Here is a 202,036-nt window from a genome sequence, read left to right on the forward strand (position 1 = left end):
GCGCCCGCAGATCCGAGCCGACCGGCAACTGGTAGGTCCAGGTCTCGGTGAGCGGCTTGCCCTCGAGGCTCAGGAATCCACGCAGGGTCATATCCGCATCCGGATCAGGCCGCACCAGCATGGACAGCCGCCAGGCGTCGGTGGGTTCGTTGTACTCGACGAAATGCTCGACCACCTTGACGTGGTCGCCGCCGGATACTTGGCTGACCACCGGCGCATCAGGCTTCAGGCCATCAAGCTCGCCGCCCTTGAAATCCACGATCAGTCGATAGGCCCCTTCGACATTGCCGCCACCAATCCGGTTGCCCTCGCCGACAAACGTCTGCGTAGCGTGGGCCGTGGGCTGCTTGGCAATGGACGGGTCGCCAAAGCTGAGGGTGTATTGCAGGGTTCGCTCATCGCCGGCCTTGACCTGGCCATCCGGCTGCCAGAAGGTGACGATGTTGTCGTTCACCTCGGAGCGGGTCGGAATCTCCACCAGGACCACGTGCCCCTTTCCCCAGTCGCCCTTGGTCTCCACCCAGGCACTGGGTCGCTTGTCGTAGCGGGCTTCCAGATCTTCGAACTGATCGAACCGCGTATCCCGCTGCATCAAACCAAAGCCTTTGAGATCTTCCGCCTGGAGGTAGCTCATTCGCAACTTGCGCGGATTCAGCAGCGGGCGCCACAGCCACTCGCCAGTGCCGCCGTCGTGGATCAGGAGGCCATCGGAATCGTGGACCTGTGGCCGCCACTCGCCCACCGGACGTACGGTATTCTTGCCGTAATAGAACATGGAGGTCAGCGGGGCGAGTCCGAGCAGCTCAACCTTGTCCCGGAAAAACAGCCGGGCGGTCACATCGACCTGCGTGCTGGCTCCGGGATGAATATCAAAGCGGTAGGCGCCGGTCAGGCTGGGGCCGTCCAGCAGCGCGTAAACGCGCATGGTGTCGCTGCCTCCGGCGGGCCGTTCGAGCCAGAATTCCACAAAGCTGGGCACCTCTTCACCGGAGGGCAGCCCGGTATTGATGGCGATCCCCCGAGCCGATAACCCGAACCGGTTGTCGCGCCCCAGCCCACGGAAATAACTGGCGCCACCAAAGACCATGAACTGCTCCTGGTCGGTTTCCTTGTGCATCGGGAACGTCAGGCGGAAACCGGCATAGCCCAGATCAGCGGGAACGCGCTTGGCAAACGCGTCGTTCGGATAGGTGAAGTTGGCCTTGTCGAAGTTGATGGGCTCGACGCCCTCGCTGTCCACCTCATGCAGTGTGACGGCGTGAGAATAGTAGCTGCCCGGCGGGAACATGCGCACCTGGAAGCGGGAGCGGCCTTCCCGCCAGAGACTGGCCTCGGGCTTGAAGCGAACCGCCTGGTAATCGCTGTAGCTCAGATCCCGCAGGAACTGGGGGGCCGATGCAGGGGCCTCATAGGGCTTTCCGGCACGTGCTTTCGCCATCTGTTCCACATCTTCAAGCCCGAAGGCACTGGCCACGTTGGCGGCCAGGAGCATCGCTGGGCCGAGCAGGAACATAAGCAATCGGGCTGAAAGCATGGACAATCCATCTCCGTCGTTTCAGAGGTTCAAAGGGGTGTCAGAAGCCGAGACGCCAACTCCATGACCTGTCCGGCGCGTGACGGGCTCCTGGGCAGCTTCTGTCGAGTGACGAAGACCGTCGCCCAGTGGGAGTCCCTGGTCGTTTCCGACGTACCAGAGTTTTTAATGTAACACTGTCAGTAGCTTATGCTTCAAGTGACATCTCTGTAAGACACGTCTCAGAACCGACACGCGCCAGCCCCGATTCATGGTCAGTATATGACCAATTCGAGCGTATCGTCAGAATATGTCGGAATGATGGGCAGACGCATAGACCGCCGGGTAACGGCCCATGGAGGCAGACAGGACAAGAACCGCGCGGCCCAAGCAGCGGTGCAATCCGCTACAGGCCCATGGAAAGCGAGAGAGAAACGTCCGGCATATCAGGCTTGGTGGTCGCCAGACTGGACGCACCGAGCATCCGGCCCACACTCAAACCCGCCTGGAAGCCACGCCCCTGCATGCTGAGCGAGATCTCGGCGGCGCTGGCAGAACCATATCGGTCGGCCTGCTCTGCCGTGTACGGCACCCAGCCCTGCAAGACCGAGAAGCGAAGACCCGAACGCATATACGGCATCAGCGGCGTGTCGAAGCGCGGGCTACTGGCATCCAGGCGCAACCACCCTCCTTCGGCGGCACTCACGCTCTGGCCATTGAACCCGGAGATCATGGAGGCTCCGGCCACCGTCATGTACTCGGAATCCGGCAGATCGTTGGGCGAGAACTGGTAATGCCCGCTGACGCCCCACTGCCAGTCAAAGAAATCGCGCGAGAGGGCTGCGGACAGCGAATATTTGCGAAACGCATCGTCCTCGTTGAAGTCCTCTTCCATGTCGTATTCCTTGCCGACCACTTCCAGGCCGCTGACGGCGGAAACCCGGGTTGTCGCCATCACGTCGTACCACAACTCATGGGAGGTACTGCCTTCCAGCGTGAACAGCGACTTCTGCCTGGAAGAGTCTTCCACCCACTCCCCGTCCTCGTAATAAGACGCGTCCTGCGCCGACAGGCTCATGATGCTGTCAAACTGCACGCCGTATAGAGAGAACAGCGAGCGGCGTCCACTGACGTAGACATTGCGGCCTTCGCCGCTGGCATCGTATTTTCCGTCGTCACCCTGCACGGTACTGCGGTAGGAAAAATTATCCACATCAAAGCTGAGGCGACTCCCGCCCAGCGGAAAGGCATAGTGGAAAGAGAACGCTTCCGCCTCGTTCTCGATACGCTGGGACACCGACTCGTTGAAGTTGAGTCTGAGCGCATGGTTATCGCGAATGAGGTTGTCCGCTTCGAGGCCGATCTGACCGCTGCGCTGGTCCCGGGTAGATGCGGAATTCCCCGCCACCTGAAGGTGTGAGCCCAGCCAATGACGATGGACGTGCTGGAAGCGCACCGTCGGCGCTTTGGAGGCCTTCGATGTCGGCTCTGCGCCTTCCACCGGAGCCACGTTGGCCAGGCCGGAAGGACGACTCCAGCGCCCGAACGTGTACGACGGCAGCGTATCGGTTGCAACCAGCGCCGTGCCGCGCGGCGACGAAAAACGAGCGGCATGGGTCTGGGTCTGGACGGACGCCCGACGCGTCTCACCCATCGCGGCATTGCGAAAGCGCAGCGTCAGGACATGATTCACAATGGGGCGTTCCGGCAGCCAGGCCACCGTGTCCTGCTCACCCTCCTGCTCCAGCACATGGTTGATGCGATTGGCAAGTCCATTGAGGCGATCCGGATCCAGGCACTGGCGTGTCTCCGGCTGCACCAGCGCGTGAACGCGGGTGACGACCCGGCTGGACAACAGCCTCAATCCGGGCAGACGAACGGAATCGATGGGAACACAACGGCCGGACGGCCAGTCGGTTTGCAGTTGGGTTCGATCAGGCTTGGTCGCCGGACGGGACCGGGAGGTCAACCAGCCGCGGCCGTCCTGCTCCGATCCATTGGCAAAAGACGCACCGAGGGCGCTGCCCAGCTCATAGCCGGCACCCGGGTCTGGCTCGGCAAAACGCACCACGGCACCACCCTGGGTGCTGATGATGCAGCCGACAAATGCCAAAAGTGCCCAAAATCTCACAAACAAGCGTCCCCATCAGGCGCACGGAGGCACCCGACTATTTCGGTCAATGGAATTGAAGAAAATCGTTGTACCGAAGACCCCAGACGGCAACACTTGGGATGGTCCTGTTACCCACGATGAACCCATCGCGAAACAACAAGCACGGTATGCGTTGGCAGTACCGACTATAGGCAAGATGCAGGTCACATACCAGCCCTAACTATCAAAAATTTACAAATTTAATTTTTAACGAAAAACAACAAGTTGTATCCAAGTTTGTATGTAGTTTCTGGAGATAGATTAGCGCCTTTCCACGCCTTGTCCGGCCCCGTCGAATCACCCGCAATAGCGGCCGAATACAGCCACAAGAGGCGTATTTTCAATCGCTTGGCCAGAAGGGCTCGAAACCCGTCACAATGTCACGGGCACCATTCTGAAAATCAACCCGAATCCCGCCCCAACTCGGTGCACAACGCCATGACAAAACTTGTCGCATAACCGGACAGAAAAATGTAACCGGACCATCAGGGCGTTTGATGGATCGATAACACACGACAAGTGGCCCCTGCCGGAACTTGCCTGTCACCCGGAAAGCGCCGGATACTGGGGGTTGGCGGGCGATCTTTATCCGGCCGAGGCGCCAGAATTACGTCAAAGTGACGAAGTGGTAAGCGGGCATGTCTCCATTTGTCATATCAACTTGGTTACACTTGGCAAACTTTGTGCAAAACCTGAAATGTTCCGGAGACCTATCCCCGGACGGGCCGTCGCCCGGTCATGGACAGGTTTGAATGAACCGCTAATAAGGACGATTCATATGATCAGGAAGTGCCTATTCCCCGTTGCCGGTTACGGTACCCGCTTTCTCCCGGCCACCAAGGCCATGCCCAAGGAGATTCTACCCATCGTCAACAAGCCGCTGGTGCAGTATGGCGTTGAGGAAGCAGCGGAAGCCGGCATCCATGAATTCGGTTTCGTGACCGGTCGCGGCAAGCGCGCCATCGAGGACCACTTCGACATCAGCTATGAGCTGGAGCACCAGATTGCCGGTTCAGGCAAGGAAAACCTGCTGACGTCCATTCGTGAGCTGATCGACAACAGCTCCTTCTCCTTTACCCGTCAGAACGAAATGAAAGGCCTGGGTCACGCGATCTGGACCGGTCGTAACCTGATGGGCGACAACCCGTTCGCCGTCGTCCTGGCGGACGACTTCTGCGTGGCCGAACCGGGGGATATCAGCGTGCTGGCGCAGATGGCCGAACTCTACAAGCAGTTCCGCTGCTCGATCGTGGCCATCGAGGAAGTTCCGGAAGACGAGACGCACAAATACGGTGTGATTGCGGGCGAGCCAATGAAGGACGGTCTGTATCGCATCACCGACATGGTCGAGAAGCCGGCTCCGGAAGACGCGCCGTCCAACCTAGCGATCATCGGTCGCTACATTCTCACGCCGGATATCTTCGAGATCATCGAGAACACCGAACCGGGCAAGAACGGCGAAGTCCAGATCACCGACGCCCTGCTCCACCAGGCCCAGAAAGGCTGCGTGCTGGCCTATAAATTCCGCGGCCGCCGCTTTGACTGCGGTAGCGTGGATGGCTTCGTTGACGCGACCAACTACGTCTACGAGAACATCTACAAGAACGGCAACGCATAAAGCGAGGATTCAGCCGAGCAGCTGAATCACCATGCGCCGGTTCTCCGCAGTGGTATTGCGGAACCGGCGCAGCATTTCCATCTCTTCTTCGGTCGGTTTGAGCCGTTCGATTTCCCGCTCCAGCTCTTCGAGCACCCGCCCCAGATCCGCATTGGAATCAAACGCCAATCCTGGCAGCTCCAACTGTCCCGCATCCGGTGCATCCTCGAAATCCAGCAGGGCTTCCAGAGGCGTTTCGGTTTTCAGACAGAGGTCCATCAGTTCGTCGATATCGGGAAAGGTCCGGGTTTTCGGGTTTTCGCTTTCCCAGCCGGCGACCCGGCGCTCATCGGCGTCACACAGGCGGGCGATGTCGGCAACCGACAGCTGCCTGGACTCCCGCAGCACCCGCAGGCGTCGATGAAAGGACGTCATATACCGCATCACCGATCTCCCCCTTCTCCCTCATGATCCGGCCAATGCGGTGTGCGTCCCGCGTCGGCGGCCTGTATGCCTTCAATCTGTTCGGCGGTGCCCTGCAGCTCCACCATCCAGTCACGCTCGGCGGCAAAGCCGGTCTCCAGCGGACGCATCCGCGCGTGCTCGATCAGTTGCTTGGTCGCCCGCACGGCCTGCGGCCCCTGACGGAACGACCGGCGCACCCAGTCTGACGCCAACTGACTCACCTGACCGGGCTCGCTGATGGCGTCGACCAGGCCGATGGCCAGTGCCGTTTCGGCGTCTACGGTTTCGCCACACAGCAACAGCCGCTTGGCCCAGACCTCGCCCACCAGACGCGGCAACAGCTGGCTGCCGCCACCGACCGGGACCAGACCATAACGGGCCGGAACCATCGACAGGCGAACCGAGGGCTCCGCAATTCTGAAGTCACAGCATAGCGCACATTCCAGCCCGGCGTCCGCGGCATCGCCGGTCAAAGCGGCCGCCGAAACACCCGGGAAACGACGCAGGGCGTTGAACGCCAGACCAAACTCACGATTCACCCCGGCACCGGCGGCCTTGCTGCCGTCATGGAACAAGGCAAGATCCACGCCGTGCGAGAACGGCTGCTCTGGCTGGCCCTCGATGACGAGCCCCCGCACATCCTGGCGCCTGTCCAGGGCCTGCACATCCCGGTAGAACGCCTCAAGGCTGGCATCGCTCCAAAGCGCGTCAGTCGACTGCGGCAGCCGCATGCGGGCCAAACCGTCAATCAGGGTCAGGTCTGTCAGGAAGGAATCGGACAAGGGCTGCTCCTGCCGGTACGATCAAAGTCACTCGGGCCACCATTACACCTTATGGGTTCGCTTTCACGCAATCGCGGGGCTGACCGAAAACGGTCATAAATCAATCGCTTCAATCGCTCGCCACAAGAGCTTACGAAACCCTTCCAGCACACTATACTCCCTGTATCGCAGGACAAGGAGGCGACCGTCATGACTTATTCCACACTGGACTGGCAGGCCCTCACCACGGTCGAACTGAAAGAGCGTATCAACGCTTCCAGTGTCGCAGTGTTACCGGTCGCGGCCATCGAGCAACACGGTCCCCACCTGCCACTGGCCACGGACCGGATTATCGGCGAAGGTATCCTGCAAGCCGCCGTGAACGGCTTCGATGACGCCGAACTTCTGGTTCTGCCCACCTTGCCGATCGGCCTCAGCCTGGAGCACAGTGACTTCCCGGGCACCCTCTCGCTGCGCCCGGATACGGCCATCGACGTACTGGTGGACATTGGCCAGTCTGTTGCCGCCAGCGGCATTCACAGGCTGGTGATCTTCAACAGCCACGGCGGTAACCGACAGATTATCGATTTAGCGGCCCTGCAACTGCGACAGCGCTTCGGGATGCTGGTGGTCAAGGCCAATTACTTCCGCTACCGCATTCCTGAAACCCTGATCGAGCCGGAAGAGCTCCGCCGCGGGCTCCACGGTGGCGAACTGGAAACCGCCATGATGCTGCATCTGGCTCCGGATCAGGTCCGGCAGGATCTGATTGAGCACTTCCAGTCGCTGGAGGAAACCGGACTCGCCGGCAACCGTCATCTGGCGCCGGAGGGCGACGCCGCTTTCGCCTGGATGGGCCAGGACCTGAACCCGGTCGGTGTCGTAGGACGCGCCAGTCGGGCAACCGCGGATCAGGGGCGTCAGCTGGTGGCCCACTTTGCCGCCGCGCTGGCCGCCACGCTTCGGGAAACCGCCCGTTTCAATCTGCGGTTGCTGCGTTAACCGACAATCCGGCGGCAAACGCCACCGTATAATTATCCAGACCCCCAACATCCAAAGCACGGATCCAACAGACTTATGGCAGGACCATTACTGCAGGCTGCAGAGGCCTGGTGCCTGATTCGGCAACTGGCGCGATCAGACAAGACCGGCCCGTTCCCCGCAGACGCTCCGGAAGGGCCCGTCATCACCACGTTCGACGATGGATCATGGGAGTTACACCGCCAACCGGCCGACGTGGAGGTCGCCGACCTGCTGGGCTCTTTGCTGCCCCTGTGCCACCCGGCAAACCGGTCGCTGGTGTATGCCCAGGTGGGCCAGAGCCTGGATGGGCGCATCGCGACCGTGACCGGCGCCTCCCACTACATCAACGGCTGCGACGGACTGGATCACCTGCACCGTTTGCGCGCCATTGCCGATATTGTGGTGGTGGGCGCCGGTACGGCGGACTCCGATAATCCGCAGCTCACAGTGCGTCGAGTCGATGGTGATAATCCGGACCGTGCCGTGATCGATCCCCGACGGCGAGTGTCTCCCGAACAAGTGGTCTTCGACCAGGCGGCCGCCCCGACGTTTCGTCTTGTGGGCGATGCGCCCTGTCAGGCCGATGAGATTCAGGTGACCGGCGAATCCAGTTCGGTGACGCCGGCAGACATCATTCGCTGCCTGCAAGCCCGCGGCTATCGCCGGATTTTTATTGAAGGCGGCAGTCAGACGGTGTCACGGTTCCTGCACGCCGGGTGCCTGGACCACCTGCACCTGATCGTTGCGCCGATGATCATTGGCAGCGGCATTCCTGCATTACAGCTTCCCGAGATTGATGAACTGGACGGGGCGCTGCGGCCGGAGACGGTGCCGTTCCGCCTCGGCAGCGATTACCTGTTCGACATGCGGTTCAGGCAACCGCCCTTCTGATCGGCCACAACCACACAAGACCGGGCGCGCTTGCCACCAGGAACACCAGGCCGTAGGCGACACTCAGGGCAAGTCCGTCCGCCGGGGAATAGCCCATCAGCCCCCAGAGAATGCCGGCCACGCTTTCGCGGACGCCCCAACCGGCGACGGTGATCGGCAGCACCATCGCCAACAGGAGCGCCAGCGCCCCGGGAATCAGCAACGATACGGGCATGCTCATCCCCAGATCCCGGGCCAGGATCAGGAACACGCCGACGTAGCAGAGGATAATCGGCAGCGAGACACCCAGTTGAACCAGCAGCACACGCGGCCTTAACAGCGCGAAATGCAGCGCCGACAGGAAGGACCGGATGGCAAAGGCCAGGCGCGACCACAGGCACGCGACAAGCAGCCCGATCATCACCGTGGCCAAGACCAGCGACCAACCCGGCAGCTGGAGCCCTTCCATCATGCGGGCAACGACGTCCCCAGGCATCAGCCACCACCAGGCCAGAATCGCCAGGCCGGCCAGCACGACTTGGCCAGCCAACCGTTCGATCAGCACCGCATTCAGGGCCGACAGACTCTGCTGGGTACTGCGACCGTGACGCAGGGCACGATTGGCGTCCCCCAGCACACCCCCGGGCATCACCTGGTTGATGAAGCTGGCGAGGAAGTATTCCCGCACGGCCTCCGACCAGGGCAATGGCAAACCGAGCAAGCGCGCCGTATACCGCCAGCGTCCGGCGGACAGCACCACCTGCAATAGCGCCAGCGCCATAACAGCGATAAGCCCCGATGCCGACAGCCGACCCAGCCGGGACAGCACCTGCGCGCTGTCGAAGGCCAACAGCGCGGCCACAAGCACCGCCAGCGTCCAACCCCAGCGAAGCCAAACCGGCCAGCGGCGCATATCAGGCGTCGCTTCCGACGGTACCGGACCCCGGCGGCAAGGCCAGCAGATCCTGGTGACCGACCCGGATCCGGCTTTCACCGCGCCGAACCCGTTGCAGCCGCTGGTCCAGCCACGCCGATACGGAAGGTGCAGAGTCCGGCAACCATTCCCCGGCGGCCCGCGCCCATCCGGTCAGCAGGTTGTCCTGCAACGCCGCCTGTGAGGCATCCAGTGACCAGACGGACGGCTCGTGAAAGACCGAAAAACCGGCTTCCCGGAACAGCGATGCACAGACCGACCAGGCATCGGGACCCAGCGCCGGTCCGCCGCCCTTGTCCTGCCGTTGGTGGGCGTTGACCGCCTGAATCACCGCGTCGTCCTCCGCCAAGGCTGGCGACAGGCTCACGTCGCCGCTATAGCTCAAGGTGATCAGACAGGCGGCGCCCCGCCTCGCGGCGAGCGAGACACATCGAGAGAGCCATTGTTCGGATACCAGATCCAGCAGGGCGGACGCCGTGATCAGCACCGCGCCTTCCGGAATCAGCGTGTCCAGCGAGCCAACCAGGTCACCCTCAAGCGTCTCCACGCTGGAAACACCGGGCAGATCGCGACAGCGCTCCGCGGCCAGCGCCAGCAGCCCGGCATCGTGATCCACCAGACACCACCGCTGACGGGCCGGCAGTCGCGGCGCGAGATAGCGGACGTTCGATCCACTGCCGCAGCCCAGATCGCACAGACGGAGGTTTGCGGCGTCGCGATCGACCAGCCAATCCGAGAGTCGTGCGGTCAGCGATGCGCTGCGGGCCGAATGGTCGGCCGCTTCACGGATAGAAAGCCATTCGCTGTCAAATACCGTCGAAGGATGCGGCACGACTTACTCCAACGCCCTGGATGGCGGGTCGCCGATCAGGTTCGCCATGGCGCCCTTGAATTGACCTGCAGCATCATCCCAAGACGGCAGCGCACGCCGCTCCGACGCCGCTCCGGCCACCAGTTGCTGGAGACGTCCAGGCATCGTCATCACCTGTCGGAGTGCCACCGCCAACGCATCCACGTCCCCCGGTGTCACCTTGATCGCCGCTTCACTGGATGCCGTGTGAGCCAACGCGCCGCCCGTCGTCGTAATGACCGGCAGGCCATAAGCCATCGCCTCGGTGATGACCATACCGTAGCCCTCGTACCAGGACGGCAAGACAAAGACATCCGCAGAGCGGTAGGCCTGATCGAGCCCCTCATCGTCCAGCTCTCCCACACAATGCACCCGATCACCCAGACCGGCCTCGTCGATCTGGCGACGCAGGCTGGTCACATAATCCGGGTGACGATCCAGGGAACCGGCCAGCGAGCATTGCCAATCCAGATCCACGCACTGCGTGAGGGCCGAGACCAGCAGATCCTGGCCCTTGCGGGGCCCCAACGTGGCCACACACAGGAAACGGAACGGATCTCCCGGCTGCAGCGGGCTGTCCGGTGCCGTTTGCGACGGCAGTGCGACCCCCGGAATGACCACCTCGATTCGCGATGGCGGCACGTCGTAGACGTTGAGACGCTCGGCGGTAAACGGGCTCGTTACGATGACGCGCTCGATCGCCTGGAGCGCCGCCTTCTCAGTAGCAAAGTAATGCGCCTGCCCCGCCTCATCCAGCCCGGTTTCATCCGCCAGTGGATGATGCACCAGGGCCATGACAGCCAGGCGCTCCAGATGGCGGTTCGCCAGCGGCGGTAGGCCGCACAGGGCAAGTCCGTCGATGACAACGCGGGTGCCATCCGGCAGGGCATCCAGCGCGCTGTCCATGGCATCGCACGCCCGGGCATCTCCATCCGGGAACGTGCCCTCCAAACCCTGCAGGTGGACGCGGTCACCCCGGCGCCGCAATCCGTCAACAATGCGGCGCACGTAGCCGTAGCCTCCGGTACGCTGACCGGGATCACCGGCGACCAGAAAGACAATGGCCATGGAATCAGAGGTCCTGTTCATAGCTGGCCCAGGCCACATGGGATTCGCCCAGCGTCACCTTGAGTCGTTTCAGCCCCTGGGCTTCGGCCCCCAGCGCACCGGATCGAATGCGCGCCGCCAGACGTTGGTGGACCACTCGGGCCATGAATTCTGTGGTGGTGTTGTGTCCGCTGAATTCCTCGTGGTCGTCCAGGTTACCCAGATTGAATTCGGCAACGACCTCGCGCAGTTGCTCGCCGGCCAACCCGATGTCCACCACCAGGTCGTCCGCATCCAGTTCGTCGCGATAGAAGGTGACGTCCACAACATACGTCGCCCCGTGCAGGGCCTGGGCCGGCCCGAAACGTGGCGATCGGAAACTGTGCGCGATCATCATGTGATCACGAACGGTCAGGCTGAACATAGGCAGGTTCCTTTCATCCATTCATCCATCAATAGATCACCCGGTGGCACAGCACGCCGCTGTCCGGTGCCGTCACGGACGCCATGGCTGACGGCAGGTCCGTTAGACGGCACTCCGAATGAATCAACGCATCGAGTTCCGGCGCCTGCAGAAGTCTCAGCGCCAGCGCCATGCGTTCCCGGTAACTCCAGCGAGCGCTTTGCGCCGGCGCTATTCTGCCAACCTGGCTGGCGATCAGCGAGAGCCGCCGCGAATGGAAGGCGCCGCCCAAGCTCAGCGGCACCGGCCGATCACCGTACCAGCTCATTTCCACAATACGCGCTTCGACGCCGGCCAGATCGAGCGCAGTTTCAAGACCCTCGGGATGGCCGCTGGCGTGGATCACCAGGTCATAATCATCACGCCCATCGCTCTCGGCGCGCCAGCTTACACCCAGTTGTTCCAGGATTGGTGCCTTATCCGGATCCGGGTCGATGGCCAATACGCGGGTCCCCGGGATGCGCTGGGCCATCCACGCCACCAGGCAACCGACAACGCCGCACCCAATGACCGCCACCCGGTCGCCGACTCGCGGCGTCGCATCCCAAAGTGCATTGACGGCCGTTTCCATGTTGGCGGCAAGGACGGCTCGCTCCGGCGGCAGCGCGTCCGGCAGTGGCACCACCGCGGATTCGGGAACGCGGAAACAGGTCTGGTGAGGAAACAGCGAAAAAACCACACGGTTCTTCAGGGAAGACGGGCCTTCCAGCACACGTCCGACGTTGGCGTAGCCGTATTTGACCGGAAAAGGAAAGTCCCCTTCCTGGAACGGGCAGCGCATTCGCGCGTGTTCGGACTCAGGCACCCGGCCGTGGAAAACCAGGCTTTCCGTTCCCCGGCTGATGCCGCTGTAGAGCGTCTCGACAATCACGTCACCGTTTTCGGCCAACTGCTGACGGGAGACCTGCACCGGCCGCAATTCACCCCGCCGGTATCCGGTGACCCAGAATGCCCTGCCCTGGTAATCCGGTCGTGCCCCTGTTTCTGCCATAGGATGTATCCTTAACGTCAATCCACCCCGCTCATAAAGGCGTAAACTGTGTTGAGATGCAAGGGATGGATTCCGTCATCCAACGCGAACGAGGGCCCCGATATGTCCCATCAGCTCGCTGCCCGGGTGCGGTGGCGCGTGACCGCCGAACTGGGTGCCGCACTGTTCACCGTTATGCTGGTGGCCGGACTGCTGGGTCACGCTCTGAGCCTGCCGAGCCTCTATCTGGCGTCGGCGTTTCTGACGGGCCTGGTGCTGGTCACGACGGTTGGAATCTGCTGGTCCAGGACGCCATCCGGACAACGCCCGCCGGACGACAGCACCCTCGGACCCGCCAATTGGGTGACCCTCAGTCGAGGCACGCTGGTCTGCATTGCGGCGGCCTTTATACCGTTCTCGCACTATGCTGCCCAGCACGCCTGGATCATCGCCTGGATCAGCCTGATCGCCCTGATCATGGACGGTGTCGACGGCGCCACGGCACGCCGCACCCAGAGCGCCTCGGCTTTCGGTGCCCGCTTCGATATGGAGCTGGACGCGGCGTTGATGCTGGTGCTCTGCGCGCTGCTGATCACACAGGGCAAAGTCGGCCCCTGGGTTCTGACCATCGGCCTGATGCGCTACCTGTTCGTCCTTGCCGGTGGACTGAGCCCTGGACTCCGCGCGCCGCTGCCCGAGAGTCGCCTTCGCAAGACCGTCTGCGTCTGGCAATTGGTCACGCTCATGGTCTGCCTGCTGCCCTGGGTGTCCCAAGGCTGGGCAGTGGGTCTGCTGACCATTGCCCTCACCCTGCTTGTCTATTCCTTCGGCCGAGACAGTATCTGGCTGCTTGCTCACCGCGATGCCAAGGAGACGTCCCGATGACACCTGTGAGACATCTATTCGCGGCCCTGCTTTGCTTCGGGCTGTTCAACACATCGGCTGCAGCCGAGCCCATCAAGTACAAAATCGACCCGGACCACTTTTCCGTGCTGTTTGCCGTCAATCATCTGGGCTTCGACGACGTCCTCGGTTTCTTTCGGGAAGCCAACGGCGGGTTTACCTATGACAAGGACACCGGCGAACTGACGCAAGGCAAGGTGGTGATCAAGAGCAAGAGCGTCTTTACCAACCACAAGGAGCGGGACGAGCACCTGTGCAAAGCTGACTTTCTCAATTGCCGGAAATACCCGGACATCACCTTCCAGGTCACGCGGTTCGAGAAGAAGACAGCCACCACCGGTGTCTTGCATGGCAACCTGACGCTGCTGGGACAGACGCGCCCGGTCGCGCTGGATTTAACGCTGAACAAGGCCGGGGTCTATCCATTCGGCCACGAGAAGTTCACCCTGGGCTTCTCGGCGACCACCACGTTGCAGCGAAGCCAGTGGGGCATGGACTACGGCCTGAATCCCCTGATGGTCGGTGATGACGTCCGGTTACGGTTCGAGTTCGAAGCCTACGACGACAGCGGACTGTTCTGACCCGGCGCATTCCTCGCCTGTGGGCGACGACCGATCGGCGCTGCCCACAGGCCAGCCTTTCCGATAGCGTGTGGTGAGAAGCGCCGTGATACACTGCGCGGCGTTTCAATAACCCACTCGGCTGTTTCACTGAATGAACCTTACTGACGCCAGAAAAGCCGATCTCCTGCTTGTCCTGGTTACCCTGCTCGCTGGAATCGGCTGGATTTTCTCGAAAGAGGCGGTCCTGCTGATGCCGCCGTTGCTGTTCATGGCCTGCCGCTTTCTACTGGCCGGCGCCATTCTCTGTATCGCCGGCCACCGTCAGATCGCCCGTTTGTCGTTGGAGCAGCTTCGGCGTGCCGTGGGCGTCGGGCTGGTGTTTGGTGTTGCCATGAGCTGCTGGATCAGTGGCCTGTTTCTCACGGAAAACGTGGGCGAAGGCGCCTTCCTCACCAGCCTCGGCGTCGTCTTTGTGCCGGTGATCGCGCGGGTCGTGTTCCGGGAAGCGCAACCGATGTCCACCTGGGTCGCCCTGCCCGTCGCGATTTCCGGGCTGGCGTTGCTGTCCCTGCGTAACGGTTTCCGTCCGGAGCCGGGCCAGGTGCTGTTTGTCCTGGCGGCCCTGATCTTTGCACTTTATTTCACGCTCAACACCCGTGCCGCGAACACCCGCATCGTGCAGCGCAGAACCGGCGGTGAACGTCGCAAGGAACGCGTGCCCGCCCTGGCCCTGACCGCCATCGCCCTGGTGACGGTCGGCGCGGTCACCCTGAGTCTGTCCGCGATCCGTGAGTCCTGGCTACCCACGGTCCATCATTTCAATCCGATGATCCTGGTCTGGGTCGGCCTCTCGGCCATCCTTGGCACGGCGGGGCGTTTCTTCGTTCAGACTTATGCGCAGAGTCTGTCGATCAACAGTCATGGGGTCGTGATCATGGTTCTGGAACCGGTCTGGGTCGCTATCTTCGCGGCGGGTTGGTTCGGCGAGATCATGTCTGGCATGCAGGCGGCCGGATGCTCGCTGATTTTCGGGGCGTTGCTGATCAATCGGTGGAGTGCGGTGAGGAAGTTGATTCTAAGGCGATGAGTTAGGAAGGCGTCACCCGGGCGCCTGGCGGCGCCTCAGAAGCTGAAGCATCTGCTACATACTCCCGAGATAACGCACCAATGTAGCCGATGCTTCAGCTTCGGAGCAGCCTGCAGGGCTGCCTGGCATCATTAACCATGCCACTCGGCAATTAAGCCTATCGTCTTGTTTCTGAAAAATATCTGGAAAGCGGATTCCAGAAAACAAAAAAGCCGCTTGGACATCATCCTAAGCGGCTCTTTCGTAACGGAATTCGTTGGTAGGACCAGGCAGATTCGAACTGCCGACCTCTACCATGTCAAGGTAGCGCTCTAACCAACTGAGCTATGGTCCTCCGTCAACGGGGACGAACTATACTGATCCGCTCCCCGGGGGTCAACTGGTTTTTTGAACCCGGCCGGCAAAAAATATGGCCGGTCGTTTTTACACCCCGTAGAACGACCGATACCAGTCCACAAAACGCGCGATCCCCTCTTCTACCGGCGTGTCCGGCTTATAGCCCACGTCGTCGATCAAGGCCTGAACATCGGCGTAGGTGGCCGGCACATCACCCGGCTGCATTGGCAGCAGATTCTTCTCCGCCTTGCGGCCAATCCGCTCTTCGATGATCTCGATAAACCGGCTCAACTCCACCGGGTTGTTGCTGCCGATGTTGTAGATCCGATAAGGCGCGTTGCTGGTGCCGGGATCCGGGTTGGCACCGCTCCACTCGTCGTTCGGTTCCGCCACGTTGTCCAGGGTTCGGACGACGCCTTCGACGATGTCGTCGATGTAGGTGAAGTCACGCTTGTGGTGGCCGTGATTGAACACATCGATGGGCTCACCGGCGAGGATCTTGCGGGTGAAGATGAACAACGCCATGTCCGGCCGGCCCCAGGGACCATAGACGGTAAAGAAACGCAGTCCGGTGGTCGGCAGACGGTACAGATGACTGTAGGTGTGTGCCATCAACTCGTTGGCTTTCTTGGAGGCCGCGTACAGGCTCAACGGGTGGTCCACGTTATCGTGGACGGAGAACGGCATGGTCTCGTTGGCGCCGTAGACGGAGCTGCTGGAGGCGTAGACCAGATGCTTCACGTCGTTATGCCGGCAACCCTCCAGAATGTTCATGAAGCCCACCAGGTTGGCATCGACGTAGGCGTGCGGGTTTTCCAGGGAGTAACGCACACCCGCCTGGGCCGCCAGGTGGACAACTCGCTCCGGCTGGTAGTCCCGGAAGACGGCTTCCATGGCTTCCCGGTCGGCAACGTCCTTGCGAACTTCGGTAAAACCCTCGCGGCATGTCAGGCGTTCCAGGCGTGCTTCTTTCAGGCTGACGTCGTAATAGTCATTCACGTTATCCACGCCGATGACTTCATCGCCTCGGTCCAGGAGGCGGTGAGCCAGGTGCGAACCAATAAAACCTGCCGTGCCGGTGACCAGAATCTTCAAGTTAATCTCCCTGTCGGTAATCGGAAAACATGGATGGGATGGCGGGAGTCAGGCACGTGGCGACGTTCGACACATCCCTGTCCGCATAATCAGAACCCTGTCGGTACCTCGCCTACAGCTCGACGAATCAACTGGGCGTGGTCGGCTCCGATCAGGTCAGCCTGTTATAAAGCCTATTCTAACCATACCCATAAAAAAAGAGCGCCAGATGGCGCTCTTTTAATGCCGAATTCAGGCGCTGTTCAGAAATCCAGGCCGGCGCTGATGAACGGTCCACCCAGATCCACGTCCATGGCGTCATCGCCATCTTCATAGTCGATGCTCATTTTACGATACCCGGCCTGCAGGCGCAGCACGGACAGGTCGTATTGCGCGTAGGCCGAGCCGTCGAGCAGCGAGTCGCCGCCATAGCTGACGCCGTTACCCTCAACACCGACGGACAAACCGGTCAGCGGAAGATCAAAACGGGCGGCCGCATACAGCATGGGAACGACAGCGTCGATCTTGGTGCGCGTCGCGTTGCCGGCCACCGTGCGCTGTTCAACCTTCAGGTCGCCATCAAGCTTGCGCACGGTCAGGCCCGCATCCAGGTTGACCCAGTTATCCAGAAGCTCGTAATACATCGTCAAGTCAAGCTGGTCGATGTCCAGCTCGGAATGAACCGGTACGCCGGGAAGCAGATCACCAAAGCCATCGACCCCGACATTGCCGTTACCGCTCTGTTTGATCGCGGTGTAATTCACTCGAATGTTGGGAAGCACGGGAATCGGGTGTTCGAAAACCGCGGTCAGATTGACATTGTCGTCGCTGTCCAGATTCAGATCGTCGTCGACGTCAACTTCGTCACTGTTCTGGCTGGCGGTACCGGTCAGGTCGGAGTCCCAGTAGCTGACCTGGGCACCCACACCCACCACATCAGCCGCAGCCACGGAGCTAAAGCAGCCCAGGCCGCCCAGTAGTACGATGGCGGTTTTGCGCATGTGTCACCTTCCTGTTCTTGATGTGTTGTCGGTGGATCAGGCCCGGCTGCCGATACCGGGCGACTACTCAGGGTCTTCAGTCGAACTGGATACCCAGCCGACGACCCACTTCCTCGTAGGCCTCAATCACTTCACCCAGGCCCTGACGGAAGCGGTCTTTGTCCATCTTCTTGCGGGTGTCCTTGTCCCAGATCCGACAGCCGTCGGGGCTGAACTCGTCACCCAGGACAATCTGACCGTCGGAGCGGCCAAATTCCAGCTTGTAGTCCACCAACAGCATGCCGGCATCGTCGAACAGTTCCTTGAGCACGTCGTTGACCTTGTAGGTCAGCGTTTTCATTTGCGCCAGATCGTCTGCGCCGGCCCAGCCGAAGGTTTCCGCCAGTGATTCGTTGATCATTGGATCGTGCAGCGCGTCGTCCTTCAGGAACAGTTCGAAGGTCGGCGGCTGCAGGGCCTGCCCTTCCTCGACACCAAGACGACGGCACAGGCTGCCGGCGGCGTAGTTCCGGACGACACATTCGACCGGAAACATGTCCAGCTTCTTCACGAGCGATTCCACCGGAGACAGGACTTTCTCGAAATGCGTCGGGATGCCGGCCGCTTCCAGCTTCTCCATAATGAAGGCGTTGAAACGGTTGTTGACCATCCCCTTGCGGGCCAGCTGTTCCTTCTTCTCACCATCGAAAGCCGAGGTGTCGTCGCGAAACAGCAGTACGAAGCGGTCGGGATCGTCGGTGCGGTAGACCGACTTGGCTTTACCTGAATAGAGCGCTTCGCGCTTTTCCATTTTCTTTCTCCGGTGTGCGCGGCGGCCCTGGGAGCCGCCGGATAGATTTTAACGATTAATAGAGATGCTCGAACAGGGTCGACAACAAGCGGGCTGAACGATCGTCGCCGCTGTAATCCGGTGCGGTTTTCGTTCTCAGGTTCACCACGTCGCCTTCCTTGCGGATGCTGACAAGATAGGTGTACTCCGGTTTATCGGGATCTGCAAACCAGTTGAACCAGCCCGACTCCCGCTCTTCTTCCGTGCGGAAATCCACATAGAACTGACCGGCACTGCGGTCGATATCGACTACCGGAACCTGCGCCTCGGACAGCGAGCGGGTCACTTCAGACCAGGCCCGATCGAAACTCAAGTCCATCTCGATGTGGGGATCGCTGCTCTGGCCGGCGACCATCTTCACTTTCGGTGCGCTGGGAATATTGAGCGCTGCGCGGGAGTAGGACTTGGTGTCTTCCCGCTGTTTGAGGAAATCGCCCAGGTCAGACAGCAGCGTCCGCTCTTCTTTGGCATCGGAGGTTTCCGATGGCCACTGCAGCATGCCGTCCGGACGACCGTCGACCTTGCTCACGCGGAACTGGATCTCGGTGGTCTTGCGACGGACCCCCGGGGAAATCCGCGACTGCACCACCGTCAGCTTTTCAGGATTCTCATTGGTGATATCCAGCAGGTTGCGGGCCCGGGAACTGAAATCCGCCACTTCCGTCTGCAGCAGGCCAATCTGCGGGTTATCCCGCGCCACACCGAGTCCTCTGTCGGTCAGGTAGGACGACACCATCGGCCACACCCGTCCGGGGACTTCGTTGACCAGCAGCCATATTTGCCCGTTGAGCTCCTCGATCACGTAGTTCTGGTCAAGGATTTCGGACGTCATATCCGGCGGATTGGGGATTTCAAACTCACCGGTCGCCACCTGATCACCCGTCTGGGTCTCGCGGATGGGATAGGCCGGCTGGATGTGCTCGCGGGTTTGCCAGTCTGGCACTTTGACGCCTTTGCCGGTTGGCGCGTCGCGGTATTCATTGGAGCGGTCATGAATAATGCCGCAACCTGACAGCAGGCCCAGCATCAAGGCGCCCGCCATCAGGCGGGCCGGTCGGGTTTCAGAACGCATCAAACGACTCCGGGACGAGCCGCCTCGGCCCGCCCCCACCTGTTTGGATTGATTCAAAGGACACCTGCGCTGGTCAGCGCCTCCTCGACCTCTGAATGGAATTTCGGATCAAGGGGGGTCAGCGGCAAACGGATGCCTTCGCTGATCAGGCCCATGCGATGCAGAGCCCACTTAACAGGAATCGGGTTGGCTTCGAGGAAGAGCTTGCGATGCAGCGGCATCAGCTTCTCGTTGATTTGGGCCACCCGGTCCCGGTCCCCGGCAATGGCCGCTTCACACAGGTCAGCCATGCCCCGTGGCGCCACGTTGGCGGTCACAGAGATGTTGCCCTTGCCGCCGGCCAACATCAGGTCGGCTGCGGTCGCGTCGTCACCGGAATAGACCACCATACGACCCTCAACCCGCTGGATGAGTTCCTCACCACGCGGAATATTACCGGTCGCGTCCTTGATACCCACGATGTTAGGGATATCGGCGAGGCGCTCGACCGTCTCGTTCATCATGTCGCAGGAGGTCCGGCCCGGTACGTTATAGAGGATCTGATCGACCGGTACGGCTTCGGCAATGGTCCGGAAATGACGATAAAGCCCTTCCTGGGTCGGCTTGTTGTAGTACGGCACAACGAGCAGGCAGGCGTCAGCGCCCAATTTGTGAGCCTCGGCCGTCAGTTCGATCGCTTCCCGCGTGGAGTTACCACCGGTGCCGGCAATCACTGCAATGCGACCATTCACCCGTTTGATAATATGGCCGATAACACGACAATGCTCATCCGGATCGAGGGTGGACGCCTCACCGGTCGTGCCGACGGCAACGATCCCGTGGGTGCCATTGTCCAGGTGGAAATCGACCAGGCGATCCAGCTCTTCCCAATGAATCTCTCCATCGGGGTGCATGGGGGTGGCCAGGGCGACGAGGCTACCAGTGATCATAATGACTCCGTTCGCGTAAAACGGTAATGGTAATTGCGGCTGACAACCGAAACAACCATTCTATATGACCGCCTGACAGACTTTTCATCGTAGAACCCATTGAACCATTCATTTCACAGCAAGGAGATGCCATGAGCACCGTAGAATTGAACCAACCGGTTCCGGATTTCACCCTGCCGGCCACCGGCGAGCAGGACATCAGCCTGTCTGATTTTCGCGGCAAGAAAAACGTTGTCATTTACTTCTACCCGAAGGACAGCACCCCGGGTTGCACCACCGAAGGCGGCGATTTCCGCGACCATCATGACGCTTTCGAGAAGGCGGACACGGTGATCTTCGGGGTCTCCCGAGACGGCATCAAGTCACACGAGAACTTCAAGGCCAAGCAGTCGTTCCCCTTCGAACTGCTGTCCGACAAGGAAGAAACCGTGTGCAAGCTGTTTGACGTTATCAAGCTCAAGAAGATGTACGGCAAGGAAAGCCTGGGCGTGGAACGCAGCACGTTCCTGATCGACAAGGAAGGCGTGCTGCGCCAGGAATGGCGCAAAGTGAAGGTGAAAGGACACGTTGAAGAGGTCCTGGAAGCCGCACAGGGCCTTTAAGCCCTGAGCTGACGGCAGGCCACGCCTGCCGTCAGTATCCCGGACTACTCGGCAGCCCGCTTATCCTCGGGCGGCAACGAATAATGCACCGGCCACGCTGCGAAAATGGCCTTCAGCATGGTGGCCAGCGGAATCGCGAAGAACACGCCCCACAACCCCCAGATACCGCCAAAGAACAGCACCGCGATGATGATCACGACCGGGTGAAGATTGTTCACCTCGGAGAAAAGGACCGGCACCAGTACGTTACCGTCCAGCGCCTGGATGATGCCGTAAACTACCATCAGCCAGATGAACTCGCTGCTCCAGCCAAAGGCAAACAGGCCGATCATGGCCACCGGCACGGTCACCACCGCTGCCCCGATATAGGGGATGACGACCGACAGGCCCACCAGCAGGGACAGCAAGGCCGCATAGGGCAACCCCATCAACCGGAACGCCACAAAGGTCGCGCCACCAACGATGACGATTTCGAGGGCCTTGCCTCGCACGTAATTGGCGCATTGCTGGTTCACCTCGGCCCAGATGCGGCGCATCATCGGGCGCTGCTGCGGCAGGGTCGACGCCAGGGCCCGCACCAGGAGGTCGCGATCCTTCAGGAAGAAGAACACCAGGATCGGCAGCAGGACCAGGTAGATGAGGATCGCCATGACGTCGGGAATGCTCGACAGGGAAAACGAGACCAACCACTGGGTGAAGTTGGCGGCCTCACTGGTGGCCTGCTGATACAGGTTGTTGATCTGTGCCATCGACACCAGATGCGGGTACTCCTGGGGCAGCAGCTCCAGATAGGCCTGCATTTCCCGGAACATGCGCGGCGTTTCGCCAGCCAGCGACGTCAACTGCGACCACAACAACGGCATCATGCCCAGCAGGAAACCCACCAGAACGCCCAGAAAGAGCAGGAAGACGAGTATCACGGCCACCAGGTTGGGCACCCCGTGATTCGTCATTTTGGTGACGAGCCCTTGCAGGATAAAGGCAATGATCACGGCGGCGATCACTGGCGCCAGCGTATCCCCCATCCAGATCACGGCCAGCGTCCCGAGAATCAACAGCAGGAACAGGATGACCGCTTCATCATCCGAAAAGTATTTGTGGGCCAGCGCCCGGATAATTCTGACCATCAACCGCTCCGTCTAACGCGAATCGCCACAGCGTATCAGAAAACGGAAGATCCCCTCGGATTCTTCTGCCTTTTCCAGAACATGCTGGGTTAATTTCAGGAAAGACGGGATATCTTTGGCCGATCCCGGGTCTGTAGAGATAACTTCCAGGTTGTCGCCCGGCTGCATGCTATTGAGCTGGAGCTTGGTCTTGAGCAGCGGCATGGGACAACGAAGCCCGCTGGTGTCCAGAAAGTGGTCTGCCATAGTATCGGATACTTCCAAAGTCGCTTGAATCTGTCATGATCCACCGTGTAAACATAAGCGCACACCGTAAAGAGGATGTTGCAAAAGCGTCGCGAGCGATAGCCAGACAAGGCGAAAATCAACGAAAGAGCGCAGTTTACGGGCTGTAAATGAGCATCTTGATCGGACTCGCGCACGAGGCGATTTTCAACGCCGCATGGCTGAGCGCAGTAGCTTTTGCAACATCCTCTAACAATCATGTCATCAGGAGTATATCAGGCCCGCTATGAATCACGTGTTAGTCCCCCACTTTTGTCGTAAGGGACTCCTGGGGCTGACGGCAGGATTGGCAATCTGCCTGGCGACAGCGACGCCCGTTTACGCCGACGACAGCAACCTGCCCTCTCTGGGTGGCGTTGGCGGAGGCCTGATTTCCGAACAGCAGGAAGCCGCTATAGGCCAGCAGGTCCTGCAATCAATCCGCCGCTCCACCCCGGAGATCGGGGATCCCCTGGTTCTGGATTATTTGTCGACGGTGGTTCACCGGTTGTTGCCCTACGCCGCGCTGCAGAACCGCAACCTCAGTATGGTGGTGATCGATAGCGACGCCATCAACGCGTTTGCCGTTCCCGGCGGCGTTATCGGCGTTAACGGCGGCCTGTTCCTGAACGCCGAAACCGAGCAGGAATTCGCGTCGGTCATGGCCCACGAACTGGGTCACCTGGTTCAGCGTCATTTCGCCCGCCGCATGGAGCGTCAGGAACAGAACGCACCCCTGGCCATGGCCGGCATGCTGGCCGGGATTATCCTGTCCGCGGTGACCAAATCCGATGTCGGCATTGCCACGATCGCCGGCTCCCAGGCCGCGGCCGTGCAGAATATGCTTCAGTACAGCCGCTCCAATGAGCGGGAGGCGGACCGCGTGGGTCTCGACATGTTGGCCGCTGCCGGATTCGATCCGCACGGCATGCCGGAAATGTTCGAAATCATGATGCGCCAGAGTCGCCTGCAGGGCAGCGAGGTTCCGGAATACCTCTCGACGCACCCCCTGACCCAGAACCGGATCTCGGATTCCCGCAGCCGCGCCAATCAGTATCCATCCGAGAACTACCAGGATTCCATGGAATATCACCTGGTTCGCGCCCGGGTAATGGTGCATTACGCCCAGACGCCTGAGAAAGCCGTTGAAATCTTTCAGCAGTATGTCGACCAGAAGGACACCCTGCCCCCGCCGTCTGCACGCTACGGACTTGCCGTGGCCAAATTGGCCGCAGACGACGCAGCTGGTGCGGAGAAGATCCTGAAAGACCTGCTGAACGACTACCCCGGGCGCATCACGTTCCAGGTCACGCTGGCCGAAACGCTGACCCAGGAGAAAAAAACCGAAGAAGCCATCTCGCTGATGGACGATGCCCTGCACCGCAACCCGGGCAATTACCCGATCCGCTATCAGTTGGCCGACTCCCTTTACGCAGGCAACCATGCCCAGAGAGCGGCCGAGGTTTACAGCAAGTTGGCCAACGACTACCCCGACAAGGCCTATATCTGGCTGAAACTGTCCGACGCCGAAGGTCAGGCCCGCAATATTGTGGGCGTGCACCGGGCCCGGGCCGAGTACTATCTGCTGATGGGCGACCATGAAGCGGCGATACGCCAGCTCCGCGAAGCCCAGAACAAGGCACCGCCCGGCACGCCAACCCGGGAAATTGTGACTCAACGCCTGTCGCAGATCACCCGGGCCATGCACGAAGCACAGCAGTAGGAAGAGATTCCAAAGAAGAAGGGAATACCGGATAGCCCGCGTCAGCCATCCGGTTAAGCCACACCGATCAGGCGTTACCCGCCGCCTTGAGGTTCATCGAGGCGGTGAAATCGAGCATCCGGCGCAGGGGCCGCAACGCCTCTTCGCGCAGCGTCTCATCCACATGAATTTCCTGATCCCCTGTTTGCAGGACATGAAGCAGGTTTTCCAGGCCGTTCATTGCCATCCAGGGACAATGAGCGCAACTGCGACACGTGGCGCCATTACCCGCCGTAGGCGCTTCGATCAGCGTCTTGTTCGGCGCCAGCTGCTGCATCTTGTAGAAAATGCCGTTGTCGGTGGCGACCACAAAGCGCTCGTTGGGAAGCGTCTGCACCGCGTGAATCAGCTGGGATGTGGAGCCCACCACGTCGGCCATTTCCACCACCGCTTCCGGTGATTCCGGGTGGACCAGAATCGCGGCATCCGGATACAGCGCCTTGAGATCATCGACACCGCGGGCCTTGAACTCTTCATGGACGATACAGGAGCCGTCCCAAAGCAGCATATCAGCGCCGGTGGTGCGTTCGATATAACCGCCCAGATGCTTGTCCGGCGCCCACAGGATCTTCTCGCCACGAGCGTCCAGATGTTCAACGATGCTCTGCGCGCAACTTGAGGTGACGACCCAGTCCGCCCGTGCTTTAACCGCAGCAGACGTATTGGCATAAACCACCACGGTCCGGTCCGGATGCGCATCGCAGTAAGCACTGAACTCGTCGGCAGGACAGCCCACATCCAGCGAGCAGGTGGCCTCCAGCGTCGGCATCAGGACGGTCTTTTCCGGGTTCAGGATCTTGGCGGTTTCGCCCATGAACTTCACGCCGGCAACCACGACTGTCGTCGCGGAATGCTGGTTTCCGAAACGGGCCATCTCCAGGGAATCCGCCACACAGCCACCGGTTTCTTCCGCCAGACGCTGGATGTCGGGGTCGGTGTAATAGTGGGCGACCAACACGGCATCACGAGCTTTCAGCTCGGCCTTGATGGCGTCTTCAAGGCGACGTTTCTCGTCGACGCTCAACGACCGCGGTTCCGCCTCATGGGCAAGATGTTCCTGTACCAGGATTCTGTCTTTGGCATTTACCATGAATTCTCTTCTCTCACCTGTCGCCCGACATGTCCCTTGGACCGCTCTTTGGCCATCCAGATCCGCATCGCCCATGCCGGCCGTGGATAATGCCCTGTAAATGGGGGCAAACCGGGATTATAGCAACCCTTGGAGCGACACATTAACGTCATGGTTGCATGATAAGGCAGTCGCCGGACGGTTCCCATACCTGAGCTTGCGCCCGGCGACCTGAAACGGCCATAACCACATGATCAGGCAAGGATTGCCGACCATCAGGCAATAAAAAAGGGGAGCCTTGGGCTCCCCTTTCAGGTGGCAGTGTCGCCTGCCTTGTTTGGTGGGTCGTGATGGATTCGAACCATCGACCAATTGGTTAAAAGCCAACTGCTCTACCAACTGAGCTAACGACCCAAAACGGTCTGCGATTTTCCCCGACGAATCAGGCCATTATCGCTTGGAAGCCGCTTCAAAGCGCCTCCCTCAAATAGGTGGTGGGTCGTGATGGATTCGAACCATCGACCAATTGGTTAAAAGCCAACTGCTCTACCAACTGAGCTAACGACCCCGAACGAGGCGCATATGGTACGGATTTTTTTTCGCTTGGCAAGCCCCAGTTCCAGGAAATTTTCTGAATTCCTCAGAAAACATCAACCGCAACAAAAACCTGCTTACAAACCGACCAATGCGACCCCGGTTTTGATCACAATTTCGTCAGATAATCCCGCGCCAGCTTCGCTGCGTTGGAATCCGGGTATTTCTTTGGCACCGACTGCAGGGTCGAGCGTGCGTCCGCATCGTCGCCCATTCGAGCCTGGGTCACACCGAGCTTGTACAACGCATCCGGCGCCTTGCGATGATCGGCAAACCGGGTCGCGACGATCGTGAACGCCTGCTTGGCCTGAGGCAACTGCGGCTTGGCCAGATACACTTCCCCGAGCCAGTAATAGGCATTGACCGTCAGATCCCCTTCCGGGTGCTCCGAAATAAAGCCGTAGAGCTTGTCGATCGCCTGGTCGTAGGCCTTCTTGTCCCGGATGAGCGTCTGGATCTCATCGTATTCGGCCTGCTCGGCCTGGGTCGGCGCGCGGTATTCCCGCGTTTTCTGGACCTGATCCGAGTCGCCACCACCCTGCTCGTCCGCACCGGAAGCCCCCGTCGCAGCCTGTGACGGTTGATCCGACTGCTTGCGCGACAACTCCAGGACGCGCTGATCCAGATCGATGTAACGCTGCCGGGACTGCTTGGAGAGCTGATCGAGCTTGTGCCGCTGTTCTTCCAGATCGCCCTGCAGTTCCTGCACCTGTCGACGCAGCTGCTGGATCATGAAATACAGCTCGGAACTGGCCTGGCTGTCACCCGACTGGCTTCGAGCCGCAGAGTCCGCGTTCTGGTAAGCGGGAACCGAAGATTGCGCCAGGGCGCTGCCGCTCAGCGACAGCGCCACGGCGGCCATGAGAAATCGCCTCATGTGCCACACACCCTGTTATTGGTAGATCAATTCCACACGACGGTTCTGGGCGTACGCGCTCTCGTCGTGACCCATCACAGCCGGCTTCTCTTCGCCGTAGCTGATGGTTTCGATCTGGTCGCGCGAGGCGCCATTCACCACCAGGAAGCGCTCGACGGCCTTGGCACGACGCTCACCCAGGGCCAGGTTGTATTCCTTGGTACCGCGCTCGTCCGCGTGACCTTCCAGGCGGACACTGCGGTTCGGGTTCGCTGCCAGATACTTGGCGTGAGCAATCAGCACGTCGCGGGACTCGGACTTGATTTCAGAGGTATCGAAATCGAAGTAGAACGTGGTGATCTTGCGCATGGCCGCCTGCTCTTGCTGGGCCGCCTGTTCAGCTTGTGCGGCACGCTCCTCGTCAGTCATGGTCTGAGAGGAAACACCGCTGGAACCTTCACCGCCGTAGACTTCGCTACCGCCTTCCTGATCAACGGCAGAGACATCGGAGCCGTAAGCACCTTCTTCCTGCGTGCCACCGGTTGAACTACAGCCCGCCATGACGCCCATGGCAACCAGCAATGCGAATAACTTGGAATAGGTACGAATCATTGTCTTTTCCTTGATTGGTTTTGATGTGTGAGCCGCTGAACGCCGGATTGCATCCGGAACTGACCCAGTGGCCTATAAGTTACCGTTTTAACGTCAATTCAGGAAGGGTGACCAGGCCGGCTCACGCACATCACCGAAACGCGACGGGAGAATGTAGTTGGAACCACCGTCGGCGGAAATGACCGCAAGCACACTCTTGCCCCCTTCCTGGGTTGCATAGATCAGCAGACGTCCATTGGGAGCCACACTGGGCGACTCATCCAGCTTGGTCCGGGTCAGAATCGTCTCCTCCCCGCTTTCGATATTCATCCGCGCAATGTGGAAATAGGAATCGCGCTGGTGAACATAGAAAATGTGTTCGCCGTCCGGGCTGAACCGGGGACGTGCGTTGTAGCGACTGCCGAAGGTCAAGCGACGCAGGTCGCCGCCATCGGCATCCATCATGTAGATTTGTGGCCCACCGGACCGATCCGACGTGAACAGGAAGGAATCGCCGTCGGGCGACCAGTCGGGCTCGGTATCGATCGCCCAGTGATCCGTCATCCGCGTCAGTTTCCGACTGGCCACGTCCATCTTGTAGACTTCGGCATTGCCGTCGCGGGACAGGGTCATCAACAGCGAGTCGCCATCCGGTGACCAGGCCGGCGCCGAGTTCAGGCCGGGGAACTGGGCGATCCGTGTACGCTTACCGTTCGCCAGTTCCTGGATATAGATTGCCGGGCGCCCTGTCTCGAAGGACACGTACGCCAGCTTCTTACCATCGGGGGACCAGGCCGGCGACAGGATGGGCTCGCTCGACTTGAGACGGACACTCGCCCGCTTGCCGTCCACATCGCTGACGTTGAGACGATAGATGCGCTTGCCGTTCTCCATATCCAGGGTGACGTAGGCAATGCGGGTGGAGAAAACGCCCTTGTTGCCGGTGATCGCCTCGTACACCTTGTCGCTGATGTGGTGGGCCAGCGTGCGCAGATTGTTGGAGGCTACAGACGCGGTTTCCCCCATGATGCGCTTTTCGCGGTTGACGTCGAACAGCTCATAGCGGGCCGACACCTTGTCGCCGCCCGCCGGCTGCACCTGGCCGACCAACAGGTATTTCTGGCCCAGCAGGCGCCAGTCCCGGTAAAACACATCGTCGCCGTTGGTGGGTAGGCTCAGCATGCGCTCCGTCGCCAGCGGCTTGAATTCACCGCTCATCGCCAGATCTTCGTGGACAATCTGGCTGATGTTCTCACTGGGCTGGAAACCATCGGCTTTACCGAACGGCACCACCGCCACCGGGATGGCGTTGTCGGCCCCCTCGGTAATCCGAATCATCAGCTCCGCGTGAACCGGGAGCGCGATACAGGCGGCCAGCACCATGGTCACTATCACACGCATCATTCTGTGCATCCTGTCGTTGTCGATCGGTTTAAATCAGCACCCTACTTGAGCGTTTCCGGGTCGAACTGAATCGAGAACCGGCGGAAATACGTGTTGAACACGTCCGCATCGTCCGGCACCGGGAAGCGACTCACACCCCGAACGGCACTGAGAGCCGAGTTATCAAACGCTGTGTTGCCGCTGCTGTTGGTGATCTTGACCGAGACCAGCTCGCCGGTCGGCAGCAACGTAATCTCCAGTGTCGTTTTCAGCCCCTTGCGCGCAGACGACGGGATATACCAGGCATCACTCAGCCTCTGCCGGATCAGGGCCTCGTATTTTTCGCTTTCCGAAGCCATCCGGGCCTGCCGTGCCTTGGCGGCTGCGGCAGCCTCCGCCTTTTCACGTGCGGCCGCTTCCTGTTGCTGCTGCGCCTGTTCGGCCATCGTCGCCAGTTGCTGCTCGCGCTTGCGGCGCTCTTCCTCGCGCTTCTTCTCTTCCGCTTCACGCCGCTCTTTGGCCAGCTGTTCCTGGCGCTTGCGCTCCGCTTCTTCCTGCTTACGTTTTTCCTCGGCTTTGCGACGCTCTTCGGCGGCTTTTTCTTCCGCCTTGCGCTTCTCTTCAGCGGCCTTCTTCTCGGCCAGCTCCTTGCGCCGCTTTTCCTCTTCCGCCTTTTTCCTGGCGGCAGCCGCCGCTTCGGCCTCGGCTTTACGGCGGGCCTCCTCTTTCGCCTTGGCGGCCGCTTCCTGCTTCTCTTTCTCGCGAATCAGGGCCTTTTTGCGGGCCTCTTCCTGGCGCTTCTGTTCCTCAGCCTTGGCCTGTTCCGCCGCCTTTTTACGGGCCTCTTCCTGGGGATCCGGCTTGGGCTGTGATTCCGGCTGCGACGGTGGCTTGACCTCCGGCTTCTGCGCGGCCACTGGCTCCGGCATGATCAGCCGGGCCTGGATACTGCGCGGAGGCGGCTCGTGACTGGGCTTGGACCAGGACCAGCCCACCAGCGAAAACACCACAATCCCCACGTGCAGCGCGATGGACAGAGCCACCGGACTGCGCCAGGGCGGGCGCGACAGATAATCATTGGGTTCGCGTTTATTATCCGTCACAACCGAATCAACCTTCCGGTTCCTCCGTGATCAGCCCGACACTGGTTGCACCAGCCGACTGCAGGGCCGCCATCAGCCGGACCACCGTGCCGTATTGCACATTCCGGTCGCCTCGAACCAGCACATCGCGCTGGCTGCGACCGGAAAGAACCTTGTTGACCTGCTCCGTCAAAGTCGGCAACGGCATGGGATCGGAGCCCTTGTCACCCACTTCGATGTAGTACGCGCCGTTGGCATCCACAGAAACAATGACAGGCTCAACGTCTTTTGGTGCCTGCATCGGATCGGAGGTGGTTTCCGGCAGATCCACCTTGACCCCCTGGGTCATCATCGGCGCCGTCACCATGAAGATCACCAGCAGCACCAGCATCACGTCGATGTAAGGCACCACGTTGATCTCGGCCATGGGCTTACGCCGCGGCGTCGAGGTAATTCCCGTACTTTTCATACTGTGCCTCCCGACAGCTTAGGCTGCGCGGCCTTTCTCGCTGCTGTGAACACGACGGTGCAGGATGCTGGAAAACTCTTCGGCGAAGGTTTCGTAGTTCTTCAGCAACGCGTCGGATTTGGCAGCAAACCGGTTGTAGGCCACAACCGCTGGAATTGCGGCAAACAGACCCATGGCAGTGGCAATCAGGGCTTCGGAAATGCCCGGCGCGACGGTCGCCAGGGTGGCGTGCTGAACCTGCGCCAGGCCGCGGAAGGAGTTCATGATCCCCCAGACCGTGCCGAACAGCCCCACGTAAGGACTGGTGGAACCGACCGTCGCCAGGAACGGCAGGTGCGCTTCGAGTTTTTCCTGCTCCCGGGACAACGCCACCCGCATGGCACGCTGGGAGCCGTCCATCACCGCATCGGGATCCTGGCTTTGCTGGCGCAGCCTTGAGAACTCCCGGAAACCGGCCCGGAATACCGACTCAAGACCGCTGTGGGCCGTCGGATCATTGCTGACCTCACGATAAAGCTGCCCCAGATCCATGCCGGACCAGAACTTTTCCTCGAAGACCAGTTGGGCCTTGCGTGCCTTCTTGAACACCTGGAGGCGCTGGAACACCAGGGCCCACGAGATAACCGAGGCCAGGACGAGCAGCAACATGACCACCTGGACCAGGAAGCTGGCGTTCGCAACAAGACTCCAAACCGAAAGATGTGACTCCACGTTTCACTCCTGGATCTGACTCGGGCCGCACCGGCCCTTCAATTCGCTGTAATTTCCCTGACGACGGCCTGCATGGCCTCCGGCAATGCTCGGGGGCGCCCGGTGTCCAACGCCACACAGGCCACTTTGACATCCGCTTCCGCCAGCAACGCCCCATCGGACTGGCGTATGACTTGCTGCTTGAAGCCAAACCAGACGCGACCGCTGGACACCAGATTCGCCGAGACCCAAAGCTCGTCATCGAGCCGGGCCGGCTGCCGGAAGTGAATGTCCATCTTTTGCACGACATAACTGATGTTGTCCGCAAGACCGGCCCGCAGGGCGATCCCCTGACTGCGCACCCACTCGGTGCGCGCCCGCTCCATAAAGTGCAGATAGCGGGCGTGATAGACGATGCCGCCGGCATCGGTGTCTTCGATATAGACCCGTACCGGCCAACGAAACTCGTGTTTCGGCGCTTCCATGCTATTGCCCCTCCGAATCGCTGCCCGGCGGCGTCACGCCGAAGTGCAGGTAGGCATGGTTGGTCACCATACGCCCGCGGGGCGTGCGGACCATATACCCCTGCTGGATCAGGAACGGCTCCAGCACGTCCTCGATGGTGCCGCGTTCCTCACTGATCGCCGCTGACAGGCTCTCTACGCCCACCGGGCCACCGTCGAACTTTTCGATCATGGCCAGAAGCAAACGGCGGTCCATGTGGTCAAAGCCCTGGTTATCCACCTTCAACATATTGAGCGCCAGATCCGCCACTTCAGCGGTAATCACGCCGTCGGCTTTCACCTCGGCGTAATCGCGCACCCGGCGCAGCAGGCGATTGGCAATCCGCGGCGTCCCCCGTGAACGGCGTGCGATTTCCCGGGCACCGGCGTCTTCCATCTCCACACCCAACAGCGACGCCGAGCGCTGGACAATGTGGGTCAGGTCGGCGTTGTTGTAGAACTCCAGCCGCTGGACAATGCCGAAGCGATCCCGCAGCGGCGAGGTCAGCAAGCCCGCCCGGGTGGTCGCGCCCACCAGGGTAAACGGCGGCAGATCCAGCTTGATCGAACGGGCCGCTGGCCCCTCACCGATCATGATATCGAGCTGGTAGTCCTCCATCGCCGGATAGAGCACTTCCTCGACGGCCGCGTTCAGACGATGGATCTCATCGATAAAGAGAACGTCGCCCTCTTCCAGATTGGTGAGCATGGCCGCCAGGTCGCCGGCCTTTTCCAATACCGGACCGGATGTGGTCTTGATCGCCACACCCATTTCATTGGCAATGATGTTGGCGAGCGTGGTCTTACCCAGACCCGGCGGGCCGAAAATGAGGACGTGATCGAGAGCTTCCTGGCGACGACGCGCCGCGGAGATAAAGATCTCCATCTGCTCCCGAACCGCAGACTGGCCGACGTACTCGGACAGCAATGTGGGACGAATAGCACGATCCTGTACATCTTCAAACGCACTGCTCTGCGGTGAAATCAGGCGATCGGATTCAATCATGGCGTTGGTTCGCGGGCATCCTGTTGTTTATCTGTATTCCGTGGCGACGCGTTCAACATCATTTCACGTTCATTTTACAAACGCGAGTCCCGCTGTCACGTTACGCTCTGGTCAGATTCTTGTCAGACGGCAACTTGAGTTGCATTTAAACAAAACGACGTAACGTCCCGCCAGTCCTGGATAGCTGTCGCAGTCAGGGTGAGCGGGACGTTTTTTATGCGCCTGTGCAGGCTGGTGACACTATCAGACACTGTGTTCCGGGAGAGTTCAACCGGCGGGAATCATGTTCTTCAGGGCCAGACGGATCATTTCCTGGGAACTCATGCCGGCTTCGGCCACGCGACTGACGGCCTTGGCGGCCTCCTGGGGCTTGTAACCCAGTGAAATCAAGGCCGCTTCCGCCTCGTCTTCCGGCTTGTGGGCGTCAGGCTGGTTGGCGGTGTTGAGGGTCGGCGCGTCCGCATTGATCTGCGGCATGCCTTCAAGCTTTCCAAGGCGATCGCCCATTTCGATCAGCAGCCGCTCGGCGGTTTTCTTGCCAACACCCGGGATCTTGACCAACGAGGCCACATCCCGATTATCGACGCAGCGCACAAACTGCTGGGAATCCAGACCCGACAGGATCGCCAGCGCCATCTTCGGGCCGACGCCGTTTACCTTGATCAACAGGCGAAACAGGTCGCGATCCAGCCGAGCGGCAAAACCATACAGGTTCTGGGCATCCTCGCGCACCGAGAAGTGCGTAAAGAGTGTCACCTCCTTACCGGATTCCGGGAGATGGAAAAAGGTGGTGTAGGGAATATCCAGTTCATAACCGAGGCCGTTGCAGTCCACCAGAACATGGCCGGGCATTTTCTCGATCAGTCGTCCGCGGATCTGGGCTATCACGCACTGCCTCCTCGCTGCCTGAGCGACACGGGAGCGCGTCGCCTGTCATTGTCGTCTTTATTGTCTGCCTACCGGAGCCGACCGCCCCGAACGCGGCTGCCGGCCGCGATGCGGCCAATACTCTGACTCATGTGGGCGTGGCACAGGGCAATCGCCAGGGCGTCGGCGGCGTCCGCCTGAGGCCGCTTGTTCAGCTTCAGGATACTCTGAACCATGTGCTGCACCTGTGTCTTGTCGGCCCCGCCCTTGCCGACCACCGCTTGCTTGACCTGTCGGGCCGAGTACTCGTTGACGGGCAACCCCGAATTGGCCGCCGTGACGATCGCCACGCCCCGGGCCTGTCCCAACTTGAGGGCGGAATCCGGGTTGCGCGCCATGAACACCTGCTCGATGGCAAACTCGTCGGGGCGGAACTGGTCGATCAGGGTGGCCAGACCTTGATAGATCACCTGCAGACGCTCGGCCATGGGCTTCTCGCCCATGCGGATACAGCCGCTGTCCAGGTATTCGGTCAGGCGACCGTTGCTGCGGATCAGCCCGTAGCCGGTGACCCGCGAGCCGGGATCCACACCCAGAATTATCGACACACCCAGTCTCCGGCTGCTCCAGAATCAGGCATTCAGGGCGTCCATTACCTCGGCCGGGATGTCGGCGTTGGAATAGACATTCTGAACGTCGTCGAGATCTTCCAGCATGTCGATCAGTTTGAGGATGGTTTCGGCGGCATCCCGATCCAGCTCGATGTAGGTGGCCGGCACCATGGTCACTTCGGCGTTGTCCGGCGCATGACCGGATGCCACCAGCGCCTCCTTCACGTCGAGGAACTGCTCCGGCAGGGTGACGATCTCGAAGGAACCGTCTTCCTGCTTGGCCAGGTCTTCGGCACCCGCATCCAGCGCCGCTTCCATCAGCGACTCTTCATCGGTTTCCGGACCGTAGGAAATCACGCCCTGCTTGGTGAACAGGTAGGCCACGGAGCCGTCCGTACCCAAGTTGCCACCAAATTTGTTGAAGGCGTGACGCACCTCAGCCACCGTACGGTTGCGGTTATCGGTCATCGCCTCCACATAAATGGCGACGCCGTTGGGACCGTACCCCTCGTAGGTGAGTTCTTCGTAATTGGTGTCGTCGGAATTGCCGACACCCCGCTCGATCGCCCGCTCCATGGTGTCTTTCTTCATGTTGGCGGTAAGTGCCTTGTCGACCACGGCACGCAAACGGGGATTGTCGTTGGGATCCGCTCCACCCTGACGGGCGGCAACGGTCAGCTCACGGATGAGCTTGGTGAAAACCTTGCCTTTCCTGGCATCCTGAGCCGCCTTGCGATGCTTGATATTGGACCATTTGCTGTGACCTGCCATGAATCACTCCATCAAGTGGTAAATGCAAAAGCTACTCAACGAGCACTCCCGACCGGGGAGTGGCCACGGTCGGGAGAGACGTCTGTCGTCGGTGAGGATCAGTCTTCCTTCTTGGCCTCGCCTTCGACACCCTTGGCGACGGCCGGCTTGCGCAGACGGATGTGCAGCTCTTTCAGCTGGCGCTCGTCCACTTCGCCCGGCGCCTGGGTCATGAGGCAGGTGGCGCTCTGGGTTTTCGGGAAGGCGATCACGTCGCGGATCGAGCTGGCACCGGTCATCAGCATGACCAGGCGGTCCAGACCAAAGGCCAGGCCACCGTGCGGCGGGCAACCGAATTTCAGCGCATCCAGCAGGAAGCCGAACTTGGCGCGGGCTTCCGTCTCGTCAATGCCCAGGATGCGGAACACCGCCTCCTGCATGTCTTCGTTGTGGATACGGATGGAACCGCCACCCAGCTCGGTGCCATTGAGCACCATGTCGTAGGCACGGGACAGCGCGTTGGCCGGATCCGCCGCCAGCTCTTCTGCGCTGCAGGACGGCGCGGTGAACGGATGGTGGATGGCTGTCAGTTCACCATTGCCGTCTTCCTCGAACATCGGAAAGTCGACGACCCACAGCGGCGCCCATTCGGCGGTCAGCAGGTTCAGGTCGTGGCCCAGTTTCACGCGCAGAGCGCCCAGCGCCTCGTTGACCACGGTCGTCTTGTCCGCGCCGAAGAAAACGATATCGCCGTCTTCCGCACCGACGCGCTCGATCAGCGCCATAGCAACGTCATCGCCCAGGAACTTGATGATCGGCGACTGCAGGCCCGCCACACCCTGGCTCAGATCGTTGACCTTGATGTAGGCCAGACCCTTGGCACCGTAGATGCCCACGTACTTGGTGTACTCATCGATCTGCTTGCGGGTCAGCTCGCCGCCCTTGGGCAGACGCAGGGCCGCGACGCGACCTTTCGGGTCCTTGGCAGGACCGGCGAAGACCTTGAAGTCCACGCTCTCGACCAGATCGGCGACGTCCACCAGCTCGAGCGGAATACGCAGGTCCGGCTTGTCACTGCCGAAACGCTGCATGGCCTCGGAATACGGCATACGCGGGAATTCCGGCAGGTCCACCTTGAGCACGTCGCGGAACAGCTCGCGCACCATGCCTTCGGTGATGGACATCAGGCCCTGCTCGTCAATAAAGGAAGCCTCGATATCCACCTGGGTGAATTCCGGCTGACGGTCGGCCCGCAGGTCTTCGTCACGGAAACACTTGGCGATCTGGTAGTAACGATCCACACCGGACACCATCAGCAACTGCTTGAACAGCTGCGGAGACTGCGGCAGTGCAAAGAACGACCCTTCGTGGGTCCGGCTCGGCACCAGGTAGTCGCGCGCACCTTCCGGCGTGGCACGGGTCAGGATGGGCGTTTCCACATCCATGAACTCGTGGCTGTCGAGGTAGTTGCGGATGTAGCTGGTGACCCGCGAACGGAAACGCAGGCGGTTCAGCATTTCCGGACGGCGCAGGTCGACGAAGCGGTAGCGCAGACGCACGTCCTCACCCACATCGACGTGCTCGTCCAGCGGGAACGGCGGTGTGGCCGCAGCGTTCAGGATGGTCAGTTCCTTACACAGGACTTCCACCTGGCCAGTCGGCATGTTGGCGTTTTCGGTACCCGCCGGACGGCGACGCACGCGACCGGTGATCTGGATCACGAACTCGCTGCGGACCTTCTCCGCCAGACCAAAGCTTTCCGGCGTGTCCGGATCCACCACGACCTGGGACATGCCGTCACGATCACGCAGATCCAGAAAGATAACCCCGCCATGGTCGCGGCGACGATGAACCCAGCCGCAGAGGGTCACGTCCTGATCGATATGTGATTCGTTGATTCCACCGCAATAGTGACTGCGCATACCCTTTCCTGTTAATCAGTGTTCAGTGTGTTCAGAGACTCAGCCAGCCGTTGACTCAGTCTTGCTCCCGGATCCGGACTCGCCGCCCTTCTCCGCCAGATTCTTTTTGCTACCGGTCTTGAAATCGGTTTCGTACCAGCCGCTTCCGGACAGACGGAAACCGGCCGCGGAAATCCGCTTGCGGAACTTCTCCGCTTCGCATGAGGGGCACACGCTCAACGGTGCGTCACTCATTTTCTGGATGACGTCTTTCTCGAAACCACACGCATCACAGACGTATTCGTAAATCGGCATTGACTGAATCCCCACAATATAACCAACACCAGCCATCTCACTTCGCCGGGACCGGCCTGGAACCGCCAGCCCACTGCGCCGGAGCGCTGGTCACATTATCGGAAAACCGCCGAGTCTGTCCCGTGATAACCGGGTGACCGGTACTCCCAGGCACCTGGTCCGCAACACGCGCCCGACCCATCGGTTTGAAGGCCGCATATTATAAACATAACCGCCAGCAAAATCAGGCCGCGATCATACGGAATTGTGGCGTTGTCCGGTTGCATTGAACCGGTCCGACGACACCCGGTCGGGAACGCGGATGACGCCTCCTCCCGCGAAAGGTAACATGTGTTGCTTTTCCCGGGCCGAAAACCCTTGGAGTCCCCACCGGAATTCCAGCGCCCGCACGTATTTCTGGACCTGGAGAACAGCGTGTCCGCCCGAGCCGAACAAAAACTGAAAACCCGTCGAGCCCTGATGGATGCCGCCTTGCGCCAACTGAGCGCCGAGCGCGGATTCGGTAGCCTGAGCCTGCGCGAGGTTGCCCGGGAGGCCGGTATCGCGCCGACCTCCTTCTACCGGCACTTTGCCGAACTGGACGAACTTGGCCTGGCCCTGGTCGATGAAGGCGGCGTTGCCTTGCGTCAGCTGATGCGCCAGGCACGAAAACGCATTGCCCGTAATGGCAGCGCGATCAACACCTCCGTGGATACGTTCATGGAGTACCTGCACAACAACGCCAACCTGTTCCGACTGATGCTGCGCGAGCGCACCGGTGTTTCCAAGACGTTCCGGACGGCCATTCAGGCCGAAATCGATCATTTCGTGACCGAATTGGCGGATGACCTGCGCCGTTTTGCCGAGGAGCAGCATAAGCCGCTTTCCGACGCCAAGCTGGTTGCGGAAGCCATGGTCACACTGGTGTTCAACCAGGGGGCCGAAGTCCTCGATGCGACGCCGCGGGAGAAGAGCGAACTGCAGGATAAGCTGAAGGCGGAATTAAGAATGATACTGGTGGGCGCCCAGGCGCTGGCGCGCCAGGGGGAAAGAGGGTTCCGGACCTGAAAAAGCCAGCGCCGCCCGGTCAGGATACCGAGCGGTAGGCTGAAATCACCGGAACCAGTTTCTTCTGCATGTCTCGCAGGTCCGCTTCCGCATAGGGTGCCGCCGGCACCACACCCCAAACAGGTCCGGGCCAGGCCGGATCGCCCTCAAACCGAACCACGTGATGCAGGTGCAGCTGGGGAACCATGTTCCCCAGTGCAGCCACATTGAGCTTGTGCCCGTCGAATGCGGTCATCAGGGCCTCGCCCACCGCGCTCGACTCACGAAGCAGGCGCTGTTGATCCGGCGGCGCCAATTCGTAGATTTCCCGGACACCCACCCGTTTGGGAATCAGCAGGAGCCAGGGATAGTGGCTGTCGTTCATCAGCCGCAATTCACTCAGCTCACTGCTGGCCAGCGGAAGCGTGTCTTCAGCGAGTTTTTCATGCAGGACAAACGGCGCTGTCCCACTCATATTCAACTCCCGGTTGCGGAAAACTGGTTTCTACCTCTGCCTATAGCATAGTAAATCAGGCCATGGCGCTCGAGCATTTCAGGCTCGTAAAGGTTACGACCGTCGAACACCACCGGATGACTCAGTGCTTCAGAAATGACCTCAAAGTCCGGCAACCGGAACTCTTTCCACTCGGTGCAGATGACCAGTGCGTCGGCCCCTTTCAGTGCCTGCTCCTTGGTGCCGCACAGCTGCAGACCGGGCTCTTCGCCGTAGATCCGCTGGGTTTCCTTCATGGCTTCCGGATCGTAGGCCTGGACCTTGGCACCCGCCTTCCACAGCGACTCCATCAGCACCCGCGAGGACGCCTCACGCATGTCATCGGTGTTGGGTTTGAACGCCAGGCCCCACAGCGCAATGGTCTTGCCTTCCAGATCCCCGCCAAAGTAGTGGCTGACCTTGTCGAACAGCACGTGCTTCTGGGCCATGTTGACGGCTTCGACCGCGTTCAGCAGGCGTGCTTCGTAGTCGCAGTCACGGGCGGTCCGTGACAGTGCAGTCACGTCTTTCGGGAAGCAGGAACCGCCGTAGCCGCAGCCCGGGTAGATAAAGTGATAGCCGATACGCGGATCGGAACCGATACCGCGGCGCACGGACTCAATGTCCGCACCCAGGCGCTCGGCCAGGTTGGACACTTCGTTCATGAAGCTGATCTTGGTGGCCAGCATGGCGTTGGCGGCATACTTGGTCAGCTCCGCGGAACGCACGTCCATGAAGATCATGCGGTCGTGATTGCGGTTGAACGGGTAGTAGACCTCGCGCAGGATGCCTTCGGCCTTGTCGCTGTCCGTACCGACAATGATGCGGTCCGGCTTCATGAAGTCGGCGACCGCGGCACCCTCTTTCAGGAATTCCGGGTTCGAGACCACGTCGAAATCCAGCTCTTCGCCACGCTTGTCCAGCTCGGCCCGCAGGGCGCCGGCCACTTTGTCGGCCGTGCCAACCGGAACCGTGGACTTGTCGACCACCACTTTATAGCCGGTCATGTACTGGCCGATGGAACGGGCCACAGCCAGAACGTATTGCAGGTCGGCCGAGCCATCTTCATCCGGCGGCGTACCGACCGCGATAAACTGGACCTCACCATGGGCCACAGCTTCCTGGGTGTCCGTAGAGAACAGCAGGCGACCGGCTGACACGTTGTGATTGACGATCGATTCCAGGCCCGGCTCATAAATCGGGATGATGCCGTTGCGCAGTTTGTCGATTTTCTCCGGGTCCACATCCATACACAGGACTTCGTGGCCGACGTCCGCCAGACACGCACCCGTAACCAGACCCACATAGCCGGTTCCAAAGATCGTAATTTTCATGCCTTCATCCTTTCAATCGTTCAGATTTCAATCCCTTTTGGCCAGCGCAGAGAGACCGCCTACTTCTGCCGCGCCTGCCAGATTTCCTCCCAGGCCAGTGCCGTGCCGACGATGGTATCGAGATCGTCGTAGTCCGGCTGCCAGCCCAGGGTTCGGGTAATTTTCGAATTGTCCGCCATCAGAGCCGCTGGATCACCCGCCCGGCGCTCGGTTTCGGTGACCGGGAAGTCGTTGCCCGACAGGCGTTTCACCACCTCAATCACTTCACGCACCGTAAAGCCACGACCGTAACCGCAGTTCAACACGTCCGACGTACCGCCCCGCTTCATGTAGTCCAGCGCCATAACGTGGGCTTTCGCCAGGTCCTCGACGTGGATGTAGTCGCGTATACAGGTGCCATCCCGGGTGTCGTAGTCCGTCCCGAAAATCTGCATGCCATCGCGTACGCCGTTGACGCACTCACAGGCCACCTTGATCAGGTGGGTGGCTTCCGGCGTCGCCTGGCCCAGCAGACCTTCGGCATTGGCGCCGGCCACGTTGAAGTAGCGCAGAATCACGTAATTGAGGGAGCTGGCCGCCGCCAGGTCCATGATCATGCGCTCGCTCATCATCTTGGACGCGCCGTAGGGGTTGATCGGCGCCAGCGGCATATCCTCGGTCAATACCTGTGCATCAGGCATGCCATAGACCGCCGCGGTGGACGAGAACACCATGTAGGGAATGCTGTGGCGCTCGATTGCCTTGAGCAGGTTCAGGGTATTGCGGGTGTTGTTGCCGTAATACTTGAGCGGATTGCTGACCGATTCCGGCACCACAATGTTCGCCGCAAAGTGCAGAACCGCCTCAAACTTGTGCGCACTGAACAGCGCTTCCAGCGCCTCTTCGTCCGCCAGATCGCCAACGACCAGTTCACCGCAGGTTACGGCCCAGCGATGGCCCGTCGACAGGTTGTCGTAGACCACCACGTCGTGCCCGGCCTCGCCCAGCTGCCGCACCACGTGACTGCCGATATAGCCGGCGCCGCCGGTTACCAGAACTTTCATAGCTTTCCCTTTCCATTCAGCTTGTTTGTCGATGCAGGCGTCGCTGCCGCAAACCCTGCTCTACCCGCACCTGCGACGACGCTGTTCTTTTATCGCTTTTCGCCGAGCTGCAAAGAATGTGCTTATCTTGTCACTGCATTGTGAAGCGAGTATTCCAGCCTCGACCTCAACAGACCAGTTCAAGGCTTCACTATCCAACAGACGGGCGGACGATTCCACCGCACCGGCCTTGGGCTCGGTCGCACCGTAAACCAACCGTGAAATACGCGCATGCACGATGGCGCCTGCACACATCATGCAAGGCTCGATCGTGACATAGAGTGTGGCTCCGGACAGCCGGTAATTCCCCACCCGGCGCGCGGCATCGCGCAGCGCCCGTATTTCGGCATGGCCAGTCGGGTCGCAGCCGGAAATCGGGGCATTGAAACCGGTGCCGATTTCACGACCGCCCAACACGACAACGGCCCCAACCGGAACTTCACCGATTGAGGCCGCCTGATTGGCCAAATCAAGGGCGCGAGACATCCAGAATACATCGTCACGCGCCTGATCGCCTGTCTGTGCGGTTACCATCCCGTTAATTTCCCGACGGCTCTTGCTTCCGCTTATTCCCACTCAATGGTGGCAGGCGGCTTCGAGGAGATGTCGTACGTCACACGGGACACCCCGGAAATCTCGTTGATGATGCGGTTGGAGACGGTTTCCAGCACTTCGTACGGGAGGCGTGCCCAACGTGCGGTCATGAAGTCCACGGTCTCAACGGCGCGAACGGCGATGACATATTCGTAACGGCGCTGATCACCCACGACGCCCACCGACTTGACCGGCAGGAAGACCGCGAACGCCTGGCTTACCTTGTGGTAGAGATCGGCGCGATGCAGCTCTTCCAGGAAGATGGCGTCAGCACGGCGCAGGATTTCCGCATACTCTTTCTTGACCTCACCGAGGATGCGAACGCCCAGACCCGGTCCCGGGAACGGGTGACGGTAGAGCATGTCGTACGGCAAACCCAGTTCCAGACCGATGCGGCGGACCTCGTCCTTGAACAACTCCCGCAGCGGCTCGACCAGCTTGAGCTTCATGGTCTCCGGCAGACCACCCACATTGTGGTGCGACTTGATGACGTGGGCCTTGCCGGTTTTCGATGCAGCGGACTCGATGACATCCGGATAAATGGTGCCCTGCGCCAACCAGTTGACGTCCTTGATGCGGGCGGCCTCGTCGTCGAAGACATCGATGAAGGTGTTGCCGATGACCTTGCGTTTCTGTTCGGGATCGGTGACGCCCTTGAGCTTGGACAGGAACAGGTCTTCGGAGTCGGAGCGGATCACCTTCACGCCCATGTTGCGCGAGAACATGTCCATCACCTGATCGCCTTCGTGCAGGCGCAACAGACCATTATCAACGAACACACAGGTCAACTGGTCGCCGATCGCCTTGTGCAGCAGTGCCGCCGTGACGGAGGAGTCCACACCACCGGACAGACCCAGCAGCACTTTCTCGGAGCCCACTTGCTCCTGGATCTGGCGAACCGCATCCTCAACGATCTGAGCCGGCGTCCACAGCGCCTCGCAGCCACAGATGTTCAGTACGAAGTGCTCCAGGATGCGCTTGCCCTGCAGGGTGTGGGTCACTTCCGGGTGGAACTGCACGCCATAGAGGTTGCGATCCACGTTCTGCATGGCCGCAATCGGCGCGCTCTCGGTGGATGCCAGCAGCTCGAAGCCTTCCGGCATGGCCACGACCTTGTCCCCGTGACTCATCCAGACGTCGAGCAGCGACTCGCCCTGCTCGGTCAGGTGGTCGGTGATGTCTTTCAACAGCGGACCTTCCGCGCGGACCTTCACCTGCGCGTAGCCGAACTCCCGCTTCTCGGAACTGGCCACACGGCCACCCAGCTGCTCGGCCATGGTCTGCATGCCGTAGCAGATACCCAGGATCGGGAGGTCACGGTCGAACAGGCCTTCCGGAGCCCGGGGACCACCCAGTTCGGTCACCGATTCGGGGCCACCGGCCAGAATGATGCCCTTGGGACGAAACTCGTCCAGCTCTTCCAGCGTGATGTCGAACGGGCGGATTTCACAGTAGACACCGATCTCACGGACACGGCGGGCAATCAGCTGGGTGTACTGGGAACCAAAATCCAGGATCAGAATGCGGTGGTCATGAATATTTTGAACCATGAAATCCTCAATTCAGAAAAAACGAACGGGGTACAGGACAATATCCCGCACCCCGGAACCGGTCTCAAGACCTCGTTAAAACACCCGAAAGCGCGGTCGATCAGCCCACGCGGTAGTTCGGCGCTTCCTTGGTGATGGTCACGTCGTGAACGTGGCTCTCGCGCATACCGGCGTTGGTGATGCGGGAGAATTCAGGCTTCGTCCGCATGTCGTCCATGTTGGCGCAGCCGGTGTAGCCCATGGAGGCGCGAACGCCGCCCATCAGCTGATGGACGATGGCACGCATCGGACCCTTGCAGGCCACGCGACCTTCGATACCTTCCGGTACCAGCTTCTCGACGCCTTCGCTGGCGTCCTGGAAGTAACGGTCGCTGGAGCCCTGCCCCATGGCACCCAGGGAGCCCATACCGCGATAGGCCTTGTAGCTGCGGCCCTGGAACAGTTCGACTTCGCCCGGCGCTTCGTCGGTACCGGCCAGCAGGCTGCCGACCATGACGCTGTAGGCGCCGGCCGCGAGGGCCTTGGCGAGGTCGCCGGAGAAGCGAACACCGCCGTCGGCGATGAGCGGAACACCGCGCTCTTTCAGGGCAGCGGCAACATTGGACACTGCCGTAATCTGCGGAACACCGATACCGGCGACGATACGCGTGGTACAGATGGAACCGGGGCCGATACCGACCTTGACCGCGTCCGCGCCGGCGTCTGCCAGGGCAATAGCGGCGTCGGCGGTGGCGATGTTGCCGCCAATCACCTGGACGTCCGGGTAGTTCTGTTTGGTCCAACGCACCCGTTCGATCACGCCGCGGGAATGGCCATGGGCGGTGTCGATCACGATCACATCAACGCCGGCTTCTGCGAGGGCGGCGATGCGGGCTTCGGTGTCGCCACCGGTGCCGACGGCAGCACCAACACGCAGGCGGCCCTGATCATCCTTGCACGCCAGGGGGTAATCCTTGGCCTTCTGGATGTCCTTGACCGTGATCAGCCCCTTGAGCTGGAACTCATCGTTGACCACCAGCACCTTTTCGATGCGGTTGCGGTGCAGCAGGTTCTTCACTTCGTCCAGGCTGGCGCCTTCCGGCGCGGTGACCAGTTTTTCCTTCGGCGTCATGATGTCAGAGACGCGGGTATCCAGGCGGCTCTCGAAGCGAATGTCGCGACCGGTTACGATGCCCACCAGGTCACGGCCATCCACCACCGGCAGACCGGAAATGTTGTTGGCCGCGGTGATATCGAGCAGTTCGCGAACGGTGGTCTCCGGCGTCACGGTGATCGGATCTTTCACGACACCGCTTTCGTATTTCTTGACCTTGCGAACCGCAGCGGCCTGCTGCTCAACGGTCATGTTCTTGTGAATGATGCCGATACCGCCTTCCTGGGCCATGGCGATGGCCAGCTCGGAACCGGTGACGGTATCCATGGCGGCAGACACGAGGGGGATGTTCAGGGATATGCCCTTCGTCAGCTGCGTTTCGAGGCTGACATCCTTGGGCAGGACTTCGGAATAACCAGGAACGAGGAGGACGTCATCAAACGTGAGGGCTTCTTCGGCAATACGCAGCATGGGACCCGCCTTAATTTAACGTGCTAAATTTCCGGGAGGCCTGCCCCTGACAACCCCGGCACTGGAAACTCTTGCAATCCATACAGCGCGCCAGGACCGGCAGAAATCAGGGATATCAGATAAAACAAACGCTTCAGCAGCTCTTCTCACGAGGCGACGCTGGAGGAGTTGCCGAAGCGCGTTTATCATCGCTCCCTTTAATCGATCTATTATATGAGGGTGTGAATGGACAGTAAACCTGAATTCATGCCCCGTATTTGTTTATCTTTTTGAAATTTCGCCTTTTTTAAATGTTCCGATCTTCGGAAAACCCCTACAAATTATGGATATAACAGCCAACACGTCCCGGCCGCGCGCGCTTTCGGTCAGTGAACTCAACCATCAGGTGCGCCATTTACTGGAAGTTTCCTTTCTCCAGGTCTGGGTTGAAGGCGAACTGTCTTCGTTTTCGCGCCCCTCGTCCGGCCACTGGTATTTCACGCTGAAAGACGCCAAGAGCCAGATCCGCTGCGCCATGTTCCGGGGCAACAACCAGCGGGTCAGCAAGACGCCGAAGGAAGGCGATCAGATCCTGATTCGCGGCAAAGTGACGCTTTACGAAGCCCGCGGGGACTACCAGATCATCGTCGAAAGTCTGGAGCCGGCCGGGCTCGGCGCCCTTCAGCAGGCCTTCGAAGCCCTGAAAAAGAAGCTGCAGGCGGAAGGGCTGTTCGAAACGGAGCGCAAGAAGCCGTTGCCCACCGTGCCACGGCATATCGGTATCGTGACGTCACCGACCGGGGCCGCCGTCCATGACATTCTGACGGTGCTGAAACGGCGCTGTCCGGGCATTCCGGTCACCCTCTACCCGACGTCCGTCCAGGGCGCCGGCGCGGCCGACGAGATCGTGGACGCCATCCGAAAGGCCGAGCGGCATGGCGTCGCCGATGTACTGATCATTGGTCGCGGCGGTGGCTCCCTGGAAGACCTCTGGCCGTTCAATGAAGAAAAAGTCGCCCGCGCCATTGCCGAGTGCAGCCTGCCGACCGTCAGCGCCGTCGGCCACGAGGTGGATTTCAGCATCGCCGATTTCGTCGCCGATTTCCGCGCGCCCACCCCGTCCGCCGCCGCCGAACACCTGGCCCCGGATCAAACCGCCTGGTTACGCACCCTGGACCAGCAACTGCATCGCCTGGACAGCGTGATCCGTCGCATCCTGCGCAACATGAGCCAGCAGTTGGGACACCTGGGACAGCGCCTGCGGGATCCGCGCCGGGAGCTACAGGCCTACCAGCAACGCCTGGACGAACAGGAGATCCGGCTGCTGTCGACCATGCGTCAGCGCCTGTCCCGCGTCGAGCAGCAGCTGCAACAGAACCAGCAGCGCCTGTCGGCCCAGAGCCCGCAACGCCTGCTCAATGAACGCCTGGAACGCACATCCCAGTTAGGTGAACGTCTTCAGCGTGCCCTGCAGTGGCGGCTGGGCGAGCAGCGGGAACGCCTGGCCCACGCCGGTCAGGCCCTGCAACTGGTCAGCCCGCTGGCCACGCTTGACCGGGGTTACGCGATCGTCGGCACAGCCGAAAAACCGGTGGTGCGCCGGGCGTCCGATCTCTACGCCGGCGACAGCATTACCGCCCGTCTCGGCCAGGGCCATGTGGAGGCCCTGGTCACGGCGGTCTATCCGGAGGACGAGCCTCCGGAAAACAGCTGACTCCGACGCCCGGACGCTTTTCCGACGGCCGGGCGAAACCTTAGCCAATCGTCTAGTAGCGACCAAGATTTAACCACCTAAAGTGAAGGTAAATCCTCCTTCACAATGCCGATAACAACGCGAGGTGGTTCCATGGGTTACCGCGACGAATTCCGGAAATCAATCGATGCACCCGATGACTTCTGGAGAGAGAAAGCGGCGCTGATCGAGTGGCTCAAGCCTCCCGAAAAGATCCTCACACGCCACGACGAGTACACCTACACCTGGTATGAGGACGGTGAGCTCAACACGTGCGATCTTGCCCTCGACGCGCATGTCCGCAATGGCCGGGGTGACCAGAAGGCATTGATCTACGACTCCCCGGTCACCGGCCAGCAGCAGTCTTTTACCTACAGTGAGCTGACGCAGCGTGTCGCCCGCTTCGCCGGCGCCCTGGCCGAGCGAGGGGTGGCCAAGGGAGACCGGGTCATCATCTACATGCCGATGATCCCGGAAGCCGTGATCGCGATGCTCGCCTGCGCGCGCCTCGGTGCCGTTCACTCCGTTGTCTTTGGGGGATTCGCCGCCCGCGAACTGGCGGTGCGTATCGATGACGCCACACCCAAATTGATTCTCACGGCCTCCTGCGGCATCGAACTGCAGAAAGTCATTCCCTATAAGCCGCTGGTGGATGCTGCCATCGACCAGGCCGAACACAAGCCGGAGGGCTGCATCGTCTACGCGCGCCCCCAGGCGGACGCCCGCATGATCGAAGGTCGGGATTTCGATTGGGCTGAACTGGAAGCCAATGCCCAGCCGGCCGCTCCGGTGCCGGTCAAGGCGACCGATCCACTCTATGTGTTGTACACCTCCGGCACCACCGGCAAACCCAAGGGCGTGGTGCGGGATAACGGCGGCCATGCCGTGGCCATGCGCTACAGCATGTCGCTGGTGTATGGCGCGGAACCCGGCGATGTGTTCTGGGCCGCGTCCGACGTGGGCTGGGTCGTCGGGCACAGCTATATTGTCTACGCCCCGCTGATCACGGGCTGCACCACCATCCTGTATGAGGGCAAGCCGGTCAAAACGCCGGATGCCGGCGCGTTCTGGCGGGTCTGTGCCGATCACGGTGTCAATGTCGTGTTCACCGCGCCGACCGCCTTCCGGGCGGTGCGCAAGGAAGACCCCGAAGCCGACCACCTGGCGAAATACGATATCTCATCGCTGCGCCGCATTCTGCTGGCCGGGGAACGGCTCGATCCGCCCACGTATGAATGGCTGCGGGAAAAGACCGGCCTGCCGATCCTGGACCACTGGTGGCAAACCGAGACCGGCTGGGCGATTTGCTGCAACCCGGTGGGACTGGAGGCCATGCCGCCCAAACCGGGTTCGGCCACGGTGCCCTCACCGGGTTACGACGTGCAGATCCTCGACTTTGCCGGCCAACCCGTGCGACCGGGCGACCAGGGGCAGGTCGCCATCCGCCTGCCGCTGCCTCCGGGTTGCCTGAGCGGCATCTGGGGGGATTCGTCACGCTTCATCAACACCTACCTGGCTCCCCTGCCCGGCTATTACACCACCGGCGACGGCGGCTACATCGACGAGGATGGCTACGTCTTTATCATGGGCCGTACCGATGATGTTATAAATGTGGCCGGACACCGGCTGTCGACCGGCGAGATGGAAGAAGTCGTGGCCTCTCACCCGGCGGTTGCCGAATGCTGCGTCATCGGCGTGCACGACGAGCTCAAGGGGCAACTGCCCATCGGGCTGGTGTTGCTCAAGGATGGCGCCACCATCGAACACGACGAGCTGGAGGATGAACTGGTCGACATGGTGCGCGAACGCATCGGCGCCGTGGCCTGCTTCCGTCGCGCCATGATCGTGGATCGACTGCCCAAGACCCGCTCCGGCAAGATTCTGCGCCGGGTGTTGCGCAATATTGCGGACGGCGAGGAATACAAGGTCCCGTCGACGATCGACGACCCGACGATCCTCGAAGACATCGAGAGCCGCTTTCGATCCTGAGGCTGTACAGTCCCTGAACAACCGGTCGGCGCTGAATGAGGTGCCGACTGGTTATTGCCTGATCATCCAGCGCTCCAAATTGGCGCATTCCAGCGACCGATTCCAGCCTCTCAATGTTCTCCAACTTCCTGTTTCCAGTGCCAAAGATTTTCTTTGACGGGTCCAGAAGACGGTCTATACTAATTTTTGCTGTGGAAAGACAGCGGTATTCAGTGAATGCGTTACCACGGTCGGCTTGAGTCGCTTTGCGTTGGTCCCTTCCTCGGTACTCTCTGTAGTTCTCAGCATTCCGGCTTTCTCCCCGGAGAAGCCTCCCGTTAAGGGCTTACCCTCAGGAATAGACAGGATAGATTCATGTCAGATACGAAAACGGGCCACGTCAAGTGGTTCAACGAAGCTAAGGGCTTTGGCTTTATCGCTCAGGAAGGCGGCAGTGACGTATTCGTCCACTACAGCGCTATCAATGCAAACGGCTTCCGCACTCTGGCCGAAGGACAACAGGTTCAGTTCACCGTGACTCAGGGCCCGAAAGGACCGCAGGCGGAAAACGTGACTCCGCTCTGATCGCTTGAAAGCCGGCAGGCCACCTCCGTGGCATGGCCCGCCAACAAAAAAGCCGACACTCAGTGTCGGCTTTTTTCGTTCCTGACCTGCAGTCGTTACGCCGTAGCGGTGCCCGAGGTTGAGGTCTGGCTCGCCTCCACATGATGGGCCACGGCTGACAGCAGCGCCTGAAGGGTTGCCGACGTGGTGTCTTCAGCCAGCGCCGCTGAGCTGTGCGGCTCGCCGTTCACCTGGATGCGGATGCAGGCCATGGCGTTGGCATTGGTACCTTCACCCAGCGCGAATTCCTCGTAGGCTTCCACCGCGAGACTCACGTCGAACCGTTGTTCAACCGCCGCGGCGACCGCTTCCACAGCGCCCAGGCCTTCTCCGGAAAGACGCTGTTCACCAAATTCAACGGTGGCGGTGACGCCCTCATCGGTGCGATGCAGGTCGTAGGTCCGCAGACGCCAATCGGGGCGAACCGCGAGGTATTTTTCCTCGAACAGGCGGTGGATGGTGTCGGAATCCACTTCCCCGCCTTCCGTTTCGGCAGCCTGCTGCACCACCTTACTGAACTCGATCTGCAACCAGCGCGGCATGGCGATGTTGTAGTCGCGCTCCAGCACGTAGGCCACGCCGCCCTTGCCGGACTGGCTGTTGATGCGCACCACTTCCTCGTAGCGACGACCCAGGTCACGCGGGTCGATCGGCAGGTAGGCAATCTCCCACTTGTCGCCTTCCTTGTAGGTGGACAGGCACTTGCGGATCGCGTCCTGGTGGCTGCCGGAGAAGGCGGTGAACACCAGCTCACCCGCGTACGGATGACGCGGATGCGTCGGAATCTCGGTGCAGGCTTCCACCACATCGGTGATCTCGGCCATGCCGGACAAATCGAGCGTCGGGTCGATGCCCTGCGAGTACAGGTTCATGGCCATGGTGACCAAGTCCATGTTGCCCGTGCGCTCGCCGTTGCCCATCAGCGTGCCCTCGACGCGATCGGCGCCGGCCATGACGGCCAGTTCCGCCGCCGCAACCGCACAACCCCGGTCGTTATGGGTGTGGACGCTGATCTGGAAATGCTCGCGGTATTTCACCTTGTCGCAGATCCACTCGATCTGGTCGGCGAACACGTTCGGCGTCGCCATTTCCACGGTGGCCGGCAGGTTGATGATGACCGGCTGGCCCTGATCGGGACGCCAGACCTCGTTGACCGCATCGATCACTTCGGCGGCAAAATCCAGCTCCGTGCCGGTGAAGCTTTCCGGCGAATACTGGAACGTCCAGTTGGTGCCCGGCTGCTTCTCCGCGTACGACTTCACGATACGTGCGCCGTTGACGGCAATTTCCTTGATGCCCTCGCGATCCATCCGGAACACCTTCTCCCGCTGCACGGTCGAGGTGGAGTTGTAAACGTGGACGATCGCGTTCCTGGCGCCTTCAAGCGCCTCATAGGTCCGGGCGATCAGCTCCGGGCGGGCCTGGGTGAGAACCTGGATACGCACGTCGTCCGGCACCCGGTCCTCTTCAATCAGTTTGCGGCAGAAATCGAAATCCGGCTGGCTCGCGGCCGGAAAGCCGATCTCGATTTCCTTGAATCCAAGCTTGACCAGCAAGTCGAACAGGCGCTGCTTCTGTGCAACGGTCATCGGTTTCACTAGCGCCTGGTTACCGTCCCGCAGGTCAACGGCACACCAGGTGGGCGCGTGTTGGATAACCTGGTCGGGCCAGCGGCGATCGGTCTTTTGGACCGGCTGGAAGGCAACGTATTTGCGATGATCGAATCCCATGACGATTCCTTGCTGAGTTCAAGTAATAACGAGAATGATGTGGCCCGCCTGCATCAGGCTGACGGGCATCCTTTCCTGTGTCCGTTGGCTTTTGGCCGGGACGGGCATCGGATTGATGCCGGCTGCCTGCTTCCGGGTGACGGCCGGTAAGCGGTCGGGAACGCAGACAACGTGAACAGGATAAGAAAAATAAAGCGCAATGTGCTTGCTAATTTTCGCTCATCTCAGCCATGATTGAAAGATTCCGCCAATATTTTGATAATTAATAGCGAAACCTGCCGTGAATAACGAAAAACTCGTAAAGCTCGATCGTATTGACCGAAAAATCCTTGAGGAATTGCAACGCCATGGTGAGCTGAGCAACCAGGAGCTGTCCGAACGGGTGGGGTTGTCGCCCTCGCCTTGCTCCCGGCGGGTAAAGGCCCTGGAGGATGCCGGCATCATTGTCCGCCGGGTGACGATCCTGGATCACAAGAAGCTGGGCCTGGCACTGACAGCCATCATCCTGATCGGCATGGACCGGCACACCCCGGAGCGGTTCGAGGCGTTCGAGCGGCAGGTAGGAGAATACCCGGAAGTCCAGGAGTGCTACCTGATCACCGGGCAGGACGCCGACTACATGATCAAGGTCGTGGTGCCGGATATGGACCACTACCATGAGTTCCTGCTGAACAAGATTACGCGGATCCAGGGGGTCAGCGGCGTGCACTCCAGCTTCGTGCTGCGCCGGGTGATCGACAGCACCGCCCTGCCCCTGGGTTACCTGTAGCCGACTATTCCGGCCGCGGGAGCGGCGGCTGGCCGGACTGGTTGACCCAGATCAGATCCTTCACGGGATAGCCGGCCTCCCGGGCCTGCTCCACCAGACGGTCACGCACCCGGCCATCCAGTTCGGGGCTGCGGGAAAGAATCCAGAGGTAATCCTTGTCCGGCCCGGTCACCAGGGAATACTGGTAGTCGTCCTTATCCAGCGCCATCACCACATAGCTCGCGTAGAACGGGCCGAAAAACGATACCTTGAGGTGGCCGATATCAGGCGTCTCCACAAATTTTGCCACGCCCTCAGCCTTTTCCCACTCGCCACTTTCCGCATTGAAGCCCTCGTTGAGCACGGCAATCGAGCCGTCGTCGTTCCGGGTGTAGGTCGCCTGGACATAGCTCAAGCCCTCCTCAAACGGATGGGGCAGTCGGGCGATTTCATACCAGGTGCCCAGGTATCGGTCGGGCTCAAAGCCCGAAACCGGCGTCACCTTTTCCGGAACCCCGGTACAGCCGGCCAGTATCAGCAGGTTAAAAAGGCCCAACAGGGAGGGTCGAATCAAACGGGGCATCCACACCATCACACGTCCTTATCCACGGTCAGTCATCATTAGCTCATCCAGATACGCCCGCACCATGCGCTTCAGTTCACCCAGCAGCTTTTCGGCGTCCGGCTCGGGCACCGTCACCGCCAGCCGGAGTAGACTGCCACAAGCCCTCGGCAGCATCACGCTGGCCGCCCAGCGTCGTGAGTCCGGCAGTTGCGGGCAGTTGGCGGCCAGGTAGGCCTCGAGATCGGAGGCATTGGCGTGCAACTCCTGCAGATCGAGTTCCTGCAATTCCGGCATGGCCTCAACGCCGGACCAGATCGCCTTGTAGGCCGGTTCGTCGCGATAAAACAGGTAGTAGACATCCAGCAGGGTCTCGACCACGGTCTCCGGCCCGCAACTGGCCAGACGTTCGCGGAGCAACCGCTCCAGTCGCTCCACATGCCGCTCGGCGATGGCTTTCACGATCGCGGATTTGTTCGGGAAATACCGGTAGAGAGACGCCAGCGACATACCGGCACTGCGGGCAATCGCCGACATGCTGGTGCCGTCGACGCCACTATCGTGGATGGTCAGGGTGGCGTGTTTGAGAATGGTTTCCACGCGTTCCCGGCTGCGGGCCTGCAAAGGTCGGCGACGCGGGGACACGCTGTTTGTATCGATCATGTTTTCCGGCTTACCTCGTGGTCCGCCGGTAGCTACGCGCCGGCCAGGGCCGCAATGGGCCTCAGGCCGGCAGCGCGTAACTGCCGGTCACATGGGCAACCAGTCGTTCTTCCTCGCCGGACAGCAGGCGGACTTCGCAGAACGCCAGGCGGCGCCCCATCCGCAGGACAACAGCCTCAGCCACCAGGTCGGCGGGGGCGGGCTTCTGCAGGAAATTGATGTTCAGGTTACTCGTTACCGCCATTTCCACCTTGCCCAAAGAGGCCAGGATGGCGGCGTACATGGTGGCATCGGCCAGCGCCATCTGCACAGGACCGGATAACGTCCCGCCCGGCCGCACGAAATTCTCGGCAAAGGGAACGCGGGTCCGCGCAAATCCGTTGCGCACTTCATCGACGCGGAAGCCGATATCCCCCGCCATCGGGACGCCTTCGCGGATCAACACCTCCACTTCGCTGGCACTGAGGGTCATAGACTGCTCCTGTCCTTTTATTGGAATACGGCCGGGCCGCCCGCACTACCTGTACGTGACCACAATGGCTCCGTACAATAGCGGGCTGATTGAATCAAAGGAATACTTTACCGGGCCGGCGGTTCATTGTCCGCACGAACGATGCGCGAGCCGACTGACCCGCCCCCATCAACCACAACAGAAGCACGGACTCCCGAGATGCGCGCAAGCCGTTATCTGATTGCCACACTGAAAGAAACCCCCGCTGACGCGGAAGTCATCAGTCACCAGCTCATGCTTCGTGCCGGCATGATCCGCAAACTGGCGGCCGGGCTCTACACCTGGCTGCCCATGGGCCTGCGGGTCCTGCGTAAGGTGGAGCGGATCGTTCGCGAGGAAATGGACAGAAGCGGCGCCCAGGAAGTCCTGATGCCAGCCGTCCAACCGGCGGAGCTCTGGCAGGAATCGGGTCGTTGGCAGCAGTACGGTGGCGAATTGCTGCGCCTGAACGACCGTCACGGCCGTGACTTCTGCTTTGGCCCGACCCACGAAGAAGTCATCACCGACATGGTCCGTAACGAGCTCAAGAGCTACAAGGACCTGCCGGCCAACTTCTATCAGATCCAGACCAAATTCCGCGACGAACGCCGCCCGCGTTTCGGCGTGATGCGCGCCCGTGAGTTCATCATGAAGGACGCCTATTCCTTCGACCTGAACCAGGCCGGTCTGGACGAGACCTACCAGGTGATGCACCGGACCTACTGCAACATCTTTGACCGCCTGGGCCTGGACTACCGCGCGGTCGAAGCGGACTCCGGCGCGATCGGCGGCAGCTCCTCACACGAATTCCACGTGCTGGCTGCGTCCGGTGAAGACGACATCGCCTTCAGCACCGGCGGCCAGTACGCCGCCAACATTGAAAAAGCCGAAGCCGTCGCCCCGACTGGCGAGCGTCCCGCTCCCGGCGAAACCATGGCCGAGGTGGATACCCCCGATCAGCACACGATTGCCGACCTCGCCAACTTCCTCAGCATCGATGCCAACCGCACGATCAAGACCCTGATCGTAAAAGGCACAGAGGATGAGGACGGCAACCCGAACCTGGTGGCCCTGATCCTGCGCGGCGATCACGAGCTTAATGAAATCAAGGCGGAGAATCTGCCGGATGTGGCCGAGCCGCTGACCTTTGCCTCAGAGGACGAGATCAAAGCCACCGTGGGCTGTGGCATCGGTTCCATCGGGCCGGTCAACCTGACCCTCCCGCTGATCGTGGACCGCAGCGCCGCCCACCTGGCGGACTTTGTCTGCGGTGCCAACAAGGACGACGTCCACCTGACCGGCGTGAACTGGGAGCGAGACGTCCCGCTGGGCCGCGTCGAGGACATCCGCAACATCGTCGAGGGCGACCCGAGCCCGACCGGCGACGGCCACCTGGAAATCAAGCGCGGCATCGAAGTGGGCCACATCTTCAAGCTGGGCAACAAGTACAGCCAGGCCATGAACGCTACGGTGCTGGACGAGAACGGCAAGTCCGCCATCCTGGAAATGGGGTGCTACGGCATTGGCGTATCGCGGATCGTCGCAGCAGCGATTGAGCAGAATCACGACGACAAGGGCATCATCTGGCCGATGGCCATCGCGCCGTTTGAAGTGGCCGTCGTCACGCTGAACGCGCACAAGTCACCGGCAGTCTTGGAAGCGGCAGAAAAGCTGTACGACCAGCTGCGCCAGGCCGGCCTGGACGTGCTGCTGGACGACCGCAACGAGCGCCCGGGCGTGAAATTCGCGGATATGGAACTGGTGGGCATTCCCCACCGGGTGGTGATTTCCGATCGTGGCCTGCAAGCCGGCACCCTGGAATACAAGGGCCGCAGCGATGCGGATCGCCAGGACATCCCGGCTGCGGACGCCCTGCCTTTCGTACTGAAAGCCACAGGCCGCCAGGCCTGATTCGGTTGGCTGCGGTGGCGCATTGCCATCGCAGCCAGTCTTTCAATGGAACCTCAGGCGCTCACCCGCCATTCCGATCCCGCCTCAGCACTGTCCTTCAACAACCGGCAAACCTCTTCAGGCTCACTGACTCGCTTGACCTTGTGCCAACAGGCCTCGGCTTCGACGTACTGACGGCGCGTGTAGTTCAGCCACTGCTTGATGCGGCCGGTCACATAACGGCCTTCCAGGAAGGTATGCAAGGTGCGTGAATAGTCGACCAGGAGTTCGACGACACCCGCCCAGGGCAAATCCTCACAGGGTTCACCGACCTGACTGGCCTTGATCTGACGGGCCAGATCGGGACGCGCCACCAGGCCACGGCCAATCATCACGTCGTCGCAGCCGGACACCTCGCGGCAACGCCAGTAATCCTCGACGGACCAGACATCCCCATTGGCTATGATCGGCGTACGGACCCGTTCGCGAACCCGTGCGATCTCCTCCCAGTAGGCCGGCGGCCGATAGCCGTCCACCTTGCTGCGGGCGTGGATGCAGATCTCACTGGCGCCAGCGGCTTCCAGAGCCTGTCCGCAGGCTACGCCCATGGAACGGTCGTCATAGCCGAGCCGCATCTTGGCGGTGACCGGAATCGCTGCAGGGACGGCTTCCCGAACCGCCGCCACCAGGTCGTGCATCAGCTCCGGCTCGCGCATCAACACTGACCCACCACGGTGCTTATTGACCGTCTTGGCGGGGCAGCCAAAGTTCAGATCCACCTGGGGCGCCCCCAATTCCGCGGCTTTCGCCGCATGAATCGCCACCTGTCGCACATCGGAGCCCAACAACTGCACCGCAACCGGCACGCCAGCCTGCGTTTTGGCGCCCTGCTTCAGCTCCGGCGCAAAGCGGTAATAGACCCGCTCCGGCAGCGTCCCACGCGTCACCCGGATAAACTCGGTGACACAACGATCGATGCCGCCAACCGACGTCAGCAGTTCACGAATGTAACAATCAACCAGCCCTTCCATCGGGGCGAGAAACAGGCGCATCAGGAAATCCAAAGAGTCTTTGGGCGCCATTGTAGAGAGTTGCGGTGCGAAAGAAAGGTATTGGTGGACCGGATAAGAACAACCCGCAATTCGGACGACGTCAGCAGCGGCCAGCTCATCGTTCTTTAGTGGGTCGCGAAAACTCGTGATGACCCGGAATCGAATGAACCGCCTTGCCGAAGGAGGAACAAGGGCGTCCCGGTCGTATTAGCCGGCCATGGACGGCCGTCCAATACAGCGTAGGTAAGGCGGTTCATTCGATTCCCTGCCAGGAGCTCCCAGTCCTGGATTTGAACATCGACCCAGCCAGGCCTCTACTGGGAAAGCGCATAGTTCACGTAGTAATCCATCCATTCAAGAAACGCCCGACTCCGCTTCGACAATGCCATGCCTCTCTCCTTTTGCGTGTGTCACAGCAAAAATCTAGGCCTGCGAAGAGAAAAGTCACAATCAATTATGACTAGGCATTTAAAAGCGAATAGCTATGGAAAGAAGGGAAAGACTAAAGGCGAGCAATATCCTTGAAGCGCCCTTCACTATCGAAATTGATCCGGAAGGTCCCGTGAACACCGTCACGGAGGGCAAAGCGGGAAAGAATGCGGGCCGGGAAACGGACGCTGCGTCCGTCCCGGGCCACTGTGCGGACATCATGGGCCACGCCCTGATAGAGCTTTATCCACTCTTCAGGGCCGATGGCCAGGTCCACCACAATCGACTGCATCAGGCGTTGCTCATTTCCAACAACAGTCGGTTGAGCCGGCTGACATAGGAGCCGGGATCCTTGATCTGCTCGCCACTGGCCAGCGTGGCCTGATCGAACAGAACCGCAGCCAGATCGCCGAAGCGCTCATCCGAGCCCTCCTGCTCCAGGCGCGCCACCAGCGGATGGTCCACGTTGATCTCGAAGATCGGCTTGCTGTCCGGCACTTTCTGGCCGGCCGCTTCCATAATCTTCTTCATCTGTGCGCCCATGTCGTAGTCGCCCACAACGAGACACGCCGGCGAGTCGGTCAGACGGTTGGTGACGCGGACTTCCTGGACACGATCATCCAGCGCCGTCTTGATGCGCTCCAACAGCCCTTTATGGGCTTCGGTCGCCTCCTCCTGATGCTTCTTGTCTTCCTCGGTCTCTTCCTCACCCAGGTCCAGCTCGCCGCGAGCCACGTCCTGCAGCTGCTTGCCGTCGAATTCGGTGAGATAGCCCATCATCCATTCGTCGATGCGATCGGAGAGGATCAGCACCTCGATGCCCTTCTTGCGGAAGACTTCCAGGTGCGGGCTGCTCTTGGCGGCGGTGAAGCTGTCAGCCGTGATGTAGTAGATCTTCTTCTGACCGTCCTTCATCCGCTCGATGTAATCGGCCAGGGAGACGTTCTCGGTCGGCTCACCGGAATGGGTGGACGCGAAACGCAGCAGGCCCGCCACTTTCTCACGGTTGCTGAAGTCCTCGGCCGGACCTTCCTTCAGGACCGTACCAAATTCGTCCCAGAAACCCTGGTAGTTTTCCGGCTCTTTCTTCGCCAGCTTGCCGAGCATATCCAGAACACGCTTGGTCAGGGCCGACTTGATGTTCTCCACGGTGCTGTCGTTCTGCAGGATCTCGCGGGAGACGTTCAGGGAAAGGTCGTTGGAGTCCACCACGCCCTTTACGAAACGCAGATACAGCGGCAGGAACTGCTCGGCGTGATCCATGATGAAAACACGCTGGACATACAGCTTGATGCCGCGCGGCGCGTCCCGGTTGTACAGGTCAAACGGCGCGCGCTTGGGGATGTACAGCAGACTGGTGTAATCCAGCTTGCCCTCGACCTTGTTGTGGGACCAGGTCAGCGGGTCCTCGAAGTCGTGGGCGATGTGCTTGTAGAAGCCCTTGTATTCCTCGTCAGAGATCTCGGTCCGGGGCAGCGTCCAGAGCGCGGTCGCCTCGTTGACGGTCTCGTCCTTCGGCTCGGCATCCTTGTCGTCTTCTTCGCTGCTCTCCGCCTTCATGACGACCGGGAACGAAATGTGATCGGAATATTTCTTGATCAGGTTGCGCAGGCGGTAGCCATCGGCAAACTCGCTGGCTTCCGGCTTCAGATGCAGCACGATCTGGGTGCCGCGTGCGGGGCGGTCGACGCTTTCGATGGTGAATTCGCCATCGCCGGTGGATTCCCAGTGAACGCCCTCTTCCGCCGACTGGCCGGCACGACGGGTAAAGACCTCGACCCGATCGGCCACGATAAAGGCGGAGTAGAAACCCACGCCAAACTGACCGATCAGTTTGCTGTCCTTCTTTTCATCACCGGTGAGCTGGCTCAGAAACTCAGCGGTACCGGACCGGGCAATGGTCCCCAGGTTTTCGATCACGTCGTCACGGCTCATGCCGATGCCGTTATCGGTCAGCGTGACGGTATTCGCGTCCTTGTCGTAGTCCAGACGAATCTTCAGATCGGGATCGTCCTCAAACAGACTGTCGTCCTTCAGGGCCGCGAAGCGCAGCTTGTCTTCAGCGTCCGAGGCGTTGGACACAAGTTCCCGCAGGAAGATTTCCTTGTTGGAATACAGCGAATGGATCATCAGGTGGAGCAGCTGCTTCACCTCGGTCTGGAAGCCCAGAGTTTCTTTCTGCGTTTCGACCGTCATGGGGAATGGTTCTCCTTGCTTGGTACCAGTCTTGTTGCTGTATTAGCCGATATTCCGACTAACCACTTTTGATCTGGCAAAGAAGATTGGGGCGCTTGCTTCCATTTCAAGCGTTTTGGGCAAGGAGGAATGCTGAGCGGGAACGTTCCGGGCGGTCAGCTTGCCTGATCGCCCGGCAGAAAATGACCGACAGGCGTCAGTCTTCCATCAGGAAATGGGCCCGGGCCGTGGCGATCGGCTGGCTGCGGGACTTCTGCCAGGCGGTGATCATCACGTTGGCCACGCGGTTGCCCTGGCGCGTCAAACGGCACTCGGCGTAGGTTTCGCGATCAAGACCGGCGCGCAGATAGTCCAGCGAGAAATCGACGATGCGCGGCATGCGCAGGGATTCCTGGGACATCATCAGATAGATGGCGGCGGACAGCTCCATGAATCCACCAATCACCCCGCCATGGATGGCCGGCAGGATGGGGTTACCCAGGTTGTCCTGTTTGCGCGGCAGCCGGAAGATCAGGTCGTCGCCAAAGCGATCGCACTGCAAACCGATGGTGCCGGCATAGGGAATGTCCGCCAGCAGTCGCGAAAAATCTCCGGTGTCCTGGGTGTAGCGCAGGGTCTCGGCGCTGGTCATACCGCACCTCCGGTGATCAATTCGCGATAGGCTTTCGGCGTGGCTTCCCGGCCGATTCGCATGAACGTGGCCACACAATTGGCGATGGTCTGGCCATGGCTTTCCTGATAGGCCTCACAACGGGTGAAAATGATGTTGCGGGTGACGCGGTAGGTCTCGGCTCGCGCCAAAACCGCCTCGTCCGGCTCGGCCGGACGCATGTAATCGACCCGAAGGTCCAGCGTCGGACAGAGCTCGAAGTCGTCCAGGGCACAGATGATGACGGAACCGGAGGTGGTGTCCATCAGCGTGGTGATGGCGCCACCGTGGATAATCCGCGACTCGGGATTGCCAATGATTTTCTCGCTGTAGGGCAGGCGCAGCACCAGGTGGTTCTCGCGCGCCTCCGCCACATCAATCCCCAGCGCCTTGACCTGCTCCAGGGTATGGATAAACCGGTTGACCCGGTCAAATCGGATTGAATCGTTCATGCCAGTTACTACCTCAGTGGCAACGATGGCGCTTGCAGGACCGCCCTACTGATCGTCGCCTTTCTTGGATACGGGGTCGTCGAACACTTTGCCCGACCGCAACGTGTCCAGCGCATCGGAGCGGAATTCCCGACGGTACAGGATAACCACCACCAACGTGGACGCGATGATGAAACACGCTGGGTGTACAAACCAGGTCACCACGGCGAGCGCATAATAATAGGAACGTAGCCCAAGGTTAAATGCATCGCCCGCCAGACTACAGACCCGTGCCGAGCTTTGGGCAAAGGCCTCGCGGGAGGCCGGGGATACCTGTTTGTCGTCACTCAACGGTGCGCCGCCCACCAGCACCGCCGCGAAATTGTACATCCGCATGGACCAGGTGAACTTGAAAAAGGCGTAGACGAATACCAGCATCAGCATGAACAGCCGGATTTCCCAGACCGACCGGTTACCGCTGCTGGCAAACGGCAGCGTGCTGAACACCTCCATCACTTCCTGGGTGTAGCCCAACGCCGTCAACAAACCCGCCAGGATCAGCAGGCAACTGGACGCGAAAAAGGCCCCGTTGCGCTCCAGGTTCCCGACCACCGAAGCGTCGGCAATCCGGTTGCTGCGCTTGAGCATGGCGCGCATCCAGTCTTCCCGGTAGAGGTCCAACGTGTTGGACAGACACGGACGGTCGTGGGCCTTGCGCCGGGAATACTCGCTGTATCCCAGCCAGCAGATCAAAAACCAGGCCAGGGCCATCAGGTCCAGTAGAGGTATCATCGGGGACGTCCGTCAGCAGCATGAAACAGGCGCGCCGTCGGCGTCACCCTTCTCTCCAAGCATAACCAATGGCCCCGAATACCTCTATTATACAAGGCGCTAACGTCCATCACGCGATCCGGTCAAGGTATGCTATAACCTGATGCAATCCTCAATGGTTCATGGAGTGATGTGTGAAACATTTGCGACTATCCCTTCTACCCCTGCTGATGGGCCTGCTCCTCTCGCTGAACGGCTGTGCCGTCAATCCAGTCACCGGTGAGCGACAGTTGTCGCTGATTTCCGAAAGCCAGGAAATCTCGATGGGCAAAGAGCAATACAAGCCCACGGTGCAACTGCAGGGTGGCCTGTACCAGGCCGATCCGGAGCTGACCGACTACGTTCAGAGTGTCGGCCAGAAACTGGCGGCCGTCAGCGACCGGCCGGATCTGCCCTACGAATTCGTGATCCTCAACAGCAGCGTGCCCAACGCCTGGGCCCTCCCCTCCGGCAAGATCGCGATCAACCGCGGCCTGCTCACCAAGCTGGAAGACGAAGCGCAGCTGGCCTCCGTCCTGGGGCACGAGATTACTCACGCCGCCGCTCGCCACAGCGTTCAGCGCATGCAACAGGGCATGATCCTCAACGCCGGCATCGCCGGTCTCGGGATCGCCCTTTCGGACAACGACTACGCCTCGCTGATCATGGGCGGGGCGGCGCTGGGAAGTCAGCTGACAATGGCCCAATACAGCCAGGGCAATGAACTCGAAGCCGATCACTATGGTGTCGAGTACATGGTCAAGGCGGGCTACGACCCTCAGGCCGCTGTCGAACTGCAACAGATTTTCGTGAAGCTGGCCGAAGGCAACAGTAGCAGCTGGGTCGATGGCCTGTTTGCTTCACACCCGCCTTCCCAGGAACGGGTCCGCGCCAACCAGGCCCTGGTGGACAAACTCGGCAATCCCGGGGGCTATCGGGGCGAGCAGGTTTATGACAAAAAACTGGCCTACCTGCGCAGCAAGCAGCCCGCCTACGACGCCCAGGATGAGGCCCTGAAGATGGCCAACGAGGGCAATATGGACGCCGCCCTCGAGAAGGTGAACAAAGCCATCAAGATCGAACCGAAGGAACCGGCGTTCTATGCCCTGCGCGGCCAGATCCTGAAGGAACAGGGCAAAAAAGACGCCGCTCAAAAGGACTTCGATAAAGCCGTGTCCCTGTATCCAGAGATGTTCAGCTACCGCCTGTATCGGGGTCTGGGCTACCTCGACGCCGACAAAGTCAGCGCGGCCCGCACCGACCTGGAAGCGGCCAACAAGGTCGTGCCCACCGCAATCGCCTACCTGCGTCTCGGCGACATCGCCGTGAAACAGAATCGCAAGGAGGAAGCGGCCCAGTACTACGCCGCTGTTGCCCAGACCGACAGCGATCTGGCCAAAGAAGCCCAACAGAAGCTCGCCGCGCTCCAGCAATCGTAGAACCTGCCGTTGTATCGCAAAGGCCCGTATTGACGGGCCTTTTTTGTATCCCCCAACGTCACTCCGTTTTTTCTGGCCCAATCCGACAGACCGTTCAACGCGTCACCAGTTGACTTAATAGAGTAAAAGCTCTAAAAATCAGTAAACACGATAAGAAAGGCGGGTAACCATGTTAGCCAAACCTCTCAGACCCATGGCGCTGCAGGCCCGGCGGCTCTATGTTGAATTGATGTTCCAGGTGATGGGCCGGGCCCTGCAGGGCATCAGCGAAGTGGACCAGGCGGCCCGGGATGAAGCCAGGGAACTCCCGGAGGGCTTTCTGTTCGAGATGATGGTCCGCCCCAACGGGCCGTCCCTGGTGGTGGAGCATCTGGGCGGGGGCCGCTTCCACTACCATGGCGACAATCCGCCTCGACCGGTCGACCTGTCGATCCAGTTCAAGCACATCGCCCATGCCTTCCTGGTGGTGTCATTCCAGGAAAAAACCTCCGAGGCCTTCGCTCACGACCGCATGCTGGTCGACGGCGATATCAGCTACGCGCTGCGCATGACCCGCATCCTCAACCGGCTGGAAGTCTTTATCCTGCCCAAGCTGGTGGCCAGCCGTGCGGTGAAGGAGTACCCGGCCAATCTCAAACTGCCGCAGAAGGTCCTCAGCGCAGCGCGCATCTACCTGAAGGTCGCCACCCAATTCTTTGACACAGCGAGAGCATCATGAGTCAGCGTTACTACGAGTTTTTCTGCCCCGTCAAAGTCATTGCCGGCAAGGCGGCGCTGGAACACATCCCCTACGAGCTGTCAGGCCTGGGCGTCGGTCGGCCGCTGCTGATTACGGACAAGGGCGTGCGTGCAGCCGGATTGCTGGAGCCGGTACTGGAAGCCTGTGAAGAAGGCGGTCAGGAAATCGTGACCATTTACGACGACGTGCCGCCCGATTCGTCCACTCACGTGGTCAAGGACATTGCCGGCATCTATCGCAGCGAGCAATGCGATTCGATTATTGCGGTCGGTGGCGGCTCGGCCATCGATACCGCCAAAGCCGTAAACATTCTGGTGTCCGAGGGCGGTGACGATCTTTCCGCCTACGCCGGCGCGGGCGTTCTCACCAGTCCGCTGAAACCCTTCTTCGTCGTGCCGACAACCGCCGGTACCGGGTCGGAAGTCACCTCCGTCGCCGTGATTGCGGATACGGAGAAGTCGGTGAAGCTGCCCTTCACTTCATCGTTCCTGCTGCCGGACGCGGCCATCATCGACCCGCGCATGACGCTGACCCTGCCGCCGCACATCACCGCGGCCACCGGGATGGACGCCCTCACCCATGCCACGGAAGCCTTCACCTGCATGGCGAAGAATCCGCTCAGCGACGCCTACGCCACGGCCGCCGTGAAAAAAATCAGCACGCATCTGCTGAAGGTCATGGACAATCCGAAAAACACCGACAGTCGACTGGAGCTCGCCGAAGCCTCCACCATGGCCGGCATTGCCTTCTCCAATTCCATGGTGGGGTTGGTCCACGCACTGGGGCACGCCACCGGCGCGATCTGCCATCTGCCTCACGGCCTGTGCATGAGCCTGTACCTGCCCTACGTGCTGGAATACAACCTGGAGACCATCCGCGAGCCGCTGGGCGAACTGCTGCTGTATATGGCCGGGCCGGACGTCTATGCCACCACGCCGGCCAACCGCCGCGCCGAGGAATGCATTTCCGCCATCCGTAAGCTGCGCGATGCGCTCTACCAGCACTGCAAACTGCCCCGGACCCTGCAGGAGACCGGCAAGGTCGAGCAGGACCAGCTGGAGCGGATTGCACGGCTGGCCCTCGACGACGGTTCGATCATGTTCAACCCCCGCGAAGTCACACTGGACGACGCCATGGCCGTCCTCAAGCGCGCCTGGGGGTAAACCCCGAAGCCAGGCTGAATCTGACGGCGACGTCAGATTCAGCCTATTGATTCAGCCAGTCTTTTTACAAAACTCAACGGGACGACGACGAGTCGCTTTGGCAGAATAGCAAGTGGTGCACGGAAGCAAATGAGGATGCTGCAACAGCGACTGCGCTCAACCATACGGCGTTGAATTTTGCCGTGTCTGGCCATCGCTCGCGACGCGTTTGCAACACCCTCAAACAGCACTGTCCTATGAAAACCCGCTCAGCCGGCGCGATGGAAGCAGTCGGGTGTCGAAGCGGGTGTTTTGCTTTTGAGCCCGCCAACATGTTTTGTAGACTACCCATGCTTTTCGCTGCCGCCCTGCTGTTGCTGCCGTGCCTCCCGGCGCAGGCCGACACACTGCAGACCCTGCGGCTGAACGTCTCCCCCAACGGCTACCCGCCCTACACCATCGTCGGCGATCACAACGTTTCGGGGATTGTCTGGGACGTGGCTACGGCCATTGGCCAGCGCCTTGGTTTTCAGGTGGAAGCCTACAAGATTCCCCGCAAGCGGGTGGACGGCATGTTGCTCGACGGCTATTTCGACGCCACGGCCCGGGCTCCCGAATGGACGGAACACCCCGAGCAATTCGTCTTCACTCAGCCTATCGTCCGGGTGCAGGAAGTGTTCTTTACCGCTGGCGACAAGCGATTCGTCTATGATCGCCCCGGGGACCTGGAGGGCCAGGTGGTTCTGACCCACCTGGGTTACAAGTACCCCTACCTGAAGGATCTGTTCGAATCCGGCCGAGCGCAGCGATTCGATGTGCCGCGGGATCGCGACATGTTCAGCTACCTGCTTCAGGGAGACGGTCGTTTTGACGTGGCTATTTCCGACCGGTTGGTCGGGCACTGGCTGATCCGCAAGAACGGCTGGCGCGGCCAGTTCAGCGCCAGTGATGGCAGTCTCAGCGATTTTGGACTCAGCCTTATGGTCCGCCCGGACATGGCTGACTTCGCCGCTCGCTTCGACAAGGCATTGGCCGACATGAAAGCCAACGGCGAACTCGACGCCATCCTGGCCAACTACCAGTAGCGTCGGGCCGTCATTCCAGACGGCGCAACAACAGCATCGGAGAGACACGCAGGACCGGATTCAACTGCCAGCGGCCAAACACCGCGAGCACGGCAGCGCTGACCAAAGGCAGCAGCAACACCACCCGCCAGTGCCAGTGAAACGTGCCTTCAAACATCCGGTATTGCAGCGCCCAGACAGCGACCTCGCCAGCCAGCACACCGAGTATGCCGGCGAACAGCCCCAGCAGGGCAAACTCCAGCATCGTGCTGTTCACCAGCAGCCGCTGTCGGCCGCCCAGCGTGCGCAACAGGGCCCCCTCCCGCTGGCGATCCTGCAGCGTGGCACTGACCACAGCCGCCATCACCACAATGGCCGCAGCCAGGATCATCGCCAGTATCGCTTCAATGGCCTGGGTAACCTGCTGGACGATCTCACGGATGCGATCGATGATGTGATCGACTTCCAACACCGAAATGGTCGGGAAGCGCCGGGTGAAATCGTTGAGAAGGCTCTTGCGGGACGGCTCCAGGTAAAAGCTCGTGATCCAGGTGGCTGGCAACCCGTCCAGCCCACCGCCGGGCGGAAAGACCATATAGAAATTGGGTTTCATGCTGTCCCACTGCACGGTGCGGATACTGGTCACCGGTTCCTCGACCGTCTCCGACCCGATGGTGAACGTCAGCCGATCCCCCAGCGTTACGCCCAGGCGCTGGGCAAGCTCGGACTCAATGGACAGCCCTTCGGTCTGACCCGGTTTGAACCAACGGCCTTCAACAAGACGGTTGTCTTCGGGCAGATCCTGCATCCAGGTCAGGTTCAGCTCCCGGTTCAGGGCTCGCACCTCGCGGTCCTTGCTGACGGCTTCCCGTACCGGTTCGCCGTTGATTTCGGTCAGTCGGCCACGGACCATCGGATACAGGTCATCGGTCGACAGGTCATGCTCACCCAGGAAACCGCGGACGTCGTCGACCGCTTCGGGACCAATGTTGATCAGGAAATGATTGGGCGCGTCCGCGGGCAACTGGGCCTGCCAGTCGTCCAGCAACGATGAGCGAACCAGGATCAGCGTCGACGCCAGCATCAGCGTCATGGCAAAGACGGCAATCTGTGACAGGCTGGCCTTGCGATGCCGATAGAGCCCGACCAGGGCCAGGCGCCAGGCGTTGCCGCCGCCCACCACTCGCCGCAACCCGAGGACCAGCACCCAGCCGGCCAACGCCAGGATGCCCAACAACGCCGCCAGACCGCCTAGCAGCGCCAGCACCATCCAGAGCTCGCCAGCATAGAGCCAGATCAGCCCTAACACCGCCAACAACGCGATAGCCGCGTCCAGCAGCACGCCGCGCCCCGCCTCCCCGGGCTGCGACCGCAGGACCCGCATCGCCGGCACCTGACGCAACCTGCGAATCGGCGGGTAAGCGAAGGCAAACAACGCCACCAGCGCCGTAACCAGGGCGGGCCACAGCGACAGAACGTCCACGCTATAATCCATCTCGCGATCCAGCATCTCGGCCGTCAACGACGCCAGCCCCCAAAACACCGGCAAGGCCACCAGAATGCCCAGCAGCGTTCCGACGACACCCCACAACAGCAGCCGGACCATATACAGCCCGCTGATACGCCGCCCGGGCACGCCCAGTGTTTTTAGCAGCGCGACCGTGTCTCGCTGCCCCATCGCGTACTGGCGACTGGCGACCGCCACAGCCACCGAGGCCAGCAGGACCGCGAGACTGCCGCCCAACAGCAGGAACCGCCTCGCCTTGGTCAGGGAGTCCGACAGGGCCTGACCGTCCTGGATGCTCTTCCATTCATGGCTGGGCCCGAGTTGTGGCTTGAGCCACGTATGGAAGCGTTCAAGCGCGTCCTCGGGGCCGGCAAACAGGTTGACGTACTCGACGCGGCTGCCGGGCTGGATCACGCCGGTGGCGGGGACGTCATCGGCATGCATCATGATGCGGGGCGCCAGCGCCGACATGCTGAAACCGGCATCCGGCTCACGGATCAACAGGCCCGTGACCTTGAGGTCGAGATTGCCCACTTCGATGGTGCTGCCGATCTTCAAATCCAGCAAACGAAGCAAACGCGGGTTCACCCAGACGGCCCCCGGGTCGGGACCATGGGACAGTGCCTGGCGGGGCGCGTCGGTGTCCGCCTGATACTCCACCTGGCCGCGCAACGGATAGCGATTGCTGACCGCCTTCACCGACACCAGCTGAAAATTGCCGGCGCCGAATACCATGGTGGAAAACTCCACCATGCGCGCGGTCGACAGGCCCTGACGCTCGGCTTCGTCACGCCAGCCCTGCGGTATCGGTTGACCGTTTTCACTCTCCAGTTGCCGGTCGCCCGCCAGGAAGGCGCTGGCCGAGGTGACCAGGGTCCGTTCCAGATGACTGGCATACAGGGCAATGGTCGCCACGGTTGCCACCGCCACGATCAGCGCTGCGACCAGTACGCGCACATCCCGTTCCCGCCAGTCCCGGCCGCTCCGGGCCAATTGTGCGGCCGCCATCAAACCGCCACTCCCCGGGCCGGCGCCACACCGTCTTCGGATACCTCGCCGGCCTCGATCGACAGCTGACGCGCACAGCGCGCGGCCAGGTGTTCATCGTGGGTAACCATTACCAGGGTGGTGCCCTGCTCCCGGTTCAGCGTCATCAACAGGTCGGACACCGCCTGGCCGGTGTTGTTATCGAGATTGCCGGTGGGCTCGTCGGCGAACAGGATTTTAGGATGCGCGGCGAACGCCCGGGCAATCGCGACCCGCTGCTGCTCGCCGCCGGAAAGCTGTCGGGGCGTGTGTTGCAGGCGCTCACCCAGGCCCACGCGCCGGAGCAGTTCGGAGGCCTGGCCGGCGGCATCGGTCTGACCGGCCAGCTCCAGTGGCAGCATGACGTTTTCCAGGGCCGTCAGCGCCGGCAACAGCTGGAACGACTGGAACACAAAGCCAACCCGCCGGGCCCGCAGGCTGGCCCGCTCGTCCTCACTCATCTGACTGATGGGCTGGCCGTCAAGCTCGATACGCCCCTGGGTCGGGGTATCCAGGCCGGCCAACAGACCCAGCAGCGTGGTTTTGCCCGAACCGGAGCGCCCCACGATCGCCACGGACTCTCCGGCACCGATGGACAGGTTGACGTCGTGCAGAATACGCAGCGTTTCCGAGCCCAGGGCCACTTCGTGGGTGAGGTCCGTTACTTTCAGAATGTCGCTTCCAGTTGCCACAATGTTCCCCCGACGGTAAAAACGTATCCTGTGCCGGGCCGATCTCCCTCTGTCGGAGCTTGCAGCCAGACGCCCTTGAAGGCCGATGTTATTGCACGCCATCTTTTACTGACAATGGATACGAAGTTTATGTTCCTGAGATCAATCGCTTTCTGCCTTTGCCTGATGGCGCCCGGACTGGCTGCCGCGCAATCCACCCTGCTGATCCTGGGGGACAGTCTCAGCGCCGGTTACGGCGTGGCCACAGAGAAGGCCTGGGTCTCGCTGCTGCGCCAGAAACTCGACGACGAAGGCTATGAGAACTGGCAGGTCGCCAACGCCAGCATCAGTGGCGAAACCACCGATGGCGGCTTGCGCCGATTACCGGAACTTCTGGACAAACAGGCCCCGGCGATCGTCATCATCGAGCTCGGCGGCAACGACGGCCTGCGCGGCTTTCCGCCCCAGGTAACGCGCCAGAATATCGCCAGAATGACCTCCCTGTCGCAACAGGCCGGTGCCCGGGTTCTGCTCATCGGCATGCAGATGCCGCCCAACTATGGCCCCCGCTACACCAAGGTGTTTGCATCGATCTATCCGGACATTGCCGAGAAGCAGGACACGGCGCTGGTGCCGTTCTTCCTGGATGGCGTTTACGATCGCGACGGTTTTATGCAGGCCGACGGCATTCATCCAACCGCCGAGGGTCAGCCTCAGCTGCTGGCCAATGTCTGGCCCCATCTGAAGCCTCTGCTGGATGCCGCCTCAGCTCAGTAGACCGCGCAGGAAATTCAGCGCCCGGCGTTCGGACCAGTAATAGCCGTCCCGGGCGATCTCGACAAAACCGACGTGACCGCCCCAGCGGGGCGCCTCCAGGGTGACCCAGGCACCCAGTTGGCGTCGCTTCTCCGGATAGCAGGCCGTGGACAGGAAAGGATCGTCCGCGGCATTCACAATCAGCGAAGGCACCCGGATCTCTGGCAGCCGAGGCAGGCACGACGCCTGCGCCCAGTAATCGTTGGCATCGCGAAAACCATGCAGCGGTGCCGTGTAGCGGTCGTCGAACTGCTGGAAGTTGCGAATCTCGTCGAAGCCGTCCAGGTCGATCAGATCCGGGAAGTGACTGGCTTTTTCCGCCATCTTCACCTGCAGGTCCCTCAGGAAACGCTGCATGTAGATCCGGCGACTGGGTAGCGCCAGCATCCGGGCACTCCCCGCCAGATCACAGGGCACCGAATAGGTCACCGCCCCCCGAATCCGGCTGTCGATACGCTCGCCCTGCTCGGCCAGGTACAGCAGCGTCAGGTTGCCGCCCATGGAAAAGCCGGACAAGGCGACGTGCTGGTAGTCAGCCCGGTCGGCCAGCGCATGGCGGACCACGGTGTGCAGATCCTGCGTGGCACCGCTGTGGTAGAACCGCGGCAATCGGTTCATGTGCCCGCCGCAGGAACGGAAATTCCAGGCCAGGACATCCCAGCCATCCGCCAGCAGGCCGCGCGCCAGGCCCAGAATATACGGGCGACGGCTGTGACCTTCCAGGCCATGGGAGAGAACGGCCAGCCGCGGACTGCCCTGGCGATACCAGTCCAGGTGCAGTTCGTCACCGTCGGGGGTGTCGATGCGTTGTGATAGCGGCTCCGCCACATCAATCCGGCGGAACAGGGTCGGCCAGACCGACTGGACGTGGCCATTGCGCAACCACAGCGGCGGCCGGTAGCTGCGGATGTTGGACGCCAGTCCGGCCGGCAAGGGATAGGAGCGGGATTGATAACCTGACATGCGTTGTGTCTGCAGACCTCTTTTTCTGCCGGCAAGGGTTGACCCCTCACCGGAACTTCCTTAATATGCGCGCCTGCTGATCACAGCTGTTCCCCGATAGCTCAGTTGGTAGAGCAACGGACTGTTAATCCGTTTGTCGCTGGTTCGAGCCCAGCTCGGGGAGCCATCGAATTTTAAAGGCCGCTCAATTGAGCGGCCTTTTTCGTTTCAGGCGCCCAGTTTGCCGGCGCCCCTTTCGAGAGTCGTACTCTCTCCAGGGAGCCAGCGTCCTTCCTCGATCACTACGCCGAATCAAAGCGCTTTCAATCAATGTGCTCCAACTCGATGTAACGGCGCAAGACCTGATACAGCACAAAACCGTCCCGGGCACCGGCCATCTCACGAATCGAGTGCATCGCGAACTGCGGCACGCCGATATCCAGGGTCCGCACCCCCAGGTTCCCCGCCGTCAATGGGCCGATCGTGCTGCCACAGCCCATATCCGTACGCACCACAAACGCCTGGCACGGCAGATCCAGTGATTCACTGATATGGCGATACAGCGATGCGGTCCGACTGTTGGTCGCGTAGCGCTGGTTGTTGTTGATCTTGATCACGGGGCCGGCGTTGAGCAACGGGCCGTGGTTGCCGTCGTGTCGATCGGCGTAGTTCGGATGCACGCCGTGAGCGTTGTCCGCCGAGATCATCATCGACCGGGCGATCACGCGCGGTTTGTCCGCGGCACCGACCCAACGCTCCAGGACGGACGACAGGAACGGCCCCTGTGCGCCTTCGGCCGACATGCTGCCGACCTCCTCGTGATCGTTGCAGACCAACAACGCCGGCTGGCCGGGATCGGCATCCAGCAACGACTGCAGGCCGATGAAGCAGCTCAGCAGGTTATCCAGTCGGGCGGAGGCAATGAAATCCTCGTTCAGGCCGAGCGTGGCCGGCGGCTGGGTGTCGTACAGACTCAGCTCGTAGTCCAGCACCTTGGCAACGTCCGCTTCGGGATATTCGGTGCGGATCTGGCCGGCCAGCAGTTCACGGAAGGGCACCGCCTCTTTCTCGTCCGCCTGCATCAGGATCGGCGGCACATCCGTCTGCGGATTCACGGTGCGGCTGTTGTTGGCCTCCCGGTCCAGATGGATCGCCAGGCTCGGGATGGTCACCACCGGCTTGGCGAAATCGATCAACGCATCCCGCAGTCGATCCTGGCTGTCGACATAGCTCACGCGACCGGCGATCGACAGGTCCCGGTCGAACCAGGGGTTGAGCAACGCACCGCCGTAGACCTCGACGCCCAGTTGGTAATAGCCCTTCTTGTGGATCTCGGGGTTCGGCTTGACCCGCAGGCACGGACTGTCAGTGTGAGCGCCGATCATGCGGATGCCGTGGGAAACCGGATCGCTCTGGCCGGTCTGGAACGCGATGATCGTGGAATCGTTGCGCGTCACGTAATACCGCTGCCCCGGTGCCAGTGACCAGGCCGCCTGCTCATCGAGACGTTCAAATCCGGCCGCTTCGAGACGGCGGGCCATCTGCCGAACGGCGTGATAAGGCGTGGGAGACTGCTTGAGGAATTCAAAAAGCTGAGAATTGAAAACGGCGTTATCCATGCTGATCCAAAATATCCGTTGCCAGAGAAACCGCACCAGTATCGCATGATCGGCCAGCCTGTCGAAATTGCGCGTTGTACACACCCTCTCCCCGCTAAAGGTAAGCTGGTATCCTTACGACACCACACACCGGACCAAGAGTTATCATGCGCCTGCCACAGTTCCTCGATATCGAGTTTGTCGACGCTCAAGACGCCTGTTTCCCTACCGCGATCGCCTGGTCATTGGCAGATGGCGCCATGAAAACCGTCGTCATCGAGCCGGACGACGCCTGGCTGCCGGACGATCCCGATGGTCTGGACGTGGACCTCACCTACCTGCAGGAGCAGGGCGTGCCGCTGCTGGAACTGGCCCGGGAGCTGAACGAAGATCTGGCCGACCAGACCGTTTTCGTCGACGGCCTGGATCCGGATGAAGCCCTGATGGATCTGCTGTTCGATACGCTGCGCATGCCGGTGCCGTTTGAGCTCGCCACGGTTGATCACCTGATCAAGCACCGGCCCTACGAAGAGCTGGAAGACTGGCGCCGGGAACTCCTGTTCACCCACGGCCTGGATCCACAGTTGCCGGAAAGCAGCGTCTTTGCGCTGTTGATGCTGGCACGGGACGGCGGACTGATTCCGGAAGGCACGGATACCGGCGATTTGTGACCTGAGTCGACGCAAGCTTGCGTCTCATAACGCAGAATCCCCGGAGGTAGCCGGGCGCTTCACCCGCCCCACCGAGAATAAGAACCGCCCCGCTGCGGTCAGACCTCCAGGCCAGGATTCCCTTATGACGACGCAGTCCACCCGACGTTCCCTGCTCGCCCTGACACTCGCCAGCGGGCTGGTCAGCCTGCCCGCCCACGCCCAGGAACCGCCCAAGAGCCGGGCCGGTCTCGATTATGTCGGGGTCCAGGGCATGGCCCTGCAGTACCGAAAGGTCGGCGGCCTGCCCGAAGGCCGCGGTTGGCTCTCAGCGGGCACGCTGGTGCTGGGTTCCAACATTTCCGATCTGTTTCACGTTGAAGTGCGTGCTGGTGCAGGCCTCAATGACGCGGAGATTGAGAGAACTCTGAAGGTCAATATGGATTGGTTCGCCAGTTGGTATATGGGCATGCACTACAGCATGACTGACTTCTCAAACGTCTACGCACAGGTGGGCTTCTCTCACATTACTGGCAACGCCGAAATAAAAGAGGTGTCAACCGCCGAGGAGGAGGATATCCCGCCTTCCTACTCGAATCTGGATAAAGATTTTCCGAGCAGCTCCTTCGCCTTCAGCTGGTTGGCCGGCATCGACCTGAAAGTGGTCGACAACACCTACCTGGTCCTCGAAGGCGGCCGCCTGTTCGAGGACACCGACAGCTCCGCCAGTGGCTACCAGTTCAACGGCGGCGTGCGCTACGAATTCTGAGCGCACGCCCGTTCTCAGGCCTTCGCCCGGATTTCCCAGCACTGGTGAATCCGGGGATTGCGGGCGAAGTCCTTGTCGATGGTCTGACGGGTCACGTCCCGAACCTCAAACTCCTCGCTGATCGACGCATCCAGCCGGAAGCGGCGGAAATTATTGGAAAACACCAACACCCCACCCGGTGCCAGTCGCGCCATTGCCTGACGAATGAGCTGGGGATGATCCCGCTGCACGTCCAGCACACCTTCCATACGCGCTGAATTCGAAAAGGTCGGCGGGTCCATGAAAATCAGGTCGAAGTCGCGCTCGCCCTGGCCCGGCTTGCCCTCCAGCCACTGCAGACAGTCCTGGTGCACCAACCGGTGATGCTGGTCGTCCAGATGGTTCAGCCGCAGGTTCTCCCGTGCCCAGTGCAGGTAGGTTTTCGACATGTCGACGCTGACGGTTTCACGGGCGCCGCCCACGCCGGCATGAACCGTCGCGGCACCGGTATAACAGAACAGGTTCAGGAAGCGCTTGTCTTTCGCCTTGGACTGGATCCACTGCCGTATGGGGCGGTGATCCAGGAACAGTCCGGTATCGAGATAATCCCGCAGGTTCACCCGCAACGCGCAGCCGCCCTCATGGACCGTGAAGTACTGGCCGCTGGCCGACTGCTTTTCGTATTGGGCCTTACCCGCCTGGCGTTGACGCTGCTTGCAGACCAGGTGATCGGCATCGATACCCAACACTTCCGGAATCACTGCCAAAGCCTCCCCCAAACGCTCGCGCGCGGCCCGGGCGTCCACCGATTTGGGCGGGGCGTATTCCTGTACATGCACCTGCTCGCCGTAGCAATCGATGGCCAGGGCGTACTCGGGCATGTCCGCATCGTACAGGCGATAGCACTCGATGTTGTTCTTGCGGGCCCACTGGCCGAGCTGCTTCAGGTTCTTACGCAAGCGGTTGGACAGCATCTCCGCGCGTTCGGGATTGGCAATGCGGGGTACGACCCGGTCCGGTTCCCCGGGATGCCGCACGCGGGCCTCGTTTTCCGGCGCCACGGTGAACAGCAGCAGTTGAGCCGGTAATTGCCCGTTGAACAGCTTGTACTGGCGATGGCTGCGCAGGCCCAGGGCGTGGCACAGTTCCGGTGCGCCGGTGAAGACACCCAATTCCCAGCCCTGGGCCTGGCTGCGGACGACCTCACCCAGGGTTTCGTAAAGTGGGCCGAGCGCCTTACGCTCACTCAGACGTTCGCCATAGGGCGGATTGGTAAGGATCAGGCCGGTGTCGGCTGTGGACGGGTTCTGGAAGTCCGCCAGCGTCCGCTTTTCCACATGGATCCGGTCTTCCAGGCCTGCTCGCTGAATGTTGTGCCAGGCGGTTGCGATTACCCGGGCATTCTCGTCATACCCGCGGAAACGGCTGCGATGGGTCCGGCGCCCGATCTGTGCCCGCTCCTGCGCCTCCGTCTGCAGTTTTTCCCAGAGCCGCGCATCATGGCCGGGCCAACGGCTGAAACCGTATTCGGTCCGCGCCAGGCCCGGAGCGATGTCACACGCCATCATTGCGCCTTCAATCAGCAGCGTACCGGACCCGCACATGGGGTCGACCAGGTCGCCGCCGGACTTGGCCAGCTCAGGCCAGCCGGCGCGCAGCAGCAATGCCGCAGCGAGGTTTTCGCGCAACGGAGCAATGCCTTTTTCGGTGCGATAACCACGCTTGTGGAGGCTGTCGCCACTCAGATCCAGACCGACCTGCGCCTCGCCGCGATGCAACCGGACCGAGACGGTGATGTCCGGATCGCTGGTGTCCACGGCAGGCCGCACCCCTGAAGGCTTGCGTAGCCGGTCGACAATGGCGTCCTTGACCCGCTGGACCCCGTACTGGGTGTTACGGATGGCCTCGTTCTGACCGATGAACACCACCCGGAAACGCCCGGAGATCTGCAGGTGCTCTTCCCAGGGCATGGCATGGATCGCCTCGTAGAGCGCATCGCCGGAACGACCGTCCACGGTGGCCAGATGCAGGATGACCCGGTTCGCGAGGCGCGACCAGAGGCAGGCCCGATAGCCGTCTTCCAGGGCTCCCCGCCCCCAGACGCCGGCCGGCGCATGGCGGGTGACCGTCATGCCAAAGCCTGCCATCTCATCGGCAAGCAGGTATTCCAAGCCTTTGGGGCAGCTCAGGAAAAAATCGTGTAGGGACACTTCGGGCTCCAATCGTTATTCGTCGTCATCAACCGTGACAGGGTAGCTGCCTGGGTAGATATTGACCGGGGGCATCCTGTGGTCCGGATATCGGCCACAGAATAGGCAGTCACAAGACCGCAGTCTGCTTAGAAGAAAATGCGCTAAACCGCTGATTGTTGCGCAAACCTCTACTAAGCGTACGGATTTTTATGTCACACAAACATAAAGCAACGGTCATCTAGATGAAATTAATAGTGTACATCCTTAAGGGTTTCGTCTTACCTTGTCTTTGACGCGTCTTTTCAAGTGCTGGCGTTTGTTGACGTCGGCAACAGGATCCTGGTGCCTGCGGCCCAGGTGGATCCCTCCGGGCGGAGTCTCGCGATATCTGCTTTCAAGGCTGACTGGCATGCTCTGGTGCGCACCCCATGATCTGTAAACCCATGAGGTGAGGAACAGCATGAAAAGACAGAAACGAGATATGAGTGCTCGCGCATTCAAACGGGGTTATCTGGCCGGCATTTCCGGTAAATCCAAGGATAGCTGCCCTCTTGAACAGGTGGAAACCCGGCAGGAGTGGCTGAATGGTTGGCGAGAGGGACGGATGGACAACTGGGAAGGCCTCACGGGGGTCTCAGGCATCCATCGATTACCAAACATCACAGCCTGAAGCAGATAAGCCCACTGTCTTTTAAAATCAGTGACTCGGCTTTCAACGACTAACTCAACCAGGATTTTTTTGCACACCAAGCGTTAGCAAACGAAAAACAGACTGGAAAACCGATTAACCCAAAGGGTCCACTCGACCCTTACCAGCAAAAAAAGCAACGCCACGGGGTTTATCCCCCGCACGGGCCCGCTCAGCGGGCCCACTTTATTTTTAAGCCACTCGTTCCTTTCGGCCCGCCTCGCCCTGCTCCTGTTCCGTTAACGCTCCAGCGCCGCTATCGCCTTCACCGCCTCCGCAATCAGGGCCGGCCCTTCGTAGATAAAGCCGGTATAGACCTGTACCAGACGCGCACCCGCACGGATCTTTTCAGCAGCACTTTCGCCATCGGTGATCCCACCCACGCCAATAATCGGCAGGCGGTCGCCCAGTTCGCTGTACAGCCCTTCGATCACGCGGACAGACGGCCCGCGCACCGGTGCACCACTGAGCCCACCCTGCTCGTCTGCAAAGCGGTGGCCTTTGACCGCATCCCGTTCGACGGTGGTGTTGGTGGCAATGACACCATCGATACCCGTCGCCAACAGCGCATCCGCTACGAACCGGATGGCCTGGTCATCCATGTCCGGTGCGATCTTGACGGCAATGGGAACATAACGCCCCTGACGTTCGGTCTGAAGGCGCTGCTCTTCCTTGATGGCCACAAGCAGTTGCTTGAGGGAATCACCAAACTGAAGATCCCGCAGACCCGGCGTATTCGGTGACGATACGTTGACCGTGATGTAGCTGGCCAGCTCATAGACCGCCGCAATCCCCTTGCGGTAGTCCGACTCGGCCTCGTCAGACGGTGTCACCTTGTTCTTGCCGACATTGATGCCAAGCACGCCGTTGAATCGGGCATTGCGCACGTTGGCCAGCAACACATCCAGCCCTTCGTTGTTGAAACCCATCCGGTTGATGAGGGCTTCGTGTTCCGGCAACCGGAACATGCGAGGCTTGGGATTGCCCGGCTGCGCCAGCGGTGTCACAGTCCCGACTTCGATAAAGCCAAAGCCGAGGCTCGCCAGCGCGTCGATGTGCTCGGCGTTCTTGTCCAGGCCCGCCGCGAGCCCCACCGGGTTGGGAAACGTCAGGCCCATGACCTCGACGGGAGTGGCCGGCACATTCGGTGTCAACGGCTTCAACAGACCCAGGCGCTCACCCAGGTCCAGGGCACGTAACGCCACATGATGAGCCTGCTCCGGCGGCAGTTGGAACAGCAGGTTTCGGATCAGGCCATACATTGTCGTCACTCCATCCATACAATGGTGCGGGAGTATACCGGATACGGCCGAAATTCAGCCACTTCCGACACCCGTATTCGCGCACTGATTGCGTCCGGGATGCCCCGTACGGGTTTTCCACAGAGTGTCTGGCCATGCATACATGACCGCTAAATGACTGTATGGTTAAGCTCTTGTGACCTTTTCCACGGAATCTGTGGATAACTCTGTTGAAAATCCGCGCGCAGATTTTCGGAAGCCTTGGGAGATGGGCCCATCTACAGATTGATCATTTTTTGACCAACTATTTTATTCATATTTTTCAATAGCTTAAAGATGCATCAAGCCGGTGCACGGGCCTCTGAAACAATTTCAGAAATTGTTCACCGATTCGCCGGTTTGTGCATAAGACAATCAGGCTGACAGCAAAAATCGGCCCAAAGGAACGTGTTGGGGAATGACAGACATCAAGTTGAAGCAGGAGCAGCAGGCGGCCACGCGGGTCACCGTGATAGGAATGATTCTTGACGCCATTCTGGGCGCCGCCAAATGCGTCATCGGCGTACTGTTCCACTCCCAGGCTCTGGTGATCGATGGCATCCATTCCTTCTCCGACGTGGCGTCCGATCTTCTTGTTCTCGGGTTGATGCGGACGGCCCGGCAAGCGCCCGACTCGGACCACCCGTATGGCCATCAGCGCTTCGAAACCCTTGGCACCATGATTCTGGGCACGTTTCTGGTCGGCCTGGCCGGCGCCCTGGCCTGGGACAGTCTGCAGCGGATGCTGTGGGAGCCGGCCGACATCGCCCTGCCCGGCTGGCCCGTGCTGGTGGCAGCAGCCCTGTCGATCGTCGGCAAAGAGTGGATCTACCGGTATACCCGACGCGTGGGCGAAGCGATTCGCTCGGACCTGATCATCGCCAACGCCTGGCACAGCCGGACCGATGCGTTTTCATCCATTGTGGTCCTGGTAGGCGCTGCCGGTGCCATGACCGGAGTGGCCTGGCTGGATGCCCTGGCAGCGATCGGCGTTTCAGTCATCATCGGTCACGTCGGCTGGCATCTCACCTGGAACAGCGTGAAGGAACTGGTCGACACCGCACTGGACAACAGTCAGACCCGGGAAATTCATAACATTGCCCGGGCCACCGAAGGCGTGCGTAACGTGCATGACTTACGCAGCCGGCGCATGGGCGGCGATGTCCTGGTCGACCTGCACCTGCTGGTCAGCCCGGTCATCAGTGTGTCGGAGGGGCATGAAATCGGCGTCAAGGTGACCCAACGGATCCGCGATGCCCACCCGGACATCACGGACGTCGTCTTCCACATTGATGCGGAGAACGATGCGGGCGCTGAGCCCACGGAATCCGGCTTGCCCACGCGCAGCGAGGTCATCCGTGCCCTGGAAGGGGTCTGGCAGGACAAGCTCGAGCCGGAGACCCTGCGCAGCCTGCGGCTGCACTACCTCGGCGATCACGTGTCGGTGGAGGTCTACGTCCACAATCCCGACAGCCTGACCGCCCCGGTATCCATCGAACAACTCCGCGAGGCGGCGTCCCGTCTGGACTGGCTGGGCAACATCCGGATCTGGCAGCCGATGCGTTAAACGGAAACGCCGAGGTTGTCAGGCCCGGCGCCGCTCTTCCATGCGCGACAGGAATTCCTGCATCACCAGGGTATAGAGTTCGCCACCGAGGAAGCGGTCCTCGACGCCGGCATCGATGTTGGGGTTATCGTTCACCTCGATGACCGCCACCCGATTGCCGGACTGCTTGATGTCCACCCCGTAAAGACCATTACCGATTAGCCGGGTCGCATTCAGCGCAGCCTGGATGACGTTCTTAGGCACTTCATAGGTCGGCAGCGTATCGAAGTCACCGCTGTCGAACTGCTGGTTGTCGCCGTGGCTGTAGATCTGCCAGTGCCCCTTCACCATGTAGTATTTGCAGGCAAAGATGGCACGACCGCCCAGCACGCCGATTCGCCAGTCGTAATCCGTGTACAGGTATTCCTGGGCCAACACCAGGGCCGATTGCCGGAACAGCGCCTTGAGCGCCTCCTTCAGCTGCGCCTCGTTCTCGGCACGCATCACACCGCGGGAAAAGGCCCCGTCCGGGATCTTGACCACCATGGGGAAGCCCAGGTGCTCGATCGCCTGCTCGACGCTGTCCTTCTGGTCCTTGGACAGGATCAACGTGCGCGGCGTGGGAATCTTGTTGTTCTTCAACAGATCCGCCAGGAACACCTTGTTGGTGCAGCGCAGGATCGACACCGGATCATCAATGACAACCATGCCTTCGGCTTCGGCCTTGCGGGCAAAGCGGTAGGTGTGATGGTCGATCGACGTGGTCTCCCGGATAAACAGGCCGTCGTATTCCGGCAGCCGCATGTAATCCTTGCGGGTGATGGGCTCCACATGAATGCCCAGCTTCTTGCCCGCCTTGATGAAATACTGCAACGCCTTGGCATCGCTCGGCGGCAGCTTTTCCTCCGGATCCACGAGCATCGCCAGATCGTAGCGATACTGGCGGCGCGACCGGGGCTTGCGCCACAACGCGCTGCTGAAGCGATCCAGGGCGCCGGCAAAGACATCCTGTTCGGACTCGGTCAGATCGGCCGGCGACGCCGGCTTCATGGACTCGATCTGCCAGGTCTTGCGATAGCGGAACACCACCTCCAGGATCGGGCACGGAAAACGCTCGAACAGCGCCCGCGCGACCGGCTTGAGGGCCTCATGCTCGGCTTTGCCAAAGAAGGTCCGCACCTTGACCTGACGCACCGCTTCCCGTGCGTTCTCGGATGCGGGGACTGACTCGGCGGTGGCGGCATCATCCAGCCAGTGGATCACGCCAGGATCCAGTTCCTGCAGTTCCAGTGAGAACAGATCCTTGCGTCGGAGGTCGTTCAGCGTCATCACTGACGGCACCACGTTATGCCCGCGGGCCTCTGCCAGCAGCGAGCAGTAGTAACCCCGGCTGAGGTAACGGGCACTCTGGCACAGGTTGATCACCCGCACCCGCTGGTTGGTGTTCCCGGAGAACTGGACATACTGGTCGAACGTCATCACATCGGAACTGGGATAGTACGGCGCCCAGTCACGGTCACGATCCACCACAATCATCAAACGAGTCATACCGGCTTCCTTCCTGAAACGGCCTCGAAAACGCGACAATACGCTGGCTGATGAACCTGCACAATCATCGGCTTATAGCGGATTTCACGCACCTTTCGCAGTCTGCCAACACCACCCATAATAGTTCACGCCGGCACTTCGTAAATGACGCCCCCGGCCTTATCTAACGCTGTTACAGGACTGGCCATGCACGTATTGATTCGCCGCGCCCTCCCGGACGACCTGGATGCCCTGGTTGACCTGGAAAATCGCTGTTTTTCGGAGGACCGGCTCTCCCGCCGCAGCTTCCGCCGTTTCCTGGAAATGCCCCGGGACCGGGTCCTGGTCGCCGACGCTGACGGTCGACTGGTGGGCTACAGCCTGGTGCTGATGCACAAGGCCACGCGACTGGCGCGCATCTATTCCATTGCCGTTGCGGATGAGGCGCGGGGCCAGGGACTGGGCGAACAACTGGTCCGGGAAAGCGAAGCCGTTGCCGTCGAGGCCGACCGGATCATCATGCGGCTGGAAGTGCGCGAGGACAATCACGGCGCGATCCGCCTGTACCGACGTCTGGGTTACCGGCAATTCGGCACCTACCGGGATTACTATGAGGATCACGGCAATGCGTTGCGCTTCGAGCGCCGTATCCTGTTTTTCGAGCCGTCGGACGCGGTGCGACCGGTGCCCTATTACCCGCAGACCACAGACTTCACCTGCGGGCCGGCCGCGCTGATGATGGCCATGGCCGCCAAGTGCCCGGACCGGCGCCTCACCACCCTCGAGGAACTGCGGATCTGGCGCGAGGCCACCACCATTTTCATGCTGGCCGGCCACGGCGGCTGCGGCCCTCACGGACTGGCACTGGCAGCGTGGCATCGCGGATTTGCCGTGACCGCCTATGTGAGCAAGGAGGGGGCACTGTTCAAGGATACGGTACGCAGTGAGGAGAAGAAGCGGGTGCTGGAGCTGGTCCATGAGGGCTTTATCCACGACATGGCGCTGACCGATATCGAACTGCATAACGAGCCGATCACCGTCGATGTCATCGAAGACGCCCTGGCCCGCGGCGACATTCCGGTCATCCTGGTCAGCACCTGGCAGCTCAATCGCAGCCGGGTCCCTCACTGGGTGACCGTCTGTGCGATGGACAACCAGTTCGTCTACCTGCACGACCCGGAAGTGGATGTGGCCGAAGGCGAGACCATCGCCGACAAGCAATACCTGCCGGTGGACCGGGCCGTGTTCGAGAAGATGGCCAGCTACGGTCACCGGCAGCGTTTGCAGGCTGTCGTGATTATCGGGCCAAAACGGTCGCCCGACGTTTCAGATTAAGTCCCGGACCGTCTCAGGCGGTCCGGATCGACGCTTCCTTGAGCGACGCGATGTCGTCACGCAGCCGCGCTGCCCGTTCGAAATCCAGGTCGGCGGCGGCCTTGTACATCTCGTCTTCCAGCTTGGTGATCTCCTTGAGCAGTTCTTCCGGCGACTTGCCGTGGGCCACCACGCGGTACTCTTCCGCTTCCTCGGCGGCTTTCTGTCCCGGGCGTTCGCCTCCGCGTCGACGTCCCGGAGCCCCGTTATGGGCTCCCTCCATGATGTCGGAGATGTTCTTCTTCAGACCCTGCGGCGTGATGCCATGGGCTTCGTTGTGCGCCTGCTGTTTCTCGCGACGGCGACCGGTTTCATCGATCGCCCGCTGCATGGAACCGGTGATCTTGTCGCCGTAGAGAATCGCCTTGCCGTGGACGTTCCGCGCCGCCCGGCCAATGGTCTGGATCAGTGAGCGTTCGGACCGCAGGAAGCCTTCCTTGTCCGAATCCAGGATCGCGACCAGCGACACTTCCGGCATGTCCAGGCCTTCCCGCAGCAGGTTGATCCCCACCAGCACGTCGAACTCGCCCCGGCGCAGGTCACGGATGATCTCCACACGCTCCACGGTATCAATGTCGGAGTGCAGGTAACGCACGCGGATGTCGTGCTCCTGCAGGAAGTCCGTCAGGTCCTCGGCCATACGTTTGGTGAGCGTGGTAACCAGGACCCGCTCATCAGCCCCGACCCGCTTGCGGATTTCCGACAGCAGATCGTCCACCTGGGTTGATGCCGGCCGCACTTCGATTTCCGGATCCAGCAGACCGGTTGGCCGCACCACCTGCTCGACCACCTGGCCGGCATGATTGGCCTCGTAGTCGGCGGGCGTGGCCGAGACGAAGATCATCTGGGGCGCAATCCGCTCCCATTCGTCGAACCGCATGGGCCGGTTATCCAGGGCCGACGGCAGGCGGAAGCCGTATTCCACCAGGGTTTCCTTGCGTGAGCGGTCCCCTTTGTACATAGCGCCGATCTGGGGAATGGTCACGTGGGATTCGTCCACCACCAGCAGCGCGTTGGGCGGCAGGTAATCGAACAGGGTTGGCGGCGCCTCTCCGGGCTGGCGTCCGGACAGATAGCGGGAGTAGTTCTCGATGCCGTTGCAATAGCCCAGCTCCAACATCATTTCAATGTCGTAGCGGGTCCGCTCTTCCAGACGCTGGGCCTCCAGCAGCTTGTTGTTGTCACGAAGCTGCTTGAGCCGCTGGTCCAGCTCCACCTTGATGTTCTCGACCGCGTCCAGCACCACCTGACGCGGCGTGACGTAGTGACTCTTGGGATAGATGGTCACCCGGGGCACCCGACGCAGCATTTCTCCGGTCAGCGGATCGAAGTAGCTCAGGTTTTCCACCTCGTCATCGAACAGCTCGATGCGGATGGCTTCCTTCTCGGATTCCGCCGGGAACACGTCGATCACGTCACCGCGCACCCGGTAGTTGGCACGATGGAATTCGACGTCGTTGCGGGTGTACTGCAGCTCGGCCAGGCGGCGCAGGATAAACCGCTGGTCAATCGGATCGCCCCGATCCAGATGCAGCATCATCTTCAGATAGGACTGGGGATCGCCCAGACCGTAGATCGAGGACACGGTAGCCACAATGATGGCGTCATCCCGCTCCAGCAGGGCTTTGGTGGCCGACAGCCGCATCTGCTCGATGTGCTCGTTGATGGACGCGTCCTTCTCGATGAAGGTGTCCGACGAGGGCACGTAGGCTTCCGGCTGATAATAGTCGTAGTAGGAGACGAAATACTCGACGGCGTTCTCCGGGAAGAACTCCTTGAACTCTCCGTACAGCTGTGCTGCCAGCGTCTTGTTGTGAGCCATGACAATGGTCGGCCGCTGGATGCGCTCCACCACATTGGCGATGGTGAAAGTCTTGCCCGACCCCGTCACCCCCAGCAGGGTCTGGTGGGCCAGGCCGGATTCAATCCCGTCGACCAGACCCTCAATGGCTGTGGGCTGATCGCCTGCAGGCTGGTAAGCCGATTGAACCTTGAACATGTGGCGTCTGTGCCCCCTTTACAGTCGGTCGCAGTGTGCGATGATTTTCAGGTAGCCGACACTGCAGAGTCTGTGTGTCAGCTTATACTGATGAAACCTTCATGGTAACATCACAGCGTTTTGCATTTTTTCCGGCTTCCCCGGCCATCGATGCCGATTTGCCTCGGCCCGACTTCCGGGCGGCCACTCATGACGCATCTTAAGGAGCGCTAGTTTGGACCTTCAACTCTCGAGCCGTGTACAAGCGATCAAGCCCTCACCGACCCTGGCCGTCACCAATAAGGCCGCGGAACTGCGTGCGGCGGGCCAGGATATTATCGGCCTCGGCGCCGGTGAGCCTGACTTCGATACGCCAGAACACATCAAGGCCGCTGCCATTGAAGCCATCAAGGGCGGTCAGACCAAGTACACCGCAGTCGACGGTACGCCGGGTCTGAAAAAGGCGATTATCGAGAAGTTCAAACGCGATAACGGTCTTGAGTACGAAGCCAACCAGATACTGGTATCAAGTGGTGGCAAACAGAGTTTCTTCAACCTTGCCCTGGCCACACTGAACCCGGGAGACGAAGCGATCATCCCGGCGCCCTACTGGGTCTCCTACCCGGATATGGTGCTGGTGGCCGAGGGCAAGCCGGTCATCCTGGAAACCTCTGCCGAGAGCCGCTTCAAGATTACCGCCCAACAGCTGGAAGAGGCCATCACGGACAAGACCCGCCTGTTTGTGCTGAACAGCCCGTCCAACCCGAGTGGCATGGCCTACAGCCTGGATGAGCTGAAGGCGATTGGCGAGGTCCTGAAAAAGCACCCACAGGTGATGATTGCGACCGACGACATGTACGAACCGATCCTCTGGACCGGTCAGCCATTCTGCAACATCCTGAACGCCACCCCGGAACTGTACGATCGCACGTTCGTCCTGAACGGCGTCTCCAAGGCCTACTCCATGACCGGCTGGCGCATCGGCTATGCCGCCGGTCCGGCCAAGATCATCGGCTCCATGAAGAAAATCCAGTCCCAGAGCACGTCCAACCCCTGCTCCATTTCCCAGGCTGCCGCCCAGGCCGCACTGGAAGGTCCGCAGGAATGCGTGGGCGAAATGGTCAAAGCCTTCAAGGAACGCCACGACTATCTGGTGGAGGCGCTGAACGGCATCAACGGCGTTGAGTGCCTGAAGGGTGACGGCACCTTCTACGTGTTCCCGAGCTTCCAGGGCGCCATCGACGCTCGTGACGACGTGTCGACCGACGTGGAGCTGGCCGAAGTACTGCTCAAGGAAGCCGGTGTAGCGCTGGTTCCCGGCTCTGCCTTTGGAGCACCGGGCCACATGCGACTCAGCTTCGCCACGAGCATGGAAAACCTGCAGAAGGCGGTCGAGCGCCTGAAAAAAGTGCTGGGCTAGGCCGGTTCCATCAACCCCTTGAGAAAACATAAAAGGTTTATTGATTAGGGGGTTGACGGTGATGGGGCGCCACCGTAATATACGCGCCTCGTCACTGACGACGTTCCCCGATAGCTCAGTTGGTAGAGCAACGGACTGTTAATCCGTTTGTCGCTGGTTCGAGCCCAGCTCGGGGAGCCACTATTTCGAAAAGCCGCTGATCCCAGCGGCTTTTTTTATGCTCGAAATTCACACCCCGCCCCGACAAGCCACAAACAAAAACGCCCCGGATCACTCCGAGGCGCTTGAATGGCGGCTGCCGGTTTGAATCCTACTCCTCGGCCAACTGGATCTCCGCCTGAATCTCCTCCAAAGCCGCCAGCGGGTCGCCGGCCTGGGTAATCGGCCGGCCGATCACCAGATAATCACTGCCCGCGCGCAGCGCATCGGAAGGGGTCATGATCCGCTTCTGGTCGCCCTGGGCGGCAAACGTCGGTCGGATGCCCGGGGTGATCAGGCGGAAACGCTCACCCTGCTCCGAGCGAAGCACAGAAGCTTCCTGAGCGGAGCAGACAACGCCATCCAGGCCCGCGTTATAGGTCATCGCCGCCAGACGCGATACGTGCGCTTCCGGCGACTCGGCAATACCCAGACCTTTCAGGTCATCGGCGGTCATGCTGGTCAGCACCGTGACCGCAATCAGCAACGGGCGATCAGCCCCATAGCTTTCCAGTCGCTCACGACAGGCGGCCATCATGGTTTCGCCACCGGATGCGTGCACGTTCACCATCCACACACCAAGATCGGCCGCCGCCGCCACGGCAGCAGACGTGGTATTGGGGATATCGTGGAACTTGAGGTCTAAAAACACCTCGAAGCCGCGATTATGCAACTCCTTAACCAGGGCCGGTCCGAAACGGGTGAACATTTCCTTGCCCACTTTGAGTCTGCACAGCGCCGGGTCCAGCGAATCCACCAGGGACAGCGCCTCTGACTGGTCGGCAAAATCAAGCGCTACGACAATCCGGGGCCCCAATTCAGTTTTACGATCCTGCATACATGCGCCTCACAAATTCATACGGCAAACGATCGGTCAATCACACCGGATCGCCCGCACACTCAAACGTTATTCCGCTTCCACACCCTGGATGGGCTGGACTTTTTCCCACCGCTTGCAGCTGGGACAAAGCCAGTGCAGCTGGCGCCCCTCAAAGCCACAGTTAATGCAGCGATAAATCGGCCGGTTGGATAACAGCATCTGCCCCATACGGCTGACCAGGCGGCCCTCGTCGGTGGTCATCCCCTTCTCATAGCCCGCCATTTCCACCAGGCGCAGCAACCCCTTGAGACTCGGTCGAATTTCCAGCTCCTCGCGCAACAGGTTGATGGCAGCCAGCCGGCCATTACTGCGCTCAACCGACTCCACCAGCGCCAGCAACAAACTGGTGCTCGGCCAGCTTTCGTACAGCTTGCGCAGTCGACGCCCGAGACGGGCCACATCCCCTTTCTCCCGGGCTTGCTTCATCAGGCGGTCGATGGCTTCCGGCCCGAAAGACGGATTCTGGTCGAACACCCGGAACAGGGACTGGCTGACTTCCGACAGATTTCCCTGGCGACGGTGAATATCGGCCTGCAGGAAGCTGGCCCGCACACAGGTCTTATCCTGCTCAAGCGCATCCTTGACCAGCTTCTGGGCGCCCCAGCGGTCATCCTGGCGCAGGGCATCCTCTGCCAGTTCGCAGGTCAGGTAGGCCAGGCGTTTTTTCAGTTCGTCTTCGGGATAGCCAACCGTCAGCGTGCTGGCCACTTGCCTGGCCTTGTCCCATTCGCGCTCCTGCTGATAGAGCTCAATCAGCTGGTCCGCGGCCTGACGGCTATAGTCCCGACTGCCCAGCAACTGGTGGAACAGGGACTCCGCCCGATCCAGCAAACCGGCGGTCATGTAATCCATGGCAAGTTCGTAAGTGACCTGGGGCGAATAACGGGTGGGCAGTTCGGGCCGGGCGAGGAGGTTCTGGTGGATGACGATCGCTCGTTCGGTTTCGCCCTTCAGGCGGAAATGCGCCCCCACAGACAGATGCAGACTGACTGTCTCGCGATTGACCGCCAGTGACTGCACGAAGTTCTCGATGGCTTCATCGGAATAATTGGTGAACAGGAACTGGAGGCGATCCCGGACCGTCTCCTCATCGTCCATCCGCGGTCCGCCGGCGCCGTCATGACGACCCCAGCGCCCCATGAACCAGCCTGCCGCAACGGCAACAACGAGGAGCAGCCAATGAAGCACTGTGTCCATCAGGGGTTCCGACCGGCTTCCAACCTGGCTTTCTCAAGCTGCTTTTCGGTTTGCGCCAGCTTCTTTTGCAAATGCCGCTTACTGACGGACGTGCGGATCATGGCCAGGGAGGTCAACAACATGCCGATGATGCCGCCGGCCACAAATGCCAGGATCAGCCAGAAAGCGATCCCATAGGCGGCGGTTTCGAAAAACAGAAAGTTGAGTGAAACTGAAACCTGATTATTCAGGGAAAAGACTAAGGCAGCCAGGATCAGAAAGATCACGACAAGGCCAATAATAACCTTTTGCAGCCAGGCCATAGATAACGGCTCCCGAATGGTTAGCGTCCGTTGCGGTGGGGCTGATCATGGTAGCACAGGAAATCCCCGGAATGCCCGGAATACGCGCAGGCGCGCCCTGTCGCGCTGCGCTCGATCACCTATGACAGAACCTGCCTCAGTAACCGCTTTTCATGCTGTCGTTGACTTGTTCGCGCAATTCCTTGCCTGGCTTGAAATGCGGAACATGCTTGGCAGGAAGTTTTACCGCTTCGCCGGTTTTGGGATTACGTCCGGTTCGTGCTGCCCGATGATGGAGAGAAAAGCTACCGAAACCCCGAATCTCAATACGCTGCCCTTCGGCCAACGATTGGGACATGTGCTCGATGATGGTTTTGACAGCAAGCTCGACATCTTTCACGGACAGTTGTGTCTGTTTGGAAGCGATCAGCTCAACCAGTTCAGACTTTGTCATGCGATCATTCCTTCTGATTCTTATCGCGAAATCAGCCCCTGAGAAAGCACTGACTTGTTCCTCGGTGGCGCGCCAAGCCCCTGCAAGCTGGCTCGTGGTCATGACACACCTCCCCCGGATCCGTCGGCTGGCAGCAAAACGAACAACCCAGAGTCCGTATCAGCCCATCTAAATGCCGGCGTGATCCAAAGAGATTCCCTAACTTCGGGGACTTACCGGAAACCTTCAGCCATTCCCCTTGCCAGTAGTTTAGCTAAACCCAAAAAAAAGACAAAAAAAACGGGCTGTTACAGCCCGTTTTTTTACATTTCAGCAAATCTGCCAATTATTCCTTGTTGGCATTCTGCTGTTGCATCTGCTCTTTGATCAGGTCACCGATGGTGGTGGCGCCCGAGGTTTCAGCAGACTTCTCGCGAACGCTCTGCAGCGCAGCCTTGTCGTCTTCAACGTCCTTGGACTTCACGGACAGGTTGATGACGCGGTTCTTACGATCGATGCTGATGATCTTGGCTTCCACTTCGTCGCCCTCGTTCAGCACGTTGCGCGCGTCTTCAACGCGGTCACGGCTGATTTCAGACGCCTTCAGGACAGCCTCAACCTCGTCGTTCAGAGCAACCGTCGCAGACTTCGCGTCAATGGCAGTCACGGTGCCCTTGACGATGGAGCCCTTGTCGTTCAGCTGAACGAACTCGGCAAACGGATCGCTTTCCAGCTGCTTGATGCCCAGGGAGATACGCTCACGCTCCGGATCAACAGACAGGATGACGGTTTCAACTTCGTCGCCCTTCTTGTACTGACGAACCGCTTCTTCACCCGGCTCGTTCCAGCTGATGTCGGACAGGTGAACCAGACCGTCGATGCCGCCGTCCAGACCAATGAAGATACCGAAGTCGGTGATCGACTTGATCTTGCCAGTGATGCGGTCGCCCTTATTGAAGTTGCTGGAGAAGTCTTCCCACGGGTTGGACATGCACTGCTTGATGCCCAGGGAGATACGACGACGCTCTTCGTCGATATCCAGAATCATCACTTCAACTTCGTCACCGACCTGAACGACCTTGGACGGATGGATGTTCTTGTTGGTCCAGTCCATTTCGGACACGTGAACCAGACCTTCAACACCTTCTTCCAGCTCCGCGAAGCAGCCGTAATCGGTCAGGTTGGTCACGCGTGCGTTGACCTTGGAACCTTCCGGATAACGACCCTTGATGTCGACCCAGGGATCTTCGCCCAGTTGCTTCAGACCCAGGGAAACGCGGTTACGCTCGCGGTCGAACTTCAGGACCTTGACGTTGATCTCGTCGCCCACATTCACGATTTCGCTCGGATGCTTGATGCGCTTCCAGGCCATATCGGTGATGTGCAGCAGGCCGTCAACACCGCCCAGATCCACGAACGCGCCGTAGTCGGTCAGGTTCTTGACGATACCCTTGATTTCCAGACCTTCGGTCAGGGTTTCCAGCAGCGCTTCACGCTCGGCACTGTTTTCAGCTTCCAGAACCGCACGACGGGAAACAACCACGTTGTTGCGCTTCTGGTCCAGCTTGATCACCTTGAACTCGAGCTCTTTGTTCTCCAGGTGCGCGGTGTCGCGGACCGGACGAACGTCAACCAGGGAGCCCGGCAGGAAGGCACGGATGCCGCTCAGGTCGACTGTGAAGCCGCCTTTGACCTTGCCGTTGATCACACCTTTAACAACTTCTTCAGCCTCAAAGCTCTTCTCGAGAACTTTCCAGGCCTCAGCACGTTTGGCCTTCTCGCGAGACAGACGGGTTGCACCGAAGCCGTCTTCTACCGCGTCGAGAGCCACATCGACAACGTCACCAATCTGGATTTCCAGTTCGCCCTTGTCATTCAGGAACTGGCTGGCAGGGATAGCGCCTTCCGACTTCAGGCCTGCGTTAACAGTGACCCAGTCGTTGTCGATATCAACCACGGTTCCCTGGACAATGGAACCCGGTTGCATGTCAATTTCTTTCAGGCTTTCTTCAAAAAGATCCGCAAAGCTCTCGCTCATTATGTGTCCTATGTGATCAACGCAAGTGTTCTCCGTGCTACCAGCAACACGGTCTGTTCAAATTTGCTAAAAACCTGCCAAAGGCTGGCGTACTACACAGATTTCCAGCTTCCAACGACAAAAGGGTGCGGTCAGGCCTGGCCTGCTACAGCCATTACCTTCCCCAGCACCTCTTCTATGCTTAATCCCGTCGAGTCAATGACTTGCGCATCATCGGCGGGTCTAAGCGGAGCACTCGCCCGGTTCATATCCCGGTCGTCACGTGCCCGTATCTCGTCTAAAAGGGCGTCAATACTAACATCGACACCCGCATCCAGCAACTGTTGGTGGCGTCTCCGGGCCCGTTCCTCGGCGCTTGCCGTGAGGAAAATCTTGACCGGCGCATCCGGAAAAACCACCGTTCCCATGTCGCGGCCATCGGCCACCAGTCCGGGCGGCTGGCAAAAATCACGCTGGCGCTGCAGAAGCGCATCCCGCACTGGCTGAATCACCGCCACTTTCGAGGCATTGTCGCCACAGGTCTCAGTACGGATTTCAGCGGTCACGTCCTGACCATCGAGCAGCACGCGGGCGGGCTCGCCCGGCGGTGTCGGCTGAAACGCCACGTCGAGCGATCCGGCCACCCGGACCAACCCGTCAACATCGTCATAGGCAACACCCTGACGCTGCGCCGCCAACGCTGTCAAGCGGTACAGCGCACCGCTGTCGAGCAGGTGATACCCCAACCGACGCGCCAGCATTTGCGTGACGGTCCCTTTGCCGGAGCCACTGGGACCGTCGATGGCAATGACCGGAACATCCGTCATGAACCACTCTCCTCGACACTCAGCTGGATACCCACGGATGCCGCCAGCTCACGGAAATTCGGAAAAGACGTGGCGACGTTGGCGCAATCGGTGATGGTAATTTCACCCTCGGCCCGTAGCGAAGCAACCGAGAAAGCCATCGCAATCCGGTGATCGCCGTGACTGTTCACGGTGCCCGAAGCCATAGTCTGACCGCCGTCAATGACAATACCGTCTTCAGTTACGGTGGTTTGCACACCCAACTGGGCCAAGCCATCGGCCATCACCTGGATACGGTCACTTTCCTTGACCCGAAGCTCTTCAGCACCGGTGAGCACGGTCTGCCCTTCTGCGCAAACCGCCGCAATAAACAGGACCGGGAATTCATCGATGGCCAGCGGCACCTGATCTTCCGGAATGGCGATGCCCTTGAGCGGCGCATGACGGACTCGCAGGTCGGCGACAGGCTCGCCCCCGACTTCGCGCTCGTTCTCGACCGTAATATCCGCGCCCATCTGACGCAGGATATTCAACACTCCCACACGGGTCGGGTTAATGCCCACGTGACGCAGCGTCAGGTCTGCACCCGGCGTGATGGACGCCGCCACCAGAAAGAAGGCCGCCGACGAAATGTCCGCCGGCACGTCAATATGACCGCCGGTCAGCTTGCCACCACTGCTGACCCGGGCCGTCGCCCCATCGCGGGAAACCGGGTAACCGAAGCCCTGCAGCATACGCTCGGTGTGGTCACGGGTGGGCGCCGGCTCGGTAACGGCCGTCTCCCCTTCCGCGTACAGGCCAGCCAGCAGCAGGCAGGATTTTACCTGGGCGCTGGCCATCGGCATGGTGTACTGGATACCTCTCAAAGGCTGACCACCGCGAATCTTCAGCGGTGGGCGCCCGCCTTCTGCGGTCTCGATCACCGCCCCCATCTCGCGCAGCGGATCCGCCACACGGCCCATCGGGCGCTTGGACAGGCTTTCGTCTCCGGTCAGCTCGGTATCGAACGCCTGGCCCGCCAGCAGGCCGGCAAACAACCGCATCGCGGTTCCGGAGTTACCCAGGTACAGCGGTCCCCGCGGCGCCTGCAGGCCATGCAGACCCACGCCATGAATGCGGACGTGGCCGTTGTCCGGCCCTTCGATGGTGACGCCCATATCGCGAAACGCCTGCAGCGTCGCCAGACTGTCTTCCCCTTCCAGGAAGCCATCCACTTCCGTCACGCCATCGGCCAACGCGCCCAGCATGATGGAGCGGTGCGACATGGATTTGTCACCGGGAACCCGGATATCGCCCTGGACGCTGCCGCCGGGCTGGAGTTTGAACGTTACCTGTTTCTGACTCATGGTTGTCACGTAAGCCTGTCCTGAGAGCATTTTGGAAAAATGATCGCGCGCCGCCTTGGCGCGACTGAATACCTGAAGCAGTTTCCGGCCGTCCCCGGTATCGATGGCCTCACGCAGCCCCGCCAGGTCCGCGGTAAAGTGGTCGATGACGTTGAGCACCGCTTCCCGATTGGAGAGGAAGATATCGTGCCACATGATCGGATCACTGGAGGCAATCCGGGTAAAGTCACGAAATCCCCCCGCCGCGTAACGGAAAATATCGAGATTATCGCTTTCCCCGGCCAGCGTATCGACCAGGGAGAACGCAATCAGGTGCGGCAGATGGCTGGTGGCAGCCAGCACCTCGTCATGACGCGCCACCGGCATCGTCAGTACGGTGGCCCCGCAGCCGGCCCACAAGTCGCCCAGGCGCTTGAGCCCGGCCGTGTCGCTGTGCTCCGACGGTGTCAGGATAACCTTGTGGTTCTCGAACAGATCCGCCGTGGCGGCGGTAATGCCGCTCTTTTCCGAACCGGCAATGGGATGACCGGGAATCACCCACTCAGGCCAGTGCCCGAATACCGACTCGACGGCCTGAACAAAGCTGGTCTTGGTGCTGCCGACATCCGTGAGCAACACGCCCTCCGACAGATGCGGGCGAATCTCGGCCAGCACACGCTCCATCGCACGGACCGGCACAGCCACGACCACCAGATCGGCGCCCTGCACCGCCTCGGCGGCAGACGGCGCCCATTCGTCGATCACCCCCAGCTCGACGCCGGTCCTGAGGTCATCGAGACGCTGATCGGCACCGACCACCCGGGCGGCCAGCCCTTTTTCGCGCACGGCACGGGCCAGGGAGCCTCCAATGAGCCCCAGCCCGATAACCGCCATGCGCTGGAATAACGGGGCCCGTCCAGCGCCCGATGATTCCGGTCTAGCCATTCAGTGACTCCAACACCGTTTGCAGGGCTTCCAGACAACGCGCGTTCTCCTCCGGCAGGCCCACGGAGACGCGTAGGTGTTGCGCCATCCCATAACCGGCCATCGGGCGCACGATGACACCCTGCTTCAGCAGACCTTCAAAGACGGTCTGGCCGTCCCGCCCTACATCCACGGCGATGAAATTGCCGCTGGAGGGAATATAGTCCAGCCCCAGTGTCTCAAATCCTGCCGCCAGTTGCTTCAGGCCGTCCCGATTGACCTGACGGGAGCGCTGCAGGTATTCCTCATCATCCAGCACAGCCGTTGCGGCGGCCAGCGCCACCGTGTCCACGTTGAACGGCTGTCGCACCCGGTTCAGCACGTCGGCGATATCCGCGGAGGACACCCCATAGCCAACCCGAAGCGCAGCCAATCCCCAGGCCTTGGAGAACGTCCGGGCTACGATCAGATTGGGGTAGTCGGCCAACAGGGACACGCCGTCCGGGAATTCATCGCCCTCGAAATACTCGCAGTACGCCTCATCCAGAACCACAATCACGTTTTCCGGAACCCTGTCCAGGAATCGTACCAGCGTGTCCCGTCCGACCGCCGTACCGGTCGGATTATTGGGATTGGCTACAAAGACGATGCGAGTCCGCTCGTTGATGGCGTCGGCCATGGCATCCAGATCGTGCCCCCAATCCCTGGCCGGGACGGAGACGCCTTTGGCACCAACCGCCTGGGTGGAGATCGGATAGACCGCAAAGGCATACTGGGAAAAGACCACTTCCGAATGGCTGTCCGCGAATGCCCGGATGACGAGCTCCAGAACGTCGTTGGAGCCGTTGCCCAGCGTCAGTTGTTCCGGCGCCACATCCAGGCGGCTGGACAGCTTCTGTTTCAGGTTAAAGCCATTGCCGTCGGGATACAGGCACATGTCATCCAGCGCGGCATGGGCGGCGGCCAACGCCTTGGGACTCGGCCCCAGCGGATTCTCGTTGCTGGCCAGCTTGATGATCTGGTCCGGCTTCAGGCCCAGTTCACGCGCCACTTCGTCGATGGGCTTGCCCGGTTGATAAGGCTGCAGGGCCCGGACACCGGGAACTGCCAGGGCTTTGAAATCAATCGACATGGATACTCCTGCCAGGCTTCAGTTCGTGGAGCGGGCGTGACGGGGCGCCCGCCCTCTTCTCGCAATGCGGGGATCAGAGCACGCCGATGGGATAGGAGCCCAGGCGCTTCAGTTCGACGGCCTCATTTTCGATTTCACCAAGCACGGTCTGGACCTGCGGATCGTCCACATGAGCCTCGAAATCAATATAGAAGACGTACGCCCAGGTCCCGCTCGGCGACGGCCGGGTTTCCAGGCGGGTCAGGCTCAGGCCGTGACGATGGAACGGTTCCAGCAGCTCATAGAGCGCGCCCGGTTTATTACGCATGGAGACCAGGATCGACGACTTGTCGTGACCGCTGGGCCCGACTTCCTCACGCCCGATAATCAGGAAGCGCGTCGTGTTGTCCGGACGATCCTCAATCGTGGCCGCCAGTTTGCGCAGGCCGTACAGCTCGGCTGCCATATCGCCAGCGATCGCCGCGGCCCCCGGTTCACTTGAAGCCCGCCGGGCCGCCTCGGCGTTACTGCTCACCGCCACGCGTTCAACGCCATGCCAGTGGGCATCGAGCCACTGACGGCACTGGGCGAACGACTGCTGGTGGGAATAAATGCGGGTAATCGCCTGGTCATCGGTGCCTTCCGCCGCCAGCAAGTGGTGGTGGATGCGCAACTGGACCTCCCCGCAGATCTTGAGCGGCGAGCCGATGAACATATCCAGGGTGTGATTGATCATGCCCTCGGTGGAGTTCTCCACCGGCACCACGCCGTAATGGGCCGCGCCGGACTCGACTTCCCGGAACACGTCATCGATGGCCGGCAGCGGCACGCTGATCACCGAGTGCCCGAAATGCTTGAGCGCAGCCGCCTGCGTAAAGGTGCCTTCCGGGCCGAGGAACGCGATGTGCATCGGCTTTTCCAGGGCCAGGCAGGCCGACATGATTTCACGGAACAGACGCGCCATTTCCTCGCCGGACAGCGGCCCCGGATTCTCAGCCTTGATGCGCCTCAGGACCTGGGCCTCACGCTCCGGACGATAGAAAAACACGTCTTCGTTGGGGCGCGATGCCATTTTGACGTGCGCCACTTCCTGGGCACACTGGGCCCGCGCACTGATCAGGTCCATGATCTGCTTGTCGAGGCTGTCGATCCGGTCGCGCAGCTCCGCCAGGCGGGTCTGTTCGTCGCTCATGGTCAGGCCCGCTCCTTCTCGAAGGTTTGCATGTAATCGATCAGCGCATCGATACCCTCTTCCGGCATGGCGTTGTAGATCGACGCGCGCATCCCACCCACGGTGCGATGGCCCTTGAGATTGAGCAGGTTGCGCTCTTCGGCGCCTTTCAGGAAGGCACTGTTCAGGCTGTCGTCCGCCAGGGTGAATGGCACGTTCATCCAGGACCGGAAGCGCGGCTCGATCGGATTGGCGTAGAAGCCGCTGGCGTCGATGTAGCCGTAGAGTTTGTCGGCCTTACGTTTGTTGATCTCACCCATGGCCTGCACGCCACCACGTGCCTTGAGCCACTTGAACACGAGTCCCGCCAGGTACCAGGAATAGGTGGCCGGCGTGTTGTACATGGAATCGTTGTCGGCGATCACCCGGTAATCCAGCATGGTCGGCGTCTGAGCGCGGGCGTGACCCAGCAGATCCTTGCGAATGATCACCACCACCAGACCGGACGGCCCGATGTTCTTCTGGGCGCCGGCGTAGATGAGGCCGAAGCGGGAAATATCCAGCGGCCGCGACAGCATGGTGGAGGACATGTCCGCCACCAGCGGTACCGACCCGCTGTCCGGGATGAAATCGTATTCCAGGCCGCCAATGGTCTCGTTCGGCGTGTAGTGCAGGTAGGCCGCCTCGGGATTGGTCCGCCAGGCGGACTGATCCGGAATGGTGGTAAAACCGTCGGCTTCGCTTGAGGCGGCCACGTTCACATCAGCAAAGCGCCTGGCCTCGGCAATGGCCTTCTTGGACCAGATCCCGGTGTTGATGTAATCCGCCGACGTTTTGTCTCCGAGGAGGTTCAGCGGCACGGTCGCGAACTGACTGCTGGCCCCGCCCTGCATGAACAGGACCGCGTAGTCGTCGGAGACGCCCGCGAGCTCACGCAGGTCCTGCTCCGCCTCTTTGGCGATCGCCACAAACTCGTCGCTGCGGTGGCTCATTTCCATCACCGACATGCCCGTGCCGCGCCAATCCAGCATTTCCTCGCGGGCCTGTTGCAGCACCTCGGTCGGCAGGGTCGCCGGACCGGCACAGAAATTATACGCTCTGCTCATTACCGCCTGTTCTCTCCTCGTTGCTTGGGGAAGCGGACCTCTCAGTCCGCATCACCTCCGGTTTCCGGCGCATCGGTCGCGTCCGTACCGCCTTCACCGTCACCGTCGATCTCTTCGTCTTCGTCGTCGCTTTCCGCAATCCGCTGGACCGCGACCAGACGCTCGTCTTCTTGGGTCAACCGGATCAGGCGCACGCCCTGGGTGTTCCGGCTCAGCAGGGAAACCTCTTCTGTGCTGGAGCGCACCAGCGTGCCCTTGTCGGAGATGAGCATCATCTCGTCACCCTCGAACACCTGGGTTGCCGCGACCAGGTTACCGTTCCGGTCGGAGCACTGCATGGCGATGACGCCCTGGCTGCCACGACTGTAGGCCGGGAACTCGTCCAACTGGGTTCGTTTGCCGTAGCCGTTTTCACTGGCCGTCAGGATCATGCCGTTTTCTTCCGGAATGATCAGGGAGACCACCGTGTGGCCTGCCGGCATCTTGATGCCCCGGACACCGCGTGCGGTCCGGCCCATGGCACGCACCTGCTCTTCCTGGAAGCGCACGGCCTTGCCGGCGGAGGAGAACAGCATGACTTCGGACTGGCCGGCCGTGATCGCAGCACCAATCAGGGTATCGCCCTCATCCAGCGACAGGGCAATCAAACCACTGCTGCGCGGACGCGAGAAATTCGGCAGCGGCGTTTTCTTGACCACGCCAGCCGACGTCGCCATCAGGACATAGTGGTCTTCCGGGTAGTCCCGCACCGGCAGGAAGGTGGTGATGCGCTCATCGTCGTCCAACGGCAGGATATTGACCATCGGTCGTCCACGTGCCGCACGGCTGGCCTGGGGAATTTCGAAGACCCGCAGCCAGTACACCTTACCCTTGTTGGTAAAACACAGGATGGTGTCGTGGGAGTTGGCGACCAGCAGCTTCTCGATGAAATCCTCTTCCTTCATGGCGGTCGAGGAACGGCCGCGTCCACCACGGCGCTGGGCCTGGTAGGCTTCCACCGGCTGGGTCTTGGCGTAGCCATTATGGGAAATGGTCACTACCAGGTCTTCTTCGTCGATCAGATCCGCGATGGTCAGGTCACGACGGGAAGTGGTGATCTCGGTACGGCGTTCGTCACCGAAATCCTTGACCACGGCTTCCAGTTCTTCGCGGATGACCTCCATCAGACGCGCCGGCTCGCTCAGGATATGAATCAGCTCGGCGATCTTGTCGAGGATTTCCTTGTACTCGTTCTGCAGCTTCTCGGTCTCCAGACCGGTCAGGCGATGCAGGCGCAGATCCAGGATTGCCTGGGCCTGCTCCGGTGACAGGTAATAGAGCCCGTCACGCATGCCGAAGATTTCCGGCAGGTCGTCGGGGCGGCAGGCGTCCTGGCCGGCGCGTTCCAGCATGTCGGAAACCTGGCCCGGCTCCCAGCCCTTGGCGATCAGCTTTTCTTTCGCTTCTGCTGCGGACGGTGACTGCTTGATCAGCTCGATGACTTCATCGATGTTGGCCAGCGCGACCGTCAGACCTTCCAGGATATGACCGCGTTCACGGGCCTTGCGCAGCTCGTAGATGGTCCGGCGGGTCACCACTTCGCGGCGGTGACGGACGAACGCGTCGAGGATTTCCTTCAGGTTGAGAATCTTCGGCTCGCCGTTGATCAGGGCGACCATATTGATGCCGAAGACGGTTTCCAACTGGGTGTGGGTAAACAGGTTGTTGACCACGACTTCGGCATTCTCGCCCCGACGCAGCTCGATGACGACGCGAATGCCTTCCTTATTCGACTCGTCACGCAGCTCGGAGATGCCTTCGATCCGCTTTTCCTTGACCAGCTCGGCGATCTTTTCGATCAGACGCGCCTTGTTCAGCTGGTACGGCAGCTCGGTAATGATGATGGCCTCGCGACCGGTCTTCTTGTCGACCTCGATCTCGTGGCGGGCGCGGATATAGATGCGGCCCCGGCCTGTGCGATAGGCCTCGATAATGCCGGCGCGGCCGCTGATGATGCCTTCGGTCGGGAAATCCGGACCAGGAATGTACTCCATCAGCTCATCGATGGTGATGTCCTGGTTGTCAATCAGCGCCAGACAGCCATTGACCACTTCGGTCAGGTTGTGCGGCGGGATGTTGGTCGCCATGCCCACAGCGATACCCGAGGAACCGTTGACCAGCAGGTTGGGTACGCGCGTCGGCAGAACGTCTGGAATGTGCTCAGTGCCGTCGTAGTTGGGGACGAAATCGACGGTTTCCTTGTCCAGATCCGCCAGCAACGAATGGGAGATTTTCTCCATGCGGATTTCGGTGTAACGCATGGCGGCCGCGTTATCACCGTCGATGGAGCCAAAGTTGCCCTGACCATCGACCAGCGGGTAGCGCAGCGAAAAAGGCTGAGCCATCCGGACGATGGTGTCGTAAACCGCTGAGTCACCGTGCGGGTGGTATTTACCGATGACGTCACCCACCACACGGGCGGATTTCTTGTAGGCCTTGTTCCAGTCGTTACCCAGCTCCGACATCGCGAACAGGGTGCGACGGTGAACCGGCTTCAGGCCGTCCCGGACGTCCGGCAGAGCCCGCCCGACGATAACGCTCATGGCGTAGTCGAGGTAGGACTGTTTCAGCTCTTCTTCAATATTTACGGGCAGGATCTCTTTGGCTAATTCACCCATCGAGAAAGGTTCCTTTGCGTTTGCTGGAAGTCGTCACTGTATGGAATTGCGAACGGGTCATCCTCGGGCATCAGGTGCGCGGGGACGCGAAAGGCGTTCTGCAGGGGCGCCATACTCGACGCTGTCTTTGTCTCCCGGGATGAATGGCCTCTTTCGCACGTGAGAGGCTTCCTCGGGCGCATTTATAAGCCGTCGATCATACCACAATCGGGGGCTCAGGGTGACAGGGAAATGACGTCTAAATGAAGCAGGAGGGGGAAATTTCCGGAGGTCGGACGACCTCCGGAGAGAACGCGGATCAGCTGAAGACGACGGTCTTGTTCTCGTGGGTGATGACCCGGTCTTCGATGTGGGCACGCAGCCCCCGGGCCAGCACGTTTTTCTCCACGTCCTTACCCAGGCGCACCATATCGTCGATGGTGTCGCTGTGGTTCACCCGGATCACGTCCTGCTCGATGATCGGCCCTTCGTCCAGGTCCTGGGTCACGTAGTGGCAGGTTGCCCCGATCAGCTTCACACCGCGGCTGTAGGCCTGGTGATAGGGGCGCGCACCGGCGAACGACGGCAGGAAGCTGTGGTGGATGTTGATCACCTTGCCCGCGTACTGCTCGCACACTTCCGGCGGCAGGATCTGCATGTAACGGGCGAGCACGATGACATCGGCCTGATAGCGGGCAAACAGCTCGCTGATCTCGGCAAACGCTTCCGGCTTGTTGTCTTTGGTCACCGGCACATGGTGATAGGGAATGTCGTGCCACTCGACCATCCGGCGCAGATCGTCGTGATTGGAGATGACCGCGGCAATTTCCGCATTGAGCTCCTTGCTGTGCCAGCGATGCAGCAGGTCGGCCAGGCAATGGGACTCCTTGGAACACATCAGCACCACTTTCTTGGGCGATGCGGAATCGGCGATGTGCCAGGTCATGTCGAATTCACGGGCAATCGGCTCGAACGCCGCGCGGAACTGGTCAAGACCGAACGGAATGGAACTGGCCTTGATCTCGTGCCGCATAAAGAACCAGCCGGCCTGGTTGTCGGCGTGGTGGCTGGCTTCGGTGATCCAGCCGTTGTAGGTAGTCAGGAAGTTACTGACCTTGGCCACGATGCCGACCCGGTCAGGACAGGAAATCACCAGACGATATGTATGTTCCATGCGTTATCACAGCCATGCGGAAGGACGGTGCTCGCGATCGTTTGCAGCACGGCCCCTCGTTCGAAATCAGGTCCGGAGGCACAGGCCCCCAACGAAACGCTGCATGATAACGGATTGTCCGGGCCGGCGTAAGCCACCGGCCCGACGGGGAATACCGAGACGGTCAAGCGTGTGTCAACTCATCGGTCCGGGCCGCCATAATGAAATCATTGCGGTGCAGCCCGCCGATCTTGTGGGTCCACCAGTACACGGTCACCTTGCCGTACTCCGTGAGCAGGGCCGGGTGATGACCTTCCGACTCGGCCAGCTCCCCGACCTTGTTGGTAAAGGCCAGGGCCTGGGCAAAATCCTTGAACCGGAACACCCGCTCCAGCCGGCGTTCGCCCTCCATCTTCACGACAAACCAGTCCGGCAAATGGCCACTGAGGGTATTGATCTCCTGCTCGGTCACCTCGGGAGCATCGGCGCGGCAGGCTTCGCAGGATTCAGATTTCAGATCTGACATAGCGTCCTCCTTGGTTTGCGAATGTTTCTCAGCATCCTGTTCACACACTGCGCCCGGCTGGCAACCGGGTCAACCCTTTGCAAATCCGTCAGCGCCCAATATACTGTATAAATAAACAGTATCGCGACGAGCAACGCAATGAGTGACCTTCTCGACAAACTGATCGACAACGCCCAGGTCTGGCAAGCCAGCCGCCAGAGACAGGTCGTCCGCCCGGGCGCCGAAAGCACCGGCTACGCCGCCCTGGATGCCTATCTCCCCGGCGGCGGCTGGCCGCGGGGCGCGATGATCGAATGCCTGACCGATGCCGCCGGCATCGGCGAGCTGCGTCTGATGCTGCCGGCCCTGCAACGAATGACCCGGGCCGGCCAGACCGTTTTCTGGATTGATGCCCCTCACATACCCTATGCGCCTGCCCTGGCCCGGGCCGATGTGGACATCCGCCAACTCATCACGATCCAGACACAGAGCCGCGAGGACCAACTCTGGACCCTCGAGAACTGCCTGCGCTCCCCCGGCACGGGGCTCGCCATGGTCTGGCTGGACAGCGCCAGGCGCAGCGACATCCGCCGCATCCAGCTGGCCGCCGAAGCCGGTAACAGCCTCTGCATCCTGTTCCGCCACAGCCGTCACGCCGACCAGCAGTCACCGGCGGCCCTGCGGCTGCAACTCACCCCCGGCGAGAATGACGGACAGCTCTGCCCGGATATCCTCAAACGCCGCGGGGGCTGGCCCGTCAGCGACCTGCAACTGGCCATACCACCCGTCGTGACGCAGCGCCCGGAGCCGGCCAGTAACGTGATCCAGGGCCCCTGGTCACAGGCGCACTGAGGCGATCCATGCTGTGGCTTTACCTGCACTTCCCCTATCTGCTGCTGGAGCACTTCCAGCAGAGCGAGACCGCGTCCCGCCCCATGGCGCTGATCGGCGGGCACCCGCCCCGGATCATCCAGCTCAACCCGGAAGCGGCCCGGGCCGGCGTGGCCGAAGGGCAAAGCCCCCAGACGGCGTCAGCTCTGGCCGACAACCTGCACCTGATTGCAGCCGATATGGAAGAGCAGACCGGTGTACTGGACCAACAGGCCGTCTGGCTATACCGGCATGCGGCCCGCATCATCCTGTATCCACCGGATGGCATCCTGGCCGAAGCAGGCAGCCTGAGACGACTGCACGGCGGCCTGCAGGGCCTCTGGGAAAAGCTTCGGGGCGAACTGGACCAGCGCCGACTGACCGCCCATCTCGCCTGCGGCCTGACGCCCCGGGCGGCACGCATCCTGGCCCGGGATCATCGCGGTCACTGTACGGACGACGCCCAAATCCTGCGCCAGTCCCTCGACACGCTTCCCGTCGAAGCCGCCGACCTGGATGAAAAGACCACCGAGCGCCTGCAGCGCATGGGCCTGCACACCCTGGGTCCTGTCCTGGCCCTGCCCGATCGCGAACTGGCCCGGCGCCTGGGACCGGAAACCGCCCAGCACCTGCAGCAGATCGAGGGCCGCGCCGTCGACCCCCAGACCGACTGGCAACCTCCCCCCTACTTCCACCGGCGCCTGGATTTCGCCGAAGACGTGGAGCACAGCAGCGGCCTGCTCTTCCCGCTGCAGCGGGCACTGCAGGAGCTGGATGCCGAGCTCTGCTGGCGTCAGCAACAGACCGACACCCTGCAGCTGGAAATCCGCCACCGCCGGCGACCGGTGACACCCCTGCAGATCCGCTCGACGGCACCGGAGCACCGGGCGAATGCGTTCCTGGAACTGGCTCGCCTGAAACTGGATCGCCATCAGCTGGAAGCCCCGGCCACCGGCCTGTCCCTCAAGGTTCGACGCTTCCTTGATCGACACACGCCCCGGGGCGACGACCTGTTCGGCGACACAGGCCAGCATCAGGAAGAGGCCCGCCAGCACCTGCTTAGCCGGCTCCAGGCCCGACTCGGAGAAGAAGCCCTGCACAGCCTGGCCCTGAACCCCGATCATCGGCCGGAGCAGGCCTGGCGAGCCACACCGGTGTCCAGCAGCCGCTCTTCTCCAGCCCGGACGGCGCCACGTCGCCCGCTCTGGCTGTTACGCCAACCCCAGCCGCTCCGGGAAATGCCCTGCACCTGGCTGGCCGGCCCCGAACGCATCAGCGCCGGCTGGTGGGACGGGGAACGGATCCAGCGGGACTACTACATTGCCCGGCTGCACAGCGGCCAGACCGGCTGGCTGTTCCGGGATGTGACCGGTGGCTGGTTTATTCACGGCTGGTTTGGATAAAGCCTTATGTCATACGCCGAACTTCACTGCCTGAGCAATTTCTCGTTCCTGCGGGGTGCCTCTCACCCCCAGGAGCTGGCCGAGGAAGCGGCCCGCCAGGGCTATCACGCTCTGGCCATCACCGACGAATGCTCCGTCGCCGGTATGCCCCGGGCCTATGCCGCCCTGAAGGACAGTCCGGTCAAACTGATCACCGGCAGTGAATTCCGCATTCAGTCTCCGGATCTGCAACTGGTCCTGCTGGCCCGCAGCCGCAAGGGCTATGGTCAACTCTGCCAGCTGATCACCACCGGTCGGCGCCGCGCCGAGAAAGGCCACTACGCCCTGTTTGGCGAGGACCTGGAAACCCATGCCCTGGACGAATGCCTGGCCCTCTGGCAGACCGATCCAACATCGGCAACCACACAGGCAGAATCGGGCCAGTGGCTGAAAACCCGGTTCCCGGAGCGACTCTGGATCATGGCCGAACGCACCCTGGGCGACCAGGACGGCGATAACCTGGCGCACTGGCGCCGCCTGGGCCAGCAGCTGGATCTCCCCATCGTGGCCACCGGCCATGTCCACATGCACCAGCGCAACCGTCAGCCCCTGCAGGATGTGCTGACGGCCATCCGCCAGGGCTGCACGGTCGCCGAAGCCGGCCACCACCTGTTTGCCAACGGCGAGCGCTATCTGCGCCCGGTCGATACGCTGCGCAAGCTGTTTCCCGCCGACTGGATACAGCAGAGTCTGGTGATTGCCGACCAGTGCGTTTTCTGCCCCAGTGAGCTGCGCTATCGCTATCCACCGGAAGTGGTCCCAGAAGGCCATACACCGGGCAGCTATCTGCGCGAACTGGTGGAAGACGGCATCCGCTGGCGCTTCCCGGACGGCATCCCGGCGGACAAACGCGCGCTGGTGGAGAAGGAACTCACATTGATCCGGGAGAAGGACTACGAGCCCTACTTCCTGACCATCCACGACATCGTCGAATTTGCCCGGCGCGAGAACATCCTGTGCCAGGGCCGCGGCTCCTCCGCCAACTCCATCGTCTGCTACTGCCTGGGCATCACCGAAGTCGACCCCGGCAAGGTGGAACTGCTGTTCGAGCGTTTCATTTCCGCTGACCGGGATGAACCACCGGATATCGACGTGGATTTCGAACACGAGCGGCGCGAGGAAGTCATCCAGTACATCTACCGGCGCTATGGCCGCGAGCGGGCCGCCCTCGCCGCCACGGTGATCCGCTACCGCCACCGCAGCGCCATCCGGGATGTGGGCAAGGCCCTGGGCTTTGACCTGAACCTGCTGGAGCAGCTGATCGACAAGGTGGACTGGCGCGACAAGCAGCAAGACTGGCGAGAGCAGATGCTGGAGAAAGGCATTACCCGCAGCGAGCGGGCCGTCGGCCAGTTCATCAACCTGGTGAACACGCTGTACGGCTTCCCCCGTCATCTGTCCCAGCACGTGGGCGGCTTCGTGATCAGTGAAGGTCCGCTGGCCGAGCTGGTGCCGGTCGAGAATGCCAGCATGGCGGATCGCACCGTGATCCAGTGGGACAAGGAAGACCTGGAAAGCCTGAACCTGATGAAAGTGGACGTCCTGGCCCTGGGCATGCTGTCCGCCATCCGCAAGGCGTTCGAATGGATCGGACTGAAGGAAGGACGGCCTTTCGGCATGCCGGACGTCATCCGGGAGGACAGCCGGGTCTACGACATGCTCTGTACCGGCGACAGCATCGGCGTTTTCCAGGTGGAATCCCGGGCCCAGATCAACATGCTGCCCCGGCTCAAACCGCGGGAGTATTACGACCTGGTGATCGAAGTAGCCATCGTGCGACCGGGGCCCATCCAGGGGGACATGGTCCACCCTTACCTGAAACGGCGGGACGGTAAGGAAGAGCCGGATTATGGCGGCGACCCGGAGATCAAAGCCGTCCTCGAACGCACCAAGGGTGTTCCGATCTTTCAGGAGCAGGCCATCAAGCTCGCCATGGTCGCGGCCGATTTTACCGGCAGCGAGGCCGACAAGCTGCGACGGGCCATGGCCGCCTGGAAATCCGACGGGGATCTCACGCCGTTCAGGGGCAAGTTGATCGATGGGATGCTCGCAAAAGGCCACAGCGAAGCCTTTGCCGAAAGAATCTACACGCAGCTCAGCGGCTTCGGCGGTTATGGCTTCCCGGAATCCCACGCTGCCAGCTTTGCCCTGCTGGTCTACGTCTCGGCCTGGATCAAGCGCCACCACGCACCAGCCTTTTACTGCGCCCTGCTGAACAGCCAGCCCATGGGGTTCTATTCGCCGTCACAATTGGTGCAGGACGCCCGGCGCCATCACGTGGCCATCCACCCCATCGACGTCAATCACAGCCTCTGGGACCACACCCTGGAGAATCGGTACGAAGAGTTGCGATTGGGACTGCGGCTGGTCAAAGGGCTCAGCCAGGGCGGCGCGGAGCGGCTTGTCGCCGCCCGCCCGACAACCGGCTACGACTCGATCGAGCAGCTCCGCCAACGGGCGGCACTCGACAATCGGGATCTGGAATGCCTGGCCAGCGCGGGCGCCCTGCGCACGTTCAGCGACAACCGGCACCAGGCCCGCTGGGACATTCTGGACCACGATACCCCGGCGCCGATTTTTGCGCAGGAAGAACCCTCACAGTATGCCGTCCGCCGCTCCCGGGAAGATGAGACCATCCGCATGCCCGTGCCGTCCGAAGGCGAGGACATCCTGGAAGATTACGCCAGCCAGGGGTTGACCCTGCAACGCCACCCACTGGCGCTGCTTCGGGAGCAAGGCCAGCTGCGGCATTGCCAGACGTCTGAAAGCCTGAAGGCCTGCAGCAGCGGCCAACTGGTGCATGTTGCCGGGCTGGTGACCGGACGCCAGCGACCGGGGTCAGGCAAAGGCGTCACCTTCGTCACCCTGGAAGACGAAACCGGCAACACCAACGTGGTGGTCTGGCTGGCGACGGCTCGCCAGCAACGCCAGCCGCTGATCAAGTCGCGCCTGCTCCACGTCAAGGGCATTCTGGAGCGGGAAGGCGATATCGTGCATGTGATGGCGGGAAAGATGACCGATCTCAGCCATCTGCTGGGCTCGCTGAAGATTCGCTCAAGGGATTTCCGCTGAAGCGCGGCCCCGTTAGCCTGGGGCCATTCCACGGAAGGCCGGCCAGCGAGGATCCTCACGAAACGCTTCTGCCAGGAAATCCATGAGCACACGGATTCGGGCGACATGGCGCAGGTCGGCGTGGGTCAGCAGCCAGAGAGCACTCATGGGCGTGGTCGGCAGCTCAAGCAAGGGCTGCAGCTCAGCCCTCGCCTGATCCATCGGCAAGGCCGCCAGCCCCAATCCGGATTGGGCCAGACGCGCAATGGCATTCAACGTACTGCCGCGCATGACGATGCGTTTTTCCGGAATCTGACCGACGACCCAGCGATAGCCCGGAATGTGCATCAGGGCCGCTTCCGGACCGACCCATGGATAATCACCAGCCGCTTTGAGATTGGCCGGCCTCCCCCTCTCCTCAAGGAACTCCGGTGCAGCGAAGATCGCCCAGCCGATGTCCGTCAGCTTGCGCCCCACCAGATAATCCGGCGGACTCGACGTCGCTCGCAACGCAAGATCGGCTTCACGTCGATTGAGGTCGAGATCGGTATTGGTCACCAGCACACTGACCCGGATCTCCGGGTATTGCTGGTGAAATCTCTCCAAATAATTCGGGAGGAATTCGTAGACCAGATTTTCCGGTGCCGTCAGACGCACCTCACCCCGCAACGTGACGTCCGCGCCACCGAGCAGCCGTTCCGCCCGAAAAGCTTCGGCTTCCATAAACTCCGCATGAGACCGTAACGCCTCGCCCTCGGCTGTCAGGCGATAACCGGTGCTCAAGCGCTCGAATAAACGGCAGTTGAGCTGCGACTCCAGTTGATTCAGCCGGCGATAGATCGTGCTGTGATTCACGCCCAACCGGTCCGCCGCAGCCGTTAGCGAACGGGTCCGGGCAACCATCAGGAAATCCGGTAAAAGCCCCCAATCCATGACACCCGCCCTCCCCTGAAGCGACGCCTCAAGTGCTTTGCATTATTGCAATACGACAATGCGAAATCTGCCATTCAATTTGTTGATACGCAATCTTAGAGTAGCTCCATCGAGGGCGGCTACGCCGAACCTGAATCGCGTCAACGAGACAACGAGGGCACGGACATGAACGAGCAAACCCTGCAAAACTATGGCATCACCACCCTGAGGATCAGCCTGGGGATCGTCCTGATCACGCACAGCCTGTGGCTCAAACTGATCGTCTTCACCCTGCCCGGTACGGCTTCCTTCTTTGAGAGCATCGGGCTCCCCGGTTACGCGGCCTACGTCGTTTTCCTGATCGAAGCCGTGGCCGGTATCGCCTTGGTGCTGGGAATAGAAAGCCGGTGGGCAGCGTTGATCGTCGTGCCTGTTTTGGCTGGCGCCACCTGGGCCCACTCGGCTAACGGCTGGCTATTCACCAATGAGGGCGGCGGCTGGGAATACCCGCTGCTTCTTACGGTAGCTGCTCTGGCGCAAACGCTACTCGGTGATGGTGCGCTGACCTTGCGACGATCCAGCAAACCGGGACGGGTCCATGCCACCCGAAACCGGGCATTCTCCTGAGCCTAACGGTCTATCACAGACTGCCAAGGCCGAGAGAGTGCAGACAGCCTCAAGGCTGGCGTGCTCGTCATGACCTGAAGACCTGTTGGCGACACCACTTTCAACCAAGCCGGCACGGTATGGCCAACCTAAAAAAGCCCCGCATTGGCGGGGCTTGTCGTTTTTAGCCTGTCATTTCAGCCCAGCAGCTTGATCATCACCCCCGCCGCTACCGCCGAACCGATGACGCCGGCGACATTCGGGCCCATGGCATGCATCAGCAGGAAGTTGTGCGGATTCGCATCCAGGCCCACCTTGTTGGAGACCCGCGCCGCCATCGGCACCGCGGAGACACCGGCCGATCCGATCAATGGATTGATCTGCTCCTTGGTGAACACGTTCATCAGCTTGGCCATCAAAACACCGCAGGCCGTACCGACGCAGAAAGCCGCCATCCCCAGGGCCAGGATGCCCAGGGTCTGCAGGTCCAGGAACTTGTCCGCACTGAGCTTGGAACCCACCGACAGGCCCAGGAAAATGGTGACCGTATTGATCAACGCATTCTGGGACGTATCGCTCAACCGCTCGACAACCCCGCACTCACGCATCAGGTTACCGAAGCAGAACATTCCCAGCAGCGGCGCCGCGTCCGGCAGGAACAGCACCACCAGCATCAGCACCACAATCGGGAAGATGATCTTCTCCTGCTTGCTGACGTGACGCAGCTGGTTCATCTTGATCGCCCGCTCCTTGGCCGACGTCAGCCCTCGCATGATCGGGGGCTGGATCATCGGCACCAACGCCATATATGAGTAGGCCGCCACGGCAATCGCGCCCAACAGGTGCGGCGCCAGAATGCTGGAGACGTAGATGGAGGTCGGCCCGTCGGCACCGCCAATGATCCCCACGGCGGCCGCTTCAAGGATGGTAAAATCCATCGTTCCGCTGGCGTCCAGTAAAGCGGCACCGATGATGGTGCCAAAGATGCCGAATTGCGCGGCCGCCCCCAGCAGCAACGTTTTCGGGTTCGCCAGCAGCGGCCCGAAATCCGTCATTGCACCGACCCCCATAAAGATGATCAGCGGTGCGGCACCACTGGCAATGGCCACGGTGTAGAAGTTGTACAGCATGCCGTTGGCGTAGCCATGATCCACGGCGTAAGCGTTCGCCGCCGCAAGGGTCTCCACGCCGCCGGCTTTGTAGGCCTCCTTGAAGGCATGCATGACATCCGGCGTGACCGCCTGGCTGGCGTCATAAGGCACACTCAGGATCTGTCCCAATGCCGCCAGCACCTGGGGTTCGGCCATGTGAATGGCATTTTCCGCCGCCGACAGAGCGAGCCCCGCCTCCGGGATATTGGCCAGAATGCCGCCGAACCCGATGGGGATCAGCAGCAGCGGCTCAAAGCCCTTGCGAATGGCCAAAAACAGCAACAACAGACCGACGGCAATCATCACCGCCTGACCGATACTCAGATTGAACAGGCCACTGCCCGTCCACAACGTCATCATCTTGTCCATGACAGCGGCCCTTATCCGATAGTCAGCATTTCATCGCCGACGGCGACCGCGTCACCGACCTTGATGAAGACCTCACCGACGGTCCCGGCCTTGGGTGACCTGACCTCGGTTTCCATCTTCATGGCCTCGAGAATGATCAGCACATCCCCTTCTTCAACCTGCTGCCCCGGAGAAACCAGCACTTTGAAGATGTTGCCACCCAGTGGAGCGTTGACCGGCTCGCCCTCCCCGGCAGCCGGTGCCGACGCTTCGGCGTGGGACACGGTTGCGGTTGCCGTGCCGTGAGGCTGGATCTGGCTGATCTCGCCGCCTTCACTGACCGCTACCACGTAATCCTTGCCGTTGACCGATACGGTGTAGGTTTCCGGCCCACTTGCCCTGGCCGGTGCTGCGGCTGAAGTCGCGTCTTCAGCCGTTGGCGCGGGCTCGAAAGCGCCCGGATTGCCCCGGTTTTCCAGAAACTTCAGGCCAATCTGCGGAAACAGCGCATAGGTCAACACGTCGTCGACCGATTCGGCCGCCAGTTTGAAGCCCTTTTCTTCCGACAGCTTTTTCAACTCGGCGGACAACTTGTCCATCTCCGGTTCCAGCAGGTCGGCGGGGCGGCAGGTAATCTGTTCCTTGCCATCCAGCACACGTTCCTGCAACGGCTTGTTGAACGCGGCTGGCGCCGCACCGTATTCACCTTTCAGGACGGCGGCGGTTTCCTTGGAAATCGACTTGTAACGCTCACCGGTCAGGATATTCAGCACGGCCTGGGTGCCAACGATCTGGGAGGTGGGTGTGACCAGCGGGATATAACCCAGGTCTTCGCGAACCTTGGGGATTTCTTCCAGAACGGCGTCAAACTTGTCGGACGCATTCTGTTCGCGCAACTGGTTTTCCATGTTGGTGAGCATGCCGCCCGGCACCTGAGCTGTCAGTATGCGCGAATCCACGCCGCGCAGACTGCCCTCGAACTTTGCGTATTTCTTGCGCACTTCCCGAAAATATCCGGCGATGTCTTCCAGCAGATGGATATCCAGACCGGTGTCGCGCTCCGTGCCTTCGAGAATGGCAACCACCGATTCCGTCGGCGAATGCCCATAGGTCATGCTCATGGACGAAATCGCCGTATCGACGTTATCGATTCCGGCTTCCGCCGCCTTGATGGCCGTCGCCGTGGACATGCCCGTGGTGGCATGACATTGCATGTGTACCGGCACGGAGAGAGCCTTCTTGAGTTTGGTAACCAACTCAAAGGCCACATAGGGCTTTAACAGACCGGCCATATCCTTGATGGCAATCGACTCAGCGCCCATGGACTCGATTTCCTTGGCCAGATCGACCCACATATCGATGGTGTGCACCGGGCTGATGGTGTAAGCAATCGTGCCCTGGGCGTGCTTGCCCACCTTGCGAACCGCCTTGATGGCCGTGTCCAGATTTCGCGGATCATTCATTGCGTCGAAAATACGGAACACGTCCACGCCGTTGTCAGCGGCGCGCTCCACAAAGCGCTCCACCACATCGTCGGCATAGTGACGGTAGCCCAGCAGGTTCTGGCCGCGCAGCAGCATTTGCTGCGGCGTGTTGGGCATGGCCTTTTTCAGCTCTCGGATGCGTTCCCAGGGATCTTCACCCAGGTAGCGAATACAGGCGTCAAACGTCGCACCACCCCAGGATTCCACAGACCAGAACCCGACCTTGTCGAGCTTTTCCGCGATCGGGAGCATGTCGTCGAGGCGCATGCGCGTCGCCAGCAGGGATTGATGCGCATCACGCAAGATGACATCGGTAATCCCGAGCGGTTTTTTTGTTTCTGTCATCGTGTCAGCCTTGTTGTCGGAAGTAGAAATCCATCCGCGTTATTTTTTGTGTCGAGCGCGGAATTTTGTGATCGCCAGTTTGATCGCCTCTGCCGTATCAGCGTCCACTGAAGGCGGTACAGAGGATCTGGCGCGGGAAGTTCGCGCCGGAATGGCAGGTTCAGGTGGCGCAAAGCGGGCCACAACCTTCGACATCAAGGTGGTTGCAAACACGAGAATTATCAGAAAAACAAAGACAAAGCCCATGCCTGCGACCATCAGCTCGACCGCTTTGGTCATAAGATCATTCATGGATAGATACCTGTTTTTTATTCGGTTTTCTTTTCCGACACGCCCTACCGATTCCCCACAGAATCAATCGCATTCGGAAGGCAAAATCTTTTGTAATTTACCCGTTTGCCGACAGGCCAGCAACCAGCGCCATCCGTAGAATTACCGACATCCACTCAGACGCGCAAACCTCTTTCAGCATCGCATAGCAACGCCTCGCGATTTGTTGCTCATCGCTCTACATCCTTTGACCGGCACACCACCCGGACGCCTCTGGAACGCCTCGCCGGTCTCGCGCACTCATTTTTATATGCATTTTGCATCCAGAGCACCCCTTCATCCGTTTTGCCTTCAGACGGCCCACCCTTGGACCGCTCCAAACCATAACTGCCATTGGAGGCACTATGTCGATTCATCGATCTTTGACACTTGCAACCATGACCGCCGCCACCCTGACCCTGGCCGCACCCCAGTTCGCTCTCGCGGGCCACACCAATCCCGTTCTCATGACCCACCTGTCCGGTGATGCGGAAACCGGGATGGGAGACAGTGACGGCAAAGGCACAGGCTACGTGTTTGGGGTCGACGGCGACCCCAAGACACTCTGCTACGTCCTGGTCGTCCATGACATTGACCTCGTTCCAGTCAAAGACGGCATGGCTGCCCATATCCACGAGGCAGGAAAAGGCGAAGATGGCGAGGTTGTGGCCAATCTGGCCGGCCCGGAAGATGGCAACGCCGGGGACTGTCTGACAGAAGGCGAGAAAGGAAAATTTCCGACGGGAGAAGCCGGCATCGTGCAGCGTATCCTGAAAAACCCCGAACAGTTCTACATCAACGTCCACAATCCGGAACACCCCAAGGGTGCCATCCGCGGCCAACTGATGGAGACGCACGAGCACGGGATGTAAGACAGGAAGGCACAAAAAACCCCGCTCTAGGCGGGGTTCTTTGTTTGATATGGCGACACAGCCCTGCTCTGAGCGGTTGTCACCTCATCACGGTCACAACTTGGATTATCTGCGGTAAACATCGAAGCAATCCAAGGTGAACAACAGCTCGACGTGCTTATCTTTCCAGATTGGCAGTTACTGAAGGGGGAGGATTATTCGGGCCGCTGGCCCTCACCCCTTCGGGGCCGCCGTCGCGTTGCGTCGGCGTTCCTCCGCGCGGCAAGCGCGCTCCGGTCGAACCTCTTTCGGTTCGAATCCCGTCGGAACTCTGCGCTACGCAAACAAAAAACCCCGCACGAGGCGGGGTATTTTGTTTGATATGGCGCGGCTGGGAGGATTATGCGGGGCTGCGCCCCCTTCCCTCCGGGCCGTCGTCGCAATGCTCCGACGTTCCTCCGCGCGGCAAGCGCGCTCCGGTCGAACCTCTTTCGGTTCGAATCCCGTCGGAACTCTGCGCTACGCAAACAAAAAACCCCGCTCTAGGCGGGGTTCTTTGTTTGATATGGCGCGGCTGGGAGGATTCGAACCTCCGACCGCCTGGTTCGTAGCCAGGTACTCTATCCAGCTGAGCTACAGCCGCGTAAAACTTGTGTTTGGCCTTTCCTTCGACCGCTTGGTTTGTAGCCAGGTACTTTATCCAGCCGGCCGGCGCTCCGGTGAGCTACAGCCGCGTAAAACTTGCTATCCAGTTTGGCAGTGACTGCCTGGGGAGGATTATTCGGGCCGTGGGCCCTCACCCCTTCGGGGCCGCCTTCGCGTTGCGTCGGCGTTCCTCAGCAAGCTCTGCTTGCTTCGGCCGAACCTCTTTCGGTTCGAATCCCATCTAATCTCTCGACACCAGGAACTTCGGGTTCACGAGACATCAGTATCGAATAAGTGGCGCGGCTGGGAGGATTCGAACCTCCGACCGCCTGGTTCGTAGCCAGGTACTCTATCCAGCTGAGCTACAGCCGCGCAATTGTTTTAGGTCGGACTTCCGACCACCTGGTTTAAAGCCAGGTACTTTATTCAGCCGGCCGGCGCTCCGGTGAGCTACAGCCGCGCATCTCGTTTCCACTTAATCGCTATCTTGCTAAGGATAGCCGTTCTCAAAAATTCTCTCCGAAAGAAAATGGCGGAGAGGGAGGGATTCGAACCCTCGATACGCGCAATGCGTATGGCTCCTTAGCAGGGAGCTGGTTTCAGCCACTCACCCACCTCTCCTTGAGAACGCGGCGTATAGTACCATAATTTTTCTGTTTTCATAGGGTTGACACCACTTTTTTCGGGATGGATTTTCACGATTTCTTTTATCCCGGTTTTATAAGCCGATCAGCCCCTTACTATCGTTCAGTTATCAACCAGCAGGCACAAAAAACCCGCCGGTTTGAAGCGGCGGGTTTTATGGATTCAGATGTTCCCGGGCTCATGATCGCTGTCCGGGTCCGTCTTTTCTTTCTGAATCCGCTGATAAATCTCTTCGCGGTGTACGGCCACCTCTTTCGGGGCGTTCACACCAATGCGCACCTGGTTCCCTTTAACACCCAGAACCGTGACGGTGACTTCATCACCGACCATCAGGGTCTCGCCTACGCGACGGGTTAGAATCAACATGTCCTTTACTCCTTATGTCCAGAGCTACCTGTTCCGACGATTAATAATTAATCAACTAACTTTATTTATAGTGGGGAGACGCAGCGTTCGTAACCCGCAATTATCCGTAAGGATAATCCCTGAGATGCCCGAAACGCTGAATCGTTCCCTTGTTGCACGAGGCCCGGACGGAGTGACATGACGCCCGTCATCCGTTGCGAAAGGCTTTAACAGGGCACGTTTACACCCTGCCTTCTACCCTATGCCTCGTTTACCGGTCCTTGCAATTCAAAGGCACTGTGCAGTGCCCGAACAGCCAGTTCCAGATACTTCTCATCGATCACCACAGAGATCTTGATCTCGGATGTGGAAATCATCTCGATGTTAATGCCCTCGTTCGAGAGCGACTCGAACATCCGGGTAGCCACACCCGCATGGGAGCGCATACCGACGCCCACAATACTGACCTTGGCAATGCGCCCATCACCGCTGACTTCACGGGCAGACAGCTCCGCAGCCACCTTATCCAATACCGCCCGCGCACGCTTGTAGTCATTGCGGTGCACGGTGAAGGTGAAGTCGGTCCGGTTATCCGCGCCCACATTCTGGACAATCATGTCCACTTCGATGTTGGCGTCGCTGATTGGCTTCAATATACGTAGTGCACTGCCCGGTGTATCAGGTACGCCGGAAATCGTCAGTTTTGCTTCGTCCCGGTTAAACGCAATGCCGGATACCACCGGTTGTTCCATATCAGCCTCATCATCAAGCGTAATCAGGGTGCCCTCGCCTTCACCAAAGCTAGAGAGGACCCGCAGTGGCACATTGTACTTACCCGCAAATTCGACCGCCCGGATCTGCAGCACCTTGGAGCCCAGGCTGGCCATTTCGATCATTTCCTCGAAGGTGATCTTGTCCAGCCGACGGGCACCGTCGACGACACGCGGATCCGTGGTGTACACACCATCAACATCTGTATAGATCTGGCACTCATCAGCTTTCAGGGCGGCCGCCAGCGCAACCGCAGTGGTGTCCGAACCGCCGCGGCCGAGCGTGGTGATATTGCCGCGCTCGTCAACGCCCTGGAAACCGGCAACGACAACAACCCGGCCGGCATCGAGATCCCCGCGCATATTCTGCTCGTCGATCTGTTGGATGCGCGCTTTGGTGTGGGCGTTATCCGTCAGGATACGAACCTGGGAACCCGTGTAGGAGCGGGCATCAACACCCCGCTTCTGCAACGCCATGGACAGCAGCGCGATCGTCACCTGCTCGCCGGTTGAGACCAGAACGTCCATCTCGCGCGGGGTCGGCTCGTCCATAATCTCGTTGGCCAGGCCAATCAGGCGATTGGTCTCACCACTCATTGCTGAAACAACCACTACCAGGTCGTGCCCGTCAGCACGGCCCCGTGCAACCCGGTCGGCCACGGCGTTGATACGCTCAATCGTGCCGACGGATGTACCGCCAAATTTCTGGACCAGAAGTGCCATCGTCGTCCTTATTTCCACCTGTCAGTCGGGTCTGTCCCCGGCTCGCCACGCTGGCGCAGCGCGGCGATTATAAAGGGAGTTCCGGGCGCTGGATACCGTTTCAGCGCGTCGCCTCTTCTACCCATCCGCTCACTTGGGAAAGCGCATCCGGCAGTTTCGACGGATCCGTTCCACCCCCCTGGGCCATATCCGGCCGGCCACCGCCTTTTCCGTCTACGGCCGCGGCCAGTTTCTTCATGATGTCGCCGGCACGGACACGAGCAGTCGCGTCCTTGGTCACACCGGCCACCAGGGTGACCTTGCCATCATCAACAGCAGCCAGGACCACGACGCCAGAGCCCAGCTTGTTCTTGAGCTGATCCGCCGTATCCATCAACGCCTTGCGGTCGGCACCCGGCAGTTCGGACGCCACGACTTTCAGGCCGTTTACCTCGATAGCGGATCCAGCGAGGTCGGCACCGGCCGAGCTGGCCAGCTTGGCTTTCAGCTGCTCCAGCTCTTTCTCCAGTTGGCGATTCCGGTCCAGAGTGGCTTCCACTTTTTCGATCACGCTGTCACGCGTGCCACGGACCAGACCGGCCACCTGACGCAAACGTGATTCGGTATCGTCCATCCAGGCCAGCGCGCCCTTACCGGTGACCGCTTCGATACGACGGACGCCAGAGGAAATGCCGCTTTCCGAGGTAATGCGGAAGGCACCAATGTCACCAGTCCGGGAGACGTGCGTCCCCCCACACAGCTCCACCGAGTAGCGGTCACGCCCCATGGTCAGGACGCGGACTTCATCGCCATATTTCTCACCAAACAGGGCCATGGCGCCCTTCTCCTTGGCGTCTTCCATGTCGGTGACTTCCACACCAACCGGTTCATTGGCGAGGATCTCGTCATTGACCAGGGCTTCGATGTCCTTCAACTGCTCTGGCGTCACCGGCTCGAAATGGGAGAAGTCGAAACGCAGACGATCGGCTTCCACCAGGGAGCCTTTCTGGGTGACGTGATCGCCCAGGATCTTGCGCAACGCCGCGTGCAGCAGGTGCGTTGCGGAATGGTTCAGGGCAATGGCCTGGCGGCGGGCATGATCGATGCGCGCATCCACCTCCAGCCCCGGAAACAGTTCGCCTTCAATGACGGTGCCGATGTGCAGGTGATTGGCACCGTCTTTCTTGGTATCCGTCACCTGGAAGCGGCCACCACTCCAGGTCAGTAGACCGGTGTCCCCCACCTGGCCACCGGACTCGGCGTAAAAAGGTGTCCGTTCCAGTACGACGACGGCCTCGTCACCGGTCTCCGCGTTCGCTTCCTCGCCATTCACCAGCACGGTGCGGATCGTTTCGTGGCCATCGATCTTTTCGTAGCCGGTAAATTCGGTACGGCCACCCAGCCCGGCCGTCGCGTTGTAGTCGATACCGAACTTGGACGCGGCGCGGGCACGCTCACGCTGGGCGTCCATCGCCTTTTCGTAGCCGTCGTAATCCAGCGTCAGACCGCGTTCCCGAGCGATGTCGTTGGTCAGGTCCACCGGGAATCCAAAGGTGTCGTACAGGGTAAAAATGGTCTCGCCGGGAATCTGGGTGCCCTTGAGCTCGGCGATGTCCTGCTCCAGCAACCGCAGGCCTTTATCCAGCGTGCGGGCAAACTGCTCTTCTTCCTGCTGGAGGACTTTCTCGATCTGCGCCTGGGTGCGCACCAACTCGGGATAAGCGTCCCCCATCAGCTCGACCAGAGCCGCCGTCAGCTTGTAGAAGAACGGTTCGCGGGCGCCCAGCTTGTTACCGTGACGGGCCGCACGACGGATGATCCGGCGCAGCACGAAACCACGCCCCTCATTGGACGGCATCACGCCGTCGGTAATCAGGAACGCGCAGGAACGGATATGGTCGGCGACCACCCGCAGGGATGCTTCCTCGGTATCGACACCGCCGAGGATGTCGGATGCCGCTTTCAGGAGATCCTGGAACAGGTCGATTTCGTAATTGCTGTGAACGCCCTGCAGCACCGCCGAAATTCGCTCCAGCCCCATACCGGTATCCACCGACGGTTTGGGCAGCGGTTGCATTTCGCCGTCCGCCGTGCGGTTGAACTGCATGAAGACCACGTTCCAGATCTCGATAAAGCGATCGCCGTCCTCGTCCGGAGAACCGGGCGGGCCACCGGCGATGTCGGGACCATGGTCGTAGAAAATTTCGGTACAGGGACCGCAGGGACCGGTATCGCCCATCTGCCAGAAGTTATCTGAAGCATACTGCGCGCCCTTGTTGTCGCCGATACGGATAATCCGGTCGGCTGGCACGCCCATGCCGTTGTGCCAGAGGTCGTAGGCTTCTTCGTCCGAGGCGTAGACGGTCACCAACAGCTTGTCCTTGGGCAAACCCAACCACTCATCACCGGTCAGGAAAGTCCAGGCGAACTCGATGGCTTCTTTCTTGAAGTAGTCCCCGAAGCTGAAGTTGCCCAGCATTTCGAAGAACGTGTGATGGCGAGCGGTGTAACCGACATTTTCCAGGTCGTTGTGCTTGCCGCCGGCGCGGACGCAACGCTGGGAGCTGGTGGCCCGGGTGTAGTCGCGTTTTTCACGGCCCAGGAATACGTCCTTGAACTGGTTCATCCCCGCATTGGTGAACAGCAGGGTCGGATCGTCGTGTGGAACCAGTGAGCTGCTGGGTACGATTTCGTGCCCCCGCTGCTGGAAATATTCCAGAAATGTCTGGCGCAATACTGCGGTTTTCATAGCCGTGTCCTGATCGCCTCGTCAGAAATTCAGTTCAAAAAAGTGAGTCGAGCCACAGGATTGGGGACCTTGCCCAATCCGGCACAATCGCCAAGGATAAGGGCGCTACTCTAGCACAGCCACCAGGGGTAAAAAACGAGAAACGCCGCCCAGTAGGCGGCGCTGACGGCATTTCCGGCAATTTGCCGGGGAGGTAGGGACTCCGTCGTTAATCAGAGGCTCCCTGACTCTCCTGATCCATCTCGTTTCCGGTGGGTTCGAGCGCGCCGATAATGGCCTTCCAGAAGTCCGTCATAAGGCCGGCGTTGTCGGATTCAAGCGCCTCGGGGCGGCCTCCCTGCAAATCGGACATCATACGGTCCATTAAACTTTCCAATGAGCCGGGATCGAGACCCTGCCCGGCAGCTTTGCCCGCCAGGGACTGGACATCCTGGGCCAACCCCGCCAGCGGCCGCAGCTGGCTGTTGATCGAGGGTTTGCCCGACACGGCCTCATACGCCGACGCCCGCACTGTGCGAGCAGAGGACAGGTTCAGACTGAAGCTGGCCAACTCTTCGCCATCCAGGCCCAACTGGCTTGCTGCCGAGAACGCCGACTGCACATCCCCGTCGAAGAACCGACCGGCGACCTGCTGGACATCCTCGAACAACGCGGTCAATGCCTGCCGTTCGCCGTCATCCAGCTGGCCTTGCACCGAAAACTGGTATCGCCCGGCGAACAGGCTGGCGCTGGTACTCTCGCTGGATGCACCGCCATCGCCCTGCTCGGTTCGGCTACTGGCGCCAGCGTAGCGGGTTTCATCCATGGCCACCGTGACGATATCGCCATCGGCGGTGCGCACCTGGAACGACAACTGATTGCGCGAGGACGCCTCGACGCTGTAACCGGAAACCGAAGAGGTTTCGCCAGCGCCTCCGTCACCCAGGTAGTGTTGCTGCAAACCATCGAGTCCGTCCTGGATCCGGGAGAAGCTGTCATCGATGTCGGCCGAGAGGTCATCGTTCATCATGCCCAGGGCCTCGATCTGGTCCCGGGCCTCGGAGAAGCCCTGGCTGACACCTTTACGGGCCTGCTCCAGCAGATTGGCCAGACGTTCGCTGTCGGCCCCGTTGCGGGCTTCCTGTTCCAGGCGATTCTGCACAAACCCCAGGACGCGACTGGCGACATCCGACGCACTGGGCGGTTCAAACGCATCCGCGGCCGGTTTCGACACCTGGCCGCCGCCCTGGCCCAGCGCCTGCTGAAGACGCTGTTCAAGCCGGGCACGCAACACACCAATGGCATCGTCCGCAGTGCGAATCCGCCCCTGCCCCTCAGCGCTTTGGTCGGCGGCCGGTTTACCGCGCGCCGACGACGCACTGGACGGGCGATCCGAATGATTTCGGTAGTTGGCATCGGAGCCGGGGATCGAAACCGGGGAAACCATGGCGCAGACCTCACAGTTTGGTAACAGCCACAACAGTGGCTGACATGATGACTGTTATGACGGCCGACCGGCCACAATCTTTAGGAATGTTTCGATATACTGGGACCGTATTTCAGGCCACGCCTGAATATCCCAATCGCCCATGCGCAACGGAGCTGTCAATGCCCCAGCCTTTTCATCCTGCCGATGAGCTGCTGCCACCTGCCACGTTCATCAAACGCCTGTTGGCGATGATTTACGACGGACTGATCTGTATCGCGGTGCTGATTGTCACAACGTGGATCTACACCATGTTGGCGGCCTGGATCATCGGGTTCGAGCAGTACAAGGCGCTTGCCGCGTCGGGCAAACTGTCGCCCGACCCGCTACTGACCTCGGTCCTGTTTGTTGTCCTGTTTGTGTTTTTTGGGTATTTCTGGACAAAGTCAGGGCAGACACTGGGGATGCAGGTCTGGCGGATACGGATCGAAAACCCGGACGGGACACCCATCCGCTGGTACCAGGCGTTGCTGCGCTACCTGATCGGCTGGGTGAGCTGGCTGACCGGCGGATTGGGCTATGTGTGGATGATCTGGGATAGCGAAAAACGCTCCTGGACCGATCGCATTTCCGAGAGCCAGGTGGTCCGGGTGCCCAAGGCACCCTAACCCGCTCGCCGCATCAGGACAGCCCCCACGATGGCGCTCAGCACGATGGGTGCGGCAATGGCGATCACCGGGCTGAAGCCGAAGACCACGCTCATCGGCCCCAGCAGATCCTGCATGTACTTGAAGATCAGCCCCACGATAATCCCGGTAAAGACCCGGAACCCCATGGTGACCGAGCGCAATGGCCCAAAGACGAAAGAGATCGCCACGAGCACCAGGACCGCAATAGCGACAGGCCCCAGCACTTTTTTCCAGAAGGCCAGCCAATAGCTCGTGGAGCTGAGCCCCTGCTTGTCGAGATAGGAACCGTAGGTGTACAGGCCGCTGATGGACAGGTTCTCGGGATCGACAATCAGAACACTCAGGACAGACGGCGACAGCTGCGAATCCCACCGCATCTGGTCGGCCGTCTTGCGAATGGTGCCCTGTTTGGAAAGCTCGGTCGTGATCACCCGTTCCAGCATCCAGTGGTCTTTCTCGTACGTTGCCTTGCGGGCAAAGCTGGCGCTGGTCAGATCGCGTTTGTCGTTGAAATGGAACAGCGATACCCCCAGCAGAACGCCGCTGGGCTGCACCACGTTAACGTGAATAAACGTGTTCCCCTCGCGATGCCAAAGACCTTCCGAGGACGCCACATTGCTCTCGCCGCCCCGCGCGATTTCCCGCTCACTCTGGGCCATTTTCTCAAAATGGGGCGCCACAAACTCCCCTAGAATCAGCCCGACGATCACGACCACGATGGTCGGCTTCATGGCAGACCAGACGATTCGGCGAATCGAGACGCCAGCCGCCCGTATGACGACCAGCTCTGAGGTGCTGGCCAGACTCCCGAGGCCGATCAGACACCCCATGAAGGCGCCCAGCGGCAGGTAATCATAGATGCGCCTCGGCAGCGTCAGAAAGATATAGGCAAGCACCTGCAGGGTCTGGTAATTCTTCTCGATGTTATCCAGTTCGTGGATAAACGCGAAGATCAGGTCCAGGGACAGCACCACCAGCATGACCAGCAGCGTCGCCCCGCCGACCGTCTTGATGATGTACCGATCAAGCTTTTGCATGGCCGCGCCCTTCCCTGATCAGCTTGCGTTTGCGCCACCAGGCCGTGCCGAACTGCAACCATGCCCCGACCGCCAGGAACAACACGTGCACCCAGGTCAGCCCCAACCACTCCGGAACCTGTTGCCGGGCAAGCGCATCCCGCGCCACGATCAGCAGTCCCAGATAGGTGATGTAAATCATCATGGCCGGCAGCAGATGGAAGAAGCGCCCCTGCCGGGGATTTACGCGGCTCAGCCGGACCGCCAGCAGTGTCACCACGGGCACGATCAGCGGCAGCGACAAACGCCAGTGGAATAGCGCCCGCATTTCCGGATCATCGGATCGCATCAGCGACAGGGTCGGAATGGCATCCTCATCGGCCCGCTCGTTGACGGAATCCGGGCCCTGTATCTTCAGGCCATAGGCGTCAAAGTGCGTGACTTTATAGTCCAGGTCCCCGGGGCGCCCTTCATAGCGCTGCCCATCTTCAAGGACGAGGAATCGGCTGCCGGTGTCCGGATCGACAAACTGGGAGCCCGCATCCGATGTCGTCATGGACAGACCGGAACCATCCTTTTTGAATTCGGCGATGAAAACACCGAGCAATTTCTGTTTGTCGTCGCTCAAACCTTCGACGTAGGTCACGCGATCGCCCGAAGAGAGGCTCTGGAAGCGGCCGGGCGACAGGAGTTCGAATTCCGTCGCTTTCTTCTGCTGATTGATGATGTCCTGGACTTTCTGCATCCCCCATGGCGAGAGGTACAGACTCATCGAACCGACCACAATCATCACCACCAGACTGGCCACCATTGTCTGCGCCAACACCTGACGATCGCTGACCCCGCAGGCAAACAGCACCGTCATCTCGCTTTCCAGGTACATCCGCCCATAAGCCAGCAGGATGCCGATAAACAGCCCCAATGGCAGGATCAGCTCCAGAAACCCCGGAAAACGGTAGGCCATGATGGTAAACAGCACGTCGCCGGCAATCTTGCCCGCAGCGGCATCGGCCAGATACTTGATGAAGCGGCCGCTCATGAACACGAGCAGCAGAACCCCGGACACCGCCAGCATGCTGACAAGGACCTGACGGGTCAGATAGCGGAAGATGATGTACAAAATGTCCCTTCCCAAACAGACGGATGGTGGATCGTCCACAGACCGCCGCTATTCTATTGGACCTTGCCGGTGAATGACAGGCACCTGAGGCCGGATAAGTCCATCATAGCCAACAACATTCGGCTTAACGTACACTTGGGTCACTCACTGCAGACACCGGCTACGGCCGGATGTCCCGGCTTCAGGCCACCCTGCTGCCCGGACCACCGATACGGAATCAATCAACGGAGCTGCCATGAAATACACCCTGAACAGCAAGTCCCTGACCGATATCAAAGCCGACTGCCTGGTCGTGTCCGTCCCCGAGAAAGGCGACTGGCCGGCCTCCACATCCGCGGCCGACGCCGCTCTCAACGGCATGCTCAAGGATTTGCAGAAAAACGGTGATATCTCAGGCAAGGCGGGCAGCAGCCTCATGCTCCCGCTGGCGGATCAGCCTTGGAAACGCCTGCTTATTGTCGGCAGTGGCAGCGAATCCCCCCAGCAGCCGGCGGCTTTCCGCAAGATGCTGAACGGCGCCATTGGGCGACTGAAAGACAGCCCGACCAAACACGCCCTGATCGCACTGGCCGATAATGAGGTGAAAGACCGCGACGAAGCCTGGAAGGTGTCGTTGATCGCACGGGTGACCGAAGAACAGCAGTACAGCTTCGGCGGTTTCAAGAGCAAAGCCGCACCCAAGCCACCCCTGGACAAGATGACCGTCGCCGCCTCGGCCAACGACAAGACGCTGAAAGCCGCCCTGGTCACCGGTGAAGCGGTCGGTCACGGCATGAGCTTTACCCGCGACCTGGGCAACACGCCCCCCAACGTCTGCCATCCGACCTGGCTGGCCGAACAGGCCCAGGCCCTCGCCAAAGAGCACGACGTTATCAAAACCGAAGTGCTGGATGAGAAGCAGATGAAGAAGCTGGGCATGAACAGCCTGCTCTCCGTGTCCGCAGGCAGCGCCCAGCCGGCCAAGCTGATCATTATGGAATACCGCGGTGGCAAGGCGAAGGACAAACCGCACGTCCTCGTAGGCAAAGGCATCACGTTCGATACCGGCGGCATCAGCCTGAAACCGGGCGAGGCAATGGACGAGATGAAGTACGACATGTGCGGCGCCGCCAGCGTGTTCGGTGCCATGCGCGCCATCGCCGAAATCAAGCCGGCTATCAATGTTGTGGGTATTGTGGCGTCTGCCGAGAACATGCCCGGAGGCAGCGCGACACGCCCGGGGGATATCGTCACCTCCATGTCCGGCCAGACCATCGAGATCCTGAATACCGATGCCGAAGGTCGCCTGGTGCTTTGTGATGCCCTCACCTACGCCGGCAAATACGAGCCGGAAACCGTGGTTGACATCGCCACACTCACCGGTGCCTGCATTATCGCCCTGGGCAAGGAGGCATCCGGCCTGTTCAGTAATAATGAGGAAGTGGCCGACCGCCTGCTGACGTCGGGTCAGAAGACCTGTGACCGTGCCTGGCAGCTGCCGATCTGGGACGAGTATCAGGCGCAGCTGGACAGCAACTTCGCGGACATGCAGAACATTGGCGGTCGCCCGGCCGGATCGATCACGGCGGCGTGTTTCCTGTCCCGCTTCACCAAGGACTACAACTGGGCCCACCTGGATATCGCCGGCACGGCCTGGCTTTCCGGCAAGGAGAAAGGGGCGACCGGCCGGCCGGTTCCGCTGCTGGTGGACTACCTGCTGTCCTATGTCAACTGATGCCGCAAGCCGGTCGGAAGGCCGGCACTGGTTCTACCTGCTGCCGCAGGATACCGAGTCGGCGCGCCTGCTCCACGCGGCGCGCCTGACGGAAAAGGCCTGGACCCAGGGGGACCGCGTCTGCCTGGTCTGCAATCCCGGTGAACAGATGCAGGCGCTGGATAACCTGCTCTGGCAATACAGCCCGGAGAGCTTCCTGCCGCACCGGCAACTGACCGAAGCCCACGACGCCTGCCCCGAACGGGTCGGGCTGCTGGCCGGTCACCCAGCGCCGGCCGATTGGGACACCGTCATCGTACTCGGCGACACCCTGCCCACCGACGCCGATCGCTTTCGCCGACTGGCCCTGATCGCCAGCAGCGATCCCAAGATTCTGAGTCGCGCGCGCTCACATTTCCGTCAGCTTCGTGAGCTGGGTATCGAACCGCGCGTTCACGATGCCAGAAAGGGTGCCCAACGGGCCTGACAACCTCTGACAACCTATGCATTGCCGCGCCAACACGGTTCGCCCGCGACTGGCACGCCATGTATAATCACCTGCCTCAACTTAATTGATGGAATCCCGAAACCATCCGATACCGGCATCGGCACTCTGCTTGCCTGCCAGACGGACTGCTTTCCCGGGATTCCCAACCATTTTCAACCCGGTACGAAGCAGAAACCTCCATGGAAAAGACTTACCAGCCCGAGAATATTGAGCGTCAGTGGTACCAGACCTGGGAACAGAACGGCTACTTCCGCCCCCGCGGCGAAGGCGACCCATTCTGTATCATGATCCCACCGCCCAATGTCACCGGCAGTCTGCACATGGGGCACGCGTTCCAGCACACCATCATGGACACCCTCACCCGCTTCCGCCGCATGCAGGGCCGCAACGCCCTCTGGCAGGTCGGTTCCGACCATGCAGGCATCGCCACACAGATGGTCGTCGAGCGCAAGCTGGCCAATGAAGAAGGCAAAACCCGTCACGACCTGGGCCGGGAAGCGTTCATCGACCGGATCTGGGACTGGAAGCAGGAGTCCGGCGGCACCATCACCCGCCAGATGCGCCGGCTGGGTAACTCCGTGGACTGGGACCACGAACGCTTCACCATGGACGACGGCTTCTACCGGGCCGTGCAGGAAGTGTTCATCCGCTTGTATGACGAAGGTCTGATCTACCGCGGCAAGCGCCTGGTCAACTGGGACCCGAAATTGCACACCGCCATTTCCGATCTGGAAGTGGAGAACAAGGAAGAAAAGGGCCACTTCTGGCACCTGCGCTATCCGCTCGCAAATGGCGAAACCACCCAGGATGGCAAAGATTATCTGGTGGTGGCCACAACCCGGCCTGAAACCATGCTGGGCGATACCGCCGTCGCCGTTCACCCCACGGATGAGCGCTACCAGCACCTGATTGGCAAGACCATCCTGCTGCCGCTGGTGAACCGCGAAATTCCCATCGTGGCGGACGAGCACGCCGATCCGGAGAAAGGCTCCGGCTGCGTCAAGATCACCCCGGCCCATGACTTCAATGACTACGCCGTCGGCAAGCGCCACAAGCTGCCGATGATCAATGTCATGACCCAGGACGCGAACATTCGCAGCGAAGCCGAAACTTTCGACAGCGACGGCACGCCGAACGCGGACATCGATGGCACCCTCCCCGCGGCCTATGCCGGCCTCACCCGGGAAGACGCCCGCAAACAGATCGTGGCCGATATGGAGGCCGCCGGCCTGCTGCACCAAGTGGAAGACCACGTGCTGAGCGTGCCCCGTGGTGACCGTTCCGGCCTGATCATCGAGCCGATGCTGACCGACCAGTGGTTCGCCGACGCCAAGACCCTGGCCAAGCCCGCCATCGAAGCCGTCGAAGACGGTCGCATCGAATTCGTGCCCAAGAATTACGAGAACATGTATTTCTCCTGGATGCGCGACATCCAGGACTGGTGCATCTCCCGCCAGCTGTGGTGGGGTCATCGCATTCCGGCGTGGTACGACGCCGAAGGCAACATCTACGTCGGTCGCGACGAAGCATCGGTCCGCGAGAAATACGACCTGGCCACCGATCTCAAGCTGGAACAGGACGCGGACGTCCTCGACACCTGGTTCAGCTCGGCGCTGTGGACCTTCGGCACCCTGGGCTGGCCGGAAGAAACCGAGCGACTGGCCACCTTCCATCCCACGGACGTGCTGGTCACCGGTTTCGACATCATTTTCTTCTGGGTCGCCCGGATGATCATGATGACCATGCATTTCATGAAGGACGAAAACGGCAACCCGCAGGTGCCGTTCAAGACCGTGTACGTCACCGGCCTGATCCGTGACGAACAGGGCAATAAGATGTCCAAGTCCAAGGGCAACGTGCTGGACCCGCTGGACATGATGGATGGCATCTCCCTGGACGACCTGCTGGAGAAGCGCACCGGCAACCTGATGCAACCGCAGCTGGCGCAGAAGATCGCCAAGCGCACCCAGAAGGAATTCCCGGAAGGGATCAGCGCCCACGGTACGGACGCCCTGCGCTTCACCCTCACCTCCCTGGCCACCACCGGCCGGGACATCAACTGGGACATGAAGCGCCTGGAAGGCTATCGCAACTTCTGCAACAAGCTCTGGAACGCAGCTCGCTACGTGCTGATGAACACCGAGGGCGAGGACTGCGGCGCCAATGACGAGCCGGTGGAACTGTCCCTGGCCGATCGCTGGATCATTAGTGCCCTGCAGCGCTGCGAGAAGGAAGTAACGCGTCACTTCGACCAGTACCGCTTCGACCTGGCGGCTTATGCCATCTATGAATTCATCTGGAACGAATACTGCGACTGGTACCTGGAGCTGTCCAAACCGGTCCTGACAGACGAGAACGCGTCGGCCGAAGCCAAGCGCGGTACCCGTCGCACGCTGGTTCGTGTGCTGGAAGCCGTGTTGCGCCTGGCGCACCCGATCATCCCGTTCATTACCGAGGAAATCTGGCAGCGCGTCGCACCGCTGGCTGGCAAGGCCGGCGACTCGATCATGTTGCAACCTTACCCGGCGGCCGAGGAAGGCAAGATCGACGCGGGCGCCGAGACCGACATCGAATGGCTCAAGGGCGCCATCGTGGCCGTACGCAACATCCGTGGCGAGATGAACATCTCCCCGGCCAAGCAGATTCCGGTGTTGATGCGTGGCCCCGAGTCCGACCGCGAACGACTGGAGAAAAACCGCAGCTTCCTGGTGTCCCTGGCCAAACTGGAAAGCCTGCACTGGCTGGGTGACGAGGAAGCGCCGATGGCCGCCACCCAGCTGGTCGGTGAGATGGAAGTGCTTGTACCGATGGCCGGCCTGATCGACAAGGCCGCCGAGCTGGACCGCCTGGACAAGGAGCTGGAGCGGATCAGCAAGGAGATCAAGCGCCTCGAAGGCAAGCTGGGCAATGACAACTTCACGGCCAAGGCGCCGGCCGAGGTGGTCGAGAAGGAAAAGGCCAAGCTGGCCGATGCCCAGAGCAGCCTGACCCGCCTGCAGGACCAGCGTGGCAAGATCGAGGCCATGTAATACAGGTGCCGCACCGATGACCGCAAAGGAACGCTCCCCGATCCTGATCATCGGTGCCGGTGCCATGGGCCGGCTCTGGGCCGGCCATCTTTCCCGCCACGCGTCGGTTCGATTGGCCACGCGCGCCGTCACCGACGCGACCCTGCGATACACGCTGGTTCATATCGGAGGCGATTCGGAACTCATCGACATTGGCCCCTCAGGTGACGCCAGTCCCGGTTGCGTGCTGGTCATGACCAAGGCGCCCGATGCCGAATCGGCCCTGGCTGCCGTTTCCAGCCACATTCCGCCCGACGTTCCCATTACCCTCTTCCAGAATGGCATGGGCAGCCAGCAAGCCATCGCCAGGCAATTTGCGCAACGCCCGGTGTTTGCCGCATCGACCACCGAAGGCGCCTACATCGATGACGACGGCCGCGTTCTCCATGCCGGCCGTGGCACCACGTGGCTGGGTCCGTTGACGATCAGCGCGCACGCCCTGATCAATACGACCATGGCCACGCTGCGCCTGAGCGGACTGGATGTTCAGAGCGATCCCGATATCGAAGGCCGGCTCTGGCAGAAACTCGCCATCAATGCCGGTATCAATCCCTTTACAGCCGTTCTCGACTGCGCCAATGGAGAGATTCTGGGCCATCCCTATTTCGAAGAACGCATCGGGGACGTCTGCCGGGAAGTGGCGGCGCTGATGCGGGCGTCGGGGCGCCCTGTCGAAGCCGCGACGCTGGAAGCACAAGTCCGCGACGTGGCGCGTCGCACGGCCGCCAACAGTTCGTCCATGCGACAGGACGTGCGCGTCGGCCGACACACCGAGATCGATATGATGAATGGCTTTGTGGTGCAGGCCTCAGTCATCCATGGCCTTGATGCGCCCGTAAATCGTGAACTCACAGACGCCGTGACACACCTGAAACAGGACTGAATCATGGGATACCGACTTTCCAAGATCTACACCCGCACCGGCGACGACGGCTCCACCGGCCTGGCCGACGGCAGCCGGATCGCCAAGAATGCCCAGCGCGTCGACGCCATGGGCACCGTCGATGAGCTGAACTGCCAGATTGGCGTCCTCATCGAATACCTCGATAACGAACCGGAACTGGCTGAGTTGATGCGGAAAATCCAGCATCACCTGTTTGACCTGGGCGGCGAGTTCGCCATTCCCGGCAGTCACGTCATCGGCGACGGCCACATCGACTGGCTGGAAAGCACGCTGGATCAGTGGAATGAGGACCTGCCGCCGCTGAAGAACTTCATCCTGCCAGGCGGGCGCCGGGATGCGGCTCACTGTCACCTGGCCCGGGCCATCTGCCGGCGCGGTGAGCGAGTGGTGGTGGCGCTGGGCCACGAGGATTCCATCAACGAATCGTCCCGCCGTTACCTGAACCGGCTGTCGGATCTGCTGTTCGTGATTGCGCGGGTGCTGGCGCGACGGGATGGCGGAGAGGAAGTGCTTTGGTCGCCGACGCCGCCGGCCGGCAAAAATTGAGCGTTTGACGCAACGCAGCGCGACATGACTGTAAGGCCGCCCACATGGTGAGCGGCCTTTTTCGTTACACGCGGAAAGACGCCACCAGACGCCGCAGTTCGGCGGTGACATCCGACATTTCACGGGAGGCAGCCAGCGTCTCGTCGGCATTACCCGCCGTCGCATGCCCCAGCTCGGTAATTTGCTCGACGTTGGTGTTGATGTTCTTGGCCACCGCAGACTGCTCTTCCGAGGCCTGCGCAATCTGGTGGCTCATGTCCACGATGGTGGAAATGCCCGCCAGGATTTTCTCCAATGCCTCGGTCACTTCTGAGGATTTCTCGACGGTGGCGTCTGTGACCTCATGGCTGTTGGTCATCGCTTTCACCGCCGCTTTCACGCCGCCTTGCAAACGACCAATCATTTCCTCGATGTCTTCCGTCGACTTATGCGTGCGCTGGGACAGCGAGCGAACCTCGTCCGCAACCACCGCAAACCCGCGGCCCTGCTCGCCGGCGCGCGCAGCCTCGATGGCGGCATTCAGTGCCAGCAGGTTGGTCTGCTCGGCAATCGCCTTGATCTCCACCAGCACCTGACTGATGCTGTCGCTGTCTTCGCTGACCCGGTTGATGGTATCCACCGCGCCACGAATTTCGTTAGCCAGCCGGTGAATGGTGTCCACGGTTTCGGTGACAACCTGTCGGCCCTGCTCGGCATCTTTCTCAGCGGACCCGGCGGAATCCGAGGCGCGCTGGGCGCTTTCCGCCACTTCCTGTACCGTATCCACCATCTGGTGCATGGCGTCCGAAATCTGCTCGGTCTCTGACATCTGACGCTCAACCGCCTCGCTGTTGGCCGACGCACTGTCGTTCACCCGTGTTGCCTGGGTATCGACGTCACCGGTGGTTCGACTGACCGAGCGGATCAAATCGGCCATTTTCGAAGTCATGTTGTTGAACTCGTCGGTCAGCGCCCCAAGCTCGTCGCGATTGGCCAGCTCGATGCGGACCGTCATATCGCCATCCGCCACCTGCCGCGCGGCTTTACCAAAGCGGGAAATCGCCTTCTTAACGGAAACGAAGAACCCCAGGTAGAGATACACCACAATCAGCAGCACAATCCCCAGCACCAGGAAAATCACCATTCGCTGGTTGGTTTCTCGGTTCAGGCGCTCCGCCAGATTATCGTCCACCACCTGGAAAATCTGGTCCATCAGCTCAAAGTTCGGCGCGATCAGCGGCGATATCAACTTGTCGAAATCCTGCCAGGACATCTCCAGTCGATAAGGGGTAATGACGTTGGCGTCCAGCGCGTCACGCACCTTGATCACGTTCTGCACAACCGCATCCGCCAGATCCGACTGCTGACTCAAAGCTTGCGAGGAACCCTGCGCCACCTCGAATTCCGACTTCAGACGGCTGTGCAGTGTCGTCAGGTTGTCGAAGACGCCGTTCATGACATCCGCCATCGCGTAGCCTACGGTGCCCTGGTCCAGACTGAACATACCGAAGGCTCGGGCTATCCCCTCACGACTGGCGGCGTCGTGCAGCGATGTGGTCGCCAGTTGCAACAGCATCTGGTTCTCGGCCTGCGGATCGTTAGCCAGGCCGGACAGTTTGAGTGTCGATTCCAGCAGGGCCCGCGCCTTCTGCACGAATTCCTGGTAATAGGTCACCTGGGGATCGATGTTGCTCTGGAAGATGTCCTCACTGCGCAACTTCTTCCAGGCGTTGTCCAGAGCCTCGACCTGGGCTTTCCAGCCGCCCGCTGAATCAAAGGAGGCCTGGGTCTCGATGAGACTGGACAGCTGCGCGTCGATAACGTCCGCCGCCTCTTCACTGCGGGACAGGAAGGCATCGTCGTTCTTCATCTTGCCAACGGCGCGGAAATCCCGGTAATCGTAGGCGGCCTGAATCAGCCGATTCACCTGCCGGACCTGAACAAGGCCCTGGGCTTCGTGGCTGATGCCTTCGATGGATTGGTTGAGCTGGCTCACCAGCAGGTAGGACAAGCCCCCGATCGGAAGCAGGAATAGCACGCTGATCAAGCCGAACTTGTAAATCATCGGCAGCCGGTTCATCAGCGCGACAGCAGGATACAGAAGCTGGTTCACTCAACCCCCTCAAACATGTGGTGCTCGTGTTAATTCATTGTTTTTATGTTGAATGGCGTCGCCCAATACAGGGGCAGCGCCGCCGCGCCATCGTCTCCGCCCGACGGCGAGATCAGAGCATCCCTACTTATATTGTCGTCAAGATGCTAAAAATCTTGAATTTATTTTTGTTCCGACAATGTTAAACCAGATCAAATTTCTGGCTTCATCGTGTAATAAGCGGCGGGAAGAATACGGAAATTGCTCCGGAAAATCACGTAAAGAGTCCCATGATTGCCAGCAGCGCAAGCCCGCAGATCCAGACAAACATGCTGCGGTTCAGCAAATCCCGAACGGCGCGCAGACTTCGTTCGCCGTAATCCGGCCACTCGTCGGGATGACTCTCAGCAAACCGTTGCGGATCCAGCGAATAACTGGACAGCGCCCCGTTGGCACTCTCGAAGAGCAGTTCTGAGGCGTTCAGGCGGGTGTGATGCAGCAACCGTTTACGCGCGCCGCCCATCCAGCCGGCCAAATCGCCAGCGATGCCAAACGTGATACTCAGCAGCCGCGCGGGCACCCAGGCCAGCAGATACACCAGGCGGGAAAAGGGTTCTCGGCCAGCGGGGTGTGGCCAGTGATCGCGCAGCGCCACCGACAGCCGCGCACCGATGGCGCCGGCCGGACCCAGCAGCACGTACCAGAAGATCACCAGGAAATAGTGTTCGAAAATCACCTGGATAAAGCGCTTGGACAGCAGCACATGCAGTTCACGGGGTTCACTGGCCAACCCCCGTGCTTCGGCCGGCAGCAGATGATTGACGTGATACCAGGCCGCCGACGCATCGCCTCGACGCCAGGCCTCGCCATAGGCCCGTAGCGGGTTGCGCCAGCCGGGAACACCCAGCATGGCGATCAGCACCACCAGGTCCAGCGGCCACGTCAGGATCCAGAGACTGCCACGGCTCAACCAGACATCAAGCGCGCCGACCAGAACGACGGCACCCAACAGAATGCCAAACCCGGCGGTCGGGCGGCCTTCGCGCCCGGCCTCAGCGCCGGAAAGCCGGGCCAGTCGCTGACGAAAGCGGGCATCCAGCCCCTCGTCGACCGATCCATCCAGCAGGCGGCGGACGACGTAGGCGAGCAGCAGGATCAGGAACCCCATCAGACTTCCCCCTGCCCGTGCGCACCGTCAACCAACGCGAAAAAATGCGGCCAGTCGAAGGCGGGTCCCGGATCGGTCTTGCGCCCCGGTGCAATGTCGCAGTGGCCTGTCACTCGCTCGAGTGTCACCGCGGGCCAGCGTTGCATGATGGCCTGGGTCAGTCGCGCCAGAGTCCGATACTGGGCTGCTTCGTAAGGCACGTCGTCGGCCCCCTCCAGCTCGATCCCGATGCCGAAGTCGTTGCACTCTTCCTCACCGTTGAAGGAGGAACGACCGGCATGCCAGGCCCGGTCCAGGAAGGAGACGAACTGCACGCATTCGCCATCGCGACGGATCAAGGCATGGGCAGAGACCTGTAAATCCCGGATTTCCTGAAAGTATGGATGGGCATCGGGATCGAGACGGTTGCAGAAAAATCGTTCAATGGCATCGCCACCGAACTGCCCTGGCGGCAGGCTGATGTTGTGCACCACAAGCAGGGAGATAGCGGCGCCTTCCGGACGGGGTCCAAAATTGGGCGACCGGCAATGACGGGCCTGACGAAGCCAGCCGGCCTCGTCGATGTCGTAAGATGGGTCTCGGGATTGAGAGTTCAAAATGCTTCCACCGCTACCGCGTTACGGGACCTGAAAGTGGTCAGCAATTCTACGGTGATTGAAGCACAAAGCAACGTGCCGGGCCAAAAAGCCACCCGCACGCTGGCCCGATTCAGTCGCGACGGCTGTGACGCAGATTGTCGATGATCGATTCCAGGGCCCGGTCGAAGATCAGGCCATCATCGAGCATGGACACCTCGCCGGTCGACAGGGCCTTGGCCACGTCGGCCTGCGCGTACTCGGCCACCTTGGCGCCGTTGCGGTTGACGAAGATGTATTTGCCGGTCGCCTTGATAACAGCGGCCAGCTTGCAGCGAAGTTTCTGGCCCTCGGACTGCAATTCTACCCAGGAGCCCACCCGCAGTTTCTGCGCCATTTCCAGCCAACGGCTATCGACGCCGTCTTCTTGAGACACCGGGGCGCTATCCGTTTCAATCGATTCCGGCGCCCGGGGCGGTTCTACCACCTCTGCACCGGGCTCAACCGGCTTGGCGGGTTGCGGCTGGCTGAATTCGGCCACCGCACTGGCCAGCGCTGCATCGTCCGGCGTTTCCGCCGCCTCAACGGGCTCCGGAGCAGCCTGGCGAGCTTCGGGCGCCTGCACGGCCAACTGTTGCAGCGTGTCCACGTGAGCCAGTTCCAGGTCGCGCATCATGGCGTCACTGGCAAACGGGTCCCAGGAGATGGAATGCAGTCCCTTCCGCAGACTGTCGACAATCGACGGGATCCGCCGCAACAGCTCGCTGCGCGTCTCGTCGGTCACTTCCTGCGGATCGACACTCCAGACCAGTTCCCCGGCCAGCGCAACCGATTGCTTCCAGGCGTCGCTGGCCTCCCCTTCCCTCAGGTACAGGAACTGCAGCACCTTGGACCAGGGTTCATCCAGAATCGATTCCACCACTGGCGGCAGGTTGCGACCGTTTCGCAGTGGCTCAAGGACCTCGCTCGCGGCCTCACGCGCCCGCTCCTGGCGGGCACGGCCTTCCTCGGCATCACGCAGTCGTTGTTCAACCAGCTCCCGGCGGCGGCGGTCCAGGTCCATGAAATGGCTGAATTCCGTCAGCAGTTCGCCAAAGATGTCGACGTTATCAGTGAAGTCACTGATCAAACGATCCACCACCGACTCGATTTTCTCCCGCAACGGATCGCGCTGGCCGGCCGGTTTCTCGTTCCAGCCGATGCCCGCCATGGCCAGCTCGTTCAGCAGTTTCCGCGCCGGATGGCCGCCCCGGTTGAAGAAGCTGCGATCCAGCAGCGCCACCTTGAGAATGGGGATCTGCAAGCGCCCAATGACGTTCTTCATCGGCAGCGGCAGCTGGCGGTCTTCCAGGATGAAATCGAACAACATGGTGACCAGGTTGACGACATCCGCGTCCACCTGGTTGAGAGCCCCCATACTCTGGTTATGCCCCGCGAGCATGGTCTCCACCTGGCGCGTCAGGTTGCCGCCTGCGATGTCCGATTCGACAAAATGGTGGTCCGCGTTCAGCACATCAGACTGGCTCTGCAATTGGGCAAGCCGGCGCATCAGCTCAACCGTATCGATGCCCCCACGCTGCTGCCCGCCAGCCGAACTTGAGGAACTCCCCTGTCCGCCCTGGGTGTGCAGCAGGGCGGACAGTTCCGAGAACGTCGGCTGAGCCGCGCTGTCCTGATCAACCGGCGTATAGACGTCGTCGGCGGGCGCTGACGTGGAAGGCGGTACCGGACGTCGCGCCACCGGCTGCCGCGGCTCGGCACGCCCACCAATCGGCGGGCGCTTCATATCGGGCAGGACACCGTCTTTTACCAGCAGCGTGTTGGCGTCCCGGTAGAGGCGATCGAGACGGTCGATGAACAGCTTGTCGAAGAGTTTGAGCACCACCAGCTTGGCCCGGATATCGATATCCAGGTCATTGCAGGCCTCCTGCAGACCACCGCAGATCACTTCGGGACTCAGCGGCATCTGGCGGTCGGCCAGATTGGCCTTGGGAATCAGGTGAGCGATGCGGGTCGCCAGCATCCGGATGGAGTCGGCGTAGCGATTGCGGAGCTTGTTCACCAGGTTGTCGATGGCCACCTGCTGCTCGTGGTCGCCGTGATCCACCAGACTGAGGCTGTCCTGATCGATTTCCGTAAGATCGCCGGAGCGGGACTGGGGATCGAACGTGCCGATATCGTTAAAGGCCCGGGCCACCCATTGCAGAATCGACAACGACATAGCTTTGCGGCGCAGGCGCAGTTCGCGCATAGCGTCGAAGTAGGCCGTCTGGTCCTGGTTGGTGCCCGCCTTGTCGGCGAGGTTGAACAGGGCATCGTCGGCGCTGTCGAAAAACTCGCCCAGCTCCTTGCGCAGCGACTGGCCGGAATAGTCCCGCAAACGAATCAGCGCGGACGGCAGCGAAAAGCTTCCCTCGCGCATCCCCCCATGCAGGCTGACTACCCGGTTGTCATTGGTCATTACAGCGCCCCCGACAGTGGACCAGAGCGTTTCCGCTTTTTAAACAGGCGGCTATTCCACTCTGATGCCTCTGCGCACAGCCTGAATGGCCGCGCGCAATTTCACATTAGTTTACATCCATAATGGCATCATAGGCGGTTTCCACGTCACCTTGTGTCAGGTTTTGTCACCGTTTGTGTTCCGCGGAACTGGATCACACTTTATTTTCCGTTTTCTTTTCAAATCAATGTGTTAAAAATTCAACGACGGCGCCATACGAACACGGTAGTGACGGCACACGTCACCCGGGTATCACATCCAGACGGACAACGCTTGGCGACCGCAATGCCAGCCAGTAAACTCCCTGCCGGACCTCACGTCCACGACCCGCCAATCCACGCAAGCACTGGAGCCATCCCCTGTCATGACTGCGATTTCCCCGGACCAACTGAAACTGTCACGCGCACAGGCCGTAGCCCTGAGCTTGCAGGAGGATGTCGGGACCGGCGACATTACCGCCATGCTGATTCCTGAAGAGCGGCGCGCATCGGCCCGGGTCATTACCCGCGAATCCGCTGTCGTTGCTGGTGTCGATTGGGTCGACGAGGTGTTCCGGCAGGTCGATCCGGCGCTGATCGTCACCTGGTCCTGCGGCGATGGTGACCGCGTCGCGACCGACGCCACCCTGTTTACCGTGGAAGGCCCGGCCCGCAGTATCCTGGCGGCAGAACGCTGCGCCCTGAACTGGTTGCAGACGCTCTCCGGCGTCGCCACCCGTTGTCGCGATTATGCCGATCGGGTGGCTCATACCGCCGTAAAGCTGCTCGATACCCGCAAGACGCTGCCCGGCCTGCGCCTGGCCCAGAAATACGCAGTCACCTGCGGCGGCTGCCACAATCATCGGGTTGGCCTGTACGACGCTTTCCTGATCAAGGAAAACCACATTGCTGCCTGCGGCTCTATTGGCAATGCGATCGAAACCGCCCATCGCGTCGCACCCGGCAAGCCGGTCGAGGTGGAAACGGAGAACCTGGCGGAATTCCGGGAAGCCCTGGCCGCCGGGGCCGACATCATCATGCTCGATGAGTTCTCGCTGGAGGATATGCGCACAGCCGTCAGCGAAAATTCAGGACGTGCCCAAATTGAAGCCTCCGGCGGCATCAACGAATCGACACTGATTCCTGTCGCTGAGACGGGAGTGGACTATATTTCACTGGGAACGCTGACCAAGGATGTCAAAGCCGTGGACCTGTCGATGCGCCTGTCCATGTAGGACAGGACGGCGTGACCGGCGGACACGACACGTCGTCTGACACGACTGCGAATTTACAGATGGTAACCGTAACCGGGTATGCCGTACGAAAATTCGGAGTAAGCTATTTAATGTGTCAAACAATTGTTAAACGTATGGCAGTGATTGGTATCCCGGCCGCCAGGGAAACACAGGCGAGCCGACCGACTGAATTCAGACCCAGGGAAACAGGGCTTCATAACAAACCAGGGAAGGGTTTTATTTGAGCGCACCATTCCAGTCACTCGATTCATGGAAGGCGGTGCTTGTCCCCATTCTGATCGCAGCCGTGGTCGCCGCTCTGGCCGGCGTCAGCATCCAGCTGCCTTCGAGGGTCAACCCCGCATCCATTATCTGGCTACCGTCAGGCCTTGCCCTGGCACTGCTTATCCTGAGGGGCCGTGAAGCGGTCCTGCCAATATTGGGCGGTCTGTTTGCGGCAGGGCTGCTGTACGTCTACCAGGCCCCGGCCGAAACCCCGGATCCGCTGACAACCTTTCTGGCGGTGCTGCTTTCCTATCTGATTGCGCCCTTTGCGGCCTACTGGGTCTTTCGGCAAGCGGCCAGTTACCGCAATCCTCTATCGGACTACCTCGGCTTCCTCTGGTTCCTCGGCGCGGTCACCCTGGGCTCACTGGGTGCGGCACTCCCCATCACCTATCTCGCGTCGCTGTACCTGACCGAGGGACAGACACCGCTGAACGAAGTCCTGCTCTTCAGCTGGTTCGCGCACAGTCTGGGCTGCCTCACCGTAACCCCGCTGATTCTCAGCCTGGTTCGCGAGCCCATGGTGTCGCGCCTATTCCTGCGCCCCTTGGAGTGGATTCTCTGGCTGGGCGGTCTGGGATTCATCCTGGGGATGACGCAGCACAACGTGATGCAGGCGCTGTTCCTGTTGTTGCCCCTGATGACGTGGGCTGCCACCCGCTTTTCCGTCAGCGGCAGTATGCTGGCGATTACCACCTCAACATACGCAGCGCTGGCCTGCGTATTCCTGCGGGGCGATGCGGACATCAGTCTGGGCATGGGCGCCCTGCTGAGCGAAACGCTGATCATCACGATCACCGGCACCTCTTGCTACGTCCGGGTGCTGCTGGCCGACCGTGAACGCGTGGAGAACAGCCTGGAAACCACCGTCGAGGAGCGCACGCGGGAACTGCAGATCACCAACTTCGAACTGAAAGATGAAATTTTCATCCGCGAACAGGCAGAAAAATCGTTCCGACGGTCATCGCGACATTTCCGCGCCTTATTCGAAAACACCAGCAACCCGATCATCGTGGTGGATGAAAAAACACTGATACGTCAATGGAACAGTGCCGCCGAAGCCCTGTTTGGTTACAGCCGGGACGAGGCACTGGACCGCAACCTGCTGGACGCGTTCATCCCGCCGGAACAACGCGACGAACTGGCCTGGAAGATGACGAAAGTCCAGAACACCGGCCTGACCCGCGACCAGATCGAAACCCAGGTCAACAGCTTTGACGGCACCAGCCACACGCTGCTGTGGAACATCAACCGGCTGCAGGAGGAGGATGACGACGCCCCCGCGCACATCATCCTGATCGGCCAGGATATTTCGGAGATTCGCGAAACCCAGAACCAGCTGCACTACCTGGCCCATTATGACGTGCTGACCAACACCGCCAACCGCCGGCTGTTCGAGGATCGCTGTCGTCAGGCGATCACCAGCTCACTTCGACACGGTCATTACTGTGCCCTCATTGCCCTGGATGTGGACCACTTCAAGCGCATCAACGACACCCTGGGCCACGATGCCGGCGACGAATTGCTGCAGGAGCTGGCGCGCCGCCTGCAACACAACGTGCGCCAGGAAGACACCATTGCCCGACTGGGTGGCGACGAATTCGCCATCCTGCTGAACCAGGTCAACGGAGCGGAAGGCTGCGAAAAAGTGGCTCGCGGCATCCTCGCGGCCATTACGGAGCCAGTCCGCGTGCCCAGCGGTGAGTTGATCATCACATCCAGCATCGGCATTACGCTGGCGCCCGTCGATGGCACCACCTACGAAGATCTGCTGAAGAACGCGGACATGGCGATGTACCGGGCGAAGAAAGCCGGCCGCAATAACATCCAGTTCTTCAGCCACGACATGAACACGGAAATGCAGCGGCAGATGGACCTGGAACGGGAGCTGCGGGAAGCCATCCGCAGCGGCCAGCTCGACCTGCATTACCAGCCCATCATTAACGTTCGGGATGGCAGAGTCGTCGCCCTGGAAGCACTGTTACGCTGGAATCACCCCAGCCGGGGACTGCTGACGCCTCAGGACTTCCTCGACGTGGCGGAACAGACCGGTCAATTGCAGCAGCTGGGCGAATGGGTCTGTCACAACGCCTGCCTGCAGGCCCGCGCTATCCAAGCCATGAGCCCGGCGCCGGTGACGGTCAACATCAACCTGTCGTCGCGGCAGTACAACCACCCGCAACTGGCCACGCGCCTGCAACGGATCATCGACGAAACCAATCTCGATCCTCATTTGCTGGCACTGGAAATCGATGAGCGAGTCCTCAGTGATCGGCTGGACGAAACCGCCCGCACGCTGGATCGCCTCAAGAAACTGGGCATCGGACTGGTTCTGGATCGCTTCGGCAGCGGGTTGTCGTCCCTGCGCCTGTTGCGTGACTTGCCGTTCGATCAGGTCAAGATCGACCAGGATCTGCTGCAGCAGGCCCCGCATGAGGAAAACACCGCAGCCATCGTCCATACCCTGATCAACCTGGCCCGTCAGCTGTCCCTGACGGTGGCGGCGGCCGGGGTGGAGACTGCCGACGAAGACGCCTTCCTGCGCGGTGCCGGCTGCCACCTGCTCCAGGGCCACCGGTTCTGCCCACCGCTGCCCAGTTCCGGGCTCGGCGAATTGTTCGACGAGGTGCGCAAAGGCCGCAAATTGCTGCCGGAAGATCAGTTTTCCCTGCCACTGCGACAAAACCCGTCCGGCAACAATCACCGCTGACTTGAAAGGCGTGGTGTCAGGGAAATCGACAGGAAGGAAATGAGAAGACGGGGTGCCGCTCAGGCATCCCCTGACAAGAGCGCGTCAATCCGGGCGAGCTCGTTAATCACGATCTTGCCGGATACGGATTCCTGACGGAAAAACTCCTCCGCCATGGGCGCAATTCCGGACACGGCCGGTAGCGCCCTCTCCTCTTCAATCAAGACTTTCATGCGGGGCAGGAAGATGAACTGCAGCCATTGGGTAAACGTCAGCGTATCGACACAAAACGGTTGCGCACTCTGGAGGGCTTCCGGCTCGGGAGGCTCATGCTCCCAGTACTCCAGGCGACGCAACTCCAGTTCAATCGCCAGCAAACCGTCCGCAATGTAGGCAACCTGATTTTCGTTCGCTCGAGTCAATGTCACTCCCAACTCTAGAGGGGTTCAACATCCACCTTCTCGCCATTGAGAAGACGGTAGAGATCCACGTACTGGCGGGTCAGGTTGTGCTTGGGTGCCAGATGGACGAGCGGCTGACGCGCCTGGTGCGATTCCCGCATTTTAACCGAAGACGAGAGGCGAACGGAAAGAATCGGCAATCCTTCTTCCACCAGTTCCTGAACCAGCTTTCGTGGCAACGACGCGCGAGGCTGGAACTGATTGGCGACAATGCCCTCAACCACCAGATCCGGGTTGTGGTCTTCCTGGAGGTCCTGGATTTCGCCCAGGATGCTGTAAAGCGCCTGCCGGGAAAAATCATCGCAATCGAACGGAATCAGGCAGCGCTGCGCGGCGATCAGAGCCGAGCGGGTGTAGAAATCCAGTGCTGGCGCCGTATCGATGTAGATGGTGTCGAAATTCTCGCCCAGTTTCTTGAGCGCTTCCCGCAGCTTGTAGATCTTGTGCTTGGCTTCCAGCTTACGCTCCAGAAAATCAAGCTCGGGGCTGGACGGCATCACAAACAGGTTGGGAAACGGCGTGGCGTGTACGAATTCGTCCGGACGACGGTTGAACACCGAAAACGACACGGTCTGCTCCAGCAGGTCGGCAACCGTATCGCGCAGCTCCGCCGCCGGCTTGCCCAGCAGATACTGGGTGGAGTTGCCCTGGGGATCCAGGTCCACCACCAGCGTGCGCTGGCCTTCGGCCGCCGCGATGGCTGCCAGGTTGCAGGTAATGCTGGACTTACCGACCCCGCCTTTCTGATTGAAAACGACTCGTCTCATGATGATGTCCATTCCCTTTTGTTGTAGGCCCCGCAAAGAGCCGTCCCGGAATTACCAGCCCATCACGGATTTGACGAAAGGTATCGTCAGGCGTCGCTGCTCCCGCAACGAGCTCTCGTCGAGGCGCTCAAGGATAGCCAGTAATTCACCGGTATGGCGCGATGCCCGTCGCAAGATGAACCGGCTGACGTCCTCCGGCAGTACCAGACCACGCCGTTCGGCCCGGGTTCCCAGAATCAGCAGGCGGTCTTCGTCCCGCGGCAGAGCCAGTTGGAGCACAATACCGTGCTGCAAGCGCGATGCCAGATCACGCAGGCCGATGGCGAGACGGGCCGGCGGCTCGACCGCGCTCAGGATCAGCTGATGGCCATTATCCAGCATCCGGTTAAAGAGATGGAACAGCGCCTCTTCCCAGTGCACATCGCCGGCAACCGCCTCGATATCGTCCAGACAGACCCGCTCAAAGGCTTCCATCCCCTGCAGCACATCCGGCCCCAGCGGCAGTAGCTCCTGGAGATTCAGACACAGGGCCGAAAGCCCGCTGCGTTCGGCGTGGTGGCAGACTGCCTGTAACAGGTGGCTCTTGCCAGTGCCGCTATCCCCGCAGACTACAATCACCGGAAGATTGGCATCTTCTGACAAGGCCCGGAGTTTTTCCGCCGCCAAGGCGTTCTTGTGCCCCAGGAAATTGGCAAACGTAGCGTCGTCATGCAGGCGAACGCCGAGTGTTAATTGTGAACCGTCTAGTGTGTTGTCAACCATGCACGACGCGCCCAGACGTAGATGTAGTGAAGACCGCTTGCCAGTGCCATCGCAGCGACCAGCCAGATACCCCGGGGAACAACCCAGGGCGGCATCGGCAGACCCGCCAGGAAGATGACAATGGCCAGGACCACCAGGATCTGGATCAGGGTATTGAGTTTACCCAACCAGCTGGGAGCCATATCGAAGCGGCCGATGAAGAAATGGTACGCCAGAGCCCCGCCGACAATCAGCAGGTCGCGCCCCAGTACCAGCGCAAATAGCCAGACCGGCAGGACGCCGGTCAGCGTCAGCATCAGATAAGCCGTAATCAGCAAGGCCTTGTCCGCCAGCGGATCGGCAATCGCTCCCAGCCGGGATTTCCAGTTGAAATGGCGAGCGAGGAAGCCGTCGAACCCGTCCGACAAGGCGGCGATCAGAAAGACCGCCAGCGCCACCCGGTACTGTTCCTCGTACAGGGCCAGCGCAAAGGGAACGATCAACAGCACCCGGATGAACGTCAATGCGTTGGGAATCCAGCGCCAGCGGTTGGCTTCGGTCACCTGCGACTCCAGCTCCCTTTACTCGGACGCACTGACCGGCGTGCCATTGCCCGTCCAGCGATAACGCAGGACCGGATACAGCGCCTCAAACGATTGCTCGCTCTCGGCTGCCGAGGCTTCACCTTCCGCCTCTGCCGGGTGATAGGCCAGACTGCCTACCGGACTGGCTGGATGGTCCGCCTCGGCGGTCGCCGTATCGTCAGCCGCGGGCGCCTTGCCCGGGGAGTCGCCCGGATCTGCCGACTCCGCCGGGGCTGGCTTGGGCGCAGGCGCGTTTCCGGAGCTTTGGGTCCCCATGGTCTGGCGTTCGGTTTCCACGGGCTGGAAACGGTGATCCAGTGCGATGTACTCCTTCAGGACCGACAGCTCACCGGAGAAAGACACACGCATCGTCGCCACATTGCCGGCCGCCTGAACCGGTCCGGCGGAAACCACCGGCGTCATGTGCTGAAGCGATGCCAACAAATGACCGTAGTCCTCCACGGACTGGATGTTCTCGATTTTCAGATCCACCCGTTGCGCATCAGACACCTTGCCGGCTTCCACCGAATAGCGCGCCGCCAACAGATCCGCCCAGGCATCGATCACCGCCGACGCCAGGGATTCGGAGGACGCCGCATCACGCACTTCACCGGTCTCACTGAACGCGGGGCCATCGAGGCGCCAGCTGGCTTCCCAGCCGGAGCCCTGGCGGCTGACATTCACCACACTGATCAGGTTGTGCGGATAGGCAGATGAGGTGGTCCGCAGGCTCTCCATGAACTGGCCCCGGATATCCGACGTCAGATCCCGCTGGTCACGCACGTCGGCCGGGGGCAGCGCAAAGGGCAAGCCCCGCTGGACCGCCGCTTCACGAAACGCACGCGACCAACGTCCGCGAGCATCGAGATTGTCATCATCGGCGGTCAGCACCCAACGGTCGCGCCCGGAATCCACCGCGACCCACCCCAGCGTCAGCGGCCGGTTGGCGCCCCACACCGGAACTTGCATGTTCGCCAGCGCCCGGTTAACACCCACCGCACCGTAGGTAATGGTCAGCACGTCATTGCCTCCCGGCGAAGTCTGATACTGATAGGCCTGGACCAGGGACTCGGCGCTATCCAGCAACGCGTCCACCTGATCGCTTTGCAGGACATCCGGGTTACCGGCCACGCGGGCAAGCACCTGTTTCAATCCTTCGGCATAGGCCGTCTGCTGGGATTCGGGTGAGGTATCGGCCACCGGGACCTGAACCTGGTAAAGCCCCTCCACCGTCACCGCTGACGCCATGCCGGGCATGATCACCGCGAGCAACAGGAGCATCATCCTGATCTGCGACATCGCTGCTGACTTCATTAATCACCCTGCTGTTGGGGAAACGCTGAAAAAGTCCGGAGGATCAACGAGGCAAACAGACGCACAACACCGCGATTTGCCGCAAAAAGGACTTTCCCAGAGGTTCCTTGGCTTGATTGGCGCATAGGATACACCAAGGTCCCGGCACTGAGTAGCGAGCGGCGGGCTGGTCGTCTCACCATTTTTTAATCGCGTGGCTCCGGAGCGGTTTCGGCTTTCCGTCATATCGCCCTGCAGGCATTGGATGGTCCCCCGCCACCTGCTAAAATTGCCGCCCTTTTTCCTGATCAGGGCAGTACACACCATGACCGACCAGAAACCCGGACTCACCTACCGCGATGCCGGTGTTGATATCGATGCCGGCAATGCACTCGTGGAGCGCATCAAACAGACCGCATCGCGGACTCGCCGCCCGGAGGTCCTTGGCGGCCTGGGTGGCTTTGGTGCCATGGTGGCGCTGCCCTCCGGTTATAAAGAGCCGATCCTGGTCTCTGGCACCGACGGTGTCGGCACCAAGCTGCGCCTGGCGATGCAGCTGGGTCGTCATGACACCATCGGCATCGATCTGGTGGCCATGTGCGTCAACGACCTGATCGTCGGCGGTGCCGAACCGCTGATGTTTCTCGACTATTACGCCACCGGCAAGCTCAACGTTGACGTCGCCGCCGATGTCGTCGACGGTATCGGCCGCGGTTGCGAGCTGGCCGGCTGCGCGCTGGTCGGCGGCGAGACCGCCGAAATGCCGGGTATGTACGAAGGCGACGACTACGATCTGGCCGGTTTCTGCGTGGGGGTTGTGGAGCGCAACGAGATTATCGATGGCCTGAACGTCAGGGCTGGCGACGCCCTGATCGCCCTGGGCTCTTCGGGCCCCCACTCCAACGGCTATTCCCTGATCCGCAAGATTCTGGAAGTCAGCGATGCCGACCTGGACATGGCCCTGGGCGACACCACCCTGGGCAGCGCACTGATGGAGCCCACCCGGATCTACGTCAAGAACCTGCTGAAGCTGCTGAAAACCGTCGATGTGCGGGCCATGGCCCACATTACGGGCGGCGGTCTGCCGGAAAACATTCCCCGCGTGTTGCCGGATGGCGCAGTGGCCGTCGTCGACACCGAAAGCTGGACGTTGCCGCCGGTCTTCCAGTGGCTGAAGGACGCCGGCAACGTCGATGCTCGTGAGATGTACCGCACCTTCAACTGCGGCATCGGCATGGTCATCTGCGTGCCCGCCAACCAGGCCCAGGATGCCCTGGACAGCCTCGCCGGCCTGGGCGAAAACGCCTGGCGACTGGGGCACATCGAACACCCTGCCAAAGACGCGGGCGACACCGACCGTGTGATTTATCGTCCGGGTGCCGCCCGCTCATGAATGCGGCTATGGACCCATCCGGCAACGAGAACCCGCTGGAGCCCCGCATCGTCGTACTGATCTCCGGCACCGGCAGCAATCTGAAAGCCCTGATTGAGTCTACGCGCGCGCCGGGTCATCCCGGCCGCATTGTGGCCGTGGGCGCCAACCGCCCGGAAGCCGGTGGCCTCGGAGTCGCCGAACAGGCGGGCATCGAGACGTTTGTCATCGATCACACGACCTATAAAGACCGTGCCAGCTTCGATGCGGAACTGCTGCGCAAACTGGAGGCGCTTAACCCGGATGCCATCGTTCTGGCCGGCTTCATGCGCATCCTGACGCCGGATTTCGTGCGCCATTTCCGCGGCAAACTGATCAACGTTCATCCGTCGTTGCTGCCGAAGTATCAGGGGCTCAAGACACACCAGCGTGCCCTGGATGCCGGCGATGCCGTGCATGGCACCTCGATTCACTTCGTGACCGAAGAGCTTGATGGCGGCCCCATCATAGCCCAGGCCGAGGTGCCCGTCCTCGATAACGACACCCCGGAAACCCTGGCAGCACGGGTCAAGGCGCGCGAGCACGTGCTCTACCCGATCATCCTGCGCTGGTTCTGTGAGGGTCGGATCGCCCTCGGCAACGACGAAGTCCTGTTCGACGGCGCCCCCATCCCCCAGGTGCTTTCCCTCCCGGCCGATGCCTATCAGTAAGCATTAAGCCGCCGTCACGGAAATGCAGTTGCGGGCTCTGCCCGCATACTCTAGTTTTGGAATGAACCCGGACCGGACAGGGATCTGTCGAGACGGTCCAAGCAGTATCGATTCTTCCGGACACCGAAACCATGAGCGCATTATTTCGACTCTGCACTGGATGCCGCCCCCTGGCGCTACTTCTGCTGGGCCTACTTCCGGCCTGGGCTGCCAGTGAGCCGCAACCCGGCCTGCTGCCCTACTCCGCGACGTACCGGGCGACGCTGGAAAAAGGCATTCCCTTCAAGGGGTCGGCCACGCGAACGCTCGCCAGGCAGGAGGACGGCAGCTGGCTTTACGCCTTCAAAGTCGAGTCCTTCATCGCGGATATTAATGAAAGCTCCCGCCTGAACTGGATCAGCGGTCATGCGCAACCGTCCGTCTATCGCTACGAGCTCGGCGGCCTGATGATTCCCGATCGTCAGCGCGACATCAATTTCAATTGGGCCAGCCGGCATGCCAACGGGGATTATGAGGGCCGTGACGTCGACGTCGATTTTCCGCGGGGCGCGCTTGATCCACTGAGCTATCAGCTCCAGCTGCAACAGGATGTCCGTAACGGCGAGCAGGAAATGCACTACAAGGTGGTGGGCAAGAACCGGGTCGAAGTGAGCACTTTTGCGGTCCTCGGGGACGAAACCCTGGAGGGCAGCTTTGGCAGTGTGGATACCGTCAAGGTGGAGAAAGTCCGGGATCCGGACAACAAACGCAAGACGCTGATGTGGTTTGCGCCGGACTGGAATTACCTGCTGGTGCGCCTGATCCAGATCGAGCCGGATGGAACCCGCTACGAAATCCACATCGAGAAGGCGACGGTCAACGGGGAGTCGATTCAGATTCCGCCCAAATCCTGAGCACTTCGTCGGCAATGATCGCCAGCCCTTCGGCGACCCGGTCATCGTCCTGGGAATAAGTCACGCGCAAGCACTCGTGCCGATGACGCCAGTCGTCATCAGGCAATCCCGGGAAGAAATAATGCCCGGACACCACCAGCACGCCCCGCTGCTTAAGACGCTCGTAGAGTGCCAGACTGCTGACCGGCAGATCCGGAAACCACAGCCACAGGAACATGGCGCCTTCGGGCTTATGCACAGACCAGGGGCAGCGCTCGCCCAGCTTGTCATGCAACACGGCGACTGCCTTCTGCATCTTGGCCCGGTAGAACGGACAGACCACATCCCGGCTCAGGGACAGGATCTCGCCACTGCGCACCAACGGCTCCGCCAGCATCGCACCGAAGCTGCCCGTGGCCAGGTTCATGATCGCATTGATACCCGACAACGCCCGAATGACCGATTCGGCCGCAATGACGATGCCCGTGCGGGCCGCCGGCAAGCCCAGCTTGGAGAGGCTCAGGCAAAGAATAATCTGATCGTTCCAGCGCGGTGTGGCGTCGACAAACAACAGGCTGGGAAACGGTGTGCCATAGGCACCATCCACAATCAACGGAACGTCGTACTTGACCGCCAATGCCTCCAGGCGAGCCATTTCGTCGTCGGTCACCACGTTGCCGGTCGGGTTGGTCGGACGGGAGACGCAGATCGCGCCCGTCTCATCGGTCACATTCAACGCGTCGAAATCGACCCGGTATTTGAATTCGTGCGGCCCGGTTTCGGTGATTTCCGGTTTTACCGCGCGGAACAGGTCGTGCCCTAACCCGGCATCCGCATAGCCAATGTATTCCGGCGCTAACGGCAGAAGAATGTGGCGCTGATGGCCTTCACCGTCGTCCCCGCCAAACATGTTGAACAACATGAAGAAGGCGGCCTGGCTGCCATTGGTGAGCGCAATGTTTTCGGGTTTCAGCCCCCAGCAATACTCCTTGTTCAGCAGGTCAGCCAGCGCGCTGATAAACTGCTTCTCACCCTGGGGTGGATCGTAGACACCCACCAGACGACGGAAGGCGTCCTCGTCGTCGGTCAGGGATTTCAGGATGTCCCGCAAACGGTCCTGGATGGCCGGTACATGGCCCGGGTTACCACCGCCCATCATGATCATGTCATCGCCGGACGCCAGAGCGTTCCCCAGATCATCCATCAGTGACGTAATCCCGGCTTCCGCCGTAAACTTGCGACCGAATGCGGAGAGTTTCATGGGCGGCTCCGGTTATTCATCATCATCCAGCGCGATACCGAGGTTGCTCACACCGCCATTGGCAGCTTCCTCTTTCATCTGGGCCACATACGCTTCCGTCGGCACCCGCTGTTTCTTCAGGGAGAGCAGTAAATCGCGCTGGAACAGTTTGTCTGCCTTCATCAGCTCGTGCTTGTCGAGGAGCCGGACCAGGGCATCTTCATCCAGATCCTCTCCCTCGGCCATCTCGATAAACTGGGCAACGGTCGCAGTGGCCCATTGGGATGCCTCCAGCGCGCGTTGTTTGGTGCTGTTCAAACGATTCAGCAGCGCCTGCTCGAGCAGTTTGCAGAAATCGTCGGCGGGATAGACGCCGTACATGTCGTAGGCGTCCGGGTCCGGCGCCAGATTCTCCAGACGTGCCAGCGCCTGGGTGACTCGAGCATCGGCGTTTTTCTCCTGGAGCATGTCCCAGGCCTGATCCAGCAGCAGCCGCATCTTGGCCGCCTGCTTGGCACCGATGGCGTCGTCGAACAGCACGTAATTGGGAAACGCACGCTCCGCCAGCGCCAGGATGAACACGAATTCGCGCCATCCACGCAGCTGCTCAAGCGCCTTGATAAACTGATTCGCGTTCAAGAGCGTTTCTCCGTCGACTATGGAACCGCAACACGCCAGGCCTGATCAGGTCCGCGGCAGAGTCACGCCACGCTGCCCCTGATACTTGCCGCCCCGATCCCGATAGCTGGTGTCACACACCTCGTCGGACTCGAAGAACAGCATCTGGGCGACGCCTTCGTTGGCGTAGATCTTCGCCGGCAGGTTGGTGGTGTTGGAAAACTCCAGGGTCACCTGCCCTTCCCATTCCGGCTCCAGCGGCGTGACATTGACGATGATACCGCAGCGGGCGTAAGTGGACTTACCCAGGCAGACCGTCAGGACATTGCGCGGAATCCGGAAATATTCGACCGTCCGCGCCAGGGCAAACGAGTTGGGCGGGATGATGCAGACATCGCTGGTGACATTGACGAAGCTGTCATCGTCAAAATTCTTCGGATCCACCGTCGCCGAATGGACGTTGGTAAAAATCTTGAACTCGTTGCTGCAGCGGACATCGTAACCGTAGCTCGAGGTGCCGTAGGAAATGACACGGCCTTTGGAGGATTCGCGCACCTGGTCGTGCTCGAAAGGCTCGATCATGCCATGTTCCTGCGCCATGCGCCGGATCCACTTGTCGGATTTAATCGTCATCGTCTGATTCTCATGCGGGAAACTGGGCGTGCGCAGGACCCGGCCGGGCTGCGCGATCACAAAGGCCGCTATGGTAACGCCTGGCGCCGCTTAAGACAAAGCAGCGCCGGCAATTCGGCGGGCCTTTTAACCGGACCGATCCGGTCAGTCGTCACTGATGGAAATGCTCGGAATCGGCGACGTCAGATTGCGCTCCCGGCGGGACAACAACGCCCCCATGCGGCGGGCCGCGTCGCGATAGGTCCGGGCCACCTCGGAATCCGGTTCAGCGACGACCGACGGCTGACCGCTGTCGGTCTGCTCGCGGATGGTCATGTGCAGCGGCAACTGCCCCAGCAACTCGGTGTCGTATTCTTCGGCCACCCGCTGACCGCCACCCTCGCCGAACAACGGCTCATGATGACCGCAGTTGCTGCAGATGTGCGTGCTCATGTTCTCGATCACGCCCAGCACCGGAATATCCACCTTGCGGAACATCTCGATGCCTTTCTTGCAGTCCAGCAGCGCAATGTCCTGCGGCGTGGTGACGATCACCGCGCCCGTGACGGGCACCTTCTGCGCCATGGTGAGCTGAATGTCGCCGGTACCCGGCGGCATGTCCACGATCAGGTAGTCCAGATCATTCCACTGGGTCTGCGTGAGCAACTGCTGCACGGCCCCACTGACCATCGGCCCGCGCCAGACCATCGGTGTCTTGTCGGTGACCAGGAACGCCATGGACATGGCCTCGATACCGTGAGCGGGGACCGGGATAAACCACTTATTATCCCGGGTTTGCGGGCGGGTGCCTTCCGGCAGTCCCAGCATCATTCCCACACTCGGGCCGTAGATGTCGGCATCCAGAATACCCACCCGGCAGCCTTCCTGACTCAGTGCCAGTGCCAGATTGACGGCGGTGGTGGATTTCCCCACGCCGCCCTTGCCGGAAGCCACGGCAATGATGTTTTTAACGCCGGCAATCGACTGAAGATCCTTTTGGGCCTGATAGGCGCGGATCGCCTGACGGGTATTGATCGTCACGTCACTGACGCCGGGCACATTTTCAATGGCGTTGCCGACCAATTGACGCAGTGCGCCGGCGATACCCTCCGATGGATAAGCCAGCTCCACATCAACCGTGACCTTATCCCCGTCGATCGCGACCGATTTAACCGCGTCGAGTGCAAACAGATCCTGATCCAGGTAGGGATCGCGATACTCGCGGATCGCGGCATCGACAGCTTCACGGGAAATTTCGCTCATATCCGTCTCCAAGCGGGCATTACCTGAGTAAAATACTATGTTATTACGGTAGCGCTATTTAACCACAGCCACCACAAACACTGAACCATCACGCATGGCCCCGTCGCGTAAAGGCAACCTGCAAGAAACGGATGAAAAAATTCGGCCGGAACGGTATTATTCGGGGCCCGAAATTCCGGCATCCGCCGGAGCGACATCACACCCGATCAACGTTTGGGACATCAAATGACGCAAGCCAACGCACAGTCCAAGCGCGACATCCTGGTCACGAGCGCCCTGCCCTATGCCAACGGGCCGATCCACCTGGGTCACCTGCTGGAATATATCCAGACCGATATCTGGGTGCGCTACCAGAACATGCGGGGCAACAACTGCGTCTATGTGTGTGCCGACGATGCCCACGGCACGGCCATCATGCTTCGGGCCGAGCGCGAAGGCATTACGCCGGAAGCGCTGATCGACCGGATCAACCAGGAGCACCAGCAGGATTTCAGCGGGTTCCTGATCCATTTCGACAACTATTACAGCACCCATTCGCCGGAAAACCGCGAGTTCTCTTCCTACATCTATGAACAGCTGAAGAAGAACAACCACATCGCGACCCGGAACATTACCCAGTCCTACGACCCGGAAAAGGAAATGTTCCTGGCGGACCGCTTCATCAAGGGCACCTGTCCGAAGTGCAAGTCCGAGGACCAGTACGGCGACAACTGTGAAGTGTGCGGTGCGACTTACACCCCGGCCGAACTGATCAACCCGCGTTCGGCCGTTTCCGGCGCCACACCGATCGAGAAGGCGTCGGAGCACTACTTCTTCCGCCTGCCGGAGTTCGCCGACTTCCTGCGCGAGTGGACCCGCAGCGGCACCCTCCAGCCCCAGGTGGCCAACAAACTGGCCGAATGGCTGGACGCCGGCCTGCAGGAATGGGACATCAGCCGTGATGCACCCTATTTCGGCTTCGAGATTCCCGACGCGCCGGGCAAATACTTTTACGTCTGGCTGGACGCGCCGATCGGCTATCTGGCGAGCTTCAAGAACCTGTGCGAGCGTCGCGACGACCTGGACTTCGATCATTTCTGGAAGGCCGACTCCACCGCCGAGGTGTACCACTTCATCGGCAAGGACATCATCAACTTCCACGCCCTGTTCTGGCCCTCCATGCTGCACAGCGCCGGCTACCGCACGCCGTCTGCGGTCTACGCTCACGGCTTCATCACCGTGAACGGCAAGAAGATGTCCAAGTCCCGCGGCACCTTCATCATGGCCAAAACCTACCTGGACCACCTGAATCCGGAGTACCTGCGCTACTACTTCGCCACCAAGCTGACCAGCAACGTGGACGACATGGACCTCAATCTCGAGGACTTTGCACAGCGTGTGAATTCCGACCTGGTGGGCAAGGTGGTGAACATTGCCAGCCGCACTGCCGGCTTCATCACCAAGAAGTTCGACGGCCAACTGGGCCAGGTCACCGAAAGCGAGAAGCTGGCCGAGTTCATCCAGGCCGGTGACGAGATTGCCGAGCATTACGAGAATCGTGAATTCGGTCGCGCCATGCGCCGGATCATGGAACTGGCGGATATTGCCAACCAGTACGTCAACGACGAAGAGCCCTGGGTCCTGATCAAGGACGCCGAGCGAGCGGCGGATGTACAAGCCATCTCCACCAACGCCATCAACATGTTCCGACTGCTGATGACGTACCTGGCGCCGATTCTGCCGGCCACCGCGGAAGCGGCCGAAGCGTTCCTGAACGCCAGACTGGACTGGAACGGCCGCGAGCTGCTGCTGGAAAATCACGGCATCAACAAATTCAAGCCGCTGATGAGTCGCGTGGAGATGAAGCAGATCGACGCCATGCTGGAAGCCTCGAAGGAAGAGCTGCCAGCTGCGACCGGCGAGAAGGCAGCCAAGCCGGCCGACAGCAAAGCCAACAACGTAGAGCCGCTGGCCGAGGAAATCGACTTCGATGCCTTCGCCAAGGTTGACTTGCGGGTGGCGAAGATCGTCAAGGCTGAGCACGTGGACGGCGCCGACAAACTGCTGCGCCTGACCCTCGACATCGGCGATAACCAGCGCAACGTCTTCGCCGGCATCAAATCCGCCTACCAGCCTGAAGAGCTGGAAGGCCGGCTGACAGTGATGGTCGCCAACCTGAAGCCGCGCAAGATGAAGTTTGGAATGTCCGAAGGCATGGTTCTCGCTGCCGGCCCGGGTGGCAAGGACATCTTTATCCTGTCACCGGATTCCGGCGCACAGCCAGGTCAGCGGGTAATGTAACCCGCCCGAACAAGACAATAAGGGGGTATCGCACGGCGATCCCCCATGAGAAAACGCCGCCAAGGCGTCCGGGAAAGCGCTGCAGGCGCGGAGAGAGATCGCATGACAGATTACCTGCTGATTCTGGTCAGCACGATTCTGGTCAACAACTTTGTGCTGGTCCAGTTCCTGGGCCTGTGCCCGTTCATGGGCGTCTCCAACAAGCTGGAGACGGCCATGGGCATGTCCCTGGCCACCACCTTCGTACTGACGCTCTCGTCGGTCTGCAGCTACCTGGTCTACACCTACCTGTTGGCGCCGCTGGATCTGGCGTTCCTCAAGACCATCACGTTTATCCTCGTGATCGCCGTTGTCGTGCAGTTCACCGAGATGGTGGTGCGTAAAACCAGCCCGCTGCTCTATCGGGTGCTGGGCATTTTCCTGCCGCTGATCACCACCAACTGCGCCGTGCTGGGAGTGGCGTTGCTGAACCTCAACCGCAACAACAACTTCATCGAGTCGGTGCTTTACGGGCTCGGCGCGGCACTGGGTTTTTCACTGGTTCTGGTGCTGTTTGCCGCCATGCGCGAACGAATCGCGGTGGCCGACGTGCCGGTGGCTTTCCGGGGGGCTGCCATTGGCATGGTCACCGCCGGTCTGATGTCATTGGCCTTCCTCGGTTTTACCGGGCTGGTAAGCATCTGACGGAGTCTTCACCATGTGGACCAGCATTCTCATCGCCATCGGTGCGCTCGTCGTCCTGTCCCTGATCTTTGGCGGCCTGCTGGGCTTTGCCGCCGAGCGTTTCAAGGTCGAGGGTAATCCCATCGTCGACCAGATCGACGCCTTGCTGCCCCAGACCCAGTGCGGCCAGTGTGGCTTCCCGGGCTGCCGACCCTACGCCGAATCCATTGCCGACGGCGACGCCATCAACAAGTGCCCGCCGGGCGGCGAAGCCACCATCCACGCGCTGGCCGACTTACTGGATGTGGAGCCGGAACCGCTGGATGCCGAGCACGGCGTGGACCAGGGCAAGCGCGTTGCCATCATTCGGGAAGACGAGTGCATCGGCTGCACCAAGTGCATCCAGGCGTGTCCGGTGGACGCGATCCTCGGCGCCGCCAAGCACATGCATACGGTCATCGAGAGCGAGTGCACCGGTTGCGACCTGTGCGTCGAGCCCTGTCCGGTGGATTGCATTGACATGGTCCCCGTAGCCACGACGATCCGAACCTGGAGTTGGGATCGCCCCGACCTGAGCCGGGCGAAGGATCGTGTCATTGCCAGCGACCGGGCCGAGGTGACGTCCTGATGCGCAAGATCTGGGATTTCCCCGGCGGCATCCACCCGCCCGAGAACAAGCATCAGTCCACGACGGCTCCGATTCGGACACTGCCACTGCCGAATGCGCTCTATATTCCGTTGCAGCAGCACATTGGTGCGCCGTCCCAGACGCTGGTCAATCCCGGTGACCGGGTCCTGAAAGGTCAGATGCTGGCCGAACCCGAGGGGCGGGTCAGCGTGGCCGTGCATGCGCCGACTTCCGGCACGATTGAGGGTATCGTCCCACACCCGGTGCCCCATCCGTCCGGCATGACCGACTGGTGCGTCGTCCTGCAACCGGACGGCGAAGAGCAATGGGCCGACCTCGAACCGCTGGAGGACTATCACAGCGAAGCCGCCCCCGTCCTGTTGGAGAGGATTCGTCGCGCGGGCATTGCCGGGATGGGCGGCGCAGGCTTCCCCACCGAGATCAAGCTGCATCCACCCCGGGACGACAAGGTCCGCACGCTGATCCTCAACGGCGCGGAATGTGAGCCCTACATCACCGCCGACGACATGCTGATGCGCACCCGTGCGACCGACATTGTGCTCGGGCTGGAAATCATGGCGTTTATTTTGGAGCCCGAAGAGTGTGTCATCGGCATTGAGGACAACAAGCCGGAAGCCATCGAAGCGCTGAAGCAGGCCGTAACCGGCACGCGCATCGATATCGCCGTCGTTCCAACCAAGTACCCATCAGGCGGCGAGAAACAGCTGATTCAACTGCTCACCGGGCTGGAAGTCCCCCATGGCGGCATTCCCGCAGATGTCGGCGTGATGTGCCAGAACGTAGGCACGGCCGCGGCCGTCTATCGGGCCGTGCGCTTTGGCGAACCGCTCATCTCCCGCATCACGACACTCACCGGCGAAGGGCTGGCGAGCAAAGGCAACGTGGAAGCCCTGATCGGCACGCCCATCCGGTTCCTGCTGGAACAGAGCGGCTTCAGCGAGGCGAACACCCAGCGCCTGATCATGGGCGGCCCGATGATGGGTTTCACACTCGATGATCCGGACGTTCCAGTCATCAAGACCACCAACTGCATCATCGCCGGTTCTCCCGAGGAGTTCCCGGCACCGCCGCCGGCGCAACCCTGTATCCGTTGCGGCATGTGCGCTGAAGCCTGCCCCATGGAGCTACTCCCACAGCAGCTGTTCTGGTTTGCCCAGTCGCAGGAATTCGAAAAGGCCGAACAGCACAACCTGTTCGACTGCATCGAATGCGGCGCCTGTTCCTACGTCTGCCCCAGCACCATCCCGCTGGTGCAGTTCTACCGCTATGCCAAGGGCGAACTCCGCCAGCAGCGGGATGATCAGATCAAGTCCGACCGGGCCCGGGAGCGCTTCGAAGCCCGTCAGGCGCGACTGGAGCGGGAGCAGGCCGAGAAGGAAGCCAAGCGCAAGGCGCGGGCCGAGGCCGCCGCCAAAGCCCAGGCGGAAAAACGTGAACAAGCCGCCGAAAAGCCGAAGAAGACCGCCAGCGCCGCCGTGGAAGCCGCCCTGGCCCGCAAGGGAATGGCCGCCAGGACCGAGGCCGCTGCGACGCCAGAGGCACCCGATATCGCGACCCTGGAAGCCAACCTGACCAAGGCTCAGGCCAAACTCCGAAATATGCAGGGGCTTCTCAAGGACGCGCGCGACCAGGGTGGCGACACCGAAAAACTGGAACGGGCAGTCGCCAAGAACGAAGAGCGCGTGGCAGCCGCACAAGCCGCTCTGGATGACGCCAAGGCGCCGGCACCCGCGACAGAGGCGCCGGAATCGCCAACGCCAGACCTGGAAACGCTGCAAGCCAACCTGGACAAAGCCACGGCCAAGCTGGACACCATGCGCAACCTGCTGGCTGAGGCCCGCGCCGAAGGCGGCGACAACGTCGAGAAGCTGGAACGCGCCGTAGCCAAAAACGAGCAACGCGTGCAGGCCGCTCAGGATGCCCTGAATGCCGCTCGTCCTGCTCCTTCCGCTCCGAAGACCGATATCCCGGACCTGGAAGCGGCCCTGGACAAGGCACGCGCCAAACTGGACACCATGCAGGGCATGCTGCAGGAAGCCCGCGACGCCAACGGCGACAATGTGGACAAGCTGGAACGCGCCGTGGCCAAGAATCAGGACCGGGTCGCCCGAGCCGAGCAGGCGCTGGCCGAAGCCCGCAACACAGCGGACACCGAGTCCTGACGGAGACCGAGACACCACCATGGCTTTTCTGAGACTTTCTTCCCCCCACGCCCACGGTCCGCAGCGAACGTCCCGGGTCATGCTCTGGGTGATCCTGGCGACACTGCCGGGCCTGCTGGCCCAGACCCTGTGTTTTGGCTGGGGCAACCTGGTGAATACGGTGTTCTGTGTCGCCGTCGCCCTGCTGACCGAAGGCGTGATCCTGATGCTGCGAAAGCGGCCGGTGGCCTTCTTCCTGAAAGACAACACGGCCGCCGTCACCGGGCTTCTGCTCGGCCTGTCGCTGCCGCCTTTTGCGCCCTGGTGGGTGTGCCTCGTCGCTGTGGTCGTGGCCATCCTGCTGGCCAAGCAACTGTATGGCGGTCTGGGTTCCAACCCGTTCAATCCGGCCATGGTGGGCTACGCCCTGGTGCTGGTGTCGTTTCCGGTTGCCATGACCACGAACTGGGCCAGCCCCACCGGCCTGAGTGCCGACACACCGGGACTGCTCCACACCATCGCCCTGAATTTCACCGGCGCTGAGCCCGTAGACGGCTACACCATGGCCACGCCGCTGGACGTCTACAAGCACGACATCAAGACGCAGCTGTCCGACCAGGTCCTGCAGAACCCGGCGTTCGGGAACTTCGTCTCCAAGGGCTGGGAGTGGGTCAACTTCGGCTTCCTGGCCGGTGGTCTGCTCCTGATCGCGCTGCGACTGATCACCTGGCACATTCCGGTCAGCATGCTGGCCGCGCTATCGGTCATGAGCCTGGCGTTTGGCTGGGATCCGGACCAGTACGCGCCGCTCACGATTCACCTGCTGTCAGGCGCGACCATGCTGGGCGCTTTCTTCATCGCGACGGATCCGGTGACCGCCGCCACCAGCCGTAAGGGTAAGCTGGTCTATGGCGCCGGCATCGGCATCCTGCTCTACATCATCCGAAGCTGGGGCAGCTATCCGGACGCGGTCGCGTTTGCGGTGTTGCTGATGAATTTTGCCGTACCGTTCATCGACTACTATACGCAACCACGCACCTACGGCCACCAGAAAGCCCGTCGCGTCAAAGCCGACTAATCGCAACAGGACCTGTCATGGCAGCACTAGGACAATCCATCACTCGCAACGCCATCGGACTGGCCCTGTTCGCGGTGATTACAGCAGGCACCATCGCGGTGACGCACGCCTTCACGTCTGACCGTATACAAGACCAGATCCGCGAGGCCGAAGCCGGCGCACTGCTGCAGATTATTCCGGAAGACCAGCACACCAACGACCTGCTGGCGGCCACACAGCCGGTCGGTCCCGACGAGCAACTGGGCCTGAGCGAGACGCTGTCGGCGCATATCGCCCGCAAGAACGGCAAAGTGACAGGTGTTATCCTGCCTGCGGTGACTCACAATGGTTATTCCGGTGACATCCACCTGCTGGTGGGGATTGGTGCCGATGGCCGCATTCTTGGCGTGCGTGTGACGCAGCATCATGAAACGCCCGGTCTGGGCGACAAGGTCGAGACCAAGAAGACCAGCTGGGTCTACAGTTTCAACGGCAGGTCACTGGAAAACACGTCCAGAAGTGAATGGGCCGTGGCCAAGGACGGCGGCCAGTTCGATCAGTTTACCGGCGCGACGATTACCCCACGCGCTGTCGTCGACGCCGTTCACAACGCCCTGCTTTATTTCCAGGCCCATCGTGACACCCTGCTCGCCCCGACTGCGGGCATGAGCGCAACCCACGGAGACCAAGGCTGATATGGCCACCAAGACGCCCCGAGAAATCATCAAGGATGGCCTGTGGACCAATAACCCGGCGCTGGTGCAGGTGCTTGGGCTTTGTCCGCTGCTGGCCGTCACCGGCACCGTCGTGAATGGGATTGGCCTGGGCCTGGCCACGCTGCTGGTGCTGGTCGGCTCGAACCTGTCGGTCTCGCTGATTCGTAACTTCGTCTCGGATTCGGTCCGCCTGCCAGCCTTCGTCATGATCATCGCGTCATTCGTGACCTGCGCCGAGCTGTTGATGCAGGCCTATACCTACCAACTCTATGAGATTCTGGGCATCTTCATTCCGCTGATCGTCACCAACTGCGCCATACTGGGCCGAGCGGATGCCTTTGCCTCCCGCAATCCCGTGCTGCTGTCGGTATTGGACGGTGTCATGATGGGGACCGGCTTCCTCGCCGTGCTGATTGTCCTGGGAGGGATCCGCGAGCTGATCGGTCAGGGCACGCTGTTTTCCAACATGGACCTGATCTTTGGCGCGAGTGCCAGCAGCTGGAAAATCCAGGTTTTTGACGACTACGCGAATGTGCTGTTCATGATCCTGCCACCCGGCGCGTTTGTCGGACTCGGCTTCCTGATCGCGCTGAAGAACAGCATTGATGGCCAGATTCGCAAACGTCAGGCCGCCCGTGAAACCCAGCCAGTCACCGCCGGCAGCAAACGGGTTCGCGTCACCGGTCACGTCTCCTGAGGTTTTGATGAACAAGGAAAAACGGACACAGATCTTTGAGCGGCTCAAGGCCGCCAATCCCAACCCGACCACGGAGTTGGTCTACAGCAACCCATTTGAGCTCCTGATTGCGGTGATCCTGTCGGCCCAGGCCACGGATGTCGGCGTCAACAAGGCAACCGCCAAACTGTTCCCGGTCGCCAATACCCCCGAAGCCATCCTGGCGCTGGGCGTGGACGGTCTCAAGGAATACATCAAGACGATTGGGCTGTTTAACAGCAAGGCAGAAAACGTCATCAAGACCTGTCGGGCACTGGTGGAGCAACATAACAGCGTGGTCCCGGAAACCCGGGAAGCGCTCGAGGCCTTGCCCGGCGTCGGTCGCAAGACGGCGAACGTGGTTCTCAACACAGCTTTCGGACAGCCCACCATGGCTGTCGACACCCATATTTTCCGGGTATCCAACCGGACCGGCATTGCCCCCGGGAAAAACGTGCTGGAAGTGGAGAAACGGCTGGTGCGACTGGTTCCCAAGCCTTATCGGCAGGATGCACACCACTGGCTGATCCTGCACGGGCGGTATACCTGCACGGCGCGCAAGCCGAAGTGCGGGAGTTGCATCATTGAGGATCTTTGCGAGTTTAAAGAGAAGCGGGATTATCTGGACTGAGTCGTATTCGGGGCGCCGGACGGCGCCTCAGAAGCTGACGCATCTGCTACATACTCCAGTTGGCCTCACATGTCGTACCGTAGATTGGGGTGACGCAGGAAGCCCAACAAGCCAGGTTTGCGGCCCATCTCATCCAATACAATGGTCGCCAGGCCGTTTTTTGAGAACCCAGGCTCCGAGCCTTTCCGCGATAACGGGAACGTCCGGTGCCCGCTTATTGTTGGGCTTCCTGCGTCAGCCCAACCTACGCCCTCGAGTGGGCCTCAAATGTAGCCGATGCTTCAGCTTCGGAGCAGCCTGCAAGGCTGCCGACTGGCATGACCGATTCTTCTGAACCCATCCTCCGACGAGTCTATAAAGAAAAGGGAGCCACCCAGGGCTCCCTTTTTCTCACAAACCGGATCGGTGCCGAGCTTACTCCGCTTTCCCCAGCATCGCTTCCTTCAGGTCTTCCTGGGCCGGCTCGTCGGACAGCCAGATGCCGAACAGTGCCTTCTTGAATTCGAGGCCCGGAATGGTGTCTTTCTTGGTGCCGTTCTTGAACACCTGGACGCCTTCACTGGGCACATACACCAGATCAAAGACATCGCCTTCCTTGATCTCTTCCTTGAAGACGCCCATGAACTGGTCGATTTCCTGCTTCACCGGCGCCATATCACCATGAGTGGAGGCCTCAAAGCCTTCCATGGTGGCTTCGGTCATGCGATCACTGGTGATCATGCCGGAAATGATATCCAGCCGGATCGCCTGGGGCTGATCCGCATCGATGATCGCTTTGGGATTGGACTGCTTCTGGGGCACAAACAGGCTGCCAACATACAGATCCAGGAACCACTTGGATCGAACCCCGGCGCCATTGAGCACCAGGTCAGAACTGTCGGCCTTCATCTGTTCCGGCACATCGACACCTTCCAGGGTCAACGCAGACGCCGGTCCTGCCAGGGCAAGAGTGAGCAGCAGTGCTGAGGTAACCTTTTTCATCATCATGTCCCTAAACGTTTGATTGTTATTTATTTTATAACTTTAGTCCTTCCAGACCAATTGCATTTTAGCAATGCCGAAAATTACTCACCGATGCCTGGTTCTCATTTGCCGAAGCCGCATGTTGCGGCCATCAGCACCGGGCGCATGACGCCGATCAGCCAATAAAAAACCGGTGACCCCTCTCGGGATCACCGGCTTTTGTGTGCCATTCTAAAGAATCGTTTATTTAAACAGCATGGCGCAGGACAAGCCTTCCTTCTCCAGGATCTCCCGCAGACGACGCAACGCTTCGACCTGGATCTGGCGAACCCGTTCGCGGGTCAGTCCGATCTCCTGCCCGACTTCCTCAAGCGTACTGGTCTGGTAACCGCGCAGCCCGAATCGACGGGAAAGCACTTCCTGCTGCTTGTCGCTGAGCTGGTCCAGCCAGCGCTCGATGCAGCCCTGCATGTTGGTATCCTGCAGCAGGTCGGCCGGATCGGTCGCGCCTTCATCGGCCACGGTATCCAGCAGCGATTTTTCCCCGCTGCTGCCGATCGGGGTGTCCACGGAGGTGACCCGCTCGTTCAGCCCCAGCATGCGCTTCACATCGTTGACCGGCTTGTCGACCATCTGCGCGATTTCTTCCGCAGACGGTTCGTGATCCAGCTTTTGGGTCAGCTCACGCGCTGCGCGCAAGTACAGGTTCAGTTCCTTGACCACGTGAATCGGCAGGCGAATCGTGCGCGTCTGATTCATGATGGCACGCTCGATGGTCTGGCGAATCCACCAGGTCGCGTAGGTGGAGAAACGGAAACCGCGTTCCGGGTCGAATTTCTCAACGGCGCGGATCAGGCCGAGATTCCCCTCCTCGATCAAATCGAGCAGAGTCAGGCCCCGGTTCACATAGCGCCGTGCAATTTTCACCACCAGACGCAGGTTGCTCTCGATCATCCGTTTGCGTCCGGCTTCCTGTCCCTTGCGGGCCAACCGTGCGAAGTAGACCTCTTCTTCCGGTGTGAGGAGTGGTGAGAAACCGATTTCGTTGAGATAGAGCTGGGTAGCGTCCAGCTGTTTCTGGCTGGTGTAGTAGCGGCCTGAAGCCTTGGAGAGATCGGATGAGTCCGTTAAGGGCGCATCATCCTGTTCCTGGTTGCTGGAGTCGACTGTCAGAGTCTCTTCTTCCGGATCCTCGACATCTGCCACACGATCAACAATGAGTTCATCACGCTCTGCTGACATAGTTCTTGCCCCGCCTTTTAACCCCATTCTTATCACCTGCCGGAATTCTTGTTGTTCGACAAGTGCCTGCTGTTCTTTTCAACTGCTTATGACACGTTTACTTTTCAGCGATGTGACATGTGTTTTTCAGCAGTCGGGGCGGTTCCGTCTACCTCGGTGGCAAATAATGCATCGGATCCACCGGGTTGCCGTTTTTTCTTATCTCAAAATGCAGCTTCGTCGCATTGGCGCCGCTGCTGCCCATTTCGGCAATGAGCTGGCCCGCCCTGACGTTTTCTCCCTCCTGCACCAATATCTTCCGGTTGTGAGCGTATGCGCTCAGATAGTGCTCGTTATGATTGATGATGATCAGGTTACCGTAACCCAACAACCCGCTGCCCGCATAGACCACGCTACCTCTGGCGGCTGCCCTGACCGGATCACCCGGTTTGCCGGAAATATCAACACCCTTATTGACTTTTCCCGACGTTGAGTATCCTGCAATTACGGGGCCAACATTGGGCCAACGCCACTGGATGTCGGAGACCACCTGAGTCTGCTCCTGCAGGGATTTATCCGCTTGCGGTGCCCTCTGAACCCGGGGTTTGGGAGCAGACGTGGGCGTCTGGCGGGGTGCTGGCCGACTGGCCTTTCGGGATGTGGAAGTGGAAGCCGATGACGACGAGGACGCCACGGACTGCCCTGAAGGCACGTGGCCTCTCAGATCCAGGCGGATGACCTGCCCTGGTTTGATGGTGTAAGGCGGATTGATGCCATTGGCGTTGCCCAGCTCGCGATAGTCACGCCCATATCGCCAGGCAATGCTGTAGAGGGTCTCGCCGGACCGGACGACGTGCTGGCCCCAGTAAACTGGCGGGTTGTATCGGTCGTCCTGATAGATGTCGGCGGTATTGCAGCCCGAGAGCAAAAACAGGACAAGCAAACCGGCGCCCAGGCCCCGGAAGGACAGACGGCGGCAGCACTTCGCCAGGAGAGAAACCGCCGGTTTCTGGTCCCGAAACCCTGTACGACCATCTAAGCTCACGGAAATAACAGCTTCTTTTTTATTTCAAATTTGTATGAAAAATAGTGCAGTCCCTGAAGAATGCAATATAAGTCACTAATTCATTGCATATTTTTTAAACAAATTAAAGTTACTTAATCTAAATAGGTGTTCCGATCGGTAACACGAAAAGTAACAAGTTCACATATTTGCTGTGACAGTGAGCACTGATATTCCGTGACCTGTCTCGGTTCACGATGCGGCTGCGCGTGCCTGACGCATGCGACCAAACCATTCCAGACCGAGCACAACCACCACACCGAGTATAGCCAGCCCGATCGCAGCCATCAGCGCGGACGATTCACCCGTCACGCTGGCATAGGTTCCGGGTAACAGGTTGATCTCTTCCAGCGGTACGCGTTCGCCATGGCTGTTGATACGCCAACTGATGGCTTCCTTCCAGGGCCAGACTTTGCTGAGCGCCCCCAGCATAAACCCGGTCAGCAAGGCGAGCATCCCGTCCCGATAGCGTCGGAATGCCCACGACAGAAGCTGTGCGATCGACAACAGCCCGACAACACAACCTGTCACAAACAGTCCGAGACGGTCCAGTTGCCATTCGTTAACAGCCGTCAGGATCGGTCCGTACATGCCAATCATCAGGAGAATGAAGCTGCCGGAGATGCCGGGCAGGATCATTGCGCAGATGGCCAGGGCACCGGACCCGAACAGCGTCCAGTAGGTCACCGGTGTTTCGCCCGGTGACATCTGGGTGACGAACCAGGCGGCGATTGCGCCGATAAACAGCAGCAGAACCTGCCCGATCCCCCAGCGGCCGATTTCACGACCCACGTGCCAGGCGGACGCCAGGATCAGGCCGAAAAAGAAGCTCCAGAGGAAGACCGGATAATGGGAGAGCGCAAAGCGGATCGCCCCTGAGAGGGTAACGATGCTGGCGATGATGCCACCAAACAAAAGCACCAGGAAGGTGCCGTCCATCCTTGACCAGAAGGCGCCGACACGGCCCCGGAGCAACTCTCCGGTCAGGGCGCGCGGAAAGGCGCCGATAGCGTTCAGCAGGCGCTCGTAGATACCCGTGATAAAGGCAATCGTGCCGCCGGAGACGCCGGGCACCACATCGGCCGCGCCCATGGCAATGCCCCGCAGCAGGATGGCAAGCGGGTGTTGGCGTTCCACAGGTGTTTGCGATTCATGGGTCATCGAACCACCCCGCTCAACAGCGGCACGAAGCGGACCGGTTCCAGCTCAGTGATCTCGTAATCGTCGCCGCGGCGAATAACCTTGGTCAGTACCTGGGTCGTTTCGCCGATGGGAGCCACCATCACCCCGCCTTCGGCCAACTGGGGCAGCAAGTCCTCCGGCATGGACGCCGGAGCCGCCGTGACGAGAATACCGTCGAAGGGCGCGTTCTCCGGCCACCCCATTACATCACCGGCCAGACGCAGGCTGGTGTTACGCAGGTGGAGCGTTCGCATCCGTTCCCTCGCCTTATTGAGTAGCGGATTAATGCGCTCAACACTGAAGACCTCATCCACCAACTGTGCAAGCACGGCCGTCTGGTATCCCGAGCCGGTTCCCAGTTCCAGTACCCGTGACGGATTGTGCTCCATCAGCACTTCCGTCATACGAGCCACGATATAAGGTTGGGACAGGGTCTGCTGATAGCCTATGGGTAACGCCGTGTCCTCATAGGCCCGGTGGGAAAGCGCTTCATCCAGGAAGATATGCCGCGGAATTTCCGCCAGTGCTGTCAGCACCCGCTCATCCTGAATGCCCGACTCGCGCAGGCGCTGGATCAGTCTCATTCGGGTCCGGCGAGATGTCATGCCGATCCCCTGCAGTTCAGCCACCATCAATCCTCCGCCTCCAGCCACTGGCTGAGGGAATCCAGGGCCTCGTGACGGGTCATGTCGACCTGGATCGGCGTAATCGAAACGTAATTGTGGCGAACGGCGTAAAAGTCAGTGCCCGGACCGGCGTCGTCACCGGCTCCGGCTGCACCGATCCAGTAACGCTTCTTGCCCCGCGGGCAGGTCATCGGAATCGCCGGCTCGCCCCGCCCCCGGTGCCCCAGACGCGTTACCTGGAATCCGGCCAGTTCCTCCCAGGGAACATCCGGCACGTTGACATTCAACAGACAGCGCGGCCCCAACGCCAGTGTGGCTTCTTTTTCCACCAGCGCACGCACGGCGCGCGCGGCCGTCTCGTAATGGAAATGGCCGTCATTGACCAGGGAAACGGCAATGGCTGGCAACCCCAGTGAACGCCCTTCCGTAGCGGCGGCGACCGTACCGGAATAAATCACGTCGTCGCCCAGGTTGGCGTGGGTATTGATGCCGGAAATGACACGGTCGAACGGATGATCGAACAGCCCGTTCACGGCCAGGTTGACGCAGTCGGTCGGGGTGCCGTCCACAGACAGGAAGCCCTGGGGATGGGTTTCGACCGTCAACGGACGATTCAGTGTCAGGGAATTACTCGCCCCGCTGTGGTCGCGATCGGGCGCCACCACACTGAGATCGCCGAGTCCCCGGAGCCCCTCGTAAAGGACTTTCAGCCCCGGAGAATGAACACCGTCATCATTCGCCAGCAAAATCCGCACATCCGTCTCCGTTTCAATTGGCGCCTGCCCTTACCCTTCGCAGGCAAATTGCAGGTCGTCACGAGTCTATGAACATCAACCCACTATGATGCCGGGTTTCCATTCCCCTCGCCAGCCACAACGTCGAGAATTTCAGCCACCAGTGCCGTTGCGAAACCACCGGACGCCAACTGGAAATCCAGCTGAAGGCAGCCGGGTTCGGGCCAGCACCAAGCCAGTCCGGAGATCGGCAGCCTTAGCGAGCGGCGCTCGGGCTTCATCCGGGTGCTGGCGAAAACGCCGGCCATCTCCGGGTGGCGACCCACGACATCCCGCTCGATCCGTTCCAGGTCACCGCCAGCGCGGGTACCGCCATCGCCCCAGAGAGGACCCGAGGGCTCTGCGGACCAGGGGTCGCCCTCCATAATCTCGCGCCAGTCGTCTCGCTCCACCCGTTCTGCCAGAACTTCGTTAAACAACCATGACCGGGCCGCCGAGAAGGCCATCCCGGCCTTGAAGTTGCGCCCGCGGCGCGGGCGGTCACCCTGGGCCACCGCCTGGGCCAGATTATTACCGTCCCGCCCGAAGCGCTGCGGTCCGAAATAGTTGGGTATGCCGGAGTCCCGCAGCGACGCCAGTCGCTCTTCAAGCGCTTCCGGGTCTGCCGTCACGTCACGCAGGGTCAGGCAGAACCGATTGCCCGAATGGTCGCCCCGCCGCAGTTTGCGCTGGTGACGGGCCTGCTCCAGCACCGTCCAGCGCTGACCGATCGCATCGATCAACGCCGCGTCATCCGGCTTGCCCGGTCGATACAGGCTGAACCACTGACGGGTCACCGCATGCCGATCCTTGAGGCCACAAAACCCCACATCAAACGAACGAATACCGGCCATGCCGGCGAGCTGGCGCGCCACAAATTCGGTATTGTCACCCCGTTTCTCGAGGAACAGGCACAGGTGTTCGCCATCCCCGGAAAAGGGCGCGTCCATCACTTCAACGACCTGAAAATCTTCCGGCTGCGATCGCATCACGGCGGTACCCAGCCGTGAGCCCGAGGTGGTCGGCCAGTCCAGACGCCAGCGGCTCATCGGACCTCATCCAGCAGCAGGCAGATGGCCTGGCAGGCAATCCCTTCTTCCCGACCGGTAAAGCCGAGCTTTTCCGTGGTCGTGGCTTTGACACTGACCGCATTGACGGGCAACGCCAGATCGGCCGCAATACACTCGCGCATCTGCGCAATATGAGGCGCCATCTTCGGTTTCTGGGCAATGACGGTGCTGTCGATGTTGGCAACGCGGAATCCGGCATCCTTTACCGCCTGATAAACCGCACGCAGCAGCTCGCGGCTGTCGGCACCGCGCCACTGGGCATCGGTGTCCGGAAAGAACTGCCCAATGTCGCCCAGTGCGGCCGCGCCCAACAACGCGTCGGCCACTGCGTGCAGCAGGACGTCGCCGTCGGAATGCGCCCGGATGCCCCGACTGTGCGGGATTCGCACGCCGCCGATCATGACATGGTCGCCCTCGCAGAAGGCATGGACGTCGTAGCCCTGTCCAATTCGCATCATTCAGTGTTCCAGTTGATCCAGTATCCAGCCCGCCAGCGGAAGATCCTCGGGCAGGGTAATCTTGATGTTATCAGTCCGACCGCGGACCAGCTTCGGCGCGTACCCCATGGTCTCCAGGGCGGACGCCTCGTCCGTCACCGCAACCCCGCGGTCCCGGGCCTGTTCCAGCGCAGTGCGCAACAATCCATAGCGAAACTGCTGCGGCGTGAAGGCGCGCCAGAGGGCACTTCGGTCAACCGTTTCGGTGACCGCGTCGACATCAGGCGCCTGTCGTTTGATGGTATCGGAGACCGGTGCAGCCAGCAGCCCGCCACTCTCCCCGTCACCCAGGGCGGACATCAGCCGCCGGATATCCTCGGTCGCCACACAGGGGCGCGCCACGTCGTGAACGAGTACCCAGTCGTCATCGGAGAGTCGATCAGCCAGCGCGTTCAGTCCGGCCAGAACCGAGTCGGATCGGTCGTTGCCACCGGTACAGGTAAAAACACGAGGGTCCGATGCACTGTCGCTGCCGGCGAACCACCGGTCTTCGGGGTGCAGGGGAACCATGGCACCGGCGAACAGGCCGGTGTCCAGCAGACGGGACAGGGTGATATCCAGAATATAGCGTTGTCTGAGTCGCAGATACTGCTTCGGGCGGTCGGCCTGCATGCGCTGCCCGATGCCCGCGGCAGGAACCACAAGCCAGTATTGCCGTTGCGTCATGGAACTATCCGAAGGGGCCCGGGTACCGATCAGGGATCGACCACCAGAAAGAAGGTTTCATCTTCGCGAATCAGGCCGAGATTCATGCGCGCGCGCTCTTCGATCGCGCCCTTGCCGCTGCGCAGGTTGCGCACTTCGGCATAGAGTCGTTCGTTGCGATCCGCCAGCGTGCCATTCTCGGCTTTCTGGGCTTCAATCTTCTGCTGCAGCTGCCAGACTTGCGCAAAACTGCCCTCGCCGATCCACAGGCGCGCCTGCAGAAGAACGATGAATACAGCCATGACAGCCCACAACACTTTCATGAACAAACCCTGATAGAGACAAAAACAGCGCACAATCAGCGCGCTGCATTATGAACTTCCACCGAAGTCTAGCCTAAAAATCAGCCAAGCGCGATTACGGAACCACGCAAAAATAAAGATGCACGGCCCAACCTGGCCTGATCTGACAAAAAGGCCCAGATTTTACACCTGAGCCTTCCTGTGCAACACGCCCGGTAACCGGTCTGGCCGGGCGCTGTGCCGCCAGCTTACGCCTGGCCTTTGATTTCCTTCAGGCCACGGTAAGGTGCTTTTCCAGCCAGCTCTTCCTCAATACGCAGCAGCTGGTTGTACTTGGCCACGCGGTCAGAACGGCACAGAGAGCCGGTCTTGATCTGGCCTGCGCAGGTGGCCACGGCTAGGTCGGCAATCGTGGTGTCTTCGGTTTCACCGGACCGGTGCGAGATCACCGCTGTGTAGCCGGCGTCCTGCGCCATCTTGATGGCGTCCAGGGTTTCGCTGAGGCTGCCGATCTGATTGAACTTGATCAGGATGGAGTTGGCAATGGACTTGTCGATGCCCTGTTTCAGAATCTTGGTGTTGGTCACGAAAAGATCGTCACCGACCAGCTGTACCCGGTCACCCACTTTTTCGGTCAGGGTGGCCCAGCCGTCCCAGTCGCTCTCGTCCATACCGTCTTCAATGGACACAATCGGATAGCTGTCGCACAGGCCAGCCAGGTAGTCGGCAAAGCCGGCAGCATCGTACTTTTTGCCTTCGCCCGCCAGGTCGTATTGACCATCGCGATAGAATTCAGAGGACGCGCAGTCCAGCGCCAGGGTCACGTCCTTGCCCAGCTCGTAGCCGGCCTTTTCCACCGCTTCCTTGATGACCGCCAGAGCGCCTTCGTTGGACGGCAGGTTCGGGGCGAAGCCACCTTCGTCGCCGACGGCGGTGTTCAGGCCCTTGGCCTGCAGCACCTTCTTCAGGTTGTGGAAGATTTCGGCACCGATACGCAGGGCTTCGGCAAAGCTGGACGCCGCCACCGGCTGGATCATGAATTCCTGGATGTCGACGTTGTTGTCGGCATGCTCGCCGCCGTTGAGGATGTTCATCATCGGGACCGGCATGGAGTATTGACCCGCGGTGCCGTTGATGTCGGCGATGTGCGCGTACAGCGGAATCTTGCGCTCGGCCGCAACAGCCTTGGCTGCCGCCAGGGAGACCGCCAGGATGGCATTGGCGCCCAGGTTGGCTTTGTTTTCGGTGCCGTCCAGATCGATCATGACCTTGTCCAGACCACGCTGGTCCGCTGCGTCGAAACCTTTCAGGGCGTCACGGATGCGGGTGTTGACCGCGCCAACGGCCTTGGTGACACCCTTGCCCATGTAACGGGACGCGTCCTTGTCGCGCAGTTCCAGGGCCTCGCGGGAACCGGTGGAGGCGCCGGACGGCGCGCAGGCGCGGCCAATGGTGCCGGACTCGAGGATCACGTCCGCTTCTACCGTGGGGTTGCCCCGTGAATCAAGGATTTCGCGCGCTTTGATATCCGCGATCTTGGTCATGCTTTTTGTCTCCAGAATTTAGGTTTGTCGGAATTGGAAAATTCAGGATTGGGAATGATCAGGCCGTATCCAGGGGCTCGAAGCCCTTGACCAGGTCGTCAATGGCCTTGACCTGCTTGAGGAACGGCTCCAGCTGCTTCAGGCGCAGCGCACAGGGCCCGTCGCACTTGGCGTTATCCGGGTCCGGATGGGCCTCCAGGAACAGACCGGCGAGCCCCTGGGACATGCCGGCACGGGCCAGATCGGCCACCTGGGCCCGACGACCGCCGGCGGAGTCGGACCGTCCGCCCGGCATCTGCAAGGCGTGGGTCACGTCGAAGAACACCGGGTACTGGAAGTCTTTCATGATGCCGAAGCCCAACATATCGACCACCAGATTGTTGTAACCAAAACTGGTGCCCCGTTCGCACAGGATGATGCGGTCATTGCCCGCTTCCCGGCACTTGTTGATGATGTGCTTCATCTCCTGGGGCGCCAGGAACTGGGCTTTCTTGATATTGATCACCGCGCCGGTGCGGGCCATGGACTCAACCAGGTCCGTCTGGCGGCTCAGGAACGCCGGCAGTTGGATAATATCGCAGACCTCGGCCGCAGGCTGGGCCTGCCAGGGCTCATGGACATCGGAAATGATCGGCACGCCAAAGCGGTCCTTGATGTCCTTGAGGATTTCCATCCCGGCATCGAGACCCGGGCCCCGGAACGAGTGGATGGACGATCGGTTGGCCTTGTCGAAAGACGCCTTGAACACGTAGGGGATGCCCAGCCGGCGGGTGACGTCGACATAGGCTTCGGCCACTTCCATGGCCAGGTCACGGGATTCGAGGACGTTCATCCCGCCAAACAGCACGAACGGCCGATCGTTAGCGATGGACAGATCCGCGACCGTGATGGTTTTCTGAGACATGTCGGACTCAATGCTCCTGCGATAGAAACAACGACGCCGGCCACAATGGGCCGGCGCAGCGTTTAGCTCGTTTTCTTGCGATTGAGGGCCGCTTCAACGAAGCCCTTGAACAGAGGATGCCCATCACGCGGCGTTGATGTGAACTCCGGGTGGAACTGGCAGGCCACGAACCAGGGGTGGTCCGCCACCTCGACAACCTCGACCAGACGGCCGTCGGTGGAGTGACCGGAGATGCGCAGACCGGCATTTTCCAGCTGCGGCAGGAAGTGGTTGTTCACCTCATAGCGATGACGATGACGCTCGCGAATCACCTTGCGGCCGTAACACTGGGCAATGGTGGAATCGTCGCCCAGCACACAGTCCTGCGCGCCCAGGCGCATGGTGCCGCCCAGGTCGGAAGCGGCATCGCGCTGCTCGGTTTCACCGGTGGAATCCAGCCACTCGGTGATCAGGCCTACCACCGGCGTGCTGGTCTGGGGACGGAATTCGGTACTGTGGGCGTCGGTCAGACCGGCCACGTTGCGCGCGTATTCGATGACGGCCACCTGCATGCCCAGACAGATGCCTAAGTATGGCACCTTGTTCTCACGAGCGTAGCGAACCGTCTCGATCTTGCCTTCCACACCGCGCTCACCGAACCCACCGGGCACCAGGATGGCATCGGCCGAGGCCAGCGCACCGGTACCGTCACGCTCGATGTCTTCGGAGTCGATGTAGTTGATGTTCACCTTGGTACGCGTCTTGATGCCCGCGTGCAGCAGGGACTCGATCAGCGACTTGTAGGCGTCCAGCAGTTCCATGTACTTGCCGACCATGGCGATGGTCACTTCGTGCTCCGGGTTCAGCTGGGCATCGACGACCGCATCCCACTCGGACAGGTTCGCCGTACCGGCATCGCTTTCCAGGCCAAAGCGCTCGATGATCAGCTCGTCCAGGCCATGCTCATGCAGCATGCGGGGAATCTGATAGATGGATTTCGCATCCTGCAGCGGAATCACCGCCCGCTCTTCCACGTTGGTGAACAGGGCAATCTTGCGGCGGGAGCTGAGATCCACCTCATGCTCGGAACGGCACAGCAGGATATCCGGCTGCAGACCGATCGAACGCATTTCTTTCACGGAATGCTGGGTCGGTTTGGTTTTCACCTCACCCGCCGTGGCGATGTACGGCACCAGGGTCAGATGCATGAAGAGTGCGCGACGCGGGCCGACTTCCACTTTCAACTGACGGGTGGCTTCGAGGAACGGCAGGGATTCGATGTCGCCCACGGTACCGCCGATTTCGATCAGGGCCACGTCGGCACCGGCCGCACCTTCCACAACGCGGCGCTTGATCTCGTCAGTGATGTGGGGGATGACCTGAACGGTGCCGCCCAGATAGTCGCCACGGCGTTCCTTGCGGATCACCTCTTCGTAGACGCGACCGGTGGTGAAGTTGTTGCGACGACTCATCGGCGTGCGGATGAACCGCTCGTAGTGACCGAGGTCTAGATCGGTCTCGGCACCGTCTTCGGTTACGAAGACTTCACCATGCTGGAAGGGGCTCATGGTGCCGGGATCGACGTTGATGTAAGGGTCCAGCTTGAGAATAGTGACCTTTAAGCCGCGTGCCTCAAGAATGGCCGCAAGGGAAGCGGAAGCGATCCCTTTGCCCAATGAGGACACGACACCGCCGGTGACGAAAATATAACGCGTCATGCAGTTTCCGTGTGATTTATCTGGTTCGGTGAAGGGGGGAGATTGTCATCTCAAGATGGGACGCCAGAATACCAGAAGGCCCCCTCTTACTCAACGACAATCCCGCTCCCAGACAATCCGCCATGACGCGACGTCAATGGCTTCGATCAGTGTAGGGGAAACCCACAAGTCGCCCACAGCCACCAGTTCATCGTCCTGCCAGATCAGTGGGATACGGTCCCGTTCCCAGGGTGGTACGCCCTGCTCCTGCAGCCATTTTTTAAGCGGCCGACTGGGGCCACCCGGCAGGAGCCGCAAGCGCTCGCCCCCCTGGCGCGCCGTGACCGTCAGCGTCAGACCTTGCCCTCCGCCGATGGCTTTCACCGCACCGCCAGCCCAGGGCAACACCTCGTCAGTGACCCAGGTCACGTTCGACGACGGCGCCACGCCGCGATCGCGCAGGCAGTACAGCTTCCCCTGGTAGCGGCGAACGCAGTACCCGGCGCCACGCAACTCCGGCTCCCGGTCCGGACCGGCGGACAGCAGATCCGCCATCGCCTGTTCGAGTCGGGCTGCGGGAGGTGGTTCGCATCCGCAATCAATCAACCACCAGCGTAGCAGATTTTTCCGCTCTGACAGATCCAGCGCCGTCAGCCCGGCAACCGACAACCGTTGCCGATCATCTTCAATGTCCCGCCGCTGCAACGCCGCCAGACGAGCCGTGAGCTGGCTGGCTTCGTCACATTGTCGAGCGGCGCGACCGATGCTGCCAATCACTCCAGGCCAACGATGGTTCAGCGGGCCCAGCACCTGATGACGGAGATAGTTACGGTCGTAGCCGGTTTCTTCGTTGGTCGGATCGTCAAACCATTGCAACGCCCATTGACGGGCAAGCGCTTCAATCTCGCTTCGCGGCATCCCCAACAGCGGTCGACAGAGGCGCCCCGCCCCTAACGGGCGGGATGGCGGCATACCGGCCAGCCCGCGCACGCCCGTCCCTCGCACCAGCCGAAACAGCACAGTTTCCGCCTGGTCATCCGCGTGGTGCGCCATCAGCAGGCAGTCCCCCGGCCCAAGATGCTGCTCAAAGGCCCGGTAGCGCGCCTTGCGGGCTTCGTTTTCGAGGCTTTTGCCGGCGTCGACGTCGACGCTCACCTGGGTCAGCGGGACACCTAACCGATTGCAGGCCAGGCGACTCTGGTCGGCCATATCCCGGGCGGCCGCCTGCAGCTGATGGTTGATATGAAGCGCGCTGACAAGGTCTTCGCCACGATCGGCAAACCACGCGGCCGCCACGTTCAGGAGGAAAATGGAGTCCAGGCCGCCGCTGAGCGCGACAACCATGCGGGGAGCATCAGGGAGAGCCGACATGGCCTGCTGCAGTGCGACAGGCCATGTCGAGGGATCGAGCCGATTACCGGCCTGTGTCATAGGCGGTCAGGCGCTCGTAGCGCTGATTGACCAGATCATCGGTTTCCAGCGCGCCTAACTCGGCCAGGCCGGACTTGAGCTGCGCCTTGAGCGCCTTCGCCATGTCTTCCGGCGAGCGATGGGCGCCGCCGAGCGGTTCGGGAATCACCACATCGGCCAGGTTAAGCTCTTTCAGGCGGTTGGCCGTGACGCCCATGGCTTCCGCCGCCTGGGCGGCATACTCGGCGCTCTTCCAGAGGATCGACGCGCAACCTTCCGGAGAAATCACCGAGTAGGTGGAATACTGAAGCATGTACAGGCGGTCGCAGACACCGATGGCCAGTGCGCCGCCGGAACCGCCCTCACCGATCACCGTGGCGATCACCGGGGTTTTCAGGCGCGACATCACAGCCAGGTTGTAGGCGATGGCCTCACTCTGGCCGCGCTCCTCGGCGCCGATACCCGGGTAGGCACCCGGCGTATCGATAAAGGTGAGGATCGGCATGCGGAAGCGCTCGGCCATTTCCATCAGGCGCAGGGCCTTCCGGTAGCCTTCCGGCCGCGGCATCCCGAAGTTGCGACGGACCTTGTCTTTGACCTCACGCCCCTTCTGGTGACCGATCACCATCACCGGCTGCCCGTCGAGACGAGCGGTGCCGCCCACGATGGACAGGTCATCGGCGTACTTGCGATCGCCGTGGAGTTCGTCGAAATCGTCGAACACCATCTCGATGTAATCGAGCGTATAAGGCCGCCGGGGATGACGCGCCAGTCGCGCGATGTCCCAGGGGGTCAGGCTGGAGAAAATATTCTCGGTCAGGCTGACGCTCTTGTTCTTGAGGCGACTGATCTCGTCGGTGATGTTCAGTTCGCTGTCGTTACCAACCAGGCGCAACTCTTCAATCTTGGCTTCCAGGTCGGCGATAGGCTGTTCGAAATCCAGGTAATTGGGATTCATGATCTTCCGTCGTCGTTGGCTCTCGTGTCCCGCCTACACCGGTATCGGGACACCCATTCCAGTGTCATGTAGGGAACCTAACAGGCCCGGATGCCTAGAAAAAGCGGACATTGGTATAACCCGGCTCGGCCTGAACCCACTTGCGCTATACACCTTCGTCGTAGACCAGACACATCAGTCGTAAACCAGTTCCACGGCCTGATCGCCGACAAGATGTCGCAAGTTTAGCAGTAAATCGTCGTTGGGCTGGACCCGCCAGGTCTCACCCAGTTGAATCCGGGTCCGCGCCTCGTCGCTCTGGTAGTTGATCCAGACCGGGCAGCCGGTGCCCTCACGGCCCCGATGCGGCTGCAGCGTGCGGTCCAGCTTGTCGAGCAACCCGTTACCCAGCTGCTCGGACGACAGCGACATTTGCAGGCCGCGACTGTAGCGCTGGCGCGCCGTGGCCACGTCCATGACATCGCTGACCCGCATTTTCAGGGAGCCGGAGTAGTCGTCATGGCTGACCGTCCCATCCACGACCACCACCTCATCGGACTGCAACAGGTCCCGATTGTCGTTGAAGGTCTCGGAAAACAGCGTCGCCTCAATGCGGGCGGAGCGATCGTCCAGGGTAACAAAGGCCATGGTCTGGCCGCGCTTGTTCTTCATGGTGCGCATGGCCACCACCAGGCCCGCCACCCGTTGCGGCGCCTTGGCCGGCTTGAGATCGGCGATGGACTGGCGGGCAAACCGACGCACTTCACGCTCGTACTCATCGAACGGGTGGCCGGTCAGATAGAGGCCCAGCGTGTCTTTCTCGCCCTTGAGACGCTCCTTCTCAGGCCACTCGCGCACCTTGCGCACTTCCTCGAACGGATCACTGTCGGTGCCGTCCAGGGTTTCGCCGAACATGTCCACCATGCCCACGGATTCGTTGCGGGACTGCTGGCCGGCCTGCTGCACCGCTTTCTCGATACTGGCCATCATCTGCGCCCGGCCCGGACCCAGCTTGTCCATGGCCCCGGCCCGGATCAGTGCTTCGATAGCCCGTTTGTTCACCCGTTTGAGATCAACGCGCTTGCAGAAATCGAACATGTCCTTGAACGCACCGCCTTCCCGGCGCGCCTCGACAATGCTCTGGATCGGTCCTTCACCCAGCCCCTTGATGGCGCCAAGACCGTAGACCACCTGGCCGTCGTCGTTCACCGTGAAGGTGTACTCCGAGGTGCTGACATCCGGCAGGACCAGGTCCAGCTTCAGGTTGCGACACTCCTCGACCAGCGTCACCACCTTGTCGGTGTTCTGCATATCGGCGGTCAGAACCGCCGCCATGAACTCGGCGGTATAGTGCGCCTTCAGCCACAGGGTCTGGTAGGACACGAACGCGTAGGCGGCCGAGTGGGATTTGTTGAAGCCGTAGCCGGCGAATTTCTCCACCAGATCGAAGATGTTCTCGGCCAGCGTCTTCTCGATGCCGTTTTTCTCGCAGCCTTCGAGGAAGAACTGCTTCTGCTTGGCCATTTCCTCGGGTTTTTTCTTACCCATGGCCCGGCGCAGCATGTCCGCGTTACCCAGCGTATAGCCAGCCATCACCTGGGCGATCTGCATGACCTGTTCCTGGTACAGGATAACCCCGTAAGTAGGCTCCAGAACCGGCTTCAGGCCCTCATATTGATAGTCCGGGTGCGGGAACGACATCGGCTGGCGACCGTGCTTCCGGTCGATGAAGTCGTCCACCATGCCGGACTGCAGCGGCCCCGGACGGAACAGGGCCACCAGGGCGATCATGTCTTCCAGGCAGTCCGGCTGCAGGCGGCGAATCAGGTCTTTCATACCGCGGGATTCAAGCTGGAAGACGGCGGTGGTCTCAGCCTTCTTGAGCATGTCGAACGACGGCACGTCATCCAGCGGAATCTTGCCGATGTCCAGCGGCGCCTCGCCCTGCTTCTCCCGCTTGGGATTGATCATCTCCAGGGCCCAGTTGATGATCGTCAGGGTCCGCAGCCCCAGGAAGTCGAACTTGACCAGCCCGGCATCCTCAACGTCGCCCTTGTCGAACTGGGTCACTGGGCTGCCGCCCTCATCGTCACAGTAGAGCGGCGAGAAGTCGGTAATCTTGGTGGGCGCGATGACCACACCCCCGGCGTGCTTACCGGCGTTCCGGCAGACCCCTTCCAGCTTGAGGGCCATTTCCCAGATTTCCTGGGCTTCCTCATCCTGGTTCAGGAAATCCCTGAGCTGTTCTTCCTGCTCAATGGCCTTGTTCAGGGTCATGCCGACCTCGAACGGGATCAGCTTGGACAGCTTGTCCGCCAGCCCGTAGGACTTGCCCTGGACCCGCGCCACGTCGCGCACCACCGCCTTGGCGGCCATGGTACCGAAGGTGATGATCTGGGAGACCGCAGCGCGGCCGTATTTCTCGGCCACGTAATCAATGACCCGGTCACGGCCTTCCATACAGAAGTCGACGTCGAAGTCGGGCATGGAGACCCGTTCCGGGTTCAGGAAGCGCTCGAACAGCAGGTCGTATTCCAGCGGGTCCAGGTCGGTAATCTGCTGCGCGTAGGCCACCAGCGAGCCGGCACCGGAGCCTCGTCCCGGGCCCACCGGAACGCCGTTGTTCTTGGCCCACTTGATAAAGTCCATAACGATGAGGAAGTAGCCGGGGAACCCCATCTGGATGATGATATCCAGCTCGAAATTGAGGCGCTTGTAGTAGGCGGCGCGCTTCTCGTCGTATTCGGGATCATCCGGCGACAGCGTGCGGGACAAGCGGTCTTCCAGACCTTCTTCCGACACTTTGCGGAAGAAGTCGTCCATCGTCATCCCTTCCGGGATCGGATAGTCCGGCAGGAAGTATTCCCCCATGCGCACCTTGACGCTGCAGCGCCGGGCAATTTCCACGGTGTTCTCGATGGCCTCGGGAATGTCCGAGAACAGCTCGATCATTTCCTCGGGGCTGCGCAGGTACTGTTCGTCGCTGAACCGGCGGTCACGGCGGGGATCATCGAGCGTGCGGCTCTCGCCGATGCAGACCCGGGCCTCGTGCGCCTCGAAGTCTTCCTGGTTGAGGAAGTGGACATCGTTGGTGGCGACCACCGGCAGCTCGAGCTCATCGGCCAGTTCGACGCTCAGGTGCAGGCAATCTTCGTCGCCCTGACGGCCGGTCCGATGCAATTCCAGGTAGTAGGCGTCCGGGAACAGGCGCTTCCAGTATTCCGCCCGTTCACGCGCCAGATCCGCCTTACCCGCCAGCAGCGCCCGGCCGACATCGCCCACCTTGGCGCCGGACAGCGCCAGCAGGCCGTCAGCCCGGGATTCAATCCATTCCCGCTTGATGATGGGGACACCGTGGAGTTGGCCGTCGGTGTAGCCCTGGGAGATGATTTCCGTCAGGTGCAGATAACCGGTCTGGTTGCGGGCAAACAGGGTCAGCCGGAAGGGCTTTTCCGGTTCGTCGGGATTCTCCAGCCAGATGTCGGCCCCGATGATCGGCTTGATGCCCGCCCCCATGGCCGCCTTGTAGAAGCGGACCAACGAACACATGTTGGACTGCTCGGTCAGCCCCACCGCTGGCATGTTGAGTTCGGCCACCCGATTGATGAACGGCTTGATGCGGACGATGCCGTCGACCAGCGAATACTCGGAGTGGACGCGCAGATGGACAAAGGTATTGGACATGGGGCGAAAATCTGGCTCTGATTGGGACAACGAATAAAGGGAAATTCTAACAGCGCTGCGACGACAATTCGCGGTTGATTTCCAGGGAAACTTGAAGATTGCCGGAATTTACCCGGACGCCCCCTTGCCCTCGATCAACGCCCTGAGGCCCGCCTCGGACTGGGCGCCAAAGCGCGCTTCCAGCAGTTTTCCTTCGGGCGTCACGATAAACGATGCCGGCAGTCCGACGGGCTGTTTCCAGTCCAATGCCGGTCCCGGGTCTTCCGCCAGCAAGCGGAATTGAATCTGCATCTTGTCCGCCAGCGAGCGCAACGGCTCCCCGGTAATGCCATCAAAATTGACGCCCAGTACCGTCACATTGGGGGATTGATCCAGGTGGTTCAGTTCCGGTATTTCCTCGCGGCACGGCTTGCACCATTCGGCCCAGTAATTCACCACCACCCATTGCCCCCGAAGGCTGGACCAGTCGAGGGTCTGGCCCTGGGCATCCTGAAAACTGGGCCGGTCACAGCCGGACAGTACCAGCAGACTTGCCATTGCCAGAGTGGCCGGGATAAACCGTTGAATGTACTGCAAACGCATCCCTCCTGTTAGACTACCCTGCAGATTCGATCGATCACCGAAATCCGAGGATGCACGATGACAGAAGCCACCCGCATTTTCCATAACCCTCGCTGCTCCAAGTCCCGCCAGACGCTGGCCCTGCTCGAGGAAAAAGGCATCCAGCCGGACGTCGTCCGTTACCTGGACACCCCGCCGAGCGCCAGCGAACTGACCGCTATCCTCAAGCAGCTCGGCAAATCGCCGCGCGAGCTCATGCGCAAGGGCGAGTCGGAATACAAGGAACTGGGCCTGGACGACAGCAGCCTCAGCGACGAGCAGCTGATCGAGGCGATGGTCACGCATCCCAAACTGATTGAGCGCCCGATCGTCCTGCACGGGGGTAAGGCGGCTCTGGGCCGTCCGCCGGAAGCCGTCCTGGATATTCTCTGAGGCCCACCGGATGAGCGAACAGCCGTATATTCTCGTTCTCTATTACAGCCGCGGTGGCCATACGGCCGAAATGGCCCTGCAGGTGGCCCGAGGCGTGGCGCGCGTCAACGGCATCGAGGCACGCGTGCGCACCGTGCCGCCGGTCTCACCGGACACCGAAGCCAGTCTGCCGCCGGTTCCGGACGAAGGCGCCGTCTACTGCACGACGGAAGAACTCAGACACTGCGCCGGTCTGGCGTTGGGCAGCGCGACCCGGTTCGGCAACATGGCCGCGCCACTCAAGCATTTCCTGGACACCACCGGCGACCTTTGGTTGAACGGCGCCCTGGTGGACAAGCCGGCCGCGCTCTTCACCTCCACCGGCAGCCTCCACGGCGGCCAGGAAGCGACGCTGCTGTCCATGGCGATTCCCCTGATGCACCACGGTATGTTGATCACCGGCGTGCCCTACACGGAACCGGCCTTGTCCCGGACGGATGCGGGCGGCACGCCCTACGGAGCCAGCCACTGGGCCGGCACGGACGATCCCCACGCGATCACGCCGGACGAATCGACCATCTGCCAGACCCTGGGTGAGCGACTGGGTCGCCTCGCCGTTCGGCTGTCACAATAACGAGCTGCCATGCTGCACACAGGACGCGCCCGAAAGACCCGACTGCTGTGCCAGGTGCTGTATGGCATCCTGGTGGCGTTGCTGGTCATCACCACCTTCTTTCCGGCTCCGGATCCGGCCCTTTCCCTGCCACTGGTCCTGACAGTCAAGCTGGTCCCCCTGCTCCTGTTCATCCCTTTGGTGGCCCGCGGCGATAACCGGGGCCTGATCTGGCTGAGCTTCGTTCTGATTTTCTACTTCATGCAGTTCGTGGTCAGCGCCTGGCTGACGCAGGGTGCCCTGGCTCCCAGTCTCAACGCGCTGGTCACCCTGCTGCTCTTCGTTTCTGCTATGGTGCATCTGAAAATCAACCGGCCCGAGTAGTTTGCCCATGTCGACGACCAGTCTTGCCGCCCCGCCCCGCGCCACACTCACCCTGCGGGATATCTGTACCGCCCTGGTGGAGGACGGCCAGATTGATCAGGCAGATGCCGAGCGTGTGCTAACGGCCAATCTGGGCGCCGACGCCAACAAGCGCCACCCGCTCGAAGTAGTCGCCATCGCCGCACTGACCAGCCAGAAGACCGGACGCACCCTGGATCTCGACCGGCTCACCGAATGGCTCGCCCATTGGGCCGATCAGCCTTACTACCACATCGATCCGCTCAAGATAGACGCGCCCGGTGTCGCCCGCGTCATGTCCTTTGCGTTCGCCCAGCGCCACAACATCCTCGCGGTGGAAATTTTCCCGGAGGAGGTCTGGATCGCCAGCGCCGAGCCCTTCAAGCACGACTGGGAGGCCAACCTGCGCCACGTCCTGAAAAAGGACATCAAGCGGGTGGTCGCCAACCCGGAAGACATTCGCCGTTTTACCGTGGAGTTCTACCAGCTGGCCAGCTCGGTCAGTAAGGCCAGTGGCAGCGCCAGTCAGGGCGGCGCCAACATCCACAACTTCGAGCAGTTGCTGGACCTGGGCGACAACAAGAGCCCGGACGCCAACGATCAGCACGTGGTCAAGATCGTCGACTGGCTGCTGCAATACGCCTTTGAGCAGCGCGCCAGCGATATCCACATTGAGCCGCGCCGGAACATCTCACAGGTCCGTTTCCGCATCGACGGCGTTTTGCACAACGTCTATGAATTTCCGGATCAGGTGGGCGTCGCCGTCATCAGCCGCCTTAAAATCCTCGGCCGTCTGAACGTCGCCGAAAAGCGCAAACCCCAGGACGGCCGCATCAAGACCCGCAAGCCGGACAACAGCGAGGTGGAACTGCGCCTGGCGACCATGCCGACGGCGTTTGGCGAGAAAATGGTCATGCGGATTTTCGACCCGGAAGTCCTGCTGAAAAGCTTTGACCAGCTCGGTTTCGGCAAGGAGGACATCCAGCGCTGGTCCGACATGACCAACCAGCCCCACGGCATCGTGCTGGTCACCGGTCCGACCGGTTCCGGCAAGACCACCACGCTCTACTCAACCCTGAAACAGCTCGCGACGCCGGAGGTCAACATCTGCACGATCGAGGATCCGATCGAGATGGTGGAACCGGCGTTCAACCAGATGCAGGTCCAGCACGGCATTGACCTGACCTTTGCTTCGGGCGTTCGCGCCCTGCTGCGCCAGGACCCGGACATCATCATGGTGGGCGAGATCCGCGACCTGGAAACCGCCGAGATGGCCGTTCAGGCCGCCCTGACCGGTCACCTGGTGCTGTCCACCCTGCACACCAACGACGCGCCCAGCGCCATCACCCGCCTCATCGAACTGGGCATTCCGCCCTACCTGATCCGGGCGACCGTGCTCGGCGTCATGGCCCAGCGTCTGGTGCGGACGTTGTGCCCCAGCTGCAAGCAGCCGGCGCAGATCGACGAAAAAGCCTGGGCCAACCTGACCCGGCCCTGGAAAGCGCCCAAGCCCACGGAAGTCTTTGCGCCGGGCGGTTGCCTGGAATGCCGCAACACCGGTTATCGCGGCCGCGCCGGTGTCTACGAGATCCTGCAGCTCTCTCCTGCCCTGCGCCATCGGGTGGACGAATCCTGCGATCTGGAGCAGCTGCGGATCGATGCCTACAAGGACGGCATGCGCTCCCTGCGCCTGAGCGGCGCCCAGAAAATTGCCGCCGGCTCCACCACCATCGAGGAAATCCTGCGGGTCACACCCGAGAGCCAGCGCTGATACCGCTCAGGACGCCGCCCCGGGCGGCATGCCGCACTGCTTGAGCAGGATCTGCCACTGCTTCGTGTGGCGGGCGATGGCCTCATCGAACTGCTGCCAGAGACTGTCTGGCCCTTGCTGGCTGATGTAGCGGTTGAAGTAGACCTTGAAGCCGTCGGGCATCACTGCCGTCTGACTGCGCCCCAGCCGCTCGAAACCTGGCACCAGCGCCTGTCGTGCCTGCTCCACGGCGGCCAGGTAGGGCTGGACTTTCCCCGCATAGATCTTGAAGAACATGTTCCTGGCGATGTCCGCGTCGTTGTTGGTCTTGCCGTTCAAACACAGCGGATGATCCGCCAGACGCCGTTCGACCAGGTCCGCCGCGTCGTTCAGGCGCGTGGTGAGCAACAGGGCGCTCTTGATCAGCTGCCCCATCCGGTTTTCCGCCTGCCAACGTTGATGCACACCGCCCAGAAAGCCCAGATCAACACTCATATCGCCCGATTCAATGGCCGCTAACCGGTCGTTCAGCAGTCCGAGATCGGCGGACAGATCCGAGACCGTCTCGCCGCTCGCGTCCATGGGCAGCGCCCCCTCCGTTCGGGTAAAGAGCTGCTCAATCTCCTCGGTGGCCCAGGTGGCGTTCCAGATGGCAATCGGGAGACTTTCCAGCTTGGCCTCGCGGGCCTGCTTCACGGAGGCGTAGAGCTCTTTATCGTCTTCCAGCTCCGGCAGGCAATCCCTCGCGGCGTTGATGAAACGCAACTCGTAACGCAACACGTTGACCGGCTGCATCACCCGGCCCAGGCCGGAATTGCGCTCCCCGACGACCACCTGGAGATCACAGCCGTACAGGGACAGAAAATCCAGCATGTCCAGCTCAAGCTTGGGCATCTCCAGCCGCCGCTCCCGGCGCCGGGGAAACAGGTCCGCCAGCGGCACGTCGGACAGCTGGGGGTCTTCATCCAGCACGCGGGCCACCCGGTCCACGTACTCGTCCATCATGGCGTCCGGCGCCGAGAACGGGTTGCAGCCCACCAGCAAACTGGCCAGAACAGGAATCAGGAACAGCGTTTTCAAGCGCAAAGCATCAGCCCGGAAATACAGGTATCTGTGCCAAGTGTACGCACGGGAAGGCAAAAAAGTGCAGAAGGCGGGCTCGATCGGCCCGCCGTTGGGTCAGTCGATCTCGCTCATCAGCGCGTCGACGTCGTTAAAATCGCGGGCGACCCGGTAGTCGGTTTCCGGCGCGTCGCCGTCACGCACCAGCAGTATGGTTTCCATGCCCGCTTCCGAAGCGGCATCCAGTTCGGCGGTGACGTCCGACAGGAACAGGACGGTCTCGGGTTCGACACCCAGTTCGTGCAGGATCGCCCGATACGCGGCGGCTTCGCGCTTGGCCCCGATTCGGGTGTCAAAGTAACCGCTGAAGAACGGCGTCAGGTCGCCGCAGCGGCTGAAACCGTAGATCAGCTTCTGGGCCTGGACGGAGCCGGACGAGTACACAAACAGGCGCAATCCGCGATCGTGCCACTCACGCAGTTTCTCCGCCGCATCGTCGTAGACGTGGCCCTTGAAGTCGCCGTCCCGGTAGCCCTTTTCCCAGATCATGCCCTGCAATGCCTTGAGCGGCGTCGCCTTGCGATCCTCGCCGATCCAGCCCTGGAGAACCCGGGCCAACGCCTCCAGATCGCCGGCATCCGTGCCGGTCTCCCGGGCCACGGCATCCAGCTGCGCCCTCACCGCCGGCTCGTCGGCCTGCTCCCGCACGAACGCCGCCATGTGTTCGGCGGCGTATGGGAACAGCACGTCGTGAACGAAAGTGATCGAGCTGGTCGTCCCCTCGATATCGGTCAGGATGACGCGAATCATCCAGCGGCTCCCAGCATGCCCTCGTAACGCGGGAGCCGACTGGCAATGTCCTCACCGGTAAAGCTGGCCACCCAGCCGTCCGGGTTGGAGAACAGACGAATACAGGTGAATTCCGGCGCCGGCCCCATATCGAACCAGTGGCGGGTGCCGTCCGGCACGCTGATCAGGTCGTTCTGCTGACACAACACGGCATACACCTTCTCGCCAAAGTGCAGGTAGAACAGCCCCTGCCCGCGCACGAAAAAGCGGACTTCGTCCTCGCTGTGGGTGTGCTCGTCGAGGAACTTCTTGCGCGCCGCGTCCTTGTTGGGGTTGTCGGCGTTCAGACTGACCACATCGGCGGTCTGGAAGCCACACTCGTCTTTCAGGCGCGCGACTTCATCGGCATAAGCCTCAAGAATCGCGTCCTGGGAGGCATCGGCCGGCAATTCGCGGGTCGGCCACTGTTCGAAGCGAACGCCCTGCTCGTTCAGCAGACGCTGGATGTCGGTCGGGTCGTCAGTCACAATCTCCGGTTGATCCGGCTGTTGTTCTCGGTAGATACGCAGCGTGGTCATCGTGTCACCTTCATCATTTCCAGTTCACAGGCGAACAGGAACTCAAATGCTTCCACATGGCGTAAACAGTCTGCCATGGTCTTTCCCCAGGTATAAAGGCCGTGGCCCCGGATCAGATAGCCCGGCTGGTCCGGATGTTCAGCAAACCAGTGGCGGGTTTCGCGGGAAAGCGCATCAATGTCCTGGGTATTTTCAAAAATCGGCACGGTCAGCGTGGACTCGTGGGTGCCCACACCCGGGAATGCTTTCTGCAACTCGTAATCCTGCAGTTCCAGCTTTCCCTGATCGGCCAGCGCGCGACTGAGCACCGTCGCATTCACCGAATGGGTGTGGAGGACGACGCCCACATCCGGGAACTGCTCATAGAGCACGGTGTGCAGCAGGGTTTCCGCAGAAGAGCGGGCGTTACTCTGCACCGCCTTTCCGGCGAGGTCCACCACCATGATGTCGCCGGCGCCCAACTGGCCCTTATGACGCCCCGACACGGTGATCGCAACGTGTTGCTCATCAATTCGCGCCGAGTAGTTGGAGCTGGTGGCCGGCGACCAGCCGTTGGCGTAAAGGAAGCGGCCTGCTTCGATCAGCGACTGGGCAGCCTCGGCATAGCGCATTACATCAAACATGGGGCCTCCAGGCCGTCGCCATTCGGGAATCCGTCGATCATTGCCGGGTATTATAGAGCGCCACGACCGGCCAGCAAGCCATGCCGGACGTCCACCAGATCCGCAATAATCGAGACAGCGATCTCCGCCGGTGTCTTGCTGCGGATGGCCACGCCGATGGGGGCGTGCAGACGCTCCAGCTGGGTCTCGCTGACGCCCAGTGACCGCAGGCGCTCACGACGGGCCCTCGAGGTCTGTTTCGACCCCATGGCTCCCACATAGAAGCAATCAGCCTGTAACGCGGCCAGCAGGGCCATGTCGTCGACCCGCGGATCGTGCGCCAGCGCCAGCACCGCGCTGAATCGGTCACTGAACGAGGCCATGACCAGATCATCCGGCAGGGCCGTGACCGCGGGTGTCTCATCTTCCTGCCAGCCCCGCAGGAAGGTCTCCCGCGGTTCGCACAGTGTTACTGCAAAGCCACAGCGGCGGCCGATGGCGGCCACGTGGGCGGCCACTTCGCCGGCCCCGACCAGCAGCAATCGGCATTCCGGCCCAAGAACCTGACGGATACGACCCTCATCCTGCTCGATGCCGGTAGCCGCGGACACATCGACCTCGAACGTCACTTGCCCCGAATCCAGAGCGACCGTCCGGCTGACCGGCCGGTTCTCTGCCAGGGCCTGCAGCAGTTGCCGGAGCCCTTCGCGGTGATCGCCGGAGAGCGATTCCACCAACAGCTGGATACGGCCACCACACGGCAGCCGGAATCGCTCCTGGTCATCGGCGCTGATGCCGTAGTCGACCACCACCGGTGTCGCAGGCTGATCGCCCCGGGCAGTGCGCTGCAGCAGATCCTCTTCCAGGCATCCGCCAGACACCGATCCCGCCCAGCGACCGTCGTCGCTGACCGCCAGCATGGAACCGGCCGGCCGCGGGGACGAGCCCCAGGTTTCCAGGACCGTACAGAGCCAGACACGCCGGTCTTCCGCCAGCCAGTCAGCCGCCTTCTCAAGCACCGCGTATTGGGGATGTGTCACTAAACCTCCACTTTGAACGGCATGTTGCGTTGCCGTTTACCCGTCAGGGCAAACAGCGCGTTACCCAGCGCGGGCATCACCGGCGGCACGCCGGGTTCTCCCACGCCGGTGGGCGACGCTTCGCTGTCGATGATATCTATGGTCATTTCCGGCAGGTCGTACATGCTCAGCAATCGGTAGTCGTCGAAATTACCCTGCTTCACGGCGCCCTGTTCGAACTCAATCTCGCCGTAGAGCGCGGCCGTTAGTCCGAACAGGATACCGCTTTCCATCTGCATACGGACCACGTCGGGATTCACCACCTGGCCGCAGTCGACCACACAGGCGACGCGATAGACCCGGATGGCACCACCTTCAATGCCAGCCTCAACCACCTGGGCGACCAGGGTGCCGAAACTGCGATGGATCGCTATGCCCCGCGCCCGGCCTTCAGGCACCGGCCTGCTCCAGTCACCAAGCTTTGCGGCCCGGTCCAGCACCGCCAGGTCTCCCGGTTTCTGCTTCAGCAGATCCCGGCGGAATTTATACGGGTCTCGGCCCAGCGAGTGGGCGACCTCGTCCATAAAGGTTTCCACGACAAAGCCATTATGGGAGTGGCCGACGGAGCGCCAGTAACTGATCGGTATTCCCGCGTCCACGTGGGTGTGGCGCACGCGCACGTTCGGCGCGGCGTAGGGATATTCGACCGCACCCTCGATGGCCGAGGTGTCCTTGGGGGTGGCGATCCCTTCGGCCATGACGCCCACACGGGCCAGGCTGTCGTAGAGGAACTTAGGCGCCCACGGAAACTGGGCGGCCGCTGCGTTCCGGGCATACCAGTTCAGGACCTGGGGACCGACGATTTGATGATCCCAGCCGGTGATCTGCTCGTCGGACAATGTCGCTGACAGGCGGTGCAGCATGGCGGGCCGGTAGACGTCGTGACGCATGTCGTCTTCCCGCGACCAGAGCAGTTTCACCGGGCGGCGCACCTGGAAGGCGATGGCGGCCACTTCTTCAATGTAATCCTGGGTCAGCCGGCGACCAAAGCCGCCGCCGATCCAGGTGGTGTGAATGGTGACCTCGTCCGGCGAGAAATCCGTCACCCGGGCGGCGGCAATGCGGCCCAGGTCCGGTGCCTGGGTCGGCGCCCAGACTTCGATGCCGTTCTCGTTGACCCGCGCGGTCGCATTCATCGGCTCCATGGTGGCGTGGGCCAGGAACGGAACCCGGTATTCGGCTTCCAGGACCTGCCCTGCCTGGCTGCGGGCCTGTTCAACATCACCGTCTTCCCGTTCGGTCTCACCGGGGTCGTCATCGGCGGCCCTGGCATAGGTCTCGAAGACGTGGTCGACGTCCAGATCCAGCGCGTCGGTCTCGTCCCAAACGATCTCCAGTGCGTCCTGCGCCTTGCGCGCCCGCCAATACTTATCGGCCACGATGGCCACACCCCGTTCCGTCTCGACCACGTCGATCACGCCGGGCATGGCCCGAACCGTGTCCGCATTGAAGCCCTCCACCCGTAATCCCAGGCGCGGTGGTCGCGTCATGACCGCGTACACCATATCCGGCAGGTCCACGTCGATGCCGTATTCGGCCTGGCCGGTGGATTTGATCTCGGCATCGTGACGGGTATTCGTTTTGCCGATATAACGCCATTCGGATCGAGGACGGAGCGGAACCGGATCGGGGACGGTCTCGTGGGCGGCCAAGGCCGCCAGCTGGCCATAACTCAATGAGGTTTCCCCGTCCGGATGCCAAACCCGGCCATCCCGCCCGGTGCAACGACGGGCCTCCACATTCCAGGTGCGGGCCGCTGCACGTTCCAGCATGATTCGAGCGGCAGCGCCCGCCTCGCGCAGGGGCTGCCAGCTCGTCGCCAGGCTTGTGCTGCCGCCGGTTAACTGCAGCTTGTAGAGAGGATTGCGATAGGCGTCACCCACCGGGGCAAAGCGTGTTTTAAGGGTGTCTGGCGGAACGTCGAGCTCTTCGGCGACCAGCGTGGTCATGCCGGTGACCGTGCCCTGTCCCATCTCCACACGAGCGATCGTCAGGGTGATTCCGTTCTGATCCGTGATTTCCAGCCAGGCATTCGGCGTCCAGCGCCCTTCGCCGCCAGATTCGCGGTACCCGTTGTCCGAGGCGGCACAACCACCCAGGCTGAAAGACAGCATCAGGCCGCCACCACTAACGGCCGTTGCTTTCAGGAATTCGCGTCGGCTGAGGCTCATGCGTCCGCCTCCCCGTGCTTCGAAACACTCTTGATGGCGGCGTGAATGCGGGCATAGGTACGGCAGCGGCACAGGTTGCCACTCATGGCGGCGACGATGTCGTCATTGGATGGCGCGGCGTTGTAGCTGAGGAGATGCGCCGCAGACATAATCTGTCCTGACTGGCAGTAACCGCACTGAGGCACGTTGTGTTCGACCCAGGCCAGCTGCAGGGGATGCAGCTCGCCTTCGGGCGCCAGGCCTTCGATGGTGGTGACTTCTCGCCCCTCCGCCAGGGAAACTGGTGTCGAACAGGAACGAGCCGGGCTGCCATCCAGGTGCACCGTACAAGCGCCACACAACCCCTTGCCACAGCCGAACTTGGTCCCTTTCAATCCCAGCTCATCGCGCAACACCCAGAGCAACGGGGTGTCCGCCTCAATGTCCAACTGCCGTAACTGGCCATTGACTGTCAGTTTGATCGCCATGCGTGTTCTCTCATCGTGATGTCGTTATTGTTTTTTGTCATGTTGTCGTGTGGTCAGACCCGACAGTTTCAGGCCAGTCTAGCCGGAATTAGAGTAATCACTCAATTCCGGCACGCGCACGGCAGAAAACAGGGAAGGATACACGGAGGAATAATCGATAGCGGACTGTCGGCACAGCGTTGCTGACGGGAGGCCACAACGCAAAAGCGCCGGACAGGGCCGGCGCTTTGCAGGGGGCGGTCAATCAATGGGGGTCACTGGATGACCGGATCCCCATTGCTGTCGTTCCAGATTTTACGCTCTCCGGAATCCATCTTGCCGTTGGAATCCCAGAATTTACGATCCTTGGAGTCCATCTTGCCGTTGTCGTCCCAGACTTCACGGTTGTGGGTGGCTTCGTCCACCTTACCGTTGTCGTTCCAGATGGCCCGGTCCTTACTGCAACCGGCGAGCACCAATCCGACGAGCGCTACCAGAATCAGCTTACGCATGAATAACTCCCTGATTGCTTTCAAGTGCCCCTATTTCAACACAGATTCGGATCGCACAGCATTAAGTGTCGCTCATGTTGGCGTGTCGAAAGATGACCATTTATTTGGAACCGTAACGCTCCCGATTGTGCTGCTTGTCGCGATCCCCTTTGCGCAGCATGACGTATACCGCGCCAGTGCCCCCGTGATGCTTTTGCGCCGAATGGAACGCCATGACCGGTTCAAGTTCCGGCAGCCATTTGGCCAGGTAGCTCTTGAGCTGGGCGATACCGTCCGGGTTACGTTCGCCCTTGCCGTGCAGGATCAACGCGGAACGGATGCCATGGGACAGGCACTCGTTGATAAAACTGAAGACTTCCCGACGCGCTTCATCCACGGTCATACGATGCAGGTCCAGGCGGGCTTCAATCGGGTATTGACCCAGGCGCAGCTTGCGATAGACGCCATGCTGGATACCCGGCCGCTGATAGGCCAGCACATCGTGACTCTTGAGAGGCTCGACGTTATCACCGGTGAGCGGATTGGTGTCCTTGGGCGTGTCGCTTACGGCCGAATGCTGCCGTTCAAGATGCCCCGGCGTCACCACACGGGATGCCTGGACGTCGGCGCGATTGGGCCGTTTAATCCGGCGCACATCGCTCATTTCTTCCAGAAAGCTGAGCCGCTCCTCTTTTGTGGTCATGGTTCTACCCGGTTTGTTGCTGTGGTGCTTGTCCGCGATGCCTAAATACAGGAACGGACAGAAAAACTCTACCACCAGCCGCGCCAACACGGAAGCAAGCCCAAAGGGATACGAAGCGGGAAATACGGGTGCCAGAACGAAAAAACCCCCGGAGGGGACCGGGGGGAGCATAAATTCGGGAAGAAATCTTCCCTTAAGCTTTCAGACACCACAGACAGTTATCCCGACGGAGATCAGTTACGAGATAACTGCAAGTACCTTAACCAAATCCTTTGACGTCTACAGTTGTACATTAGTCTTACACATCCGCTCACCGGCCGCTCAAAGCTTCAACTAAACTCGTCAGATAACAAAGCGCAAGAACCCTGAGGACCCTCCATGCCTGCCGAAAACCGGGACCCACATCCACAGAACACCCGGGCCATTATGGCCTTCCTGCGTGAGCATAATCCCTTTGCGAGCATGGATGAGGACCATCTGGCCCATTTTGCCGAACACAGCACGTTGCGATTCTATGCCGACAACGATGTGGTGATTTCGCCGGACGATGGCCCGGTGACCACCTTCAATGTGGTCAAACAGGGACTGATACGCGGCGAACGCGAAGGCAAAGACGGCAGCGTCCAGACGACCTTCGAAATCAGCCAGGGCGAATGTTTCCCGCTCGCGGCCCTGATCGGCGAACGCCCAACCCGAACCCTGCATCGGGCGGCCGGCGATACCTTTTGCCTGAGCCTGGATCACGCCAGCTTCGTGACCCTGTTCGCCGAGAGCGATCCATTCCGCGATTTCTGTCTGCGCGGCGTCAGCAGCCTGCTCGATCAGGTCAACCAGCGCATCCAGTCCAACGCGATGGCCACCATCAGCCCCGCCCAGTCGCTGGACACGCCTCTGGATCGCTATGCCCTGCGCAATCCCATCGTCTGTTCGCCGGATTCTCCCGTTCGCAAAGCGGTCGCCCGCATGCACGAGAACAACGTGGGCAGCGTCATCGTCACCAATGAAGCCCGCCAGCCAGTGGGTATTTTCACCTTGCACGACCTGCGCACGATGATCGCTGAAGAGACGGCCTCGCTTGACGCCTCGATCAGCCAGGTCATGACGCCGGATCCGCTCTCCCTGCCTGCCGACAAGGACGCGTTTTCGGCCGCGATGCTGATGGCCGAGCATCACATTGCCCATGTGTGCCTGACCGATCGTGAAGGCCGGCTTGTCGGTATCGTGTCCCAGCGGGATCTCTTCTCTCTTCAGCGTGTGGACCTGGTTAGACTGGCGCGCACCATCGCCACCGCCGGTCATCTGAGGACGCTCGTCAGCCTGCGCTCGGAAGTGACCCGTCTGGTGGACACCATGCTGGCCCACGGTGCCGATTCCGGGCAGATCGTCAAGATCATCACCACGCTGAACGACGTCACCGTGCGCCGCGTGCTCGAGCTCAACATGGCGAAAAGCGATCCCGGCATTCCCTTTACCTGGCTGACGTTCGGCAGCGAGGGACGTCAGGAACAAACGCTGCTGACCGACCAGGACAACGGCATGCTGTTCGAGCCGCCAGCGGGCATGAGCGAAGACGACGTGCGGACGACGTTGCTGCCCTTTGCCGAAACGGTCAATAACGAGTTGGCCGAATGCGGGTTTACCCTGTGCAAGGGCAACATCATGGCCAGCAATCCCAAGCTGTGTCTGAGCAGCCGCGAGTGGGACGACTGGTTCATCCGCTTTATCGAGGCCTCGACGCCGCAGAACCTGGTGTACTCGTCGATTTTCCTGGACATGCGCGCGGTCTATGGCCCCGCCCCCCCCCTGGAGCAACTCCAGCAACGGATCGTGGGCCGTATCCGGAAAAACGCCTTGTTCCAGAAAATGCTGGCGGCCAATGCGGTGGAACGTAGGCCGCCACTGACCCTGTTTCGAGGCTTTCGCTATGCGCCGGACGGGGAGAAACACACCCTCGATCTCAAACGCCAGGGCCTGGCGCCGTTCGTCGAGTCGGCGCGGGTGTTTGCGCTGGCCAACGGCATTACCGAATCCAACACCGTCGAGCGCATGGAACAGCTTGCTAGGAAAGGCGTCTTCGACCGCAAGGACGCCAACGCCTGGAAAGAGGCCTATGGTCTGATCCAGGCCATCCGTATGCGCGCCCACCAGGAGCAGGCCAGGCAGGACCAACCGCTGCACAACTACGTGAACCCGGACGACCTCAATCCATTGGATCGGCGGATCCTGAGAGAATCGTTTCGACAGGCCCAAAGGCTTCAGCACAAACTGGAACTCACCTATCAACTATGACGACTCCGATCGACCAGATTCGCCACTGGCTGTCACAGCGATTCGGCACCACGCCCCGGCGCGCGACACTCGATGATCTGCCCCTTCCCAAGCGGCCCGACAACACCGATTTGGCTGGCCAGCGGCTGATCGTCCTGGATCTGGAAACCACCGGTCTCAACCCGGCCCGGGACCAGGTGATTGCCATCGGCGCCGTCGCGATCGATGGCATGGCCATCCCGCTCCGCGACCAGTTTGACCTGATCCTGCAGCGCCCGGAGCTGGATATTCGTGAAACCGTGCTGATCCATGGAATCGGCCCCGAATCCTTACGGCGCGGCCACGAGACGGAAGACGCCCTTCTGCGCCTGCTGCAATGGATGAACGGCGATCCCGTGCTGGCCTTTCACGCCGCCTTCGACCGCCGATTTCTGGAGAAGGCCCTGCGATCCCGGCTCGGTTACAACACCGGGCACACCTGGCTGGACGTTGCCGAGATCCTGCCGGCCCTTTTTCCCGACGCCCGGGTTGGAAAAGGACGGCTGGACGACTGGGTAGACTGGTTCGGCCTCAACGTCAGTGAGCGCCATCATGCCGCCGCCGATGCCATGGCGACCGCCGAGTTGGCTCTGATCGCCCTGCGCTATGCCCGCAAGAAAAACATCCTCTCCCTGGCAGCGCTCAACGATGCCCTGCGTGTCGGGCGGCGCATTCAGCAGCTTAAAAACCACTGATATCTTTAACATTTTTTTGGCGACGCATATCTACCGCCAGGCGATATATCGCCTTACAAAGATGTTTAAGGACTAACAGTTGCATTCTTAGACTATTTGCCAATATCCAATGTTCCGGCTGCGGGTAGAGTCTGACTTTGGGTAAAGATGGAAAAAGAATGCAAATAAGTATTTCCGAGTGACCCGAGCGCTGTGCAGCACGTCGCGAGCCCGATTGGACGCATGACTGATCCGCTTCCAGCACCGGTTTACGGCCATGGATGGGGCAGCAACGGATAATCGTCGCGGCAGTCCAGCCGGTCTCGGACCAAACGCCTACCAATAAAGAGCCCATGTTCAATAAAAACAACATTGGAGAGCTGTTATGTCGCACGACCCTCAAAACGCTGTGGAATACTGGAAGGCGAACCTACGCCTGATTGTCGGATGCCTGGTGGTCTGGGCGTTCGTCTCTTATGGCTGCGGAATACTCTTCCGACCGCTACTGGCCGGCATCCACGTCGGCGGGACCGACCTGGGATTCTGGTTTGCCCAACAGGGATCCATCCTCTCTTTCATCGTTCTGATCTTCTTCTATGCCTGGAGAATGAACGCGCTCGACCGTAAATTCGGCCTGCATGAGGAGTAAGCACGATGAGTCAATTTGCCATTAACATCCTGTTTGTGGGCGGCTCATTCGCCCTCTACATTGCCATTGCGATCTGGGCCAAGGCCGGAAGCACCAAGGACTTCTACGTTGCCGGTGGCGGCGTTCATCCGGTCACCAACGGTATGGCGATCGGTGCGGACTGGATGTCAGCCGCCTCTTTCATTTCCATGGCCGGCCTGATTGCCGCCGGCGGTTATGCCAACTCCACCTTCCTGATGGGCTGGACCGGCGGCTACGTATTGCTTGCCATGCTGCTGGCGCCTTACCTGCGTAAGTTCGGCAAGTTTACGGTGCCTGAGTTCATCGGCGACCGGTTCTACAGCAAGAACGCGCGCCTGGTGGCGGTTATCTGCCTGATCGTGGCTTCGGTGACCTACGTTATCGGCCAGATGGCCGGTGCCGGTGTGGCCTTCTCCCGCTTCCTGGAAGTAGACGCCACCATGGGCCTGATCATCGCTGCGGTCGTGGTCTTCGTGTACGCCGTACTCGGCGGCATGAAAGGCATCACCTATACCCAGGTAGCCCAGTACTGCGTGCTGATCGTCGCCTATACCATCCCGGCGGTATTCATCTCGCTGCAACTGACCGGTAACCCGATCCCCGCGTTGGGCCTGTTCTCGGATCACACGGCCTCCGGCATGCCGATCCTGGACAAGCTGAACCAGGTCATTACCGATCTGGGCTTCAATGAGTACACGGCGGATGTGGACAACAAGCTGAACATGGTGCTGTTCACACTGACGCTGATGATCGGTACCGCCGGTCTGCCGCACGTCATCATCCGGTTCTTCACCGTGCCGAAAGTGGCGGACGCGCGCTGGTCAGCCGGCTGGGCCCTGGTCTTCATCGCCCTGCTCTACCTGACCGCACCGGCCGTGGCGTCCATGGCCCGCCTGAACCTGATGAACACCATCTATCCGGAAGGCACCCAGTCCGCCCCGATCCAGTACGACGACCGTCCCAACTGGGTGAAGGAGTGGGAAACCACCGGCCTGATCCAGTACACCGACAAGAATGGCGACGGCCGCATCCAGCTGTACAACGATACGCCGGCCTTCCAGAGCCAGGCTGAGGCCCGCGGCTGGAAGGGGAACGAGCTGGAGGTCAACCGGGACATCCTGGTTCTGGCCAACCCGGAAATCGCCAATCTGCCGGGCTGGGTCATCGGTCTGATCGCTGCCGGGGGTCTGGCAGCTGCCCTCTCGACTGCGGCAGGCTTGCTGCTGGCGATTTCGTCGGCAGTGAGTCACGACCTGATCAAAGGCTCCATCAATCCGAACATCAGCGAGAAAGGCGAACTGATGGCGGCCCGGATCTCCATGTCGGTGGCCATCGTTGTGGCGACTTACCTGGGGGCCAACCCGCCCGGCTTCGCGGCCCAGGTGGTGGCGCTGGCGTTCGGTATCGCCGCGGCGTCCCTGTTCCCGGCGCTGATGATGGGGATTTTCTCCAAGCGGGTGAACAACACCGGCGCCATTTCTGGCATGCTGGTGGGTCTGGCCTTCACGCTGGTCTACATCTTCGTGTACAAGGGTTGGCTGTTCATCCCGGGCACCAACAACCTGGCGGATACGCCGGACAACTGGGTCCTGGGAATTTCCCCGCTGTCTATCGGTGCGATCGGTGCGATCATCAACTTCGTCGTGGCCTTCGCAGTTTCCTCGGCCACCGAAGAACCGCCGCAGGAAATTCAGGATCTGGTTGAAAGCGTGCGCTATCCGCGCGGCGCCACGGGCGCAGTCGACCATTAATCCGAAATGTAGTTCAATGCAGCACGCTGCATAACGACAACAGGCGGGCTTCCCCTCGGGGAAGCCCGTTTTATTTAAGGAAGACCGATGTTCTGGAATTTTGTTGCTACCGTGTTCGCGGGGCTGGGTGCTGCCGGGCTGGCACTGGGCATCCGCGCCGCAACACGCCAGAAAGCCCCGCGCTGGCTGATTCCGGTGTTTGCCGGCATCGGCATGCTGAGTTACCTGGCTTACAATGAATACACGTGGCACACCGTCACCCAATCCCGGTTGCCGGACGGTGCAGTGGTGGTCAATGAAGAAACCCAGAGCGTGATCTGGCGCCCCTGGAGCCTGATCGTGCCGCAGGTCGTGCGCTTTACGGTGCTCGACACACACAGTATGAAGCCCGACCCGACCAACCCCGAGGTCGTGAGTTTCTATCTTTACCGGTTTGAGAGGACCTATACTGACTCGGTTAAAGAACAGGTCTATCTCCTGAACTGCAACTCACAGGAGCTGGTGCCGGTCGGTGATGATGGCAAGGCCAATACCAAAGGGCTGAGGCAGTTATCCGACGGCGACCGTTTGCTGGGTCAGGTGTGCTCCTGACCAGCAGGCGTCGGCTCCTATCGAATGAACAGGCCCTAAAAAAGATGTACCGCGGCAAAGGCTGTCTATGCTGAGTGTCTGGCTACTCGCCCTGATTTCCGTTACCTATATTTCGCTGTTGTTCCTGGTGGCCTGGGCGGGCGACCGCCACCCCGGTCTCTATCACCGGAAATTTGCCCGCACCCACATCTATGCCTTGTCCCTGGCCGTGTATTTCACGTCCTGGACCTTTTATGGCGCCGTGGGGCGTGCCAGCCAGGAAGGGTTCGGGTTTCTGCCCATCTACCTGGGGCCTCTGCTGGTTTTCCTGCTCTGCTCGCCGTTGCTGCGGCGCATCATCTACATCAGTAAACGCAACAACAGTACGTCCATCGCTGATTTCGTCGCCTCCCGTTACGGTAAATCCCAGTCCCTGGCAGCGCTGATCTCGATCATCGCGCTGGTGGGCAGCATCCCTTACATTGCCTTGCAGTTGAAGGCCATCGCCATGGGCTTCAATGTGCTGACCGAACCCGGCGGCCTGTTCCGCCCCTCGATCAGCGAAGCTGCCTGGACCGACTCGGCCTGGTACATCACCCTGGCGCTGGCCATCTTCACCGTGCTGTTCGGCACGCGCCATCTGGAATCCACCGAACACCACCGGGGTATGATCCAAGCCATCGCGTTCGAATCGGTGATCAAGCTGATCGCGTTCGTCGCCGTCGGACTGTTCGTCGGCTATGGCCTTTACGATGGTTTCGGCGACCTGTTCGGGCGTATCCGCGATGCCAACCTGATGGGCACGCTCACGACGGATAACATCGAGCCGGTGGCGTTCATCACCCAGACGCTGGTCGCCATGCTGGCCATCATCTGCCTGCCCCGCCAGTTCCATGTCACTGTGGTCGAAAACACCGACCATCGTGACCTGAATACCGCGCGCTGGGCGATGCCGGCCTACCTGATTATCGCCAGCGCCTTTGTGGTGCCGATTGCGGCCGGCGGCCTGCTGATGCCTACCAGCGAGCAGACCAATCCGGACGTCATGATTCTCAGCCTGCCGATCCTGGCGGGCGAGCAGTGGCTCGCGGTCCTGGCGTTCCTGGGCGGTGGGTCCGCCGCCGCGGCGATGGTAATCGTCTGCTCGGTGGCGATCTCCACCATGGTGAGTAACGAGATCATCATGCCGGCGCTGCTGAAGTTCTTCCATCCGCGGATGAACCGGCGCGGCGACCTGAGTTACCTGCTGCTCAGTATTCGCCGGGTGGCCATCTTCGTGATTCTGTTGACCGCCTATGGCTTTTACCGTCTGGCCGGAGAGGACTACAGCCTGACCGCTTTCGGCCTGCTGTCGTTTGCCGCCGCAGCGCAATTCGGGCCGGCCCTGGTGGGCGGCATCATCTGGCGGCGCGGCAACCACACGGGTGCGGTCTGGGGGCTGGCCGCCGGCTTCCTCATGTGGTGCTACACCCTGCTCATCCCCACGCTGACGTCGACCGGCTGGCTCGGCCATACCCTGATCGAGAATGGCATCCTGGGCATCGCCTGGACGCGTCCGACGGCCCTGTTCGGGCTGCATATGGACGAGGTCAGTCACGGCATCATCTGGAGTCTCGGCTGCAACACGCTGATCTACGTCGTCCTGTCGCTGGTAACGCGCCAGCGGGTGCGGGAGAAGATCCAGATTGCCTCCTTCTTCCATGATCCCGAACCCCGGGCCGACACACCGCAGCAACAAGTCTGGGAAGGTGAGATCCTGATTTCCGACCTGCAGGCGGTCGCCGACCGGTTCATGGGCGAGGAGCGGGCTTATACCCTCTTCCGCAACTATGAGCGGCGTAACGCCCTGCGGTTATCCCCCCACCGACCAGCCAGCACGCACCTGATGAAATACGTGGAGCGCCAGCTGGCTTCCGTCATCGGGGCCTCTACGGCCCGCGTGGTTCTGGAGTCCACCCTCACCGGGCGAGACATGCAGATCGAGGATGTGGTCAGCATCGTCGACGAAGCATCCCAGGCGATGACCTTCAGCCGGGAGTTGCTGCAATCCGCCATCGAGAACATCAGTCTGGGCGTGGCCGTCGTTAACCATCAGCAGCAATTGGTGGTCTGGAACCAGCGCTACCTGGAAATGTTCACCTACCCACGGGGCTTCGTACGCGCCGGCCGTCCGTTCGCGGATCTGATCCGCTACAACATGGTGACCAACCTGCCGGCCCGCAAAGTGGACGAACTGGTGGAATACCGGCTGCACTGCATGCGCGAAGGCCTGGCGTTCGGTGACGAACAGCACCGCCCGGATGGCACCGTGCTGCAGATTGAGGGCAGCCCGATTCCCGGTGGCGGTTACGTCACCACCTTCCAGGACATCACCCCGATGCGCCGCACCGAGCAGGCGCTGAAGGAAACCAACATTTACCTGGAGCAACGGGTCAAGGAACGGACCCAGGAACTGCAGGTATTGAATGAACAGCTCCTGACCGCCAAGTCCGTGGCCGAGCAGGCCAACGTCAGTAAGACCCGCTTCCTGGCTTCGGCCAGCCACGACTTGCTGCAACCACTGAATGCCGCACGGCTTTTCACCTCGGCGCTCGCCGGCAAGGCCTCGGGCACCGAGCTCAAGGAACTGGTGGATCACATCGACAGCTCGCTGGAGGCCGCCGAGGAAATCATCAGCACGCTGCTGGATATCTCCAAGCTGGATGCCGGCGCACTGGAACCGAAGCGGTCCAGCTTCTCGGTCAATGAGCTGCTACGCCACCTGTCGACGGAGTTCTCTGCCATTGCCCAGGAGCAGAATCTGGAGCTTCATCTGGTGCCCTGCTCCGCCTGGATCCACTCCGATCCCCAGTTGCTGCGCCGGGTGATCCAGAACTTCCTGTCCAACGCCATTCGCTATACGCCAAGTGGTCGCATCCTTCTGGGCTGTCGGCGTCTTAAGGGCTACGTGAAGATCGAGGTGTGGGACACGGGCCCCGGGATTCCGAGTGACAAGCTGAAGCAGATCTTCGAAGAATTCCGCCGATTGCAGCAGGCCAGTGACCAGAAAGGCCTGGGTCTGGGCCTGGCCATCGTCGACCGGATCAGCACCATGCTGGATCATCCGGTCAATGTTCGGTCCACACAGGGCCGGGGCAGTATGTTCAGCATTACCGTGCCACGCGTGGAGCCGGTCGAGGCCAACATGGCACCACAGAGCGCCAAGCCATCGTCTCGTGGGCTTTCCAACCTCAAGGATCTGTCCGTCCTGTGTATCGACAACGACGAGAATATCCTCGACGGCATGATCGCCCTGCTGAACAACTGGGGCTGCCGGGTGACGCCTGCCCGCAGCCTGGACGAGGCCCGCGACAAGCTTGCCGGTGAGCCGCCGGACATTATCCTGGCTGACTACCAGCTGGATGACGACAAGAATGGCCTGGACGCCATGGATGCCCTGCGTGCAGAGCTGGGCGAAGCGATTCCCGGTATCCTGATCACCGGCTACATGGCTGAAGATGTTCGCAGCCGGACCCTGGAGCTGGGTTACCAGATCCTGTACAAGCCTGTGAAGCCAGCGGCCCTGCGCGCCATGGTGAACAAACAGCTCAAGAAAGCCACCCAGGGAGCCTGATCATGAGCAGCCCAAGGCCCCAATCCCAGTCCGGCAACCAACCGATCGACTTCTCGAAGCTCCGCGTTCTGGTGGTGGACGACTTCGACAATTTCCGCCTGTCCATGCGCCAGATGCTGCGCGGCATGGGCATCGGACATATCGAAGCCTGCGCCACCGGCAGCGCCGCCATCCAGAGCTGCACTTACGATCAGTTCGATATTGTCCTGTGCGATTACAACCTGGGTTCCGGCAAGAACGGTCAACACGTGCTGGAGGAGTTGCGGCACCGCAAGCTGCTGCGGCGCACCTCGCTGTTCATCATGGTAACGGCTGAAACCTCGAAGGAGATGGTCATGGGCGCCCGGGAATATCAGCCGGACGGCTATCTTACCAAGCCCATCAACCAGGCGTCCCTGAGCCAGCGGCTCAACGCTCTGCTGCAACAGCGAGCTGTGCTGTTGCCCATCAACCGTGAGATCGATCTCGACAATCTGCCCAAGGCGATTTCCCTGTGCACCCAGATGCTGCCCCAGCAACCCCGTTACCGCACCTGGATACTCAAGACGTTGTCGGATCTCTATTACCAGGTCGGTGACTACAGCCACGCCCGCAAGATCTGTGAGGACGTCCTGCAGTCCCGGGATCTGTCCTGGGCCCGCCTGGGGCTCGGCCGCATTCTCATCGCCGAACAACGGTATGGCGAGGCCATACAGGCCCTTCAAACGCTGATCGAGCGGCAACCGGACCTGGTCGAAGCCTACGACCAACTGGCACGGGCTCAGTCCCTGGCCGGCAAGTCGGGTACGGCGCAGCGAACCCTGGAACAGGCCACGGCCCTGTCCCCCAACGCCATCCTGCGCCAGAAGCAACTGGCAACGCTGGCTAGTCGCAACCAGGACATGGATACCGCCTGCCAGGCCTGGCGGCAAACAGTGCATCTGGGCCGCCACAGCATTCACGACCAGCCCGAGCATTATCTGGGGCTGGGCCGCTCCCTCTGCGATCTCAGTGAAGACGATACCAGCGATGAGGGACGTGCCCGCGCCGATGAAGCTCTGCGAGCACTGGCATTGGTCCGCAAGCGGTTTCCAGAAGCCGACGATGTGCCGGACCTTTCACGCCTGATCGAAGCGCGCGTGCTGCAGGGTCAGAAGCGCGTAGAAGAGGCGGACGCTATCATCACCCCGTTGATCGAGAGCGGAGACCGCCTGAGCCCCGGTGCCGAACTGGAGCTGGCTCGCACCCTGTTTGCCAGAGATCGACGGGATGAGGCGAAGAAGCGACTGATGGCTCTGTCGCAACGCTGCGAAGGCGATGCCGAGATTCAGTCGGCTATCGAAGCGCTGCTCGACGAACCCGTCGGTTTCCGCAAACGACTGCAAGCGAGACGCCTCACTCGCGAGGGCATTCAGGCCTTCGAGAAACAGGATCTGGAGGCGGCCGCCGAGACCTTCGCTGAGGCTCTGGCCCTGGTTCCTGCTCATCCGGCTCTCAATCTCAACCTGGTACAGGTCCGGCTCCGGCAGATCGATCAGGGGGCAGACCGCCACGCCTTGATCCAGCAATGTCGTCAGTGTCTGGCGCAATTGGACAGCCTGCCGGAAGGCCATCAACAATATCGCCGCTTCCAGTCGCTCAAACGCAAAGTCGAGGCTCTGTCATGACCGATGACACTACCCGTCCCGACCGGGACCCGTCGCCAACGCCGGATTTTTCCATGGTCATGGCGTCTGCCGTCCACGATATGAAAAATTCCCTGGGCATGCTGCTGCATTCCCTGGACGAACTGCGGGAGGAGCTGTCACCGAGCGTAACCCAGTCGCCCCGTTTCAACACCCTGCGCTACGAGGCTGAACGGGTCCACTCGGACCTGGTCCAGTTGCTCGGCCTCTACCGCCTGGATCAGTCCAATCTCTCGGCCCACATTGAAGAGCATTATGTGCCGGACTACCTTGAGGCCCAACTGGCCCGCCATGTCCCGTTGCTGGACGGCCGCGGCATCGATTATGAAATCGCTGCGGAGGCGGTCAGCGGCTTTTTCGACGCCGACCTGCTGACGGGCGTGCTGAACGACACGCTCAATAACGCCATTCGCTACACTCACAAGCAGATCCGCATCAGCAATCGGGAAGAGGATGGTTACCTGGTGTTGCAGGTGGCAGATGATGGCAACGGCTACCCATCCAGCATGTTGTCTGCAACGCCGGATACCGCGGCACCGATCGACTTTACCAGTGGCAGCACACGCCTGGGGCTCTACTTTGCCAACGCCGTTGCCCACCTCCACCGTGAAGGCGGGCGATCGGGCTTCGTTCACCTGTATAATGGCGGCCCTTTGGGCGGTGGCGTCTTTGAGATCCACCTGCCCTGATGTCCTGACAATGATCCCATCCCCTCTTGCCATAACCTGCGCGAATTCCTTGCGTCAGGCGGGTTGAGGGGATAACTTTTTCGAAACTCCAGGGAATTAGGCGCTGTCCTTGCCATGGCCCAGACGGCCGGGCGGGGAATAGGCGCCTGTGGGTACCCTATAAAAGGCGTCCCACACGTGGTCGGAGTCATAAGTACACAAGGAGAACACTATGCCTCGCGGCCACGCGCTGATTGTTGATGATTCGTCGACAGCACGGATCATCCTTGCCCGCATGCTTGAAAAGGCAGACTTTACCGCCCGGGGCGCCGCCTCTGCGGAAGAAGGCTTCAAGATGCTTCGGGCTGAGTCCTATGACCTGATTTTCCTGGACCACCTTCTACCGGGCATGAATGGCTTTGATGCCCTGAAGATTCTGAAAGACGATCCGGATACCCGGGATATTCCGGTCTTCATGTACACCTCACAGAACGCCGACAAATACCTTGAGGATGCAAAAGCTCTGGGTGCGGCCGGCGTGATCAGCAAACAGGTGGATCGCGACCAGCTTCTCGATATGGTGGATTCCATCCTGGCCGGCCGCGATGACGACATCCCTCTCCTACCCTTGCCGAAAGAGTCTCTTAACGGGACCGACGAGGCCTCGGTCAGCCGCCGCCTGACAGGCCGGCTGTCGACGCTCGAAATCGCCTATGAAGACACCCATGATGAACTGCACCAGTTAAGAACAACCGTCGCTACGCTCCAGGCACAGATCGAAGAAAGCGTTGATCGACGCTATCGCCGGCTAAGGCTGCTTTGGTCGGTGACGCTGGTGGGACTGGTGGCGGTAGCCGTGTATTTCAGCCTGGAATTGGCGCAGGTCAAACAGGTGCTGAATAGCGTGAATGAGCAGTTTACGGTGATTCAGGACATTATTGCCCAGATTGTGGGGATTGATGGGCAGGGGCAATGATTGGCGTTGTTTGAGTGTTCCTGGTTCCTGAAAGGCCTCGGTGATTGAGATCGTCGGGGCCTTTTTATTTGGGGTATGGCCTGATTCGCTTGGCTGCAGAGCGGGTGATTTTGGGGTTGGTTGGGGCGGTTGCTCCGGCTGTCCGGAGGGGATGGTCCTCTCGTGCGCACCCGGCAGGTCGCTCTTGATTTTCCGGCGGCCAATAAAAAACCCCAACACGTTACCGTGCTGGGGTTTCGGATTTAGGAGCCTGACGATGACCTACTCTCGCATGGGCAGATGCCACACTACCATCGGCGCTGGTTCGTTTCACGGCTGAGTTCGGGATGGGATCAGGTGGTTCCGAACCGCTATAGTCGTC

General features: G+C 60.8%; 178 protein-coding genes, 8 tRNA genes and 1 rRNA gene (1 of these 187 only partly in view). 64 read left to right on the forward strand and 123 right to left on the reverse strand.

All coding sequences use genetic code 11. The annotated features are described in order from the left end of the window. Positions 1-1,534 carry the 5' portion of a glucan biosynthesis protein G gene (locus JL474_RS05060; protein ID WP_203141151.1) on the reverse strand. 11 nt of this gene lie to the left of the window's left edge, so the window shows 1,534 of its 1,545 coding nt (coding positions 1-1,534); it begins with the start codon at positions 1,532-1,534; its stop codon lies off the left edge, out of view. A 385-nt stretch (positions 1,535-1,919) separates the two neighbouring features. Next, positions 1,920-3,644, reverse strand: coding sequence for a ShlB/FhaC/HecB family hemolysin secretion/activation protein (locus tag JL474_RS05065; protein WP_203141152.1), 1,725 nt, complete (start codon positions 3,642-3,644; stop codon positions 1,920-1,922). 799 nt (positions 3,645-4,443) lie between these two features. On the opposite strand from JL474_RS05065, the gene galU reads away from it, so the two are divergent. Beyond that, positions 4,444-5,283 carry a UTP--glucose-1-phosphate uridylyltransferase GalU gene (galU, locus tag JL474_RS05070; protein WP_123634916.1) on the forward strand — a complete coding sequence of 280 codons (840 nt, stop codon included), beginning with the start codon at positions 4,444-4,446 and terminating at the stop codon, positions 5,281-5,283. 9 nt (positions 5,284-5,292) lie between these two features. Here the strand turns inward: galU and JL474_RS05075 are convergent, their stop codons facing one another. Together JL474_RS05075 and JL474_RS05080 are read right to left on the reverse strand one after the other, a co-directional pair. Further along, positions 5,293-5,706, reverse strand: coding sequence for a helix-turn-helix domain-containing protein (locus JL474_RS05075; protein WP_123634915.1), 414 nt, complete (start codon positions 5,704-5,706; stop codon positions 5,293-5,295). Continuing rightward, on the reverse strand, positions 5,706-6,509 hold the full coding sequence (locus JL474_RS05080) for an enoyl-CoA hydratase-related protein (protein WP_203141153.1): 804 nt from the start codon (positions 6,507-6,509) through the stop codon (positions 5,706-5,708). The genes JL474_RS05075 and JL474_RS05080 overlap by 1 nt, the downstream gene beginning before the upstream one ends. Positions 6,510-6,698: 189 nt before the next feature. On the opposite strand from JL474_RS05080, the gene JL474_RS05085 reads away from it, so the two are divergent. Further along, positions 6,699-7,490, forward strand: a complete 792-nt coding sequence (locus JL474_RS05085; protein ID WP_203141154.1) for a creatininase family protein — start codon at positions 6,699-6,701, stop codon at positions 7,488-7,490. A gap of 75 nt (positions 7,491-7,565) precedes the next feature. Then, positions 7,566-8,402, forward strand: a complete 837-nt coding sequence (locus JL474_RS05090) for a RibD family protein (protein ID WP_203141155.1) — start codon at positions 7,566-7,568, stop codon at positions 8,400-8,402. On the opposite strand, the gene JL474_RS05095 is transcribed toward JL474_RS05090, so the two are convergent. Genes JL474_RS05095 through JL474_RS05115 form a run of 5 tightly spaced genes read right to left on the reverse strand, consistent with a single transcriptional unit; the run spans position 8,383 to position 12,666 of the window. After that, a complete protein-coding gene (locus JL474_RS05095) occupies positions 8,383-9,294 on the reverse strand; it encodes a lysylphosphatidylglycerol synthase transmembrane domain-containing protein (RefSeq protein ID WP_203141156.1) in 912 nt (303 codons plus the stop codon). The genes JL474_RS05090 and JL474_RS05095 overlap by 20 nt on opposite strands. 1 nt (position 9,295) lies before the next feature. Beyond that, complete coding sequence (locus JL474_RS05100; RefSeq protein ID WP_203141157.1) at positions 9,296-10,147, reverse strand: class I SAM-dependent methyltransferase; 852 nt, start codon at positions 10,145-10,147, stop codon at positions 9,296-9,298. Between the two features lie 3 nt (positions 10,148-10,150). Then, positions 10,151-11,233: a glycosyltransferase family 4 protein gene (locus JL474_RS05105; RefSeq protein ID WP_203141158.1), complete on the reverse strand. Its 1,083-nt coding sequence runs from the start codon at positions 11,231-11,233 to the stop codon at positions 10,151-10,153. 4 nt (positions 11,234-11,237) lie between these two features. Then, positions 11,238-11,636, reverse strand: a complete 399-nt coding sequence (locus JL474_RS05110; RefSeq protein ID WP_203141159.1) for a 6-pyruvoyl trahydropterin synthase family protein — start codon at positions 11,634-11,636, stop codon at positions 11,238-11,240. Between the two features lie 28 nt (positions 11,637-11,664). After that, the gene (locus JL474_RS05115) at positions 11,665-12,666 is read right to left on the reverse strand and encodes a zinc-dependent alcohol dehydrogenase (protein ID WP_203141160.1); all 1,002 of its coding nucleotides are present in this window, start codon (positions 12,664-12,666) and stop codon (positions 11,665-11,667) included. A 102-nt stretch (positions 12,667-12,768) separates the two neighbouring features. Between JL474_RS05115 and JL474_RS05120 the strand changes: the two genes are divergently transcribed. The 3 genes from JL474_RS05120 to JL474_RS05130 all read left to right on the forward strand — a co-directional run bounded on the left by JL474_RS05120 (position 12,769) and on the right by JL474_RS05130 (position 15,198). Further along, the gene (locus tag JL474_RS05120) at positions 12,769-13,530 is read left to right on the forward strand and encodes a CDP-alcohol phosphatidyltransferase family protein (protein WP_203141161.1); all 762 of its coding nucleotides are present in this window, start codon (positions 12,769-12,771) and stop codon (positions 13,528-13,530) included. Beyond that, positions 13,527-14,129: a YceI family protein gene (locus tag JL474_RS05125; RefSeq protein ID WP_203141162.1), complete on the forward strand. Its 603-nt coding sequence runs from the start codon at positions 13,527-13,529 to the stop codon at positions 14,127-14,129. Before JL474_RS05120 ends, JL474_RS05125 begins: the two co-directional genes overlap by 4 nt. Positions 14,130-14,262: 133 nt before the next feature. Then, complete coding sequence (locus JL474_RS05130) at positions 14,263-15,198, forward strand: DMT family transporter (RefSeq protein WP_123634905.1); 936 nt, start codon at positions 14,263-14,265, stop codon at positions 15,196-15,198. Positions 15,199-15,455: 257 nt separating this feature from the next. Here JL474_RS05130 and JL474_RS05135 read toward each other — a convergent pair. The 6 genes from JL474_RS05135 to dapA all read right to left on the reverse strand — a co-directional run bounded on the left by JL474_RS05135 (position 15,456) and on the right by dapA (position 20,439). Next, positions 15,456-15,532: transfer RNA gene (locus JL474_RS05135), tRNA-Val, on the reverse strand. A gap of 89 nt (positions 15,533-15,621) precedes the next feature. After that, on the reverse strand, positions 15,622-16,629 hold the full coding sequence (locus JL474_RS05140) for an NAD-dependent epimerase (protein ID WP_123634904.1): 1,008 nt from the start codon (positions 16,627-16,629) through the stop codon (positions 15,622-15,624). 242 nt (positions 16,630-16,871) lie between these two features. Beyond that, positions 16,872-17,609, reverse strand: a complete 738-nt coding sequence (locus tag JL474_RS05145) for a TIGR04219 family outer membrane beta-barrel protein (RefSeq protein WP_123634903.1) — start codon at positions 17,607-17,609, stop codon at positions 16,872-16,874. Between the two features lie 76 nt (positions 17,610-17,685). Further along, complete coding sequence (gene purC / locus JL474_RS05150; protein WP_203141163.1) at positions 17,686-18,399, reverse strand: phosphoribosylaminoimidazolesuccinocarboxamide synthase; 714 nt, start codon at positions 18,397-18,399, stop codon at positions 17,686-17,688. A gap of 55 nt (positions 18,400-18,454) precedes the next feature. Continuing rightward, positions 18,455-19,510 (reverse strand): outer membrane protein assembly factor BamC, encoded by a 1,056-nt coding sequence (gene bamC / locus JL474_RS05155; RefSeq protein WP_203141164.1) that lies wholly within the window; start codon positions 19,508-19,510, stop codon positions 18,455-18,457. A gap of 53 nt (positions 19,511-19,563) precedes the next feature. Beyond that, positions 19,564-20,439: a 4-hydroxy-tetrahydrodipicolinate synthase gene (gene dapA, locus JL474_RS05160; protein ID WP_123634900.1), complete on the reverse strand. Its 876-nt coding sequence runs from the start codon at positions 20,437-20,439 to the stop codon at positions 19,564-19,566. 131 nt (positions 20,440-20,570) lie between these two features. Between dapA and JL474_RS05165 the strand changes: the two genes are divergently transcribed. Further along, positions 20,571-21,041, forward strand: a complete 471-nt coding sequence (locus JL474_RS05165; RefSeq protein WP_203141165.1) for a peroxiredoxin — start codon at positions 20,571-20,573, stop codon at positions 21,039-21,041. 44 nt (positions 21,042-21,085) lie between these two features. Here JL474_RS05165 and JL474_RS05170 read toward each other — a convergent pair whose 3' ends face one another. Both JL474_RS05170 and JL474_RS05175 read right to left on the reverse strand, forming a co-directional pair. Beyond that, positions 21,086-22,168 (reverse strand): AI-2E family transporter, encoded by a 1,083-nt coding sequence (locus tag JL474_RS05170; protein ID WP_123634898.1) that lies wholly within the window; start codon positions 22,166-22,168, stop codon positions 21,086-21,088. A gap of 12 nt (positions 22,169-22,180) precedes the next feature. After that, entirely contained in the window at positions 22,181-22,414 is a 234-nt protein-coding gene (locus tag JL474_RS05175) for a sulfurtransferase TusA family protein (RefSeq protein WP_123634897.1), read from the reverse strand. Between the two features lie 265 nt (positions 22,415-22,679). Between JL474_RS05175 and JL474_RS05180 the strand changes: the two genes are divergently transcribed. Beyond that, complete coding sequence (locus JL474_RS05180; protein ID WP_203141166.1) at positions 22,680-24,155, forward strand: M48 family metalloprotease; 1,476 nt, start codon at positions 22,680-22,682, stop codon at positions 24,153-24,155. 67 nt (positions 24,156-24,222) lie between these two features. On the opposite strand, the gene nadA is transcribed toward JL474_RS05180, so the two are convergent. The 16 genes from nadA to JL474_RS05260 all read right to left on the reverse strand — a co-directional run bounded on the left by nadA (position 24,223) and on the right by JL474_RS05260 (position 36,881). Continuing rightward, positions 24,223-25,284: a quinolinate synthase NadA gene (nadA, locus tag JL474_RS05185; protein ID WP_203141167.1), complete on the reverse strand. Its 1,062-nt coding sequence runs from the start codon at positions 25,282-25,284 to the stop codon at positions 24,223-24,225. A gap of 317 nt (positions 25,285-25,601) precedes the next feature. Next, a tRNA-Lys gene (locus JL474_RS05190) sits at positions 25,602-25,677 on the reverse strand. A 78-nt stretch (positions 25,678-25,755) separates the two neighbouring features. Continuing rightward, a tRNA-Lys gene (locus tag JL474_RS05195) sits at positions 25,756-25,831 on the reverse strand. A 135-nt stretch (positions 25,832-25,966) separates the two neighbouring features. Further along, positions 25,967-26,734 (reverse strand): tol-pal system protein YbgF, encoded by a 768-nt coding sequence (gene ybgF / locus JL474_RS05200; protein WP_203141168.1) that lies wholly within the window; start codon positions 26,732-26,734, stop codon positions 25,967-25,969. Between the two features lie 15 nt (positions 26,735-26,749). Beyond that, complete coding sequence (gene pal, locus JL474_RS05205) at positions 26,750-27,325, reverse strand: peptidoglycan-associated lipoprotein Pal (RefSeq protein WP_123634893.1); 576 nt, start codon at positions 27,323-27,325, stop codon at positions 26,750-26,752. Between the two features lie 93 nt (positions 27,326-27,418). Continuing rightward, positions 27,419-28,708: a Tol-Pal system beta propeller repeat protein TolB gene (gene tolB / locus JL474_RS05210; RefSeq protein WP_203141169.1), complete on the reverse strand. Its 1,290-nt coding sequence runs from the start codon at positions 28,706-28,708 to the stop codon at positions 27,419-27,421. 41 nt (positions 28,709-28,749) lie between these two features. Next, a complete protein-coding gene (gene tolA, locus JL474_RS05215) occupies positions 28,750-29,790 on the reverse strand; it encodes a cell envelope integrity protein TolA (RefSeq protein ID WP_328797777.1) in 1,041 nt (346 codons plus the stop codon). 7 nt (positions 29,791-29,797) lie between these two features. Next, positions 29,798-30,238: a protein TolR gene (gene tolR, locus JL474_RS05220; RefSeq protein ID WP_203141170.1), complete on the reverse strand. Its 441-nt coding sequence runs from the start codon at positions 30,236-30,238 to the stop codon at positions 29,798-29,800. 18 nt (positions 30,239-30,256) lie between these two features. Further along, the gene (gene tolQ, locus JL474_RS05225) at positions 30,257-30,949 is read right to left on the reverse strand and encodes a protein TolQ (RefSeq protein ID WP_123634889.1); all 693 of its coding nucleotides are present in this window, start codon (positions 30,947-30,949) and stop codon (positions 30,257-30,259) included. 38 nt (positions 30,950-30,987) lie between these two features. Beyond that, positions 30,988-31,413, reverse strand: coding sequence for a tol-pal system-associated acyl-CoA thioesterase (gene ybgC, locus JL474_RS05230; protein ID WP_123634888.1), 426 nt, complete (start codon positions 31,411-31,413; stop codon positions 30,988-30,990). Between the two features lies 1 nt (position 31,414). After that, complete coding sequence (ruvB, locus tag JL474_RS05235) at positions 31,415-32,437, reverse strand: Holliday junction branch migration DNA helicase RuvB (RefSeq protein WP_203141171.1); 1,023 nt, start codon at positions 32,435-32,437, stop codon at positions 31,415-31,417. 267 nt (positions 32,438-32,704) lie between these two features. Continuing rightward, positions 32,705-33,325 (reverse strand): Holliday junction branch migration protein RuvA, encoded by a 621-nt coding sequence (ruvA, locus tag JL474_RS05240; protein ID WP_203141172.1) that lies wholly within the window; start codon positions 33,323-33,325, stop codon positions 32,705-32,707. A 68-nt stretch (positions 33,326-33,393) separates the two neighbouring features. Beyond that, positions 33,394-33,912, reverse strand: a complete 519-nt coding sequence (ruvC, locus tag JL474_RS05245; RefSeq protein WP_123634885.1) for a crossover junction endodeoxyribonuclease RuvC — start codon at positions 33,910-33,912, stop codon at positions 33,394-33,396. A gap of 24 nt (positions 33,913-33,936) precedes the next feature. Beyond that, on the reverse strand, positions 33,937-34,686 hold the full coding sequence (locus JL474_RS05250) for a YebC/PmpR family DNA-binding transcriptional regulator (protein WP_203141173.1): 750 nt from the start codon (positions 34,684-34,686) through the stop codon (positions 33,937-33,939). 98 nt (positions 34,687-34,784) lie between these two features. Continuing rightward, positions 34,785-36,587, reverse strand: a complete 1,803-nt coding sequence (gene aspS / locus JL474_RS05255) for an aspartate--tRNA ligase (RefSeq protein WP_123634883.1) — start codon at positions 36,585-36,587, stop codon at positions 34,785-34,787. 39 nt (positions 36,588-36,626) lie between these two features. Then, positions 36,627-36,881 (reverse strand): FmdB family zinc ribbon protein, encoded by a 255-nt coding sequence (locus JL474_RS05260; RefSeq protein WP_123634882.1) that lies wholly within the window; start codon positions 36,879-36,881, stop codon positions 36,627-36,629. Positions 36,882-37,295: 414 nt separating this feature from the next. Between JL474_RS05260 and fabR the strand changes: the two genes are divergently transcribed. Next, entirely contained in the window at positions 37,296-37,928 is a 633-nt protein-coding gene (gene fabR, locus JL474_RS05265) for an HTH-type transcriptional repressor FabR (protein ID WP_123634881.1), read from the forward strand. Positions 37,929-37,947: 19 nt separating this feature from the next. On the opposite strand, the gene JL474_RS05270 is transcribed toward fabR, so the two are convergent. From JL474_RS05270 to guaB, 6 genes are all read right to left on the reverse strand, one after another. Then, a complete protein-coding gene (locus JL474_RS05270; RefSeq protein ID WP_123634880.1) occupies positions 37,948-38,382 on the reverse strand; it encodes an HIT domain-containing protein in 435 nt (144 codons plus the stop codon). 2 nt (positions 38,383-38,384) lie between these two features. After that, positions 38,385-39,734: a UDP-glucose dehydrogenase family protein gene (locus JL474_RS05275; RefSeq protein ID WP_203141174.1), complete on the reverse strand. Its 1,350-nt coding sequence runs from the start codon at positions 39,732-39,734 to the stop codon at positions 38,385-38,387. Positions 39,735-39,793: 59 nt separating this feature from the next. Next, positions 39,794-40,777, reverse strand: coding sequence for a UDP-glucose 4-epimerase GalE (gene galE / locus JL474_RS05280; protein ID WP_123634878.1), 984 nt, complete (start codon positions 40,775-40,777; stop codon positions 39,794-39,796). 60 nt (positions 40,778-40,837) lie between these two features. After that, the gene (gene tadA / locus JL474_RS05285; RefSeq protein ID WP_203141175.1) at positions 40,838-41,350 is read right to left on the reverse strand and encodes a tRNA adenosine(34) deaminase TadA; all 513 of its coding nucleotides are present in this window, start codon (positions 41,348-41,350) and stop codon (positions 40,838-40,840) included. A 32-nt stretch (positions 41,351-41,382) separates the two neighbouring features. Next, on the reverse strand, positions 41,383-42,960 hold the full coding sequence (gene guaA / locus JL474_RS05290) for a glutamine-hydrolyzing GMP synthase (RefSeq protein ID WP_203141176.1): 1,578 nt from the start codon (positions 42,958-42,960) through the stop codon (positions 41,383-41,385). A gap of 100 nt (positions 42,961-43,060) precedes the next feature. Next, the gene (gene guaB / locus JL474_RS05295) at positions 43,061-44,524 is read right to left on the reverse strand and encodes an IMP dehydrogenase (RefSeq protein WP_203141177.1); all 1,464 of its coding nucleotides are present in this window, start codon (positions 44,522-44,524) and stop codon (positions 43,061-43,063) included. A gap of 322 nt (positions 44,525-44,846) precedes the next feature. On the opposite strand from guaB, the gene xseA reads away from it, so the two are divergent. The 3 genes from xseA to JL474_RS05310 all read left to right on the forward strand — a co-directional run bounded on the left by xseA (position 44,847) and on the right by JL474_RS05310 (position 48,788). Then, positions 44,847-46,217 carry an exodeoxyribonuclease VII large subunit gene (xseA, locus tag JL474_RS05300; RefSeq protein ID WP_203141178.1) on the forward strand — a complete coding sequence of 457 codons (1,371 nt, stop codon included), beginning with the start codon at positions 44,847-44,849 and terminating at the stop codon, positions 46,215-46,217. A 132-nt stretch (positions 46,218-46,349) separates the two neighbouring features. Beyond that, a complete protein-coding gene (locus tag JL474_RS05305) occupies positions 46,350-48,224 on the forward strand; it encodes a propionyl-CoA synthetase (RefSeq protein WP_123634873.1) in 1,875 nt (624 codons plus the stop codon). Positions 48,225-48,578: 354 nt separating this feature from the next. Then, a complete protein-coding gene (locus JL474_RS05310) occupies positions 48,579-48,788 on the forward strand; it encodes a cold-shock protein (RefSeq protein WP_123634872.1) in 210 nt (69 codons plus the stop codon). Positions 48,789-48,883: 95 nt separating this feature from the next. On the opposite strand, the gene leuA is transcribed toward JL474_RS05310, so the two are convergent. Then, on the reverse strand, positions 48,884-50,557 hold the full coding sequence (gene leuA, locus JL474_RS05315; RefSeq protein ID WP_203141179.1) for a 2-isopropylmalate synthase: 1,674 nt from the start codon (positions 50,555-50,557) through the stop codon (positions 48,884-48,886). Between the two features lie 280 nt (positions 50,558-50,837). Between leuA and JL474_RS05320 the strand changes: the two genes are divergently transcribed. Further along, positions 50,838-51,326 carry an Lrp/AsnC family transcriptional regulator gene (locus JL474_RS05320; protein WP_203141180.1) on the forward strand — a complete coding sequence of 163 codons (489 nt, stop codon included), beginning with the start codon at positions 50,838-50,840 and terminating at the stop codon, positions 51,324-51,326. Between the two features lie 4 nt (positions 51,327-51,330). Here the strand turns inward: JL474_RS05320 and JL474_RS05325 are convergent, their stop codons facing one another. The 3 genes from JL474_RS05325 to JL474_RS05335 form a co-directional block, all read right to left on the reverse strand. Next, positions 51,331-51,879, reverse strand: a complete 549-nt coding sequence (locus JL474_RS05325; protein WP_407944035.1) for a lipocalin family protein — start codon at positions 51,877-51,879, stop codon at positions 51,331-51,333. Positions 51,880-51,906: 27 nt separating this feature from the next. Beyond that, positions 51,907-52,530: a TetR/AcrR family transcriptional regulator gene (locus tag JL474_RS05330; protein ID WP_203141182.1), complete on the reverse strand. Its 624-nt coding sequence runs from the start codon at positions 52,528-52,530 to the stop codon at positions 51,907-51,909. Between the two features lie 61 nt (positions 52,531-52,591). Further along, positions 52,592-53,002 (reverse strand): PaaI family thioesterase, encoded by a 411-nt coding sequence (locus JL474_RS05335; protein WP_123634867.1) that lies wholly within the window; start codon positions 53,000-53,002, stop codon positions 52,592-52,594. A 198-nt stretch (positions 53,003-53,200) separates the two neighbouring features. On the opposite strand from JL474_RS05335, the gene JL474_RS05340 reads away from it, so the two are divergent. Continuing rightward, the gene (locus JL474_RS05340) at positions 53,201-54,931 is read left to right on the forward strand and encodes a proline--tRNA ligase (protein WP_203141183.1); all 1,731 of its coding nucleotides are present in this window, start codon (positions 53,201-53,203) and stop codon (positions 54,929-54,931) included. Between the two features lie 53 nt (positions 54,932-54,984). Here the strand turns inward: JL474_RS05340 and JL474_RS05345 are convergent, their stop codons facing one another. From JL474_RS05345 to JL474_RS05370, 6 genes are all read right to left on the reverse strand, one after another. Then, complete coding sequence (locus JL474_RS05345) at positions 54,985-55,962, reverse strand: tRNA dihydrouridine synthase (RefSeq protein WP_203141184.1); 978 nt, start codon at positions 55,960-55,962, stop codon at positions 54,985-54,987. A gap of 502 nt (positions 55,963-56,464) precedes the next feature. Continuing rightward, positions 56,465-56,683, reverse strand: coding sequence for a DUF2835 domain-containing protein (locus JL474_RS05350; RefSeq protein ID WP_203141185.1), 219 nt, complete (start codon positions 56,681-56,683; stop codon positions 56,465-56,467). Beyond that, the gene (gene htpG, locus JL474_RS05355) at positions 56,683-58,587 is read right to left on the reverse strand and encodes a molecular chaperone HtpG (protein WP_123634864.1); all 1,905 of its coding nucleotides are present in this window, start codon (positions 58,585-58,587) and stop codon (positions 56,683-56,685) included. Before htpG ends, JL474_RS05350 begins: the two co-directional genes overlap by 1 nt. A gap of 196 nt (positions 58,588-58,783) precedes the next feature. Next, positions 58,784-59,218: a PaaI family thioesterase gene (locus JL474_RS05360; RefSeq protein WP_203141186.1), complete on the reverse strand. Its 435-nt coding sequence runs from the start codon at positions 59,216-59,218 to the stop codon at positions 58,784-58,786. Beyond that, a complete protein-coding gene (locus JL474_RS05365; protein WP_123634862.1) occupies positions 59,215-59,688 on the reverse strand; it encodes a PaaI family thioesterase in 474 nt (157 codons plus the stop codon). Before JL474_RS05365 ends, JL474_RS05360 begins: the two co-directional genes overlap by 4 nt. A gap of 45 nt (positions 59,689-59,733) precedes the next feature. Next, positions 59,734-60,459: a DUF599 domain-containing protein gene (locus JL474_RS05370; RefSeq protein WP_203141187.1), complete on the reverse strand. Its 726-nt coding sequence runs from the start codon at positions 60,457-60,459 to the stop codon at positions 59,734-59,736. A 209-nt stretch (positions 60,460-60,668) separates the two neighbouring features. Between JL474_RS05370 and JL474_RS05375 the strand changes: the two genes are divergently transcribed. From JL474_RS05375 to JL474_RS05390, 4 genes are all read left to right on the forward strand, one after another. Next, positions 60,669-61,916, forward strand: coding sequence for a M48 family metallopeptidase (locus JL474_RS05375; RefSeq protein WP_203141318.1), 1,248 nt, complete (start codon positions 60,669-60,671; stop codon positions 61,914-61,916). A gap of 169 nt (positions 61,917-62,085) precedes the next feature. Then, the gene (locus JL474_RS05380) at positions 62,086-62,634 is read left to right on the forward strand and encodes a hypothetical protein (RefSeq protein ID WP_123634860.1); all 549 of its coding nucleotides are present in this window, start codon (positions 62,086-62,088) and stop codon (positions 62,632-62,634) included. Then, on the forward strand, positions 62,631-63,818 hold the full coding sequence (locus tag JL474_RS05385; protein ID WP_203141188.1) for an iron-containing alcohol dehydrogenase: 1,188 nt from the start codon (positions 62,631-62,633) through the stop codon (positions 63,816-63,818). Before JL474_RS05380 ends, JL474_RS05385 begins: the two co-directional genes overlap by 4 nt. A gap of 329 nt (positions 63,819-64,147) precedes the next feature. Then, entirely contained in the window at positions 64,148-64,882 is a 735-nt protein-coding gene (locus tag JL474_RS05390) for a substrate-binding periplasmic protein (protein ID WP_236011987.1), read from the forward strand. A 10-nt stretch (positions 64,883-64,892) separates the two neighbouring features. Here the strand turns inward: JL474_RS05390 and JL474_RS05395 are convergent, their stop codons facing one another. Further along, the gene (locus JL474_RS05395) at positions 64,893-67,376 is read right to left on the reverse strand and encodes an ABC transporter permease (protein WP_203141190.1); all 2,484 of its coding nucleotides are present in this window, start codon (positions 67,374-67,376) and stop codon (positions 64,893-64,895) included. After that, positions 67,376-68,086 carry an ABC transporter ATP-binding protein gene (locus JL474_RS05400; RefSeq protein WP_328797778.1) on the reverse strand — a complete coding sequence of 237 codons (711 nt, stop codon included), beginning with the start codon at positions 68,084-68,086 and terminating at the stop codon, positions 67,376-67,378. The genes JL474_RS05395 and JL474_RS05400 overlap by 1 nt, the downstream gene beginning before the upstream one ends. Before the next feature lie 129 nt (positions 68,087-68,215). On the opposite strand from JL474_RS05400, the gene JL474_RS05405 reads away from it, so the two are divergent. Further along, positions 68,216-68,842 carry an arylesterase gene (locus JL474_RS05405; protein ID WP_236011988.1) on the forward strand — a complete coding sequence of 209 codons (627 nt, stop codon included), beginning with the start codon at positions 68,216-68,218 and terminating at the stop codon, positions 68,840-68,842. Here the strand turns inward: JL474_RS05405 and JL474_RS05410 are convergent. Continuing rightward, a complete protein-coding gene (locus tag JL474_RS05410) occupies positions 68,831-69,844 on the reverse strand; it encodes a YheT family hydrolase (protein WP_203141193.1) in 1,014 nt (337 codons plus the stop codon). The two genes, JL474_RS05405 and JL474_RS05410, sit on opposite strands and share 12 nt — an antisense overlap. A 90-nt stretch (positions 69,845-69,934) precedes the next feature. Between JL474_RS05410 and JL474_RS05415 the strand changes: the two genes are divergently transcribed. After that, positions 69,935-70,010, forward strand: a tRNA-Asn gene (locus JL474_RS05415). 136 nt (positions 70,011-70,146) lie between these two features. Here JL474_RS05415 and JL474_RS05420 read toward each other — a convergent pair. Further along, positions 70,147-71,442: a M18 family aminopeptidase gene (locus JL474_RS05420; RefSeq protein WP_203141194.1), complete on the reverse strand. Its 1,296-nt coding sequence runs from the start codon at positions 71,440-71,442 to the stop codon at positions 70,147-70,149. Positions 71,443-71,588: 146 nt separating this feature from the next. On the opposite strand from JL474_RS05420, the gene JL474_RS05425 reads away from it, so the two are divergent. Together JL474_RS05425 and JL474_RS05430 are read left to right on the forward strand one after the other, a co-directional pair. After that, on the forward strand, positions 71,589-72,092 hold the full coding sequence (locus JL474_RS05425) for a hypothetical protein (protein WP_203141195.1): 504 nt from the start codon (positions 71,589-71,591) through the stop codon (positions 72,090-72,092). A gap of 124 nt (positions 72,093-72,216) precedes the next feature. Beyond that, positions 72,217-72,840 carry an outer membrane beta-barrel protein gene (locus JL474_RS05430; protein ID WP_203141196.1) on the forward strand — a complete coding sequence of 208 codons (624 nt, stop codon included), beginning with the start codon at positions 72,217-72,219 and terminating at the stop codon, positions 72,838-72,840. Positions 72,841-72,854: 14 nt separating this feature from the next. Here the strand turns inward: JL474_RS05430 and rlmKL are convergent, their stop codons facing one another. Further along, positions 72,855-75,029 (reverse strand): bifunctional 23S rRNA (guanine(2069)-N(7))-methyltransferase RlmK/23S rRNA (guanine(2445)-N(2))-methyltransferase RlmL, encoded by a 2,175-nt coding sequence (rlmKL, locus tag JL474_RS05435; RefSeq protein ID WP_203141197.1) that lies wholly within the window; start codon positions 75,027-75,029, stop codon positions 72,855-72,857. Between the two features lie 442 nt (positions 75,030-75,471). Here rlmKL and rmf point away from each other — a divergent pair, with 442 nt between their 5' ends. Further along, positions 75,472-75,681: a ribosome modulation factor gene (gene rmf / locus JL474_RS05440; RefSeq protein WP_123634850.1), complete on the forward strand. Its 210-nt coding sequence runs from the start codon at positions 75,472-75,474 to the stop codon at positions 75,679-75,681. A gap of 257 nt (positions 75,682-75,938) precedes the next feature. Here the strand turns inward: rmf and JL474_RS05445 are convergent, their stop codons facing one another. Beyond that, positions 75,939-76,961 (reverse strand): quinone-dependent dihydroorotate dehydrogenase, encoded by a 1,023-nt coding sequence (locus tag JL474_RS05445; protein ID WP_203141198.1) that lies wholly within the window; start codon positions 76,959-76,961, stop codon positions 75,939-75,941. 436 nt (positions 76,962-77,397) lie between these two features. On the opposite strand from JL474_RS05445, the gene JL474_RS05450 reads away from it, so the two are divergent. Continuing rightward, on the forward strand, positions 77,398-78,546 hold the full coding sequence (locus tag JL474_RS05450) for a cation diffusion facilitator family transporter (RefSeq protein WP_203141199.1): 1,149 nt from the start codon (positions 77,398-77,400) through the stop codon (positions 78,544-78,546). An 18-nt stretch (positions 78,547-78,564) separates the two neighbouring features. Here JL474_RS05450 and JL474_RS05455 read toward each other — a convergent pair whose 3' ends face one another. Next, positions 78,565-80,073, reverse strand: coding sequence for a RimK family protein (locus JL474_RS05455; protein WP_203141200.1), 1,509 nt, complete (start codon positions 80,071-80,073; stop codon positions 78,565-78,567). A 186-nt stretch (positions 80,074-80,259) separates the two neighbouring features. Here JL474_RS05455 and rimI point away from each other — a divergent pair, with 186 nt between their 5' ends. Beyond that, on the forward strand, positions 80,260-81,387 hold the full coding sequence (gene rimI / locus JL474_RS05460) for a ribosomal protein S18-alanine N-acetyltransferase (protein ID WP_203141201.1): 1,128 nt from the start codon (positions 80,260-80,262) through the stop codon (positions 81,385-81,387). 13 nt (positions 81,388-81,400) lie between these two features. Here rimI and uvrB read toward each other — a convergent pair whose 3' ends face one another. Continuing rightward, positions 81,401-83,425 (reverse strand): excinuclease ABC subunit UvrB, encoded by a 2,025-nt coding sequence (uvrB, locus tag JL474_RS05465; protein ID WP_203141202.1) that lies wholly within the window; start codon positions 83,423-83,425, stop codon positions 81,401-81,403. Between the two features lie 214 nt (positions 83,426-83,639). Here uvrB and JL474_RS05470 point away from each other — a divergent pair, with 214 nt between their 5' ends. Together JL474_RS05470 and JL474_RS05475 are read left to right on the forward strand one after the other, a co-directional pair. Next, a complete protein-coding gene (locus tag JL474_RS05470; protein ID WP_203141203.1) occupies positions 83,640-84,824 on the forward strand; it encodes a pyridoxal phosphate-dependent aminotransferase in 1,185 nt (394 codons plus the stop codon). Between the two features lie 104 nt (positions 84,825-84,928). Continuing rightward, positions 84,929-85,004: transfer RNA gene (locus JL474_RS05475), tRNA-Asn, on the forward strand. A 130-nt stretch (positions 85,005-85,134) separates the two neighbouring features. Here the strand turns inward: JL474_RS05475 and pyrF are convergent. The 13 genes from pyrF to JL474_RS05540 all read right to left on the reverse strand — a co-directional run bounded on the left by pyrF (position 85,135) and on the right by JL474_RS05540 (position 100,588). Beyond that, entirely contained in the window at positions 85,135-85,860 is a 726-nt protein-coding gene (pyrF, locus tag JL474_RS05480; RefSeq protein WP_123634843.1) for an orotidine-5'-phosphate decarboxylase, read from the reverse strand. A 69-nt stretch (positions 85,861-85,929) separates the two neighbouring features. Next, positions 85,930-87,099, reverse strand: coding sequence for a lipopolysaccharide assembly protein LapB (gene lapB, locus JL474_RS05485; RefSeq protein ID WP_123634842.1), 1,170 nt, complete (start codon positions 87,097-87,099; stop codon positions 85,930-85,932). Then, positions 87,099-87,401: a lipopolysaccharide assembly protein LapA domain-containing protein gene (locus JL474_RS05490; RefSeq protein ID WP_123634841.1), complete on the reverse strand. Its 303-nt coding sequence runs from the start codon at positions 87,399-87,401 to the stop codon at positions 87,099-87,101. The genes lapB and JL474_RS05490 overlap by 1 nt, the downstream gene beginning before the upstream one ends. A 136-nt stretch (positions 87,402-87,537) precedes the next feature. Further along, positions 87,538-87,936: an integration host factor subunit beta gene (locus JL474_RS05495; RefSeq protein WP_263316989.1), complete on the reverse strand. Its 399-nt coding sequence runs from the start codon at positions 87,934-87,936 to the stop codon at positions 87,538-87,540. Positions 87,937-88,159: 223 nt separating this feature from the next. After that, the gene (gene rpsA / locus JL474_RS05500; RefSeq protein ID WP_123634840.1) at positions 88,160-89,851 is read right to left on the reverse strand and encodes a 30S ribosomal protein S1; all 1,692 of its coding nucleotides are present in this window, start codon (positions 89,849-89,851) and stop codon (positions 88,160-88,162) included. Positions 89,852-89,982: 131 nt separating this feature from the next. After that, entirely contained in the window at positions 89,983-90,657 is a 675-nt protein-coding gene (gene cmk, locus JL474_RS05505; RefSeq protein WP_123634839.1) for a (d)CMP kinase, read from the reverse strand. Next, entirely contained in the window at positions 90,654-92,906 is a 2,253-nt protein-coding gene (locus JL474_RS05510) for a bifunctional prephenate dehydrogenase/3-phosphoshikimate 1-carboxyvinyltransferase (RefSeq protein WP_203141204.1), read from the reverse strand. Before JL474_RS05510 ends, cmk begins: the two co-directional genes overlap by 4 nt. Then, a complete protein-coding gene (gene hisC, locus JL474_RS05515; protein WP_203141205.1) occupies positions 92,899-94,017 on the reverse strand; it encodes a histidinol-phosphate transaminase in 1,119 nt (372 codons plus the stop codon). The genes JL474_RS05510 and hisC overlap by 8 nt, the downstream gene beginning before the upstream one ends. A 73-nt stretch (positions 94,018-94,090) precedes the next feature. After that, a complete protein-coding gene (pheA, locus tag JL474_RS05520) occupies positions 94,091-95,188 on the reverse strand; it encodes a prephenate dehydratase (protein ID WP_123634836.1) in 1,098 nt (365 codons plus the stop codon). 2 nt (positions 95,189-95,190) lie between these two features. Then, positions 95,191-96,273: a 3-phosphoserine/phosphohydroxythreonine transaminase gene (gene serC, locus JL474_RS05525; protein ID WP_203141206.1), complete on the reverse strand. Its 1,083-nt coding sequence runs from the start codon at positions 96,271-96,273 to the stop codon at positions 95,191-95,193. Positions 96,274-96,314: 41 nt separating this feature from the next. Continuing rightward, positions 96,315-98,930, reverse strand: a complete 2,616-nt coding sequence (gene gyrA, locus JL474_RS05530) for a DNA gyrase subunit A (protein WP_203141207.1) — start codon at positions 98,928-98,930, stop codon at positions 96,315-96,317. A gap of 298 nt (positions 98,931-99,228) precedes the next feature. Continuing rightward, the gene (gene purU / locus JL474_RS05535) at positions 99,229-100,083 is read right to left on the reverse strand and encodes a formyltetrahydrofolate deformylase (RefSeq protein ID WP_123634833.1); all 855 of its coding nucleotides are present in this window, start codon (positions 100,081-100,083) and stop codon (positions 99,229-99,231) included. Positions 100,084-100,246: 163 nt separating this feature from the next. Beyond that, positions 100,247-100,588: a 4a-hydroxytetrahydrobiopterin dehydratase gene (locus tag JL474_RS05540; protein ID WP_123634832.1), complete on the reverse strand. Its 342-nt coding sequence runs from the start codon at positions 100,586-100,588 to the stop codon at positions 100,247-100,249. Between the two features lie 138 nt (positions 100,589-100,726). Between JL474_RS05540 and imuA the strand changes: the two genes are divergently transcribed. From imuA to JL474_RS05555, 3 genes are read left to right on the forward strand one after another with little or no spacing between them, the layout of a single operon-like run. Then, positions 100,727-101,419, forward strand: a complete 693-nt coding sequence (gene imuA / locus JL474_RS05545; RefSeq protein WP_203141208.1) for a translesion DNA synthesis-associated protein ImuA — start codon at positions 100,727-100,729, stop codon at positions 101,417-101,419. Positions 101,420-101,427: 8 nt separating this feature from the next. Continuing rightward, positions 101,428-102,840 (forward strand): Y-family DNA polymerase, encoded by a 1,413-nt coding sequence (locus JL474_RS05550; RefSeq protein ID WP_203141209.1) that lies wholly within the window; start codon positions 101,428-101,430, stop codon positions 102,838-102,840. Between the two features lie 6 nt (positions 102,841-102,846). Further along, entirely contained in the window at positions 102,847-105,951 is a 3,105-nt protein-coding gene (locus JL474_RS05555) for an error-prone DNA polymerase (protein ID WP_203141210.1), read from the forward strand. A 12-nt stretch (positions 105,952-105,963) separates the two neighbouring features. On the opposite strand, the gene JL474_RS05560 is transcribed toward JL474_RS05555, so the two are convergent. Beyond that, a complete protein-coding gene (locus JL474_RS05560; protein ID WP_203141211.1) occupies positions 105,964-106,863 on the reverse strand; it encodes a LysR family transcriptional regulator in 900 nt (299 codons plus the stop codon). A 165-nt stretch (positions 106,864-107,028) separates the two neighbouring features. On the opposite strand from JL474_RS05560, the gene JL474_RS05565 reads away from it, so the two are divergent. Next, a complete protein-coding gene (locus tag JL474_RS05565) occupies positions 107,029-107,469 on the forward strand; it encodes a DoxX family protein (RefSeq protein WP_203141212.1) in 441 nt (146 codons plus the stop codon). Positions 107,470-107,645: 176 nt separating this feature from the next. On the opposite strand, the gene JL474_RS05570 is transcribed toward JL474_RS05565, so the two are convergent. From JL474_RS05570 to JL474_RS05580, 3 genes are read right to left on the reverse strand one after another with little or no spacing between them, the layout of a single operon-like run. After that, a complete protein-coding gene (locus JL474_RS05570; RefSeq protein WP_236011989.1) occupies positions 107,646-108,968 on the reverse strand; it encodes a sodium ion-translocating decarboxylase subunit beta in 1,323 nt (440 codons plus the stop codon). A gap of 11 nt (positions 108,969-108,979) precedes the next feature. Beyond that, positions 108,980-110,776, reverse strand: coding sequence for a sodium-extruding oxaloacetate decarboxylase subunit alpha (oadA, locus tag JL474_RS05575; RefSeq protein WP_123634826.1), 1,797 nt, complete (start codon positions 110,774-110,776; stop codon positions 108,980-108,982). Between the two features lie 39 nt (positions 110,777-110,815). Continuing rightward, the gene (locus JL474_RS05580) at positions 110,816-111,067 is read right to left on the reverse strand and encodes an OadG family protein (protein ID WP_123634825.1); all 252 of its coding nucleotides are present in this window, start codon (positions 111,065-111,067) and stop codon (positions 110,816-110,818) included. Between the two features lie 383 nt (positions 111,068-111,450). Between JL474_RS05580 and JL474_RS05585 the strand changes: the two genes are divergently transcribed. After that, positions 111,451-111,957, forward strand: coding sequence for a CHRD domain-containing protein (locus tag JL474_RS05585; RefSeq protein WP_236011990.1), 507 nt, complete (start codon positions 111,451-111,453; stop codon positions 111,955-111,957). Between the two features lie 545 nt (positions 111,958-112,502). On the opposite strand, the gene JL474_RS05590 is transcribed toward JL474_RS05585, so the two are convergent. The 7 genes from JL474_RS05590 to JL474_RS05620 form a co-directional block, all read right to left on the reverse strand. Continuing rightward, positions 112,503-112,579, reverse strand: a tRNA-Arg gene (locus tag JL474_RS05590). A gap of 297 nt (positions 112,580-112,876) precedes the next feature. After that, positions 112,877-112,953 (reverse strand) — tRNA-Arg (locus tag JL474_RS05595). A gap of 158 nt (positions 112,954-113,111) precedes the next feature. Further along, positions 113,112-113,202, reverse strand: a tRNA-Ser gene (locus JL474_RS05600). Between the two features lie 186 nt (positions 113,203-113,388). Continuing rightward, positions 113,389-113,592 (reverse strand): carbon storage regulator CsrA, encoded by a 204-nt coding sequence (csrA, locus tag JL474_RS05605; RefSeq protein WP_123635558.1) that lies wholly within the window; start codon positions 113,590-113,592, stop codon positions 113,389-113,391. A 239-nt stretch (positions 113,593-113,831) separates the two neighbouring features. Further along, positions 113,832-115,064: an aspartate kinase gene (locus tag JL474_RS05610; RefSeq protein ID WP_123635557.1), complete on the reverse strand. Its 1,233-nt coding sequence runs from the start codon at positions 115,062-115,064 to the stop codon at positions 113,832-113,834. Positions 115,065-115,164: 100 nt separating this feature from the next. Then, positions 115,165-117,792, reverse strand: a complete 2,628-nt coding sequence (gene alaS / locus JL474_RS05615; RefSeq protein ID WP_203141213.1) for an alanine--tRNA ligase — start codon at positions 117,790-117,792, stop codon at positions 115,165-115,167. A gap of 208 nt (positions 117,793-118,000) precedes the next feature. After that, on the reverse strand, positions 118,001-119,218 hold the full coding sequence (locus JL474_RS05620) for a DUF5610 domain-containing protein (protein ID WP_203141214.1): 1,218 nt from the start codon (positions 119,216-119,218) through the stop codon (positions 118,001-118,003). Positions 119,219-119,379: 161 nt separating this feature from the next. On the opposite strand from JL474_RS05620, the gene JL474_RS05625 reads away from it, so the two are divergent. Further along, positions 119,380-119,865, forward strand: a complete 486-nt coding sequence (locus JL474_RS05625) for an RDD family protein (protein WP_203141215.1) — start codon at positions 119,380-119,382, stop codon at positions 119,863-119,865. Here the strand turns inward: JL474_RS05625 and lptG are convergent. Further along, positions 119,862-120,923 carry an LPS export ABC transporter permease LptG gene (gene lptG / locus JL474_RS05630; protein ID WP_203141216.1) on the reverse strand — a complete coding sequence of 354 codons (1,062 nt, stop codon included), beginning with the start codon at positions 120,921-120,923 and terminating at the stop codon, positions 119,862-119,864. The two genes, JL474_RS05625 and lptG, sit on opposite strands and share 4 nt — an antisense overlap. Further along, positions 120,910-122,022, reverse strand: coding sequence for an LPS export ABC transporter permease LptF (gene lptF, locus JL474_RS05635; RefSeq protein WP_203141217.1), 1,113 nt, complete (start codon positions 122,020-122,022; stop codon positions 120,910-120,912). Before lptF ends, lptG begins: the two co-directional genes overlap by 14 nt. Before the next feature lie 235 nt (positions 122,023-122,257). On the opposite strand from lptF, the gene JL474_RS05640 reads away from it, so the two are divergent. From JL474_RS05640 to JL474_RS05660, 5 genes are all read left to right on the forward strand, one after another. After that, positions 122,258-123,736: a leucyl aminopeptidase gene (locus JL474_RS05640; RefSeq protein ID WP_123635551.1), complete on the forward strand. Its 1,479-nt coding sequence runs from the start codon at positions 122,258-122,260 to the stop codon at positions 123,734-123,736. Beyond that, positions 123,726-124,202 (forward strand): DNA polymerase III subunit chi, encoded by a 477-nt coding sequence (locus JL474_RS05645; RefSeq protein WP_123635550.1) that lies wholly within the window; start codon positions 123,726-123,728, stop codon positions 124,200-124,202. Before JL474_RS05640 ends, JL474_RS05645 begins: the two co-directional genes overlap by 11 nt. A gap of 200 nt (positions 124,203-124,402) precedes the next feature. Beyond that, the gene (locus JL474_RS05650; protein WP_203141218.1) at positions 124,403-127,252 is read left to right on the forward strand and encodes a valine--tRNA ligase; all 2,850 of its coding nucleotides are present in this window, start codon (positions 124,403-124,405) and stop codon (positions 127,250-127,252) included. A gap of 16 nt (positions 127,253-127,268) precedes the next feature. After that, positions 127,269-128,174 (forward strand): ketopantoate reductase family protein, encoded by a 906-nt coding sequence (locus JL474_RS05655; protein WP_203141219.1) that lies wholly within the window; start codon positions 127,269-127,271, stop codon positions 128,172-128,174. A 3-nt stretch (positions 128,175-128,177) separates the two neighbouring features. Further along, positions 128,178-128,741 (forward strand): cob(I)yrinic acid a,c-diamide adenosyltransferase, encoded by a 564-nt coding sequence (locus JL474_RS05660; protein WP_123635547.1) that lies wholly within the window; start codon positions 128,178-128,180, stop codon positions 128,739-128,741. A 64-nt stretch (positions 128,742-128,805) separates the two neighbouring features. Here JL474_RS05660 and JL474_RS05665 read toward each other — a convergent pair whose 3' ends face one another. From JL474_RS05665 to JL474_RS05680, 4 genes are all read right to left on the reverse strand, one after another. Then, positions 128,806-130,785 (reverse strand): methyl-accepting chemotaxis protein, encoded by a 1,980-nt coding sequence (locus JL474_RS05665; RefSeq protein WP_203141321.1) that lies wholly within the window; start codon positions 130,783-130,785, stop codon positions 128,806-128,808. Between the two features lie 301 nt (positions 130,786-131,086). Then, positions 131,087-131,980, reverse strand: a complete 894-nt coding sequence (gene ampE, locus JL474_RS05670) for a regulatory signaling modulator protein AmpE (RefSeq protein ID WP_123635545.1) — start codon at positions 131,978-131,980, stop codon at positions 131,087-131,089. After that, on the reverse strand, positions 131,980-132,543 hold the full coding sequence (gene ampD / locus JL474_RS05675) for a 1,6-anhydro-N-acetylmuramyl-L-alanine amidase AmpD (protein ID WP_328797785.1): 564 nt from the start codon (positions 132,541-132,543) through the stop codon (positions 131,980-131,982). The genes ampE and ampD overlap by 1 nt, the downstream gene beginning before the upstream one ends. Positions 132,544-132,688: 145 nt before the next feature. Then, positions 132,689-135,016, reverse strand: a complete 2,328-nt coding sequence (locus tag JL474_RS05680) for a DUF1631 domain-containing protein (RefSeq protein WP_203141221.1) — start codon at positions 135,014-135,016, stop codon at positions 132,689-132,691. 403 nt (positions 135,017-135,419) lie between these two features. Between JL474_RS05680 and nadC the strand changes: the two genes are divergently transcribed. Both nadC and JL474_RS05690 read left to right on the forward strand, forming a co-directional pair. Continuing rightward, positions 135,420-136,268: a carboxylating nicotinate-nucleotide diphosphorylase gene (gene nadC, locus JL474_RS05685; protein WP_203141222.1), complete on the forward strand. Its 849-nt coding sequence runs from the start codon at positions 135,420-135,422 to the stop codon at positions 136,266-136,268. Positions 136,269-136,509: 241 nt separating this feature from the next. Continuing rightward, complete coding sequence (locus JL474_RS05690) at positions 136,510-139,263, forward strand: bifunctional diguanylate cyclase/phosphodiesterase (protein WP_203141223.1); 2,754 nt, start codon at positions 136,510-136,512, stop codon at positions 139,261-139,263. 59 nt (positions 139,264-139,322) lie between these two features. Here JL474_RS05690 and JL474_RS05695 read toward each other — a convergent pair whose 3' ends face one another. The 5 genes from JL474_RS05695 to JL474_RS05715 are packed head-to-tail and all read right to left on the reverse strand — an operon-like array spanning position 139,323 to position 143,094. After that, complete coding sequence (locus JL474_RS05695) at positions 139,323-139,664, reverse strand: YqcC family protein (protein WP_203141224.1); 342 nt, start codon at positions 139,662-139,664, stop codon at positions 139,323-139,325. A 14-nt stretch (positions 139,665-139,678) separates the two neighbouring features. Then, positions 139,679-140,470, reverse strand: coding sequence for a ParA family protein (locus tag JL474_RS05700; RefSeq protein WP_203141225.1), 792 nt, complete (start codon positions 140,468-140,470; stop codon positions 139,679-139,681). 51 nt (positions 140,471-140,521) lie between these two features. After that, entirely contained in the window at positions 140,522-141,232 is a 711-nt protein-coding gene (hda, locus tag JL474_RS05705; protein WP_123635538.1) for a DnaA regulatory inactivator Hda, read from the reverse strand. Beyond that, complete coding sequence (locus JL474_RS05710; RefSeq protein ID WP_123635537.1) at positions 141,214-141,774, reverse strand: CDP-alcohol phosphatidyltransferase family protein; 561 nt, start codon at positions 141,772-141,774, stop codon at positions 141,214-141,216. The genes hda and JL474_RS05710 overlap by 19 nt, the downstream gene beginning before the upstream one ends. Positions 141,775-141,792: 18 nt before the next feature. Next, positions 141,793-143,094 carry a DUF2066 domain-containing protein gene (locus JL474_RS05715; protein ID WP_203141226.1) on the reverse strand — a complete coding sequence of 434 codons (1,302 nt, stop codon included), beginning with the start codon at positions 143,092-143,094 and terminating at the stop codon, positions 141,793-141,795. A gap of 319 nt (positions 143,095-143,413) precedes the next feature. Here JL474_RS05715 and purM point away from each other — a divergent pair, with 319 nt between their 5' ends. From purM to JL474_RS05730, 3 genes are all read left to right on the forward strand, one after another. Next, entirely contained in the window at positions 143,414-144,481 is a 1,068-nt protein-coding gene (gene purM, locus JL474_RS05720; protein ID WP_123635535.1) for a phosphoribosylformylglycinamidine cyclo-ligase, read from the forward strand. Beyond that, positions 144,478-145,170: a phosphoribosylglycinamide formyltransferase gene (gene purN, locus JL474_RS05725; RefSeq protein WP_236011991.1), complete on the forward strand. Its 693-nt coding sequence runs from the start codon at positions 144,478-144,480 to the stop codon at positions 145,168-145,170. Before purM ends, purN begins: the two co-directional genes overlap by 4 nt. 131 nt (positions 145,171-145,301) lie before the next feature. Then, positions 145,302-146,063 carry a DUF3108 domain-containing protein gene (locus JL474_RS05730; protein WP_123635533.1) on the forward strand — a complete coding sequence of 254 codons (762 nt, stop codon included), beginning with the start codon at positions 145,302-145,304 and terminating at the stop codon, positions 146,061-146,063. Here the strand turns inward: JL474_RS05730 and JL474_RS05735 are convergent. The 4 genes from JL474_RS05735 to apbC all read right to left on the reverse strand — a co-directional run bounded on the left by JL474_RS05735 (position 146,026) and on the right by apbC (position 149,775). Next, a complete protein-coding gene (locus tag JL474_RS05735; RefSeq protein WP_203141227.1) occupies positions 146,026-147,303 on the reverse strand; it encodes a valine--pyruvate transaminase in 1,278 nt (425 codons plus the stop codon). The two genes, JL474_RS05730 and JL474_RS05735, sit on opposite strands and share 38 nt — an antisense overlap. A gap of 12 nt (positions 147,304-147,315) precedes the next feature. Further along, a complete protein-coding gene (locus JL474_RS05740; RefSeq protein ID WP_123635531.1) occupies positions 147,316-147,921 on the reverse strand; it encodes a YjaG family protein in 606 nt (201 codons plus the stop codon). 45 nt (positions 147,922-147,966) lie between these two features. Continuing rightward, positions 147,967-148,533, reverse strand: coding sequence for a dCTP deaminase (gene dcd / locus JL474_RS05745; protein WP_123635530.1), 567 nt, complete (start codon positions 148,531-148,533; stop codon positions 147,967-147,969). A 144-nt stretch (positions 148,534-148,677) separates the two neighbouring features. Next, on the reverse strand, positions 148,678-149,775 hold the full coding sequence (gene apbC, locus JL474_RS05750) for an iron-sulfur cluster carrier protein ApbC (protein WP_203141228.1): 1,098 nt from the start codon (positions 149,773-149,775) through the stop codon (positions 148,678-148,680). 225 nt (positions 149,776-150,000) lie between these two features. Between apbC and metG the strand changes: the two genes are divergently transcribed. The 8 genes from metG to nth all read left to right on the forward strand — a co-directional run bounded on the left by metG (position 150,001) and on the right by nth (position 158,627). Then, positions 150,001-152,055 (forward strand): methionine--tRNA ligase, encoded by a 2,055-nt coding sequence (metG, locus tag JL474_RS05755; protein WP_203141229.1) that lies wholly within the window; start codon positions 150,001-150,003, stop codon positions 152,053-152,055. Between the two features lie 102 nt (positions 152,056-152,157). Next, on the forward strand, positions 152,158-152,739 hold the full coding sequence (gene rsxA / locus JL474_RS05760; RefSeq protein ID WP_123635527.1) for an electron transport complex subunit RsxA: 582 nt from the start codon (positions 152,158-152,160) through the stop codon (positions 152,737-152,739). 13 nt (positions 152,740-152,752) lie between these two features. Beyond that, positions 152,753-153,346 (forward strand): electron transport complex subunit RsxB, encoded by a 594-nt coding sequence (gene rsxB, locus JL474_RS05765; RefSeq protein WP_203141230.1) that lies wholly within the window; start codon positions 152,753-152,755, stop codon positions 153,344-153,346. After that, positions 153,346-155,529, forward strand: a complete 2,184-nt coding sequence (gene rsxC, locus JL474_RS05770) for an electron transport complex subunit RsxC (protein WP_203141231.1) — start codon at positions 153,346-153,348, stop codon at positions 155,527-155,529. The genes rsxB and rsxC overlap by 1 nt, the downstream gene beginning before the upstream one ends. Positions 155,530-155,548: 19 nt before the next feature. Continuing rightward, positions 155,549-156,586 (forward strand): electron transport complex subunit RsxD, encoded by a 1,038-nt coding sequence (gene rsxD / locus JL474_RS05775; RefSeq protein WP_123635524.1) that lies wholly within the window; start codon positions 155,549-155,551, stop codon positions 156,584-156,586. 17 nt (positions 156,587-156,603) lie between these two features. Then, on the forward strand, positions 156,604-157,260 hold the full coding sequence (gene rsxG, locus JL474_RS05780; RefSeq protein ID WP_203141232.1) for an electron transport complex subunit RsxG: 657 nt from the start codon (positions 156,604-156,606) through the stop codon (positions 157,258-157,260). Between the two features lies 1 nt (position 157,261). Then, a complete protein-coding gene (locus JL474_RS05785) occupies positions 157,262-157,978 on the forward strand; it encodes an electron transport complex subunit E (RefSeq protein WP_123635522.1) in 717 nt (238 codons plus the stop codon). 7 nt (positions 157,979-157,985) lie between these two features. Continuing rightward, complete coding sequence (nth, locus tag JL474_RS05790) at positions 157,986-158,627, forward strand: endonuclease III (RefSeq protein ID WP_123635521.1); 642 nt, start codon at positions 157,986-157,988, stop codon at positions 158,625-158,627. Between the two features lie 414 nt (positions 158,628-159,041). On the opposite strand, the gene JL474_RS05795 is transcribed toward nth, so the two are convergent. The 17 genes from JL474_RS05795 to JL474_RS05875 form a co-directional block, all read right to left on the reverse strand. Then, positions 159,042-159,608, reverse strand: coding sequence for a chalcone isomerase family protein (locus JL474_RS05795; RefSeq protein ID WP_236011992.1), 567 nt, complete (start codon positions 159,606-159,608; stop codon positions 159,042-159,044). 225 nt (positions 159,609-159,833) lie between these two features. Then, positions 159,834-160,832: an RNA polymerase sigma factor RpoS gene (gene rpoS, locus JL474_RS05800; protein ID WP_123635520.1), complete on the reverse strand. Its 999-nt coding sequence runs from the start codon at positions 160,830-160,832 to the stop codon at positions 159,834-159,836. A gap of 148 nt (positions 160,833-160,980) precedes the next feature. Continuing rightward, the gene (locus tag JL474_RS05805) at positions 160,981-161,754 is read right to left on the reverse strand and encodes a peptidoglycan DD-metalloendopeptidase family protein (RefSeq protein ID WP_236011993.1); all 774 of its coding nucleotides are present in this window, start codon (positions 161,752-161,754) and stop codon (positions 160,981-160,983) included. A gap of 312 nt (positions 161,755-162,066) precedes the next feature. After that, entirely contained in the window at positions 162,067-163,035 is a 969-nt protein-coding gene (locus tag JL474_RS05810; RefSeq protein ID WP_236011994.1) for a DUF368 domain-containing protein, read from the reverse strand. Beyond that, positions 163,032-163,688 (reverse strand): protein-L-isoaspartate(D-aspartate) O-methyltransferase, encoded by a 657-nt coding sequence (locus JL474_RS05815; RefSeq protein ID WP_203141233.1) that lies wholly within the window; start codon positions 163,686-163,688, stop codon positions 163,032-163,034. The genes JL474_RS05810 and JL474_RS05815 overlap by 4 nt, the downstream gene beginning before the upstream one ends. Next, entirely contained in the window at positions 163,688-164,437 is a 750-nt protein-coding gene (gene surE, locus JL474_RS05820) for a 5'/3'-nucleotidase SurE (protein WP_203141234.1), read from the reverse strand. The genes JL474_RS05815 and surE overlap by 1 nt, the downstream gene beginning before the upstream one ends. A gap of 83 nt (positions 164,438-164,520) precedes the next feature. Further along, on the reverse strand, positions 164,521-165,504 hold the full coding sequence (truD, locus tag JL474_RS05825; protein WP_203141235.1) for a tRNA pseudouridine(13) synthase TruD: 984 nt from the start codon (positions 165,502-165,504) through the stop codon (positions 164,521-164,523). Next, positions 165,501-165,980, reverse strand: a complete 480-nt coding sequence (ispF, locus tag JL474_RS05830) for a 2-C-methyl-D-erythritol 2,4-cyclodiphosphate synthase (RefSeq protein WP_203141326.1) — start codon at positions 165,978-165,980, stop codon at positions 165,501-165,503. Before ispF ends, truD begins: the two co-directional genes overlap by 4 nt. A 3-nt stretch (positions 165,981-165,983) precedes the next feature. Next, complete coding sequence (ispD, locus tag JL474_RS05835) at positions 165,984-166,688, reverse strand: 2-C-methyl-D-erythritol 4-phosphate cytidylyltransferase (protein ID WP_203141236.1); 705 nt, start codon at positions 166,686-166,688, stop codon at positions 165,984-165,986. Between the two features lie 29 nt (positions 166,689-166,717). Then, positions 166,718-166,990, reverse strand: a complete 273-nt coding sequence (gene ftsB, locus JL474_RS05840; protein ID WP_123635515.1) for a cell division protein FtsB — start codon at positions 166,988-166,990, stop codon at positions 166,718-166,720. Between the two features lie 227 nt (positions 166,991-167,217). Beyond that, positions 167,218-168,513, reverse strand: coding sequence for a phosphopyruvate hydratase (gene eno / locus JL474_RS05845; protein WP_203141237.1), 1,296 nt, complete (start codon positions 168,511-168,513; stop codon positions 167,218-167,220). 58 nt (positions 168,514-168,571) lie between these two features. Beyond that, positions 168,572-169,417: a 3-deoxy-8-phosphooctulonate synthase gene (gene kdsA, locus JL474_RS05850; RefSeq protein ID WP_123635513.1), complete on the reverse strand. Its 846-nt coding sequence runs from the start codon at positions 169,415-169,417 to the stop codon at positions 168,572-168,574. Between the two features lie 62 nt (positions 169,418-169,479). Then, entirely contained in the window at positions 169,480-171,114 is a 1,635-nt protein-coding gene (locus JL474_RS05855; protein WP_203141238.1) for a CTP synthase, read from the reverse strand. A gap of 90 nt (positions 171,115-171,204) precedes the next feature. Further along, on the reverse strand, positions 171,205-172,464 hold the full coding sequence (gene tilS / locus JL474_RS05860) for a tRNA lysidine(34) synthetase TilS (RefSeq protein ID WP_203141239.1): 1,260 nt from the start codon (positions 172,462-172,464) through the stop codon (positions 171,205-171,207). A 43-nt stretch (positions 172,465-172,507) separates the two neighbouring features. Next, on the reverse strand, positions 172,508-173,461 hold the full coding sequence (gene accA / locus JL474_RS05865) for an acetyl-CoA carboxylase carboxyl transferase subunit alpha (RefSeq protein WP_203141240.1): 954 nt from the start codon (positions 173,459-173,461) through the stop codon (positions 172,508-172,510). A gap of 174 nt (positions 173,462-173,635) precedes the next feature. Further along, positions 173,636-177,124 (reverse strand): DNA polymerase III subunit alpha, encoded by a 3,489-nt coding sequence (gene dnaE / locus JL474_RS05870; protein ID WP_203141241.1) that lies wholly within the window; start codon positions 177,122-177,124, stop codon positions 173,636-173,638. 108 nt (positions 177,125-177,232) lie between these two features. Beyond that, positions 177,233-177,700, reverse strand: a complete 468-nt coding sequence (locus JL474_RS05875) for a TlpA family protein disulfide reductase (protein WP_223807976.1) — start codon at positions 177,698-177,700, stop codon at positions 177,233-177,235. 63 nt (positions 177,701-177,763) lie between these two features. Between JL474_RS05875 and arsC the strand changes: the two genes are divergently transcribed. From arsC to JL474_RS05895, 4 genes are read left to right on the forward strand one after another with little or no spacing between them, the layout of a single operon-like run. Continuing rightward, a complete protein-coding gene (arsC, locus tag JL474_RS05880) occupies positions 177,764-178,117 on the forward strand; it encodes an arsenate reductase (glutaredoxin) (RefSeq protein ID WP_123635507.1) in 354 nt (117 codons plus the stop codon). A 10-nt stretch (positions 178,118-178,127) separates the two neighbouring features. Further along, positions 178,128-178,730, forward strand: coding sequence for an NAD(P)H:quinone oxidoreductase (wrbA, locus tag JL474_RS05885; RefSeq protein WP_123635506.1), 603 nt, complete (start codon positions 178,128-178,130; stop codon positions 178,728-178,730). A gap of 9 nt (positions 178,731-178,739) precedes the next feature. Then, entirely contained in the window at positions 178,740-179,093 is a 354-nt protein-coding gene (locus JL474_RS05890) for a DUF2069 domain-containing protein (protein WP_203141242.1), read from the forward strand. A gap of 7 nt (positions 179,094-179,100) precedes the next feature. Next, positions 179,101-180,882: a GspE/PulE family protein gene (locus JL474_RS05895; RefSeq protein ID WP_203141243.1), complete on the forward strand. Its 1,782-nt coding sequence runs from the start codon at positions 179,101-179,103 to the stop codon at positions 180,880-180,882. Between the two features lie 6 nt (positions 180,883-180,888). Here JL474_RS05895 and JL474_RS05900 read toward each other — a convergent pair whose 3' ends face one another. From JL474_RS05900 to smrA, 9 genes are all read right to left on the reverse strand, one after another. Next, positions 180,889-181,941 carry a DUF3080 domain-containing protein gene (locus JL474_RS05900; protein WP_236011995.1) on the reverse strand — a complete coding sequence of 351 codons (1,053 nt, stop codon included), beginning with the start codon at positions 181,939-181,941 and terminating at the stop codon, positions 180,889-180,891. Positions 181,942-182,040: 99 nt separating this feature from the next. Then, positions 182,041-182,733 carry an acireductone synthase gene (gene mtnC / locus JL474_RS05905; RefSeq protein WP_203141244.1) on the reverse strand — a complete coding sequence of 231 codons (693 nt, stop codon included), beginning with the start codon at positions 182,731-182,733 and terminating at the stop codon, positions 182,041-182,043. After that, positions 182,730-183,290, reverse strand: coding sequence for a 1,2-dihydroxy-3-keto-5-methylthiopentene dioxygenase (locus tag JL474_RS05910; protein ID WP_203141245.1), 561 nt, complete (start codon positions 183,288-183,290; stop codon positions 182,730-182,732). Before JL474_RS05910 ends, mtnC begins: the two co-directional genes overlap by 4 nt. Further along, positions 183,287-183,913: a methylthioribulose 1-phosphate dehydratase gene (locus JL474_RS05915; RefSeq protein WP_203141246.1), complete on the reverse strand. Its 627-nt coding sequence runs from the start codon at positions 183,911-183,913 to the stop codon at positions 183,287-183,289. The genes JL474_RS05910 and JL474_RS05915 overlap by 4 nt, the downstream gene beginning before the upstream one ends. A gap of 50 nt (positions 183,914-183,963) precedes the next feature. After that, positions 183,964-184,932, reverse strand: a complete 969-nt coding sequence (locus JL474_RS05920; RefSeq protein WP_203141247.1) for an XdhC family protein — start codon at positions 184,930-184,932, stop codon at positions 183,964-183,966. Beyond that, entirely contained in the window at positions 184,932-187,142 is a 2,211-nt protein-coding gene (locus JL474_RS05925; RefSeq protein ID WP_203141248.1) for a xanthine dehydrogenase family protein molybdopterin-binding subunit, read from the reverse strand. Before JL474_RS05925 ends, JL474_RS05920 begins: the two co-directional genes overlap by 1 nt. Next, a complete protein-coding gene (locus tag JL474_RS05930; RefSeq protein WP_203141249.1) occupies positions 187,139-187,609 on the reverse strand; it encodes a (2Fe-2S)-binding protein in 471 nt (156 codons plus the stop codon). The genes JL474_RS05925 and JL474_RS05930 overlap by 4 nt, the downstream gene beginning before the upstream one ends. Before the next feature lie 254 nt (positions 187,610-187,863). Next, positions 187,864-188,100 (reverse strand): hypothetical protein, encoded by a 237-nt coding sequence (locus JL474_RS05935; protein WP_203141250.1) that lies wholly within the window; start codon positions 188,098-188,100, stop codon positions 187,864-187,866. Positions 188,101-188,200: 100 nt separating this feature from the next. Further along, entirely contained in the window at positions 188,201-188,782 is a 582-nt protein-coding gene (gene smrA / locus JL474_RS05940) for a DNA endonuclease SmrA (RefSeq protein ID WP_203141251.1), read from the reverse strand. 378 nt (positions 188,783-189,160) lie between these two features. Between smrA and JL474_RS05945 the strand changes: the two genes are divergently transcribed. The 9 genes from JL474_RS05945 to JL474_RS05985 all read left to right on the forward strand — a co-directional run bounded on the left by JL474_RS05945 (position 189,161) and on the right by JL474_RS05985 (position 201,675). Continuing rightward, positions 189,161-191,071, forward strand: a complete 1,911-nt coding sequence (locus JL474_RS05945) for a putative nucleotidyltransferase substrate binding domain-containing protein (RefSeq protein WP_203141252.1) — start codon at positions 189,161-189,163, stop codon at positions 191,069-191,071. Continuing rightward, the gene (locus tag JL474_RS05950) at positions 191,068-191,784 is read left to right on the forward strand and encodes a 3'-5' exonuclease (protein ID WP_203141253.1); all 717 of its coding nucleotides are present in this window, start codon (positions 191,068-191,070) and stop codon (positions 191,782-191,784) included. Before JL474_RS05945 ends, JL474_RS05950 begins: the two co-directional genes overlap by 4 nt. A 364-nt stretch (positions 191,785-192,148) precedes the next feature. Then, positions 192,149-192,412, forward strand: coding sequence for a DUF4212 domain-containing protein (locus JL474_RS05955; protein WP_203141254.1), 264 nt, complete (start codon positions 192,149-192,151; stop codon positions 192,410-192,412). Positions 192,413-192,417: 5 nt separating this feature from the next. Continuing rightward, positions 192,418-194,184: a sodium:solute symporter family protein gene (locus JL474_RS05960; RefSeq protein WP_203141255.1), complete on the forward strand. Its 1,767-nt coding sequence runs from the start codon at positions 192,418-192,420 to the stop codon at positions 194,182-194,184. Positions 194,185-194,271: 87 nt separating this feature from the next. Then, entirely contained in the window at positions 194,272-194,775 is a 504-nt protein-coding gene (locus tag JL474_RS05965) for a hypothetical protein (protein WP_203141256.1), read from the forward strand. 67 nt (positions 194,776-194,842) lie between these two features. Then, entirely contained in the window at positions 194,843-198,367 is a 3,525-nt protein-coding gene (locus JL474_RS05970; protein WP_203141257.1) for a hybrid sensor histidine kinase/response regulator, read from the forward strand. A gap of 2 nt (positions 198,368-198,369) precedes the next feature. Next, a complete protein-coding gene (locus JL474_RS05975; protein WP_203141258.1) occupies positions 198,370-200,013 on the forward strand; it encodes a tetratricopeptide repeat-containing response regulator in 1,644 nt (547 codons plus the stop codon). Further along, positions 200,010-200,720, forward strand: coding sequence for a sensor histidine kinase (locus JL474_RS05980; RefSeq protein ID WP_236011996.1), 711 nt, complete (start codon positions 200,010-200,012; stop codon positions 200,718-200,720). Before JL474_RS05975 ends, JL474_RS05980 begins: the two co-directional genes overlap by 4 nt. Positions 200,721-200,931: 211 nt before the next feature. Further along, complete coding sequence (locus JL474_RS05985) at positions 200,932-201,675, forward strand: response regulator (protein WP_203141259.1); 744 nt, start codon at positions 200,932-200,934, stop codon at positions 201,673-201,675. Positions 201,676-201,923: 248 nt separating this feature from the next. Here the strand turns inward: JL474_RS05985 and rrf are convergent. Further along, positions 201,924-202,036: ribosomal RNA gene (gene rrf / locus JL474_RS05990) — 5S ribosomal RNA — on the reverse strand; the annotation flags it as partial.

The sequence above is a fragment of the Marinobacter mangrovi genome, from assembly GCF_016798325.1.
Lineage (GTDB): Bacteria > Pseudomonadota > Gammaproteobacteria > Pseudomonadales > Oleiphilaceae > Marinobacter_A > Marinobacter_A mangrovi.

What these genes read in the sequence shown, in the direction of transcription:
- nth (WP_123635521.1), top strand. Translation starts at nt 157,986, where the DNA reads ATGAACAAGGAAAAACGGACACAGATCTTTGAGCGGCTCAAGGCCGCC.
- dnaE (WP_203141241.1), bottom strand. Translation starts at nt 177,124, where the DNA reads ATGTCCAATACCTTTGTCCATCTGCGCGTCCACTCCGAGTATTCGCTG.
- JL474_RS05550 (WP_203141209.1), top strand. Translation starts at nt 101,428, where the DNA reads ATGCTGTGGCTTTACCTGCACTTCCCCTATCTGCTGCTGGAGCACTTC.
- JL474_RS05340 (WP_203141183.1), top strand. Translation starts at nt 53,201, where the DNA reads ATGCGCGCAAGCCGTTATCTGATTGCCACACTGAAAGAAACCCCCGCT.
- JL474_RS05570 (WP_236011989.1), bottom strand. Translation starts at nt 108,968, where the DNA reads ATGGACAAGATGATGACGTTGTGGACGGGCAGTGGCCTGTTCAATCTG.
- JL474_RS05730 (WP_123635533.1), top strand. Translation starts at nt 145,302, where the DNA reads ATGAGCGCATTATTTCGACTCTGCACTGGATGCCGCCCCCTGGCGCTA.
- JL474_RS05925 (WP_203141248.1), bottom strand. Translation starts at nt 187,142, where the DNA reads ATGAGCCTCAGCCGACGCGAATTCCTGAAAGCAACGGCCGTTAGTGGT.
- JL474_RS05085 (WP_203141154.1), top strand. Translation starts at nt 6,699, where the DNA reads ATGACTTATTCCACACTGGACTGGCAGGCCCTCACCACGGTCGAACTG.
- smrA (WP_203141251.1), bottom strand. Translation starts at nt 188,782, where the DNA reads ATGACCACAAAAGAGGAGCGGCTCAGCTTTCTGGAAGAAATGAGCGAT.
- guaB (WP_203141177.1), bottom strand. Translation starts at nt 44,524, where the DNA reads ATGCTGCGTATTGCCGAAGAAGCCCTCACGTTTGATGACGTCCTCCTC.
- JL474_RS05665 (WP_203141321.1), bottom strand. Translation starts at nt 130,785, where the DNA reads ATGATTTACAAGTTCGGCTTGATCAGCGTGCTATTCCTGCTTCCGATC.
- ybgF (WP_203141168.1), bottom strand. Translation starts at nt 26,734, where the DNA reads ATGAGGCGATTTCTCATGGCCGCCGTGGCGCTGTCGCTGAGCGGCAGC.
- csrA (WP_123635558.1), bottom strand. Translation starts at nt 113,592, where the DNA reads ATGTTGATTCTAACCCGTCGCGTAGGCGAGACCCTGATGGTCGGTGAT.
- ybgC (WP_123634888.1), bottom strand. Translation starts at nt 31,413, where the DNA reads ATGGAAGCGCCGAAACACGAGTTTCGTTGGCCGGTACGGGTCTATATC.
- purM (WP_123635535.1), top strand. Translation starts at nt 143,414, where the DNA reads ATGACCGACCAGAAACCCGGACTCACCTACCGCGATGCCGGTGTTGAT.
- JL474_RS05680 (WP_203141221.1), bottom strand. Translation starts at nt 135,016, where the DNA reads ATGACCAATGACAACCGGGTAGTCAGCCTGCATGGGGGGATGCGCGAG.
- JL474_RS05935 (WP_203141250.1), bottom strand. Translation starts at nt 188,100, where the DNA reads ATGCGTAAGCTGATTCTGGTAGCGCTCGTCGGATTGGTGCTCGCCGGT.
- lapB (WP_123634842.1), bottom strand. Translation starts at nt 87,099, where the DNA reads ATGGACACAGTGCTTCATTGGCTGCTCCTCGTTGTTGCCGTTGCGGCA.
- JL474_RS05810 (WP_236011994.1), bottom strand. Translation starts at nt 163,035, where the DNA reads ATGACCCATGAATCGCAAACACCTGTGGAACGCCAACACCCGCTTGCC.
- JL474_RS05915 (WP_203141246.1), bottom strand. Translation starts at nt 183,913, where the DNA reads ATGTTTGATGTAATGCGCTATGCCGAGGCTGCCCAGTCGCTGATCGAA.
- JL474_RS05495 (WP_263316989.1), bottom strand. Translation starts at nt 87,936, where the DNA reads ATGACCACGAGCCAGCTTGCAGGGGCTTGGCGCGCCACCGAGGAACAA.
- JL474_RS05335 (WP_123634867.1), bottom strand. Translation starts at nt 53,002, where the DNA reads ATGACCCTCAGTGCCAGCGAAGTGGAGGTGTTGATCCGCGAAGGCGTC.
- alaS (WP_203141213.1), bottom strand. Translation starts at nt 117,792, where the DNA reads ATGAAAACCGCAGTATTGCGCCAGACATTTCTGGAATATTTCCAGCAG.
- JL474_RS05180 (WP_203141166.1), top strand. Translation starts at nt 22,680, where the DNA reads ATGAATCACGTGTTAGTCCCCCACTTTTGTCGTAAGGGACTCCTGGGG.
- JL474_RS05490 (WP_123634841.1), bottom strand. Translation starts at nt 87,401, where the DNA reads ATGGCCTGGCTGCAAAAGGTTATTATTGGCCTTGTCGTGATCTTTCTG.
- imuA (WP_203141208.1), top strand. Translation starts at nt 100,727, where the DNA reads ATGAGTGACCTTCTCGACAAACTGATCGACAACGCCCAGGTCTGGCAA.
- JL474_RS05360 (WP_203141186.1), bottom strand. Translation starts at nt 59,218, where the DNA reads ATGACCAGCGCCGAGACCCTGCGCTACACCCAGGACACCGGAGATTTT.
- xseA (WP_203141178.1), top strand. Translation starts at nt 44,847, where the DNA reads ATGGATATAACAGCCAACACGTCCCGGCCGCGCGCGCTTTCGGTCAGT.
- tolR (WP_203141170.1), bottom strand. Translation starts at nt 30,238, where the DNA reads ATGAAAAGTACGGGAATTACCTCGACGCCGCGGCGTAAGCCCATGGCC.
- JL474_RS05120 (WP_203141161.1), top strand. Translation starts at nt 12,769, where the DNA reads ATGTCCCATCAGCTCGCTGCCCGGGTGCGGTGGCGCGTGACCGCCGAA.
- oadA (WP_123634826.1), bottom strand. Translation starts at nt 110,776, where the DNA reads ATGACAGAAACAAAAAAACCGCTCGGGATTACCGATGTCATCTTGCGT.
- htpG (WP_123634864.1), bottom strand. Translation starts at nt 58,587, where the DNA reads ATGACGGTCGAAACGCAGAAAGAAACTCTGGGCTTCCAGACCGAGGTG.
- JL474_RS05585 (WP_236011990.1), top strand. Translation starts at nt 111,451, where the DNA reads ATGTCGATTCATCGATCTTTGACACTTGCAACCATGACCGCCGCCACC.
- hda (WP_123635538.1), bottom strand. Translation starts at nt 141,232, where the DNA reads ATGGTTGACAACACACTAGACGGTTCACAATTAACACTCGGCGTTCGC.
- tolB (WP_203141169.1), bottom strand. Translation starts at nt 28,708, where the DNA reads ATGATGCGTGTGATAGTGACCATGGTGCTGGCCGCCTGTATCGCGCTC.
- JL474_RS05105 (WP_203141158.1), bottom strand. Translation starts at nt 11,233, where the DNA reads ATGGCCATTGTCTTTCTGGTCGCCGGTGATCCCGGTCAGCGTACCGGA.
- purN (WP_236011991.1), top strand. Translation starts at nt 144,478, where the DNA reads ATGAATGCGGCTATGGACCCATCCGGCAACGAGAACCCGCTGGAGCCC.
- ispD (WP_203141236.1), bottom strand. Translation starts at nt 166,688, where the DNA reads ATGACGCAACGGCAATACTGGCTTGTGGTTCCTGCCGCGGGCATCGGG.
- JL474_RS05370 (WP_203141187.1), bottom strand. Translation starts at nt 60,459, where the DNA reads ATGATACCTCTACTGGACCTGATGGCCCTGGCCTGGTTTTTGATCTGC.
- JL474_RS05365 (WP_123634862.1), bottom strand. Translation starts at nt 59,688, where the DNA reads ATGAACGATTCAATCCGATTTGACCGGGTCAACCGGTTTATCCATACC.
- JL474_RS05095 (WP_203141156.1), bottom strand. Translation starts at nt 9,294, where the DNA reads ATGCGCCGCTGGCCGGTTTGGCTTCGCTGGGGTTGGACGCTGGCGGTG.
- JL474_RS05270 (WP_123634880.1), bottom strand. Translation starts at nt 38,382, where the DNA reads ATGAGTGGGACAGCGCCGTTTGTCCTGCATGAAAAACTCGCTGAAGAC.
- JL474_RS05375 (WP_203141318.1), top strand. Translation starts at nt 60,669, where the DNA reads ATGGGCCTGCTCCTCTCGCTGAACGGCTGTGCCGTCAATCCAGTCACC.
- ftsB (WP_123635515.1), bottom strand. Translation starts at nt 166,990, where the DNA reads ATGAAAGTGTTGTGGGCTGTCATGGCTGTATTCATCGTTCTTCTGCAG.
- JL474_RS05890 (WP_203141242.1), top strand. Translation starts at nt 178,740, where the DNA reads ATGCTGCACACAGGACGCGCCCGAAAGACCCGACTGCTGTGCCAGGTG.
- rsxD (WP_123635524.1), top strand. Translation starts at nt 155,549, where the DNA reads ATGGCTTTTCTGAGACTTTCTTCCCCCCACGCCCACGGTCCGCAGCGA.
- rsxA (WP_123635527.1), top strand. Translation starts at nt 152,158, where the DNA reads ATGACAGATTACCTGCTGATTCTGGTCAGCACGATTCTGGTCAACAAC.
- JL474_RS05945 (WP_203141252.1), top strand. Translation starts at nt 189,161, where the DNA reads ATGCCTGCCGAAAACCGGGACCCACATCCACAGAACACCCGGGCCATT.
- JL474_RS05565 (WP_203141212.1), top strand. Translation starts at nt 107,029, where the DNA reads ATGAACGAGCAAACCCTGCAAAACTATGGCATCACCACCCTGAGGATC.
- truD (WP_203141235.1), bottom strand. Translation starts at nt 165,504, where the DNA reads ATGAGCCGCTGGCGTCTGGACTGGCCGACCACCTCGGGCTCACGGCTG.
- JL474_RS05650 (WP_203141218.1), top strand. Translation starts at nt 124,403, where the DNA reads ATGGAAAAGACTTACCAGCCCGAGAATATTGAGCGTCAGTGGTACCAG.
- galU (WP_123634916.1), top strand. Translation starts at nt 4,444, where the DNA reads ATGATCAGGAAGTGCCTATTCCCCGTTGCCGGTTACGGTACCCGCTTT.
- JL474_RS05130 (WP_123634905.1), top strand. Translation starts at nt 14,263, where the DNA reads ATGAACCTTACTGACGCCAGAAAAGCCGATCTCCTGCTTGTCCTGGTT.
- eno (WP_203141237.1), bottom strand. Translation starts at nt 168,513, where the DNA reads ATGACCAAGATCGCGGATATCAAAGCGCGCGAAATCCTTGATTCACGG.
- tadA (WP_203141175.1), bottom strand. Translation starts at nt 41,350, where the DNA reads ATGGTAACCGCACAGACAGGCGATCAGGCGCGTGACGATGTATTCTGG.
- JL474_RS05075 (WP_123634915.1), bottom strand. Translation starts at nt 5,706, where the DNA reads ATGCGGTATATGACGTCCTTTCATCGACGCCTGCGGGTGCTGCGGGAG.
- purC (WP_203141163.1), bottom strand. Translation starts at nt 18,399, where the DNA reads ATGGAAAAGCGCGAAGCGCTCTATTCAGGTAAAGCCAAGTCGGTCTAC.
- JL474_RS05510 (WP_203141204.1), bottom strand. Translation starts at nt 92,906, where the DNA reads ATGGCTAGACCGGAATCATCGGGCGCTGGACGGGCCCCGTTATTCCAG.
- cmk (WP_123634839.1), bottom strand. Translation starts at nt 90,657, where the DNA reads ATGACGGATGTTCCGGTCATTGCCATCGACGGTCCCAGTGGCTCCGGC.
- gyrA (WP_203141207.1), bottom strand. Translation starts at nt 98,930, where the DNA reads ATGGGTGAATTAGCCAAAGAGATCCTGCCCGTAAATATTGAAGAAGAG.
- JL474_RS05410 (WP_203141193.1), bottom strand. Translation starts at nt 69,844, where the DNA reads ATGTCAGGTTATCAATCCCGCTCCTATCCCTTGCCGGCCGGACTGGCG.
- JL474_RS05610 (WP_123635557.1), bottom strand. Translation starts at nt 115,064, where the DNA reads ATGGCACTTCTGGTCCAGAAATTTGGCGGTACATCCGTCGGCACGATT.
- rsxG (WP_203141232.1), top strand. Translation starts at nt 156,604, where the DNA reads ATGGCAGCACTAGGACAATCCATCACTCGCAACGCCATCGGACTGGCC.
- JL474_RS05715 (WP_203141226.1), bottom strand. Translation starts at nt 143,094, where the DNA reads ATGTCGCAGATCAGGATGATGCTCCTGTTGCTCGCGGTGATCATGCCC.
- aspS (WP_123634883.1), bottom strand. Translation starts at nt 36,587, where the DNA reads ATGCGCAGTCACTATTGCGGTGGAATCAACGAATCACATATCGATCAG.
- nadC (WP_203141222.1), top strand. Translation starts at nt 135,420, where the DNA reads ATGACTGCGATTTCCCCGGACCAACTGAAACTGTCACGCGCACAGGCC.
- JL474_RS05955 (WP_203141254.1), top strand. Translation starts at nt 192,149, where the DNA reads ATGTCGCACGACCCTCAAAACGCTGTGGAATACTGGAAGGCGAACCTA.
- JL474_RS05430 (WP_203141196.1), top strand. Translation starts at nt 72,217, where the DNA reads ATGACGACGCAGTCCACCCGACGTTCCCTGCTCGCCCTGACACTCGCC.
- JL474_RS05425 (WP_203141195.1), top strand. Translation starts at nt 71,589, where the DNA reads ATGCGCCTGCCACAGTTCCTCGATATCGAGTTTGTCGACGCTCAAGAC.
- JL474_RS05380 (WP_123634860.1), top strand. Translation starts at nt 62,086, where the DNA reads ATGTTAGCCAAACCTCTCAGACCCATGGCGCTGCAGGCCCGGCGGCTC.
- JL474_RS05580 (WP_123634825.1), bottom strand. Translation starts at nt 111,067, where the DNA reads ATGAATGATCTTATGACCAAAGCGGTCGAGCTGATGGTCGCAGGCATG.
- galE (WP_123634878.1), bottom strand. Translation starts at nt 40,777, where the DNA reads ATGAAAGTTCTGGTAACCGGCGGCGCCGGCTATATCGGCAGTCACGTG.
- metG (WP_203141229.1), top strand. Translation starts at nt 150,001, where the DNA reads ATGACGCAAGCCAACGCACAGTCCAAGCGCGACATCCTGGTCACGAGC.
- JL474_RS05965 (WP_203141256.1), top strand. Translation starts at nt 194,272, where the DNA reads ATGTTCTGGAATTTTGTTGCTACCGTGTTCGCGGGGCTGGGTGCTGCC.
- JL474_RS05275 (WP_203141174.1), bottom strand. Translation starts at nt 39,734, where the DNA reads ATGAAAATTACGATCTTTGGAACCGGCTATGTGGGTCTGGTTACGGGT.
- rpsA (WP_123634840.1), bottom strand. Translation starts at nt 89,851, where the DNA reads ATGAGCGAGAGCTTTGCGGATCTTTTTGAAGAAAGCCTGAAAGAAATT.
- wrbA (WP_123635506.1), top strand. Translation starts at nt 178,128, where the DNA reads ATGAGCGAACAGCCGTATATTCTCGTTCTCTATTACAGCCGCGGTGGC.
- JL474_RS05310 (WP_123634872.1), top strand. Translation starts at nt 48,579, where the DNA reads ATGTCAGATACGAAAACGGGCCACGTCAAGTGGTTCAACGAAGCTAAG.
- ruvB (WP_203141171.1), bottom strand. Translation starts at nt 32,437, where the DNA reads ATGATTGAATCCGATCGCCTGATTTCACCGCAGAGCAGTGCGTTTGAA.
- JL474_RS05620 (WP_203141214.1), bottom strand. Translation starts at nt 119,218, where the DNA reads ATGGTTTCCCCGGTTTCGATCCCCGGCTCCGATGCCAACTACCGAAAT.
- JL474_RS05395 (WP_203141190.1), bottom strand. Translation starts at nt 67,376, where the DNA reads ATGGCGGCCGCACAATTGGCCCGGAGCGGCCGGGACTGGCGGGAACGG.
- mtnC (WP_203141244.1), bottom strand. Translation starts at nt 182,733, where the DNA reads ATGATTCGCGTCATCCTGACCGATATCGAGGGGACGACCAGCTCGATC.
- JL474_RS05385 (WP_203141188.1), top strand. Translation starts at nt 62,631, where the DNA reads ATGAGTCAGCGTTACTACGAGTTTTTCTGCCCCGTCAAAGTCATTGCC.
- ispF (WP_203141326.1), bottom strand. Translation starts at nt 165,980, where the DNA reads ATGCGAATTGGACAGGGCTACGACGTCCATGCCTTCTGCGAGGGCGAC.
- hisC (WP_203141205.1), bottom strand. Translation starts at nt 94,017, where the DNA reads ATGTCGATTGATTTCAAAGCCCTGGCAGTTCCCGGTGTCCGGGCCCTG.
- JL474_RS05980 (WP_236011996.1), top strand. Translation starts at nt 200,010, where the DNA reads ATGACCGATGACACTACCCGTCCCGACCGGGACCCGTCGCCAACGCCG.
- JL474_RS05450 (WP_203141199.1), top strand. Translation starts at nt 77,398, where the DNA reads ATGACAGACATCAAGTTGAAGCAGGAGCAGCAGGCGGCCACGCGGGTC.
- rpoS (WP_123635520.1), bottom strand. Translation starts at nt 160,832, where the DNA reads ATGTCAGCAGAGCGTGATGAACTCATTGTTGATCGTGTGGCAGATGTC.
- pyrF (WP_123634843.1), bottom strand. Translation starts at nt 85,860, where the DNA reads ATGCAGGATCGTAAAACTGAATTGGGGCCCCGGATTGTCGTAGCGCTT.
- JL474_RS05175 (WP_123634897.1), bottom strand. Translation starts at nt 22,414, where the DNA reads ATGGCAGACCACTTTCTGGACACCAGCGGGCTTCGTTGTCCCATGCCG.
- JL474_RS05645 (WP_123635550.1), top strand. Translation starts at nt 123,726, where the DNA reads ATGTCAACTGATGCCGCAAGCCGGTCGGAAGGCCGGCACTGGTTCTAC.
- JL474_RS05785 (WP_123635522.1), top strand. Translation starts at nt 157,262, where the DNA reads ATGGCCACCAAGACGCCCCGAGAAATCATCAAGGATGGCCTGTGGACC.
- JL474_RS05390 (WP_236011987.1), top strand. Translation starts at nt 64,148, where the DNA reads ATGCTTTTCGCTGCCGCCCTGCTGTTGCTGCCGTGCCTCCCGGCGCAG.
- accA (WP_203141240.1), bottom strand. Translation starts at nt 173,461, where the DNA reads ATGAATCCCAATTACCTGGATTTCGAACAGCCTATCGCCGACCTGGAA.
- JL474_RS05655 (WP_203141219.1), top strand. Translation starts at nt 127,269, where the DNA reads ATGACCGCAAAGGAACGCTCCCCGATCCTGATCATCGGTGCCGGTGCC.
- pheA (WP_123634836.1), bottom strand. Translation starts at nt 95,188, where the DNA reads ATGAGCGACGAACAGACCCGCCTGGCGGAGCTGCGCGACCGGATCGAC.
- JL474_RS05855 (WP_203141238.1), bottom strand. Translation starts at nt 171,114, where the DNA reads ATGACGCGTTATATTTTCGTCACCGGCGGTGTCGTGTCCTCATTGGGC.
- guaA (WP_203141176.1), bottom strand. Translation starts at nt 42,960, where the DNA reads ATGGTTCAAAATATTCATGACCACCGCATTCTGATCCTGGATTTTGGT.
- JL474_RS05455 (WP_203141200.1), bottom strand. Translation starts at nt 80,073, where the DNA reads ATGACTCGTTTGATGATTGTGGTGGATCGTGACCGTGACTGGGCGCCG.
- JL474_RS05960 (WP_203141255.1), top strand. Translation starts at nt 192,418, where the DNA reads ATGAGTCAATTTGCCATTAACATCCTGTTTGTGGGCGGCTCATTCGCC.
- JL474_RS05660 (WP_123635547.1), top strand. Translation starts at nt 128,178, where the DNA reads ATGGGATACCGACTTTCCAAGATCTACACCCGCACCGGCGACGACGGC.
- dcd (WP_123635530.1), bottom strand. Translation starts at nt 148,533, where the DNA reads ATGACGATTAAATCCGACAAGTGGATCCGGCGCATGGCGCAGGAACAT.
- JL474_RS05305 (WP_123634873.1), top strand. Translation starts at nt 46,350, where the DNA reads ATGGGTTACCGCGACGAATTCCGGAAATCAATCGATGCACCCGATGAC.
- JL474_RS05815 (WP_203141233.1), bottom strand. Translation starts at nt 163,688, where the DNA reads ATGGTGGCTGAACTGCAGGGGATCGGCATGACATCTCGCCGGACCCGA.
- rimI (WP_203141201.1), top strand. Translation starts at nt 80,260, where the DNA reads ATGCACGTATTGATTCGCCGCGCCCTCCCGGACGACCTGGATGCCCTG.
- apbC (WP_203141228.1), bottom strand. Translation starts at nt 149,775, where the DNA reads ATGAGCGAAATTTCCCGTGAAGCTGTCGATGCCGCGATCCGCGAGTAT.
- nadA (WP_203141167.1), bottom strand. Translation starts at nt 25,284, where the DNA reads ATGGTAAATGCCAAAGACAGAATCCTGGTACAGGAACATCTTGCCCAT.
- JL474_RS05090 (WP_203141155.1), top strand. Translation starts at nt 7,566, where the DNA reads ATGGCAGGACCATTACTGCAGGCTGCAGAGGCCTGGTGCCTGATTCGG.
- JL474_RS05420 (WP_203141194.1), bottom strand. Translation starts at nt 71,442, where the DNA reads ATGGATAACGCCGTTTTCAATTCTCAGCTTTTTGAATTCCTCAAGCAG.
- JL474_RS05250 (WP_203141173.1), bottom strand. Translation starts at nt 34,686, where the DNA reads ATGGCAGGTCACAGCAAATGGTCCAATATCAAGCATCGCAAGGCGGCT.
- ampE (WP_123635545.1), bottom strand. Translation starts at nt 131,980, where the DNA reads ATGGGGTTCCTGATCCTGCTGCTCGCCTACGTCGTCCGCCGCCTGCTG.
- JL474_RS05345 (WP_203141184.1), bottom strand. Translation starts at nt 55,962, where the DNA reads ATGCGCCTGTTTCTCGCCCCGATGGAAGGGCTGGTTGATTGTTACATT.
- JL474_RS05445 (WP_203141198.1), bottom strand. Translation starts at nt 76,961, where the DNA reads ATGTATGGCCTGATCCGAAACCTGCTGTTCCAACTGCCGCCGGAGCAG.
- JL474_RS05975 (WP_203141258.1), top strand. Translation starts at nt 198,370, where the DNA reads ATGAGCAGCCCAAGGCCCCAATCCCAGTCCGGCAACCAACCGATCGAC.
- JL474_RS05110 (WP_203141159.1), bottom strand. Translation starts at nt 11,636, where the DNA reads ATGTTCAGCCTGACCGTTCGTGATCACATGATGATCGCGCACAGTTTC.
- JL474_RS05115 (WP_203141160.1), bottom strand. Translation starts at nt 12,666, where the DNA reads ATGGCAGAAACAGGGGCACGACCGGATTACCAGGGCAGGGCATTCTGG.
- JL474_RS05625 (WP_203141215.1), top strand. Translation starts at nt 119,380, where the DNA reads ATGCCCCAGCCTTTTCATCCTGCCGATGAGCTGCTGCCACCTGCCACG.
- JL474_RS05700 (WP_203141225.1), bottom strand. Translation starts at nt 140,470, where the DNA reads ATGAGACGAGTCGTTTTCAATCAGAAAGGCGGGGTCGGTAAGTCCAGC.
- rmf (WP_123634850.1), top strand. Translation starts at nt 75,472, where the DNA reads ATGAAAAGACAGAAACGAGATATGAGTGCTCGCGCATTCAAACGGGGT.
- JL474_RS05145 (WP_123634903.1), bottom strand. Translation starts at nt 17,609, where the DNA reads ATGCGCAAAACCGCCATCGTACTACTGGGCGGCCTGGGCTGCTTTAGC.
- bamC (WP_203141164.1), bottom strand. Translation starts at nt 19,510, where the DNA reads ATGCGTTCTGAAACCCGACCGGCCCGCCTGATGGCGGGCGCCTTGATG.
- JL474_RS05165 (WP_203141165.1), top strand. Translation starts at nt 20,571, where the DNA reads ATGAGCACCGTAGAATTGAACCAACCGGTTCCGGATTTCACCCTGCCG.
- purU (WP_123634833.1), bottom strand. Translation starts at nt 100,083, where the DNA reads ATGGAACATACATATCGTCTGGTGATTTCCTGTCCTGACCGGGTCGGC.
- arsC (WP_123635507.1), top strand. Translation starts at nt 177,764, where the DNA reads ATGACAGAAGCCACCCGCATTTTCCATAACCCTCGCTGCTCCAAGTCC.
- JL474_RS05895 (WP_203141243.1), top strand. Translation starts at nt 179,101, where the DNA reads ATGTCGACGACCAGTCTTGCCGCCCCGCCCCGCGCCACACTCACCCTG.
- rsxC (WP_203141231.1), top strand. Translation starts at nt 153,346, where the DNA reads ATGCGCAAGATCTGGGATTTCCCCGGCGGCATCCACCCGCCCGAGAAC.
- JL474_RS05910 (WP_203141245.1), bottom strand. Translation starts at nt 183,290, where the DNA reads ATGACCACGCTGCGTATCTACCGAGAACAACAGCCGGATCAACCGGAG.
- JL474_RS05735 (WP_203141227.1), bottom strand. Translation starts at nt 147,303, where the DNA reads ATGAAACTCTCCGCATTCGGTCGCAAGTTTACGGCGGAAGCCGGGATT.
- JL474_RS05405 (WP_236011988.1), top strand. Translation starts at nt 68,216, where the DNA reads ATGTTCCTGAGATCAATCGCTTTCTGCCTTTGCCTGATGGCGCCCGGA.
- JL474_RS05540 (WP_123634832.1), bottom strand. Translation starts at nt 100,588, where the DNA reads ATGTCAGATCTGAAATCTGAATCCTGCGAAGCCTGCCGCGCCGATGCT.
- JL474_RS05930 (WP_203141249.1), bottom strand. Translation starts at nt 187,609, where the DNA reads ATGGCGATCAAACTGACAGTCAATGGCCAGTTACGGCAGTTGGACATT.
- JL474_RS05125 (WP_203141162.1), top strand. Translation starts at nt 13,527, where the DNA reads ATGACACCTGTGAGACATCTATTCGCGGCCCTGCTTTGCTTCGGGCTG.
- JL474_RS05555 (WP_203141210.1), top strand. Translation starts at nt 102,847, where the DNA reads ATGTCATACGCCGAACTTCACTGCCTGAGCAATTTCTCGTTCCTGCGG.
- JL474_RS05795 (WP_236011992.1), bottom strand. Translation starts at nt 159,608, where the DNA reads ATGAAAAAGGTTACCTCAGCACTGCTGCTCACTCTTGCCCTGGCAGGA.
- JL474_RS05950 (WP_203141253.1), top strand. Translation starts at nt 191,068, where the DNA reads ATGACGACTCCGATCGACCAGATTCGCCACTGGCTGTCACAGCGATTC.
- dapA (WP_123634900.1), bottom strand. Translation starts at nt 20,439, where the DNA reads ATGATCACTGGTAGCCTCGTCGCCCTGGCCACCCCCATGCACCCCGAT.
- JL474_RS05350 (WP_203141185.1), bottom strand. Translation starts at nt 56,683, where the DNA reads ATGCAGTCGATTGTGGTGGACCTGGCCATCGGCCCTGAAGAGTGGATA.
- JL474_RS05970 (WP_203141257.1), top strand. Translation starts at nt 194,843, where the DNA reads ATGCTGAGTGTCTGGCTACTCGCCCTGATTTCCGTTACCTATATTTCG.
- JL474_RS05985 (WP_203141259.1), top strand. Translation starts at nt 200,932, where the DNA reads ATGCCTCGCGGCCACGCGCTGATTGTTGATGATTCGTCGACAGCACGG.
- JL474_RS05330 (WP_203141182.1), bottom strand. Translation starts at nt 52,530, where the DNA reads ATGATCGATACAAACAGCGTGTCCCCGCGTCGCCGACCTTTGCAGGCC.
- serC (WP_203141206.1), bottom strand. Translation starts at nt 96,273, where the DNA reads ATGAGCAGAGCGTATAATTTCTGTGCCGGTCCGGCGACCCTGCCGACC.
- JL474_RS05170 (WP_123634898.1), bottom strand. Translation starts at nt 22,168, where the DNA reads ATGGTCAGAATTATCCGGGCGCTGGCCCACAAATACTTTTCGGATGAT.
- uvrB (WP_203141202.1), bottom strand. Translation starts at nt 83,425, where the DNA reads ATGTTCAAGGTTCAATCGGCTTACCAGCCTGCAGGCGATCAGCCCACA.
- rsxB (WP_203141230.1), top strand. Translation starts at nt 152,753, where the DNA reads ATGTGGACCAGCATTCTCATCGCCATCGGTGCGCTCGTCGTCCTGTCC.
- pal (WP_123634893.1), bottom strand. Translation starts at nt 27,325, where the DNA reads ATGATTCGTACCTATTCCAAGTTATTCGCATTGCTGGTTGCCATGGGC.
- JL474_RS05640 (WP_123635551.1), top strand. Translation starts at nt 122,258, where the DNA reads ATGAAATACACCCTGAACAGCAAGTCCCTGACCGATATCAAAGCCGAC.
- tilS (WP_203141239.1), bottom strand. Translation starts at nt 172,464, where the DNA reads ATGTCGGCTCTCCCTGATGCTCCCCGCATGGTTGTCGCGCTCAGCGGC.
- lptG (WP_203141216.1), bottom strand. Translation starts at nt 120,923, where the DNA reads ATGCAAAAGCTTGATCGGTACATCATCAAGACGGTCGGCGGGGCGACG.
- JL474_RS05560 (WP_203141211.1), bottom strand. Translation starts at nt 106,863, where the DNA reads ATGGATTGGGGGCTTTTACCGGATTTCCTGATGGTTGCCCGGACCCGT.
- leuA (WP_203141179.1), bottom strand. Translation starts at nt 50,557, where the DNA reads ATGGGATTCGATCATCGCAAATACGTTGCCTTCCAGCCGGTCCAAAAG.
- kdsA (WP_123635513.1), bottom strand. Translation starts at nt 169,417, where the DNA reads ATGTCTCAGAAAACCATCACGGTCGCGGATCTGTCCATCGCTAACGAT.
- JL474_RS05260 (WP_123634882.1), bottom strand. Translation starts at nt 36,881, where the DNA reads ATGCCGATTTACGAATACGTCTGTGATGCGTGTGGTTTCGAGAAAGAC.